This window comes from Paractinoplanes pyxinae, from assembly GCF_026626335.1.
In the GTDB taxonomy this organism is placed as follows: domain Bacteria; phylum Actinomycetota; class Actinomycetes; order Mycobacteriales; family Micromonosporaceae; genus Actinoplanes; species Actinoplanes pyxinae.
This window is the reverse complement of the sequence record NZ_JAPNTZ010000006.1, coordinates 111248-340244: the sequence shown is the minus strand read 5'-3', so window position 1 is coordinate 340244 and position 228997 is coordinate 111248. Positions and strand designations below refer to the sequence as shown.

At 70.3% G+C, this 228997-nt stretch carries 205 protein-coding genes and 2 riboswitches (1 of these 207 only partly in view); of the genes, 108 read left to right on the top strand and 97 right to left on the bottom strand.

Annotated features, from left to right (window positions below):
- A protein-coding gene (locus OWR29_RS18740; RefSeq protein ID WP_267564193.1) for a GOLPH3/VPS74 family protein crosses the window boundary here: on the bottom strand, positions 1-238 show its 5' portion. It extends 404 nt beyond the left edge of the window; 238 of the gene's 642 nt are visible here — the first part of the coding sequence; its start codon is at positions 236-238; its stop codon lies off the left edge, out of view.
- A 228-nt stretch (positions 239-466) separates the two neighbouring features.
- Between OWR29_RS18740 and OWR29_RS18735 the strand changes: the two genes are divergently transcribed.
- Positions 467-1315 carry a helix-turn-helix domain-containing protein gene (locus OWR29_RS18735; RefSeq protein WP_267564192.1) on the top strand — a complete coding sequence of 283 codons (849 nt, stop codon included), beginning with the start codon at positions 467-469 and terminating at the stop codon, positions 1313-1315.
- Between the two features lie 35 nt (positions 1316-1350).
- Positions 1351-1590, top strand: a complete 240-nt coding sequence (locus OWR29_RS18730; RefSeq protein WP_251798186.1) for a DUF397 domain-containing protein — start codon at positions 1351-1353, stop codon at positions 1588-1590.
- Between the two features lie 281 nt (positions 1591-1871).
- On the opposite strand, the gene OWR29_RS18725 is transcribed toward OWR29_RS18730, so the two are convergent.
- Positions 1872-2393, bottom strand: coding sequence for a CAP domain-containing protein (locus tag OWR29_RS18725; protein WP_267564191.1), 522 nt, complete (start codon positions 2391-2393; stop codon positions 1872-1874).
- Between the two features lie 192 nt (positions 2394-2585).
- Positions 2586-4529 carry a M4 family metallopeptidase gene (locus OWR29_RS18720; RefSeq protein ID WP_438872615.1) on the bottom strand — a complete coding sequence of 648 codons (1944 nt, stop codon included), beginning with the start codon at positions 4527-4529 and terminating at the stop codon, positions 2586-2588.
- 265 nt (positions 4530-4794) lie between these two features.
- Here OWR29_RS18720 and OWR29_RS18715 point away from each other — a divergent pair, with 265 nt between their 5' ends.
- Positions 4795-5757, top strand: coding sequence for a helix-turn-helix domain-containing protein (locus tag OWR29_RS18715; protein ID WP_267564190.1), 963 nt, complete (start codon positions 4795-4797; stop codon positions 5755-5757).
- Here OWR29_RS18715 and OWR29_RS18710 read toward each other — a convergent pair.
- The 5 genes from OWR29_RS18710 to OWR29_RS18690 form a co-directional block, all read right to left on the bottom strand.
- Entirely contained in the window at positions 5754-6539 is a 786-nt protein-coding gene (locus OWR29_RS18710) for a class I SAM-dependent methyltransferase (protein WP_267564189.1), read from the bottom strand. The two genes, OWR29_RS18715 and OWR29_RS18710, sit on opposite strands and share 4 nt — an antisense overlap.
- Before the next feature lie 61 nt (positions 6540-6600).
- Positions 6601-7791 carry a CynX/NimT family MFS transporter gene (locus OWR29_RS18705; protein WP_267564188.1) on the bottom strand — a complete coding sequence of 397 codons (1191 nt, stop codon included), beginning with the start codon at positions 7789-7791 and terminating at the stop codon, positions 6601-6603.
- 31 nt (positions 7792-7822) lie between these two features.
- Positions 7823-8653, bottom strand: a complete 831-nt coding sequence (locus OWR29_RS18700; protein WP_267564187.1) for a siderophore-interacting protein — start codon at positions 8651-8653, stop codon at positions 7823-7825.
- A 117-nt stretch (positions 8654-8770) separates the two neighbouring features.
- Positions 8771-10249, bottom strand: a complete 1479-nt coding sequence (locus OWR29_RS18695; protein ID WP_267564186.1) for a hypothetical protein — start codon at positions 10247-10249, stop codon at positions 8771-8773.
- 375 nt (positions 10250-10624) lie between these two features.
- On the bottom strand, positions 10625-11377 hold the full coding sequence (locus OWR29_RS18690) for a glycerophosphodiester phosphodiesterase family protein (protein ID WP_267564185.1): 753 nt from the start codon (positions 11375-11377) through the stop codon (positions 10625-10627).
- A 225-nt stretch (positions 11378-11602) separates the two neighbouring features.
- Between OWR29_RS18690 and OWR29_RS18685 the strand changes: the two genes are divergently transcribed.
- The 15 genes from OWR29_RS18685 to OWR29_RS18615 all read left to right on the top strand — a co-directional run bounded on the left by OWR29_RS18685 (position 11603) and on the right by OWR29_RS18615 (position 31115).
- Entirely contained in the window at positions 11603-13117 is a 1515-nt protein-coding gene (locus OWR29_RS18685; protein WP_267564184.1) for a GMC family oxidoreductase, read from the top strand.
- A complete protein-coding gene (locus tag OWR29_RS18680) occupies positions 13114-14148 on the top strand; it encodes a quaternary amine ABC transporter ATP-binding protein (RefSeq protein WP_267564183.1) in 1035 nt (344 codons plus the stop codon). Before OWR29_RS18685 ends, OWR29_RS18680 begins: the two co-directional genes overlap by 4 nt.
- Positions 14149-14254: 106 nt before the next feature.
- Positions 14255-16216 carry an ABC transporter permease gene (locus OWR29_RS18675; RefSeq protein WP_267564182.1) on the top strand — a complete coding sequence of 654 codons (1962 nt, stop codon included), beginning with the start codon at positions 14255-14257 and terminating at the stop codon, positions 16214-16216.
- On the top strand, positions 16213-17169 hold the full coding sequence (locus tag OWR29_RS18670) for an ABC transporter substrate-binding protein (RefSeq protein ID WP_267564181.1): 957 nt from the start codon (positions 16213-16215) through the stop codon (positions 17167-17169). Before OWR29_RS18675 ends, OWR29_RS18670 begins: the two co-directional genes overlap by 4 nt.
- A gap of 3 nt (positions 17170-17172) precedes the next feature.
- Positions 17173-19524 (top strand): GcvT family protein, encoded by a 2352-nt coding sequence (locus tag OWR29_RS18665; protein WP_267564180.1) that lies wholly within the window; start codon positions 17173-17175, stop codon positions 19522-19524.
- Between the two features lie 17 nt (positions 19525-19541).
- Positions 19542-20678, top strand: coding sequence for an N-methyl-L-tryptophan oxidase (gene solA, locus OWR29_RS18660; protein ID WP_267564179.1), 1137 nt, complete (start codon positions 19542-19544; stop codon positions 20676-20678).
- The gene (locus tag OWR29_RS18655) at positions 20675-21793 is read left to right on the top strand and encodes an aromatic ring-hydroxylating oxygenase subunit alpha (RefSeq protein ID WP_267564177.1); all 1119 of its coding nucleotides are present in this window, start codon (positions 20675-20677) and stop codon (positions 21791-21793) included. The genes solA and OWR29_RS18655 overlap by 4 nt, the downstream gene beginning before the upstream one ends.
- Before the next feature lie 111 nt (positions 21794-21904).
- Entirely contained in the window at positions 21905-22657 is a 753-nt protein-coding gene (locus tag OWR29_RS18650) for an L-type lectin-domain containing protein (RefSeq protein ID WP_267564176.1), read from the top strand.
- A 77-nt stretch (positions 22658-22734) separates the two neighbouring features.
- Positions 22735-23550, top strand: coding sequence for a glycosyltransferase family 2 protein (locus OWR29_RS18645; RefSeq protein ID WP_267564175.1), 816 nt, complete (start codon positions 22735-22737; stop codon positions 23548-23550).
- Complete coding sequence (locus tag OWR29_RS18640; RefSeq protein WP_267564174.1) at positions 23547-24671, top strand: glycosyltransferase family 4 protein; 1125 nt, start codon at positions 23547-23549, stop codon at positions 24669-24671. Before OWR29_RS18645 ends, OWR29_RS18640 begins: the two co-directional genes overlap by 4 nt.
- Positions 24668-26581: a putative glycosyltransferase family protein gene (locus OWR29_RS18635; protein ID WP_267564173.1), complete on the top strand. Its 1914-nt coding sequence runs from the start codon at positions 24668-24670 to the stop codon at positions 26579-26581. Before OWR29_RS18640 ends, OWR29_RS18635 begins: the two co-directional genes overlap by 4 nt.
- The gene (locus OWR29_RS18630) at positions 26578-27336 is read left to right on the top strand and encodes a hypothetical protein (protein WP_267564172.1); all 759 of its coding nucleotides are present in this window, start codon (positions 26578-26580) and stop codon (positions 27334-27336) included. The genes OWR29_RS18635 and OWR29_RS18630 overlap by 4 nt, the downstream gene beginning before the upstream one ends.
- Positions 27330-28574, top strand: a complete 1245-nt coding sequence (locus OWR29_RS18625) for a lipopolysaccharide biosynthesis protein (RefSeq protein ID WP_267564171.1) — start codon at positions 27330-27332, stop codon at positions 28572-28574. Before OWR29_RS18630 ends, OWR29_RS18625 begins: the two co-directional genes overlap by 7 nt.
- On the top strand, positions 28571-29800 hold the full coding sequence (locus tag OWR29_RS18620; protein ID WP_267564170.1) for a glycosyltransferase family 4 protein: 1230 nt from the start codon (positions 28571-28573) through the stop codon (positions 29798-29800). Before OWR29_RS18625 ends, OWR29_RS18620 begins: the two co-directional genes overlap by 4 nt.
- On the top strand, positions 29769-31115 hold the full coding sequence (locus OWR29_RS18615) for a glycosyltransferase (protein ID WP_267564169.1): 1347 nt from the start codon (positions 29769-29771) through the stop codon (positions 31113-31115). The genes OWR29_RS18620 and OWR29_RS18615 overlap by 32 nt, the downstream gene beginning before the upstream one ends.
- Here the strand turns inward: OWR29_RS18615 and OWR29_RS18610 are convergent.
- The 4 genes from OWR29_RS18610 to OWR29_RS18595 form a co-directional block, all read right to left on the bottom strand.
- Complete coding sequence (locus tag OWR29_RS18610; protein WP_267564168.1) at positions 31049-32611, bottom strand: glycoside hydrolase 5 family protein; 1563 nt, start codon at positions 32609-32611, stop codon at positions 31049-31051. The two genes, OWR29_RS18615 and OWR29_RS18610, sit on opposite strands and share 67 nt — an antisense overlap.
- Before the next feature lie 175 nt (positions 32612-32786).
- A complete protein-coding gene (locus OWR29_RS18605) occupies positions 32787-34388 on the bottom strand; it encodes a precorrin-2 C(20)-methyltransferase (protein ID WP_267564167.1) in 1602 nt (533 codons plus the stop codon).
- Between the two features lies 1 nt (position 34389).
- On the bottom strand, positions 34390-35007 hold the full coding sequence (locus tag OWR29_RS18600) for a precorrin-8X methylmutase (RefSeq protein ID WP_267564166.1): 618 nt from the start codon (positions 35005-35007) through the stop codon (positions 34390-34392).
- Positions 35007-36227: a ferredoxin-like domain-containing protein gene (locus tag OWR29_RS18595; protein WP_267564165.1), complete on the bottom strand. Its 1221-nt coding sequence runs from the start codon at positions 36225-36227 to the stop codon at positions 35007-35009. Before OWR29_RS18595 ends, OWR29_RS18600 begins: the two co-directional genes overlap by 1 nt.
- Before the next feature lie 198 nt (positions 36228-36425).
- Positions 36426-36500: riboswitch (cobalamin riboswitch) on the top strand.
- A gap of 52 nt (positions 36501-36552) precedes the next feature.
- On the opposite strand from OWR29_RS18595, the gene cobN reads away from it, so the two are divergent.
- Positions 36553-40092 (top strand): cobaltochelatase subunit CobN, encoded by a 3540-nt coding sequence (cobN, locus tag OWR29_RS18590; RefSeq protein WP_267564164.1) that lies wholly within the window; start codon positions 36553-36555, stop codon positions 40090-40092.
- 4 nt (positions 40093-40096) lie between these two features.
- Here cobN and OWR29_RS18585 read toward each other — a convergent pair whose 3' ends face one another.
- Complete coding sequence (locus OWR29_RS18585; protein ID WP_267564163.1) at positions 40097-40264, bottom strand: hypothetical protein; 168 nt, start codon at positions 40262-40264, stop codon at positions 40097-40099.
- A gap of 218 nt (positions 40265-40482) precedes the next feature.
- Between OWR29_RS18585 and OWR29_RS18580 the strand changes: the two genes are divergently transcribed.
- The 15 genes from OWR29_RS18580 (at position 40483) to OWR29_RS18510 (ending at position 57059) form a co-directional block, all read left to right on the top strand.
- Positions 40483-42252: a galactose-binding domain-containing protein gene (locus OWR29_RS18580; RefSeq protein ID WP_267564162.1), complete on the top strand. Its 1770-nt coding sequence runs from the start codon at positions 40483-40485 to the stop codon at positions 42250-42252.
- Positions 42249-43517 (top strand): DUF1996 domain-containing protein, encoded by a 1269-nt coding sequence (locus OWR29_RS18575; protein ID WP_267564161.1) that lies wholly within the window; start codon positions 42249-42251, stop codon positions 43515-43517. Before OWR29_RS18580 ends, OWR29_RS18575 begins: the two co-directional genes overlap by 4 nt.
- 115 nt (positions 43518-43632) lie before the next feature.
- Entirely contained in the window at positions 43633-44631 is a 999-nt protein-coding gene (locus tag OWR29_RS18570) for a LacI family DNA-binding transcriptional regulator (protein ID WP_267564160.1), read from the top strand.
- A gap of 10 nt (positions 44632-44641) precedes the next feature.
- The gene (locus OWR29_RS18565) at positions 44642-45292 is read left to right on the top strand and encodes an SDR family oxidoreductase (protein WP_267564159.1); all 651 of its coding nucleotides are present in this window, start codon (positions 44642-44644) and stop codon (positions 45290-45292) included.
- A gap of 21 nt (positions 45293-45313) precedes the next feature.
- Positions 45314-46018 carry a tetratricopeptide repeat protein gene (locus OWR29_RS18560; RefSeq protein WP_267564158.1) on the top strand — a complete coding sequence of 235 codons (705 nt, stop codon included), beginning with the start codon at positions 45314-45316 and terminating at the stop codon, positions 46016-46018.
- Positions 46019-46082: 64 nt separating this feature from the next.
- Positions 46083-46478, top strand: coding sequence for a hypothetical protein (locus tag OWR29_RS18555; protein ID WP_267564157.1), 396 nt, complete (start codon positions 46083-46085; stop codon positions 46476-46478).
- Between the two features lie 81 nt (positions 46479-46559).
- On the top strand, positions 46560-47234 hold the full coding sequence (locus OWR29_RS18550) for a DUF6766 family protein (protein WP_267564156.1): 675 nt from the start codon (positions 46560-46562) through the stop codon (positions 47232-47234).
- A 107-nt stretch (positions 47235-47341) separates the two neighbouring features.
- Positions 47342-48763, top strand: coding sequence for an Hsp70 family protein (locus tag OWR29_RS18545; RefSeq protein ID WP_267564155.1), 1422 nt, complete (start codon positions 47342-47344; stop codon positions 48761-48763).
- A 9-nt stretch (positions 48764-48772) separates the two neighbouring features.
- Complete coding sequence (locus tag OWR29_RS18540) at positions 48773-49678, top strand: TIGR03619 family F420-dependent LLM class oxidoreductase (protein ID WP_267564154.1); 906 nt, start codon at positions 48773-48775, stop codon at positions 49676-49678.
- A gap of 610 nt (positions 49679-50288) precedes the next feature.
- Positions 50289-51314: an ABC transporter permease gene (locus OWR29_RS18535; RefSeq protein WP_267564153.1), complete on the top strand. Its 1026-nt coding sequence runs from the start codon at positions 50289-50291 to the stop codon at positions 51312-51314.
- A gap of 31 nt (positions 51315-51345) precedes the next feature.
- Positions 51346-53088 (top strand): ABC transporter substrate-binding protein, encoded by a 1743-nt coding sequence (locus OWR29_RS18530; protein WP_267564152.1) that lies wholly within the window; start codon positions 51346-51348, stop codon positions 53086-53088.
- 159 nt (positions 53089-53247) lie between these two features.
- On the top strand, positions 53248-54225 hold the full coding sequence (locus OWR29_RS18525) for an ABC transporter permease (RefSeq protein ID WP_267564151.1): 978 nt from the start codon (positions 53248-53250) through the stop codon (positions 54223-54225).
- 49 nt (positions 54226-54274) lie between these two features.
- Positions 54275-55363, top strand: coding sequence for an ABC transporter ATP-binding protein (locus OWR29_RS18520; protein ID WP_267564150.1), 1089 nt, complete (start codon positions 54275-54277; stop codon positions 55361-55363).
- Positions 55364-55374: 11 nt separating this feature from the next.
- On the top strand, positions 55375-56433 hold the full coding sequence (locus OWR29_RS18515) for an ABC transporter ATP-binding protein (RefSeq protein WP_267564149.1): 1059 nt from the start codon (positions 55375-55377) through the stop codon (positions 56431-56433).
- Between the two features lie 2 nt (positions 56434-56435).
- On the top strand, positions 56436-57059 hold the full coding sequence (locus tag OWR29_RS18510; protein ID WP_267564148.1) for a carbohydrate-binding protein: 624 nt from the start codon (positions 56436-56438) through the stop codon (positions 57057-57059).
- Between the two features lie 46 nt (positions 57060-57105).
- Here the strand turns inward: OWR29_RS18510 and OWR29_RS18505 are convergent, their stop codons facing one another.
- Both OWR29_RS18505 and OWR29_RS18500 read right to left on the bottom strand, forming a co-directional pair.
- Positions 57106-57492, bottom strand: coding sequence for an Hsp20/alpha crystallin family protein (locus OWR29_RS18505; protein WP_267564147.1), 387 nt, complete (start codon positions 57490-57492; stop codon positions 57106-57108).
- 126 nt (positions 57493-57618) lie between these two features.
- The gene (locus OWR29_RS18500; RefSeq protein ID WP_438872614.1) at positions 57619-58062 is read right to left on the bottom strand and encodes a cupin domain-containing protein; all 444 of its coding nucleotides are present in this window, start codon (positions 58060-58062) and stop codon (positions 57619-57621) included.
- A gap of 16 nt (positions 58063-58078) precedes the next feature.
- On the opposite strand from OWR29_RS18500, the gene dinB reads away from it, so the two are divergent.
- Together dinB and cobF are read left to right on the top strand one after the other, a co-directional pair.
- Positions 58079-59272, top strand: a complete 1194-nt coding sequence (gene dinB / locus OWR29_RS18495; protein ID WP_267564440.1) for a DNA polymerase IV — start codon at positions 58079-58081, stop codon at positions 59270-59272.
- 15 nt (positions 59273-59287) lie between these two features.
- Positions 59288-60040 (top strand): precorrin-6A synthase (deacetylating), encoded by a 753-nt coding sequence (gene cobF / locus OWR29_RS18490; RefSeq protein ID WP_267564145.1) that lies wholly within the window; start codon positions 59288-59290, stop codon positions 60038-60040.
- On the opposite strand, the gene OWR29_RS18485 is transcribed toward cobF, so the two are convergent.
- From OWR29_RS18485 to OWR29_RS18470, 4 genes are all read right to left on the bottom strand, one after another.
- Positions 60003-61214 (bottom strand): MFS transporter, encoded by a 1212-nt coding sequence (locus tag OWR29_RS18485; RefSeq protein ID WP_267564144.1) that lies wholly within the window; start codon positions 61212-61214, stop codon positions 60003-60005. The two genes, cobF and OWR29_RS18485, sit on opposite strands and share 38 nt — an antisense overlap.
- Before the next feature lie 175 nt (positions 61215-61389).
- Positions 61390-62721 carry a hypothetical protein gene (locus tag OWR29_RS18480; protein ID WP_267564143.1) on the bottom strand — a complete coding sequence of 444 codons (1332 nt, stop codon included), beginning with the start codon at positions 62719-62721 and terminating at the stop codon, positions 61390-61392.
- A complete protein-coding gene (locus OWR29_RS18475) occupies positions 62714-63865 on the bottom strand; it encodes a type III PLP-dependent enzyme (RefSeq protein ID WP_267564142.1) in 1152 nt (383 codons plus the stop codon). Before OWR29_RS18475 ends, OWR29_RS18480 begins: the two co-directional genes overlap by 8 nt.
- Complete coding sequence (locus OWR29_RS18470) at positions 63862-66600, bottom strand: putative bifunctional diguanylate cyclase/phosphodiesterase (protein ID WP_267564141.1); 2739 nt, start codon at positions 66598-66600, stop codon at positions 63862-63864. Before OWR29_RS18470 ends, OWR29_RS18475 begins: the two co-directional genes overlap by 4 nt.
- 165 nt (positions 66601-66765) lie before the next feature.
- Between OWR29_RS18470 and OWR29_RS18465 the strand changes: the two genes are divergently transcribed.
- Positions 66766-70527: a GH92 family glycosyl hydrolase gene (locus tag OWR29_RS18465; protein ID WP_267564140.1), complete on the top strand. Its 3762-nt coding sequence runs from the start codon at positions 66766-66768 to the stop codon at positions 70525-70527.
- A 113-nt stretch (positions 70528-70640) separates the two neighbouring features.
- Here OWR29_RS18465 and OWR29_RS18460 read toward each other — a convergent pair whose 3' ends face one another.
- From OWR29_RS18460 to OWR29_RS18430, 7 genes are all read right to left on the bottom strand, one after another.
- A complete protein-coding gene (locus tag OWR29_RS18460; protein WP_267564139.1) occupies positions 70641-71318 on the bottom strand; it encodes a 4a-hydroxytetrahydrobiopterin dehydratase family protein in 678 nt (225 codons plus the stop codon).
- A 21-nt stretch (positions 71319-71339) separates the two neighbouring features.
- Positions 71340-72017 carry a hypothetical protein gene (locus OWR29_RS18455; RefSeq protein ID WP_267564138.1) on the bottom strand — a complete coding sequence of 226 codons (678 nt, stop codon included), beginning with the start codon at positions 72015-72017 and terminating at the stop codon, positions 71340-71342.
- Between the two features lie 61 nt (positions 72018-72078).
- Positions 72079-72531 carry a response regulator transcription factor gene (locus OWR29_RS18450; protein ID WP_267564137.1) on the bottom strand — a complete coding sequence of 151 codons (453 nt, stop codon included), beginning with the start codon at positions 72529-72531 and terminating at the stop codon, positions 72079-72081.
- Complete coding sequence (locus OWR29_RS18445; RefSeq protein ID WP_267564136.1) at positions 72524-74554, bottom strand: NAD(+) synthase; 2031 nt, start codon at positions 74552-74554, stop codon at positions 72524-72526. Before OWR29_RS18445 ends, OWR29_RS18450 begins: the two co-directional genes overlap by 8 nt.
- 66 nt (positions 74555-74620) lie before the next feature.
- The gene (locus OWR29_RS18440; RefSeq protein ID WP_324291254.1) at positions 74621-74971 is read right to left on the bottom strand and encodes an ankyrin repeat domain-containing protein; all 351 of its coding nucleotides are present in this window, start codon (positions 74969-74971) and stop codon (positions 74621-74623) included.
- A 64-nt stretch (positions 74972-75035) separates the two neighbouring features.
- On the bottom strand, positions 75036-76094 hold the full coding sequence (locus OWR29_RS18435; protein ID WP_267564134.1) for a DNA glycosylase AlkZ-like family protein: 1059 nt from the start codon (positions 76092-76094) through the stop codon (positions 75036-75038).
- A gap of 61 nt (positions 76095-76155) precedes the next feature.
- Positions 76156-80361, bottom strand: coding sequence for a GH92 family glycosyl hydrolase (locus tag OWR29_RS18430; RefSeq protein WP_267564133.1), 4206 nt, complete (start codon positions 80359-80361; stop codon positions 76156-76158).
- 444 nt (positions 80362-80805) lie between these two features.
- On the opposite strand from OWR29_RS18430, the gene OWR29_RS18425 reads away from it, so the two are divergent.
- The 5 genes from OWR29_RS18425 to OWR29_RS18405 all read left to right on the top strand — a co-directional run bounded on the left by OWR29_RS18425 (position 80806) and on the right by OWR29_RS18405 (position 84752).
- The gene (locus OWR29_RS18425) at positions 80806-81408 is read left to right on the top strand and encodes a hypothetical protein (protein ID WP_267564132.1); all 603 of its coding nucleotides are present in this window, start codon (positions 80806-80808) and stop codon (positions 81406-81408) included.
- Between the two features lie 31 nt (positions 81409-81439).
- Positions 81440-81775 (top strand): PadR family transcriptional regulator, encoded by a 336-nt coding sequence (locus OWR29_RS18420; RefSeq protein ID WP_267564131.1) that lies wholly within the window; start codon positions 81440-81442, stop codon positions 81773-81775.
- Complete coding sequence (locus OWR29_RS18415; RefSeq protein WP_267564130.1) at positions 81772-82800, top strand: hypothetical protein; 1029 nt, start codon at positions 81772-81774, stop codon at positions 82798-82800. The genes OWR29_RS18420 and OWR29_RS18415 overlap by 4 nt, the downstream gene beginning before the upstream one ends.
- Positions 82801-83509: 709 nt before the next feature.
- Positions 83510-83923 (top strand): pyridoxamine 5'-phosphate oxidase family protein, encoded by a 414-nt coding sequence (locus OWR29_RS18410; protein ID WP_267564129.1) that lies wholly within the window; start codon positions 83510-83512, stop codon positions 83921-83923.
- A 1-nt stretch (position 83924) separates the two neighbouring features.
- The gene (locus OWR29_RS18405) at positions 83925-84752 is read left to right on the top strand and encodes a GNAT family N-acetyltransferase (protein WP_267564128.1); all 828 of its coding nucleotides are present in this window, start codon (positions 83925-83927) and stop codon (positions 84750-84752) included.
- Here OWR29_RS18405 and OWR29_RS18400 read toward each other — a convergent pair.
- From OWR29_RS18400 to OWR29_RS18390, 3 genes are read right to left on the bottom strand one after another with little or no spacing between them, the layout of a single operon-like run.
- Entirely contained in the window at positions 84739-85263 is a 525-nt protein-coding gene (locus OWR29_RS18400) for a P-loop NTPase family protein (protein ID WP_267564127.1), read from the bottom strand. The two genes, OWR29_RS18405 and OWR29_RS18400, sit on opposite strands and share 14 nt — an antisense overlap.
- A 4-nt stretch (positions 85264-85267) precedes the next feature.
- Positions 85268-85921, bottom strand: coding sequence for a response regulator (locus tag OWR29_RS18395; protein ID WP_267564126.1), 654 nt, complete (start codon positions 85919-85921; stop codon positions 85268-85270).
- Between the two features lie 3 nt (positions 85922-85924).
- On the bottom strand, positions 85925-87130 hold the full coding sequence (locus OWR29_RS18390; protein WP_267564125.1) for a sensor histidine kinase: 1206 nt from the start codon (positions 87128-87130) through the stop codon (positions 85925-85927).
- Between the two features lie 119 nt (positions 87131-87249).
- Here OWR29_RS18390 and OWR29_RS18385 point away from each other — a divergent pair, with 119 nt between their 5' ends.
- Together OWR29_RS18385 and OWR29_RS18380 are read left to right on the top strand one after the other, a co-directional pair.
- Positions 87250-88056 carry an alpha/beta fold hydrolase gene (locus OWR29_RS18385; protein ID WP_267564124.1) on the top strand — a complete coding sequence of 269 codons (807 nt, stop codon included), beginning with the start codon at positions 87250-87252 and terminating at the stop codon, positions 88054-88056.
- A 120-nt stretch (positions 88057-88176) separates the two neighbouring features.
- On the top strand, positions 88177-88605 hold the full coding sequence (locus tag OWR29_RS18380) for a hypothetical protein (protein ID WP_267564123.1): 429 nt from the start codon (positions 88177-88179) through the stop codon (positions 88603-88605).
- Here OWR29_RS18380 and OWR29_RS18375 read toward each other — a convergent pair.
- The 8 genes from OWR29_RS18375 to OWR29_RS18340 form a co-directional block, all read right to left on the bottom strand.
- Positions 88595-89344 carry a nucleotidyltransferase domain-containing protein gene (locus OWR29_RS18375; RefSeq protein WP_267564122.1) on the bottom strand — a complete coding sequence of 250 codons (750 nt, stop codon included), beginning with the start codon at positions 89342-89344 and terminating at the stop codon, positions 88595-88597. The two genes, OWR29_RS18380 and OWR29_RS18375, sit on opposite strands and share 11 nt — an antisense overlap.
- A gap of 1 nt (position 89345) precedes the next feature.
- Complete coding sequence (locus OWR29_RS18370; protein ID WP_267564121.1) at positions 89346-89804, bottom strand: nuclear transport factor 2 family protein; 459 nt, start codon at positions 89802-89804, stop codon at positions 89346-89348.
- Between the two features lie 9 nt (positions 89805-89813).
- The gene (locus tag OWR29_RS18365) at positions 89814-90770 is read right to left on the bottom strand and encodes a DNA polymerase domain-containing protein (protein ID WP_267564120.1); all 957 of its coding nucleotides are present in this window, start codon (positions 90768-90770) and stop codon (positions 89814-89816) included.
- Positions 90771-90788: 18 nt separating this feature from the next.
- On the bottom strand, positions 90789-91142 hold the full coding sequence (locus OWR29_RS18360) for a hypothetical protein (protein ID WP_267564119.1): 354 nt from the start codon (positions 91140-91142) through the stop codon (positions 90789-90791).
- Positions 91143-91264: 122 nt separating this feature from the next.
- The gene (locus tag OWR29_RS18355; RefSeq protein ID WP_267564118.1) at positions 91265-92152 is read right to left on the bottom strand and encodes a carbohydrate ABC transporter permease; all 888 of its coding nucleotides are present in this window, start codon (positions 92150-92152) and stop codon (positions 91265-91267) included.
- Entirely contained in the window at positions 92149-92976 is an 828-nt protein-coding gene (locus OWR29_RS18350) for a carbohydrate ABC transporter permease (RefSeq protein ID WP_267564439.1), read from the bottom strand. Before OWR29_RS18350 ends, OWR29_RS18355 begins: the two co-directional genes overlap by 4 nt.
- Positions 92977-93111: 135 nt before the next feature.
- Complete coding sequence (locus tag OWR29_RS18345; protein WP_267564117.1) at positions 93112-94380, bottom strand: ABC transporter substrate-binding protein; 1269 nt, start codon at positions 94378-94380, stop codon at positions 93112-93114.
- Between the two features lie 251 nt (positions 94381-94631).
- The gene (locus OWR29_RS18340) at positions 94632-95648 is read right to left on the bottom strand and encodes a LacI family DNA-binding transcriptional regulator (protein WP_267564116.1); all 1017 of its coding nucleotides are present in this window, start codon (positions 95646-95648) and stop codon (positions 94632-94634) included.
- Between the two features lie 637 nt (positions 95649-96285).
- On the opposite strand from OWR29_RS18340, the gene OWR29_RS18335 reads away from it, so the two are divergent.
- Complete coding sequence (locus OWR29_RS18335) at positions 96286-97143, top strand: NAD(P)-dependent oxidoreductase (protein ID WP_267564115.1); 858 nt, start codon at positions 96286-96288, stop codon at positions 97141-97143.
- 102 nt (positions 97144-97245) lie between these two features.
- On the opposite strand, the gene OWR29_RS18330 is transcribed toward OWR29_RS18335, so the two are convergent.
- Positions 97246-97593 (bottom strand): MmcQ/YjbR family DNA-binding protein, encoded by a 348-nt coding sequence (locus OWR29_RS18330; RefSeq protein ID WP_267564114.1) that lies wholly within the window; start codon positions 97591-97593, stop codon positions 97246-97248.
- A 9-nt stretch (positions 97594-97602) separates the two neighbouring features.
- Positions 97603-98493 (bottom strand): hypothetical protein, encoded by an 891-nt coding sequence (locus tag OWR29_RS18325; RefSeq protein WP_267564113.1) that lies wholly within the window; start codon positions 98491-98493, stop codon positions 97603-97605.
- A gap of 94 nt (positions 98494-98587) precedes the next feature.
- Here OWR29_RS18325 and OWR29_RS18320 point away from each other — a divergent pair, with 94 nt between their 5' ends.
- Positions 98588-98884: a hypothetical protein gene (locus OWR29_RS18320; RefSeq protein WP_267564112.1), complete on the top strand. Its 297-nt coding sequence runs from the start codon at positions 98588-98590 to the stop codon at positions 98882-98884.
- 239 nt (positions 98885-99123) lie between these two features.
- On the opposite strand, the gene rnhA is transcribed toward OWR29_RS18320, so the two are convergent.
- The gene (gene rnhA, locus OWR29_RS18315) at positions 99124-99591 is read right to left on the bottom strand and encodes a ribonuclease HI (protein WP_267564111.1); all 468 of its coding nucleotides are present in this window, start codon (positions 99589-99591) and stop codon (positions 99124-99126) included.
- 69 nt (positions 99592-99660) lie between these two features.
- On the opposite strand from rnhA, the gene OWR29_RS18310 reads away from it, so the two are divergent.
- From OWR29_RS18310 to OWR29_RS18285, 6 genes are all read left to right on the top strand, one after another.
- Positions 99661-100578 carry an ABC transporter ATP-binding protein gene (locus tag OWR29_RS18310; protein ID WP_267564110.1) on the top strand — a complete coding sequence of 306 codons (918 nt, stop codon included), beginning with the start codon at positions 99661-99663 and terminating at the stop codon, positions 100576-100578.
- Positions 100575-101333: an ABC transporter permease gene (locus tag OWR29_RS18305; protein ID WP_267564109.1), complete on the top strand. Its 759-nt coding sequence runs from the start codon at positions 100575-100577 to the stop codon at positions 101331-101333. Before OWR29_RS18310 ends, OWR29_RS18305 begins: the two co-directional genes overlap by 4 nt.
- 90 nt (positions 101334-101423) lie before the next feature.
- On the top strand, positions 101424-102260 hold the full coding sequence (locus tag OWR29_RS18300; RefSeq protein ID WP_267564108.1) for an ABC transporter ATP-binding protein: 837 nt from the start codon (positions 101424-101426) through the stop codon (positions 102258-102260).
- A complete protein-coding gene (locus OWR29_RS18295) occupies positions 102257-103048 on the top strand; it encodes an ABC transporter permease (protein ID WP_267564107.1) in 792 nt (263 codons plus the stop codon). The genes OWR29_RS18300 and OWR29_RS18295 overlap by 4 nt, the downstream gene beginning before the upstream one ends.
- Entirely contained in the window at positions 103045-104154 is a 1110-nt protein-coding gene (locus OWR29_RS18290; protein WP_267564106.1) for a sensor histidine kinase, read from the top strand. The genes OWR29_RS18295 and OWR29_RS18290 overlap by 4 nt, the downstream gene beginning before the upstream one ends.
- Positions 104151-104768: a response regulator gene (locus OWR29_RS18285; protein ID WP_267564105.1), complete on the top strand. Its 618-nt coding sequence runs from the start codon at positions 104151-104153 to the stop codon at positions 104766-104768. The genes OWR29_RS18290 and OWR29_RS18285 overlap by 4 nt, the downstream gene beginning before the upstream one ends.
- Here OWR29_RS18285 and OWR29_RS18280 read toward each other — a convergent pair.
- Positions 104765-107434 (bottom strand): helix-turn-helix transcriptional regulator, encoded by a 2670-nt coding sequence (locus OWR29_RS18280; RefSeq protein ID WP_267564104.1) that lies wholly within the window; start codon positions 107432-107434, stop codon positions 104765-104767. The genes OWR29_RS18285 and OWR29_RS18280 overlap by 4 nt on opposite strands.
- A gap of 158 nt (positions 107435-107592) precedes the next feature.
- Here OWR29_RS18280 and OWR29_RS18275 point away from each other — a divergent pair, with 158 nt between their 5' ends.
- The 5 genes from OWR29_RS18275 to OWR29_RS18255 all read left to right on the top strand — a co-directional run bounded on the left by OWR29_RS18275 (position 107593) and on the right by OWR29_RS18255 (position 111252).
- Complete coding sequence (locus OWR29_RS18275; RefSeq protein ID WP_267564103.1) at positions 107593-107862, top strand: hypothetical protein; 270 nt, start codon at positions 107593-107595, stop codon at positions 107860-107862.
- 1 nt (position 107863) lies between these two features.
- Positions 107864-108829 (top strand): FAD:protein FMN transferase, encoded by a 966-nt coding sequence (locus tag OWR29_RS18270; RefSeq protein ID WP_267564102.1) that lies wholly within the window; start codon positions 107864-107866, stop codon positions 108827-108829.
- 202 nt (positions 108830-109031) lie between these two features.
- Positions 109032-109811 (top strand): ferric reductase-like transmembrane domain-containing protein, encoded by a 780-nt coding sequence (locus tag OWR29_RS18265; RefSeq protein WP_267564101.1) that lies wholly within the window; start codon positions 109032-109034, stop codon positions 109809-109811.
- Positions 109808-111028 (top strand): NADH-ubiquinone oxidoreductase-F iron-sulfur binding region domain-containing protein, encoded by a 1221-nt coding sequence (locus OWR29_RS18260; RefSeq protein WP_267564100.1) that lies wholly within the window; start codon positions 109808-109810, stop codon positions 111026-111028. Before OWR29_RS18265 ends, OWR29_RS18260 begins: the two co-directional genes overlap by 4 nt.
- Positions 111025-111252, top strand: a complete 228-nt coding sequence (locus OWR29_RS18255; RefSeq protein ID WP_267564099.1) for a ferredoxin — start codon at positions 111025-111027, stop codon at positions 111250-111252. Before OWR29_RS18260 ends, OWR29_RS18255 begins: the two co-directional genes overlap by 4 nt.
- Here OWR29_RS18255 and phoA read toward each other — a convergent pair.
- Positions 111221-112579, bottom strand: coding sequence for an alkaline phosphatase (gene phoA / locus OWR29_RS18250; RefSeq protein WP_267564098.1), 1359 nt, complete (start codon positions 112577-112579; stop codon positions 111221-111223). The genes OWR29_RS18255 and phoA overlap by 32 nt on opposite strands.
- A 219-nt stretch (positions 112580-112798) precedes the next feature.
- Here phoA and OWR29_RS18245 point away from each other — a divergent pair, with 219 nt between their 5' ends.
- The gene (locus OWR29_RS18245; protein WP_267564097.1) at positions 112799-113992 is read left to right on the top strand and encodes a hypothetical protein; all 1194 of its coding nucleotides are present in this window, start codon (positions 112799-112801) and stop codon (positions 113990-113992) included.
- 217 nt (positions 113993-114209) lie between these two features.
- A riboswitch (cyclic di-GMP riboswitch) is annotated at positions 114210-114287 on the top strand.
- Positions 114288-114415: 128 nt separating this feature from the next.
- A complete protein-coding gene (locus tag OWR29_RS18240) occupies positions 114416-117217 on the top strand; it encodes a Calx-beta domain-containing protein (RefSeq protein WP_267564096.1) in 2802 nt (933 codons plus the stop codon).
- A gap of 59 nt (positions 117218-117276) precedes the next feature.
- On the opposite strand, the gene OWR29_RS18235 is transcribed toward OWR29_RS18240, so the two are convergent.
- From OWR29_RS18235 to OWR29_RS18225, 3 genes are read right to left on the bottom strand one after another with little or no spacing between them, the layout of a single operon-like run.
- A complete protein-coding gene (locus OWR29_RS18235; protein WP_438872624.1) occupies positions 117277-119202 on the bottom strand; it encodes an ABC transporter ATP-binding protein in 1926 nt (641 codons plus the stop codon).
- 8 nt (positions 119203-119210) lie between these two features.
- Positions 119211-120947, bottom strand: a complete 1737-nt coding sequence (locus OWR29_RS18230) for an ABC transporter ATP-binding protein (RefSeq protein ID WP_267564095.1) — start codon at positions 120945-120947, stop codon at positions 119211-119213.
- The gene (locus OWR29_RS18225; protein WP_267564094.1) at positions 120947-121537 is read right to left on the bottom strand and encodes a TetR/AcrR family transcriptional regulator; all 591 of its coding nucleotides are present in this window, start codon (positions 121535-121537) and stop codon (positions 120947-120949) included. Before OWR29_RS18225 ends, OWR29_RS18230 begins: the two co-directional genes overlap by 1 nt.
- 129 nt (positions 121538-121666) lie before the next feature.
- On the opposite strand from OWR29_RS18225, the gene OWR29_RS18220 reads away from it, so the two are divergent.
- The 3 genes from OWR29_RS18220 (at position 121667) to OWR29_RS18210 (ending at position 126532) form a co-directional block, all read left to right on the top strand.
- Positions 121667-123868, top strand: a complete 2202-nt coding sequence (locus OWR29_RS18220) for a putative bifunctional diguanylate cyclase/phosphodiesterase (RefSeq protein ID WP_267564093.1) — start codon at positions 121667-121669, stop codon at positions 123866-123868.
- A gap of 63 nt (positions 123869-123931) precedes the next feature.
- The gene (locus OWR29_RS18215; RefSeq protein ID WP_267564092.1) at positions 123932-125587 is read left to right on the top strand and encodes a sulfatase-like hydrolase/transferase; all 1656 of its coding nucleotides are present in this window, start codon (positions 123932-123934) and stop codon (positions 125585-125587) included.
- A gap of 180 nt (positions 125588-125767) precedes the next feature.
- Positions 125768-126532, top strand: coding sequence for a discoidin domain-containing protein (locus tag OWR29_RS18210; protein WP_267564091.1), 765 nt, complete (start codon positions 125768-125770; stop codon positions 126530-126532).
- Here OWR29_RS18210 and OWR29_RS18205 read toward each other — a convergent pair.
- Positions 126518-127381 carry a dienelactone hydrolase family protein gene (locus OWR29_RS18205; protein ID WP_267564090.1) on the bottom strand — a complete coding sequence of 288 codons (864 nt, stop codon included), beginning with the start codon at positions 127379-127381 and terminating at the stop codon, positions 126518-126520. The genes OWR29_RS18210 and OWR29_RS18205 overlap by 15 nt on opposite strands.
- 8 nt (positions 127382-127389) lie before the next feature.
- Positions 127390-127797: a hypothetical protein gene (locus OWR29_RS18200; protein WP_267564089.1), complete on the bottom strand. Its 408-nt coding sequence runs from the start codon at positions 127795-127797 to the stop codon at positions 127390-127392.
- Between the two features lie 65 nt (positions 127798-127862).
- Here OWR29_RS18200 and OWR29_RS18195 point away from each other — a divergent pair, with 65 nt between their 5' ends.
- On the top strand, positions 127863-128594 hold the full coding sequence (locus tag OWR29_RS18195; RefSeq protein ID WP_267564088.1) for a siderophore-interacting protein: 732 nt from the start codon (positions 127863-127865) through the stop codon (positions 128592-128594).
- Positions 128595-128662: 68 nt separating this feature from the next.
- Here OWR29_RS18195 and OWR29_RS18190 read toward each other — a convergent pair whose 3' ends face one another.
- Positions 128663-129688 carry a hypothetical protein gene (locus OWR29_RS18190; protein ID WP_267564087.1) on the bottom strand — a complete coding sequence of 342 codons (1026 nt, stop codon included), beginning with the start codon at positions 129686-129688 and terminating at the stop codon, positions 128663-128665.
- 98 nt (positions 129689-129786) lie between these two features.
- On the opposite strand from OWR29_RS18190, the gene OWR29_RS18185 reads away from it, so the two are divergent.
- Together OWR29_RS18185 and OWR29_RS18180 are read left to right on the top strand one after the other, a co-directional pair.
- Positions 129787-130335: a GNAT family N-acetyltransferase gene (locus OWR29_RS18185; protein WP_267564086.1), complete on the top strand. Its 549-nt coding sequence runs from the start codon at positions 129787-129789 to the stop codon at positions 130333-130335.
- The gene (locus OWR29_RS18180) at positions 130331-130966 is read left to right on the top strand and encodes an adenosylcobinamide amidohydrolase (RefSeq protein ID WP_267564437.1); all 636 of its coding nucleotides are present in this window, start codon (positions 130331-130333) and stop codon (positions 130964-130966) included. The genes OWR29_RS18185 and OWR29_RS18180 overlap by 5 nt, the downstream gene beginning before the upstream one ends.
- Here OWR29_RS18180 and OWR29_RS18175 read toward each other — a convergent pair.
- Together OWR29_RS18175 and OWR29_RS18170 are read right to left on the bottom strand one after the other, a co-directional pair.
- Positions 130935-131519 (bottom strand): DUF1684 domain-containing protein, encoded by a 585-nt coding sequence (locus OWR29_RS18175; protein WP_267564085.1) that lies wholly within the window; start codon positions 131517-131519, stop codon positions 130935-130937. The two genes, OWR29_RS18180 and OWR29_RS18175, sit on opposite strands and share 32 nt — an antisense overlap.
- A gap of 56 nt (positions 131520-131575) precedes the next feature.
- Positions 131576-132751, bottom strand: a complete 1176-nt coding sequence (locus OWR29_RS18170) for an alpha-amylase family protein (RefSeq protein WP_267564084.1) — start codon at positions 132749-132751, stop codon at positions 131576-131578.
- A gap of 44 nt (positions 132752-132795) precedes the next feature.
- On the opposite strand from OWR29_RS18170, the gene OWR29_RS18165 reads away from it, so the two are divergent.
- Complete coding sequence (locus OWR29_RS18165) at positions 132796-133992, top strand: amidohydrolase (RefSeq protein ID WP_267564083.1); 1197 nt, start codon at positions 132796-132798, stop codon at positions 133990-133992.
- A 22-nt stretch (positions 133993-134014) separates the two neighbouring features.
- On the opposite strand, the gene OWR29_RS18160 is transcribed toward OWR29_RS18165, so the two are convergent.
- Positions 134015-134266, bottom strand: coding sequence for a sigma factor-like helix-turn-helix DNA-binding protein (locus OWR29_RS18160; RefSeq protein WP_267564082.1), 252 nt, complete (start codon positions 134264-134266; stop codon positions 134015-134017).
- Positions 134267-134382: 116 nt separating this feature from the next.
- On the opposite strand from OWR29_RS18160, the gene OWR29_RS18155 reads away from it, so the two are divergent.
- Positions 134383-135096, top strand: a complete 714-nt coding sequence (locus tag OWR29_RS18155; RefSeq protein WP_267564081.1) for an SIMPL domain-containing protein — start codon at positions 134383-134385, stop codon at positions 135094-135096.
- On the opposite strand, the gene OWR29_RS18150 is transcribed toward OWR29_RS18155, so the two are convergent.
- Entirely contained in the window at positions 135097-135348 is a 252-nt protein-coding gene (locus OWR29_RS18150; protein WP_267564436.1) for a hypothetical protein, read from the bottom strand.
- Position 135349: 1 nt separating this feature from the next.
- Between OWR29_RS18150 and OWR29_RS18145 the strand changes: the two genes are divergently transcribed.
- Positions 135350-135850 carry a DUF4265 domain-containing protein gene (locus OWR29_RS18145; protein ID WP_267564080.1) on the top strand — a complete coding sequence of 167 codons (501 nt, stop codon included), beginning with the start codon at positions 135350-135352 and terminating at the stop codon, positions 135848-135850.
- Positions 135851-135854: 4 nt separating this feature from the next.
- Here OWR29_RS18145 and OWR29_RS18140 read toward each other — a convergent pair whose 3' ends face one another.
- Complete coding sequence (locus tag OWR29_RS18140) at positions 135855-136430, bottom strand: helix-turn-helix domain-containing protein (RefSeq protein ID WP_438872611.1); 576 nt, start codon at positions 136428-136430, stop codon at positions 135855-135857.
- A gap of 215 nt (positions 136431-136645) precedes the next feature.
- Between OWR29_RS18140 and OWR29_RS18135 the strand changes: the two genes are divergently transcribed.
- Positions 136646-137254, top strand: coding sequence for a DUF4386 domain-containing protein (locus OWR29_RS18135; protein ID WP_267564435.1), 609 nt, complete (start codon positions 136646-136648; stop codon positions 137252-137254).
- On the opposite strand, the gene OWR29_RS18130 is transcribed toward OWR29_RS18135, so the two are convergent.
- The 5 genes from OWR29_RS18130 to OWR29_RS18110 form a co-directional block, all read right to left on the bottom strand.
- On the bottom strand, positions 137135-137503 hold the full coding sequence (locus OWR29_RS18130) for a hypothetical protein (protein ID WP_267564078.1): 369 nt from the start codon (positions 137501-137503) through the stop codon (positions 137135-137137). The genes OWR29_RS18135 and OWR29_RS18130 overlap by 120 nt on opposite strands.
- Before the next feature lie 65 nt (positions 137504-137568).
- Positions 137569-137958 (bottom strand): VOC family protein, encoded by a 390-nt coding sequence (locus OWR29_RS18125; protein ID WP_267564077.1) that lies wholly within the window; start codon positions 137956-137958, stop codon positions 137569-137571.
- Complete coding sequence (locus tag OWR29_RS18120; protein ID WP_267564076.1) at positions 137958-138479, bottom strand: hypothetical protein; 522 nt, start codon at positions 138477-138479, stop codon at positions 137958-137960. Before OWR29_RS18120 ends, OWR29_RS18125 begins: the two co-directional genes overlap by 1 nt.
- A 27-nt stretch (positions 138480-138506) precedes the next feature.
- On the bottom strand, positions 138507-140942 hold the full coding sequence (locus OWR29_RS18115) for an excinuclease ABC subunit UvrA (protein WP_267564075.1): 2436 nt from the start codon (positions 140940-140942) through the stop codon (positions 138507-138509).
- Between the two features lie 48 nt (positions 140943-140990).
- A complete protein-coding gene (locus OWR29_RS18110; protein ID WP_267564074.1) occupies positions 140991-141962 on the bottom strand; it encodes a class I SAM-dependent methyltransferase in 972 nt (323 codons plus the stop codon).
- A 101-nt stretch (positions 141963-142063) separates the two neighbouring features.
- On the opposite strand from OWR29_RS18110, the gene OWR29_RS18105 reads away from it, so the two are divergent.
- From OWR29_RS18105 to OWR29_RS18080, 6 genes are read left to right on the top strand one after another with little or no spacing between them, the layout of a single operon-like run.
- Positions 142064-142462 carry a TOBE domain-containing protein gene (locus tag OWR29_RS18105; protein WP_267564073.1) on the top strand — a complete coding sequence of 133 codons (399 nt, stop codon included), beginning with the start codon at positions 142064-142066 and terminating at the stop codon, positions 142460-142462.
- A complete protein-coding gene (modA, locus tag OWR29_RS18100) occupies positions 142459-143244 on the top strand; it encodes a molybdate ABC transporter substrate-binding protein (RefSeq protein ID WP_267564072.1) in 786 nt (261 codons plus the stop codon). Before OWR29_RS18105 ends, modA begins: the two co-directional genes overlap by 4 nt.
- Positions 143241-144023 (top strand): ABC transporter permease, encoded by a 783-nt coding sequence (locus OWR29_RS18095; RefSeq protein ID WP_267564433.1) that lies wholly within the window; start codon positions 143241-143243, stop codon positions 144021-144023. The genes modA and OWR29_RS18095 overlap by 4 nt, the downstream gene beginning before the upstream one ends.
- Complete coding sequence (locus tag OWR29_RS18090; RefSeq protein ID WP_267564071.1) at positions 144020-145060, top strand: ABC transporter ATP-binding protein; 1041 nt, start codon at positions 144020-144022, stop codon at positions 145058-145060. Before OWR29_RS18095 ends, OWR29_RS18090 begins: the two co-directional genes overlap by 4 nt.
- Positions 145057-145611, top strand: coding sequence for a GNAT family N-acetyltransferase (locus tag OWR29_RS18085; protein ID WP_267564070.1), 555 nt, complete (start codon positions 145057-145059; stop codon positions 145609-145611). The genes OWR29_RS18090 and OWR29_RS18085 overlap by 4 nt, the downstream gene beginning before the upstream one ends.
- Positions 145608-146843 (top strand): hypothetical protein, encoded by a 1236-nt coding sequence (locus tag OWR29_RS18080; RefSeq protein WP_267564069.1) that lies wholly within the window; start codon positions 145608-145610, stop codon positions 146841-146843. The genes OWR29_RS18085 and OWR29_RS18080 overlap by 4 nt, the downstream gene beginning before the upstream one ends.
- A gap of 31 nt (positions 146844-146874) precedes the next feature.
- On the opposite strand, the gene OWR29_RS18075 is transcribed toward OWR29_RS18080, so the two are convergent.
- From OWR29_RS18075 to OWR29_RS18055, 5 genes are all read right to left on the bottom strand, one after another.
- On the bottom strand, positions 146875-147480 hold the full coding sequence (locus OWR29_RS18075; protein ID WP_267564431.1) for a lysophospholipid acyltransferase family protein: 606 nt from the start codon (positions 147478-147480) through the stop codon (positions 146875-146877).
- 20 nt (positions 147481-147500) lie between these two features.
- Positions 147501-148136 (bottom strand): DJ-1/PfpI family protein, encoded by a 636-nt coding sequence (locus OWR29_RS18070; RefSeq protein ID WP_267564068.1) that lies wholly within the window; start codon positions 148134-148136, stop codon positions 147501-147503.
- 12 nt (positions 148137-148148) lie between these two features.
- Entirely contained in the window at positions 148149-149072 is a 924-nt protein-coding gene (locus tag OWR29_RS18065; protein WP_267564067.1) for a GlxA family transcriptional regulator, read from the bottom strand.
- A gap of 87 nt (positions 149073-149159) precedes the next feature.
- On the bottom strand, positions 149160-149312 hold the full coding sequence (locus OWR29_RS18060; RefSeq protein ID WP_267564066.1) for a hypothetical protein: 153 nt from the start codon (positions 149310-149312) through the stop codon (positions 149160-149162).
- A 96-nt stretch (positions 149313-149408) separates the two neighbouring features.
- Entirely contained in the window at positions 149409-150107 is a 699-nt protein-coding gene (locus OWR29_RS18055) for an SDR family NAD(P)-dependent oxidoreductase (RefSeq protein WP_267564065.1), read from the bottom strand.
- Between the two features lie 86 nt (positions 150108-150193).
- Between OWR29_RS18055 and OWR29_RS18050 the strand changes: the two genes are divergently transcribed.
- Positions 150194-151042, top strand: a complete 849-nt coding sequence (locus OWR29_RS18050) for a helix-turn-helix transcriptional regulator (RefSeq protein ID WP_267564064.1) — start codon at positions 150194-150196, stop codon at positions 151040-151042.
- On the opposite strand, the gene OWR29_RS18045 is transcribed toward OWR29_RS18050, so the two are convergent.
- From OWR29_RS18045 to OWR29_RS18030, 4 genes are read right to left on the bottom strand one after another with little or no spacing between them, the layout of a single operon-like run.
- Entirely contained in the window at positions 151026-151445 is a 420-nt protein-coding gene (locus tag OWR29_RS18045; RefSeq protein WP_267564063.1) for a GNAT family N-acetyltransferase, read from the bottom strand. The two genes, OWR29_RS18050 and OWR29_RS18045, sit on opposite strands and share 17 nt — an antisense overlap.
- On the bottom strand, positions 151445-152347 hold the full coding sequence (locus tag OWR29_RS18040) for a phosphotransferase family protein (RefSeq protein WP_267564062.1): 903 nt from the start codon (positions 152345-152347) through the stop codon (positions 151445-151447). The genes OWR29_RS18045 and OWR29_RS18040 overlap by 1 nt, the downstream gene beginning before the upstream one ends.
- Positions 152348-152369: 22 nt before the next feature.
- Positions 152370-153179, bottom strand: a complete 810-nt coding sequence (locus tag OWR29_RS18035) for a PrsW family intramembrane metalloprotease (protein WP_267564061.1) — start codon at positions 153177-153179, stop codon at positions 152370-152372.
- Between the two features lie 55 nt (positions 153180-153234).
- Positions 153235-154467 (bottom strand): multidrug effflux MFS transporter, encoded by a 1233-nt coding sequence (locus tag OWR29_RS18030; RefSeq protein ID WP_267564060.1) that lies wholly within the window; start codon positions 154465-154467, stop codon positions 153235-153237.
- Between the two features lie 221 nt (positions 154468-154688).
- Here OWR29_RS18030 and OWR29_RS18025 point away from each other — a divergent pair, with 221 nt between their 5' ends.
- The 3 genes from OWR29_RS18025 to OWR29_RS18015 are packed head-to-tail and all read left to right on the top strand — an operon-like array spanning position 154689 to position 157332.
- Complete coding sequence (locus OWR29_RS18025) at positions 154689-156038, top strand: MFS transporter (RefSeq protein WP_267564059.1); 1350 nt, start codon at positions 154689-154691, stop codon at positions 156036-156038.
- 16 nt (positions 156039-156054) lie between these two features.
- Positions 156055-156831, top strand: coding sequence for a hypothetical protein (locus OWR29_RS18020; protein WP_267564058.1), 777 nt, complete (start codon positions 156055-156057; stop codon positions 156829-156831).
- A 3-nt stretch (positions 156832-156834) separates the two neighbouring features.
- On the top strand, positions 156835-157332 hold the full coding sequence (locus OWR29_RS18015; protein ID WP_267564057.1) for a mycothiol transferase: 498 nt from the start codon (positions 156835-156837) through the stop codon (positions 157330-157332).
- Positions 157333-157377: 45 nt separating this feature from the next.
- Here OWR29_RS18015 and OWR29_RS18010 read toward each other — a convergent pair whose 3' ends face one another.
- From OWR29_RS18010 to OWR29_RS18000, 3 genes are read right to left on the bottom strand one after another with little or no spacing between them, the layout of a single operon-like run.
- The gene (locus OWR29_RS18010) at positions 157378-158844 is read right to left on the bottom strand and encodes an ATP-binding protein (RefSeq protein ID WP_267564056.1); all 1467 of its coding nucleotides are present in this window, start codon (positions 158842-158844) and stop codon (positions 157378-157380) included.
- Positions 158845-158847: 3 nt separating this feature from the next.
- Complete coding sequence (locus tag OWR29_RS18005; protein ID WP_267564055.1) at positions 158848-160506, bottom strand: NAD(P)/FAD-dependent oxidoreductase; 1659 nt, start codon at positions 160504-160506, stop codon at positions 158848-158850.
- 10 nt (positions 160507-160516) lie between these two features.
- The gene (locus tag OWR29_RS18000; protein WP_267564054.1) at positions 160517-161686 is read right to left on the bottom strand and encodes an NAD(+)/NADH kinase; all 1170 of its coding nucleotides are present in this window, start codon (positions 161684-161686) and stop codon (positions 160517-160519) included.
- A gap of 191 nt (positions 161687-161877) precedes the next feature.
- Between OWR29_RS18000 and OWR29_RS17995 the strand changes: the two genes are divergently transcribed.
- Together OWR29_RS17995 and OWR29_RS17990 are read left to right on the top strand one after the other, a co-directional pair.
- Positions 161878-163383 carry a ricin-type beta-trefoil lectin domain protein gene (locus OWR29_RS17995; protein WP_267564053.1) on the top strand — a complete coding sequence of 502 codons (1506 nt, stop codon included), beginning with the start codon at positions 161878-161880 and terminating at the stop codon, positions 163381-163383.
- Positions 163384-164178: 795 nt separating this feature from the next.
- Positions 164179-164400, top strand: coding sequence for a hypothetical protein (locus tag OWR29_RS17990; RefSeq protein WP_267564052.1), 222 nt, complete (start codon positions 164179-164181; stop codon positions 164398-164400).
- An 816-nt stretch (positions 164401-165216) separates the two neighbouring features.
- On the opposite strand, the gene OWR29_RS17985 is transcribed toward OWR29_RS17990, so the two are convergent.
- A complete protein-coding gene (locus tag OWR29_RS17985; protein WP_267564051.1) occupies positions 165217-165705 on the bottom strand; it encodes a TetR/AcrR family transcriptional regulator in 489 nt (162 codons plus the stop codon).
- Here OWR29_RS17985 and OWR29_RS17980 point away from each other — a divergent pair.
- Positions 165619-166125, top strand: a complete 507-nt coding sequence (locus OWR29_RS17980; protein ID WP_267564050.1) for an SDR family NAD(P)-dependent oxidoreductase — start codon at positions 165619-165621, stop codon at positions 166123-166125. The two genes, OWR29_RS17985 and OWR29_RS17980, sit on opposite strands and share 87 nt — an antisense overlap.
- Before the next feature lie 64 nt (positions 166126-166189).
- Here OWR29_RS17980 and OWR29_RS17975 read toward each other — a convergent pair whose 3' ends face one another.
- Entirely contained in the window at positions 166190-167332 is a 1143-nt protein-coding gene (locus OWR29_RS17975) for a right-handed parallel beta-helix repeat-containing protein (RefSeq protein WP_267564049.1), read from the bottom strand.
- 105 nt (positions 167333-167437) lie between these two features.
- Positions 167438-168220, bottom strand: a complete 783-nt coding sequence (locus OWR29_RS17970) for an isocitrate lyase/PEP mutase family protein (RefSeq protein WP_267564048.1) — start codon at positions 168218-168220, stop codon at positions 167438-167440.
- 35 nt (positions 168221-168255) lie between these two features.
- Between OWR29_RS17970 and OWR29_RS17965 the strand changes: the two genes are divergently transcribed.
- The 4 genes from OWR29_RS17965 (at position 168256) to OWR29_RS17950 (ending at position 171184) form a co-directional block, all read left to right on the top strand.
- Complete coding sequence (locus OWR29_RS17965; RefSeq protein WP_267564047.1) at positions 168256-168639, top strand: ArsR/SmtB family transcription factor; 384 nt, start codon at positions 168256-168258, stop codon at positions 168637-168639.
- Positions 168636-169121, top strand: a complete 486-nt coding sequence (locus OWR29_RS17960) for an SRPBCC family protein (protein ID WP_267564046.1) — start codon at positions 168636-168638, stop codon at positions 169119-169121. Before OWR29_RS17965 ends, OWR29_RS17960 begins: the two co-directional genes overlap by 4 nt.
- Positions 169122-169144: 23 nt before the next feature.
- A complete protein-coding gene (locus OWR29_RS17955; protein ID WP_267564045.1) occupies positions 169145-169396 on the top strand; it encodes a hypothetical protein in 252 nt (83 codons plus the stop codon).
- Between the two features lie 126 nt (positions 169397-169522).
- Positions 169523-171184, top strand: coding sequence for a beta-1,3-glucanase family protein (locus tag OWR29_RS17950; protein WP_267564044.1), 1662 nt, complete (start codon positions 169523-169525; stop codon positions 171182-171184).
- Between the two features lie 67 nt (positions 171185-171251).
- On the opposite strand, the gene OWR29_RS17945 is transcribed toward OWR29_RS17950, so the two are convergent.
- From OWR29_RS17945 to OWR29_RS17935, 3 genes are read right to left on the bottom strand one after another with little or no spacing between them, the layout of a single operon-like run.
- Complete coding sequence (locus OWR29_RS17945; RefSeq protein WP_267564043.1) at positions 171252-173021, bottom strand: alpha/beta hydrolase family protein; 1770 nt, start codon at positions 173019-173021, stop codon at positions 171252-171254.
- Between the two features lie 19 nt (positions 173022-173040).
- Positions 173041-174813, bottom strand: coding sequence for an N-acetylglutaminylglutamine amidotransferase (locus OWR29_RS17940; protein ID WP_267564042.1), 1773 nt, complete (start codon positions 174811-174813; stop codon positions 173041-173043).
- A 59-nt stretch (positions 174814-174872) separates the two neighbouring features.
- Complete coding sequence (locus OWR29_RS17935; protein WP_267564041.1) at positions 174873-177449, bottom strand: carboxylate--amine ligase/circularly permuted type 2 ATP-grasp protein; 2577 nt, start codon at positions 177447-177449, stop codon at positions 174873-174875.
- 175 nt (positions 177450-177624) lie between these two features.
- Between OWR29_RS17935 and OWR29_RS17930 the strand changes: the two genes are divergently transcribed.
- Positions 177625-178698 carry an NAD-dependent epimerase/dehydratase family protein gene (locus tag OWR29_RS17930; protein ID WP_267564040.1) on the top strand — a complete coding sequence of 358 codons (1074 nt, stop codon included), beginning with the start codon at positions 177625-177627 and terminating at the stop codon, positions 178696-178698.
- A 5-nt stretch (positions 178699-178703) separates the two neighbouring features.
- On the opposite strand, the gene OWR29_RS17925 is transcribed toward OWR29_RS17930, so the two are convergent.
- The 3 genes from OWR29_RS17925 to OWR29_RS17915 are packed head-to-tail and all read right to left on the bottom strand — an operon-like array spanning position 178704 to position 180617.
- Positions 178704-179333, bottom strand: a complete 630-nt coding sequence (locus OWR29_RS17925) for a maleylpyruvate isomerase family mycothiol-dependent enzyme (protein ID WP_267564039.1) — start codon at positions 179331-179333, stop codon at positions 178704-178706.
- Positions 179330-179779 carry a MarR family winged helix-turn-helix transcriptional regulator gene (locus tag OWR29_RS17920; protein ID WP_267564038.1) on the bottom strand — a complete coding sequence of 150 codons (450 nt, stop codon included), beginning with the start codon at positions 179777-179779 and terminating at the stop codon, positions 179330-179332. The genes OWR29_RS17925 and OWR29_RS17920 overlap by 4 nt, the downstream gene beginning before the upstream one ends.
- A gap of 13 nt (positions 179780-179792) precedes the next feature.
- Positions 179793-180617 carry an SDR family oxidoreductase gene (locus OWR29_RS17915; RefSeq protein WP_267564037.1) on the bottom strand — a complete coding sequence of 275 codons (825 nt, stop codon included), beginning with the start codon at positions 180615-180617 and terminating at the stop codon, positions 179793-179795.
- 305 nt (positions 180618-180922) lie between these two features.
- Between OWR29_RS17915 and OWR29_RS17910 the strand changes: the two genes are divergently transcribed.
- Complete coding sequence (locus tag OWR29_RS17910; RefSeq protein ID WP_267564036.1) at positions 180923-181531, top strand: Rv1352/Rv1906c domain-containing protein; 609 nt, start codon at positions 180923-180925, stop codon at positions 181529-181531.
- Positions 181532-181606: 75 nt separating this feature from the next.
- Here OWR29_RS17910 and OWR29_RS17905 read toward each other — a convergent pair whose 3' ends face one another.
- From OWR29_RS17905 to bdeA, 4 genes are all read right to left on the bottom strand, one after another.
- Positions 181607-182251: a response regulator gene (locus tag OWR29_RS17905; RefSeq protein ID WP_267564430.1), complete on the bottom strand. Its 645-nt coding sequence runs from the start codon at positions 182249-182251 to the stop codon at positions 181607-181609.
- Between the two features lie 526 nt (positions 182252-182777).
- Positions 182778-183950 (bottom strand): sensor histidine kinase, encoded by a 1173-nt coding sequence (locus OWR29_RS17900; protein ID WP_267564035.1) that lies wholly within the window; start codon positions 183948-183950, stop codon positions 182778-182780.
- A 5-nt stretch (positions 183951-183955) separates the two neighbouring features.
- Positions 183956-184588, bottom strand: coding sequence for a DedA family protein (locus tag OWR29_RS17895; protein ID WP_267564034.1), 633 nt, complete (start codon positions 184586-184588; stop codon positions 183956-183958).
- A 148-nt stretch (positions 184589-184736) separates the two neighbouring features.
- Positions 184737-185654: a bis(hydroxyethyl) terephthalate hydrolase gene (gene bdeA / locus OWR29_RS17890; protein ID WP_438872610.1), complete on the bottom strand. Its 918-nt coding sequence runs from the start codon at positions 185652-185654 to the stop codon at positions 184737-184739.
- 241 nt (positions 185655-185895) lie between these two features.
- On the opposite strand from bdeA, the gene OWR29_RS17885 reads away from it, so the two are divergent.
- Complete coding sequence (locus OWR29_RS17885) at positions 185896-186483, top strand: QsdR family transcriptional regulator (protein ID WP_267564033.1); 588 nt, start codon at positions 185896-185898, stop codon at positions 186481-186483.
- Positions 186484-186827: 344 nt separating this feature from the next.
- Here OWR29_RS17885 and kynA read toward each other — a convergent pair whose 3' ends face one another.
- Positions 186828-187682 carry a tryptophan 2,3-dioxygenase gene (gene kynA, locus OWR29_RS17880; RefSeq protein WP_267564032.1) on the bottom strand — a complete coding sequence of 285 codons (855 nt, stop codon included), beginning with the start codon at positions 187680-187682 and terminating at the stop codon, positions 186828-186830.
- 47 nt (positions 187683-187729) lie between these two features.
- Positions 187730-188137: a YchJ family protein gene (locus tag OWR29_RS17875; RefSeq protein WP_267564031.1), complete on the bottom strand. Its 408-nt coding sequence runs from the start codon at positions 188135-188137 to the stop codon at positions 187730-187732.
- Positions 188138-188704: 567 nt separating this feature from the next.
- Between OWR29_RS17875 and OWR29_RS17870 the strand changes: the two genes are divergently transcribed.
- The 8 genes from OWR29_RS17870 to OWR29_RS17835 all read left to right on the top strand — a co-directional run bounded on the left by OWR29_RS17870 (position 188705) and on the right by OWR29_RS17835 (position 201698).
- Positions 188705-189691 carry a LacI family DNA-binding transcriptional regulator gene (locus OWR29_RS17870; protein WP_267564030.1) on the top strand — a complete coding sequence of 329 codons (987 nt, stop codon included), beginning with the start codon at positions 188705-188707 and terminating at the stop codon, positions 189689-189691.
- A gap of 218 nt (positions 189692-189909) precedes the next feature.
- The gene (locus OWR29_RS17865) at positions 189910-191292 is read left to right on the top strand and encodes an ABC transporter substrate-binding protein (protein WP_267564029.1); all 1383 of its coding nucleotides are present in this window, start codon (positions 189910-189912) and stop codon (positions 191290-191292) included.
- A 54-nt stretch (positions 191293-191346) separates the two neighbouring features.
- On the top strand, positions 191347-192285 hold the full coding sequence (locus OWR29_RS17860; RefSeq protein WP_438872609.1) for a carbohydrate ABC transporter permease: 939 nt from the start codon (positions 191347-191349) through the stop codon (positions 192283-192285).
- Between the two features lie 4 nt (positions 192286-192289).
- Positions 192290-193162 (top strand): carbohydrate ABC transporter permease, encoded by an 873-nt coding sequence (locus OWR29_RS17855; protein ID WP_267564027.1) that lies wholly within the window; start codon positions 192290-192292, stop codon positions 193160-193162.
- A gap of 72 nt (positions 193163-193234) precedes the next feature.
- On the top strand, positions 193235-194809 hold the full coding sequence (locus OWR29_RS17850; protein WP_267564026.1) for a glycoside hydrolase family 13 protein: 1575 nt from the start codon (positions 193235-193237) through the stop codon (positions 194807-194809).
- A gap of 36 nt (positions 194810-194845) precedes the next feature.
- Positions 194846-197149, top strand: coding sequence for a discoidin domain-containing protein (locus tag OWR29_RS17845; protein WP_267564025.1), 2304 nt, complete (start codon positions 194846-194848; stop codon positions 197147-197149).
- A 58-nt stretch (positions 197150-197207) separates the two neighbouring features.
- Positions 197208-200756: a galactose-binding domain-containing protein gene (locus OWR29_RS17840; protein ID WP_267564024.1), complete on the top strand. Its 3549-nt coding sequence runs from the start codon at positions 197208-197210 to the stop codon at positions 200754-200756.
- Between the two features lie 69 nt (positions 200757-200825).
- Positions 200826-201698, top strand: coding sequence for an alpha/beta fold hydrolase (locus OWR29_RS17835; protein ID WP_267564023.1), 873 nt, complete (start codon positions 200826-200828; stop codon positions 201696-201698).
- A gap of 321 nt (positions 201699-202019) precedes the next feature.
- Here the strand turns inward: OWR29_RS17835 and OWR29_RS17830 are convergent, their stop codons facing one another.
- A complete protein-coding gene (locus tag OWR29_RS17830) occupies positions 202020-202295 on the bottom strand; it encodes a hypothetical protein (RefSeq protein ID WP_267564022.1) in 276 nt (91 codons plus the stop codon).
- A 907-nt stretch (positions 202296-203202) separates the two neighbouring features.
- The gene (locus OWR29_RS17825) at positions 203203-204642 is read right to left on the bottom strand and encodes an MFS transporter (protein WP_267564021.1); all 1440 of its coding nucleotides are present in this window, start codon (positions 204640-204642) and stop codon (positions 203203-203205) included.
- Between the two features lie 64 nt (positions 204643-204706).
- Here OWR29_RS17825 and OWR29_RS17820 point away from each other — a divergent pair, with 64 nt between their 5' ends.
- Positions 204707-205252, top strand: coding sequence for a TetR/AcrR family transcriptional regulator (locus OWR29_RS17820; protein WP_267564020.1), 546 nt, complete (start codon positions 204707-204709; stop codon positions 205250-205252).
- Here OWR29_RS17820 and OWR29_RS17815 read toward each other — a convergent pair.
- Positions 205242-206264, bottom strand: coding sequence for a Gfo/Idh/MocA family protein (locus tag OWR29_RS17815; RefSeq protein WP_267564019.1), 1023 nt, complete (start codon positions 206262-206264; stop codon positions 205242-205244). The two genes, OWR29_RS17820 and OWR29_RS17815, sit on opposite strands and share 11 nt — an antisense overlap.
- Positions 206265-206355: 91 nt before the next feature.
- Here OWR29_RS17815 and OWR29_RS17810 point away from each other — a divergent pair, with 91 nt between their 5' ends.
- Positions 206356-207198: a methyltransferase domain-containing protein gene (locus tag OWR29_RS17810; protein ID WP_267564018.1), complete on the top strand. Its 843-nt coding sequence runs from the start codon at positions 206356-206358 to the stop codon at positions 207196-207198.
- Here the strand turns inward: OWR29_RS17810 and OWR29_RS17805 are convergent.
- Positions 207174-207824, bottom strand: a complete 651-nt coding sequence (locus OWR29_RS17805) for a YqeB family protein (RefSeq protein WP_267564017.1) — start codon at positions 207822-207824, stop codon at positions 207174-207176. The genes OWR29_RS17810 and OWR29_RS17805 overlap by 25 nt on opposite strands.
- A gap of 108 nt (positions 207825-207932) precedes the next feature.
- Between OWR29_RS17805 and OWR29_RS17800 the strand changes: the two genes are divergently transcribed.
- Both OWR29_RS17800 and OWR29_RS17795 read left to right on the top strand, forming a co-directional pair.
- Positions 207933-209036 carry a sensor histidine kinase gene (locus OWR29_RS17800; protein ID WP_267564016.1) on the top strand — a complete coding sequence of 368 codons (1104 nt, stop codon included), beginning with the start codon at positions 207933-207935 and terminating at the stop codon, positions 209034-209036.
- Complete coding sequence (locus OWR29_RS17795; protein ID WP_438872608.1) at positions 209033-209737, top strand: response regulator transcription factor; 705 nt, start codon at positions 209033-209035, stop codon at positions 209735-209737. The genes OWR29_RS17800 and OWR29_RS17795 overlap by 4 nt, the downstream gene beginning before the upstream one ends.
- Here OWR29_RS17795 and OWR29_RS17790 read toward each other — a convergent pair.
- The 4 genes from OWR29_RS17790 to OWR29_RS17775 all read right to left on the bottom strand — a co-directional run bounded on the left by OWR29_RS17790 (position 209676) and on the right by OWR29_RS17775 (position 214618).
- Positions 209676-211217 carry a glycoside hydrolase family 130 protein gene (locus OWR29_RS17790; protein WP_267564015.1) on the bottom strand — a complete coding sequence of 514 codons (1542 nt, stop codon included), beginning with the start codon at positions 211215-211217 and terminating at the stop codon, positions 209676-209678. The two genes, OWR29_RS17795 and OWR29_RS17790, sit on opposite strands and share 62 nt — an antisense overlap.
- An 8-nt stretch (positions 211218-211225) precedes the next feature.
- Entirely contained in the window at positions 211226-212317 is a 1092-nt protein-coding gene (locus tag OWR29_RS17785; RefSeq protein WP_438872623.1) for a glycosyltransferase, read from the bottom strand.
- Positions 212317-213459, bottom strand: a complete 1143-nt coding sequence (locus OWR29_RS17780; protein WP_267564013.1) for a glycosyltransferase — start codon at positions 213457-213459, stop codon at positions 212317-212319. The genes OWR29_RS17785 and OWR29_RS17780 overlap by 1 nt, the downstream gene beginning before the upstream one ends.
- 157 nt (positions 213460-213616) lie before the next feature.
- Positions 213617-214618 carry a glycosyltransferase family 4 protein gene (locus OWR29_RS17775; RefSeq protein WP_267564012.1) on the bottom strand — a complete coding sequence of 334 codons (1002 nt, stop codon included), beginning with the start codon at positions 214616-214618 and terminating at the stop codon, positions 213617-213619.
- 82 nt (positions 214619-214700) lie between these two features.
- Between OWR29_RS17775 and OWR29_RS17770 the strand changes: the two genes are divergently transcribed.
- The 3 genes from OWR29_RS17770 to OWR29_RS17760 all read left to right on the top strand — a co-directional run bounded on the left by OWR29_RS17770 (position 214701) and on the right by OWR29_RS17760 (position 219057).
- Positions 214701-216395 (top strand): glycoside hydrolase family 13 protein, encoded by a 1695-nt coding sequence (locus OWR29_RS17770; RefSeq protein WP_267564011.1) that lies wholly within the window; start codon positions 214701-214703, stop codon positions 216393-216395.
- Positions 216396-216689: 294 nt separating this feature from the next.
- A complete protein-coding gene (locus tag OWR29_RS17765) occupies positions 216690-218651 on the top strand; it encodes an N-acetylmuramoyl-L-alanine amidase (protein ID WP_267564010.1) in 1962 nt (653 codons plus the stop codon).
- Positions 218652-218691: 40 nt separating this feature from the next.
- A complete protein-coding gene (locus OWR29_RS17760; protein WP_267564009.1) occupies positions 218692-219057 on the top strand; it encodes a VOC family protein in 366 nt (121 codons plus the stop codon).
- Here the strand turns inward: OWR29_RS17760 and OWR29_RS17755 are convergent.
- The gene (locus tag OWR29_RS17755; protein ID WP_267564008.1) at positions 219047-219685 is read right to left on the bottom strand and encodes a TetR/AcrR family transcriptional regulator; all 639 of its coding nucleotides are present in this window, start codon (positions 219683-219685) and stop codon (positions 219047-219049) included. The genes OWR29_RS17760 and OWR29_RS17755 overlap by 11 nt on opposite strands.
- A gap of 56 nt (positions 219686-219741) precedes the next feature.
- Here OWR29_RS17755 and OWR29_RS17750 point away from each other — a divergent pair, with 56 nt between their 5' ends.
- Entirely contained in the window at positions 219742-221292 is a 1551-nt protein-coding gene (locus OWR29_RS17750; protein ID WP_267564007.1) for a CocE/NonD family hydrolase, read from the top strand.
- A 57-nt stretch (positions 221293-221349) separates the two neighbouring features.
- Positions 221350-221496 (top strand): hypothetical protein, encoded by a 147-nt coding sequence (locus tag OWR29_RS17745; RefSeq protein WP_267564006.1) that lies wholly within the window; start codon positions 221350-221352, stop codon positions 221494-221496.
- A gap of 865 nt (positions 221497-222361) precedes the next feature.
- Here OWR29_RS17745 and OWR29_RS17740 read toward each other — a convergent pair.
- Positions 222362-223558, bottom strand: coding sequence for an FAD-dependent monooxygenase (locus tag OWR29_RS17740; protein ID WP_267564005.1), 1197 nt, complete (start codon positions 223556-223558; stop codon positions 222362-222364).
- Between the two features lie 84 nt (positions 223559-223642).
- On the opposite strand from OWR29_RS17740, the gene OWR29_RS17735 reads away from it, so the two are divergent.
- Positions 223643-224608, top strand: a complete 966-nt coding sequence (locus tag OWR29_RS17735) for a TetR/AcrR family transcriptional regulator C-terminal domain-containing protein (RefSeq protein WP_267564004.1) — start codon at positions 223643-223645, stop codon at positions 224606-224608.
- A gap of 39 nt (positions 224609-224647) precedes the next feature.
- Here OWR29_RS17735 and OWR29_RS17730 read toward each other — a convergent pair whose 3' ends face one another.
- Positions 224648-225565, bottom strand: a complete 918-nt coding sequence (locus OWR29_RS17730; RefSeq protein WP_267564003.1) for an NADP-dependent oxidoreductase — start codon at positions 225563-225565, stop codon at positions 224648-224650.
- Between the two features lie 83 nt (positions 225566-225648).
- On the opposite strand from OWR29_RS17730, the gene OWR29_RS17725 reads away from it, so the two are divergent.
- Positions 225649-226674 (top strand): class I SAM-dependent methyltransferase, encoded by a 1026-nt coding sequence (locus OWR29_RS17725; protein ID WP_267564002.1) that lies wholly within the window; start codon positions 225649-225651, stop codon positions 226672-226674.
- A 121-nt stretch (positions 226675-226795) separates the two neighbouring features.
- On the opposite strand, the gene OWR29_RS17720 is transcribed toward OWR29_RS17725, so the two are convergent.
- Entirely contained in the window at positions 226796-228853 is a 2058-nt protein-coding gene (locus OWR29_RS17720) for a VWA domain-containing protein (protein ID WP_267564001.1), read from the bottom strand.
- Positions 228854-228997 lie beyond the last annotated feature (144 nt).

The following is a 228997-nucleotide window of genomic DNA, read 5'->3' as shown; positions in this document are numbered from 1 at the left end:
GGACGTCCCGGTGCTGCGGCTGCGCGATGAGAAGGTCGAGAATGTCGTGCGCGAGCGCGTCGGTCGGAGGATGCCGGTCGAGAATCAGCAGGTCTCCGTCGGAGATGCCGATCCGTCCTTCGAGGATCAGCTCGCCGATCAGTGCTGCGGCCAGGCCCAGGCCGGTCGCACGTGGATGGAGTCGGGACCGGCCGGTGCGGTCCTCGTGTGCGATCAGGAAGTACTGGTCAGCCAACACGCCGCCACGCCCCTTAGACAACGTCTGGTTCTTCGGTCGGATCTGCAGTGGCCACCATGGCCGCGATGATCACTGTGGGTAGAAAACGTTGTGACTCGATGTCCGCGCATCATGTACCCGGGCGAAGGGCCAATACAAGAAGGCTAGTACTTTTTGTTTGGTACGCCGTGTTTGGATCATGGAGGCCAGACCCGTACTATCGGTCTCATCAGGACCGAGGGAGTCCAGGTGTCCGTTGATGAAGGGCCAACCCTGCGCCGTCGCCGTCTGGGCGCGGAACTCAAGCGGTGTCGTGAGGCCGCGGGGCTGACGCAAGAGAACGTCTCAAGGCATTTCGAGTGGCACGCCGCGAAGGTCACGCGCATCGAGACCGCGCGTGTGGCGGTGACGCCGCGCGACGTCAAAGATCTGCTGACGCTGTACGGCGTGGGCGATCAGGATTATCGGGAGGCGCTGGTCGAGCTGGCCAGGCTGTCCCGCGAGCGAACGTGGTGGACGGACTACCGGGACATCATGCGTCCCGGCAACTTCGTCGGCCTGGAAGCGGCGGCGGCCGCCATGCGTGCCTGGGAACCGATCATCGTGCCGGGGCTCCTGCAGACCGAGGCGTACATGCGGGCGCTGATCCGCACCGGCCGGTCGAACGAGTCGGCCCAGCAGACCGACCGCCGCGTCAACCTTCGTCTCACCCGCCAGAGCCGGCTGCGAGGCGAACGGCCCCTCGAACTCACCGCCATCATCGACGAATCGGTGGTGCGGCGGGTGGTGGGCGGTGACGAGGTGATGAACGAACAGCTTCGGCACCTGATCGAGGTCGGCCAATTACCCAATGTGCTGGTGCAGATTTTGCCGTTCAGCGCTGGTGAACACACGTTCCTGGGCGGTTCAGCTGCGCTTTTGGAGTTTCGTGAGACCACCCATTTGGATGTTGTCTATCTTGAAGGTCTTGCGGGAGACTACTACGAGGAGCAACCCTCCGAGGTTGCCCGTTACCGGCAAGAGTTCGAGCGTTTGAGCGCCCGGGCGCTGGACGCAAGAATGACCATCAAGATGATCGAGAGCCTGCTCGTCGCGTAGTGCTCTGCGAGAAAGACAACCGCATACGAAGGGGGGTGCTTGAGTTGCTCACGCACCAGCCAAATGCTGCAGTTCTCACCGCTGCGGTCTGGAAGAAGGCCAGCCGCAGCAACGGCAACGGCGGTAACAACTGTGTCGAGGTGGCCTTCCTCGACCAGGGCGTCGCCGTCCGGGACAGCAAGGACCGCTCCGGTCCGGCGCTGATGTTCACTCCGGCGGAGTGGACCGCCTTCGTGGACTCGGCCAAGGATGGCGAATTCGACCTCCATTCCTGACAGCCGAGACTACCGATAGGCACGCACCGATTCCAAGTGCCTACGCATGGCAACTTTTTCGGTGCCGAGTTCGGCCGGGTGTCGCGACGCTCCTCACCAAGCGTTGCGGCACCCGTACTCTGAATAACAATTTCCGCGCCGTTTACCGGTGCGGAATTTTTCGTGCCCGTCACCCCATTCGGTGAATGTTCGGGCCGGCGACAAATTCCGTTTGCCGTCCGGGCCCGGCGGGAATGCGAAAATGCCGCACAGCCTGGGCTGTGCGGCATTTCGTCGTGCCGTCAGGAACGGCCGAAGTCCTGGGTCCAGTACGGGGAGCCGTTGCCGGCGTAGGCCAGGCCCACGCCGATGGCGAGGCTCGAGCAGTTCAGGATGTTCTTGCGGTGGCCGGTGCTGTTCATCCAGGCCGTGACGACCTGCTCCGGGGTCTTGAAGCCGTAGGCCACGTTCTCGGCCGAGGCGTCCTTCTTCGGGTAGCCGGCCCGCACCTCGCGGGTGACGAAGTTGCTGCCGTCGGAGCCGGTGTGGGTCATGGTGCGGGTCTTGGCCTGGTCGGCGCTGTGCGCGCGGGCGGCCTCGGTCAGGCGCGAGTCGACGCGCAGGGCCTTGCAGCCGTTGGCGGTGCGCTCGGCGTTGGTCAGCTTGACGACCTCGGTCTCGTACGCGGCGGGGTCGACGACAACCGCGGCGGGCTTCTTCTTCGGGGTCGCGGCGGTGGCGGCCGCGAACGCGGGGGCGCCGACCATCGTCGGGACGGCGATCAGAGCGGCGGTGACGACGGCGCGGCGGACGAAACGCTTCAAGGTGTGCCCTCTCGTTCGGTGTCTGTCACCGGTACCGATCGGGCCGGGCGGGGGTGGATGAAGCGGGGCACCCGGTAAGCAACACGGCGCAACACAGCCGCTACCGTGGGCTAACGTTCGTACCGGGAAAAGGTTTTTGTCCGGAATGACAACAGGGCCGACGCGGATGCGCCGGCCCTGCCATCGAGGGAACTAGACCGTCAGGGTCCAGGTGTTGATGTAGCCGGTGTCGCGGGCGTAGGTGTCCTGAACCCGCAGCTGCCAGGTGCCGTTGGCCGTCTCGCTGGACAGGTTCTTGGTGTACGTGGTGTTGACGTTGTCGGCGCTGTCGGAGGTCGACGTCGCCTTGAGGTTGTAGACCGTGCCGTCCGGGGCCACCAGGTCGACCCGGAGGTCACCGCGGTAGGTGTGGACGATGTTGACCGCGATCGTCGAGGTGGCCGACGCGGCGCGGGCACAGCCGCTGATCGTGATGCCGCTGTTCACCGCGGCGCCCGCGTCCGGGATCGTGACGTCGGTGGCGTTGGTGCCCGAGCAGCCGGTGGGCGGCGGAGGCGTGGTGGTGGGCGGCGGCGTGGTGCCCCCGCCGGTGCAGGTCGGGTCGGCCGACTGGGCCGGCACGTTGACCGCGTCCCAGGCCGCCTTGACCGTGTTGAACTCGGTGCAGCCGTTCGGGAAGAGGTTCTTGGCCGCGGTCAGCGTCCAGGTGCGGTACTTCAGGTACGACGAGCTGGACGTCTTGATCAGCATCGCGTTGTACATGATCTTCATGGCGTTCTGGATGCCGAGACCGGTGATCGCGCCCGAGCCGCTGCACCGGGTGCTGGCGGGCTGCCCGTTGGTCGGGTTGGTGCCCTCGGCCATCAGGTAGAACCAGTGGTTGCCGGGGCCGGCCGCCGCGTGCACCTCGGAGCCGGGGGTGCTGCTCGAGTAGCAGTTGCTGTCGCCCGCCAGCGACGGGTTGTACATGTACCGGATCGGGCCGCTGCCGACCAGGTTGACCTCCTCGCCGACCTGGTAGTCGGGGGCGTCGTTGGGGTTGTTGATGAACCACTCGGTGGCCGCGCCGATCGTGTCGGCCACGAACTCCTGCGTGCCCGAACGCGAGATGCCGCCCGGGGTGGTGTCGTCGATGCCGTGGCCCAGCTCGTGGCCCACCACGTCGGCCGAGGCGATCCACTGGCCGGCGGTGTTCTTGCCGATCTGCACCTGGGTGCCGTCGTAGTACGCGTTCTGGTCGTTCAGGCCGACCCGGATCGGCCAGGCGCCGCCGCTGCCGTTCTGGCCGTTGCGGCCGAGCCACGACGAGAGCATCGCGTACTGCTTCTGGGCGACGTAGAAGGCGTCGACGCAGCCGGTCTCGCGGTCGGTGCCGCTGCCGTTGCCCCACACGTTGTCGGGGCCGCTGAACGTCGTGTTGCCGGAGGCGTTCTGGCAGCGGATCGTGGTGTGGCTCGGATCCTGCAGCAGGTAGGACGAGCCCGACTGGGTAGTGTCGATCGAAACCGTGCCGTTGATCCATCCGGTGCCCGTGCCGGCCGCCTCGGTGACGTGCTCGGTCGTACGCAGCACCCGGCCCGTGGCGGCGTCGACGGCCACGGTCAGGCGGCTCGCGCCCTCGGCGCCCGTGCCGTTCACCGTCGTCTCCCAGGCCAGTGCGGCCTGCTCGCCTTCCTCGGCCAGCACCACCAGGTTCGTACCCTCGACGCTGTCGACCGTCTTGAGCTGAGCCTGAGCCGTCGCCGCGGCGGCGGTGCTGGTGACCTTGGCCGCCGTGGACAGCTCACCGATCGGGCTGCTCTGGGCGACCGAGGTGTACTTGGTCCGGCCGGCCGAGTCGGTCACGACGACGAAGTCGCCGCCGCGGACGGGCAGGCCGTTGTAGGTGCGCTCGTAGGGCACGTAGTTGAGGCCGGACGACTGGATGACCTTCTTTCGCAGGAAGGTCTCGTTCGAGCCGGCGTGCAGGATCGAGGGGCGGCCGGCCACCAGGGCGTCCGCCTTGCTCGCGGCCAGGGCGGCGGCGGCCGCGGGGTCCTGGGGCGCCGCGGTGGCGGGCCCGGTGACCGCGACCATGGCGCCGGCGGCCGCGGTTCCGGCGGCCAGCGCGATGACCAAGGGGGTTCGACGTTTCACGCGGGTGCTCCTTCCCCGTCCCGGGGGTGGGGACGGGCTCAAGTCACATCGGAAGACTTGAGGTGAACCTAGGCATCGACGAGCGTCACCGAATCAGGGAAAACCCTTGCACGTACGTGCTGGCCGGACATGATTGACAACGATGACCTTCTATATAGTCTCGCACTGTGTAATCTGATGAGTTCGTAAAGTGACATGCTCTGCTCTGGCAGGGCGGTATCCGGTCAGGCATCATGGCCGGACAGCGTCCCTTCAGGAGTGTGTGATGACCTCACAACTCGAGCTCGCGGCCCGCACCGCGTTCGCCCAGGTGCTCACGGTCTGGCGTACGCGTCGTGGCCTGTCCAAGAAGCAGCTCGCCGCGTCGATGGGCTACCACCCGTCGTACATCAGCCACGTGGAGAGCCTGCGCCACCACCCGACCTTCGAATTCGCCTGCCGCGCCGAGGCGGTCCTGGCGAGCGGGGGCGAGATCATTTCCCGGTACGAGCAGTGCCGGCAAGCCTCGGGCGAGCCCGCACCGGTGCCGGTCGTCCGCAGCGACTACGAGCCCAGCCCGATGCTGCCCGCCACCCTCGTCATCGAGGAAGAGAACGCCACCCTCACGTACGCCGACGGATGGTACTTCTCGCGGGTCGAGCGGGTGGTGCGCAACGTGGGGGACAGGCCCGTCACCTGCTATCCCGTGCGGGTCGACGTCGACCGCTTCCCCGACCAGCCCGGCGTGTCCCGGCGGCTCTATCAAGAGAGCCCGCTGCAGCTCTCCGACCTGGACTTCGAGGCTTCCGTGGCGTCAGTGGGCGACGACCGCTCCGAACCCATGGAGGTCCGCGTGACCCGGTCCTCCGACGCGTACCTGAAGATGGTCCTGGTCTTCGGCAACGCCCGGGCGCGGTTCCCGCTCTACCCGGGCGAGCGCACGCGCGTGACGTACTCGTACCGCGTGCCGGCCAGCCTGTGGGGCCAATGGTTCCAGCGCGACATCCGGTTCCCGACCCGGGCGCTGACCATGGCGTTGCGACTGCCGGCGTCGCTGGCGGCCGAGGTGAGCGCCGAGAGCCTGTCGTACGCGGGGATCAAGGGCTTCTCGCCGACCGAGTCGCCGGGCGAGAACGGCACCGTGGTCTACACGCTGCGGCTGCGCGAGCTGCTGCTGACCAGCCAGATCAGGCTGCGGTGGCGCTTTGTCGAGGCCACGCCCAGCGGGTGGTCCTCACTGGCCGCCTAGCCGGCGCTGCCGGCTGGTTTGCGGCCCTTCACCGCCCACGCCGACGCGGTCAACGCGATCGTGCCGTCGGGGGCGGTGGGCAGGCTCGAGCGCAGGCGTTCGCGGATGTCGGCCTGCTCGGCGGCGGTCAGAGTGGCCAGGTAGGCGGGCGCGGCGCCCTGACCGCCCAGGAACGGCTGCCAGAAGTCGTCGAAGTCGCGGAAGACTGTCGGAATCTCGACAGCGCGCGTGGCGACTCCGGTGAGCCCGGGCGCACTCCAGGCGGCGCGAAGGGCGGGCTCGCGGCAGATCGGAAAGCGCGGCCCCTCGTCATGCCCGGCGGCGCCCGGGACGACCGCGATGGCGGCGTCCCAGAAGAAGCGCATCATGCGCATTCCGGCGTCGTAGTCCCAGACGTACGAGGCCACCAGCCCACCCGGCGCAACCACGCGCACGAACTCGGCTATCGCTTCCTCCGGCCGCGGTACGAAGTTGAGCGCCAGCCCGCTGACCACGACATCCACACTTCCGTCGCGCAGGGGCAGAGCGGCGGCGTCCCCGTTGACCTTGACTGCCGGCCCCTCCCGCAGGAAGCCCAGCGACGGGTCGACCCCCACCACCGCAGCCGGACCAGCGGTTCCGAAGATCGCACTGCTCAGCGCGCCGGTCCCGCACCCGGCGTCCAACCATCGAGCTTTCGCCGGCGCCGACAGCCACCGCACGAATGCGACGGCCACCTGGCGGCTCCACCGGCCGACGTACGCCTCATAGGCGTCCCCGAGCTCCCACACGTCCGCGCCCATGGGCTGACTCTGCCGCACCCGCTCTTCGGAATCGAGCCTTGGATCTTGCTGAGGCGCGGGGTCAGACTTGGCGGTCGCGGCCGGCCAGGTAGCCGGCGATGATCTGAGGGATCATCAGGCCGACCATCAGGGCTAGGGGAGCGCGCCAGCCGTCGGTGGCGTCGTGCAGGGCGCCGACCAGGAACGGGCCGGGGATGGCGAAGACGTAGCCGACGCTCTGGGCGAACGCCGACAGCTTGACCACGGTGGCGGGGGTGCGGCCGCGCAGGGCGATCAGCGTCAGGACCAGGGGGAACGCGGTGTTGACGATGCCCAGCAGGATCGCCCACAGCCAGGGGGCGGCCGCGGGGTCGTACCAGAGGCCGCCGTAGCCGGCCAGGCCGAACAGGCCCAGTCCGACGGCTATCCAGCTTTGGCTGCGCACCCGTCCGGCGTACGCGGAAAGCACGAAACCCAAAGGTACACCCAGGAACGACGTGACGGCGAAGAGCACGCCGGCCTGCTCGGCGGAGATGCCGGCGTCGCGGTAGATCTGCGGGAGCCAGCCGATGATCACGTACGCCGAGGTGGACTGCATGCCGAAATACACCGCCAGGGCCCAGGCGACGGCGGTGCGGCTCACGCGTACCGGAACCTCGGTCTTGACCTCGGTCTTTCGCGCGATCGGCTCGCGGGCCAGAGGCAGCCAGGAGGGGACGGCGAGCACCGCCACCACGGCCCAGCAGGCCAGGCCGAACCGCCAGTCGCCGCCGAACGCGTGCTCGCTGAGCGGGACGGTGGCCGCGGCGGCGGTGGTGGCGCCGACGTTCAGGGCGACCGTGTAGAGACCGGTGGTGGCGCCCACCCTGTCCGGGAAGCGGTCCTTGACGACCGACGGCAGCAGCACGTTGACCACCGCGATGCCGGCCAGCGCGACCAGGCTGAGCAGCAGGAACAGGGCCGTGCCGGGCGCGAACGGACGCACCGCCAGACCCGCCGCCAGCACCACCAGACCGACCAGGATCACCCGCGACGCGCCGAACCGCCGGGCCAGGCGGGGCGCGGTCAGGCCGACGGCGGCGAAACACACCACCGGTACGGAGGTCAGCAGGCCCGCCATCGTCGAGCTCATGCCGAGCCCGTCGCGGATCTCGTCGAGCACCGGGCCGACGCTGGTCACCGCCAGCCGCAGGTTCACGGCGGCCAGCAGCAGGGCCACCAGCGCGACCCCGCGGCTGCTCTTGCTGGTCAGGTCTTCCTCGGCAGTCACCACTTACACATCATCAACCGCCGGGGGATGTGACCTACGCCCGGTCTTGCTCTTGTTCCACCTGCTGGTTCCACTCGCGCTTGGAGGACTGCCAGCCGTCCTCGTTCATGCCGCGCCGCCAGTAGCCCGAGATCGACAACTGGTCCATGGGGATGCCGAGCTCGTTCTTCAGGTAGCGGCGGAGGTCTTTGACGAAGTTGGCCTCGCCGTGCACGAACGCCTGCACCCGCCCGGCCGGGAACTCGAAACCTCGTACGGCCGCGATCAGCGCCTCACCCACCGGGCGACCGTCGCGGTAGAGCCAGGTGATCTCGGCGTCGGCCGGGGACTCGAGCTTCTGCTCCTCGCTCGCGCTTTCGACCTCGATGAACGCCCGTACGGTGGCGTCGGCCGGCATGCCCTCGAGCGCAGCCGCGATGGCGGGCAGGGCGCTCTCGTCGCCGGCCAGCAGGTGCCAGTGGGCGTCGGCGCTGGGCGCGTAGCCGCCGCCGGGGCCCATGAAGCGGAACGGGTCGCCGGGCTTGGCCCCCACGGCCCACGGGCCGGCGATGCCCTCGTCGCCGTGGACCACGAAGTCGACCCACATCTCGGGGATCGCCGGGAGCCACTTGCGAACGGTGTACGTGCGGACGGCGGGCCAGTCCGCCCGGGGCAGCGTCTCGCGGATCTGACCCATGTCGAACGGCTCGGGATACACCACGCCGGGCAGGGGGAAGAGAGCCTTCACGTAGTGGTCGGTGCACGTGTCGGCCTGGATGTTCCTCAGGGCCTCGCCGGTGAGCACCACCCGGACCATGTGCGGGGTGAGCTGTTCCACCCGGCTGACGACCGCCTCGGTCGCCGCCCGTGCCGGCCTGTCAGCCATGCTGAACCTCTTCCTCTTCTGCGTCGCGGGTAAGGCTACCCTCACTTCTCCAGTCCGTGGGTGCGCACGAAAAGGGCGGCCCGCGAACCGCGGACCGCCCCTGGCTTTCGTGCTGCCTTACTCCCAGGTGCTGCCCGGGAGGCGACGGCGCCGGGTCAGCGCCATGATGATCATGCCGATCATCAGCAGGACCGCCGCGCCGCCGACCACGGCGACCGTGTTGTTGCCGGTCAGGGCGAGCAGGCCGCCGTCTTCCTTCTTGGCGCTGTCGGCCTGGACCTGGGCCACCTGGTCGGCGACGGGCGCCTTGTTGCCCGAGTTGAACTGCCCGTCGTCGTACGTGTAATCGGTGCCGCCGGCGGCCGGGGCCTCGGTGGTCTTGGTCGCGCGGGGCTTCGGCGCCTTCGTGGTGGCCGGGGCCTCCGCCTGGTCGTCGTTGCCGGCGTTCTCGTTGCCGCCGCCGTTGTTCCCGCTGCCGCCGTTGTCGCCGGTGGCGGGCTCCTCGGTGTTGGCGGGCTTGGTGGTGGCCGGCTTGTTCGGCTTGGCCGGGGTGGTGGTGGCCGGCTTGGTCGGGTCGGGGGTGAAGTCGTCCTTCACGGTGGGCGCGGTGGTGGGGTTGTTCACCGGGGGCTTGGGCGCCTTGGTCGTGGTGGGGTTGCCCGGCGTGCCGCCGTTGTCGCCGCCGCCGCCGCCGTTGTTGCCGCCGCCGTTGTTGCCGCCGCCGGTGTTGCCGCCGTTGTCGCCGCCGCCAGTGTTGCCACCGTTGTCGCCGCCGGTGTTCCCGCCGTTGTTGCCGCCGCCGGTGTTGCCGCCGCCGTTGTTGCCGCCGCCGGTGTTCCCACCGTTGTTGTCGCCGCCGCCGTTGTCGCCGCCGCCTGCGTTGCGGACGGTGATGCGGACCGAGTCGATCGCGGGGGTCTGGTTGGCGCGGACCATCATCGGGACGCGGTGCGAACCGTCACCGGCCCACGAGGAGCACTGCGCGGTGCCCTCGGTGGGGACGCCCGGCACCGCGATCGTCACCTCGTCGGGGGTGGCGCCGCCCTTGCTGTCCTCAGTGGCCACGAAGAACGCGGGCACCGGGTCGGGCGCGGGCGCCTCGTTGGTGTTGTCGAGCATGCGGCACGCCGTGTGGAAGTGGCCGCGGACGAGACCGTCCCGCAGCACCGAGCTCTCCACGTAGTAGCCGCCCTTGCCGGCCGCCAGGAAGCGGTCGCGGATCAGGTTGCGGGTGCTGATCTTCAGCGTGAACGGGGTGTTGGGGGCGACCGCGCGGGGCGCCTCGGTGATCAGCAGGCTCGGGTTGTCCTTGGCCTCGCCGAGCTCACCGAACTCGGTGGAGACGCACTTGCTGCCGAGCTGGAAGCCGTCGTGCGGCGCGAGGTTGCTGTCGATGCAGGTGTCGGTCAGGATCACCTGGCCGTTGACGACCTTGCCGGCGCCACTGCCCTCGGGCCGGTCGTTCTCGGCCGCCCCGGAGAGCGAGGCGAAGCCGACGGCCGCGCCCAAGGCGGCGATCACGGCGCCGACCGCGAACACTCGTCGGTTGCGTCCCGACGGCGTGGCGGCCGCGCGGCGGTAAGCAGGCCTACGCATGCGTCATACCTCATCTTCGCTGAATCCACCCGGCCCACATTCCGACCGGCTCCCAGACGGTAAGAGGAGCACAGCGGGAATGCAATTCCGCCAGCGAACTTGATGAATTCTTAGCCCGAACTTAAAGAAAAAATATGGGCGCCGCCCCGAACCCCCGGCATCGGCCGAACGGATGATGTCCGGGGTTCAACCAAGATCGCAAAAACTTCGCTGAGCTGGAACTTTCCGCCGACGGCCCTCGGTGACGCTCCGAGGTTGCCCGGCGACAGCTCCGCCCCGAGAAATGTAATACATGGTCGGCCAGGTGTACCTCGGAGCTGCCTGTGAAAACTGTTCCAGCAGCTTGTCCCCGCGATTCTTTTCGCCGAATTCCGGTCAGGGCCAGAGGCCGCGGGACTGGTAGACGTCGCGCAGGACGGTCAGGCGGTCGGTCATGATGCCGTCCACTCCCAGGTCCAGCAGGCGGTTCATCTCGGTGGGGTCGTCGATCGTCCAGACGTGGACCTGCAGGCCCAAGCGGTGGGAGAGGGCCAGGAAGCGGCGGTCCACCACGGTGATCCGGCCCAGGCGCGGGGGGACTTGGACTGCGGCGGCCGTGGCGGGCAGGCGGACGGGCGCGCCGACCAGGGAGGCCACGCGTAGGCGGGCTACCGAGCGGGAGCCGAGCGAGGTGGCCATCGACGGGCCGGCCAAGGCGCGCACCTGAGCCAGGCGGCGGTCGCTGAACGAGGCGAGCAGGACGCGGTCGGCGGCGTCCGAGCGGAGGATCGTGTCGACCGTGGGACGGACGCCGGGGTCGGCCTTGATGTCGATGTTGAAACGGATCTCGGGCCACGCGGCCAGCACCTCGTCGAGGCGGGGGAGCAGGGCGGCGCCGGCTACCCGGACGGACTGGAGGTCGGTCCAAGTCAGGGAGGAGATGCGGCCGGCCTGGCCGGTCACGCGGTCGAGGGTGGGGTCGTGGAAGACGACGGCGACCCCGTCGGCGGTGGCGTGCACGTCGGTCTCGACGTAGCGGTAGCCGAGCTTCACGGCTCGCTCGAAGGCCTCGGCCGTGTTCTCGTCGCCGTCGGCGGCGCCGCCGCGGTGGGCGAACGCCAGCGGCTTCGGGCCGTCCAGGAAGGGCACAAGCCGATCGTAGGGCCACGCCGATCGCCGAAGGCCGGCCGCAGGGTCGCGGGGCGGGCGCGTGGCGAAAGGGCGGATGAACCAGAAGACGATGATCAATGTGAGCGGGATTGTTGCACTGAGGTAAAAGTCCGCTGTTGACATTGACCGGCGCCACCGGGACTGATGATTCTTTGACGACGGCTCGGCGGAAGGTGGCGCACGCTGGAAACCATCGAGTACGACGTGGTGATCATCGGTGGGGGCACGGCCGGATCGGTGGTCGCGTCGCGGCTGTCGGCTGATCCGCGGGTACGGGTGTGCCTGGTCGAGGGCGGGCCCTCCGACGTCGGTGACCAGGCGATTCTTCGGCTGCGCAATTGGATCAACCTGCTCGAGGGCGAGTACGACTACGACTATCCGATCGTGCCGCAGACGCGCGGAAACTCGTATCTTCGGCATGCGCGGGCCCGGGTGCTGGGCGGCTGTTCCTCGCACAACACCATGATCAGTTTCCTGCCGCCGCCCGACGACTTTGCCGACTGGGTGAAAGCGGGCGCGGCCGGATGGTCGTACGAGGAAATGCTGCCTTTGTGGAAGCGGCTGGAGGTCGCCATAACGCCGGTGGCCGAGCGTGACCGCAACCCGCTCGCCGAAGACTTCGTCACCGCTTGTCACACCGCCCTGGGCGTTCCGGTCCACGACGACTTCAACGCCGAGCCGTTCGCCGACGGGGCCGGCTTCTTCCCGGTCGGGTACCACCCCGAGACCGGCATCCGCTCGTCGGCGTCGGTGGCCTACCTGCACCCGCACCTCGACCGGCCCAACCTGACGGTCCTCACCGAGCACTGGGCGTTCCACCTGGATCCGCGGAACGGCGTGTCAGTGCGGAGCGGCGACACCACCAAGCTGATCAAAGCGACCGGCGAGTACGTGCTGTGCGCGGGCGCCATCGACACTCCGCGACTGCTTCTGCTCTCCGGCATCGGCCCGGCCGCCGATCTGCGTACGCTCGGGATCCCCGTCCGGCACGACCTGCCGGGAGTCGGCGAGAACCTGCTCGACCACCCGGAGTCGCTGATCTTGTGGGAGGCGAGCCGCCCGATCCCGCCGATGTCGGCCATGGACTCGGACGCGGGGCTCTTCGTCCGCCGCGAGCCGGGCGCCGCGCGGCCCGACCTGATGTTCCACCTCTATCAGATCCCGTTCACGTTCAACACCGAACGGCTCGGCTACGACGTGCCCGAGCACGGCTTCGGCATGACCCCCAACGTGCCGCGCCCGCGCAGCGTCGGCCGCCTGAGCCTGGCCGACGCCGACCCGGCGACCAAGCCACTGCTCGATTTCCGCTACTTCACCGACCCCGAGGGCTACGACGAGCGGACGATCGTCGACGGCCTGCGCCTGGCTCGCGAGGTCGCGGCGACCGAGCCGTTCGCGTCGTGGATCGCCCGCGAGATCGCGCCCGGGCCGGCGCTTCGCACAGATCAAGAGCTTTCCGCGTACGGCCGGGCCGCGCACCATACGGTCTATCACCCAGCCGGCACGTGCCGGCTGGGCGCCGCCTCGGACGAGATGGCGGTCGTCGACCCCGAGCTGCGGCTGCGGGGCGTGCCCAACGTGCGCATCGCCGACGCCTCGGTCTTCCCGCTCATGCCCTCGGTGAACCCGATGGTGACCGTGCTGATGATCGGCGAGCGGGCGGCCGACCTGATCCACGCCGAGCTGACCGGACACCAGGGGACAGGGGACCGGGAATGACGCCGATGATCGCCGTCGCGGATCTGTGGAAGGTTTTCGGCGCCCGGGCTGACCGTATCGTCGGCACGCCGCTGGCCGAGCTGTCCCCGGCCGAGTTGCGCGGCCGCACAGGCTGCGTCGCCGCCGTCCGCGATGTCAGTTTCGACGTACGGCCGGGCGAGGTCTTCGTCGTGATGGGCTTGTCCGGCAGCGGGAAGTCGACGCTGGTGCGCTGCCTGACCCGGCTCATCGAACCGACCAGCGGCGAGATCAGCATCGGCGGCGAATCGGTGCGCGCGATGGGCCCGAAGCGGCTGCGCGAGCTGCGCCGCCGGCAGGTCGCCATGGTGTTCCAGCACTTCGGGCTGCTGCCGCACCGGCAAGTGCTCGACAACGTCGCGTACGGGTTGGAGATCCAGGGTGTGCCTCGGGCCGAGCGCCATCGGCGGGCGAGCGAGACGCTGGCGCTGGTCGGGCTCGAGGGGCAGGAGCGCCAGTTCCCCGATCAGCTGTCCGGCGGCATGCAGCAGCGGGTCGGCCTGGCCCGGGCGCTCGCCACCGACCCCGAGGTGCTGCTGTTCGACGAGCCGTTCAGCGCGCTCGACCCGCTGATCCGCCGGGACATGCAGGACGAGGTGCGCCGCCTGCACGCCGAGGTGGGCAAGACGCTGGTCTTCATCACGCACGACCTGGCCGAGGCGCTGACCCTGGGCGACCGCATAGCCGTGCTCCGCGACGGCGAGCTGGTGCAGGTGGGCACGCCGGAAGAGCTGGTGGGCGCCCCGGCCGATTCCTATGTGGCCGACTTCGTCCGGGACGTGCCGCGCTCGGACGTGCTGACCCTGCGCTGGATCATGCGCGATCCCGCCCCCGGCGAGCTGTGCGAGACCGAGCCGCTGAGCCACCGGACGGTCATCCGCGACGCCGTCCACCGGGTGCTGCGGGCCGACCGCCCGATCCCGGTGGTCGACGGCCACGAGCAACTGGGCGTGATAGACGCCGACCAGCTGCTGCCGGCCCTGATCAGCCACCACCGCCAGGTGCCGGCGTGAAAGCCGGCGCCGAGAAGGCAGGCGTGAAAGCGGGCGTCGAGAAGGCCGCCGTGCAAGCCGACGGCAGGAACGCCGGCGCCGTCGAAGGTGGCGGGAGGCGGCGGGCATGACCGCGACCGTTCCGCCGCCGCCGGTGTTGCAGCCGGGTGGGCGCGTTCTGGCCGCGGCGAGCGACACGGTTGTGCCGGCCCGGCGTGGCCGCTTCCGGACCCGCACGGTGGCGGCGGCGATGGTGGTCGCGACCGTGGTGGCCTACCTGCTGTTCCGGACGGACGGGGCGGCCGACAGCAGTGATGCGGCGGCGTTCCGGTTCTTCGACAGCGTGCGCGACTGGGTCGACGCCAACCGGGACACCAGCCCGTTCTTCCTCTACGGCCTCAACTACGTGCGGCTGGGCGTCCGCCTGCTGGTCGACGCGGTGCAGGCCGCCCTCACCGGGCTCGGCTTCGCGGGCCTGGTGGCGGCGGTGGCGGCGATCGGAACCGTGCTGGCCGGGTGGCGCACGGGCCTGCTGGCGCTGGGCGGCTTCCTGGCCTTCGGCGTGCTCGGGCTGTGGGAGCAGAGCGTCGACACGCTGGTGCTGACCGTCTCGGCCGTGCTGCTCTCGGTGCTGATCGGTGTGCCGCTGGGGATCTTTGCGGCCCGCGTACGGTGGGTCGGCGCGACCCTGCGGCCGGTGCTCGACGTCATGCAGATCATGCCGACCTTCGCCTACCTGGCCCCCATGACGCTGCTGTTCCTGATCGGCGAGCCGGCCGCGGTGATCGCCACGATGATCTACGCCGTGCCCGCCACCATCCGGATCACGGCGCTCGGCATCAGCGAGGTGTCGCCCACCGCGGTGGAGGCGGCGACCGCCCTCGGCTCGACCCGGTGGCAGCTGCTGAGCAAGGTGCGGCTGCCCCTGGCCCGGACGACCATCGCCCTCGCCGTCAACCAGACGATCATGCTGGCGCTGTCGATGGTGGTGATCACCGCCCTGATCGACGCGCCCGGCCTGGGCCAGAACATCGTGAACGCGTTGCAGCGGGTCAACGTCGGCGCCGCCTTCGACGCCGGGCTGGCCATCGTGATCCTGGCCGTGGTGCTCGACCGGATCACGACCAACGCGGCCCGTCGCACCGGCGTTCATCGCAGCCGCCGCCAGCGGCAGGCACGGTGGATCTTCGTCGGTGCCGGCGTGGTCGTCGTGGCCGCCGCCGCGCTGGTAAGCATCGACCCGGAGAACGTGCCCGGGTACTCGTTCGCGGCACCGGTCAACGACCTCGTCGGCTGGATCGAGCTGCACTGGTACGACGTCACCGAGGGCCTGAAGAACGGCATCAGCGCCGGCGTGCTCGACCCGCTCGAGACCGTGCTCGTCACCACGCCGTGGTGGCTCTTCGTCGTGGCCGTGGCCGCCTTCGGCACGCTGATCAGCGGCTGGCGGGCCGCCCTGATCGCCGCGCTGGCCGCCGCCGGGCTCGCCGGTCTCGGCCTGTGGCAGCACTCGATGCAGACCCTGGCCACGGTGCTGGTGGCGATCGTGCTGACGATGGCGATCGGCGTGGCCCTCGGCGTCTTCTGCGCCCGGCACGACCGGCTGGCCACCGGCGTACGCCCGCTGCTCGACGCCGCCCAGACCATGCCGTCGTTCGTGTACCTGCTGCCCGCGGTGGCGCTGTTCGGCGCGAGCCGCTTCACCGCCATCGTCGCCGCCGTCATCTTCGCCGTGCCGCCGGTCGTCCGGCTGGTCGAGCGCGGTTTGCGCGACGTGCCGCCGACCGTCGTCGAGGCCGCGCTCTCGGCCGGCTCGACGCCGCGGCAGCTGCTGTGGAAGGTGCAGCTGCCGATGGCCCGCGGCGGCCTGCTGCTCGCGGCCAACCAGGGCATCGTCATGGTCCTGGCGATGGTCGTGGTGGGCGGCCTGGTCGGCGCGGGCGCCCTCGGATACGACGTCGTGGCCGGCTTCTCGCAGCGCGAGCTCTTCGGTAAGGGGCTGGCCGCCGGGCTGGCCATCGTGCTGCTCGGCATCCTGCTCGACCGCTTGACCCAGGGTTTCCACACCTCGAAGGGACCTCGCAGATGAGAACACTGAGGACGGCCGCCGCGGCGGCGTTGATAGTGAGCCTGACCGCGTGCGGCGGCGCCACCTCGGGCGCGGGGGAGGACGAGCCCAGCGCCGGGGCCAAGGGCACGGTCAACCTGGCCATCAACCCGTGGGTCGGCTACGAGGCCAACGCGGCCGTCATCGCCTATCTGCTCGAGAAGAAGATGGGCTACACCGTCGAGAAGAAAGAGCTCAAGGAAGAGATCGCCTGGCAGGGCTTCGAGACGGGCGAGGTCGACACGATCGTCGAGAACTGGGGCCACCCCGACCTCAAGAAGACCTACATCGAGGACAAGAAGGTCGCCGTCGAGGTGGGCCCGACCGGCAACCAAGGCGTGATCGGCTGGTACGTGCCGCAGTGGATGGTGGACAAGTACCCGGACATCACCGACTGGAAGAACCTCAACAAGTACGCCGATCTGTTCAAGACCTCGGAGTCGAAGGGCAAGGGGCAGTTCCTGGCGGGCGACCCTTCTTTCGTGACCAACGACGAAGCACTGGTGACCAACCTGAAGCTCCACTACACAGTGGTCTATTCGGGCAGCGAGGCGGCGATCATCAAGGCCGCCCAGCAGGCGGCGGCGCAGACCAAGCCGCTGCTCTTCTACTTCTACGAGCCGCAGTGGCTGTTCGCCAAAGAGAAGTACGTGCGGGTGAAGCTGCCCGAGTACAAGGACGGCTGCGACGCCGACCCCAAGAAGGTGGCCTGCGACTACCCCGACTACGTGCTCGACAAGATCGCCAGCAAGAAGTTCGCCGACGGCAACAGCACGGCGTACCAGCTGGTCAAGAACTTCAAGTGGACCAACGACGACCAGAACCTGGTCTCGGACTACATCACCAACCAGGGCATGTCGGACGAGCAGGCGGCCGAGAAGTGGGTCAACGAGCACGAGGCCACCTGGAAGCCGTGGATCCCGGCCGGCAGCTGAGCCATGAGACCCAAGGTTGTCATCATCGGCGCGGGCATCGTGGGTTGTGCCCTCGCCGATGAGCTGACCGCGCGGGGCTGGACCGACGTCACCGTGCTCGAGCAGGGGCCGCTCTTCGTGACGGGCGGTTCCAGCTCGCACGCGCCGGGGCTCGTCTTCCAGACCAACCCGTCGCGGACCATGGCCCGGCTGGCCAGGTACACCGTCGAGAAGCTGACCGGGCTGGACTGCTTCCGCCCGGTCGGCAGCCTCGAGGTGGCCACGACGCCGGAGCGGATGCGGGAACTCCACCGCCGCTTCGGCTTCGGGCAGTCGTGGGGGATCGGCTCGCAGGTGATCGACCCGGTGGCCTGCGCCGAGCTCTTTCCCCTGCTCGACAAGGACAAGCTGCACGGCGGCCTGCACGTGCCGACCGACGGCCTGGCCCTCGCGATCAAGGCGTGCGAGGCGCAAGCAGCGCGCGCACATGAAAGGGGCGCCCGATTTGTCGGCAACGAACGCGTCACCACCATAGAAACCAAACGCGGCCGAGTCGCAGGTGTCCACACTGACGCCGGCAACTACCAAGCCGACATAGTCGTCAGCTGCGCCGGCTTCTGGGGCCCGAGAATCGGCGAGCTGGCCGGCGTCCCGATCCCCCTGCTGCCGATGGCCCACCAATATGTACGGACGACGGACGCCGGCGCCCACGACGGCCTGCCGATCCTGCGCCACCAGGACAAAGACCTCTACTTCCGGGCGCACGGCGAGGCCCTGGGCATCGGTTCGTATCTGCACGAGCCGATGCCGGTGAGCCTGGACGAGCTGGCGAGCGGTGAGCACCCGTCGATGCTCCCGTTCACCCCTGACACTTTTGAGGAGTCGTGGGCGGCCGCCGCCGACCTTCTGCCGGTTGTCAAAGATGCCGAACGAACGGACGGCTTCAACGGCGTCTTCTCGTTCACCGCCGACGGCTTCCCGCTGCTGGGCGAGGCGGCCGGCCTGCCCGGCTTCTGGACGGCCGAGGCGATCTGGGTGACCCACTCGGCCGGAGCCGCCCGCGAGGTGGCCGAATGGCTGGTCACCGGTCGCCCCGGCATCGATCTGCACGAGTGCGACCTGAACCGCTTCGACCGTACGCAATTGGCCCCCGCCTACGTCCGGGAGCGCGCCATCCGCAGCTTCGTCGAGGTCTACGACATCGTCCACCCGCTCGACCCGCCCAGCGTCCGCAATGTCCGCACGACCCCGTTCCACGCCCGGCACCTCGAACTCGGCGCAGTGTTCGGCGAGGCCGCGGGCTGGGAAAGGCCGCTTTGGTACGCGTCGAACGACGAGCCGGAACCAAAGCAACGGGACAGCTGGTCGAGCCGCCACTGGTCCCCGATCGCCGAGACCGAAGCCCACATCACGCGTCGGAATGTGGCCCTGTACGACATGACCTCGCTCATGCGCCTCGAAATCGACGGCCCGGTGAGCTTCCTGCAGGGCATGACCAGCAACAACGTCGACAAGCGGCCCGGCTCGGTGACCTACACGATGCTGCTCGACGAGGCCGGCAAGGTGTGCAGCGACGTCACCGTGGCCCGGCTCGGCGAGCACCGCTTCCAGGTCGGCGTGAACGGTCCGCTCGACCTGCACTGGCTGCGCCGGCACGCCCCGGCCGGCGTGCGGATCCGGGACGTCACCGGCAGCACCGGCGGCCTCGGGGTCTGGGGCCCGAGGGCGCGCGAGCTGGTCGCCCCGCTCACCGACATCGACCTGTCGCCCGAGAGGTTCCGCTACTTCCAGGCGCGGGAGGGCTTCATCGGCACGGTTCCGGTCACCATGCTGCGGCTGTCGTACGTGGGGGAGCTGGGCTGGGAGATCTACACCCGGGCCGACTGCGGCCTCAAGCTGTGGGACACCCTGTGGGCCGCCGGTCAGGAGCTCGGGATCATCGCCGCGGGCCGGGCCGCCTTCACGAGCCTGCGCCTCGAGAAGGGCTACCGGCTGTGGGGCACCGACATGACCGCGGAGGACACCCCGTACGAAAGCGGTGTGGGTTTTGCCGTTCGCCGCGACGCCGGTGACTTCATCGGCCGCGACGCGCTCGACGACCGGCCCGGGCGGCTGCTCACCTGCCTGCTGCTGGACGACACCGGCGACGTGCCGATGGGGCGCGAGCCGGTGTACCAAGGAGGGAGGGTGGCCGGCTTCGTGACCAGCGCGGCCTTCGGCCACACGATCGGGGCGCCCATCGCGTACGCCTGGCTTCCGGCCGCCCTGGCCGCCCCCGGCACCGAGGTGTCGATCGGCTACTTCGACCGCAAGCTCCGCGCCACCGTTGCCGCCGAGCCGCTCTTCGACCCCAAGCACGAACGGCTGCGGGGATAGCACCACAGGAGGCCCGAATGTCGGCGTACGACGTCATTGTTGTCGGTCTGGGCGGCATGGGGAGTGCCACCGCCTTCCAGCTAGCGGCTCGCGGCCAGAAGGTGCTCGGTCTGGAGAAGTACGGCCCGGCCCACGACCGCGGAGCCAGCCACGGCGGCTCCCGGGTGACCCGCCAGTCGTACTTCGAGGGCCCGGAGTACGTGCCCCTGCTGCTGCGCGCTTACGACCTGTTCGACCAGCTGGCCACCGACTCCGGCCGGGACGTGATCACGCTGACCGGCGGCGTCATGGTCGGCCGGCCGGAGAGCCGCACGGTGGCCGGCAGCAAGGCCAGCGCCGAGCAGTGGGGCCTCGAGCACGAGATGCTGGACGCCAAGGAGCTGCGCCGCCGCTTCCCGACGCTGGCCCCGCAACCCGGCGAGGTCGCGCTCTACGAGGCCAAGGCGGGTTTCGTCCGGCCCGAGGCGACCGTCGCGGCCAATCTGCAGCTGGCCACGAAACACGGCGCCGATCTGCGCTTCCACGAGCCGATGACCAGCTGGGAGCCGGCCGGCGACGGGGTGCGGGTGACCACCGGCCAGGGCTCGTACACGGCCGGCCAGCTCGTGCTCGCGCCCGGGCCGTGGGCGCCCGAGCTGCTGGCCGACCTGGGCGTCGAGTTCCGCATCGAGCGCCAGGTGCAGCACTGGTACCAGCCCCGCGGCGGCGTCGAGCCGTTCCTCCCCGACCGGCATCCGATCTACATCTGGGAGGACGCCGAGGGCGGCCAGATCTACGGCTTCCCGGCCATCGACGGCCCGGACGGCGGGGCCAAGATCGCGTTCTTCCGCCGCGGCACGCCCACCACCCCGGACACCCTCGACACCGAGGTGCACGAGGACGAGATCGCCGAAATGGTCGACTACTGCGGCCGGCGGCTGCCCGACCTGCCCGGCCGTTTCCTGCGCGGCGAGCCCTGCATGTACAGCACCACGCCGGACGAGCACTTCGTCATCGCCCGCCACCCCGGGCACGAGGCGGTGACCGTGGCCTGCGGGTTCTCGGGCCACGGGTTCAAGTTCGTGACAGTGGTGGGCGAGATCGTGGCCGACCTGGCCACCTGCGGCGCCACCGTCCACCCGATCAGCCTGTTCGATCCCCGGAGGTTCCGATGACCTCGTCGCTGATCCCGACCCTGGCCGGGAGTTACTACACCGACCCGTCCATCTTCGCGGCCGAGCAGGAGGCGATCTTCGAGCGGATGTGGTTCTGCGCGGTCCGGAGCTCCGACATCGGCGGGCCGGGCGCCTTCCGTACGGTGGACGTCGGCCGGGAGAACCTGATCGTCACGAGGAGTGCTGACGGGCGGGCCCGGGCCTTCCTCAACGTCTGCCGGCACCGGGGCGCCCGGGTGTGTGTCGAAGAAGCCGGAAACGTGAAGCGGACGTTCAAATGCTCGTATCACGCCTGGGCCTACGGGCTGGACGGCCGGCTCGTGGCGGCGCCGAACCTGGTCAAGATGCCCGACATCGACCGCGCCGAGTACGGACTGCGTGCCGTGGAGACGAAAGAATGGCTGGGCTACGTATGGGTGTGCCTGGCCGACGACCCGCCCTCGTTCGAGCAGGACGTCATGGGCGCGTGTGCCGAGCGCCTGGGTGATCTCGAGGCCCTCGACCACTACGCGATGGACGGGCTCGAGGTGGGCCGGCGCATCCGGTACGACGTCGCCGCCAACTGGAAGCTGATCATCGAGAACTTCATGGAGTGCTACCACTGCGCGACCATCCACCCGGAACTGGTGCACGTGCTGCCCGAGTTCGCCGGGGGCTACGCCGCGCAGTACTACGTGGGTCACGGGGCGGAGTTCGGCCGGGACGTGGCCGGGTTCACCGTCGACGGCAGCCCCGGCGTGGCCGCGATCGGCACCCTGGCCGCCGAGCAGGACCGCCGCTACTACGCCATCACGATCAAGCCCCAGGTCTTCGTCAACCTGGTGCCCGACCACGTGATCTTCCACCGGATGTACCCGCTGGCCGCGGACCGCACGATCGTCGAGTGCGACTGGCTGTTCCTGCCCGAGGTGGTGGCGTCGGGGGTGGATCTGACCCGCTCGGTGGAACTGTTCGACCGGGTCAACCGGCAGGACTTCGAGGCGTGTGAGCGCTGCCAGCCGTCGATGTCTTCCCGGGCGTACGCGCAAGGGGGTGTGCTCGTCCCGAGCGAGCACCACATCGGGGCGTTTCATTCGTGGGTAACGGACCGACTGCATCCATTTCGGGATAAATAGTCTCGTCTCGGTCACGCGGTTCTGCGCGCTGCCCTACCTTAGGCCACGTCCTAGTGGGGCAAAATATCCGAATTGGAGCGCAGAACTGTGTCTTCCTCACGTTTTTCGAGGGTGGCCCGGGGCGGCCTGGTCGCTGCCCTCGCCCTCTCGATAGCCGCAGCGGGCGCACCGGCCCTGGCGGCCGACGACGACCCGCTGATCGACTACCCGACCTTCAAGGGCGCTTCCAAGAGCCTGGACCGTAACGGGGCGGCCGACCTGATCCTGTCGTCCGGCGACAAGGTCCGGCAGAAGATCCTGCGACTCACCCCGGGCGGCTACCGCCAGTCCGGCTCGGCCTGGGCGACCTCGAAGCTCGACGTCACCCGGTCGTTCGAGTCGGAGTTCAAGCTCTACCTGCACCACTTCCGCCCGGGGGCCGACGGCGTCGCGTTCGTCGTCCAGACCGCCGGTCCGCGGGCGCTGGGCGGGTGGGGCGGCGGCCTCGGCTACCGCGGCATCAAGCCGAGCCTGGCCGTCGAGTTCGACACCTACCAGAACTCGTACGACCCGAGCCGCAACCACCTCGCGGTCGTGCTGGGCGGCAACCCGGACTACCAGGAGCAGTCGGCCGAGGCGCCGATCCCGCTGTTCGGCAAGCCGTTCAACGCCCGGGTCGTCTACGACGCCGAGGCGCAGCTGCTGCGGGTCTACGTCAAGTCGCTGAGTGCCGGCTCGACCGAGCAGCTGGTGCTCGAGCACCAGATCAACCTGGCCGAGCACGTCGGCGACTCCGAGGCGTGGATCGGCTTCACCGCCTCGACCGGCACCGGCCTGTCGAAGCAGGACGTCTACTCCTGGACCGTCCAGGGGTCCGGCGCCTGATCCGGTGGCCCGCCGGCGCCTTCGCGGGCGCCGGCGGGCGCCTCCCGCACGTCCCCACCGAGTCTTGGAGTGAAGTCATGTCCACGGTCCCCTACGCTCGCCCGGAGGCCGGAGCGGGAACCGAGTTGCCGCCGCCGGTCGTGGTCGGTGCCGGTGAGCCCCTGGTCAGCGTCATCATCCCCGCGCTCAACGAGGCGCTCAACCTGCCCCACGTGATGGCCGCCCTGCCCGCGGTCGACGAGGTCATCCTGGTCGACGGCGGATCCACCGACGACACGGTCGACGTCGCCCGCCGCCTGATGCCGGGCATCCGCGTCGTCCAGCAGAACCGCCGGGGCAAGGGCAATGCCCTGGCCTGCGGCTTCGCGGCGGCCACGGGCGACATCCTGGTCATGATCGACGCCGACGGGTCGACCGACCCGCGCGAGATCCCCAGCTTCATCGCCGAACTGCGCTCCGGCGCCGACTTCGCCAAGGGCTCCCGGTTCGCCGGGGCCGGCGGCAGCGCCGACATCACCCAGCTGCGGCGGGCCGGCAACTGGTGTCTGAGCGCCATGGTCAACGTGCTCTTCGGCACCCGCTACAGCGACCTCTGCTACGGCTACAACGCGTTCTGGGCCCACCACCTGAACGCCTTCGCGCTCGACAGCACCACCGAGGCCGACGGCCGGCTGTGGGGCGACGGCTTCGAGATCGAGACCCTGCTGACCCTGCGGGCGGCCCGGGCCCGGCTGCGCATCGTCGAGGTGCCCAGCTACGAGCAGCAGCGCATCCACGGCGAGAGCAACCTCAACGCGTTCACCGACGGGCTGCGCGTGCTGCGCACCATCGCCCGCGAATGGCCGCGGCGCAAACGGGCCGCCGCCTGCGGGACGCCGGAGCGCGCCCGGTGAGGATCGGCGTCGTCACGAACGCCTACCACCCCGACATCGGCGGCGTGGAGACCCACGTCCGGCGGCTGTGCGCCGCGCTGGTGGCGACCGGTGACGAGGTCGAGGTGCTGACCCAGCACACGCACGGCTCGGTCGACTCGATCGACGGGGTGCTGGTGCGCCGGTTCCCGCTGACCGTCAAGGCGTCCAACTACCGCGTCTCGCTGGGGCTGTGGCGGTGGCTGCGCCGCAACGCCGGCCGCTACGACGTGCTGCACGCGCACAGCTATCACGCGCTGGCCGCGCTGCCGGCCGCGCTGACCAACCGCACGCCGCTCGTGTTCACGCCGCACTACCACGGCACCGGGCACAGCCGGCTGCGCGCGGCCCTGCACCCGCTCTACCGGCCGCTGGGCCGCCGGATCGTGGCCCGCTCGGGCCGGATCATCTGCGTCTCGCGGGCCGAGCGGGAGCTGCTGAGCAGCCACTTCCCCGAGGCGCGGGGCCGCCTGGTGGTGGTGCCCAACGGCACCGACCCGGCGCCCGACCTGGTGGCCGGGCCGGAGCCGGGGCGCAGCATCCTCTGCGTGGGGCGGCTCGAGCGCTACAAGCGGGTCGACCGGGTGATCCAGGCGATGATCCACCTGCCCGCCGACCACCGGCTCGACGTGGTCGGCTCCGGGCCGGCCCGCGAGGAGTGGGAGTACCTGGCGTCGCGGCTGGGCCTGGGACCGGACCGGGTCGTCTTCCACGGCCGGCTGCCCGACGGCGCCTTCCAGGCCCGGATGGCGTCGGCCGCGGCGGTGGTCTCGGCCTCGGGCCACGAGGCGTTCGGCATGGCCGTGGCCGACGCGCTGACCGCCGGCATCCCGACCGTGGCCAGCTTCATCCCGGCCCACCGGGAACTGGCCGCGATGGTCGCCCCCGGGGCGCCGCTGTGGCTGGTCAACCCGGACGACGAGGCCGCGCTGGCCGAGGCGCTGCGGGTCGCGGCGGGCACCGCCCGGGCCGAGCACGGCCGCAACGCCCTGCCCACGTGGAGCGACGTCGTGCTGGCGACCCGGGAGATCTACGCCGGAGTGGCCCCGCCCGTGCACATCATTCAGCAGGCCAAGGCCGGTGCCGGAGCCGGCGACCGATGATCCTGACCCAGCAGGCCGGCCCGGCCGTCGCGAGCCCGCCCGAGGTGGCGGAGGCGCCCGCGACGGCGTCCCGCCGCCCGGCCGTGATCTGCGCGGCCACCCTGGTCGTCACCGGCGCGGCCGGCGCCGCCCTGCTGGTCGCGGCCAACCGGGCCGCCGAGTGGGACACCGGTCAGCAGTTCGCCTTCTTCTGGGCCGGGATGCTGGTCTTCACCTTGCCCGCCGTGTACTGGCTGGTGCGCCGGGGGTCGGGGGCGCGGCTGCGGGTGGCCGTCCTCACCGCGTACGCGGGCTTCACCTATCTGCCCAAATTGCTGCGTACGCCGGACGGGCCGCTCTATCACGACGAGTTCGCCCATTGGCGGCAGGCCCGCGACATCCTGCTCGACGGCCGCCTCTTCGAGCAGAACCCGATCGTCAAGGTGGTCGGCGACTTCCCCGGCCTGCACTCGATGGTCGCCTCGGTCTCGGGGCTGACCGGCGTCTCGATCTGGCACGCGGCGCTGCTCGTGCTGATCGTGGCCCACCTGCTGGTCGTGCTGGGCGTGTTCGTGCTGGCCGAGGAGATCTGGCACGACGCCCGGGTGGCCGCGGTGGCCACGATCATCTACAGCCTGAACAGCTCGTTCCTGTTCTTCGACACCCAGTTCGGGTACGAGTCGCTGGCCATCCCGCTGCTGGTGTGGACCCTGGTCGCGCTGCACCGGGCGATGCGCGGGCCGGCCGGGCGGGCCCGGCTCGGCTGGTCGGCGCTGACCGTGATGCTGTCGGCGGCCACCATCGCCACCCATCACCTGACCGCGCTCGGCCTGCTCGGCGTCATGCTGATCCTGTGCGCGGTGGCTACCGCCCGCGCCCTGCGCCGGATCAACCCGCGCGCCGTGACCTGGACCGCGTGGGCGCTCACGGTGGCGGCGGCCGTGCTGGTCGTGGCCTATTTGTGGGTGGTCGCCCCGCGTACGGCGGGATACCTCGACCCCTATCTGGCCCGCGCGCTCGACCAGATCGCCGGGATGGCCGGCGAGGGCGGTGGCGGCGGCCGCACCCTGTTCCGCGAGTCGATCGCGCCCTGGTGGGAGCGGGCGGCGGCTTTCGGCGCGCAGGGCGTGGCCGGGATCGGCATGCTGGCCGCGGCGCTGTGGCTGCGCAAGCGGCGGGAGGGTGACGCGGTCTCGCGCAACGGCGCGCTGGGCATGTTCGTGCTGGGCTCGCTCTACTTCCCGGCCGCGCTGCTGATCCTCACCCCGTCCGGGGCCGAGGGCGCCCGCCGCTCGTGGGCCTTCAGCTACCTCGGGATCGCGCTCGTCGTGGCTCCGGTGGTGGTGTGGCTGCTCGACCGCAAGCCGTTCTACAGCGGCACCGCCCTGCTCGCGGTGTGCGCGGTGGTCATGGTCGGCAACACGGCGGCCGGCATGAACCCGTCCTACCGCTTCCCGGGCCCGCCGGTCTTCGGCTCGGACACCCGCTCGGCGATTCCCGAGGTGTCGGCCGCGTCGGCCTGGCTGCGCTCGACCCAGGGCCGCGACCTGCGGATCGTCGCCGACCGGTACTCCGGGCTGATCTTCGGCTCGTTCGGCGGCCAACGCCCGGTCACCGGGTCGGTCACCTTTCCCACGTACGACCTCTATCTCGCCCAGCCCGACCGGCAGATCTCGCCGCGCCTGATCGAGCAGCTCAGCTCGTGGCGGTTCACCTATCTGATCGTCGACCGGCGGATGGCCCGGGAGGTGCCGGAGATCCAGATCTACTTCGAGACCAACGAGCCGGTTCCGCACAGCGACAAGCCCGCGTTCACGCTGGGTCAGCTGACCAAGTTCGACCGCACACCGTGGACGATCAAGGTCTACGACAGCGGCAACATCGCCATCTACCGCTTCGACTTCGCCTCGCTCGGGAAGGCCGCGCGGTGACGACGCCCCGGTTGCTCGCCGCCGCCTATGCCGCCCTGGCCGTGCTCGCGTTCGCTCCCCGGCTGCCCTGGCTGTTCGCCGCCGTCTGCGTGGCGGCCCTGGTCGCACTGGGTGAGCTGTGGCTGCGCGCGCTGGCCGGCGAGGCCATGCCGGCGGTGACGCGGATCGGCCTGGCCACCGCGTCCGGCCTGGTCAGCCTGCCCTTCCTGGCCATCACGCTGCACGTCACGGACATCCTGATCCGCCCGCGCACGGTCGCGATCGGACTCGCGGTTCTGGTCACCGTGCTCGGCGTGGTCGTGCTGCTGCGCGAGCGCGCCAGCGGGGCCGCGATCGATCCGCGCCTGCCGCGCACGCTCGCCGCCGTGGCCGTTCCCGGGCTGGTCACCCTGGTCGCCGGGTTCCTCGCCCTTCAGGCGTACGACCGGTTGCCGCACCCGCCCGAGCCGGGCTTCACCAGCCTGGCCCTCAACGGGTGGGCGGCCGGCATCGAGGGTCCGGTCGCCATCCCGGCCCGTGGGGTCCACGTGCCGGTGCGGGTCAGCAGCGCCGGCGTGCCCGCCCGGACCCAACCCTTGCGCGTACGCGTAGGAGCCCGGCTGATCTCCGGCCGCCCGCTGGCGGTCGCGCCGGACACCACCCGCTCGGTCGACGTCTTCGTGCCCGCCCCGCCCGGCGGCTGCCCCCAGCGCATCGAGATCAGCCTCGGCGTCACCAGCACCGTCTTCTACGGCCGGGGGCCCGGCCGGTGCTGAAGACCGTCGCCCGGGACTCCCTGGCCCGCAACAGCGTCCTGATCATGGCGAGCACGGCCGGCACGGCCGGGCTCGGCTACCTGTACTGGCTGCTGGCCGCGCGCGAGCTGGCCCAGGCGTCGATCGGCACGGCCACCGCCCTGATCTCGGTCTCGGCCGTCGTCAGCATGGTGTCCAATCTGGGCCTGGGCCACATGTTCATCCAGCGGCTGCCCGGGGCGGGCGTCGGCGAGTGGTCGCGGATCGTCAGCGCCGGCCTGCTGCTGGGCTGCGGGCTCACCGCGGTCGTCTCGTTCGCGGCCGGCCTCGCGCTGCCCTCGGTGGCCGGCCACTTCGCCTTCCTGCGCGACCCGTCCGCCCTGGCCGCGCTGGTTCTCGCCTCGGTCGCGCTGACCGCCTCGACCCTGCTCGACAACGTCTTCGTCGCCCACCGGGCCAGCCACGGCATGCTCACCCGCAACCTGGCCCTGGCCGGTGGCAAGGTGGGCACGCTGGCCGTGCTGACCTGGGCCGGCTACGGCGGCGCGGGCGTCGTGCTGCTGGCCTGGACGCTGCCCTCGGTCGCCGTCACCGCGTACACCCTGGGCACGAGCCTGCCCCGGCTGCAGCCCGGCGCCCGCCTGGGCGCGGCCGGGATCGGCGACGAGCTGATGCACATCCACGGCTCGCTGCGCGGCCACCACCTGATCAACCTGGCCCAGGCCGGCCCCACCGCGCTGCTGCCGGTGCTGGTCACGGCCCGGCTCGGCGCCGAGGCCAACGGCCACTTCTACGTGGCCTGGATGACCGCGTCGATGCTGTTCATGGTCTCGCCCGCGGTGGCCTCGGCGTTCTACGCCGAGCGGACCAACGCGGCGCCGGCCGGCCTGCCCCGGGCGGCCGCGGTCGTGCTCGCGGTGACCGGGCCGCCCGCGCTGCTGCTGTTCCTGGCCGGCGACTGGATCCTCGGCCTGTTCAGCGCGGGCTTCGCGGCCGAGGGCGGGCTGCTGCTGAAGATCCTGGTGCTGGCGGCCGTGCCCGACGCGATCACCAACCTCGCCGTCGCGCACTGGCGCTCGCTCGGCCGGTTCCGCCGCTGCCTGCGCCTCAACCTGCTGATGGCCACCATCTGCCTGACGCTGACCTGGCTCTGGCTGCCCGGGACGGGGATCGAGGCGGCCGGCATCGCCTGGCTGGCCGGGCAATCGGTGGGCGCCGTCGTCGTCGCCGTCCGATCTTTGTGGAGAAGAGGGGCATGAGAATCCTGCACCTGTCCAACCTGTACGCGCCGGTGATCGGCGGGCTCGAGCGCAGCATCGCCACCAGCAGCGAGGAGCTGGTGCGCCGCGGGCACGAGGTCACCGTCCTCACGCTGGCGACACCGCTCGCCGAGCACGACGAGACCATCCGCGGCGTACGGGTGAAACGGGTCCGCAGCGTGGCCAACACCCTGCTCCCCGGGATGAACGCGGACGCCACCAAGCCGTTCCACCCGACCACGGCCGACCCGCTGACCACGGCGGCGATCCGGCGGACGCTGCGCACCGGCGACTACGACATCGTGCACAGCCACGACTGGATGATGTACAGCTACCTGCCGCTGCGCTACGGGCGCGACGGGCGGCCGCACGTGCACACGGCGCACGACTTCGGCTTCACCTGCGTCAAGAAGACGTACGCGCGAAATGGCCAAGCCTGCGGCGGGCCGCGACTCGGGCGGTGTGTGCCCTGTGCCAGCGAGCAGTACGGGCGGCCGCGGTCAGCCCTGCTGACCACCGCGCTGCGGGCCCAGCGGCACCACGGCATCGACGCGCTCACCGCCATCTCGTCGTCGGTGGCCGACGGGGTCATCAACGGGCGGATGCCGGGTCACGTGCCGGTCCAGGTGATCAGCAGCCTGGTGCCGGACGGCCTCGACGAGCTGGCCCGCACCACGCCCCGGCCGGACTGGCTGCCGGAGGGGCGGTACGTGCTGTTCGTGGGCCAGCTCGGGCCGCACAAGGGCATCGATGTGCTCTTCCAGGCGTACGCGAAACTGCCCGAGCCGCGGCCGGCCCTGGTCTGTCTCGGGACGCCGCGAGCGGACACGCCGCCCGTCCCGCGCGGGGTGATCGTGCGGCACAACGTCCCCCACCCCGAGGTGATGGCGGCCTGGCACCACGCCGCGGCCGGGGTCGTGCCGTCCGTGCTCGAGCCGATGGGCCAGGTGGCCGTCGAGGCGCTGCTGGCCGGCACGCCGCTGATCGCGACCGACGCCGGCGGGCTGGCCGACATGATCCGCGACGGCGAGAGCGGGCTGCAGATCCCGGTCGGCGACCCGGACGCGCTCGCGGCCGCCCTGACGCGGCTGCTCACCGATTCCGCTCTGACCGCGCGGCTGCGCGCGGCCGGGCACCAGCGCGGGCTCGACTACACCGCCGCGCGCGTCGTCCCCCAGATCGAGGAGGTCTACCGTGACTGCATCGCCGCCTCCGCCGTCCGCTGACGAGCGCCCCCGGGTGGTGGTCGTCGGCTCGGGCTGGCGGTTCCTCTCCGGCATCAGCTATTACACCTGCCGGCTCAGCAACGCGCTGGCCGCCGAGTACGAGGTCGGCACGATCCTCATGCGGCAGTTGCTGCCGACCCGGCTCTACCCCGGGCGGGGGCGGGTCGGGCTTGATCTCAACGAGCTTTCGTACGACCCGTCGGTACGCGTTCTCGACGGTGTCGACTGGTGGGCGGTGCCCAGCCTGTTCCGCGCGGTGCGCTTCCTGCTGTCGTTCCGGCCGTCCGTCATCGTGTTCCAGTGGTGGACGGGGACCGTGCTGCACTCGTACCTGGTGCTCTGCCTGGTCGCCCGGCTGGCCGGGATCAAGGTGGTGGTCGAGTTCCACGAGGTGCAGGACACGGGGGAGGCGCAGCACCGCCTGGCCGCCCTCTACTGCCGCAAGCTGATCAAGCCGCTGCTGCGCCGCACCGACGGGGTGGTGGTCCACTCGCGCTTCGACCGGGTCGCGCTGCGCGGCACGTACGAGCTGAGTGACGTGCCCGACGAGGTCGTGCTGCACGGCCCGTTCGACCACCACGACGGCGCCGCTGCTTCCGCTGCGGCTGTTTCTCCCACCGCGGCCGGCCACTCCGCGCCGGCGCCGCGCCCGCGCGCGAACGGCGAGGGCTGCCGGCTCCTCTTCTTCGGCACCATCCGGCCCTACAAAGGGCTCGAGGACCTGGTCCAGGCGTTCGGGCAGCTGCCGTCCCACTTCACCCTGACCGTCGTGGGAGAGACGTGGGAAGGCTGGACCCTGCCCGCCGAGATGATCGCTGAGTCCTCGGCTGCGGATCGCATCACCTTCGTCAACCGCTACGTCGCGGACTCCGAGGTGGACGGCTTCTTCGCCGAGGCCGACATGGTCGTGTTGCCCTATCGGCGCAGCTCGGCCAGCGGGCCGCTGCACATCGCGATGAGTCACGGGCTGCCGGTCGTGGTCACGGCGGTCGGTGGGCTGGTGGAAGCGGCCGAAAGGTATTCGGGAACGACCTTTGTCTCGGCCGGTTCCCCGACTGCTCTGGCGTCCGCCATCGAGTCGGCCTCCGGAAACGCCGGAAGGCGGCACACCGACCCTTCCTCGTGGGAAGAGTCGGTGGCCGCCTTCACGCGGTTGTTCGTCCGGATGGGCTTGCCCGTCCCGGCTTTGCCGGCGCCGGCGCCGGCGCAGCCGTCGCAGTCGTCGCCGTCGCACTCGGAGCGGTTGGCTCAGGAAGCGGAGATCACCGCGTCGTCGAACCAGACCGTGCCCTTGTTGTCGCCCGACTTGAGGTGAACCTGCATGCTGGTCGAACCGGCCGGGGCGACCCCGTCCACGACCAGCTTGGTCCAGCCGGTGGTGCCGGCCGGCAGCGAGGCCGACGAGACGCCGCCCAGCCACTTGTCGTTGATGTCGAACCAGCTCAGCGCGATCTGGGTGGCGCCGGTGGCCGCGGAGCCCTTGGCCCACACCTCGCCGTGCCACTTCTGGCCCGACTTGACCGGGTCGACCGGCGAGACCCGGTACGACGGGGAGCCGGCCGAGGTCTTGCCGGTGTTGGTGAGGCTGATCGACCACTTGCCGGTGCGCGCCGCCGACTGCGTCTTCACCGCGAGGCCGAGCTCGGGCATGTACGCGCGCCACGGGCTCTGGCCGGCGCTGAGCTCGAAGCTCGGGTCCATCAGCGAGGCCGGCATCGCGGTCTTGGCCCAGCCGGCCTTGACCACCGCGGCGGCCGGCTTGGCCGAGCCGTCCAGGCGGTACAGGCCGTAGTTGTACTGGGCCGGGATGCGGGACACGGCCGAGGACGGGATGGCGCCCTGGCTGAAGTCGTTCAGCGTCCACGGCGCCACCGACTTCACGCCGGCCTCGTCCGCCGCCTCGAAGACCCGGCCCAGGAACGCGGCCTGCTCGCCCTCGGTGTTCTGCAGGGTGTTCAGGCCGACCTCGCCGATCACCATCGGGTACGGCGCGACAGTGGCCTGCGCGTTCTTGATGACGGCGAGGGCGCGCTCCGAGTTGCCGTAGAAGTGGAAGTCGAAGTAGTCGATCGGGGTCGACGCCAGTGCCGACTTGATCTTCGCCATGCCCGGGGCGCCGGACGTGCCGTCCACCGAGAAGGTCAGCGGCATGGCCGGGAACGACGACCGCATCGCCGGCACCATCTTCTTGGCCCACGCGACGGCGGCCGGGTCACCGGCGTTGAACTCGTTCTGCAGCTCGAACGCGATGACGCGCTTGTCGTCGCGGTAGCGGCTGAGCACGGTGTTGGCCCAGTTCACGCTGTTGGCGACCTCCTCGTAGCCGTCCCACCAGTCGAACAGGGTGAACTTGACGGTCATGCCGCGGGCGGCGGCCATGTCGACGAACGAGGCCAGGCGGTCCTGGTAGCCGTTCCACGGCTTCGGCCAGCCGAAGGTGGTCGGGAAGATGATGATGCGGATGTTGTCGGCGCCGAGCGCGTCGGCCTTGGCCAGGTCGGCGTCGATCTTGGCGGCGTCCCACTCCATCCACATCTTCGACCAGCCGGCCGCGGACGGGTAGTAGTTCAGCGTCTTGGCCGTCTTCACCGCGGCCAGGCGCGAGGCCAGGGTCGGGGCGGTCTCGGTCTTGACGGTGGCCTTGGCCGGGGCGGCGGCGGGGGCGCTGGTCGTCATGACGGACTTGACGGTGGTGGTCGTCGCCTTGGCCGTCGGCTTCGAGGCGGCGGCGTTGGCCGGGGCGTGCGGCAGGGCGAGGCCCAGGAGCAGCGACGAGGCCAGGACGGCGGCGCAGCGGCGAGGCGAGATCACGGTGGCTGGTGTCCTTCGTTTCGGATGCGGAATGTTCGGTGGGAGCGACCCCCTCAATCGGTCGGACGGTTCGGCGCTGTCGGATTCCTGGATTGCGATGCCGTTGCCACGGGGAGCGGGCAGGGTGCATCGACCGGGCACCTCAAGCGGCGCCGGTTGTGGTGTGCTGGGCGGGCTACTCGGCGGGGTAGTGGCGGGGGGTGTAGACGAAGGTGCTGCCGTCGCCGCGCAACACGGCCCGGGTCTGTGACGAACCGATGATCAACAGGCAGCGCATGTCTACGGTGGCCGGGTCGAACTCACCCAGCGTGGTGACCCGGACGGACTCCTGAGGCCCGCCGACGTCCCGCCCGACGATCACCGGAGTGTCCGCGTCACGGTGCTCCAGCAACAGCTCCCGGGCGTTGACCAGCTGCTCACGGCGGGTCCGGGAGGCCGGGTTGTAGATCGCGATGACCAGGTCGGCCGCGGCCGCCGCACCCAGCCGCCCGGCGATGACCGGCCACGGCTTGAGCCGGTCGGACAGCGAGATCACACAGAAGTCATGCCCGAGCGGCGCGCCGGCCCGGCTGGCCACGGCCTGGGCGGCGGTCAGCCCCGGCACGACCCGGACGGCCACGTCCTTCCACTGCGGGTCCTCGCTGACCTCGAGCACGGCCGCGGCCATCGCGAACACACCGGGATCACCGGACGACACCACGGCCACGCGGCGTCCCCGCTTGGCCAGATCGAGCGCGAAGGCGGCCCGCTCGGCCTCGACCCGGTTGTCGGACGGGTGCTTCCGCTGGTGCGGGCCGGTTGCGACCCTTTCCAGGTACGGCAGATAGCCCACCAGGTCGTCGGCCTTCGCCAGTGCGGCCCTCGCCTCGGGCGTCAGCCACAACGGATCGCCCGGCCCCAGCCCGACAACCGTCACACTCCCGCCGGCCGCGCCTTCATTGTGCGCCGCGCCTTCATTGCGCGCCGCGCTGGCGCCGGCCGCTTCTTCCGTCGGGGCGCGGTTCTCCTCTTCCCCCTCCACGAAAGCGGTGGCGGCGGGGCTGGGCAGGAGGGCGAGCGAGAAGTAGGGGACCGACTCCGGGTCGACGTCGGTGAGCCGGGCGTGGCGTTCGCGGTCGGTGGTGGCCCGCTCGACGTACCAGGCGTCGTCGAGGCGGCCGGCCTTGGCCAGAGCCTCGCGGACGCCGTCGAAGGTGCGGCCGAGTTTCATGATGGCGGCCGAATCGGTGCCGGCCAGGCGGGCCGCCAGTTCGGCCGGCGGCAGGGTGCCGGGCAGCACGGTCAGCACCTCGTCGCGTTCCATGAGCGGGCGGCCCAGCACGGCCGAGGCGGCGCTGACCGACGTGACGCCGGGGACGACCTCGGTCGGGTAGCGGTGGGCCAGCCGCTTGTGCATGTGCATGTATGAGCCGTAGAAGAACGGGTCGCCCTCCGCCAGCACCACGACATCCCGCCCGGCGTCGAGGTGCGCGGCCAGCCGCCCGGCGGCCTCGGCGTAGAACTCGTCGATCGCCCCTTGATAGCCGCCCGGGTGGTCGGTCGTCTCGGTGGTCACCGGATAGATCAGCGGTTCCTCGATCTGCCCGTCCCGCAGCAGCCCGGCCGCGATGGCCCGGGCGTTGCTCCGCCCGTGCCGAGCCGCGTGATAGGCCACGACGTCCGCGCTCTCGATGAGCCGTGCCGCCTTGAGCGTGATCAACTCCGGGTCGCCGGGTCCGACGCCGACACCGTAGAGGCGGCCGCTGGTGCTCGGAGCGGGGGTGGGGGTGGAAGTCACTTCACTCCGCCTCTGAGGCTAGGGCGTTGACGGCGGCGGCGGTGATGGCGCTGCCGCCCCGGCGGCCGCGGACGATCAGGTGTTCCAGGTCGGTGGCGGCCAGGGCTTCCTTGGACTCGGCGGCGCCGATGAAGCCGACCGGGATGCCCAGGACGGCGGCCGGGCGCGGGGCGCCGGCGGCGATCATCTCGAGCAGGCGGAACAGGGCCGTGGGGGCGTTGCCGATCGCCACGACCGAGCCCTCCAGGTGGTCGAGCCACAGGTCGAGGGCGGCCGCGCTGCGGGTGGTGCCCAGCTTCTCGGCCCGGGCGGGCACCGACGGGTCGCGCAGCGTGCAGACGACCTCGTTGCCGGCCGGGAGCCGCTTACGCGTGATGCCGGAGGCGACCATCTCGGCGTCGCACAGCACGGGCGCACCTGAAAGCAGCGCCTTGCGGGCGGCCGTGGCCACCTGCGGGCTGTAGGCCAGATCCCGCACCAGGTCGACCATGCCGCAGGCGTGAATCATCCGGACGGCGACCCGGGCCACGTCGGCCGGCAACCCGGACAGGTCGGCCTCGGCCCGGATCGTGGCGAAGGAACGCCGGTAGATCTCGGCGCCGTCCTTCTCGTACTCCATCAGTTCCTCCTAGCGGCGGCGACCGCGTGGGCCGGGTCGCCGGTGTACGTCTTTCCCTCCGGCTGCCGGGTCACGGCGTAGCCGATGGGCGTGGCCTCGACCCGCACGTGCGGACCGGACGGGCTGCCGCACCCGCGGGCGCAGCCGACCCAGTGCACGGGCAGGCCTTCCGCGTACGTGCTGGTGCTATCGGCATCGGCGCGCACGTCAGCCAGAGATTTCGCGCAGCCAGGCCGCCCCGCGCAGGCGGTGACCCCCACCCAGCGCGACGTCCCCTCGACCGCGAGTCCCGCCTCGGCCAGGGCCTGCACCCACCGCCGAGCGGCCTCCACCGTCAGATCAGGCACAACCACACCCCGCGCGGTCGTGACCACCACCCGCCGAGCATTGCTCAGCAGCCGCAACGCCTCCCCACCCAGCCGCCCCATCGGCACGAGCGCCCCCACCGCCACAAGCCCGTCCTCCTGCCGCACCACCCCGACCAGCGGGCGGTCGCGATCGGCGGAGCGGGTTGCCTTGGCGGGACTGTGGTCGGTGGGAAGGTCGGGCGCGGCTTGACCGGTGGGCAGGTCGAGGGCTTCGGCGGTGCGGCGGGCCACCCGGGCGGGGCCGTCGGCTAGTTCGTGCAGGCGCCAGGCGGGGGCGCCGACCGGGGTGGCGGCGCGCTCGGCGAGGAAGGCGTTGGCGGCGGCGATCAGGGCGGGAACCACCTGGGCGGTGGGCACGCGTAGGCCGTGGTCTTGGGCGGCGAACAGGATCGTGAACTGGCCGCCGGTGGGGATGGCGGCCAGGTCGGCGGCCAAGGGAACCTCGCCCACGGCGAAGAGGAAACGACCGGGCAGGGCGGCCAGCGCCGGGTCGGCGCAGAGGGCGCGGTCGAGCTCGCCGACCAGACTGCGGAGGGTGATGCCCGACAGCGGCGGAGCGACGATGTTTCGTACGGTTTCGTGGGTTTCGGAAGGCAGCAAGCCGGCGGCCGCAAGCCGAGCCGCCAGCACCACCGGGTCGGCCGAGCGTAAGCCTCTGAGCTGGACATTCGCGCGTGACGTGAGCTCGAGGTGCCCGTCGCCGTAGGATTCCGCCAGCTCGGCCAGGACGGCCAGCCGCTCACCCGTCAGTAACCCACCGGGCAGCCGGACGCGGGCCAGCGGGCCGTCGGCCGCGTGGTGCAGACGCAGCGCGCCGGGGCAGGCATCGACGTCGGACTCACGGGCAGGCACGGCCCGGATACTACGTTCGCCCCCCGACAAGACCGCATCCTCGGGTCGGAATGATCACACCGCCCACCGAGATCGCGGAACGCAACGTCTCGTCGGAGTGGGTCCGGCGTGGGTGATGTGGCTGACGCCGGCGGGGCCCTCCTTGACGGCGGATGGGCGGGGCAGGAAGGGTGGTAAGCCACCAGCGGCGACGCTGCGGAGGAAGCCGGTGCGAGTCCGGCGCGGTCCCGCCACTGTCACCAGAGCCGGCAACGGCCTGGGAGCCAGGAACTCCGGTCGCCGTGATCTCTACTACCCGGGGCGCGGACCCCGAGGGGAGCTTGGCGTGTTCCTGCTTTTGTCGACGTCCGACACCGACCTGCTCAGTGCCCGGGCCAGCGGCTCGCCGTGGCGCCTGGCCAATCCGGCTCGCACCGGCGTCGACGATCTGCCCGCGCTGCTGGACGGGGTCGACCTGGTTGTCGTGCGCATCCTGGGCGGGCGCCGGGCCTGGGAAGAGGGGCTTGACGCGCTGCTGGCGGGAAGCGTTCCCGTCGTCGTGCTGGGTGGCGAGCAGGCGCCGGACGCCGATCTGATGAAGCTGTCGACCGTGGCCGCCGGTGTCGCCGCCGAGACGCACACCTACCTGGCTCAGGGCGGTTCGGAAAACCTGGCTTCGGCGTACGCGTTCCTCTCCGACACCGTGCTGCTGACCGGGCACGGGTTCGCCCCGCCGGTCGCCGCGCCGGACTGGGGGCCGCTGCCGCGCGAGACCACGGTCGCCGAAGGCCCGACCGTCGCCGTGCTCTACTACCGGGCCCACCACATGGCCGGCAATACGGCCTTCGTCGAGGCGTTGTGCCGGGCGGTGGAGGCCAAGGGCGGACGCCCGCTTCCGCTGTTCACCTCGTCCCTGCGTACGGCGCCGGAAGAACTTCTGGCCGAGCTGCGCAAGGCGGACGCCCTGGTCGTGACGGTGCTCGCCGCGGGCGGCACCAAGCCGGCCACCGTCGGCGCCGGTGGGGACGACGAGGCCTGGGACGTCGGCGTGCTGGCCGGGCTGGACGTGCCGATCCTGCAGGGGCTGTGCCTGACCAGCAGCCGCGCGCAGTGGGAGGCCAGCGACGACGGCCTGTCCCCGCTGGACGCGGCGACGCAGGTGGCCATCCCCGAGTTCGACGGCCGGATCATCACGGTGCCGTTCTCGTTCAAAGAGATCGACCCGGACGGGCTGTCGGTCTACGTGGCCGACGAGGAGCGCGCGGCCCGGGTCGCGGGTATCGCGGTGGCCCACGCCCGGCTGCGGCACATCCCGCCGGCCGAGCGGCGGATCGTGGTGATGCTCTCGGCGTACCCGACGAAGCATTCGCGCATCGGCAACGCGGTCGGCCTGGACACTCCGGCCTCGACGGTCGCGCTGCTCGCGGCCATGCGCGAGCGCGGCTACCGGATCGGCTCGTTCGACGAGTACGACGGCGACGGGCTGATCCACGCCCTGATCGCGGCGGGCGGCCAGGACCCCGACTGGCTCACCGAGGACCAGCTGGCCGGGAACAAGGTGCGGATCAGCGGCGAGCGGTACAGCGACTGGTTCGCCACCCTGCCCGGCGACCTGCGCGAATCGATGGCGACGCACTGGGGTGAGGCGCCCGGTGAGCTCTACGTCGACAACGGCGACATCGTGCTGGCCGCGCTGCAGGACGAGAACGTGGTCGTCATGGTGCAGCCGCCGCGCGGCTTCGGCGCGAACCCGGTGGCCATCTATCACGACCCGGATCTGCCGCCGTCGCACCACTACCTGGCCGCTTACCGGTGGCTGGCCGACGAGTTCGGGGCCCACGCTGTCGTCCACGTCGGCAAGCACGGCAACCTGGAGTGGCTGCCCGGCAAGAACGTCGGCATGTCGGCGAGCGACGGCACCGACGCGGCTCTCGGCGACCTGCCGCTGATCTACCCGTTCCTGGTCAACGACCCGGGGGAGGGCACCCAGGCCAAGCGCCGGGCACACGCCACCCTGGTCGACCACCTGATCCCGCCGATGGCCCGGGCCGAGTCGTACGGGGACATCGCCCGCCTCGAGCAGCTGCTCGACGAGCACGCCAACATCGCCGCGCTCGACCCGGCCAAGCTGCCGGCCATCCGGGCCCAGATCTGGACGCTGATCCAGGCCGCCCGGATGGACCACGACCTGGGCCAGTCCAACCGCCCCGACGACGAGGAGTTCGACGAGTTCATCCTGCACGTCGACGGGTGGCTGTGCGAGGTCAAGGACGTGCAGATCCGCGACGGGCTGCACATCCTGGGCCAGGCGCCGCAGGGGGAGGCGCGGGTCAATCTCGTGCTGTCCATGCTGCGGGCGCGGCAGATGTGGGCCGGCCAGGTGGCGGCGCTGCCCGGTCTGCGCGAGGCGCTCGGCCTGCCCGAGGAGGCTTCGACGGCGGAGACGGACCGCGTCGAGACGCTGGCCCGCGGCTTGGTGACGGCGATGGAAGAGGCGGGCTGGCCCACTGACGCCGCTCGCATTTCCGAGATTTCGGAAATGTCCGAGGAGGTGCGGAGCGTTCTCGCGTTCGCGGCGACCGAGATCGTGCCGCGACTCGGCCGCACGACCGACGAGCTGACCAACCTGCTGCACGCCTTGGACGGCGGCTACGTGCCGGCCGGCCCCAGCGGCTCACCCCTGCGCGGCCTGATCAACGTGCTCCCGACCGGCCGCAACTTCTACTCGGTGGACCCCAAGGCGATCCCCAGCGCGCTGGCCTGGGAGACCGGCCAAGCCATGGCCGAGTCGCTGCTCAAGCGCTACCGCGAGGACTACGGCGACTGGCCGCGCTCGGTCGGCCTCTCGGCCTGGGGGACCAGCGCCATGCGCACGGCCGGCGACGACATCGCCGAGATCCTGGCGCTGATCGGCGTACGCCCGGTCTGGGACCCGGCCTCGCGCCGGGTGACCGGCCTCGAGCCGATCACCCGCGAGGAGCTGGCCCGGCCCCGGATTGACGTCACCGTCCGCATCTCGGGCTTCTTCCGCGACGCCTTCCCGCACGTGGTGGCCATGATGGACGACGCCTTCACGATGATCGCCGACCTCGACGAGCCGGAGAACTTCGTTCGCGAGCACGCCCTGGCCGACCGTGACCAGCACGGCGACTGGCGCCGGGCCACCACCCGCATCTTCGGCTCGCGGCCGGGCGCGTACGGCGCGGGCATCCTCCCGCTGATCGACAGCCGCAACTGGCGCGACGACAAAGACCTGGCCGAGGTGTACGCGGTGTGGGGCGGTTTCGCGTACGGCCGGGACCTCGACGGTGTGCCGGCCCGCCCGGACATGGAGAACGCGTACCGCCGGATCGACATCGCGGCCAAGAACATCGACACCCGCGAGCACGACATCGCCGACTCCGACGACTATTTCCAGTACCACGGCGGCATGATCGCCACGGTGCGCGCGCTGACCGGCAAGGCCCCCGCGGCGTACGTCGGCGATTCCACCAACCCGGACGCCACCCGCACCCGCAGCCTGACCGAGGAGACGGCGCGCATCTTCCGGGCCCGCGTGGTGAACCCGCGCTGGATCGCCGCGATGCGCCGGCACGGCTACAAGGGCGCCTTCGAGCTGGCCGCGACCGTCGACTACCTGTTCGGCTTCGACGCCACCGCCGGCGTGGTCACCGATTACATGTACGAGCAGCTGGCCACCACGTACGCCCTGGACCCGGAGAACCAGAAGTTCTTCCAGCAGTCGAACCCGTGGGCCCTGCACAGCATCTCGGAGCGCCTGCTCGAGGCGGCCGAGCGCAAGTTGTGGGAGTCGCCCTCGCCCGAGACGTTGAGCGCCTTGCAGCAGCTCTACCTCGACACCGAGGGCGACCTCGAAGACAACTGACGGGTCACTCCGTCTCGGTTTTGTCCTCCGGGGCGGCGTGCCGGCCGGCGGCGGCCTGGCGTTCCAGGGCCTCGTCCTTCTCCAGATATTTCTTGATGTTGACGGTGGAGCGGGCGCCCAAGTCGTCCTGCTTGGCCGCGTGACGGCCGGTCGGCTGGTCGGTGTCGGTCATGGCCCGAAACTGTACCTCCTTCGGGTTTCCCGGCGAATAGGACAGACGGCAGTTCCGGAACCGTGACACCCGTCCGTGCCCCCACCTGCGGGAACGCTGAGAAAGCGCTTCCCGGCCCTGTTACCAGGCATTGACACCCACCGACACGCCGGTTAACAGTGACGACACAAAGAGCGCTTCCCCGCGTTCTCACATCCCCGATCCCCTGGAGTCCCTCCATGACATCCCCGGTCCTGGACGGGCTCGGGACGCCTCGCAGCAGGCTGTCTCCGGCCCGGATTCTCACTCTCGGCGTGGCCCTCGTGGGCCTGCTCGCCGCCTTCTTTGTCGCCACCACCCAGAACGCCGAGGCGGCCGAGGTGGTCGTCTCGCAGGGCAAGCCCGCCACCGCCAGCTCGACCGAGGTGGCCGGCGCCTACCAGCCCGGCGAGGCGGTCGACGGCAACAACGGCACCCGCTGGGCCAGCTCGTTCTCGCCCAGCCAGTGGTGGCAGGTCGACCTGGGCGCGCCGACCGCGGTCAGCCGCATCGCCATCAACTGGGAGGGCGCGTACGCGAAGGCCTTCACGATCCAGTTCTCGACCAACGGCAGTTCCTACACCCAGGCGTACGCGACCACGACCGGCACCGGTGGGCAGCAGAGCATCGCGGTGAGCGGCACCGCCCGCTACGTGCGGATCAACCTGACCGAGCGCGCGCTGGCCATCTACGGCTACTCGTTCTGGGAGTTCCAGGTGTTCTCGGGCGGGGGCACGACGCCGCCGACCACCCCGCCCACCACGCCCCCGACGACGCCGCCGACCGGCTCGACGCGGCTGCTGTCGTACAACAAGCCCGCGGCCGCGTCAACGTGGCAGAACGACGTCAACTGCAACCCGTGCAGCCCGGACAAGGCGTTCGACAACGACCCGGCCAGCCGCTGGGCCACCAGCTCGACCAACGGCTGGGTCGACCCCGGCTGGATCTCGGTCGACCTGGGCGCCACGGCCCAGATCAGCCAGGTCGTGCTGCAGTGGGACCCGGCGTACGCCCGCAGCTACCAGATCCAGGTGTCGAACGACAACGCGAACTGGTCGCCCATCTACACCACGACGACCGGTGACGGCCTCAAGGACGTCATCAACGCCACCGGCACCGGCCGCTACGTCCGGATGTACGGCACCCAGCGCAGCAGCGCCTACGGCTACTCGCTGTGGGAGTTCAGCATCTACGGCACCGGCGGCGCCCCGGTGAACCCGCCGGCCAAGCCGGCCGACCCGACGTTCCCGGCCTCCCGCCTGGTCTTCGAGGACAACTTCAACGAGGCCGCCGGCACCAAGCCGAGCACGGCCAAGTGGACGTACGACCCGGGTGTCCCGCAGAACGGCGAGATCCAGTACTACACGCCCAACAGCGAGAACGCGCAGACCGACGGTCAGGGCAACCTGGTCATGGAGGCCCGCCGGCAGGACTACCAGGGCCGCCAGTACACCTCGGCCCGGATGAACACGGGTGGCAAGTTCAGCACCCAGTACGGCCGGTTCGAGGCCCGGATCAAGGTGCCGAAGGGCAACGGCCTGTGGCCCGCGTTCTGGATGATGGGCGACGACTTCCTCAGTGGACGCCCGTGGCCGTACAACGGCGAGATCGACATCATGGAGGTCCTGGGCCGCAACACCAACGAGATGTACACGACGCTGCACGCCCCGGCCTACAACGGCGGTGGCGGCTACGGCCAGAAGAACGCGGCCGGCGTCGACCTGTCGCAGGACTTCCACGTGTACGCGGCCGAGTGGGACAGCAAGGGCATCCGGTTCTTCCTGGACGGCCGGCAGGTCTTCAACGCGGCCAAGGACACCGTGGAGAACACCCGCGGCCCGTGGATCTTCGACCACAAGTTCTACCTGATCCTCAACCTGGCCGTCGGTGGCGACTTCCCCGGCCCGATCGACGCCACCACGCCGTTCCCGTCGCGGATGCTCGTCGACTACGTGCGGGTGTACCAGTGAGGGCCCGGCCGCGCTTCAAGGCAGTGTTCGCCGCGGCGCTGCTGGCCGCGTCGGTGCTCACGATCGCCACCCGGGCCGACGCCGCCGACACCCTGATCTCGCAGGGCAAGACGGCCACCGCGAGCTCGAGCGAGTCGGCCGCCTTCCCGGCTTCCAACGCCGTGGACGGCAATTTGGGCACCCGCTGGTCGAGCGCGTTCAGCGACCCGCAGTGGCTGCAGGTCGACCTGGGCGCGAGCGCCACCGTCTCGTCGGTGGTGCTCAACTGGGAGGCCGCGTACGCCCGGGCGTTCAGCGTCAAGGTGTCGGCCAACGGGTCGTCGTGGAGCACGCTCTACAGCACCACGAACGCCACCGGCGGCCGCCAGAGCATCACGGCCGCGGGCACCGGGCGCTACGTGCGGCTCGAGACCACCGTACGGGCAACGCAGTGGGGTGTTTCCTTAACCGAGTTCCAGGTGTACGGGAGTGGTGGCGGCACGACCACGCCGACGATCCCGCCCGGCGCCGTCCGCGTCGCCGAGTTCCTGGCCGACTGCCCGTACAGCCACCGCCTGCCCGACGACCCGATCATCTTCCCGGGTCTGCCCGGCGCCTCGCACATGCACAGCTTCTTCGGCAGCGAGGTGACCAACGCCTTCTCGACCACGCAGGATCTGCTCAACGCGAACAGCAACTGCAACCCGTCGATCGACAAGTCGTCGTACTGGATCCCGACCTTCTACAACGGCAACACCCCGGTCGAGCCGACGACGGGCATCTTCTACTACCTGGGCGAGGGTGTGCGCGACGACCTGATCGCGCAGACCCAGCCGTTCCCGCTGGGCCTGCGGATCGTGGCCGGCAACGCCAAGGCGACGGGGCCGAACGACAACACCATCTCGCGCTGGTCGTGCCTGCACGCCGGTGAGGTGGGATCGTCGCACGACTTCGTCACCTGCCCGCCGGGCACGATGCTGGAGTCGTACCTCGACTTCCCGCACTGCTGGGACGGGGTGAACCTGGACTCGCCCGACCACAAGAGCCACATGGCGTACCCGGTGAACAACGCCTGCCCGGCCAGCCACCCGGTCGTGGTGCCGAAGCTGCGGCAGGTCATGCGGTACCCGGTCAACGGCAACCCGGCCAACTTCCGGCTGGCCTCCGGCGCGGGCTACACGATGCACGGCGACTTCTTCAACGCCTGGCCGGTGGAGGAGCTGGCGCGGCGGGTGAACGACTGCATCCGCCCGATCGTCAAGTGCGGCACGAACGGACGTCCCTGATATGACCACGGGTGTCGCCGGCGGTGGACCTGACGGCGGCGGCACCCGTCCCCACCTCGCTGCTATAACGGACCGCATGACAACCCGGCCCGCGCGCGGTGGGCAGCATCCGACGATGGACCAGGTCGCCGAGGCGGCCGGGGTGTCGCGCGCGACCGTGTCCCGAGTGATCAACGGCGCCCCCAGTGTCGACTCCAAGATCCGCGAGATGGTGCAGCGGGCCATCGCCGAGACCGGCTACGTGCCCAACGTGGCCGCCCGCAGCCTGGTCACCCGCCGCTCGAACTCGGTCGCGCTGGTGATCAGCGAGCCCGACCGGCCGGACAACCACTCGTTCCTCAACCGCATCTTCACCGACCCGTACTTCGGGCGGATCACGGCCGGCGCCACGGGGGCGCTGCGCCCGCACGACATCCACCTGGTGGTCATCCCGACCGACTCCACCGACCACCACCAGGTGATCCGCTACCTGCGCCAGGGCCACGTGGACGGGGTGCTGCTGATCAGCAGCCACGAGCAGGACACGCTGCCCCGCCAGGTGCACGAGCTGGGCATCCCGGCCGTCGTCTCGGCCCGGCCGACCTCGCCCATCGCGGTCAGCTTCGTCGACGTCGACCAGCGGCTGGGGGCCCGCCTGGCCGCCGACCGGCTGCTGTCGCTGGGCCGCACCCGGCTCGCCACGATCAGCGGGCCGCTGGACATCCCGAGCGGCCTCGACCGGCTCGAGGGCTTCCGGGCCCATCTGGCCGACCGGCCGGTGCCGTCGGTGGAGGGCGACTTCACCCGGGCCGGCGGCGAGACCGCGGCCCGGCGGCTGCTGGCCGAGCACCCCGACGTCGACGGTCTGTTCGTGGCCAACGACCTGATGGCCGAGGGCGCGCTGCGGGCGTTGCAAGAGCTCGGCCGCCGGGTGCCCGACGACATCGCCGTGGTCGGCTTCGACGACAGCAGCGCCGCGCTCGACTGCCGGCCGCTGCTGACCACCGTGCGCCAGCCGGTGGAAGAGATGGCGGCCGAGATGGCCGAGGTGCTGATGGCCCACATCGCCACGCCCGGGCGGCTGCCGCGCTCGGTCACTTTCCAGCCCACGCTGGTGGTGCGCGAGTCGGCATAGGTTGGGAGGCATGGACATTCTTGTTGCCGGCGGCCACGGTCAGATCGCCCTGCGCCTCCTCAAGCTTCTCGCCGAGTCCGGTCACACCGCCCGCGGGCTGATCCGCAAGCCGGAGCAGGCGGCCGACCTGCAGGCCGTGGGCGCGGTCCCGGTGATCGGCGACCTCGAGAACGACTCCTCGCTCGCGCCGTACGTCAAGGGCGCCGACGCTGTCGTCTTCGCGGCCGGCGCCGGGCCGGGCAGCGGGCCCGCGCGCAAGCGGACGGTCGACCTCGGCGGGGCGGTCAAGCTCGCCGACGCCGCCGTCGAAGAGGGCGTGCGCCGGTACGTGATGATCTCGTCGATTGGTGCGCACGACCCGGCCGCGGGCGGCGAGGCGATGGGCGCCTACCTGGCCGCGAAGGGCGAGGCCGACGCGTACGTCATCGGGCGCCCCGAGCTGGACTGGACGATCGTGCGCCCGGGGCACCTGACCGACGACCCGGGCACCGGCCTGGTCACCGTCAGCCGCGAGATGGGCGGTCGCGGCCCGGTGCCGCGCGACGACGTGGCCGCCGTGGTGGCCGCCTGCTTGACGACGCCGGGCACCGTGGGGGCGACCTTCGAGCTGTTCGGTGGCTCGACTCCCATCGATGAGGCTCTGCGCGGCGTCGGAGCGTGATGAAAGGCTAACGTAGCGTCCATGGAAAGTGCGGGGGCACTGCTGGCGGCCGGCAGCGAGGCGATGCTCGAGGCGGCGTTCCGCACGGGCGACTTCCTGCCGGCCTGGCAGATGCTCGAGGGCGCCCGCCGCCGGGCCTGCGACGACGGCCAGCCGGTGGAGGAGGCGGCCGCCCTGACCCGGCTGGGCATGCTGGCCCACTTCGCGGCGATCGGCGGCGACCTGTCGCGGGCCGACTGGACGACCGAGGAGCAGCTGTTCACGGCGGCGCTGCGCATCCAGCGCGAGATCGGCGACGCGGCCGGCGCCGCCGAGTCGCTGTTCGGCCTGGGCCTGGTCCACCAGGTGTTGCGGGGCGACTGGGCCACCGCCATGCCGTACTACACCGAGGCGCTGGCCCTGGCCGAGAGCTACGCCGACGAGATGGTGCGCTCCGAGGTGCACCGGCACATCGGGTTCTTCCACGTCTTCGTCGCCGGCGACGCCGAGCGCGGCCTGCGCCACCTGCGCATGTCCCAGGTGCTGCGGGAGCGCTACGGCGACCCGCGCCGGGTGGCCACCGGCACGCTGGCCCTGGGCGAGGCCGAGCTGGCCGCGGGCAACGTGGCCGAGGCGCTGCGCCTGCTGCGCGAGGCCGTCCACCAGGCCCGTCAGGCCGGCCTGACCGGTCAGCGCATCGGCTGGGCCGAGCACGCGCTGGCCGACGCGGAACGGGCCGCCGCCTGACCCGTCCGGGGTGCCGACCGCTCGATCATGCGTAACCGCGTGTCATTTCGGGCATGCTGCGGCAGTGATCCGCTTGTCTGTGCTGGCGGCCGGAGTCCTCGTTCTCTCGGCGGCCGGTTGTTCCTCGGTGGGCTCCCAGGAGGAGGCCGCGTCCGGTGTCGCCGTCCGGTGGCAGAAGGCGGTCGACGCCGGGGACGGCGAAGCCGCCTGCGCGGTGCTCGCTCCCGGCACCCTCAAGACCGTGGCCGAGGACCAACCCTGCCCGCAGGCGATCCTCGACAAGGATCTGCCGCGCCCGGGCACGGTCGTCGAGACCTCGGTGTACGGGCAGTGGGCGCAGGTGAAGCTGGACGACGACACCGTCTTCCTGGGCGCCTTCCCGGGCGGCTGGCGGGTCGTGGCGGCCGGGTGCACCCCGCAGGGCAGCCGCCCGTACGACTGCACGGTGGAAGGAGACTGAGATGCGGGCCCTGTTCGTGCTGCTGCTGATCGTCGTCGTCACCGGCCTGGCCTACGTCATCACGCTGGGGGTGCTGCACCGGTGAGGCGGTTCCTGCGCAACAACGCCATCGGGCTCGTGTTCGGCGGGCTCTTCCTGGTGGTGCTGGTCGGCCAGGCGTTCGCCGGCCTGGCCGTGTTCAACGAGGCGCAGCGGGCCTCCGGGCTGCCCGACGTCTCGTTCTGGCGCTACGTGACCTCGGCCAGCTTCGGCGTCGACGTGGCCGAGAACTGGCAGTCCGAGTACCTGCAGTTCTTCCTGTTCATCCTGCTGACCGTGTGGTTGCTGCAGAAGGGCTCGCCGGAGTCGAAGTCGCTGGACAAGCCGGGCCGCGAGACCGACGAGGAGCAGAAGATCGGCCGGTTCTCCGACGAGCGCTCCCCGAAGTGGGCCCGCACGGGCGGCTGGCGCACCCGGATCTTCTCGAACTCGCTGGGACTGGTGATGGGCCTGATATTTCTCGGCTCCTGGCTCGCCCAGTCGGTGGCCGGGGTCGCCGCCTTCAACGAGGAGCAGCTCAGCGAGCGGCAGGACCCGCTCTCGTGGGGGCAGTACGTGCTCGCCCCCGACTTCTGGAACCGCACCCTGCAGAACTGGCAGTCCGAACTGCTCGCGGTGGCGTCGATGGCGATCCTGGCCATCTATCTGCGCCAGCGCGGATCCTCGCAGTCCAAGCCGGTCGGCTCCCCGCACGAGGCCACCGGCGTCGAGGGATAGGTGTCCAGCGTTCGTCGGATGTCCGACGGATCGATCGTGATCTGTGCCGCCGAGTCGCTAATTTGACGGTCAGCAGCACCGAGCACTGCTGGTCACAGGGGGCGGCCTTGACCGAGCATCCCGACGCGTACCCCTCTTTCCATCGTGTGGTCGGGATCGACCTCGGCACCAGCTCGTGCGCGATCTCGGTCTGGGACGGCGCCAAGCCGTTGGTCGTGCGCGGTCCCACCGGCGCGGCCACCATGCCCGCCTCGGTCGGGCAGGACAGATCGGGCCACGTCGTGGCCGGGGCGCCGCCGGCCGGTGACCCCGAGAACGTGATCGCCGGCATCAAGCGCCGGCTCGGCAGCGGTCAGCAGGTGCGGTTCCGCGGCCGGGCCTGTCTGCCCCGGGACATCTGCGCCTACCTGCTGATCGAGCTCAAGCGGCAGGCCGAGACGTTCATCGGCGAGCCCATCCACGACGCCGTGATCACCGTGTCGGCCGCGGCCGGCGAGGCGCAGCGGCGGGCCCTGCGCGAGGCGGCCGGGCTGGCCCAGCTCAACGTGCGCCGGCTGGTCGAGGACCCGGTGGCCGCGGCCATGGTGCTCGGCGTGGACGCCCCGCCCGGCACGTACGCGATCTACGACCTGGGCGGCGGCACCTTCGACGCCTCGGTCGTGCGGGTCGCCGACGGCACGGTCGACGTGCTCGGCACGGCCGGCGACCAGCTGCTGGGCGGCGACGACTTCGACGAGCTGATCGTCGGCTACGTGCTGCGCCGGATCCGCGAGCGGCACCACGTCGACCTCGGCCAAGACCTGGCCATCCGCCGCCGGATCCGCTGGGAGGCCGAGATCCGCAAGCGTGAACTGTCCGAGGCCGAGACCACCACGCTCGAGCTGCCCCGGCTCACGGCCACCGTCAGCGCGAGCGTGCCGCTGAGCCGGCGCGCCTTCGAGGCGATGATCGAACCGGACGTGCAGCGCTCGCTCGACCTGCTGAGCGAGGCCATCGCGGCCGCCCGCACGGTGCACGGCGTGGGCTGGGCCGACATCGACCAGGTGGTGCTGGCCGGCGGCTCGACCCGGATCCCGGCCCTCCGCGACCGGCTGGCCGCCTACCTCGGCTGGGGCGCGGCCCGCATCCGCACCGACCTGGACCCGGACGAGCTGGTGGCGCGCGGCGCCGGGCTGGTGGCCCGCGACTACGAGCCGGCGTCGCTGTTCGAGGGCTCGCCGGTCGGGCTGCTCAGCGCCAGCCTGCGGCTGCGGGCCGAGATGGCGGTGCCCGAGGTCGGCCCCGACGCCGAGGAGCCGGCCGAGACCCCGGATCCGCCCGGACCGGCCGGGCCGCCCGCCGAGACCCCGGCCGACTTCCGGCGGACCGCCGAGGCGACGTACATGCTGCTGCTGCAGAACAGCCACCTGGGCGGGCTGGCCTCGGCGTACTCCGCCTTCATCACGGCCGTGCAGGCGGCCGCGCCCGATGTCCGCCTGGCCGAGCTGGGGCAGGCACTGGCCGCCGAATACCGGCGGCACTCCGGATAATCTGTGCCGATGCTGATCAGTTGCGGCGCCCCGGTGTCCGGCGCGTGGGCCGGGCCGCAGTCGCTGGGCCGGTTCGCGCAGCGGGCCGAAGAGCTCGGCTACCACGGGCTCTGGACGTTCCAGCGCCTGCTGGTGGGGGCCGATCAGTCGCTGGACCCGGTCTACCGCAGCGTGCTCGACCCGCTGATCGCGCTGGCCTTCGCCGCCGCCCGCACCAGCCGGGTCCGGCTCGGGGTGGCGGTGATCAACATCCCGTACGTCTCCCCGGCCCACCTGGCCAAGCAGGCCGCCACGCTCGACCTGCTCTCGGGCGGCCGCCTCGACCTGGGGCTGGGCACGGGCTGGTCCGAGCCCGAGTTCGCGGCCACCGGCTCCGATCCGCACCCGCGCGGCCGGCGGATGCGCGAATACCTCGAAGTGCTGCGGACGCTGTGGAACGACCCGGTGGCGTCGTTCGAGGGCGAGCTCTACCGCGTGCCGCCCAGCACGATGGCCCCGCCGCCGATGCAGCCGGGCGGCCCGCCGGTGCTGCTCGGGGGCACGGCCGACGCCGCGTTGCGCCGGGCCGGGCGGCTGGGCGCGGGCTGGGTGAGCAGCAGCCGGCTGACGTACGACCAGATCGCCCGGGGCGCGCAGGTCGTGCGCCGGGCGGCCGAGGAGGCGGGCCGCGACCCCGACGACGTACGCATCGTGGTGCGCGGCGTCGTGCGGCCGGGCCGGCGCGACGATGCCGTCCCGCTCTCCGGCGACTGGGCCCAGATCCGGGCCGGGGCGCAGCGGTACGCCGAGGCGGGCGTCACCGAGCTGTTCTACGACCTCAACTGGGACCCGCTCATCGGCGGGCCCGGCGCCGGCCGCGAACCGGCCCGGGCGCGGGCCGACGAGATCCTGACCGCCCTCGCGCCGACCGGCTAAGACCGACTTCGAAGTCTGGAAAGGGCGGCGAATGGCTCCCCGATTCGTTATCGGAATGGCCGTCGTCTCCGTATGACGACCTTTCCCGGCCCTACTGCGCGTAGCCCCGGCGATACGCCGGAGCACCGAAGATCACCGGACAACCGCGTTCCGATGGGCGGGATGGCCGTCGATACGACCCCGTAATGGCGTGCCGACCGAAGATCTTGCGCCGACGCACGGTCATCGCCGTAGAAACCAACGGCGGTCGGTCGCCAAGATCGACACTGTCAGGAAACGCGGGCGAAACAGCGGGCGGCGGCCCGGCGAGGATGACTTCGATAACTTTGCGCAACAGTACGATTGCCCTCTGATATTCCAAACCGGACATTGGTGATCAAGTTGAACGACGTTACGACCGATTTATCCGTGCGAGTAGCACTTCGCACCGTACGAGACGGGGGATGGTTGTGACGTCCGCCGTCGCCTGCTTTCAGCGGGCTGTTATTCATTCGATGCGTCAACTCATTTCCTACGACCGAGATCCGGGCTACCTTTCCCAGCGCAGCATCCGAATACCTCTCACGCACGGCGCATGTGAGGTGTGTCGTCCGATGGAGGTGACCGACGCTTGGAACCGCTGATCGAAGAGGCCGGGCTCGCCCGCAAGGGTGAGTCGACCGACCCGATTACGGCGCCGACCGGCGAGTCCGAGAAGAAGGTGGACACCCGGCGGAAGTCGCCGACCCAGATCGCCCTGGCGCGCCTGCGCAAGGACAAAATCGCGGTGATCTGCGGGTCCATCTTCTTGTTCTTCGTGCTGATCGCGATCTTCGCCCCCCTGCTGGCCAAGCTCGAGGGGCAGGACCCGGCCACGCTGAACCAGAACCTGATCGACCAGTACGGCTACCCGACCATCGCGCCCAACGGCGAGCACTGGTTCGGCATCGAGCCGCGCCTGGGCCGCGACCTGTTCGCGCGCTGGGTCTACGGCGCCCGCCCGTCACTGATCGTGGCCGGTTCGGTCACCGTGATCACCACGATCATCGGCGTGGTCGTCGGCCTGCTCGCCGGCTTCCTGGGCGGCTGGGTCGACCGGATCCTGTCCTGGGTCATCGACTTCGTGCTGAGCCTGCCGTACCTGCTGTTCGCCATCGCCGTCCCGGCCGCCCTGCTGGCCGTGTTCGTGGGCAACACCGAGAACGTGGCCAACGACGAGGTCGCCAACGTGCGGTTCTACTCGCTGATCCTCGTGCTGTCGTTCTTCGGCTGGGCCAGCCTGGCCCGGCTGATCCGCGGTGAGGTGCTCGGCCTGCGCGAACGCGAGTTCATCGCCGCGGCCAAGGTGCTCGGCGTGCCCACCCGCAAGGTGCTGTTCAAAGAGCTGCTGCCCAACCTGGTCGCACCCATCGTCATCTCGGTCTCGATGGCGCTGCCGGCCTACATCGTCACCGAGGCCGGCCTCACCTACCTCGGCGTCGGTCTCACCGAGCCGACACCGTCCTGGGGCCTGACCATCTACGCCGCCCAGAACTGGTACCGGGCCGATCCGCTCTACCTGTGGATCCCGGTGGCCGCCATCACGATCCTCGTGCTCGCGCTGAGCCTGCTCGGCGACTCGATTCGTGACGCATTCGATCCCCGCACCCGACGGTGACGTGGTGACGCCCAGTATGAGAAGAGGAGAAATGGCAAGGCGATTTAACGTTGCCATTGCGGCCACCGCCGCCGTGGCGCTCGGTGTGGCCGGCTGCAGCAGCCCGTCGTCGAACAACGACACCCAGGGCAGCGGCGACGACAACAAGATCACGACTCAGGTCAACGCGACCGACCCCAACGCCAAGGGTCCGGCCAAGGAGATCGAGGGTGCCCGCCCCGGCGGCGTCCTCAATGTCGTGGCCCAGACGACGCCGAACACCCTCGACCCGACGGACATCTACTACGTCGACTCGAACGAGATCGGCAAGACGCTCTTCCGTACGCCGACGCAGTTCGACATCCGCGACGGCAAGGCTGTTCTCGTCCCGGACCTCACCGACCTCGGCACCCCGTCGGCTGACAACCTGACGTGGACCTTCAAGATGCAGCCGAACATCAAGTACGAGGACGGCACGCCGGTCAAGGTCGAGGACCTCGCGTACTCGATCAAGCGGTCGTTCGCCCACGACATCTACGTCAACGGCCCGACGTACCAGCTGCAGTACTTCAAGGACGGCGACAAGTACAAGGGCCCGTACAAGGACGGCGACACCTACGCCGGCGTGGAGACCCAGGGCACCGACACCCTGATCATCCACCTGGCCAAGCAGTTCTCCGACCTGCCGTTCTACATGACCTTCCCGATGTTCACTCCGATCCCCAAGGAGAAGGACACCCGGCAGGACTACAAGAACAAGCCGCTGGCGACCGGCCCCTACAAGTTCAAGAGCTACCAGGCCGGCACCTCGCTGGTGCTCGAGAAGAACACCAACTGGGACCCGAACACCGACCCGGTGCGCCACCAGTACCTGGACGGCTTCAACTTCCAGTGGGGCGGCGACGCCATCAAGTCGCAGCAGGCCGTGCTGAACAGCAACGGCCAGGACGCCAACTCGATCAACTACGACGAGCTGGACGCCTCGCTGATCCCGCAGCTGACCGGCGACAAGCGTGAGCAGCTGGTTCAGGGTCAGAGCTCCTGCACGATCGTGTGGCAGCTGGACACCCGGAAGATCCCGCTGGAGGTCCGCAAGGCGGTCGCCAAGGCGTACCCGTACGACGCGCTCTACAAGGCGGCCGGCCTCAACGACTACGTGGCCGAGACGGCCAGCACGGTCATGCCGCCCTCGGTGCAGGGCTACGAGAAGTACACCCCGATCGCCGACCTGGCCGGTTCGGGCGCCGGTGACCCGGCGGCGGCCAAGGCCATGCTCGAGGCGGCCGGCAAGTCCGGCTTCGAGCTGTCGTACTACTTCGACAACACCAAGCCGCTCACCCAGCAGGTCAGCCAGATCCGGGCCGACGCGCTGACCAAGGCGGGCTTCAAGGTCAAGCCGATCGGTGTCTCCACCGCCGACCTGCGGACCAAGAAGGGCGACTACGACGCCCCGGTCAACATGGGCCAGAGCCCGGCCGGCTGGTGCTCCGACTGGCCCACCGGTGGCTCCTGGTTCCCGGTGCTGTTCCAGACGCACAGCATCGCCGACGGTCAGAGCTGGGGCATGCTGAGCGACAAGGCGCTCGACAAGGAGATCGACGACATCGCCAACCTGCCGGCGGAGGAGTCGACCTCGAAGTGGGCCGCGCTCGACAAGAAGGTCATGGAGCAGTACGTCGCTCTGCCGACCTACTACGACAAGCTGGCCGTCGTGAAGGGCACCAACGTGGGCACCACGGCAGGTGACCCGACCATGGGTATGCCGCTCTTCGTGAACATGTTCCTGAAGAGCTGACGCAGTAACTGCTGAATCCCGGGGTGGTCCGGCCTGCCGCTGAGCGGGCCGGGCCACCCCGGGCGCAAGATAGAGACCTCCGGCGCCGCGGCCACCCCACGCGCGTCCGATCCACTTCCCGGGCCCACCCCCGGCGCCGTGATGAAAGAGGAGCAAGCGGTGCTGCTGTACATCCTGAAACGCGTCCTGAGCGCGATCTCCGTCGTGATCGTGACGCTGGTGGCCAGCTTCGCGCTGTTCTTCTTCGCCCCGACCGACCCGGCCGGCGTCATCTGCGGCCCGCGCTGCACGCCCGAGCGGGTGGCCGACATCGAGTCGAGCCTCGGCCTCGACCAGCCGAAGGCCGAGCAGGTTCTGCTGTACATGAAGGGCATCGTCGTCGGGCGTGAGTACTCCACCGGCGGCGTCGTCCGGCACTGCGACGCGCCCTGCCTGGGCTACTCCTACACGCTCGGCCAGCCGGTCACCAAGCTGATCGGCGCGGCCCTGCCCGTGACCGTCTCCATCGTCATCGGCGGCGCCGTCGTCTACCTCATCGTCGGCATCCTGAGCGGCACGATCGCGGCTCAAGTACGAGGAACGTCGCTCGACCGGTTCGTGGTCGGCACGACCCTGGTCGTCCAGTCCATCCCGTACTTCGTCTTCGCCCTGATGATCGCCCTCTACGCCACCTTCCTGCCCGACTCGCGATATCACCCGTTCCTCGACAACCCCTTACTGTGGGCCGGCGGTCTGCTCGCGGCCTGGTTGACGATCGGCGTGACCAACGCGGCGTCCTACACCCGCTACTCGCGAGCGTCGATGATCGAGGCGCTGGGGCAGGACTTCGTCCGCACCGCGACGTCCAAGGGCATCAGCCGCCGGCGGGTCGTCTACCGCCACGGCCTGCGGGCCGGCCTGACCCCGGTCGTGACGATCTTCGGCATCGACCTGGCGTTCCAGCTCACCGGCGCGATCTTCACCGAGACCATCTTCAACCTGCCCGGCCTCGGCCTGCTCACCCTGCGGGCGTTCGGGCAGTACGACCTCCCCGTGCTCATGGGCGGCGTGCTCATCGGCTCGGTGGTGCTTGTCCTGATGAACCTGGTCGTGGACATCGTCTACACGTTCCTCGACCCGCGGGTCCGGCTCGGATGATCCCGGTCCGTATCCCGCAATCCACTCCCCGCAGCACGAAGGCGGCAGCATGAGCGACCAGACCACCGGCGTCCCGCAGACGGTGACCCGCGCCCCCCGCGAGGCGGCGGCCGGCGAGGAGGCCTACCTCGAGGTCACCGACCTGCAGGTGCAGTTCCCCACGGCCGACGGCCTGGTGCGGGCCGTGCAGGGCCTGAGCTATTCGGTCCCGCTGCGCCGCACGCTGGCCATCGTCGGCGAGTCCGGCTCGGGCAAGAGCGTGTCCAGCATGGCCGTCCTAGGCCTGCACGACCGCCGGGTCGCCCGGATCACCGGCTCGATCAAGGTCGGCGGCCGCGAGGTCGTCAACATGAGCGACAAAGACCTCGAGGGCTTCCGCGGCGGCGACGCCGCGATGATCTTCCAGGACCCGCAGTCGTCACTGCACCCGTACTTCACGGTCGGCAGCCAGATCATGGAGTCGTACCGGGCGCACAACAATGTGAGCAAGCGGGCGGCCAAGGAACGCGCGATCGACATGCTGGGCCGGGTCGGCATCCCCAACCCGCGCCGCCGCGTCGACCAGTACCCGCACGAGTTCTCGGGCGGCATGCGGCAGCGCGCGATGATCGCCATGGCGCTGGTCAACGACCCCAAGCTGCTGATCGCCGACGAGCCCACGACCGCGCTCGACGTGACCGTGCAGGCGCAGATCCTCGACCTGATCGCCGACCTGCAGCGCGACTTCGGCTCGGCCGTCGTCTTCATCACCCACGACCTGGGCGTGGTGGCCGAGATCGCCGACGACATCCTGGTCATGTACGCGGGCACGGCCGTCGAGCACGGCCCTGTGAACAAGATTCTCGGTGAGCCCCTTCACCCGTACGCGTGGGGTCTGCTCGAAAGCATCCCGGCGCTCACCGGCGAACCGCAGCCGCTGCACCCGATCCCCGGCACGCCGCCCAGCCTGCTCGCGGTGCCGTCCGGATGCCCGTTCCACCCGCGCTGCGAGTTCAAAGACCGGGTGCCCGACGACTGGTGCACCACCCTGCGGCCCGACCTGATCCCGCGGACGGCCGATCTGGGCCGCACCTCGCGGTGCCACCTGAAGGAACCCGACAAGGTCTTCGAGACCGAAGTTCTGCCCCGGCTGCCGTAAGAGGGACGACCATGACCGCTGCCACCACCCCCGCCAAGTCCGGCGTCCGCTCGGTGCCCGGGGCGCCGCTGCTCGAGCTCGACGGCGTCAAGATGCACTTCAAGGCCAAGGGCGACGGCCTGCTGGCCCGCAAGACCCAGTGGGTGCAGGCCGTCGACGGCGTCGACCTGACCGTGTCGCCGGGCGAGACGATCGGCCTGGTCGGCGAGTCCGGCTGTGGCAAGTCGACGACCGCGCGCCTGATCACGCGGCTGCTCGAGCCCACCGCCGGCGAGATCCGCTACCAGGGTGTCGACATCGCGCACATGTCCGAGCGCAAGCTGCGCCCGTACCGCCGCGAGATCCAGCTGATCTTCCAGGACCCGTACTCGTCGCTGAACCCGCGGCACACGGTCGGCACGATCGTGGGCACGGCCCTGCGTACGCACGGCATGGTGGCCAAGAGCGGCGAGCTGGCCCGCGTCCAGGAGCTGCTCGAGGTCGTCGGCCTGAACCCCGAGCACTACAACCGCTACCCGCACGAGTTCTCCGGCGGTCAGCGGCAGCGCATCGGCATCGCCCGGGCGCTGGCGGCCCGGCCGAAGATCATCGTGGCCGACGAGCCGGTGTCCGCGCTCGACGTGTCGATCCAGGCCCAGGTCATGAACCTGCTCGAGAGCCTGCGGCAAGAGCTCGGCATCGCGTTCGTCTTCATCGCGCACGACCTGGGCGTGGTGCGGCACTTCTGCGACCGGGTGGCGGTCATGTACCTCGGCCGCGTGGTCGAGGAGGGGCCGCGCGACGCCCTCTACGAGAAGCCGCAGCACCCGTACACGCAGGCGCTGCTCTCGGCCGTGCCGGACATCGGCGTGGTCCGCGGCGTGCCCCCGAAGAACCGGATCCGCCTGGTCGGCGACGTGCCGAGCCCGGTCGACCCGCCGTCGGGCTGCCGCTTCCGCACCCGGTGCTGGAAGGCGCAGGACATCTGCGCCACCGAGGACCCGGCCCTGATCGAGCGGGCCCCGGCCCAGCGCGTGGCGTGCCACTTCGCCGAGCCGCCGGCCGAGTCGATCCTCGCGGAGACGGCCTGACCTTGGTCCCGCCGCCCAGCCCGTCCGTCTATCGCACCAAGGCCCACCGGGTCCGGCAGCGCTCGTTGATCGCGCTGGCCGGGCTCGGGCTGGTTCTCGCCGGCTACGGCCTCGGCCGCTGGCAGGATTCGCCGGCGCCCTTGACGGCCCCGCCGGCGGCTGCCGCTGTCGCGCCGCCGGCTTCTTCGGAGCCGTCGCCGCCGTCGCCGTCGCCTTCGCTGGTGCCGACGATCTACGCGAAGCTGGAGGCCGAGGCGGCCGACGGCAACGTGGGCATCCAGGCGCAGCCGACCGAGGACGAGGGCGGCGGCGAGAACGTGGGCTGGATCGCCAACGGCGACCAGCTGCGCTTCGACGACGTCGACTTCGGGCCGGTGGCGGCGACCAAACTCGACGTGCGGGTGGCGTCGGACGCCGAGCGCGGGCGGATGGAGATCCGGCTCGACAGCGCCGAGGGGCCGGCCGCCGGCACGCTCAACGTCACGCGTACGGGCGGGTGGCAGAAGTGGCGCACCGACCAGGTCGACATCGAGCCGACGACCGGTAAGCACACGGTCTTCCTGGTCTTCGTGCGGGACGACGGCAACGAGTTCGTCAATCTGAACTGGCTGCAGTTCGTCCACTAGGTCTTCATACGGAGAAAGCCGTGCGAATCGCACGGCTTTCCTCGCGTCAGGCGGCGGCCGCCGCCAGTTCGCTCGTCCGGGGCTCGTGGACGACCGGAATGTTCAAGGTGACCACTCCGTTGTCACACCGCGCCTCGAGGCGGTCGGTGTCCAGCGACTCGGCCTCGCTCAGGTCGACCTCGCGAGTGACCGGGCCGGTGGCCGGGGCGCCGGCCTCGGCCGCATCCGCGCGACGCTCCGCGCGGAGGGTCAGGACGCCGTCCTCCACCGAGATGTCGATACCGGCCTTGTCGATTCCCGGCAGGTCGATGTCGACGTAGAAGGTCCCGTCGATCCGGTACGCGGCGAGGCGCGCCCCGGAACTGCGGGTGCTGTCGAACACGCGGCAGGTGAGCTGGTCGAGCTCCCGAACCGTCGCGCCGTGAGGCGACATGGTGGCTTCCTCCATTGCGTCGGCCCGGGCGGGGTAGGGCCCGGGGCCGTTTCTGACCAACGGAGATTGTGGTCCTCGAATTCCCCTGAGGACATGACCGGCGTCACCATCCGGGCAAATTGTTCGTTACGATCCGTTGTCGTCCAGCCTGAAGTCGGCGAAGTCGAAGCCCGGCGCCACGACACAGCTGACCAGCACATATTCCGTGCTGGCGGGCCCGGCCGCCTGCCACACGCCGGCCGGGATCAGCACCTGCGGGTGGTGGCCGTCACCGACACCCAGCGTGACGGTTCTCTCCTCGACCGGGTGCTCACCGTCACCGCCGAACCGTAGGGTCAGCGGTCCTCCGCCGTGCCAGAACCACAACTCGTCGGAGCGCACGACATGCCAGGCCGACCGCTCGCCCGGGTGCAGCAGGAAGTAGATGCCGGTCGCGGCGGCGCGCTCACCGGCGTACCCCTCGGGGTGAAAGGTCTGCGCGGAACGGTACGTCTCACGGAACCAGCCGCCCTCGGGGTGCGGCTGCAGGTCGAAGCGTTCGGCCAGGGGTGGTCGCGTCATGCCGATCATTCTGGTTTTCGAACAAATGTTCTATAGTGACGCGGTGGCGATCCTGCATGCCGACCTCGACGCCTTCTACGCGTCGGTCGAGCAGCGTGACGATCCCGCCCTGCGCGGGCGTCCGGTGCTGGTCGGGGGCGGGGTCGTGCTCGCCGCCAGCTACGAGGCCAAGGCCCGCGGCGTCCGCACCCCCATGGGCATCAGCCAGGCCCGGGCCCTGTGCCCGTCGGCCATCCTGGTCGCGCCCCGCATGAAGGCCTACTCGACGGCCAGCAAGGCGGTCTTCGAGATCTTCCGCGACACCACACCCCTGGTCGAGGGCATCTCCATCGACGAGGCGTTCCTCGACGTCGGCGGCCTGCTGCGGGTCAGCGGCACCCCGCGTGAGATCGCGGCCCGCCTGCGGGCCGAGGTGCGGGCCCAGGTCGGCCTGCCCATCACGGTCGGCATCGCGGGCACGAAGTTCCTGGCCAAGGTGGCCAGCGCCGTCGGCAAGCCGGACGGTCTGCTCGAGGTGGCCGCCGGCACCGAGCTGGCTTTCCTGCACCCGCTGCCGATCGAGCGCCTGTGGGGCGTCGGCCCGGTCACCTCGGCCAAGCTGCGCGAGCACCGCATCAACACGGTCGGCGACGTGGCCCGCATCGGCGAGGCCGCGCTGGTCTCCATGCTCGGCCCCGGCGCCGGCCGCCACCTGCATGCGCTTTCGCAAAATCGAGACCCCCGGCGCGTACGGGTGGGACACCGCCGCGGCTCGATCGGTGCTCAGTGTGCCCTGGGCCGCCGGCAACGCCCGTTCACCGAGATCGAAGCCACCCTCGACGCGCTGGTCGACCGGGTGAGCCGTCGCATGCGCAGCGCCCACCGGGCCGGCCGCACGGTCACGGTGCGCCTGCGCTTCGACGACTTCGGCCGCGCCACCCGCTCCCGCTCGCTGCTCAAGGCCACCATGCAGACCCGGGCCATCCAGACCACCGCCCGGGCCCTGCTGCGTGAGGCCCACCCGCTGATCGCCGAACGCGGCCTCACCCTGGTCGGCGTGGCGGTCAGCAACCTCGACGGCGACGGCTACGTCCAGCCGTCCCTGTTCGACGACACCGAGGACGACCGCCTCGACGTCGCCGTGGATGCCGTCCGCGATCGCTTCGGCTCGACCTCGCTGACCCGCGCCGCCACCATCGGCCGCGAACTGGGCCCCTCGGTTCCGATCCTGCCCGACTGAGGCAGACTGGTGCGGGTGCGGAAGATCAGTCTGATCGGGATCGGCGCGGGCGACCCGGACCACCTCACCCTGCAAGCGGCCAAGGCCATCGGGCGTACCGACGTGTTCTTCCTGCTCGACAAGGGTGAGCTCAAGCAAAGCATGATCGACCTGCGGGAGCGGATCATCCGCGGCTACTCCAAGCCGACCCGCCGCATGGTCACCGGGCGCGACCCCGACCGCGACCGCACCCCCGCCGACTACGAGGGCACGGTCGAGGACTGGCGGCACCGCCGGGCCCTCGTCATCGAAGAGATGCTGCTCGAGCACCTGCGTGAGGACGAGACCGGCTCCTTCCTGGTGTGGGGCGACCCTTCTCTGTACGACTCGTCGATGGCGATCCTCGACGAGGTGCTCGCCCGGGGGACGATCGCCTTCGAGTACGAGGTGATCCCCGGCATCAGCAGCGTCTCTGCGCTCGCGGCCCGGCACCGGGCGCCGCTGAACCGGGTCGGCCGGCCGTTCCAGGTGACGACCGGCCGCCGGCTCGCCGAGGGCTGGCCCGAGGGCGTCGACGACGTGGTGGTCATGCTCGACGCCCAGCAGGCCTTCACCGCGTACCCCGACGTGGACATCTTCTGGGGCGCCTACGTGGGGACGCCCGACGAGATCCTGCGGTCGGGCCGCGTGTCCGACGTCGCCGACGAGATCGTGGAGACACGGACGGCGGCCCGCGAGCAGCACGGCTGGATCATGGATACGTACTTGCTGCGGCGACCGGCTCCCTAGACCGCTTGGCAGCCAGCGTGTAGAGGGCCACGGCGGGCAGGACGAACAGGCCCGCCACCGAGATGCCGGCCCCGATCGAGCGGCGCCGGGCCACCAGGCCGGCGGGCGGGCCGCCGGCGATCTGCCCGAGCGCGTCGGCCTGCGACACGATCGAGAAGACCGTCGCCCGGGAGCGCGGCTCGGTGGCCGAGACCAGCCAGACGTTGAGCACCGGCTCGGCCGAATCACGCAACAGACGTACGCCCAAATAAAGCCCGACCGCCGCCCACCAGTGACCGGCCCCGCCGAGGCCGATCATGCCGAGAGCGATGAGCGCCTGCACGACGGCCAGCACCCGGCCGACCCGCTGCGGCCGGACGACGTCGATCCACTTGCCGGCCAGGCCGGTCACCACGATCGACCCGAGCGCGGCGGCCATCGCGAGACCGCCGAACACCAGCTCGACCGGGTAGCCGCCCAGGAAGGGCAGCAGGAACGGCTGGCTCAGACGGTCGAAACCCTCGCTGCTCATGCCCGCGAACAGCGTCGCGCCCAGGACGGCGGCGAGGACAGCGCTGTGCCGCACGGTCCGCACCCCGTCGACGACCTGGCGGTGCATCGACCGCCACGAGCCGACCGGCGCCGGGCTCCAGTTGTTCTCGGTCATGACGAACGCCAGCAGTACGCCGAGGGCCAGCGTGACGACGCCGCCGGCCACGATGGGCAGGGCCGGGGCGATCGCGGTGAGCCCGACGGCGGCCACGATGCCCACGAAAGAGCCGGCCTGGTAAACCTGCCCACCGCGGACGAAAGCCCGGGTGACCAGGTCGGGCGCGATCTCGTCGGACGCCCAGGCCTCCTCGGCGCCGTCCACACAGACCACACCGATGGACCAGACGACGGTTCCGGCGAGGATCGCGGCGTACGAGGGAACCAGGCCCCAGACGACCAGGCCGGCCCCCATCAGCAGGTAGCCGACGATGACACTGAGGCGCCGGCTGTACCGATCGGCGATCACCCCGGTCGGCACCTGAGCCACGAAACAGACGGTCTCCATCAGCGTGCCCACCAGCACAAGCTGAAGCGGCGACAGCCCGACGACGGTCGCCTGATAAATGAGGTTCAGGGTGAAAGCGGTGGTCGACGCGAACGAGCCGACCCCGCAGATGAGCAGATAAAGACGATATGACGACATGCGAAAGCACTCCGGTATCGAAAAGCCGACCCGGCGCCGGGGTGGATCGCTGCTAGTAGGGGGTCATCAGCCCGCAGCAGCCACAGGGCACCGGCCAAACCAAGCGATGCCACACGCAGTTGTCATGCGCCCATGCTGGAACTCGCTCTTCAGCCCGTCAATCGAATTTCGCTTGTCAGGGGTGGGCGGGGCGGCGGAAGAGGTGGGGGGCCGTGGACAGGCCGGCCCAGAGGATCAGGGTGACGACGCCCAGGATGAGGGCTGAGGCGCTGGCGGCTACGCCGATGGCGGAGGCGGCGGCGACCATGGGGAGGAGGCGCACGGACAGGGCGCCGCCCATGGCTCGGACCGAGGCGCTGTAGGCCAGGTCTCGGGTCAGGGATTCGGGTCTGGCTTCGGCCGCCACCCGGGCGTCCATGTCGCCCTCGAAGGCGGTTTGGGAGAGGCCGGCCGCGAACTGGGCCAGCAGGACCATGGGGGCGTAGACGGGGGCCAGGATCCAGCCGGCGAGCATGCCCAGGCCCCACAGGCACCAGCGGAGTACGGCGGGGAGGCGCAGGCGGGACAGGGCGGCCACGGCTCGGGTGGCGAGCAGGGTGCCCAGGCAGAAGGCGATCGCGGAGACGGCCACCCAGTTGTGGCCGTGGAGTTCGGCGATCACCGGGACGGCCAGCAGCGTCGGGCCCGAGGCCAGGACCATGACGCCGGCGCCGGCCAGCAGCAGTTGCGGCTGCGGGAGGCGCCAGCCGGCCGTTGCGGGCGGGGTGGCCGCGTGCCGCCACCTCGCCGGGAGCGCTCCGTCCTTCGTGGGGCCGGGGTGCGGAACGGCGCGGGCGCCGGGGGAAACGGCGCCGGTGTGGGCCGGGCGGGACAGGGGCGCGCTGGCCGATATGCGGGCTCGGCGTGCCACCAGCACGGTCGGGAGCAGGGAACCCACGTACACGATGAAGACCGCGACCAGCAGCCAGCCCGTCGGGTAGCCGAGGGTGCCCGTGGGGAGCAGGGCGGCGATGGCAGTGCCGGCGGCTTCGACCCCGGCGATGGCCACCGCGTAGCGGGTCATCGAGCGGGCCGACGCGTCCACGGCGGACACCTCGGCGCGCATGCCGGCGAAACCGGCCCAGGCGGCGATGTGCTGCAGAACCACGAGTACGGCGATGAGCCAGGACGGCCAGCCGGCGATCAGGCCGTACAGCGTGCCGAAGCGCAGCAGCACCTCGATGCCGGCCGCGCCGCGCAGCAGCGTGCGGCCGTTCAGGTGACGGGCCAGCCAACCCGTCACGGGGGCCGAGAGCACGACGCCGACCAGCATGGCCGCGTTGTAGAGCGCAGCCTCGGCCAGGCCGCCGCGGGCGGTGGCCATGAGCACGATGAACGTCCAGCCCAGGGCCATGCCGAACGAGTCGACCACGCCCGAGACGACGAGCTCACGCAGCCGGCCGGCCCGCCGCATGCCGCCGGGACCGGCCCGGCGGCGTCCACGGCGGGCGGCCAGCAGGTCAGACACGGGCGTACGACCCGACGAAGAGCGGCATCGGCTGGTCGAAGCCGTTGAAGTCCGACGCGTAGGCCAGGGTGTACGCCCCGGTGGTTCCGATGTAGAGCACGTCGCCGGTCTTGAGGCCGGCCGGCAGCATGATGCCGTACCCGATGGTGTCGCTGCTGTCGCACGTCGGCCCGGTGACCGTGTAGGGCACCAGGTCATCCGTACGGGAAAGGGAGGTCCGGATCGGGAAGTCCCAGCCGCCCGGCGTCTGCAGCACCTCCATGAGCCCGTTGAACGCACCCACCTCGAGGTACAGCCAGTTCTCCTCGTCGCGCCGCTCGTGCCCGATCACCGTGGCCGCCAGCACGCCGGACTCGGCCACCAGGTGCCGGCCGGGCTCGGCCACGATCAGGCCGGGCCGGTACGGCAGGGCGTCCAGCGCCTCGGTCGTGGCCGCGCCGATCTCGTCGATCGAGGGCACGCCGGTGGTGTAGCGGGCCGGGAAGCCGCCGCCCATGTCCAGCATCTCGAGCTCGATGCCCTCGTGGCGCAGCCGGTCCATCAGCTTGCCCGCGGTGTCGACCGCCGACGCCCAGGCCGACGGGCGCAGGCACTGCGAGCCGACGTGGAAGGTCACCCCGTACGGCCGCAGGTCGAGCCGCTGGGCGAGCAGCAGCAGGTCGTAGGCGTCCTCGACGTCCGTGCCGAACTTGCGGGAGAGCGGGAAGACGCTGGCCTCGTCGTCGACCCGCAGCCGGACGTAGACGGCCGCGCCCGGAGCGTGCTCGGCGATCTTGGCCAGCTCGTTGGGGGAGTCGAAGCTGAAGCGCCACAGGCCGGCCGCGTGGGCGGCCGCGATGTGCGACGCCGGCTTGATCGGGTTGCTGTAGAGCACGTCGGCCGGGTCGACCCCGATGGCCTGCAGCTTGCGCAGCTCGCCGATCGAGGCGACCTCGAAGCTCGCGCCGCCGGCGTGCAGGGTGCGCAGGATCTCCTCGGCCGGGTTGCACTTCATCGCGTAGTGCACGGCCACGCCGGGCAGGGCGGCCTGGAACGACGCGAGGCGGTCGGCCACCGTGTCCAGGTCGGTCATCAGGTACGGCGTCGGCACGTCGACGATCCCGCCGAGCGTCGCGGGGGCGAGCGGGGTGGGCCACGAGGTCATGCGGGGATCTCCAGTCGGGGGTCGGCGCCTTCGAGGAACAGCCGCCCGGCCTCAATGGCCGGAACGGGGCGGGAGAAGTAGTAGCCCTGAGCGAAGTGGCAGCCCATGTCGCGGAGCGCGGCGAGCTGCCCGAACTCCTCGATGCCTTCGGCGACCGTGGCCATGCCGAGGCTCTTGCCGAGCTGGACGATGGTGTCGGCCAGCGCGGTGTCGTCGGTCAGGGCGCCCAGCCGCTCGACGAACGAGCGGTCGATCTTGAGGGTGTCGACCGGGAACCGCCGCAGGTAGGCCAGCGACGAGTAGCCGGTGCCGAAGTCGTCGATGGCCAGCGTCACGCCGAGCGCCTTGAGCCGCAGCAGCTGCTCGAGGTTGTCGTCGGTGTCGGTCATCAGCACGCTCTCGGTCATCTCGAGGCAGAGCTGGTCGGCCGGCATGCCGGTCTCGGCCAGGATCTCGGCCACCACGTCGACCAGGTCGGCGCGGTCGAACTGGCGGACCGACACGTTGACCGCCATCTTGACCGGGCGGCCGTCGCCGGCCTGGCTCCACTCGACGGCCTGGCGGCACGCCTCGCGCAGCACCCAGCGGCCCAGCGGCACGATGAGCCCGGTGGCCTCGGCGATCGGGATGAACTCGGCCGGCGGGATCAGGCCGCGGGTCGGGTGCATCCAGCGGGCCAGCGCCTCGAACCCGATGACCTCGCTGCTGCCCAGGTCGACGGTCGGCTGGTAGTGCAGCTTGAGCTGGTTGCGCTCCAGGGCCAGGCGCAGGTCGGCCTCGAGCTCGAGCCGGGCCACCAGGCCCGACAGCATCTCGGGGTCGTAGCTGGCGTAGCCGCTGCCGCCGGCCGACTTGGCCTTGTACATGGCCAGGTCGGCGTTGCGCATCAGCTGCTCGGCGCCGTCGTCCTCGCCGTCGGCCAGCAGACCGGCCTTGGCCAGGCCGATGCTGGCCTGCACGTGGATGTCGCGGCTCTCGCTGGCGAACGGCTCCTCGAGGACGTCGATGATGCGCTGCGCGACCTGCTCGGCGTCGTCGCCGCCGCGGTCCGATTCGATGAGGACGGCGAACTCGTCGCCACCGAAGCGGGCCACGACGTCGACCTCGCGGACCGAGGCGCGCAGCCGGTCGGCCACCTGCACGAGCAACTGGTCGCCGGCCAGGTGGCCGAGGCTGTCGTTGACCTCCTTGAACCCGTCGAGGTCGAGGAAGAGCACGGTGACCTCGCCGTCGGCCGGGCGCTGGCGCAGGGCCTCGCCGACCCGCTCGCGGAACAGCGCGCGGTTGGCCAGCTGGGTCAGCGCGTCGTGGTAGGCCTCGTGGACGAGCTGGTCCTGCAGCTCCTTGCGCTCGCTGATGTCGCGGGTGTTGAGCACCAGGCCGGCCACGCTGGGGTCGCTGAGCAGGTTGGTGATGGTCATCTCGGCCTGCCGGCGCCGCCCGTCGCGGTGCTGCACGGTCAGTTCGAGCACGGTCGTGGCGTACGGGCGGCCGGCCACCTGCCGCAGCGCCTGGGCCAGGCGCAGGCCGGACTCGGGGTCGAGCAGCTTGGTCAGGCGACGGCCGTGCAGGGCCCGCGCCGGGTAGCCGAAGACCCGGTGCACCGACTCGCTCTGGTAGAGCACGTCGGCCTCGGGGCTGACCACGGTGACCACGTCGGAGCTGTGCTGCACCAGAGCCTTGAAGCGCTGCTCGCTGGCGAACAGCTCGGCCGTGCGGGCCTCGACGCGGGCCTCGAGCGTACGGGTGAGGTTGCGGTTCTCGCGCAGCGTCAGCAGCTGGCGGCCGACGATCAGCAGGATGAGGACCGAGCGGGTGTAGGCGACGAACCCGTTGCTGTGCCCGGTCGTGGCGTACCAGACGACCGAGGTGAACAGGGCGGCCAGCACGGCCACGTACGGCAGCAGGATGCCGACCGGCTGGCCGCTGTCCGACTCGACGACCTCGCCGGTACGCCGTACGGGCATCAGGGCGGCCACCAGGATCAGCGAGAAGCCGGTGAACCAGCCGATGTCGGTGACGCCGCCGGAGCTGTAGCTGCCGAGCAGATTGAGGTAGACGTAGCCGATGTCCGAGACCGCGAACGCCCCGATGCCGACGCCGACCAGCGCCAGCTGGTTGAAGGTGCGGCCGCTGCGGCGCTGCTGGGCCAGCATGTAGAGCACCATCGTCACGATCACCACGTCGCCCAGCGGGTAGGCCAGGCTGACGTAGAGGGCGAGCGGGCTGTTCTGGCCGGCGTCGAGCAGCGGCTGCACCACGAAGATCCACGCCATCAGCACGAGCGAGGCGGCCACCATGAGGCCGTCGAGGACGCTGCGGACCCGGCCGGCCAGCGCCTGGGCCCGGCTGGGCAGCACGAGCAGGCCGATCGGCAGGAGCACGACCATGCCGAGGTAGCCGATGTCGGCCTGCGACGGCAGGTGCACCTCGCGGCCCAGGACGGTCTGGATCCAGCAGGCCGCGGCCTGGCCGAGTCCCCAGCTGAGCACGCCCAGGCCGACCAGGGCCCAGCCCCAGCGCATGCGCCCGGAGAATCGGCGGGCCCGCCACAGGCAGGCCAGCGCGGCCGCGATCGCGGCGAAGCACAGCCCGAAGTTGGAGACGACCAGGGTGAAGTCGGCGCCGCCGGTCCCGGTGCTCAGGACGAACGCGAAGGCCACGACGAACGAGCCGACCAGGGCGCAGAGTGCGTACCACCCGGCCGGTCGGCGCGTTTCGGTGCTGGCTGCCATCAGACGTGTCTCCGGTCCGCCGAGAAACCGCCCCGAGGTGGGCGGTCGTAGGGCCTAGATCGGGACCGCGGGACCGACCTTGAGCAGTTCTCGGAGGCAAAACGGGAGCAGAGGCATTGACGTACGTCTCTGGGTGGTGACAACGTTGTCACGGGAGGTCACTTCATGCACTCGCTCCTCAGCGCCATCCTGATCACCGGCTTGGCCGCCGCGCCCGCCGCGCTTGCCCCCGCTTCGGCCGCTTCTTCCGCGCCCGCGCTCGCCGCGCGTGCCCCCGCCGCGGCCGCGGACCCGGTGGATCTCGTTCGGCCTTTCGTGGGCACCGAGAACTTCGGCAACACTTTCCCCGGCGCCAGCGCGCCGTTCGGGATGGTGCAGGTCAGCCCGGACACGGGCGGCCAGGGCGGCTACGACTACAAACAGTCGACGATCTACGGCTTCAGCCAGACCCATCTCTCCGGAGTGGGCTGCGGCGTCGCCGGCGAGCTGCCGATCATGCCGACCACCGGCGCCATCACCAGCGTCGATCCGAACGTCTACCGGTCGGCCTACAGTCACGCCGACGAGGAGGCGTCGCCCGGCTACTACCGGGTCGGGCTTTCCACGTACGACGTACGGGCCGAACTAACCGCGACCGAGCGCACCGGCTGGCAGCGCTACACGTTCCCGTCCACCCAGGCGGCCAATGTCCTGTTCAACACGGGCAAGGCCAACCAGAACGTGTTCGACTCCGAGATCCACGTGGTGGGCGACCGGACGATCGAGGGCCGGATCGAGGCGGGCAACTTCTGCGCCGGGAAGGACGACCACACCGTCTACTTCACGGCCTCGTTCGACCGGCCGTTCGCCGCCTTCGGCACGTGGCGCGGCTCGACCCGCAGCGACGGCAGCCGGGATGCGGCCGGGTCGGGTTCGAACGGCGCGTACGTCACGTTCGACGCCTCGGCCGACCGGGACGTCGTGGTGAAGGTGGGACTGTCGTACACAGGTGTGGCCGGTGCGCGCGCAAATCTGGCCGCTGAGACTAACGGTTACGACTTCGAAACGACTCGCGCCGCGCTGCGGACCAAATGGTCGGCCGCGCTCGACAAGGCAAAGATCGGCGGCGGTACGGAAGAGCGGCGCGCGGCCTTCTACACGGCGCTCTACCACTCGTTGCTGCACCCGAACCTGGCCGGCGATGTGGACGGCTCGTACGTCGGCTTCGACCGCGCCGTGCACAAGGCGGACGGCTATACGCCGTACCAGAATTTCTCGCTCTGGGACACGTACCGCCCGCAGAACCAATTGCTGGAGCTGCTCGAACCGGACGTCGCCCGCGATGTGGCGCTCAGCGTGCTTGCGATCGGCCGCGACGGCGGCTGGCTGCCCCGGTGGGCCCTGGTCAACAGCGAAACCAACATCATGACCGGCGATCCGGTGACCCCGTTCCTGGTCGAGGCCTGGTCCAAGGGGCTGCTGAAGGGTCACGAGCTTGCGGCGTACGAGTTGTTGCGCGCGAACGCCCTCGGTGAACCGCCGGCAGCGTCGCCCTACAACGGTCGTACGGGCATCAAGTACTACAGCGACCGCGGGTACATACCATCCGGTCTGCAACTCGGGACGGACTGTGTGCACAAGGGTGGCGACAACGATTGCGTGCACCCCGCCTCGGCCACGCTCGAATACGCGGCGGCCGACGCCGCGCTGGCGTTGATGGCTTCGGCGCTCGGCAAGACGGCGGACGCAAAGCTCCTGGCCGGACGCGGGCAGTGGTACCGCAACCTCTGGGACTCCTCGATCAAGCACTTCCGGCCGCGCACGGTCGAAGGCACGTGGCTGACCCCGTACGACCCGGTGGCGGCGGCCCAGCAGTTCCACGAGGGCGGGGCCTACCAGTACCAATGGCTGGTGCCGCAGGATCCGGCCGGGCTCGTGCGGCTGATGGGCGGACGGCCGGCGACCGAGCGGCGGCTGGACAACTTCTTCGCGTACGCGAAACTGCTGCAGGACCCGGCCGGGACCGCCCGCAACGAGTGGATCGCCAGCCCGTACGACTACTACGCCAAGCCGACGTACAACCCGAACAACGAGCCCGACCTGCTCGCGCCGTACATGTACCACTGGGCCGGCGCCCCCGCCAAGACGGCCACGGTCGTGCGGGCGGCGATGACGCTGTTCACCACCGGCCCCGACGGCATGACCGGCAACGACGATCTGGGCACGATGAGCGCCTGGTACGTCTTCTCGTCGCTCGGCCTCTACCCGACGATGAGCGGCGCCAACTTCCTGGCCGTGTCCAGCCCCCAGTTCCCCTCAGCCACGCTGGCGCTGAAGGCCGGCACTCTGACGATCACCGCACCCGGCGCCAGCGACCAAAACCGTTACATCCAGCGCGTACGGATCAACGGCGCCCAACTGACCCGCAACTGGCTGCCATGGTCAGCGGTCGGCTCCGGCGGCACGATCGCTCACACGCTGGGCACGACCCCGTCCACCTGGGGCACCGCGGCCGCCGCCGAACCTCCGTCGGTGAACCAGGCCGCCCCCGACAACCGAACCCACCTCGACGCCACGCTGCGCCCAACCACCGCCGCCCTGCCCGCAACCACATCCGCCGCCGACTCAACGCCTGCTTCTCCGCCGGCGGCTGACACGCCGCCTTCTTCGGCTGCCGGCTCAATAGTTGCCACGCCGGCTACATCGGCTGGCGGTTCGGCTGCTGCCACGTCGGTCCCTTCCGCTGCTAGCTCGGCGGCTACCACGTCGGTCTCTCCCGCTGCCGGCTCAACGGCTGCCACGCCAGGTTCTTCCGCTGTCGGCTCGGTGGGTGCCGCGCCGGTCTCTTTGGCTGCTGGCTCGGCGGGTGCCGCGCCGGCTTCTTCGGCTGCTGGCTCGGCGACGGCCGCGTCGGTTCCTTCCGCTGTCGGCTCGACGGCTGCCACGTCGGTCTCTTCCGCTGCGGGCTCGGCGGCTGCCACGCCAGTCTCTTCCTCTGCCGGCTTGGCGGGTGCTGCGCCGGTGCGTTCTGGTTCTGCGGGGGAGCCGGTGGCATCCGGTCGCGGGCCTTTGCCGGGTCGGCCTGGGTCTGCGGTTGCTGCGCTGGCCGCTGGGGACGCTGCTGTTCTCACCGTTGACCTGGTTGGGCAGGCGCCGGGTTCGCTGACGCCGCGGGTGTCGGCCAGCGCCCCTGCGGGCTGGACGGCCACGGTTCGGCAGGCCGGCACGCTGGTGTCTCGGCACTTGCCCGTCTCGGGCACAGCGACCGTCACCGTGACTGCGCCCGCGGGCACGGCGGTCGGCAGCTATCCGTTGTCGGTCACGGTGACCGGCGGCGGGGCGACGCTGCAGAAGTCGGCGAGCCTCGTCGTGACGACGCCCGCCACCTGCGCGTCATCGTCGGCGGCGGGCCAGTGCGCGATCGACCTCGCCTCGGCGCACACCAAGGACGGCACGGCCACGGTCGCCGAAACCACTCAAGGCAACTTCGACGGCGGCGGCTGGAGCTACGACGCCGCGCTCATGCCTGCGGCCGGGCCGGTCACCTGGGCCGGTGTCACGTACGACGCGCCCGATCCCACCGGCACGGCCCCCAACTTCGTACCGGCCACGGGTCAGACCCTGCTTCTGCCCGCCACCGCCCGCACCTCGGCCAATCTGGTGCTGACCAGCCACAATGGTCCCGTCGGCACATCGGTCACCATCGGCTACACGGATGGCACCTACGCTTCCACCCCGGTGACCGTCGCCGACTGGTGCGGTACAGCCGCCGCGGGCACGACCGCCGTCCTCTCCATGCCGCACCGGATCAAGTCGGGCCAGGGCGTCGACGGCCCACCGGTGGCCCTGTTCGAAGCCCGCATCCCGCTCAGCGCCGACAAGCAGATCCGCTCCATCACCCTGCCGTCCGACCCCCGGGTCTACGTCTACGCCGTAACACTCACCTGACGTCACGCAGCCTTGCCGGGGCAGGGGAAATGCCGCCGACAGCGTGCCGGATCGGGTGTGCCTGAACACCGGCGCACTCAACCAATCCTTCAGCGCAGAGGACGGTGGCGTGTCTACTTGTCGCGGCCCTGCCACGTTGTCACGCAGGCCTCGTTGCCCTCGGGGTCGGCCAGCACCCAGAACGATGGGGCTCGGGCGTCGGAGAGGATGCGGCCCCCGGCGGCCACGGCGGCTTCGATGCGGTGCGGGGCCTCGTCGTGCGGGACTGAGATGTCGAAGTGCAGGCGGTTGCGCTGGGGGCGGGGCTGATCCATCTGCTGGAACCAGATCGCCGGGCCTTGGCCGAGCGGGTCGACCAGCGGACCGTCGGCCGCGGCGCCGGGCTCGTCGGCGTAAGCCAGGACCGCCTGCCAGAACGGGCGCACGGCGGGGATGTCGAGCGCGTCGACGGCGATTTCGAGCAGCTGGACCGTCCGTGGGGCGGCCGGGTCGAGACCGGGCTCGGTCTTCAGCCCGGCCGCCGTGATCGTGCGGGCCAGCTCGGCGTCGAGGTCGGTCACCGCCCCCAAGGCACGTGACTGCACCGTCAGCACCACCTGGCCGGGCCGCACGTCGATGCGCAGATGGCCGTCGGCATGGTCGCCGCAGGCCGCCACCGCTCGGGACGCGACCTCGACGCCCTCGGCCAGCGAGCCCACCGGCACCGAGCTGCACAACGCGCCCAGCACGAGCCGCCACCCGTCATCGCCGACTGCCTCGGACGCCGCCTGCCGGCTCAGCCTTTGTTCCATGCCGGGCATCCTCTCAGAGCCCTACGACATTTCTGATTGGCGTGCGGCGGGGAGGGCCGCGGTTGTCGGCCGGGTGAAGGCGGCCAGCAGGAAGGCGAAGAAGATCAGCAGGTTGACGATCCAGCGGGGGTCGTCGAGGTGGAGGCCGGCCTCGAACTGGGCTCGCTCGGCCGCGGTCAGGGGAGTGGTGGAGCGTTCGGCCGTGTCGAAGTCGAGGCGGTCGGGGGCGAAGGTGAGATAGGTCCAGATGCGGAGGACGAAGTAGAGGGCGGCGGCCAGCACGATGAAGAAGCGGCGGCGACCGGGGCGCCAGCCGAGGATCAGCAGGACGGGGATGATGATCAGCTCGGTGGGGACGTTGGCGGCGATCGCGATGGGGATGCTGGGCAGGAACAGCCGGACCATCGTCTCGCCGGTGATCGAGGGGCTGTCGAGGGCCAGGTTCCAGAGCAGGATGCCGATGGCGCCGCCGAAGCCGAACAGCGCCATCGTGGTGGCTCCCGCCCCGATGAGCGTGTTCTCGACCCGTGCGCTCACGACCGGCCGGCGGCTGACCGTGCGCGCGGCGAAGGCGATGAGAGCCGCCCAGGCTGCGCCGGCCAGCAGCGCGACCGGCACGGGCAGGAACTCGGCGAGCGAAAGCCCCTGAACCACGACGACGAACAGGGCCGCCAACACGTACGGAAAATGGGTTCTCATGGCGGCCGACGCTAGGGAGCAGGCCCCACACTGGGCATCTGCCGAACGGCCTAGGCCGGGTTCAAAGGTCGAGCAGGCCGGCCTCGCGGGCGTGCGCCACCGCCTGCAGGCGGCTGGTCGCGTCGAGTTTGCGGAAGATGTGGCTCAGGTGGGCCTTCACCGTGCCGGGGGCTACGAAGAGGGCGCCGGCGATCTCGCGGTTGGAGCGGCCGGCGGCCAGATGACGCAGAACCTCCATCTCCCGCGCGCTGAGCGGCTCGATCGCCGCCGCGGGAACGCCCGGCGAAGCAACGCCGGCGGCGGGTGGAGAGGCGACGGCGGCCCGGGAGGGAAGACTTCGTACGGCCAGCACGGCGATCAGCAGCACCAGCGTGCCGAAGATCGGCATCACCCACCAGTGCGGATCGCCGCCCTCGGCCATGGCGAACGACCACCCGACGACCACCATCGCCCAGGTGAAGCACCCGGTCAGGACGGCGCCGACCAGCAGGGCCCGGCGTGCCCGGTCAGACATCCCAGCGTTCCAGGTCGCGCAGCCAGGCGTTCGCGTTGCCGTCCGAGGGGGCCCGCCAATCGCCGCGCGGCGAGAGGGAACCGCCCGCGGCCACCTTGGGTCCGTTGGGCATCGCCGACCGTTTGAACTGGGCGAAGGCGAAGAACCGGCGGCAGAACTGCTCGAGCCAGTGCCGGATCTCGGGCAGGTCGTAGGTGATCCGCTTGGGCTCGGGGAAGTTGGGCGGCCAGGCGCCGGCCTGCGCGTCCCGCCAGGCGTGCCAGGCCAGGAAGCCGATCTTCGTCGGGCGCATGCCGTAGCGGAGCACGTGGAACAGCGCGAAGTCGTGCAACGCGTACGGGCCGATCGTGCTTTCCGTCGACTGCAGTTCTTCGCCCGGCACCAGCTCGGGGCTGATCTCGGTGTCGAGCACCGCGGTCAGCACCGACCCCACCTCGTCGTCGAAGATCTTCTCGCTGACCACCCAGCGGATCAGGTGCTGCATCAGCGTCTTGGGCACGCCGCCGTTGACGTTGTAGTGGCTCATCTGGTCGCCGACGCCGTACGTGCACCAGCCCAGCGCCAGCTCGGACAGGTCGCCCGTGCCGAGCACGATGCCGCCGCGCTGGTTGGCCAGCCGGAACAGGTAGTCGGTGCGCAGGCCGGCCTGCACGTTCTCGAACGTCACGTCGTAGACCAGCTCGCCCGAGGCGAACGGGTGGCCCATCTCGGTGAGCATCAGCTTGGCCGTCGAGGTGATGTCCAGTTCGGCCGCCGTCACCCCGAGCGCCCGCATCAGGCGGTGCGCATTGTCCTTCGTACGGGACGAAGTGGCGAAGCCCGGCATGGTGAACCCGAGGATGTCGCTGCGCGGGCGGCCTGCCCTGTCCATGGCCCGGGCGGCCACGATCAGCGCGTGGGTGGAGTCGAGCCCGCCCGAGACGCCGATGACCACCTTCGGGTTGCCGATCGCCCCGAGCCGTTGCTGCAGGCCGGAGACCTGAATGTTGTACGCCTCGTAGCAGTCGAGGTCGAGCCGCGCGATGTCGGCCGGCACGAACGGGAAGCGTTCGACCCGGCGTCGCAGCCCGAGATCGGTCGCCGGTGGGTCGAGCCGGAAACCGACGGACCGGAAATTACTCGTACGCGCGGAGTGGGTGCGCCGGTTGTCGTCGAAGCTGCCCATTCGCAGTCTCTCCTGCCGCAGCAGATCGAGATCCACGTCGGCCACCGAGGCCAGGTCGTCCAGGGGGAAGCGCTCCGACTCGGCCAGCAGCGCCCCGTTCTCGTAGATCATGGTCTGCCCGTCCCAGGACAGGTCGGTGCTGGACTCGCCCAGCCCGGCCGCGGCATAGACGTACGCGGCCAGGCAGCGCGCCGACGCCGACTTGCACAGGATCTTGCGGTCCTCGGCCCGGCCCACGGTGATCGGGCTGCCCGAGAGGTTGAGCAGCACGGTGGCTCCGGCCAGGGCGGCCTCGGCGCTGGGCGGGATCGGGACCCACATGTCCTCGCAGATCTCGACGTGCACGACCAGGCCGGGCACGTCTTCCGCGTCGAACAGCAGGTCCGTACCGAAGGGAATCTGCTGCCCGTCGAAGGTGAAGCTGCCGCCGCGCTCGTCGTCGCCCGCCGCGATCTGCCGCTTCTCGTAGAACTCGCGGTAGTTGGGCAGGTACGACTTCGGCGCGATGCCCAGGATCCGGCCCCGGTGCACGACGACCGCGCAGTTGTAGATGCGGTTGCGGTGCCGCAGCGGCGCCCCGACCACCAGCACCGGCAGCAGCTCGGCCGAGCCGGCCACGATCGTGCGCAGCCCGGCCAGCACGTCGTCGAGAACCACGTCCTGCATGAGCAGGTCTTCGATCGAGTAGCCGGTGAGCCCGAGCTCGGGGAACAGCGCGACGGCAACCCCCTGCTCCGAGCATTCGCGAGCGGTGCTCAGGATCCTTTCGGCGTTGGCGGCCGGGTCGGCGATGGCGGCGTGGTTGGTGCACGCGGCGACCCGCGCGAACCCGTGCTGATAGATCGACCGGAAGTTCACGATCCCATTCTCCGGCAGCCGGCCTCACCTCCGCAGCAGGGCGGCCATGTCGGCAGCCGGCAGGCCTCAGGCGTCAGGTCGCAGCAGGGCGGCCATCTCGGGGAGCTTGAAGAACTCGGCGGTGGCGACCGCCGAAGGGGTGCCGGCGTCCGGGTCGGCGCCGGCGGCGAGCAGGGTCGTCACCGTCTCGGCGTTCTGGCGGAAGACGGCGGCCGACAGCGCGGTCTGCCCCCGGTCGTTGACCCGGTTGGGGTCGGCGCCCCGCTCGAGCAGCGCGGCCACCGTCTGCGGGTGTTCGTGGTAGGCGGCCAGGATCAGCAGCGTGTCGCCCTTGTCGTTGGTGAGGTTGGCCGGCAGGCCCGCCGTCACGTTGGCCGCCAGTTCGTCGGTCTCGCCGGCGCGGGCCAGGTCGAACATGCGGTGGGCGTAGGCGATCGTCTCTTCATCCAGTTCAGCCACAGCCGAACCCTATCGGCCCTGCTCAGGCGGGCAGATCGAGGCCGACGTGCAGCCAGCGGGCCAGGTCCCGGATCTCGTGCCGCACCGCGTCTTCCACGTCCCCGGCCACCGGCTCGTCGTAGTGGACGGCGTCGACGCGCAGGACGCCCTGCTTGCGGTCGGTGGTGGCGTCGAGCTTGCCGATCAGCCGGTCGCCGCTGAGGATCGGCAGCGCGTAGTAGCCCCACCGGCGCTGGGCGGCCGGCTTGTACATCTCGAGGTTGTAGTCGAACTCGAAGAGGTCGGTCATCCGCTTGCGGTCGAAGATCAGCCGGTCGAGCGGGGACAGCAAGGCCGTACGCCCCTGGAACTCGCCCTCGAGGAAGAAGGGGTCGACCCGCCAGTGCCCGCGCACGCCTTCGATCACCGCAGGCTCACCGGCGTCGCTCTTGCGGGCCAGGCCCAGCGACCGCAGCAGCCGCTCGGACCGGATCCGCGTCGCCTCCTCGCCCGGCACCACGTCGTCGGGGTAGACGCGGCGGGCCAGGTCGAACAGGCGCTCGCGGCCGTCCCGGTCGGCCACGGCGACCTCGCCCCGCACGATCAGGCATTCGAGCATCATGCTGACGTTGCGGTTGTTGTTCCAGCCCGACGAGCCCCACGGCACCTGCGCCGTGTCGGGGATCGCCGACTGCAGCACCGGGCCGTCCACGTCCAGGATTTCCAGGACGTCCCGCCGGAACTTGTCGTTCGCGTCGACCCAGTGCTGGGCGCTGGGGTGGCCGAACTGGGAGTCGGGCGCCGAGTGGGCCGCCATCTCGGCGCGGAACAGCGGGATGTCGTCCATCGGCCGGATCATGCCGCGCAGTTCCACGTACGTGCGGTCGGTCAGCCCTTCGGCCAGCTCCGACGTGCGATAGCTCGACCCGAGCCGGCTCCACGCCACCAGGTCGGCGCTGGGCGCGACGGCCGCCGTCTGGTCGTACTGCAGGAACGTCAGCCGGCTGACCACGTCGAACAGGTCGGCCGGCCGCCGCGCGTCGAGCAATTGCGCGCGTACGGCGATCCGGCGCGCCTCTTGCCGGCTGAGCTCAACCGTCATGCGGTGACCCTAGTGAGAGGGGGCGGCGTTGTGTGAACGCCGCCCCCTTCACTTCAGTGACTCACAGCTTCGAGCACTGCCCCAGGCGCAGACCCGTGCCCGCATTCTTCAGCCCGTTGTTCACCGGCGCGGGCTTGTTGCCCGTGCAGGTGAGCGGCCCGTTGATCGTGTTACCGGCCACCACTGTCGCGTCCTGGCCGGCCACCAGCGTCACCGGCCCGCGCACGGCCGAGTTCTCGATGGTCACCGGACCCGAACCGGCGGTCGTGATCGCCCCGGTCACCGTCGACCCCAGCAGCGAGACCGTCCCGGACCCCGTCGCGGTCAGCGCCGCCTTGAGCGTCGCCCCCGTGGCGTACAGCGAAGCCCCGTTCCGCACGGTGACCAGCCCCGTCACGCTCGACCCGGGCGCCAGGCAGGTGACCCCGGACGACACCGTGAGCGCACCCTTCACCTGATCCGCAACCGTGGTTGTGCAACTCGGTTGTGGTTTGCCGAGCAGTTCCACCTCGGCCAGGTTCACCGGCGCGCCGAACGACACGGAGTAGAACTTGTACCGCCCCGGCGACGCGATCTTGAACGGCCGGGTCTGCAGCCGCCAGTCGAACTTCTCGCCGGAGCGGCTGTCGATCGTCGTCCACTTCGTCCCGTCGTACGAGCCGCGCACGGTCCACGACGACGGATCCGCCCCGGCCGTGTCGGCCGACGTCAGCGTGTACTGCGTGACCTGCTCGCCGGCCGACGCGAACTGATAGGTGAACGCGTCCTCGACCGGCCCGCGGGTGGCCGTCGTGTCGTCGACCAGCGCCGGCGCCGATGCCGTGCCCTGATCCGGCCCGGTGAGGTCGCGCAGCGGGTTGGCTACCGCGCTTCCGGTGGTCAGCGAGGGCGGCGGCGCATCGGCGCCCCACGTCGACGGGTTCGGCCCCATGGCGAAGTCGAGCGTCGCGCCGTCGGCCAGCACCGAGTGCGGCAGTGAGGTGGATCCGTACGCCTTGCCGTTGACCTTCAGGCCCTGCACGTAGACGTTGGCCGCGGAGTTCTTCGGCGCCTTGATGACGATCTTCTTGCCGTTCTCGAGGTTGACCGTGGCCTTCGTGAACAGCGGCGACCCGATCGCGTAGGCGGGCGAACCCATCTGCAGCGGGTAGAAGCCGAGCGCCGAGAACACCTGCCAGGCCGACATCTCGCCGTTGTCCTCGTCGCCCGGGTAGCCCTGGCCGATCTCGCTGCCCAGGTACAGCCGCGACAACGCCTCCCGCGCGAGCTTCTGCGCCTTCGCGGGCTGACCGGCGTAGTCGTACATGTAGATGATGTGGTGCGACGGCTGGTTGCTGTGGCCGTACTGGCCCATCCGGACGTCGCGGGCCTCGAGCATCTCGTGGATCGTTCCGCCGTACGAGCCGGGGAAGGTGGCCGTCTCGGGCGTCGCGAAGAACTCGTCGAGCTTCTTGCCCAGCCCGGCCTTCCCGCCGTACAGGTTGGCCAGGCCCTGACCGTCCTGCGGCACGTGGAACGCCATGTTCCAGCCGTTGGTCTCGGTGTAGTCGTAGCCCCAGACTCGCGGGTCGTACGACGACGGCGGCTGCCGCCACACGCCGGCCGAGTTCTTGCCCTGGAAGAAGCCGACCGACTTGTCGAACATGTTGACGTAGTTGAGCGCCCGGTTGCGGAAGTACTCCGCCTCCTCGGCGTACCGCATCTCGCCGGTCTTCTCGGCCAGCGCCGACGCCATGCCGGCGATGCCGAAGTCGTTGATGTAGCCGTCCATGGCCCAGCTCATGGCCTCGCCGGTGGCGTCGCTCGGCGTGTAGCCCTTGAAGATCGAGCTGGCCAGGCCCTTGCGGCCGACGTTCTGGTTGGGCGGGGTGACGGTCGCGTTCTTCACCGCCGCCGCGTAGGCCTGTTCGACGTCAAAACCCTTCACACCCTTGCGGTACGCGTCGGCGAACGCGACGTCGGAACTTGTCCCCACCATCAAGTTGGCGTAGCCGGGCGACGACCAGCGCGAGATCCACCCGCCGTCGCGGTACTGCTGCACGAACCCGTCGACCATCTCGCCCGCCTGCTTCGGCGTGAGGAGCGAGTACGCCGGCCAGGTCGTGCGGTACGTGTCCCAGAAGCCGTTGTTGACGTACACCTTGCCGTCCTTGACCGGCGCCCCGGTCTCGGTGGGCGTGCTGGCCGGGCTGGTCACCGCCGACTGCACGGTGTGCTTGAACACCGGCGCCTCGTTGGTGCCCGTGTTCTCGTACGCGGAATTGGGGTAGAGGAAGAGGCGGTACAGGTTCGAGTAGAGCGTGACGAGCTGGTCCTCGGACGCGCCCTCCACCTCGACCGTGTGCATCTTGGCGTCCCAGAGTCGCAAAGCCTTGTCCCGTACGGATTCCAGAGTCGCGCCGTCGCCGATCTCCAGGTCGAGGTTGTGCTTGGCCTGAACCACGCTGATCAGTGAGGTGGCGATGCGCATGTGCACGGTCTTGTCGCCGAAGCTCACATAGCCGGTCGACGGCCGGTTGCCCGCGGCCAGCGACCCGCTCGCGGTGACGTCCGAGTCGAACGTGGCGTAGACGAACAGGCGCGTCCACCCGGCCGACAGCCCGCCACTGTTCACATCGGACCAACCGCTGATCGACCGGTTGGCGGCGTCGATCGTCAGGCCGGCGTTGTTGTTCACGTTGTCGAAGATGAGGTTGCCCGAGTCGCCGGGGAACGTGAACCGGTAGAGAGCCGCGTGATCGGTCGGGGCCAGTTCCGTCTTGAGCCCGTTGTCGAACGTGACGCCGTAGTAGTACGGCTTGGCGATTTCGTTGTCGTGGCTGAACGGCAGCGCCCGGGCCGTGCGGGCCGGGTTGATCCCGGTCGACGGCATCACCTGGAACGTCTGGCGGTCACCCATCCACGGGCTGGGCTCGTGGCTCGTCGAGAAGGCCTGGATCGTTGGCTTGTTGTCGGCGTTGTTCTGCCGCGACCACTGGTACAGCCAGCTGGTCGAGCCGGCGTCGGTCACCGGCGTCCAGAAGTTGAAACCGTGCGGCACGGCGGTGGCCGGAAAGTTGTTCCCGCGCGAGAAGTCGCCTGATGACTGCGTTCCCCGGCGCGTGTCCACGTACGCGGAAAGGTTCTCGCGCGGTTTCGCCGGGGCGACCTCGCCGATCGTGATGTCGTCGAACCAGGCGCGGAAGCTGGTGGGGCCGCTCGGCTTGTCGTAGCCGACGAGCACGCGGTCGATCGTCTTGCCCTTGGCCACCTGACCGATGCGCGCCTTCTTGAGGTTCCACTGCGCGGTGTAGAGCGTCTTCGAGGCGCCCTGCGCGGCAGGGCTCAGGACGATGCCGTGCTGGTCCTTGGCCTTCAGATCGGAGAGGTAGGTGCCGTCGGTGAAGGCCAGATCCACTGCCGTGTACGTGGCCGGGTTGCTCAGGTCGGTGCGGTTGAACTCGGGGAACACCAGATACGAGAGCTCGGTGTCCGGCTTCACCGCGACATCGACGTCAAAGACTTTGTTGTACGCGTATCCGCGCCCGTCGGCCGTGTGGCGCCCCGCGATCTGGAACGCCTTGACGCCCGTGTAGCCCGCGTTCGCCTTGGCCGTCGGCGAACTGGCCGGGCCGTTGCCCACCCGGCTCTGCATCGGCCCGCTCGGCGGCGGCGTGGTGTTGGCGTCGGCCAGCTCGAGGTCGGCCAGCTGGGTGAGGTTGCCGCTGGGATGCCCGGTGATGTTCAGGCGGTAGATCTTGTAGCTGCCCGGGGTCGTCACCTCGTACGTCTTGGTCTGGAACCGCTCGGCGAAGGTCTCACCGGCGCGGGTGTCGACAGTGGTCCAGCTCTGACCGTCGGCCGAACCCTCCAGCGTCCAGTCCCGCGGGTCCCGCTCGGGGGCGTCGTTGGCACTGGTCAGGGCGTACTTGATGACCTCTTTTTCACTGTCGAGGGTGTACTGCGTCCAGCTCGTGGGGGTGTCGACCAGCCACTTGGTGGCGGCGTCGCCGTCGTTGAGGTTGGCGCCGCCCTCGTTGCTGTTGGGCTCGGCGTTCACCGCGATCGCAGTGACCCGGCCGCGCAGGCTGCCCGGCATGCCCGCGGTGACGGCGCCGTCGACGCCGGCGGCCCGCTCGGTGGTGTCGGTCCAGTCGGGCTGCGGCTGGCCGCCCTCGAACGAGGACCCGAAATCGGGCGCCGGCGCCGCATGGGCGGGCGTCCCGATCAACGTGGCTCCTATGACTGCCAGAGGCACTGCCGCGACTAGCCAGCGTGGTCGGCGCATCCGCCCTCCTTCATCGTCCGCGTAACGTGCGCGACACATCGTTACCGGTAAATCAATGGATGGGCAAGACTCAAGCGCACACATTCGCGCAGCCGCTGACATCGATGTCAATCGAGGGCTTGTGCCCCATCTTGGTCGGCTATAGGGTCGATCTGGATGACTCTCGCATGTTTGATCGTGTGCGATTTCCGCTCGCCCGTTTCCCTGCGTTCCTCGGCCCGGGCCGGTTCGCGGCGGTTCGGCCGAACCTCAAAGCGACTCGTCGGCCTACCCGCGGGCCCGCACCACTGACCTCGCGCCGGCTCTCGCTCTGTGCGCGTCAGGGCGCTCCCCGCCTGTGGGGGAGCGACCTCCCTCTCGCGTGGGATCCCCTTCGTCTTCCTCCGGCCGAATGTGGATGGCGACAGCGCCGCGGGCTCGTGGCGCCTCGAGGGAGGGAACAGCATGCGGAAGATGTGGGGATGCGGGATCGCTGCGGCGGCGGTTCTGGTGACGGGGGCCGCTGCGCCGGCGGTGGCGGCGGTGGCGGCGGATCGGGGGCCGGCGCGAGTTACCGGCTGGGCCGAGTTCGTGCTGCCGTACGGGCAGGACAACGACGTACGGTCGTTCGCCTTCGACGCTCGGGCGGTGCCCTACAGCCGGCCGATTCCGGTTGAGGGTGGCGAGCAGGGGTCGCCGGCGGATGCGGCGGGGACCGTGCGGGTCGCGCACTATGTGGCCGAGCAGAACATCACCGTACGGTTCGAGGCGGCCGTGGATTGCCTGATCACCAGCCCGGGTCACGCTACACTGACGGCCATCGTGACCCGGGCCGACAAAGAGGCTCGGGACTTCGTCGGCAAGCGGGTCGGGTTCAGCGTGCAGGACGGCGGCCGCCACGGCGACCGGGTCGGCTTCTCGTGGTCGGCCAGCGCCGACCAGGACGAGAACGGGCAGTGGGGTGAGTCGCGCATCGGCACCTGCCTGGCGCCGGCCGCCTTCGCCACCGTGTCGCGCGGGGGCTACACGGTTCGGCACGCGGAATTGACGCCGCCACCGCACGCTTGACGATATATATCGGCAGCCGTACTGTAGCGGCATGCAGGAGCCGACTTTCCTGATCCTGGCCTCGCTGGCCGAGCAGCCCCGCCACGGCTATGGGGTCATCCAAGCCGTGGCCGGGCTGTCCGGCGGCGACGTGAAACTGCGCGCGGGCACGCTGTACGGCGCGCTCGACCGGCTGTCCGAGCAGGGCCTCATCGAGGTCGACCGCGAAGAGGCGGTCGACGGCCGCCTCCGCCGCTACTACCGGCTCACCGACAGCGGCGCGGGGGCGCTGGCGGCCGAGATCGCCCGGTTGCGCCGCAACGCCACCGCGGCCGAGCAGCAGTTGCGCCTCCGCCCGCAGGTTTCGTTCGGCGGGGGTTTCGCGTGACGCTCGAGCGCCGCTACCGCCGCCTGCTGCTGGCCTATCCCGGTCCCTACCGCCGGGGCCACGGGGCCGAGATCGTGACGACCCTGCTCGAGATGGCGCCCCCGGGCCAGACCAGGCCCAGCGCGTCCGAATCGTGGCACCTGTTCGTGAGCGGGCTGCGGCAGCGTTTCCGGTTGCCGTCGGGGCGGCCGCTGGTCTGGGTCGCCGCGCTGCTGATCGCCGTGGTCACGGGGGCCTTCGGCGCGGCGGCGGGCTCCTGGGTGGCCGAGCAGACGTTCACCGACGTGCCGGGTGACGCCCGCGTCGAGTCCCTGACCCGTCAGGCGGCCGGCGGCGGTGGCTCCGACTTCAGCGTGGTTCGTGCGGCCTCGCCCTGGTGGGGAACGATGGCCCACGGCGCCGTCGACGAGCCGGGCTACACGCCCGAGGCCGCCCAGGCCCGGCTGACCGCCGACGGCTGGTCGGTGACCCCGATCGAGTCGGTGCCTTCGGCCTCGTTCACCAGCGATCCGGTCACCGGCGCCCTGGTCGAACTGCCGAGCCGCGGCACCCGGTTCGAGGCCACCCGGGACGGGCTCACCATGCAGGTCGGCGGCTACGTGACGGCCGAGCAGGGCAACGTCTTCACCGAGTTCTGGCCGGCCGACACCAGCGCTCTGCGCCCGTTGACACTGGTCGGGGCCGCGCTGGGCCTGATCGCCGGCTGGCTGCTGACGGCGGCCGGGGCATACCGGATGCGCCCACTGCCACCGATCCGCCGTCGCTCGGCCACCGCGCTGGTCGCGCTGGCGCTCGCCGCCCTGGCCGCCCCCACGGTGGCGCTGTGGGTGAACGTGGGCCGGATGCTCGAGCCCGCCGACGGGCCCGTCAACACCGTGCACAGCGCGTTCAACCCCGGCCCGTACTGGTCGTACGGCCCGGCCTGGATGGTGCTCGGCCTGTCGGTGATCGGCCTGATCCTGGCCATCGACGCCTGGCTGCTGCTGGCATTGCGCCGCCCGGCGGCGTCCCCGGTCACCGCATAGGGCCTCAGCCAGGGCCGCTGCTCCGGCGGCACCCCGGCGAGGACCGGCGGCACCGCGGCGGCGCCCGGCGGTGGCCTGCGGGGACTGCCGGCGGCCCGGCGGTGGCCTGCGGGGACCGGCGGCGGCCCGGCGGCGTACGGCGGCGCCCTGCGGTGGCCTGGGAGGACTGCCAGCGGTCCGGCGGCACCCCGGTGAGGCCCGGCGGCGTCTGGCGGTGGCCTGCGAGGACTGCCGGCGGCCTGCGGGGACCGGCGGCACTCCGGCGAGGGCCCGGCGGCGCCCGGCGGTGGCCTGCGAGGACTGCCGGCGGCTCGGTGGTGGCCTGCGGGGATCGGCGGCGCCCCAGCGAGAACTGGCGGTGGCCCGGCGGCGCTCGGCGGTGGCCTGGGAGGACTGCCGGCGGCTCGGCGGCGCCTGCGAGGACTGCCGGCGGCTTGGCGGTGGCCTGCGGGGACCGGCGGCACCCCGGCGAGGACCGGCGGCACTCCGGCGAGGGCCCGGCGGCGCCCGGCGTTGGCCTGCGACGGCTGCGGCGGCCCGGCGGTGGCCTGCGGGGACCGGCGGTACCCCGGCGAGGACCGGCGGCGGCTCGGCGGCGCCCGGCGGTGGCTTGCGAGGACTGCCGGCGGCCTGGCGGTGGCCTGTGAGGACCGGCGGCACCCCCGGCGAGGACCGGCGGCGGCGGGAGTCACGGCATAGGGTTGCGGCCATGTTCCGCGACGAGGACCTTGCCCTGCTTCACCGCCCGCTCTACGCCTTTCTCACCGTCGCGCCGCGTGGTGAACGGTGGCCGTCGCCGCGGCCGGTCTGGTTTGAGGTGACCGGCGAGGGGGACCTGCAGATGTTCTCGGTGCCCGGGGCGCCCAAGCTCGACCGGCTGCGCGAGCAGCCCCGTGCGTCGGTGGTTGTCGCCGCCCCGGTCGGCGAACCCGAGCACTGGGTGGCCGTCGAGGGCGCGGTCACCCTGCACGACGACGGCGGACCCGACCTGGCGGCCCGGCTAGCCGAGCGTTACTGGGGCACGCTCGATGACTCGCAGCGGGCGCTCATCGACGAGTGGCGCGAGACGGGCCTGGTTCGAATTGTGTTGCGGCCGTCGGCGGTGAACCGCTACACCGTCTGACATGACGATCACGGCCCTGACGAACCCCCGGCGGCCGGCCTGGCTCGCCACCGGTCCCGACGGGCGTCCGCTCGGTGTCGCGTCGCTGTGGAACGACACCGGCGACCTCGACATCAACGTCCACCCGGCCGAACGCCGCGCGGGAGTGGGAACCCGGCTGCTGCGAGCGGTCACCGAGGTTGCGGTCGAGCAGGGTCTGCCGCACGTGCGGACCGACGCCGTGGCGCAAGGCTCGGCGGCCGAGGCGTTCTGCCTGGCCCGCGGATTCCGTGCGGTTCTGCGGCTCACGTACACACGTCTCGCGCTGGACGGTGCGCGCGCGACGGCCGCGGCGGCACCCGGTTATCGCCTGATCCATTGGGACGGCACGGTTCCGGGCGAGCTGGCCGAGACGTTCGCCCGGTCGCGGAAGGCGATGGACGACATGCCGATGGGCGAGGCCGCCGCGACGCCCGAACCGTGGACCGTCGAGCGTCTGCACTACGTCGCGGGGGTGGTCGCCGAGCGGGGCGACATTCTGTGCACCACCGCCGCTGTGGCCGCCGACGGCGAGATTGCCGGCTTCACCGAGCTGGTCGTGCCCGGCGACGGCGCCGGCGACGCCCAGCACTACGGCACCGGCGTGCTGCCCGAGCACCGCGATCACGGGCTGGCCCGCTGGATGAAGGCCGAGCAGATCAACCGGACCCGCGACCGCTTTCCCCGGCTGGGCGGCCTGCTCGCCGACACCGCCGACGACAACGCGGTGATGCGGCGGGTCAACGAATCGCTGGGCTACCGGCCTACCCACCGCAGCGCGCTCTTTCAGCTGGACCTCAACCGACCTTGAGCCCGTCCAGCCACCGCTCCGCCTCGGCCGGGGAGTGCAGCAGCACCGTTTCCGGGAACTCCGGGCTCGCCTGCCACAGGCGCATCCGGGCCTGCTTGCGGCGGAACGATCCGATGTGGAAGTACAGCATCGAATCCCGGCTGAGCAGGGCCAGGCGCCACGTTTCGTAGTTGCCGTTGCAGATGGCCCGCTTGTGCACGATGTTGCCGACCGTGCGGCGCACCAGCCGCGTGTACGAGACCCAGCGCGGCATGTCCAGGCCGACGATCAGGTCGGCCCGCTCCAGCACCAGATCCATCCAGATGGCGTAGCCGGCGTCGATCACCCACTCGTCGCCGGCCAGCAGCGCGCGGATCAGGTCGCGCTGCTCCTGGTCGCTCTTCGGCACCCAGCCGGGCCGCCAGGTCAAATCATCAATGGAGTGGTACGGAATTCCGAGGCGCTCACCGACTCGGGCCGCCAGCGTGGACTTGCCGGAACCGGTCACCCCGTAGACCACGATCCGTCGCATCCCGTCACGATAACGGCCCGGCCAGCCCCTCTTCGAACGCAATAATCACCAGTTGGACCCTGTCCCGTACGCCCAATTTCGCGATAGCCCGGGTGATGTGGGTCTTGGCCGTCAGCGGGCTGAAAACCAGCTCGTGGGCGATCTCGTCGTTGGACAGGCCGGTGGCGACGAGCCGCACCACCTCACGTTCCCGCTCGGTCAGCGCGGCCAGCCGGTCCCCGGTGGGCGCGGCCGCGGGGCGATGCGCGAACTGCCCGACGACCCGCCTCGTCACGCTGGGTGAGAGCAGCGCGTCGCCGGCCGCCACCACCCGCACCGCCTGGCGCAGGCCGTCCGGCGCGATCTCTTTGGTGAGGAAGCCGCTGGCCCCGGCCGCGAGCGCCGCGAAGACGTACTCGTCGGTCTCGAACGTGGTCAGGATGATCACCCGGGTCTGCGGTGCGAAGGCCAGGATCTGACGGGTGGCCGCGATGCCGTCCAGGCCGGGCATCCGGATGTCCATGAGGATCACGTCGGGGCGCAGGCCGCGGGCGGTGCGCACGGCTTCGTCGCCGGTGGACGCCTCGCCGACGACCTGGATCCCTTTGTCGCGGCGCAGCAGGCTGCGAAACCCGGCCCGGACGAGATGCTGGTCGTCGGCGAGCATCACGTTGATCATCCGCTACTCCGATTCCGTGCGGTCCGACGTCTCGGCGCGGCTCGACTGCTCCGGGCGTGTCGACGTTTCCGGGTGTGCCCACGTTCCCGTGTGGTCCGACGATCCGTACGGGATCGTTGCCCGTACGGAGAAACCGGTCTTGCCCGCACCCGCCGTCAGCGCGCCGCCCAGCGCGGCCACCCGCTCGCGCATGCCCGCGATGCCGTTGCCGTCGATCACCGGGTCGGGCGCATGGCCGTCGTCCTGCACGTCGACCACCACACTCGTCGGGGAGTAGCGCAACGTCACCGCGACCCGGCTCGCGCCCGCGTGCCGGACCGTGTTCGTCAGCGACTCCTGCACCACCCGGAAGATCGCCGTCGCCACCGCCGCCGGCACGTCCGACCGCTCGCCGAACTCGTTGAGCGACACGGTCAGTCCGGCCGCCCGCACCTGCTCGGCCAGCCGCTCCAGCCCGTCCAGCCCGTCGGCCGGCTCGGCGATGGCCGGCGCGCCACCTTCACGCAACACGTCGACCAGCGACTTCAGGTCGGTCATGGCCTGCCCGCGGACGTCCTGGGCTAGGCGCAGCGACGAGCGAGCCTCCTCGGGGTCGGTGTCGAAGGCGTCGAGCGCGACGTTCAAGTGCACACCGACCACGGCCAGCGTGTGCGACACGACGTCGTGCAGGTCGCGGGCGATGCCGACCCGTTCCTCGGCCCGCCGGCGCCGCGTCTCGAGGTCGCGTTCGTGCTGGTCCTGTTCGAGGCGCAGGGCCATCTCGCGCTGCCAACGGGTGGTGTTGAGATAGGCGGTGGTGGCGGCGAGCACGGCGGCCAGCCACAACGTGTCCCCGCCGACGTGCGCGAGCGTCCAGTCGACCCCGTGCTCGGCCAGCCTGACGAACCCGTCCCAGGCCAGGCCGTAGAGCAGCACCACCCCACCGGCCACGGTCGCGAAACGCAGGCGCCCGGCCAGCACGACGGCCACGAAAGCGGCGGTGGCTGGCCACACCCAACCGGACCCCACCAGGAAACTGCCACGCATTGCGGTCACCAGCAAAAGCGAAAGAATTAACACCGTACGAGGAAACCGCTGGGCGAAGAAGGCGGCGACGGACAGCCAGAAGGCCAGCGCGAGCGTCATGACGGTCTGCACGTTGCCGCCGGTGACGGCGAGACCCGCGGGCACGCCGACCAAGGTGATCGTTGGAGCCAGGAATTTGTTCATGGCCGGGACGCTATGGCCGGCCCCGGGCACGGCACGTCGTCCCGCCGCGGACACTTCCATCGACGCCTCCCGACTACCGGCTACACCATCCGGAGTATCCCGCCCGCTACCGTGACGCGGTGTCCTTGCCTGCCTCGTACGACGTCAAAACCGCCGACGGCCGCACCCTGATGGCCAGTTTCTACGGCCCCGAGGACGGTGTGCCGGTGATCGCGCACAGCGGCACGCCGAGCAGCCGCTGGAAGCGACCGTCCATGCTGGAGACGATGGAGCGGAGCGGCGTCCGGATCCTCTACTACGACCGCCCCGGCTACGGCGGCTCGACCCGGCAGCCCGGCCGCACGGTCGCCGACGCCGTCGCCGACACCCGGGAACTGGCCGACGCGTACGGCTGGGACCGTTTCGCCGTCCTCGGCGGTTCGGGCGGCGGCCCCCACGCCCTGGCCTGCGCCGCCCTGCTGCCCGGCCGGGTCACGCGCTGCGCGGTGCTGTCCGGCATCAAGCCCACCCTGAAGCCGCACGTGAACGAGCCGACGCTGCGCCCCCAACTGGCCGAGAACGCCACCGAAATCATGCGGAAGGTAGCCGCCGGCGGACCCGAGTTCCCCACCGAACCCGGCCGCCCGGCCCGCGACGACCCCGACGCCATGGCCCGCCTGCGCGCCACGTTCACCGAAAGCCAGGACGGCTGGCTCGACGACACGCTGGCTTTCGCCCGCCCATGGGGCTTCGACGTCGAAACCATCACCGTCCCCACCGCCGTCTGGTACGGCACCAACGACCAGGCCGTCTCCGCCGACCAGGCCCAGTGGTTGCTCAGCCACATCCCCGACGCCCGAGGCCACCTCTACGTCGGCGGCCACCTGCCCGGCCAGGACATCTACGCCGAGATCTACGACTGGCTGGCCGCAGACCGTCAAGCCTGATCCTCCCACCGCGTCACCGATTCACCTCGAAGGTCGAAATAAGCCGCCGCTGTCCCGACATCGGACTGGGGTCCGCTCAGGACGGCGTAGCTTACGAATCGAACTGCGGGGAGGCGGCTCATGAACGGTGGTGGGGAAGCAGTCAATGGTGATCTGCTCGCCACATGCGCGCAGGTTTCGATCGCGGCGGTCATTGTCGTGGGAATCGATGCCGCGGCGATGCATCTGGCCGCGCGGGCCATCGTCGGCGGGCAGACTGCTGCTTCCATTCACGATCGTGTCGGAGCCTTGCGCCAAGTAGTCCTCAAGTGGATGACACCCGTGGTCTCGATGACACTGCTGTTCCTGCGGATCAAAATGCGGGCCGAGGAACTGGCCGGTGGTCACTCGTTCGCAACGTCCACCGGGTCCGGTGTTGATGGCGACTCGACATTGCAAGAACACAACGAGGTCCACAGCGCGGAGGCTGATGTGGCGCCGCCTCTGGGCCGGCGATTTCGGCACGCCCAACACATCTACGCCAAGCTTCACGACTGGCTCAGCCGTTGATCGCGGCGTCCAGTTCGTGGAACAGCGCCTCCGGCACGGGGAAGTCGTGACGGTGGGCCAGTTGCTGCCAGTAGCGCCGGCCCAGCGCCCACGTTGTGGCGGGGTCTTTGCCTAATGCCTGTATGACGTTGGGCGGTAGGTCGGCCTCGGCCTGGCGGGACGGGGTGAGCCAATGGTCCGTGCGGTTCTCGGCCAGGCGGACCATCCACAGCAGGTGGCGGTCGGCGTGAGTCAGGGCGTCGGCGGCGCGTAGCAGTTCGCCTCGGGCGGTTACGTGGTGGGCCAGCAGCAGCCAGTTCGCGAAGCGGCCGCAAACCTCGGCCACCTCGGCGGGGGTGGTGGGGTGAGGTGGCTCGGCTGGGAGGGATTCGAGGGCTTGACGCAGCTCGCCTGTCCGGTCGACGACGATCATGCGGTCTGGCGGGCCGCTGAGTGCGGGCCATGAGCGTACGGAGGAAATGTCGTTGGCCTGGGCGAAGTGGAACTCGCCGCGGATCAGGCCGGGGAAGAAGACCACGTGGGCGCCGAACTCGTTGACCACGACGTGCAGGGTGTCGCCGACCGCGGCCAGCCAGGCGTGCGGGTCCGGGGCGGCGTCGAAGAACAGCCAGAACTCGATGTCGCTGTGCTCGTCGGCCTTGCCCTGGGCGAATGAGCCGTACATCAAAGCCGCGACCAGCCGTGGGTCGTCGTGGCAGAGCTGCCGCACCCGGCGGATGAGGTTCTCCTGCGGCAGCACGTCAGCGCAGAGGGAAGTCGTGGCCGCGTTCCGATTCGGGGCGGGGGCCGAAGATGCGGCGGTCGGCCTCGGTGATGGCCAGGTCGTTGATGCTGGCCTCGCGGTGGCGCATCAGGCCGTTCCCGGCGAACTCCCACAGCTCGTTGCCGTAGCTGCGCCACCACTGGCCGTCGGCGTCGCGCGACTCGTACTGGAAGCGGACGGCGATGCGGTCTTCGGTGAATGCCCACAGGTTCTTGCGCAGGGCGTAGTCGAGTTCGCGCTCCCACTTGCCGGCCAGGAACGCGACGATCTCGGCACGGCCGGTGACGAACGTGTCGCGGTTACGCCACACCGAATCCTCGGTGTAGGCCAGCGACACCTTCTCGGGGTCGCGGGTGTTCCAGGCGTCCTCGGCCGCCTGGACTTTCTGGCGGGCGGTCTCGGCGGTGAACGGCGGGAAAGGCGGTCGTCCTGACATGACCTCACGCTAGCTTGATTCGCGGCGCGCCTTGGCTCGGCGCTTGCCCTCGTGCATGGCCTGCACGCGGGCGACCGGGATGGTGCGGCCCTCGTCGATCAGGCCCTGGTCGAGCTTCTGCGGCTTCGGCATCTCGGACGCCCAGGGGTCGCCGCCGCCGAGCAGGCCGGGCGCGGTGTGGATGGTGAAGTCGGCCGGCGTGACGTTGTCCAAGTCGTCCCAGGGCACCGGAAAAGAGACGGGCACCCCCGGGCGTACGCGGGGACTGAACGCGGCCGCGACGGTCGCCCCGCCCGAGCGGGTCGCGTCGAGGAAGACCTTGCCGTGCCTGTCCTCGCGGATGAAGGCGGTGGTGGCCAGCTTCGGATCGATGCGCTCGGCCCGCGCGGCCACGGCCCGGGTCGCGGCGGCGACCTCTTCGGCGTCGGACTTGCCGTCGAGCGGGACGAACACGTGTACGCCCTTGGACCCACTCGTCTTGACCGCCCCTGACATGCCGGCGCCGGCCAGCGCCTCGCGGACGAGCTTCGCGGCCTGCACGGCCAGGGCGAAGTGTGACGTGCCCTCCGGCGGGTCCAGGTCCATGATCAAGTGGGTCGGCGTGTGCTCGCCGGCCAGCATCAGGGCCGGGTGGTACTCGATCGCCCGCTGATTGCCGAACCACAACAACGTACGGCGGTCGTTGCACAAGCCGTAGGTGACCTCACGATGCGACGCCTCCGCCCAGACCTTCGTCCGCGGCACCCAGTCCGGCGTGTACTTGGGCAGATTCTTCTGCATGAACCTGTCCTGCCCGCGCAGCAGACGGATCACCGACAGCGGCCGGTCGCGCAGCACCGGCAGCATGCACTCGCGCACTGCGTCGAGATAGTCGACCAGGTCCCGCTTGGTCGCGCCCGCGTCCTCGAACAGCTCCTGATCGAGGTTGGTCAGCGCGACCCCGTCGCGTTCTTCACCGCCCGCCATGGACCCATCGTGCCGGAACTACCGGAGCTGGGCGACCCAGATGGCGGGCAGGACCATCAGGAGCGTGAGGATGACGTACACGCTGCCCAGCCCGAACCGGCGGCCCTGCGTGGCGATCACCGCGGACAGGAAGGGGAGCAGCACGGTCATCAGGGCGGCGATGGAAATGATCTCCGGCTCGCGGTCGCGCCCCGTCACGCCGTACACAATGAGAATCGGCACGATGACCGCCCAGCCGACGATCAGGGCGGTGGTGACCCGCCGCACCCGCACACGGCGGGCGATCTCGGCGGGGTCCTTTTGGCAGGCGTACGCCATGCGCTCGGCGAAGCCTTGAGCGGTGCGCGCCAGACGCACGTCCTCGGTGGTCACAGGCCAGAGAGTACGGGTGATCTTGCCCCGCCGTCTCCTGCGCCACGGGTGATTTGACCGAATCGTCATCCGAGCTTTGCTTGGCCCCCGGCACACCGTTCGGGCGCGCCGGGGGCCGCGGGTCAGCTCTTGACCGACCCCGCCATGAGGCCGCCGATGAACCAGCGGCCGAGCAGCACATAGACCAGCAGAGTGGGCAGCGACGTGATGAGCGCGCCCGCCATCGACGCCGCGTAGTCGGGGGACTGGGCCCCGGCCAGAGCGTTCAGGGCGATGGTGATCGGGCCGTTCCGCGTGTTCGACAGGAAGATGGCGAACAGGTAGTCGTTCCACGCCGACGTGAACTGCCAGATGACCGTCACCACGAACCCGGGGATCGAGATCGGCAGGATGATCCGGCCGAACGTGCGCAGCAGGCCGGCCCCGTCGACCCGGGCCGCCTCGATCAGCTCCTCGGGAACCGTGGTCGCGTAGTAGTTCCGGAAGATCAGCGTGCAGATCGGGATGCCGTACACGCAGTGCACGAAGACCAGCGTCGTGATGCCGGGCGGGATGCCGAGCGTGGTGACGATCTCGCGCAGCGGGATCATGACCGCCTGGTACGGGATGAACATGCCGAACAGAATCAGGGTGAACACGATGTCGGCCCCGGGGAAGCGCCACCGGCTGAGCACGAAGCCGTTGGCCGCGCCGATCAGCGACGAGATGACGGCGACCGGGATGGCCAGCTCGAACGTGCGGATGAAGGACGGGCGCAGGACGTTCCACGCCTTCTCCCACGACGCCAGCGTCCACGTCTCGGGCAGGTTCCACTGGCTGGTCACGCCGATGTCGGCGCCCGACTTGAAGCTGGTCACGATCAGCACGTACATCGGCATCAGCACGATGATCAGGAAGATGAGGGCCAGCAGGTACTTGAAGATCGACGCCGGTCCCGACTTCTGGCGCGGCTTCCTCGCCGGCGCCAGGGTCTCGACGGGCGGCGGCGCCTCGATCGACGTCGTCGTCATGCGTTCTTCTCCTGCCGGTTCGTGTAGATCAAGTACGGCACGATGACGACGGCGACGAGCAGCAGCAGGATGATCGAGATGGCCGCGGCCTTGGCGTAGTCGCTGGTCAGCAGCGTCTGCCAGACGTAGATGGCGGGCACCTCGGTCAGCCACTGCGGACCCGACACGCTCATGATCAGGTCGAACATCTTCATCGACATGTGGCCGAGGATGATCAGCGCCGACAGCGCCACCGGCGTCAGCTGCGGGAAGATCACGTTGCGGTACAGCCGGTACGTCGAGGCGCCGTCCATGGCCGCCGCCTCACGCAGCTCGGCCGGAATGCCCCGGAAGCCGGCCAGGAACAGCGCCATCACATAACCCGACAACTGCCAGATCGCCGGAATGGCCATCGACGCCATGCCCCAGGTCGGGTTGGTCCACCAGGTGCTCTGCGCGAAATCAAGACCCAGGCCCCCGAGTACGGCGTTCAGGCCCCCGGCGTTGTCGCCCTTGTTGGGATTCATGAGCCAGCGCCACACGACACCCGAGGCGACGAAAGACACCGCCATGGGGAAGAGATAGACCGTACGGAAAAAGCCTTCCGCCTTGACGCCGCGCTCCAGGATGAATGCCCACAGCAGGCCGAAGAACATCGCCCCGACCAGGAAGACCACGGTGAACAGCAGCAGGTTCTTCAGCGAGTGGGTGAACCGGTCGTTGATGTCGTCGGTGAACAGCCTCGTGTAGTTCTCCAGGCCGACGAAGCCCTTCGACCCGAGCGCGTTGTGCTCGTCCGAGACGGAAACTTTGGTCGTCCAGGCGATCAGGCCGTAGACGAAAATGGCGAGCAGGATCAGCGAGGGGGAGAGCAGCAGAAGGCCCGGTCCCCAGTGCCGGAGTTTGCGCATCCGCGCTCCTTGGTCGAGATGCGGAAATTGGGGGACGGCCGCGAGCCGTCCCCCAATTCCTTCAGGTGCTTACTTCTTGACGAACTGCGACGCGGCCGTGGCCAGCGCCTTCTGCAGCGCGGCGGCGTCCTGGTTGGTGCTGAACGCGCCGAGGGCCGAGTTGGCCGCCCCCTGCCAGCCCTGCGAGCAGGCCGAACCGTGGGCGCAGGACGGCACCTGCTTGGCCGACTTCCAGTCGGCCATGGCGGCCTGCTGGTACTTCGGGTAGTCGGCGGGCGCGGCGTCCGTACGGGCCGGGATCGAGCCCTTCTTGGTGTTGAACGCCTTCTGGCCGGCGGCCGAGCCGACGGTCTTCAGCCAGCACTTCGTGCCCTCGGGGTTGTTGGCCCCCTTGGGCAGCACGAACGAGTCGGCCAGCCACTGGAACGTCTCGCCGTTGCCGGGGAACGTGAACCAGGCGTAGTCCTTGAAGCCCTTGGCGTCCAGGTCGGCCGCCTCCCAGTCACCCATGAGCTGGTAGGCCGCCTTGCCGTCCATGACCAGCTTCTCGGCGTCGGTCCAGTCGAGGGCGTCGCGGTCGGTGTTGGTGTAGGTCAGCAGCTGCTTGAAGTCGGTGATGGCCTTGGTGACCGCCGGGTCGTTCCAGTCGGTCGAGCCGTTCCACAGACCGGTGAACTTGTCGGCGCCGAGGTCGGTGATCAGCACCGACTCGAACAGCATGAGCTGCGTCCAGTCCTTGCCGATGGCGAGCGGGGCCTTGATGCCCTTGGCCTTGACCTTGTCCAGGTCGGCGATGAACGCGGCCATGTCGGCCGGGTCCTTCGTGATGCCGGCGTCGGCCAGGACCTTCTTGTTCGTCCAGACCACGTTGGCCCGGTGGATGTTGGCCGGGACCGAGTAGATCTTGCCCTCGACGGTCAGGTTGTCGATCAGGCCCTGCGGGAACGCCTGCTTGAGGCCCCACGAGTCGTAGTCGGCGCTGATGTCCTCGACCTGGCCGGCGTTGATGTAGTCCTGCAGCTCGGCGCCGGCGTGGGCCTGGAACGTGTCGGGCGGGGTGCCCTGCTGCAGGCGGGACGCGAGCACGGACTTCGCGTTGGCGCCGGCGCCACCGGCGACCGCGCCGTTCTCGAAGGTCTGCCCGGCGCAGTCGGTGCCGAACTGGCTGACCAGGCCGTCGAGGCCGGCCTTCTCGCCGCCGTCGGCCCACCAGGTGAAGACTTCTACCTTTGTCGAGCCGGACCCGCCGCCATTGTCGTCACTGGACCCGCAGGCCCCGGCGGTCAGGAGCGCGGCGACACCGACAGCCGCCACAGCAGCCCGTCGAGTCAGACGCATGGTTATCTCCCATCGAAGTATTGACATCGTTGTCACGCGATGGGGAGTACCGTGCCGTCTGAACCGCACAAGTGTCAACGGCTGTTTCCGTGTCGTTACGTGCGTCCTTTGTAGTTATCTGCGCGAAGGCCCGGTGAGCTGCTGCTTTGGCGGTTGTCGAAGTCCTGGCGTGGGCCGTGCTTGCGGGCATTTCGGGCACTTTCCGTCCCGCTTTCCTCGCTGCGCGTGTTCGATCTCTTTCGGTTTCGTGATCAGCGCGGAGGGCGCTCGCCGGAACCGCGGGCAATGATAGATGTAGAAATCACGATGGTCCGGGCGGGGCCGGAATGCCCGCTGATCCGCTCGTAGGCCAGCCGCGCCGCCTCCCGCCCGAGAGCGGTCATGTCGTGAGCGACGACGGTCGTGCCGAGCACGTCGGCCAGGTCGAAGTCGTCAAAACCGACCAGGGCCGGCGGTTCGGCCAGGCCGCGCATCGCCCGCAGCGCCCCCGTGGTGAGCCGGTTGTTGGTCGTGAAGATCGCCGTCGGCGCCGGGTCGAGGGCGAGCAATTCGCGGACCGTACGTTCGGCATGCCGTACGTCGTGCACGTCAGTCCGGATGTAGGGCTCCCACCCGTCGTTCCCGGCCGCCCGCATCGCCCCCACGAACCCGTCGATCCGGCCGCGCTGAGGCGCCATGCGTACGAGATCGGCCACCAGAGCAACACGTCGGTGCCCAGCCGCCAGCAGGTGCTCGCCCGCCGACCGGGCCCCGCCCACGTTGTCGATCAGAACGGCGTCGGCGGCCAGCCCGTCCGGCGGCCGATCCAGGAAGACGAACGGCACGCCGTGATTGCCCTCGACAGCCAGATACTCGTGATCGTCGGCGCTGGGAATGACCAGCAACGCGCGTACGCGCCGCTCGAGAAAGGCGTCGACGAGGCTGCGCTCCAGCATGGCGTCCTCGTCGTTGTTGGCGGTGATCAGCAGAAGCCCGTGCTGCCGCAGTTCCCGCTCGATGCCACTGGCCACAGCGGAGTAGAAGGGATTGGTCAGATCCCCGCTGACCAGCCCGACCAATGCCGAGGTGGCCCCCCGCCGCAGTTCCCGGGCGATCCCGTTGAGCCGGTAGCCGAGAAGGTCGGCCGCATCCCGAACCCGCCGCCCGGTCGAGGGCGCCACGTTGGGTTCCTGGTTGAGCGCCCGCGACGCCGTCTTCAGGCTGACCCCGGCCAGAGCGGCCACCTGAGTCAACGTGGGCCGGCGAACGGTCACATCGTCGGCGGGCATAACGCTCCGAGCACTCTCAGCGGCAAGACAGCCAAGTATGACATCGGTCCCCGTCTACGACTCCCAGCCCACACCCTAGTTATGCCTCAACATCAATCCATCCACCCAAATGTCTCCCCGCGAGCCACGCGACGGCCGGGCTGCGCGGAGCCCGGGCAGTCGAGCGCGGGGCTAAATACGAGCGGTTGTGTCTCAGCGGGGGGCGGATATGTGGGCGTAACGGCAAGGCAGGCTTCGATCGGCGTGCGTTCCGCCGGGATGGGGCGGCGCAAAGTCGGGCCGTCGAGCGCGGGGCGTGGTGGGAGCGGTTGCGTGTCGGCTGAGGTGCGTCGGTGCAATGGCAGATGGAGGCGTCGAGGCTCGACGACCGTTCGTGCTCGGGGAGATGGGGATCTCGACCGCGGGGTGTCGGCGCGCAGATCGGGCGGTCGAGTGCCGGTGAGCGGTCTCGTGGTGGGCGAGGTGTGGCGGGCGCAGCGGTGGCTGAGGGCGCGATTCGGTGGATGTTCGGTGCGCAGGGATGAGCGGGCGCGGGGTGAGGGAGATGCGATGGGGACTGCTTCCGTGCGGTGGCGGGCGTCGCGGCGGTGGGAGGCGGAGGATGTGGCTCGGTTGAGGGTGTCGGTGGGGTGGGCGGATGGGGAGCGTTGCTGTGCTGACTGTGGGGCTGGTTAGTGCCGGGTTCATGGGGTCGGGGCTGGGGGTTGCCCTGCTCGAGGGTGGGGCTCGGGTGGTCACGACCCTGGAGGGGCGTTCGGAGCGGACCGGGCGGCTGGCGGCCGAGGCGGGGCTGGAAGTGTTGCCGGCGCTCGGTGATGTGGTGGCGGTGGCGGACGTTGTGCTGTCGGTGACGCCGCCCGGCGCGGCTGTGGAGACAGCGCAGGCTATCGCCGCGGTCCTGGGCGGGCGCAGTGATCTGGTCGTGGCGGATCTCAACGCCGTGTCGCCGGGGACTATGGCTCGGGTGGCCGAGACGCTGGCCGGGGCGAGGGTCGTCGACGGGTCGATCTCGGGGCCGCCGCCCACGGTTCGGCCCGGGGCGCGGCTTTATCTGTCCGGCGTGGACGCGGCGGCGGTGGCCGGGCTGCCGTGGGGCGGCAAGGTTGAGCCCGTCGTGCTGGGCGATCAGGTCGGTGCGGCCAGCGCGCTGAAGATGTGCACGGGCAGCGTCTACAAGGGGTTGACCGCGCTGGTCACCCAGGCCATGCGGACGGCGGGCGCGCACGGAGTGCTCGACGCGGTGCTCGCCGACCTCGACCGCAACGGCCTCGCCGACAGCGCCGGGGTGGCGCGCTCAGCCACCAAGGCGAGCCGCTTCGTCGACGAGATGCGCGAGGTCGCCGCAACGCAGCAGTCGGCCGGCCTGACACCGGACCTGTTCAACGCCGTCGCCGACGTCTACGCCGGCGTCGCCCGCACCCAGCTGGCCGACGCCAATCCCGAGGCCGACCGCGACTTGACGCCGGCCGAGATCGTCGCCCGCCTACGCGACTAGCCGGCCTGTCGGACTCCCGAAGCCCCGTCTGCCGGGTGGGGTGGCTCGCTGTCGGTGTTGGTGGGGTTGCGTCGCCGGGAGGTGGGAGGTGGGAGGTGGGGGTCAGGTTGGTAGGTGTAGGTGGGCGGACCAGACCTTCTTGGGGACGACCATGCGCCAGGCGTCGAGGACCAGGTCGGTCATTTGGTCTTCGTCCAGCTGGGACATGTGGGCCTGGACCCAGTTGAAGCGCAGGTCGGACTGGCGGGGGAGATGGAACGTGGCGGGATCGGAGGCGATCAGGGCGTCTCGTTCTTCTTTGGGGTAGCCGAAGCCCATGATCGTCTCGTCGCGGGAGAAGGCAACGTAGACGATGGCGCCCACGCGGAACTTCACGCGGTCGGCTATCAGGTGCTCTGAGCTGCGCGGGAGGTCGCGGACCACCCGCCGGACGTCATCGACGGTGACCATGCGACGACCCTACGGCGGGGGTACGACATTATCGTCCGTGCGGCGGCGGGGCTTGGGGAGCGACAAGTGGGTGGTCGTCTGCTCGGGCAGCGGCGTGCTGTTGGGGACCTTCGCGCGGAAGACTCGGTCGGGTGGCAGGCGGTAGGTGGCGGCCCGCACCAGCTCGTCGGGCACCGTGTGCTTGCCGCTCGAGGAGGCGGAAGAGTCCGGGTGATCGGCCTTGACGGCGTCGTCCTGGTGATCGGCTTGGGAGGTGTCAGCGCGGTGACCGGGACGAGAGACATCAGCCCGGTGGCCGGCTCGAGAGGCGTCGGCCCGGTGACCGATCCCTGAGGCTTCGCCCGGATGTTCAATCCTGGAGTCGCGGGACTGGTGACTGGCGGTGGAGGCGTCGCCCTTGGGGCCGGATACGGAAGCCCCGGTGTCGCGGTGACCGGTCTTGTCGATGTCGGCCCCGCGACGGGCTCCCGGGGTGTCTCGGCGACCGGCTGGGGCGGCGTCGCGGCCGTCCTTGGCGGCGTCCCGGTGGGCGACCTCGAAGCCGCTGCTCGCGCGGCCGGCCGCGGTGGCGTCGGCGTGACTGGGCGCGTCGTCGTGGTGGCCGGCCGCTTGGGCGGGGGCGCTGTGGCGGCGACCGAGCATGGGGGCTGAGCCGTCGGCCGGGCGGGGGTCGCGGAAAGGCTGGAAGTGCACGCCGCCGACGGCGGCCGGCTCTGCCACGGTGTGAGGCGGGGGCGGCGGCGGGGCCGGGAAGCCGAACGAGCCGGCCTGCTCGGCCTCGTTCTCGGCGGCGTTCGGGCTCGGTTGGCGGCGGCGGGGGATGAAGGGCTCCGGCGCGGCGACGCCCTGGTGCCGGATCGCGCGGCCCGGGTCGCCGAAGTAAGTGCGTTGCTCGTTCACGGTGGGTGACGGGTCGCCGACGGCGAATGGCGGACCGTCCGCTTTGGCAGGAGATGCGAGCCCGGCGACCGGCCCTGCAGCGGAGGACTTGTCGGTGTCGGGACCGGAAGCCGCGGGCGCCGCGAGCGACGTCGCAAGGCCAGGCGATGGCGATGGCGAGGCCGGCACGCTGGGCGACGACGCGGACGCCGACAAACCGGACGAGACCGCAGCCCCACCGGACGGAGCCGCAGCGCCGCCGGTCGAAGCCGTGGACCCACGGGAAGAGGATGCGGCGGCCGGCGAACCCGATCGCACGGCGGCGGCGCCCCGGACCGTGCGCCGCGGTGAAGCGATCCGCGCAGCTAGGCTGAACACCCTGCTCGAGGCCGTCTCGTACCCGTCGCGGTAGGCCGCCTCGCGGTCCTGCTTCAGCTGCCGGCGCTGGTGGATGCGGCCTGCCGCGTACCCGCAAGAGGCGACAAAAAGGGCCACCAGAAGGATGATCAGCACGAGGTCGCCGGGCGCGGTCATGCTGCAATTCTTCCGAAGTGAATAGACCGAGAGCTATGGCCCGTTTGACGTACCCCGATCGTATGACCGCCGGCCGCAATGGCCGGCGAAAAGATAAAGGACCGGGAAGAGCCGGCCTCACGCCCCGCCGACGACCTCGCCCGCCTCGACCGCCGCCTGCAGCCCGCGCGCCGCCAGCCGGTCGGCCCGCTCGTTCTCGGGGTGTCCGGCGTGCCCCTTCACCCAGTGCCACTGCACGTCGTGCCGGCGAACGGCCGCGTCGAGGCGCTGCCACAGATCCACGTTCTTGACCGGCTGCTTGGCCGACGTCTGCCACCCGTTGGCCGACCAGCGCGGCAGCCATTTGGTGATGCCGTCGCGTACGTAAATGCTGTCGGTGTAGAGCTTGACCGTGAGCGGCGCCCGGTTGAGCGTCTCGAGGGCCCGGATCGGCGCCATCAGCTCCATCCGGTTGTTGGTCGTCGATGCCGCGGTGCCCCCGAACAGGTCCTTCTCTTTGGCGCCGTAGCGCAGCACGGCCCCCCAGCCGCCGGGGCCGGGGTTGGGTACGCAGGCCCCGTCGGTGTAGATCTCCACCACGGTCATGTGAGCACCCTAACCGGGCCGCCCCGCCCACGACCGGGCACCGACCGGCGGCACGTAAAGTAGTTGACCGTGACAGACGCGGTCGAGGTACGGGACGTGGTCGTGCGCTACGGCGACACGACGGCCGTCGACGGTGTGTCACTGACCGTCCCCCGGGGCCGGGTGCTTTCCCTGCTCGGGCACAACGGCGCCGGCAAGACGAGCCTGTTGCAGGTGTGTGAGGGCTTCCGGCGGGCCGACGGCGGCACGGCCCGGGTGCTGGGCCTCGACCCGATGGACGATCACGACGCGTTGATGCCGCGCCTGGGCATCATGCTGCAGTCGGGCGGCGTCTACCCATGGGCGACGGCGGGCGAGATCCTGCGCCTGTTCGCCAGCTTCGCGGCCACCCCGCTCGACGTCGACATGCTGCTCGACCGCCTGGGGCTGCGCAAATTCGAACGTACGCGATGGCGCCGGCTGTCCGGCGGCGAGCAGCAACGCCTGTCCCTGGCTGTGGCCCTGGTCGGCCGCCCTGAGCTGGTGTTCCTGGACGAGCCGACGGCGGGCATGGACACCGAGGCCCGCCACACCACCTGGCGGTTGATCGAGGAGCTGCGCGCGGACGGCGTATCGGTCCTGCTGACGACGCATCTGCTCGACGAGGCCGAGCGCCTGGCCGACGAGGTGGTCATCATGCGTTCGGGCGTGGTCGCCGCCACCGGCTCCCCGGCCGAGCTGACCGCCGCCGCCGGCATCGACCTGCTCGAGGTGCGCGCCGACCCGGGCCTGGTGCCCGACGGCCGGCTGGCCGACCTCAAGGTCACCGAGCCGACCCCGGGCGAGTACGCGATCGCCGGCGCCCTCGACGCGGCGGTCATCTCGGACGTGCTGGGCTGGTTCGCCGCCAAGGATGCACAGGTCACCGCCGTGAACACCCGCCGGCGCACGCTCGAGGACGTTTATCTGGCACTGACCACCGGAGAGAAGAGCAAGGTGTCGAGATGAGCGGCGTCTTCGCTCCCGCCCCCGGCCGCGCCCCGATGCGCAGCGTGGTGGCCAGCCAGATCCGGATGGAACTCACGCTGACCGCGCGCCGCGGCGAGGCCGTCGTGCTGGCCATGGGCGTACCCCTGTTGGTCCTGCTCGGCGCGGGTCTGACCGAGGTCACCAACGTCCCCGGCGACGACCGCCTGGCCTTCGTCGTGCCCGGCGTGCTGGCACTGACGGTGATGTCGACGGCGTTCACCGGCCAGGCCATCACCACCGGTTACGAGCGCAGCTACGGCGTCCTCAAGCGACTGGGCGCCTCCCCGCTCACCCGGCCCGGCCTGCTCTTCGCGAAGACGGCGGCCGTGCTGGGCCTGATTGTGCTGCAGCTGATCGTGCTGGCCGGCGTCGGTCTGGCCGTCGGGTGGCGGCCGCATTTCGAGGCGATCCTGCCCGCGCTCGGCGTCACCGTGCTCGCCACCGCCGCGTACTCAGGACTGGCTCTTCTTATGGCCAGCCTGCTGCGGCCCGAGGCGACCACGGGCGCGGCCACGCTGATCTACGTGTTGATGCTGGCCGCCGGCGGCATCATGTTCGCCGCCCCTGACCTGGGCACTTTCGGCTGGTTCGTGCTTCCCCTGGCCGCCCATGCCGAGGCTTTGCGACAGACCTTGTCGTACGGCGGGAGTGTCCCCACCGCGATCTGGCTCAGCCTCGCCACCTGGGCGGTCGTCTTTGTGACCGCAGCCGCCCGCAAGTTCCGCTGGGAATAGAAAAGGGTGACTGTCCACCGATCGGTGGACAACCGCTGACGACCGCCCGGTCGTCCCGCCGGACCCCCGCCGCCCAGCACGATCTAGGGCATGACAGCCATTGAGGTGCGCGGCCTGCGCAAGGCCTACAAGGGCCACGAGGTGGTCCGCGGCATTGATCTCGAGGTGGCCCGGGGCGAGGTGTTCGCGCTGCTGGGCCCGAACGGCGCCGGCAAGACCACGACCACCGAGATCCTGGAGGGCCACCGTCGGCGCGACGGCGGCGAGGTGTCGGTGCTGGGGGCCGACCCGGGCACGGCCGGCTCGGAGTGGCGGGCCCGGCTCGGCATCGTGCTGCAGGACGCCGACGACGCGGCCGACCTGACCGTGATCGAGATGGTCCGGCACCTGGCCGGGTTCTACCCCGACCCGCGGCCGCCGGCCGAGGTGATCGAGCTGGTCGGCCTCACCCCCAAGGCGAAAAGCCGCATCCGCACCCTTTCCGGCGGCCAGCGCCGGCGGCTGGACGTGGCGCTCGGCATCGTCGGCCGCCCCGAACTGCTCTTCCTGGACGAGCCGACCACCGGCTTCGACCCCGAGGCGCGCCGGCTTTTCTGGGACCTGATCCGCGAGCTGGCCGCCGAGGGCACCACGATCCTGCTCACCACCCACTACCTGGAGGAGGCGGAGGCGCTGGCCGACCGGCTGGCCGTGCTGGCGGCCGGGCAGATCGTCGCCCAGGGCACGCCGGCCGCGCTGGGCGGGCGCGCGTCGGCCGGGGCCAAGGTGAGCTGGCGCGAGGACGGGGTGCTGCGCACCGAGCAGGTGCCCGACCCGACGCCGCTGATCCGCAAGCTGGTCGCGGCCGACACCGATCTGAGCACGCTGACCGTCACCCGGCCGACCCTCGAGGACACCTACCTCTCCCTGATCGGAGCGCACCGATGAGCACCCTCACCCTCGGAGTCAGCCGCGGTCACGTGGAGCTGCTGCAGTTCTTCCGGGACCGCACGGCCATGGTCTTCACGTTCGCTTTCCCGGGCATGCTTCTGCTGCTGTTCGGCACGATCTTCCAGGACTCGTACGACGAACCGGGCGTCAGCGCCAGCCATGTCTTCTCGGCCAGCATGATCGCGTACGGGATTCTGACCACCGCCTTCGTGACGATGGGCGCCGGGCTGGCCATGGACCGCGAGGACGGCACCCTGAAAAGGCTGCACGGCACCCCGGTCAGCGCCACCTCGTACGTACTGGGAAAGCTCTTTCTGGTTCTGGCCCTCAGCGTCGCCGAGGCGGTTGTTCTCATCGCGATCGGCGCCTTTGTCTTCGGCATGTCGCTGCCGGACGCCTCGCACTGGCTGACCTTCCTCTGGGTCTTTCTGCTCTCCGTTATCGCCTGTTCGCTGCTGGGCATGGCGGTCAGCGCGATCGTCAAGCATGCCCGCACGGCCGGCGCCATTCTGAATGTGCCGGTGGTGGCGTTGCAGTTCATCTCGGGCGTCTTCATCTACCCGGTGACCCAGCTGCCGTCGTGGCTCATCAACGTCGCGGCGATCTTCCCGGTCAAATGGATGGCTCAGGGTTTCCGCCACGTCTTCCTGCCCGACGGCATGCGTGTCAACGAGGCGGCCGGGCAATGGGAGCTGGGCCGCGTCGCCTTGGTGCTGGGCGCCTGGTGTGTGATCGGATTGGTGCTGTGCCTCATGACCTTCCGGTGGAGCCGGCCCGACCGGTGAGATCGGACCTTTCCCGTACGTTCTGGTGGGACGTCTATCTGGTGGTGATCACGGCCGCGGTGGCGGTCGTGATCCTCGCCTCGGACGGTCCCAGCCGGACGGCGCGGCTGGTGGCGACGGGGGCGATCGCCGGCATCCTCGTGCTGCACTTCGTGGCCGGGCGGCGGGCGATCGAGCGCGAGGAGCCGCGCCCGGTCCTGCTGGCGGCCGAACTGGCGCTGTTCGGCCTGGCGGTGACGCTGGTGCCCAACGCGAACTGGCTGCTGTTCGGGGTCAACCCGCTGATCTTCCAGATGGTGCCGCTGCGGACGGCCGTGATCGCGGTGCTGGCCACGAACGCGGTGCTGCCGATCTCGGACGCGTTCCTGCGGCCCGACGCGGTCGCGGGAGACCTCGTGGTCGCCCTGATCTCGAGCGCGGCCGGCATCTGGCTCGGCACGTGGATCGTCCGGGTGGTGCGGCAGAGCCAGGAAAGGCACCGCCTGATCGAAGAGCTGGAGAGCAGCCGGGCCGAGGTAGCGCGGCTCTCGCGGGAGGCCGGCGTGACGGCCGAGCGGGCCCGTCTGGCGGGCGAGATCCACGACACGCTGGCCCAGGGCTTCACCAGCATCATCACGCTGCTGCAGGCGCCGGAACCGGATGTGGCGCTCGCCGTCCGGACCGCCCGCGAGAACCTGGCCGAGGCCCGGAGCCTGGTCGCGGCCCTGTCGCCGGCCGAGCTGACCGCGGGGTCATTGACTTCGGCCGTACGGCGTCAGGTCTCGCGCTTCACCGAGGAGAGCGGGGTGGCGGCGGCCCTGCGCATCACCGGCGACGAGAGGCCGCTGCCGACGGCGGTCGAGGTGGTGCTGCTGCGGGCGGCCCAGGAGGCGCTGACCAACGTGCGGCGTCATGCGCACGCGCGGGAGGCGGCGGTTCTGCTGGCGTACACCGGAGAATCGGTGCGGCTGGTGGTGCGCGACGACGGCTGCGGATTCGTCCCCGGCGAGGCCGACGGCTACGGTCTGGCCGGCATGCGGGAACGGGCGAAGCAGGTGCGGGGGAGCGTGACGGTGCGCAGCGATCCCGACACCGGCACGACGGTCGAGGTGGAGGTGCCGGCGTGATCACGATTCTGCTGGTCGACGACCATCCGGTGGTGCGGCACGGGCTGCGCGGCATGCTCGACGCCGAGCCGGATCTCAGCGTGGTGGGGGAGGCGTCCTCGGGGGCCGAGGGGGTGGAGCTCGCGGTCGCGTTGAAGCCGCGGGTCGTGCTGATGGATCTGCGGATGCCGGGCGGCGATGGGGTGTCGGCGACCGAGCGCATTGTGGCGGCGGCTCCCGGCGTACGAGTTCTGGTGCTGACCACGTACGAGTCGGACCGCGACATTCTGCGGGCGATCGAGGCCGGGGCCGGTGGTTACCTTTTGAAGGATGCCTCGCCGCAAGAGCTGGCGGAGGCCGTACGGGCGGCGGCGCGGGGCGAGACGGTGCTCGCGCCGAGTGTGGCCTCCACCCTCGTACGCCAGGTGCGCAAGCCCGCGCCGCCGGCGCTCTCCGCCCGCGAGGCCGAGGTGTTGCGCCTGGTCGCCCGGGGGCTCACCAACGCCGACATCGGCAAGGCGCTGTTCATCTCGGAAGCCACCGTGAAGACACATCTGCTGCGCGCCTTCAACAAACTCGACGTGGCCGACCGTACCGCCGCGGTGACGACGGCCATGGAACACGGCCTGCTCTAGGCGGCCGGGTCGCTGATCAAAGTGCGAACTAATTCCGTACGCGATGAGACTCCCAGCTTGGGGAAGATGCGGTACAGGTGCGTGCTGATCGTCCGCGGCGAGAGGAACAGCCGTTCGCCGATGTCCCGGTTGGTCAGGCCGTCGGCCGCCAGCATGGCGATCTGCAGCTCTTGCGGGGTCAGGCGGTCACGGGCGTCCTCGCGGCGCGGGCTGCTCTCACCGGCGGCCCGCAGCTCGGCCCGGGTCCGTTCGGCCCACGGCGTGACACCCAGCGCGTTCAGGGTCGTCGAGGCCGCCCGCAGGTGTACGCGCGACTCGTTGACCCGGCGCTGGCGGCGCAGCCATGAGCCGTACGAGTGTTGCAATCGGGCCCGCTCGAACGGGTAGTCGGCGTCGATGATGCCCTCGATCTCGCCCGGTTCGAGCAGTGCGCTCACATAGGCGCGGCCCACCCGCAGCACCGGCAGGTCGACGTCGGGCAGCCCGTCCACGATCGCCCGCAGGTCGTCCTCGCGGCCGCACCCCACCGCGGCGTCGGCCAGGTGACTCACCGCCCACAGCCGGATCGCCGGGTGATAGGGCACGTCGTCCGGGTCGAAGATCGGGCTCAGCCGTTCGAAGGCAGCCGCGTGCCGGCCCTGGGCCAGCGCGTCGACGCCCCGGATGAGCTGCACCAACGCCAGCATCGGGTACGCGCCGACCGGCAGCAGGGCGCTCTCGGCCTGGTCGGCCAGGTGCTCGGCGGTGGCACTGTCGCCCCGCAGGGCCGCCGCGTAACCGAGCGCGATCGACGCCGTCAGTGCCCAGCGGGGCTGACCGGTCTCTTCGGCCAGCGCGATCGCCTCGGTCGCGGCCTGCTCGGCCAGGCGCACGTCGCCCAGCTGCCCGGCCACCGTGGCCTCGGTGACCAGCGTCTGGGTGAGCAGGCCGAGACGCCCCTCGGCGCGTGACGCGTCGGCCGCGGCCCGGCACAGCACCACCGATCGGCGCCACGACCCCACGGCGGACGCCGAGACCGAGAGCAGGTCGAGATCGTCCGGGGTGCCGTGCAGCCGGCGGGACATCCGCTCGATGGGCGCGATCACCTCGGGGCCGCGCTCGAGCGGGGCCGCCATCGCCAGCACGGCGATGCGCTGGGCGTTGTCGGACGGCAGGTCGAACCGCTCGACCGCGTCGACCATGGCCGTACGGGTCGGCTCGTCCGCATTGGACCAGTAGCAGCGCAGCGCGTTGCCGGCCAGTTCGGTCAGCGCCAGCTCGGGATCGCCCTCCCGGCGCAGCTGGTCGACAGCCTCGATGAACGAGACCAGCCGGTCGGCGCCCGACCAGCCGCTGCCCAGCATCACCTCGCGGAACCAGCTCAGCCGGGCCTGCACCGTGCTCGGCAACGTGCGGGCCGACAGCGAGTTCATCAGGCGTTGCAGTGTCTCGTGGTCGCCCAGGTCGTGGGCCGTCATGATCGCCCACATGAGGCGGTGGGCCTGCACATCGGGGTCGGGGGTGAGCTGGGCCGCCCGTTCCAGGCCGGTGATCGCCGAACCGAGCATGCCGCGGCGGCGGGCCCGCTGGGCGGCCTCGGTCAGCTCGGCGGCGATGTGCTCGTCGGGGCGGATCGTGGCGGCGGCGAGGTGCCAGATGCGCCGCTCGTCGCCCGGCAGCCGCGGGATGGCGGCGGCCAGGGCGGCGTGGATGTCCCGGCGGCGGGCGGCCGGGACGGCCTGGCGCAGGGCGGACCGGACCAGCGGATGCCGGAACCGCAAGGTGCCGAAGCCGTCGACGTGCACGAGGCCGGCCGTGACGGCGGGGGTGAGGTCGTCGAGGGTGATGCCCGACAGCTCGGCCGCCGCGGCCACCGTCTCGTACACGTCGGAACCGTCGTTGAACGCGGCCACCTGCAGCAAGGTCTGAGTGGCCGCGGGCAGCGCGGCGACCGACAGGGCGAACGAGCGCTCGAGGCGGGCCGGCAGGGGCAGATCCTCGGGCAGGCGCCCCTGGTGATCGCCGAGCGCGGCCAGTTCGACCAGGCCGAGCGGGTTGCCGGCGGCCTCGGCCAGAATGCGGTCGCGCAGGTCGGGACGCAGCGTGGGCGCCCGCCGGTCGAGCAGGGCGGCGGCGTCCGGCGCGGCCAGCGGTTCCACGGTCAGCTCGGGCAGGGCGGCGCCGGTCAGCCGGGCGGTGGTCTCGGCGCCGTTACGCATGGTCATGAGGATCAGCACCGGGTCGCCTGCGAGCCGCCGCGCCACGAACGTCAGAGCGTCCCAGCTCGCTGCGTCCAGCCACTGAGCGTCATCGGCGAGCAGCAGCGTCCCACTCGACTCGGTCAGCAGGGTCAAAAGCGCCAGAGCTACGCGTACGGGGCTCAGGTCCCCGTCGAGGGCGGCCCGCACGACGTCGCGGGCTTCGGCGGTCGACTCTTGCGGCGGGAGCCCGGCGACGAGACGGTCCAGACCGGCGTACGGAAGGTCGAACTCGGCCTGCACCCCGGTGACCGTGACGGTGCGCAACCCGCGCCGCCCGGCCTCGCCGGCGGCCCAGCCGAGAAGCGTCGACTTGCCCACGCCCGCGTCACCCCGCAGCACGAGCGCGCCACCCTCCGCGGGCAGGCGATCAAGCCGGGCGCGCAGCCGCCCGATCTCGTCCGCACGCCCGATGACCTGCTCATCCATTGATCGCCCCCCAGCCGAACCTAGTTCCGGAACCAGCCGGCCGACCAGCGAAATGTTCACAGGAACCGCCAAGGGTGCCCATAGGTCCCGGCGAGGCGGAACGCGCACGGTTGCTTCAGGTGTCACCCAGGAGGACACACCGACGAACGGAGCCAGCCATGAAACGCGAATCCGGCCGGCGCCGGGCCGCCCTGCTGACCGGCGTCCTGGTAGCAACCACCGCCGCCGGCACCGCCGCCGTGGCGGCTGCCGCCCATGCATCCGAGTCCCCAGGTACGACCACTACCACCTCCACCACCGACGAGTCCGCGACTTCCGACTCGTCGTCTTCCTCTTCCTCCTCGTCCTCGTCCTCTTCCTCGACCGACGACTGGCCGACGCTTTCCGACGACAGCGGAAGCGGCCAAGCGACTTCGGGAGGTTCTTGACATGCCCCTGGTCGAAACCCTGCCCGTCGGCCCCGACACCGCTCAGTGGGAAGTGTGGGGAACGGTGGCCCGAGTAGTCGTCGATGCTTCCTCTACTTCCGCCGGTAGCGCGTATCACGGGCGGCTGGGTTCCTCGCCTTTGGTGGGCGAAGCGGCGGCGATCGTCCGGGCCGAGCTGGCCGTCGTCGACGAGGCCTGCAGCCGGTTCCGGGAGGACTCGGAGCTGCGCGCGGCCTGCCGCGCCGGACGCCCGGTGACGGTGAGCCCGCTGCTGGCCGCGCTGGTCGGCGCAGCACTGACCGCAGCCCAAGAAACCGACGGCGACGTCGACCCAACAGTCGGCGCGGCGATGTGCGCACTCGGCTACGACCGCGACTTCGCCGCTCTGACCAACCGCTCACCTGTTCCGGTTGGGCGGGCGGTGCACGTCTTCGGTAGTCCCGACTGGCGTTCGGTCCGGCTGCGCGGCCGCGAGCTGACCGTTCCCGACGGCGTACAACTCGACCTGGGCGCCACGGCCAAGGCGTTCGCTGCCGACCGAGCCGCCGCCCGCGTCTTCCGCGAGCTCGGCGTCGGCGTGCTCGTGGCCCTGGGCGGCGACATCGCAACGGCGGGCCCGGCCCCCAACGGCGGTTGGCGTGTCTTGGTGCGAGACCGCCCGGACGACCCTTCCTGCACCGTGGGACTCCCGGCCGGCGCCGCCCTAGCCACCTCAAGCACCGCGTCTCGCACGTGGGGCCGCCCCGGCGAACTGCTGCACCACATCCTCGACCCCCGGACCGGTCGCCCCGCCCCACGCATCTGGCGCACGGTCTCGGTGGCCGCCTTTTCCTGCCTGCGCGCCAACACCTTGAGCACCGCCGCCATCATCCGCGGCCACAACGCTCCCGCCTTGCTGGGCAATGCTCCGAGCCGCCTGGTGACCCCGTCACTCGACGTGCTGCACCTGGGCGGGTGGCCGGCATGACCGACGCGTGGCCGACTCGGCCGGATGACGTCGCTCGACGCGTCCTGTCCAGGCGACCGCCCCTCGCGAGCGAACCGCTGCCGGCTCAGCGCGTTCGGCTGGGCGTGAACGTTGAGCGGCCACATGTTGACTTGATTTACATGTTGATCCAGTCAACACGTCAATCAAGTCAAGTACACATGTCAACACGAGGAGAGCCGGCATGACCGACGCGCTCTGGTACTTCGCCCGGGGCAGCGGCGTCATGTCGCTGGTTCTGCTCACGATAGTGGTCGCGCTGGGCATCGGTGCCCGCAGTGGACGGACGGCGTTCGGCCTGCCCGCCTTCGCGGTGAACCTGGTGCACCGCAACGCCGCGCTGCTCGCCGTGGTGCTGCTGGCCGGGCACATGCTCAGCCTGCTCTTCGATCCGTACGCCCAGCTGCGCGTCTTCGACCTGGTGCTGCCGTTCGCCGGCAACTACCGCCCACTCTGGCAGGGGCTCGGCACGCTGGCGTTCGACCTGATCGCCGCCATTGTCGTCACGAGTCTGCTGCGGCATCGGCTGGGCGTCCGCACCTGGCGGATCGTGCACTGGCTGGCCTATCTCAGCTGGCCCATAGCCCTGATGCACGGCCTGGGCACCGGCTCCGACAACGGCACGGTCTGGCTCTGGACCATCGCGGCCCTGTGCACAGCAACAGTCCTGGCCGCCGTCGCCTGGCGCCTCACCCCCACCTTCGGCCGCTTCCCCCAGCGAGCCATGCGCCGGATCAACCCGCGTCTGCTCCCTGATCAGCCCACGCCGGCGACCACGAGCACGTCAACGCACGGGGAGCCGAGACGCGATCCAGCGTCAACTCCCGTGACAGCGCCGGCCCGAGCCGCGGCAGCGTGGCCGGGCGGTGCAAAGGCCGTACGACCTCGCGCCTCGGACCGGCCGAGTCCGTTGGAGCGGCCGGTGGCTCCGGCACGACCCGGCACTCATGAGGAGGCACGATGACCAGCGCTGTTGAGGCTCCACCGGGGAGCCGGGTGCAGCTCAGGCTGCTCGGCGGCCGCAATGACGGGCGGCTGGACAGTCATCTGGCCCAGCACGGACGCCTGCCGGTGTTCGATGCCAACCAGATAGTTGGTTTGGCGCGGGACGCGGGGTTGACCGGCCGAGGCGGAGCCGGGTTCCCGGTCTGGCGCAAGCTCAGCGCCGTCGCCGCAACAGGTCGGCCGCCGGTTGTGATCGCCAACGGCGCCGAGGGCGAGCCGGCCAGCGGCAAAGACCGGGCGCTGCTGGCGTACGCGCCGAACCTGGTCCTGGATGGGCTGCAACTCGCTGCGATGGGCGCGCAGAGTGCCGTGCTTTACGCACCAGCGGCGGCCCACCGAGCGCTGGGCGAGCTGATCGCCGCGCGGCGCGGGGCTGGGCTCGACCGGGTGCCGGTCCGGCTGGTCGCCGCACCGGACGCGTTCGTGGCGGGGGAGGAGACGGCGGCTGCGGCGGCCGCGGCCGGTAAGGCGGCGGTGCCGGGCGACAAGCTTGTGCGCATCACCGAGGCCGGGCCGGGTGGCGCGCCGACGCTGGTGCAGAACGTCGAGACGCTCGCGCACCTCGCGCTGATCGCTCGCTACGGGCCGGGATGGTTCCGCACGGCGGGCACGCCGGACGAGCCGGGAACCTTCCTGGCCACAGTCAGTGGCGCTGTCGCCGCGCCTGGAGTGCTCGAGGCGGGATACGGCGTGACGCTCGGGGAGCTCATCGCGGCTGCGGGCGGCGCCACCGCTCCGTTGAGCGCGGTGCTCGTGGGCGGGTATCACGGCGGGTGGGTGCCGGCCGAGGCTGCTCTCCCGGTCAGCCGGGCGGCTCTCACGCCGTACGGGGGAAGCCCGGGCGCCGGTGTGATCGTCGCCCTGCCGCGTAGCGCGTGCGGGCTGTTGGAGACGGCCCGGATCGCGGGCTATCTCGCCGGCCAGGTCGCGGGTCAGTGCGGTCCTTGCATCAACGGCCTGCCGCGGCTCGCGAGCACCCTCACCGACCTGGCCCACCGTCGAGCCCGGCCCGGTCTGCCCGCGGAGGTCGACCGGCTCGCCCGGCTGGTCACCGGTCGCGGCGCCTGTCGTCATCCGGACGGCACGGCCCGACTTATCCACAGCGCGATGCGCGCTTTCGAAGCGGACGTTGCCGCGCATCTGGTCGGCAACTGCCGGGCGGAGGAGAAGCGATGAACCGGCTGCACGTCGACTGGACTGCTTGTGACGGGCGCGGGCTGTGTGCCGAACTGCTGCCCGAACTGCTCACCGAGGACGACTGGGGATATCCGGTTCCGCGGGCGGGCATGAACGTGCCGCCGGCGTTGGAGCCGGCGGCACGTCAAGCCGTGGACCGGTGCCCGGCCCTGGCGTTGAAGCTGACCAGGGTCAGCGCAGGCCGAGCGCCCGCTTCATCGTGAAGAAGAGGTCGGTCTGGTTGGTCACGCCGAGCACGTTGGCCGCCTGCGGGCCGCCGGCGGCGATCCGCACCTCGGTGCCGGTGTGCTGCTGCGAGCCGGTGATCTCCGAGGTCGCGTACGAGATCGTCATGTTGGCGTCGTCGTGCGTGATCAGCGTGGCCGTGTAGCCGAGGGTGGCCTCCTCGACGATCTGGCTGGTGTGACCGTGGTCGGCGGTCACGACGACCAGGGTGTCGGGGTGCGACTTCTGGTACTCGAGCACCTTCTTGATGGCAGCGTCGAAGGCGACCGTCTCACCGATCTGGCCGCACGGGTTGGCCGCGTGGTCCTGCTTGTCGATCGAGGCGCCCTCGATCTGCAGGAAGAAGCCCTTCTTGCTGCGCTTGGTCTGCTTGTCCAGCACGTTCAGCGCCTTCGAAGCCATGTCGACCAGGTGCGGCTGCGAGGCCGTACGAGCCGTGTTCACCGCACACTTGGCCGGCGCGGTGCCCGTACGCGTCGGGGTCGGGCCGACCCACTCGAGGTCCATGTTGTTCTTGGCGAACTGGCCGAGGATCGGCTTGTCGCCCTTGGCCGCGGCGAGACCGGCAGCGTCGGTGACGACGTGGTAGCCGTTGGCCTGGGCCTGCTGGGTGACCGTCTTGCCCTTGTACTTGCCGGCCTTGACGGTCTGGTCGAAGTACTGCTTGCCGCCGCCCAGCAGCACGTCGGGGCGGGTCTGGACGAGCTGCTCGGCGATCGAGCCGGCGCCGCCGTTCACCTTGTCGTTGACCGCGCAGGTGGCCATCGCGTCCGGGCCCTTGCAGTCGCGGCTGACGACGTGCGAGCCGAGAACGGCCGGGGTGGCGTCCTGCAGCTCCGCGGTGGTGACGTCACCGGTGCGGTAGCCGGCCTTCTTGGCCAGCTCGAGGATGGTGGGAACGGGCTTCTCGTTCGGCAGCACCGAGATCGCGCCGTTGTACGTCTTGTGGCCGGTCGCCCAGCCCGAGCCCGAGGCGGCCGAGTCGGTCACGTAGTCGGGCTTCGACGGGGCGTCCTTCTGCACGGCGTACGTGGTGTAGGCGCCGGTCAGCGGCAGCTTGTCCATGGCCAGGCGGCCGTTGGCGCCGACCTGGTAGTTGCGGGCGATGGTGATCTCGCTGTCGCCCATGCCGTCACCGATGAGCAGGATGACGTTGCGAGCCGTGCCGCCCTTGATCGCCTGCTTGGCGGCCCAGGTGCGGTCCTGGTGCGCGTCGCCGGCCAGAGCGACCGACGGCACCGCGACGACCGTGGTCGCCACCAGCGCCAGGGCGAGGCGGCCACGACGGGAACGCAGAGCATTCATGAATGCGCACTCCAATATGCGTTGAAGCATTGGTCGGGAACCACGCCATCAGCTCCGTTTGAAGCGGCGGTGGCCACCAGATGACCAGACGGCCAACTCGGGCCGGAGGTGATGGTCAACGTGAACGGGCAACAACCAAACGCTGTCAGCTTCCTGAGTTCGGCGCGACTCGTAAGTGGACATGACTCCCCGTTTGGCGGATCTCTCTAAGCTCGGCCGGTGCGCAGATTTCTCGGACTGCTCGTCGCCGTGGCCATCAGCGCAGCCGCCGCTTTGTCAGTGGTGCGGCTGGTTGCCCCGGCTGACGGCGATTCCGGCGTACGGCGGCAATTGGCCTTTTTGCGGTCGGAGCTCGAATCAGGTGGGGCCGACGACGCCCAGCAGCTCTTTCCCGAGGGCTACTTCTTCTCGTACGTGCTGTACGGCCTGACCGCAGTCGACCTCGGCCGCCTCGACGACGCGCGCTGGGCGCTGAGCCGGCTCGAATCGGATGCGGGCCGCGCCCCCTTCGCCGGCGACATGCCCGTACAGTACGGAATCTTCTACCGCGGCTGGGTGAACTGGCTCCGCGGCGGCATCCTCGCGCGCCAGCCCGCCGCCTCGCGCGACCCTGCCCAGGTGCAGGCCTTCGAGCGGGACTCGGCCGACATCGCCGCCGGTTTCGACGCCTCCCCGACCCCGTTCCTGCCCTCGTACCCCGGCCAGGCCTGGCCCGTCGACTCCACGGTCGCCGTCGCCTCCCTGCGCCTGCACGACAAACTGCTTTCCCCCGCGTACGACGTCACGGTGATCCGCTGGCTGGCCAACGTGCAGGCCCGGCTCGATCCCGCGACCCAGCTGATCCCGCACACCGCGAACGTCGACACCGGCGAGCCCACCTCCGGCGCGCAGGGCACGTCGCAGAGCATCATCAACCGCTTCCTGCCCGAGATCGACCCGGAGTTCGCCCGCCAGCAGTACACAAGATTCCGCACGTGGTTCCTCTCCGCGCCGCTGGGCGTGGGCCCCACAGTGCGCGAATACCCAGCCGGTACGGACGGCCCCTCGAACGTCGACTCGGGCCCCCTGGTCCTGGGCGTAAGCCTCTCAGCCACAGTCGTGACAATCGGAGCAGCCAAACTCCACGGCGACGACACCTTGGCCGCCGGCCTGGCCCGCTTCGGCGAGGTGGCCGGCCTGCCCTTTTACACCCCCGGCACCAAGCGCTACGTGTTCGGCGCCTACCCCATCGGCGACGCCTTCCTGGCCTGGTCGAAGGCGGCCCAGCCGTGGGTCGCCACCCCCGCCATCGAGCCCCCGTCCCGAGCCCTTTCCCGCTGGTGGCAACTCCCGCTGCTGACCCTGTTCCTGGCCGTAGGCCTGGCTCCGTGGTTGCTGGCCGCCGCCCTACGCCGCCGCCGTCGCCCCGCCTAGCGTTCCCGAGTCACTCCTTTGACGCCGATGCAGGCTGCGGCTGTCGCTCGCACGGGTGGCCTTGAGCGGTAAGGCCGATTTGAGCCGAAAAAAGCGTTCCGCCGCTAACGCGGTGATGTGCCGGTTAGATTACGGAAGGCGATAAGCCGGATCTTTCTCGGTTTTCGCTGCTCGGGCCGGCCCAAGCCGGCTCTTCGAGCCCCGCCCATCGGTGCGGTACCCGAACAGGCAAACCCGCTGCAAGGCGGGGACGCAAAGCCAGGGGCCTCCCGACGGAGGCAGCCCAGCCGCCGAAGGAGAAAGAAAGACATGCGCTATCCCACAGCCCATGCAGACTCGAGCGGCTCGGTTCCGTTCGCGCTGCGTGGCCACAAGCTCCGGCGAAAGGCCCTCGCGGCTGCCGTCGCGAGCGCCATCGGCCTCGTGCCTGCCCTGGTAGGGTCGCCGGCCTACGCGGCGAACACCCTCACGGCCACCGTCACGGCAGCTGAAGGCTCCAACGCGGTCCTGACGCTCCACTCGGACGCGGCCGCCACCTTCACCCTCACCGTTGCGCCCACGCCCAACTCCGGTGCCACGCCTCCGGTTGGTGGCGCAGTCGAGGGTAGCGACTACACCACGCTGACCTCGGCCCAGAAGTCGCAGGTCTTCACGGCCGCCGGCGACAAGACGATCACGATCCCGATCACCGCCGACGGGCTTTACGAGGGTCCTGAAGCCTTCACCGTGACGGCGACGCCGTCCGGTGGCGGAACGGCGCTGAACAGTGTTGTGACGATCACGGACGGCGACTCGGTGCCGTCCTACACGCTGTCCGCCGCGCCCAACCCGGTCACGGAGAGTGCCAACGCCAAGACCACGATCACGGCGAAGCTGAGTGGGCCGTCCAGCGTCGACACCACGATCAACCTGAGCACGGCGAACGGCACCGCCGTCGCGGGCACGGCCCCGGCCGGTGACTACACTGCGCTCAGCGCTGTGGCCCTGACCATCCCGGCCGGCACACTGACCGGGACCAAGGACGTCCAGATCACCAACGATGGTGTCAAGGACCAGCAGGAGATCGAGACTTTCACGGTCAACGGCAGCGCCACGTCCGGCGTCGCGCCCACGGCCCAGAGCACCTCGGTCAAGATCGTCGACGCCCAGAGCACGCCGAAGCTGACCCTCTCGGGCGGCGGCAACGGCACCGAGGGCGGCTCGGGCACGACCTTCCGCGTCACCACCGACATCGCGTCAGAGCTGCCGATCACCGTGCAGTGGAACGCCGTCGCCACAACGCCCGCCGCGGGTCACGCGGTCGCGACGCCGGGGGACGACTTCGACTACCCGTCGACCCGGACCGTGACGATCCCGGCCGGTGATCTGTACAAGGAGTTCACGATCCCGCTCCTCGCGGACACCCTCAACGAGGACCCTGAGGACTACACGATCCAGCTGGTCAACCCGACCAACGCGGTGCTCGGCGCGACCACGAAGGTGGCCGGCTCGATCACCGACGCGACGCCCGCGCCGACCGTCGCCGTCACCCCGGTCACGGTGACCGAGGGCAACAGCGGCAAGATGTCGCAGGTCTTCACGGCCACCCTGTCTGCCAAGTCGGCCAAGACCGTCAAGGTGAATTGGGCGACGGCCGACCTGGCCCTCGGCTATGGCAACGCTCGCGCCGCCAAGGACTACGTCCCCGCGGCCGGCCAGCTGACCTTCACGCCGGGCACCCAGTCCGCGACCTTCAGCGTGGACATCCTGGGTGACACGATCGACGAGGGCCCGTCGACCCGCACCGCCGGCGGCACGACCTCGGGCGAGGGCGAGAAGTTCACGATCGACCTCTCCGCCGTGCCCGGTTCCGATACGTTCACGGTCGGTTCGCCGGCGGAGATCACCATCCTGGACGACGACGCGGCGCCGACCCTGGCGTTCGACGACCTGTCGGTCAAGGAAGGCAACAGCCCGTGGGTGGCGATCCTGCCGGTCAAGCTCACGGGTTCGAGCGACCGGCCGATCACGGTCGCCCCGGCCACGCTGACGCCGTCGGGCACCAACGCCGCCCAGCTCTACTCGACGACCTTCGGCACCGACGATTACGCCCCGCTGTCGCAGTCGTCGATCACGATCCCGGCCGAGGCGTCGACCGCCTGGGTCCCCGTTCTGGTCAACGGTGACTCGATCTACGAGCCCGACGAGACCGTCGCCCTGACCGTCACGCCTGGTTCCACCACGACGGGCTCGGCCTGGCTGTTGGGCACTCCGACGGCTGCGGACCCGGCCACCCTCACCCTGCAGAACGACGACACGGCGCCCGACCTTGAGGTCAAGAGCGTCAAGGGCATGGAGGGTGAGACGGTCCGGGTCTGGGGCACGGTCACAGGCACGTCGCAGACCGCGATCAACGCGACGGTGTCCTTCATCGGCGCCTCGGTGCACGGCAGCAAGGCGGCCGGCACCACCGACTTCACCAACCCGGGCGCTTCGCCGGTCACCATCGATCCGGGAACCGCCTCCGGGTCGACCCTGTGGATCGCCGATGTCCCGCTGCTGAAGGACGACCAGGTCGAGTCCGAGGAGACCATCCTCGCGACCGGTTCGACCACCGGTAACAAGGGCACCGTCACCGATGGCGTCATCTACATCGCGGGTGACTCCAGCACGCCGGAGGAGCCGGGCGGTGAGGAGCCCGGCGAGGCGCCGAAGCCGACGATCAACGCTCCGATGTCGGTCAACGGCACGGGCCCCGTCTCGATCACCGGTAAGGTCGCGGCCAACGCCACGGTCGAGCTGTGGGGTGCCCCGTACTCGGGTGGCGAGCTGAAGTGGATCGCCAACACCAAGGCCAACGCGATGGGCATGTACTCCTTCTCGCGGTCGATCACCATGGGCATGCGGTTCAAGACGCAGTCCCAGGAGGTCAACTCGGACGAGAAGACGGTCTGGGTGAACCAGTGGGCTTCGCTCACCGCCACCTCGCCGTCGAAGGGCCGCGTCTCGGTGGTCGTCAAGACCAGCCCGAACGCTGCCGACCGCAAGGTTGTGGTTCAGCGCTGGACCGGCCCCAACACCTGGACCAACATCCTGGTGAGCAAGGCCAACGTGAACGGCGCCTACGCCGCCACGACCGTGGTGCCGTCGGGCACTATCGCGCTCCGCGCCTGGGTCGAGGGTGACGCCGACATGGGCATCAACGGCCCCGGCTGGACGGACATCGTCCGCCCGGTCATCAAGTAAGCCAGCAGCATCAAGAACGGGGGCGGCCGGCTGGCCGCCCCCGTTTCGCTTGCCCGGAATCAGTCCACTTCGGCCACGGCCTGCGCGAACTGGGCGGAGTAGAGCGCCGCGTACGCGCCGTCCGCTTCGATCAGCGAGTCGTGTGTGCCCTGTTCGACGATCTGCCCGTTCTCCATCACCAGGATCACGTCGGCGTCGCGGATCGTCGACAGGCGGTGGGCGATCACGAACGACGTGCGACCCTCGCGCAGCGTGGCCATCGCCCTCTGGATCAACACCTCCGTACGCGTGTCGACCGAGCTCGTCGCCTCGTCGAGGATCAGGATGCTCGGCTCGGCCAGGAACGCCCGCGCGATGGTGATCAGCTGTTTCTGGCCGGCGCTGACGTTCGAGCCTTCCTCGTCGATCACCGTCTCGTAGCCGTCGGGCAGCATCCGTACGAAGGCGTCCACGTGGGCCGCCTCGGCCGCGGCCTGCACCGAAGCCATGTCGAACGAGTCGGCCCCGTACGCGATGTTCTCCGCGATCGTGCCGCCGAACAGCCAGGTGTCCTGCAGCACCATCCCGATCTCCTCACGCAGCTGCTCGCGGGGCATGGTGGCGATGTCCACCCCGTCCAGCCGGATGCGCCCCGAGTCCACGTCGTAGAACCGCATCAGAAGGTTGACCAGTGTGGTCTTTCCGGCACCGGTCGGTCCCACGATCGCCACCGTCTGACCGGGCGCGACGTCGAGCGACAGGTGCTCGATCAGCGGTTTGTCCGGCACGTACCGGAACGAGACGTCCTCGAAGCTGATCTGCCCGCGCACCCGGCCAAGATCAACAGCAGCCGGCGAGGGGGTTTGTTCGGGGGCGTCGAGCAGCGCGAACACCCGCTCGGCGGATGCGACACCCGACTGGATCAGGTTGGCCATCGACGCCACCTGGGTCAGCGGCTGACTGAACTGCCGGGAGTACTGGATGAAGGCCTGCACCTCGCCCAGCGACAGCGACCCCGAGGCCACCCGCAGACCGCCGACCACGGCCACCAGCACGTAGTTCAGGTTGCTGATGAACATCATGGCCGGCTGGATCAGCCCGCTGATGAACTGCGCCCGGAACGACGACGCGTACAGCTTGTTGTTGTGCTCGGCGAAGACCGACGACGCCTCGTCCTGCCGCCCGAACACCTTGACCAGCGAGTGCCCGGTGAACATCTCTTCGATGTGGCCGTTGAGCTTGCCCGTGGTGGCCCACTGGGCGACGAAGTTGGGCTGCGAGCGCTTGCCCACGGCCATCGTCACCAGGAACGAGACCGGCACCGTGACCAGCGCGATCAGCGCCAGCAGGGGCGAGATCCAGAACATCGCGCCGAGCACGCCGACGATCATCAGCAGAGACGTGACCAGCTGGGCGAACGTCTGCTGCAGGGTCTGGGCGATGTTGTCGGTGTCGTTGGTGGCCCGGCTCAGCACCTCGCCGCGCGGCTGCTGGTCGAAATAGGAGAGTGGCAGCCGGGACAGCTTGGCCTCGACCTGTTCGCGCAGGCGGTAGACCGCGGTCTGCACGACCGTGGCGGTGATCCGGCCCTGCAGCACGCCGAACACCCAGGCGAAGACGTAGACCAGCGCGACCCACATGAGCACGTGGGCCAGCCGGTCGAAGTCGATGCCCTGCCCGGGCGTGAAGTCGACCGCGCCGAGCAGGTCGGCCTGCGTGTTCTCGCCGCGGGCGCGCAGGGCGGCGATGGCCTCGGCCTTGGTCACGTTGCCGTCGACCATGCGGCCGACGACGCCGGCGAAGATGACGTCGGTGGCGTGGCCCAGCAGGTACGGGCCGATCACCGACAGGGCTACGCTGACCGCGCCGGCCAGCAGCACGAAGCCGACGAGCACACGCTGCGGCTTGAGCAGGCCGAGCAGGCGCTTGGTGGAGCCCTTGAAATCCTGAAGTTTCTCGGTCGGGGCCGGTCCGGCCATCGCGCGGACGGCCGGCGGACCTCCCATGGGCCTGGTCACGCGGCAGCCTCCTGGGCAGTGAGCTGCGAGAGGACGATCTCGCGGTAGGTCTCGTTGGTTTCCATGAGCTCGGCGTGGGTGCCGGTGCCGGCCACCCGCCCGTCGTCGAGCACCACGATCCGGTCGGCGTCGCGGATGGTGCTCACCCGCTGGGCCACGATGACCACGGTGGCGTCGGCGATGTGCTCGGTGAGGGCCGACCGGAGTGCGGCGTCAGTGGCGTAGTCGAGCGCCGAGAACGAGTCGTCGAACAGATAGATCTCGGGGCGGTGCACCAACGTACGGGCGATAGCGAGCCGCTGCCGCTGGCCGCCCGACACATTCGTGCCGCCCTGGGCGATCGGCGCGTCGAGCCCGCCCTCCATGCGCTCCACGAAATCGCGGGCCTGGGCGATCTCGAGGGCGGTCCACAGCTCCTCGTCGGTGGCGTCCGGATTCCCGTACCGCAGATTGGAACCGACCGTGCCCGAGAACAGGTAGGGCCGCTGGGGCACGAGACCGATCAGCCGCGACAGCAGCGCCGGGTCGAGCTCGCGGACGTCGATGCCGTCCACCAGAACCTGGCCCGACGTGGCGTCGAACAGCCGTGGCACCAGGTTGAGCAGCGTGGTCTTGCCGCTGCCGGTGCTCCCGATGATCGCGGTGATCTCGCCCGGCCGGGCGGTCAGGTCGATGTCGCTGAGCACGGCCGCCTCGGCGCCGGGGTAGTGGAAGCCGACGCCGCGCAGGTCGAGCCGGCCGTGTTCGGTGACCGCGGTGACCGGCTGCTTCGCCGTGACGACGCTCGACTCGGTGCCCAGCACCTCCTCGATCCGCTCGGCGCAGACCTCGGCCCGCGGGATCATCACGAACATGAAGGTGGCCATCATGATCGACATGAGGATCTGCATCAGGTAGCTGAGGAACGCGGTGAGCGCGCCGATCTGCATCGCGCCCGAGTCGATCCGGTGGCCGCCGAACCAGAGCACGGCGACGCTGGACAGGTTCACGATCAGCATGACGGTCGGGAACATCAGGGCCATCAGCTTGCCGACCTTGAGCGACACGTCGGTCAGCTCGTCGTTGGCGCCCCGGTAGCGCACCTGCTCGCGCTCGTCGCGGACGAAGGCACGAATGACCCGGATGCCGCTGATCTGCTCGCGCATCACCTGGTTGACCCGGTCGATGCGCACCTGCATCGTGCGGAACAGCGGGCGCATCCGCACGATGATCGCGCTGACCGTGGCCACCAGCACCGGCACGATCACCAGCAACAGCGACGACAGCGGAACGTCCTGCCGCAGGGCCAGCACGATGCCGCCGACGCACATGATCGGCGCCGAGACCATCAGCGTGAAGGTCATCAGCACCAGCATCTGCACCTGCTGGACGTCGTTGGTGGTCCGGGTGATCAGCGACGGGGCGCCGAACTGACCCACCTCGCGGGCCGAGAAGGTCTGCACCTGACCGAAGATCGAGGCCCGGACGTCCCGGCCCACCGCCATCGCCGTACGGGCCCCGAAGTAGACCGCGACAATCTGGGCCGCGATGCTGGCCAGCGTGATGGCGAGCATCCAGCCGCCGATCTTCATGACGTAGCCGGTGTCGCCCTTGACCACGCCGTTGTCGATGATGTCGGCGAACAGCGTGGGCAGGTAGAGCGTGGCCAGCGTCTGCAGGAACTGGAACAGGACGACGAGTGTGATTTCCCGCCGGTACGGGCGTAAGTAGTTACGAAGCAGTTTGATGAGCACTACTGGGTCCCCCGTCGGAGCAGTCCGTCGAGCAGCAGAGAGACTGTCTCTTCGCCGCTGAAGTTGTCCGGGTCGCCGAACGGCCCGTACGTGTTGGCGCCGCAGAACAGAAGCAGCAGCGACGCCACCGCCGCCGGTGGGCGGCGTAGCTGATCAGCGCCTTCCGTGATCACCTCGGTCAGCGCGGCGTGCAGGATCTCGCGGTTGGCGATCAGCTGTTTGGGCAGCTCGCCGGTGATGACCAGCTTGCGGGCCGCCGCCATGAGCTGGGCGTTCTCGAGGAACCGGGCGTGTATCAGCTCGGCCGCCTCGGCCAGGCGCTCGCGCAGCGGACGGGACCGGTCGATCGCGGCCAGGGCGGCCACGGTCCCCTCCGGGTCGAGCGCCTTGATCACCGAGCACACGACCAGCGACGTCTTCGTCTCGAAGACGCCGAAGATGGTGCCCTCGGCCACGCCGGCCGCCTGGGCGATCTGCCGGGTGCTGACGTCCACCCCGTGCTGGTGCAGCAGCGGGATGGTCGCGTCGATCAGGGCCGCGCGACGCTCCTCGGGCGCGAGCGCGGGCACACGTCGTCGCTTGTTCTCCACGGCGACCACTGTAATGAGCGAGCACTCACTCATCCACTGACATTTGTCATGGGTCACTCGGCCGATGTCGGCGGAAGGCTCAGGTTGCCGTACGGGTCGCCGATCGGTGCGCCCGTGCAGTCAGTCGAGATGGACGATCACACCGCCGAGTACTGGGCGCGTCAGCTTCGCATCGGCGCGGCCATCGCGGCGGTCGTCACCGCGATCGGTGGCCTCCGGATAGCCCTGGGCTGGGACGGCGTACAACGCTGGTGGTTGCTTCCGGTGATGCTGGCCGTCGCCTCCCAGGTGGCCATCTTCCCGCTGCCCTGGGCCCGCCTGGTGCGCGGCGAGCGCGCCCGGCGCTGGCTGAAGGCGTGGTGGCTGGCCGAGATGCCGGTGATGCTGCTGTTCGGCTGGGTCGACCCGGACGGCTGGATGCTCTACGTGCCCGCCGTCGTGCTGCTGCTGATCACGGCGGCCGCCCTGTGGTCACCCCGGTTCGTCATCGCCCTCGGCGTCATGTCGATCAGCGGGTACGCCCTGCTGCTGCCGGCCCGGGCCGGGGCCGACCTCGGCACCACGCTCGTGCTGGTCGCCATGATGTGCTGCATCGTGGGCCTGACCGCGCTCTACGCCAAGAGCCGCCGCTCGCTGGACAGCCGTCGCCGGCACGCCGAGCAGCGGGCCGAGACCTTGCTGGCCGCCTCGGCCGACGCGGTGATCGCCGTCAGCTCGGACAACCGGATCGTCTACGCCACCGAGTCGATCTCGCAGATGCTCGGCCTCTCGCGGCAGAGCCTGGTCGGCCGGCGCGTCGACGACCTGCTGACCGACGAGCAGGTGCAGCCGGCGCACGAGTTCTTCGACGCCCTGAACGCCCTGCCCCTCGGCCAGAGCCTGCGCATCGAGTCCCAGCTGCGCGGGGCCGACGGCCGGTGGGTGTACGTCGACGTCCTGGCCACCAACTGGGTCGACGATCCGGACGTCGAGGCCAGCGTGGTCAGCCTGCGCGACATCGGCGCCCGCCGCGAGCTCGAGGAGAAGCTGCACCAGCAGGCCTTCACCGACTCGCTGACCGGCATGCCCAACCGGGCCCTGTTCCGGCAGCGGCTGGACGAGGCGGTGACCGGCCACGAGGACCACCCGGTGACCGTGCTGCTGCTCGACCTGGACGACTTCAAGCTGGTCAACGACAACCTCGGGCACAGCGCGGGCGACGAGCTGCTGACCACGATCGCCGGTCGGCTGCGGCGGCACGTACGCCCGTCCGACGTGCTCGCCCGTCTCGGCGGCGACGAGTTCGCGATCATCATGCGCGACCTCGAACCCGGTGACGCGGCCGCGCTGGCGGAGCGGCTGGTCCGGACGATCCGCGAGCCGATCCGCCTCGGCAGCCGCGACATCACCTGCTCGCTGAGCATCGGGATCGCCACCTCCGTCCCCGGCGACGCCAACGGCGACCAGCTGCTGGGCAACGCCGACCTGGCCATGTACGCGGCCAAGCGGGCCGGCCGCAACGGCTACGCGATCTTCGACCCGACCATGACCATGTCGGTGCTCGAGGAGGCCCAGCTGCGCATCGACCTCGAGCACGCGCTGGAGCACGACGAGTTCGCCGTGCTCTACCAGCCCGTGGTCGACATGCAGACGCAGAGCGTCACCTCGGTCGAGGCGCTGGTGCGCTGGAACCACCCGCGCGACGGCCTGCTCGGGCCCTACCACTTCATCGCCGCCGCCGAGGCCAACGGCCTGATCGTGCCCCTGGGCCGGTGGGTGCTGCGCGAGGCGTGCGCGCAACTGGCTCACTGGCGGGCCGAGTCGCCCGCCGCGGCGAGTCTGAAGGTCAACGTCAACCTCTCGGCCCGGCAGTTCCAGTACGCCGGTCTGGTCGACGACGTCGCCGGTGCTCTCGACGATGCCGGCCTCGACCCCGCCTCGCTGACCCTCGAGATCACCGAGTCGATGCTGATGGAGGACATCGACACGGCCAAGCGGACCCTGCACGCTCTGCGCGAGTTGGGCGTACGGCTGGCAATTGATGATTTCGGCACCGGGTACTCGTCGCTCAGCTACCTCAAGCAGCTCCCGGTCGACGTGATCAAGATCGACAAGACGTTCGTTGACGACGTCGACACCGACGCCGACGACGTGGCCCTGGTCGACGCCGTGGCCGGCCTCGGGCAGGCGCTGAAGATGCAGACCGTGGCCGAGGGCATCGAGACCGACGCCCAGTGGGTGACCCTGCGCCGCCTCGGCATCGACCACGGCCAGGGCTACCTGTTCGGCCGCCCGGCCGACGCGCGGCAGATCCGCGCGCTGCTGGACGGGGTGAGGACCATCTCGGCTTGAACCGCATACCCTCACCCAGCGTGTACCTGGTGGTAGGTGCAACTCTGCGGTGAGGAAACAGCTGTGTCGGTCAACAAGCACGTACGCCGGATCGCCGGCGGGGTGGTCACCACCCTCGCCGCTCTGCTCGTCTTCCTGGCGCTGGTGCTGCCCGACCAGATCACCCGGCTCCCACCAGGCAACTTCTGGCTCACCGCCCTGATCCGGGTGCCGATCGAGGCGCTGCTGGCCGTGGCCCTGCTGCTCGCCCTGCCCGGGCGGGCCCGCCGGATCGCGGCCACCGTGCTCGGGGCGGTGCTCGGGGTGCTGACCGTACTCAAGGTCATCGACATCGGCTTCTACGCCGTGCTGGCCCGCCAGTTCGACCCGGTGCTCGACTGGGTGCTGTTCAAGGACGGCTTCAACTTCCTGATCGACTCCGTCGGTAAGGGCGGCGCGCTGCTCGCCGCGGCCGGTGCGGTGCTGCTCGCGGCGGTCACCCTCGTGGCGATGACGTTCTCGGTCCGCCGTCTCAGCCGGGTGATCGCGGCCCACCCCTGGCCCGTACGGGGAACGGTGTTGACCCTCTCGGCGGCCTGGGTGACGTTGGCCGTCATGAGTTTCCAGCTCGTCGGCGGCATCCCGGTGGCCAGCCAGAGCGCGGCCGAGCTGGCCCGCGACACCGTGCTCGCCGTGCCGCAGGACATCCAGGACCGCAAGGACTTCGCCCGCGAGGTGCAGGACGACGATTTCAAGAACCTGCCCGACGACCAGCTGCTGAGCGCCCTGCGCGGCAAAGACGTGATCATCGGCTTCGTCGAGAGCTACGGCCGCGACGCGGTCGAGAACCCGGAGTTCAATCAGCCGGTGCTCGCCCAGCTGCAGGCCGGGCAGAGCAAGCTGGCGGCCAAGGGTTTCGCGGCGCGCAGCGGCTACCTGACCTCGCCCACCTTCGGCGGCGGCAGCTGGCTGGCCCACTCGACGTTCCTGTCCGGCCTGTGGATCGACAACCAGAACCGCTACCGCAGCCTCGTCGCCACCGACCGCCTCACGCTGACCTCGGCCTTCAAGCGAGCCGGCTTCCGCACGGTCGGGTTCGAGCCCGGCGTCACGTTCGCCTGGCCCGAGGGGCAGTTCTACGGCTACCAGCAGATCTACGACTCGCACACGCTGGGCTACAACGGCCCCATGCTCAGCTGGTCGACCATGCCCGACCAGTTCGTGATGAAGCAGGTCCACGAGTACGAGTTCGGGAAGGCCAAGCGCCCGCCGCTGCTGGCCGAGGTGACGCTGACCAGCAGTCACACCCCGTGGACGCCGGTGCCGTCGATGCTGCCGTGGGACAAGATCGGCGACGGCCAGGTCTACGGACCGATGATCAACGGCGCTCCCAACGCGCAGCAGCTCTTCTCGGACGGCAAAAAGGTCAAGCAGGCGTACGCGGGATCGATCGCTTATTCGGTCGACAGCCTGATTTCGTACGTCGAGGAGTACGGCGACGACAACCTGGTGCTCGTGCTGCTGGGCGATCACCAGCCGGCCTCCGTGGTGGTCGGCTCGAACGCGACCAAGGACGTGCCCATCTCGGTGGTCGCCAAGGACCCCAAGGTGCTCGACCGGATCAACAGCTGGGGCTGGACCGACGGCCTCAAGCCGGCGCCGGACGCCCCGCTGTGGCCGATGAACGAGTTCCGCGACAAGTTCCTCACCGCGTACAGCCCGCAGGGCGAACCGCACTGACGCCGCGACCGGTGTCGCATGATCGACAACCGTCGACCCGTGCGTCAACTCCATTCTGTAACCAACTTCCGTCAAGATACGTCGTTGGTGGCGCGAGGGGGCGTCCACCAAGGACAAACGGGAGTTCTCGTGGAAGAGCGTCAGCGCGCGTCCCGCGCCGACAGTCTCAGGCTGACCCACATGCCACCGGTGCGCCCGCGCACCCGCCCGGCCGAGGCATCGCCACCACCTGGATCGCCACCGCCGCCGTCACCTCCGCCGGCCCGCCGCAAGTCGCGTAAGGCCTGGTGGGTGGCGGCGGGTGCGGTCGTCACCCTGGCCGCGGCGGGCGGCCTGATGGTCGCCTACCGGGCCACCACGGACGCGACGATCCCCGACCGGGGCGTCCCTCCGGTGGCGATTCCGACCGAGACAGTGGCCGGCGCCGACCCGGCGCCGGCGGTTTCGTCCGGCGCGTCGCGGCCGGTGGCCGTAGCCCCCGTTGCGTCGGCCAGTCGTGTGCCGTCGCGGTCACCTTCGGTGAGGACGTCGCCGCCGATCACCTCCCGCGCGAACCCGTCCCGGGCCAACCTGGCGTTGACCAGCACGCTGACCGCCAGCAGCAGCGAGGGCCCGCCCTGGCCGCCCGGCGACGCCGCCGACGGCGATCCCGAGTCCCGCTGGTCGAGCGGCTTCGCCGAACCCCAGTGGCTGCGAGCGGACCTCGGTTCCCGCCGGGTGGTCAGCGAGGTCACGCTGGTCTGGGAACACGCGTACGCCATCGCCTACCGCGTCGACGTCTCCCTGGACGGCCGGAAGTGGCGGACGGTCTTCTCCACCACGGCGGGCGCGGGCGGCACAGTCCGCGTCGACACCGGCGGCACGACCGCGCGCTACGTCCGCATGTACGGCACGAAGCGCTCCAACCAGTACGGCTTCTCCCTGTACGAACTAGAAATCCGCTAGGCGCTCGCCGAGGAACTGGTAGGCCCGCTCCCGCATTGCCGCGGTGAAGACATGGCCGGCGTCGTACATGGCCAATTCGACGCCCCGGCTGGCCGCGACCAGTTCCTCGGCCCCGCGGCTCCACTTGTCGGTGGCGCCGGCCGAGATGAGCAACGCTGTCCCGTCATAAGAGGCGATGACGTCCTCCAGATCGTGCTCGACGGCGAAGCCCGGCAGGACGAACTCGGCCTGCAGACCGGTGTCGTGCGAGTAGGAGCGCCGGAACGGGATGCAGCCGCAGTTCGAGACCGAGGCGATGATCCGCGGGTCGTAGGCCGGCGCCCACAACGCCATCCGGCCCCCGTACGAGTGCCCGAGGAAGCCGATCCGGCGCGGGTCGGCCTCGGGCCGCGAGGTCACGTAGTCCAAAGCGGTCGACACGTCGTGCAGGCAGGACGCGAGCAGGGTCCGGCCGTGCACAAGACGGGTGGAGAGCTCGAACCACGAGACGTTGGACTTGCCGTCCGGACTCCAGTTGCGCTCCTCGAAGCCGATCGCGTCGGGGGCGATGGTGACGAACCCGCGCTCGGCCAGTTCGGCCGCGTACGCCTGATCGGGGTCACCGGCCAGCCCGACGACCTCGCTCTTGCCGAGGTCGAAACGCGAGGCGTGCTGGTGATGACAGAACACGACCGGCGCCGGCCCGGCGAGATCGTGGGGAATGCAGACGTACGCCGAAACGCGCTCGTTCTCGCCGACGGAGTATCTGACTTTCTCGCGGGTGTAGCGGCCGCAGTCGACCCGCTCGAGCCGTTCCGCCGCGAGGGCGACCTTCGCCGGGGCGGGTCCCAGAAAGCCGGTGATCGGCATGCGTCTCCTCAGGGGTTGCCGCGGAGGTAGCGGGTGACCATGTCTACCAGTTCGCTTTCCAGGGTCCCGGCGGGAATCGTGCGGGGGTCGGCCATGTGCTTGTGGGTGTTCATCTCGATCGTGAAGGTGATCAGCTCGGCGGCGGTGGTGAGGTCTCGGACGGTGACGTCGGGGTGGCGGGCCAGCAGGTCGCGGACCTGGGCGACGCGGGTTCGTTCGTGGCGGTCGATCGTGTCGAGCAGTTCCCGCGACATCGGGGCCTGTTCGATCATGATGCGGAGCAGCTGCGGGTCGTCGTCGTGGTTGTCGATGGCGTCGCGGACCAGGGCTCGCACCAGCTGGCGCAGGCTGCCGGGGGAGAGGTCGAGCTGGTCGGCCTGCGCCAACGTGCCGCGGTCGATGTGCTGTACGAGCAACGCGGCGAGGATGGCGTCCTTGTTCGGGAGTGATCCCGCGCGTCAAGCTTCCGGCCACGCGCAGGATGATCACATTGGAGGTGCGCCGGCGCGAGGTGCTGTCGCCGGGCTTCGTGAGCGTGACGTTCGGCGGTCCGGGCGTCCGGGATCTCGTGGTGGCCGGGGCCGACCAGGCCGTGCGGCTGTTCTTCCCGCGGGCCGGGCAGACGGCGTTGCGGATGCCGACGGCCTCGTCCGAGGCGTGGATGGCCCAGGTGCTGCTGATGCCCAGGGCGACCCGCCCGTGGGTGCGCAACCTGACGATCCGGCGGGTGCGGCCGGCCGACGACGAGGTGGACATCGAATTCGCGGTGCACGGCGACTCGCCCATGTCGTCGTGGGTACGCGGTGTCGAGCCGGGCGATCAGGCCGGCCTCTTCGACATGGGCACCACCTACCGGCGGCCCGAGCATGCGGAAGCGCAACTGCTGGTCGGCGACGAAACCGCACTGCCCGCCATCCTGTCCATCTTGGACGGCACGCAATTGCCCACTGACGTCTATGTCGAGGTGGCGACGAGGGCGGACATCCGAGCCCTCGACCCGCGCTTGCATTGGCTGAGCCGCGACGACGGCGACCGGGCTCCGGAGGCCGTACGCCAAGCGACGCTGCCGTCGGTGCCCTTCTACACCTGGGTCGCCGGCGAGTCACGGCTGGCCACGTCCGTACGAAGGCATCTGGTCAACGACCGTGGCGTGGCCAAGCGCGACATCACGTTCATCGGCTACTGGCGTCAGGGCCGATCAGCCCCAGGCTAAAAAGCGGAACGAGGCGCTCCCCGCGGCCGGCAGAGCCGCGGGGAGCGCCATGACGAACGACTCGGGACCTAGTCGATCGTCGGGGGAAGGTTCCGGGCGGCCTTCAAGGCGGCGGCCGCGCCCGAATAGGGGTTGTAGGTGTAGGCGCGGGCCAGGGTGCCCGGCACCTTGAAGTACGACGCCGCCAGCTTGGCCGGGTCGGTGGCGATCTCACCGCGGGCGGGCACGTCGTTGCCGTCGTCCCAGCCCCACGGGGCGTTGGCCGAGTTGGTGCCGCACGAGTACGTGCCGACGCCGCAGCCGCCGGTGGTGTCGCCGGCGAACGTGCCCAGGTTGGCGAACAGGTTGGTGTTGTTGCGCTGCGCCCACAGGCCGCCGCCCGCGAAGATGTCGATCAGCTGGTAGCGCACGTCGCGGTCGTCGGGGCCGCTGGGCGACTCGGACACGCTCGCCGACGGGTAGTAGACGATGCCGTCACCGTCGATGTCGTACTGCGGCCACGCCTTGAGCCCGTGCCCGCCGCGCTCCTGCGCGGTCACCGGGTGCTGGAACGAGTCGTGCGGCGACGACTTGAGCTGCAGGGTGCCGTCGATCGTCTCGCTCCCGTTGGTCCAGTCGCTGCCGGTCGGGGCGTACGAGTAGAAGTCGCTGTGCGCGACGGTGACCGCCGCCTTCAGCTTGCCGTAGTCGGATCCGTCCTTCTCGACGATCTCGAGCACGCCCTCGCCGTCGTTCTCGTGCTCGGTCTCGAAGAACGGGTGGTCGATCCAGTCGCGCGGGTGGAAGAAGAAGTAGGTCAGGTAGTAGTGGCTGCTGGTCTCGAGCACCGAGTAGTACACCGCGGCGGCAGTGTTCTTCCCGGTGTTGTCCCAGTTGTCGCGCCCGTTCAGATTGCCGTCGAAGTCGTAGCGGGTAATGAAGTCGCTCTTGCCGCCCAGCGCGTGGCTGCCGGTGGCGTCCACGTCCTGGTAATGGATCGGCGCCCAGCGCAGCGCCAGCTCGGCCCGGCCCGGTGCGGCGTGTGCCGGCGCCGCCAACCCGGCTGCCACCAGCATCCCGGCCCCGACGGACGCGATCACGCGACCAATGCCCATGCCTACCTCCCAGAGATTGATGATCGTAAATCTAAGGGGGGTGGATGGACGAGAGGCGAAGACAAAATTTCCGGTACGCGGCGGATAGGCTGGTGCCTGTGTTCAAGGTTGATCTAGGCGGGGGCGCCGAACTCCGTCCGTTGGAGCCGTGGCAGGCCGAGGAATTCCTGGCGCACATGGACCGGGCGCGGTCGTTCGTCGACCCGTGGATCGCCTGGGCCAGCCGCAGCACGACGCTCGAGACGGCGACGAAAACCCTTCAGCAGTACGCGGACATGCAGGCGCGCGGCGAAGGCCGGATTCTCGGCATCTGGCTCGACGACGTTCTGGTCGGCGGCGTGATGGCGTTCCGATGGGACACGTACGCCGACGCTTGTGAAGTTGGCTGCTGGCTCGAAGAGGCGGGCACCGGCCGGGGGCTGATCACCAAGGCGGCCGGCCGGCTGATCGACTGGCTGTTCACCGAGCGCGGCATCCAGCGGGTCGAGTGGCACTGCCGTCCCGACAACGTGGCCAGTTCGAACGTGGCCCGCCGGCTCGGCATGAAGCACGAGGGCACGCTGCGCAGCAACTTCCCGTGGCAGGGTGTGCGCCACGACAGTGAGGTCTGGGCCGTCCTCGCGCCCGAATGGGCGTACCCGAATTAACGGGCCCGCTCTCACTCACCGCACCGAGAACGGCCGCGACGAGCCGGTGCTGGTGTGGCGGCTGCCCGAGCCGGTGCTGGCCATCTCGTCGGCCGTGCTCGGCGGCGGCATCGGCCCGTGCGGCTGGGTGATCAACGGCACCGTTCCCATGTCGTACGACCGTGACGATCCCGCCGATCACCTGGCCGGCATCGCGGCCGGGCTCGGACTGAGCGGACCCGGCGTCGGCCTGCTCACCGGCGTCGACGTGTCCGAGGTCGTCGCCACGCAGGACACCGGTGTGCGGCTGTGGGCGACGGTCGGTCTGGGCGTGCCGATCCGGGCAGCCGCCCCGGCCGAGACCATCACACCGTACGTGGGAACGGTCAATGTCGTCGCCTGGGTGCCGGTTCGGCTCAGCGCGGGCGCCCTGGTCAACGCCGTGGCCACGATCACCGAGGCCAAGGCGCAGGCGATCCGCGACCTCGGCTGGGATGCGACCGGCACACCGACCGACGCCGTCTGCGTGCTCTGTCCATTTCTAGAGAATGAAGAGGAATACGCCGGACCGCGCTCGACCTGGGGCGCCCGGCTGGCGCGCGCGGCCCACCAGGCGGTGCTCAGTGGTAGGTCAGCTCCCCAGCCTCGATAGCGGCCGTGATCGTGTTCTCCGGCGGGGCCAAAGGGCACAGGTAGGCGTCGTTGTAGGCGCAGGACGGGTTGTAGAGGTAGTTGAAGTCGAGCCGGACCCGGGTGTCGGACAGGATCTGCAGCCCGCGCCCGAAGGTGCCCTTGACCGTGTCGGTGAGGTAGCGCCCACCGCCGTAGGCGCCCTTGCCGCAGGTCGCGTCGCGCACCGGCACGAACAGCCCGCCGCCGTAGGCCTCGATCCACCACAGCGACAGCTCACCGAACGGCGACTCGATGACGCCGGCCCGGTTGTAGTGCACGACCCCGTCGGGACCGCCGGTGTCGATGTCGATCGAGCCGGACGCCGTACGCACATCGGCCTCGACGATGAACTCGTCGTTGCGCGGCAGGTAGTTCAGGCCGGTGAAGGCCGCCCGCTCGTCTTCCGGAATCGCCGACTGCGGGTGGGTGCCGAACAGTTTGTCGCGTTCGGCGCGGAACTCCTCGAGGCTCGTGTCGGCCAGGTACATCCGCGCGACCGTGGCGCGGTAGTCGGTCAGCTCGAGTGCCTGCATGCCTGTCAATCTAGGCGGCGATCATGCGTTGCGCGGCGTGATGAATGCCTCACGCATCATTCTCCCGCGATCCGCCATTCGTGCCCCGGCACCTCGATCTCCGACCCGTCGACCACGAAGCGCTGCGGCTCGTCGCCCACGTTCAGCAGCGTGACGAGGCGGCAGTCGCCGTCCGCCGACACGAGAGCGACCGCCGTGTTGGTCAGCTGCTCGGCCGTCGTGCGGGCCCGGACGAGCCACGGGTGCCGCCGCCGGACGCTGATGAGCCGCTGGTGCAGGTGGAAAGTCGGCCAGCCGTACGGGGCCAGGCTGTCGCGAGACTCGGGGAAGGCGGGCCGCACGGCGTCGTCGCCACCTTCCCGGTCCTCCTTGACGCCCTGGAAGCTCTGCTCGTCGCCGTAGTAGATGCTCGGCACGCCGCCGACGGTGAACAGCACGGCCAGCGCGTGCCCGAGGTGCCGCTCGTCGGTGAGCTTGCTGGCGATCCGGGTGACGTCGTGGTTGCCGACGAAGGTGAGCGGCAGCCCGGCCTCGAGCACCTCGTTGTTGCGCTTGAGGGCCCACGCCAGCTCGTAGAAGTTGCCGTCGTTGAGGCTGCTCCAGATGGCCTTCCACAACTCGTACTGGGTGATCGAGTCGAGCCCGCTCTCGCGCAGGAACGTCACGTAGTCGCCCTGGATGATCTCGCCGGTGAACCAGGCCTCGGGCCGGTTCTGGCGCACCCGATCCACGGCGGCCTTCCAGAAGGCGGGCGGCACCCCGTAGGCGACGTCGAGCCGCCACGCCGTGGCGCCCCGGCCGAGCCAATGGTCCATTACGCGTACGACGTAATCGAGCACTTCGGGTTCGTCGTGGTTCAGCTCGACCAGAGAGCCGTGCCCCTCGAAGACCGCCCGCTCGCCCGACGGCGTCAGCTTGAACCAGTGCTCGGGCGCCTGGAAACTGCGCCCGACATGGTTGAAGACGCCGTCCAGCATGACCTGCAGCCCGCGCTCCTGGCAGGCGGCGATGAGCGCGTCGAAGTCGGCGTCGTCGCCCAGCCGCGGATCGATCCGGAAGTGGTCGGTGGTGTCGTAGCCGTGCGTCTCCGAGGCGAAGATCGGCCCCAGCTGCAGCCCGTTGACCCCCAGTTCGACCGCGTAGTCGAGCCAGCCGGTGAGCCGCCGCACCCCGCCCCCGAACCCCAGCGGATAGACGTGCCACCAGATCACATGGTCGACCCACTCGCGCATCCGCTCACTATGCCCCCGGCCCGGGTCCGCGTAACGTCCGGACCATGGACTCGGCGAGGCTGCGGAACGTCTACGAGGATCTGCACCGGCACCCCGAACTTTCGTTCCAGGAACATCGGACGGCTGGGGTCGCGGCGGGGTGGCTGCGCGATTGCGCGTACGAAGTAATCGAGGGCATCGGCGGAACCGGCGTGGCCGGGGTGTTGCGTCGCGGCGACGGCCCGGTCGTTTGGCTGCGCGCCGACATGGACGCGCTGCCCGTCACCGAAGAGACCGGCCTGCCCTACGCCAGTACGGTCGACGGGGTGTCGCACGCCTGCGGCCACGACATGCACGTCACCTGGCTGATGGGCGCGGCCGCCGAACTGGCCTCGGCCACCGACTGGCACGGCACGGTGGTCACGGTCTTCCAACCGGCCGAGGAGCTGGCCAAGGGCGCGCAGGCCATGGTCGACGACGGCCTGGCCGACCGCGTGCCCCGGCCCGGCATCGTGCTCGGCCAGCACGTGGCGCCGCTGCCGGCGGGCAGCATCGGCCTGACGCCGGGCCCGATGTGGGCCGCGTCCGACTCGTTGCGCATCACCATCCACGGCAGCGGGGGCCACGGCTCGAGGCCGGAAACCACGGTCGACCCCGTGGTGATAGCCGCCGCCACGGTGCTGCGGCTGCAGACGATCGTCTCCCGCGAGGTCTCGTCGAACGAAACAGCGGTGGTCACCGTCGGAGCGGTCCAGGCCGGTACGAAACACAACATCATTCCGGACACCGCCACCCTGCTGCTCAACATCCGCACGTACGACCCCAAGGTGCGCGACCGCGTGCTGGCCGCCATCAATCGGATAGTCGTCGCCGAGGCCGCCGCCGCCGGCGCACCCCGCGACCCGGCAATCGTGATCGAGGAATCCGCGCCCACGCTGACCAACGACGTGGCCGCCGCCGAACGCACCCGTCCCGCGCTGGAGTCGGTGGTCGGAGCGGCCCGAGTGCTGAACCCGGGCCAGCTGCCGAGCAGCGAGGACGTCCAGGTGCTGGCCACCGCCACCGGTGCCCCCATCACGTACTGGCTGCTGGGCGGGGCCGATCCCGCCCTCTACGCGGGCGCCGCCACCATCGAGGACTTCCTGGAGGTGGCCGCGAGGATCCCGTCCAACCATTCCCCGCACTACCACCCCGTCCCCGACCCCACCATCACCACCGGCGTGGCCACGCTGACCGCCGCCGCCCGCGAATGGCTCACCTGACCGGGAGCGCAAGTGGGGTGCCTCAGCGGCGTCGGTGCAGTGGCGCCTGCGCAGATGGGCTTTGCCATGGCCGGGTGGCGCTGAGCAGGCCCGTCAGTTCGCGCATCGCTTGGTAGAGCTGGGTTCTGACGGTGTCGTGGGGGATTCCGAGCTGCTGGGCGGCCTCGCGGGTGGTGCGGCGGCGGAAGTACGTGGCGACCAGGATGTCGCGGTGGTGGGGGGAAAGGGCGCGGAGCAGCTGATCGGCCGGAGGGGCGGCTTGTTTGATCGGCATGACTGCCACTCTGGGTCACCAAGGCGGGCCAACTCCAGTGAGCATCTGCGGCGTAGTCGGCCCGTTACCGGCGGGCCACGGCGTCGATCCTAAATGTCACATATAGCCTGAATCTCATGAAGATGCGTTCCACAGTGCTGGCGGCACTTGTCCTCCTCTCGTCAGTGGCCGCCGGGAGCCGCCCGGCGTTCGCCTCCGACGACGTGTCGCGGGAGAGCGTGCAGGTCAGCGGCCAAGGCGTGGTGTTCGGCCGGCCCGACCGGCTCGACGCCAGCTTCGGCGTCGAGACCAGCGCGCCCACGGTCGGCGCGGCCCTGAAGGTCGCCAACGCGGCCGGCGCCCGCATGCGCGACTCGCTCGTCAAGGGCGGGGTGGCCAAGGCCGACCTGCAGACGTCCAACGTCACCATCAGTTCGACCCGCAAGGACGACGGCGCCATCACCGGCTACACCGTCACCCAGGGCCTCACCGCGAAGATCCGGAAGCTGGCGCAGGGCGGCGCGCTCATCTCGGCCGCCGTCACCGCCGGCGGCGACGCGGCCCGGCTCAACGGCGTGTCGTTCGCCATCGAGAACGACACCGCGCTGCTCGCCGAGGCCCGCAAGAAGGCGTTCGCCGACGCCCGCGCCAAGGCCGAGCTCTACGCCCGCGAGGCCGGCCGCCCGCTCGGCCGCGTCGTCAAGGTGAACGAGTCCAACCCGACGTACTGGGGCGGCGCGGCCGCCGGCCAGGACCGCTTCGCCGCCGCCGACGCCCCGGTCCCGCTGGAGCCGGGCCGCCAGCAGCTCACGGTCACCGTCACGGTGGAGTGGGCCCTCGACCCCAAGTAGCTAAAGCAGACTCGTCAGGTCGGCGTCCGGCCCGACGGTTTCGAGGCCGTGCTCGAACTCCTCGCGCACGGCCTCGACCGTGTCGTCCTCCCCAAGCACCTCGGGCACGTCGTTGCTCAGCTCGAACTGCTCGAGCATGTCGTACGCCTCGCCCAACGTCTCCGCCCCCATGTTCCGCGCCCACCGCAACGTGTTCAGGGCACCGGCCGACGGCGAGAATTCCTCATCCCAGAAGTCGCTCACGTAAGCCATCATGTCCGACGTGACCCCTGCGCCCGACGTTCATGTGCAACCGGATGGCGCCGCCATCAAGATTTGGTTCAAGTTCGTGCCGCGGCCGGGCTACCTGCCCTATGACACTGAGGGTTTGTGGGCAACGGGCACCAGCCCGGACACGGCCCGCATCGACAACGTGCCGTTCCTGCAGGACGGCATCGCGCAAGGGGACGTCGTCCGCTTCCGGACCGACGCCGAGGGCCGGCATTGGGCCCTGGAAAGGGTGCGACCCTCCGGCCACTGCGTGATTCGGGTGCTGCCGATCCCGTCCGGTCCTCTGGGCCGAAGCGCCGCGGAGGTGCACGCACGCATCGGCCTGGGCGGCGAAACCTTCGGACCGGAATTCCCGCTCGTGGCGTTCGACGTACCCGCCGACGCCGACTTCGCCGGGATCAAGCGGCTTCTCGCCGAGGGGCAGGCCGGCGGCTGGTGGCATTCCGAAGTGGGCTGTGGAAGCGACCGCTGGTGGGATGCGTAAGCCGCTAGCCGGTTCGGATGGTCATGTGTTCGCCGGGGCGGGCGAAGATGCTGAGGATCTCGGTGGGCTCGTCGCCGGTGCTGCCGAACCAGTGGGGGTGGCTGGTGTCGAAGTCGGCCACCTCGCCGGGGTTGAGGGTCCAGTCCTTGCCGTCGAGGATCAGGCGCATGTGGCCGGACAGAACGTAGATCCACTCGTGGCCGTCGTGGGCGCGGAGGTGCGGGTCGGTCAGGTCGGCCGGGATGACGATTTTCCACGCCTGCATGCCGTCCGGGGCGCGGGTCAGCGGGATGACCGTTCTTCCTTTGACCCGGCCCGGTTTGAGGCGGATCCGCGGATCGCCGACCTCGGGGGCGCCGACGAGATCGTCGAGGGGGACGCCGTACGCGAGGGAAAGCGCAAGCAGCAATTCCAGAGTGGGCCGACGCCGGCCGTTCTCGAGGCGTGACAGGGTGCTTTTCGAGATGCCGGTGGTCTTTTCGAGGGCGGCCAGCGTGATCCCGCGCCGCGCGCGCAGGTGTCGCAGTCGCGGCCCGACCTGGTCGAGCGCGGCGGCGATGGCGTCCCTCACGAGGCTCATCCCACTCCGGTTTCCCGGGAAACGGCAACGTTCGTTGGCCCGGGCCTTTCCCGCGCTCAGCCTGAAGCCATGACAACCATCGACCTGAGGAAGACCGCTCGCCTGGCCGGCGTCTTCTACCTGCTGTCCTTTGTCTCGATTCCCACCCTTTCCCTGTACGGGCCGGTCCACGACACCGGTTACGTCGGGGCACCCATCCGGACGGCTCTGTCGTCATCGGCGGTATCCTGGAAGTCGTCGTGGCGCTTGCCTGCGTCGGCACGGCGGTCGTGCTCTACCCGGTTCTCAAAAGGCGCAGCCCGGCTCGCGCGCTGGGGTTCGTCGCCGCCCGGACTGTGGAGGCGGGCGGCATTCTGATCGGCGTCGCCGGGCTGCTGACTTTGCTGACCCTGCGGCGGAACGGCACCGGGACCGATGGTGCCGGGCAGGCCCTGATCGCCTTCTACGATTCCGTTTTCATCGTCAGCCAGGGCCTCATTCCGGCCGTCAGCGCGGTGCTGCTCGGTTCGCTGCTCTACCAGACCCGGCTCGTTCCGCGGGTTCTTCCCGTGCTGGGGCTGATCGCGGCGCCGCTGGTGGCCGCGTCCGTGGGCGGGGTCCTGTTCGGCGCCTGGGATCGGATGTCGCCGGTGGTGGCCATCGCGGCTCTGCCGATTGCCGTGTGGGAGTTCTCGCTGGGCGTCCGCCTGGTCGTGAAGGGCTTCTCAGCGCAGGGTCAGGCCCTCGCCGGCCACGGAGTCGACGGCGCCGGTCCACCAGCAGGCGATGCCGTTGACGTAGAGGCACGGGGCCTGGGCCGTGATGTCGTCGCGGAGCGCGGCTAGGTCGGCCCCGGGCATCAGCAGGCGGACCACCCGGCCGTCGGACAGGGGCAGGTCCCAGCCGAAGCGGCCGTCGCGGTCGGCCTGCGGGTCGCGCACCGGATCGCCGGCCAGGTGGGCGACCCGGCGGCGTACCGGAACCTCGTCCATCTCGGCGGCGCGCCGGCTCACCTCGGTCAGGAAGACCTCGAGGTTGGCCTCGGCCAGGTCGAGCCGGGCGCCTTCGATCGGTGCGGTGCCCGGATTGATCATGCGATGACGGTAGGAAGCTAACGCCGCGGCCGGAGGCGGGTCGGGCCGCGGTCACCCGCTCGGTATCAAGCCGCGGCGCGTTCGGCGTCGCTGCGCAGGATGCAGAATTCGTTGCCCTCAGGGTCGGCCAGCACCACCCAGCCGGCGCCGCCGGGCTCGCGGCGGTCGGCCACGACGGTGGCGCCGTGGTCGATCAGGCGAGCCAGTTCCTCGTCGCGGGTGCCCTCGGCCGGACGCAGGTCGAGGTGGATGCGGTTCTTGACCTGTTTGGTGTCGGGCACCTCGATGAACAGCAGGCGGTGGCCGCCGTCGGGGGAGTAGATCATGCATTCCTCGTGGCCGGGCTCGTTCGGGTCGGCCGGGTCTTCGTGATAGTCGAGGACTGCCTGCCACCAGCGGGACAGGGCGTAGGCGTCGGCGCAGTCGATCGTGGTGTGCGAGACGTACGAGGTCATCAACCGATGTTCTCAGAGCGGTAGGCCACGCCGGCGGTGAGAACGCCGTTGTCGGCGGCGGCGTAGAACATCTTGCGGCCTCCGCTCACCGGCGTGCCGTAGCTGGCGAAGAGGCCGTTGCCGGCGGCCCGGCACGAGTCGCGCACCTCATCGCGTGCCGGGTGCTGCACCACACGCACCGCCCAGTCGGCCAGCGTGTCGCACGCCGCCGGTTGGTCCACCGTGGTCGTCCAGGTCGCGGTGAAGCCGGCGTCGCCGGGCAGGATGCCGACCAGGACGCCCTGGCGGCTCTCGGTTTTCCCGGTCTGGCCGTCTTGGGGCAGCAGAGAGACGGGCTCGGTGCTCGCCCAACCGGCTGGGCCGCCGATGGCCAGGACACTGCGCAGAGCTCTCTCGGTCCGCGGATTGCCCGGGCGTGGCCACAACCACACGGCCAGCCCGGCGGCGATGACCAGCACCACCGCGAGGGCGATGATCAAACGGCCGGCCGCCGGTTGTTTCGTCGTCGCATCGATCGACATGCCTGCATGGTGCGCCCGCCACGCAACCTACCGGCCGAGCCAAGGGCCGGTCACGCTCTCCGGGTTCGCGGCCACCTCGGCCGGGGTGCCCTGGGCGACGATGCGGCCGCCGGCCGGGCCGCCGGTCGGGCCCATGTCGATGAGGTGGTCGGCCGCGGCCAGCACGTCCAGGTCGTGATCGATGACGACGATCGTGGCGCCCGCATCGAGCAGGCGGTCGAACACCCCGACCAGTGTGCGGATGTCGACCGGGTGCAGGCCGGTCGACGGCTCGTCCAGCACGTAGAGCACGTCGCGCTGGCTGCTGCGCAGGCGGGCCGCGATGCGCAGGCGCTGCGACTCGCCGCCGGACAGGGACGGGGTCGGCTCGCCCAGGCGCAGATAGTCGAGACCGACGTCCAGGATCGGCCGCAGCGGGCGGACGATCGCCGGCACATCCGCGAAATGGTCCAGCGCCTCGCGCACAGTCAGGGTGAGCACGTCGGCGATGGTGCGGTCGTCCACGCGTACGGAAAGGGTTTCGTCGTTGAATCGGGCCCCGTGACACGTGGGGCATTCGACGTTGATGTCGGGCAGATACTGCACGTCCAGATCGATCGAGCCCAGCCCTTTGCAGGTCGGGCACTGACCGTCCTTGGTGTTGAAAGAGAAGTGCCCGGCCGGCCGGCCCGACGCCGCGGCGAAGTGGGCGCGAATGGCGTCGAAGGCTCCCGAGTACGTGCTGGGAGTGGACCGCGCGTTCAGGCCGATCGGCGTCGCGTCGATCTCGACCACCTGACGCAGCGACCCGAGATCGAGCGACTTCACATGGGCCGGAAGCGCCTTTCCGGCCAGCGAAGCGCGAGCGGCCGGCACCAGGCTGTCGAGCACCAGAGAGGTTTTGCCCGCTCCCGACGGCCCGGCCACTCCGGTCAGCCGATTGACCGGGAACGACGCCTTCACGTTGTGCAGATTCCACAGCCGGCCGACGTTGATCTCGATTTTCGACGGCGACAACGGCCGGGGTGGCCGCGTAACCGCCGGCTTTCCGGCCAGGTACGGCCCGATGATCGAACGCCGATCTCGAGCGACAGAATCAGGCGGCCCCTGAGCCAGAATCGTCCCGCCCAGCCGCCCCGCACCCGGCCCCATTTCGATGATCCAGTCGGCCGTGCGAATCACGTCCAGGTCGTGTTCGACGATGACCACCGAATTGCCGTTGCCGGCCAGCGCGGCAATGGTCTTCCGCAGCCCTTCGACATTGCTCGGGTGCAATCCCACCGACGGCTCGTCGAGCACATAAAGCATGCCCGTCGTGTTCGAGCGCACCGTCGACGTCAGCTCGATCCGCTGCCTTTCCCCGGTCGAGAGCGTCGCCCCCGCCCGGTCGAGCCCCAGATACCCGAGCCCGAGATCCAGCAGCGGCGCGATCGCCCCGGTCAGCTCGCCGATCAGCCCGGTCGTCAGCCGGTCCAACTCGGCCGGCATCAGCGGGGTCAGCCCGCCCGCGAACTCCACGAGGTGGTCGAGGTCGAGCGCGCTGATCTCGGCCAGATTGCGCCCGTTCAGCCGCGAGGTCAGCGCCTCGGGCCGCAGCCGCGAGCCGTGGCAGACCGGGCACGTGTGCGAGTTCAGATACTTGCTGTTGTCCGACCGCTGGGCGGCGGTCACCGCATTGTCGTACGAGACGTTGAGCTGCACGGGCCGGCCGTTGCGCCCGGAGACGGTCACCATCTGCTTCACCGGCTCGCCATTCATGACGAGCTCCTTCTCGCGGCGCGAGAGTTTCCCGTACGGAACATCGAGCCGCACGCCGAGCTCGCCCGCCGCGTACATGCTGAGCCGGCGTCCACCGACGTTCCACGGCAGCACGGCGCCCTCGGCGATCGTCTTCGCCGGGTCGGGCACCAGCGTCGCCGGATCGACCTCGAACACCGTGCCCAGACCCTGGCAGCGCGGGCAGGCCCCGTACGAGTTGAAGGCGAACGACTCGGCCCCGGGCGCCTCGAACCGGATGCCGCAGGTCGGGCACTGGATCTCCATGGCCTGGGTGGCGATCGTCGGCGGCACGTCGTGCCCGTTGGGGCAGCGGTGGGTGCCGAGCCGCGACATGGTCAGCCGCAGCACGTTGAGCACTTCGCTCATGGTGCCGACCGTGCTGCGCGGCCCTGGGACCGGCGGACGCTGGCGCAGGGCGAGGGCCGGCGGCAGATTGTCGATGCGGTCGGCGTCCGGCCGCTGGGCCTGGGTGAGCCGCCTGCGACTGTACGTGCTGAGCCCCTCGAGAAACCGGTGCAGGCCCTCGGCGTACAGCGTGCCCATGGCCAGCGACGTCTTGCCCGACCCGGAGACGCCGGCGATCACGACCGTGCGCCACAGCGGCACGTCCACGTCGAGGTCGCGCAGCGTGTTGTGCCGGACGCCGCGCACCTGGATGGCCCGGGGCAGCGAGTCAGGCGGCGGCGGAATCTTGGAGGGCGCCATAGCTACCGTTCATACCGCGATCGGCCCTCCGCGCGGCCGTTTCTTGCGTCACAGCCGGGCCGCCACCGCCAGAAATCGGTCGTCGGCATCGTCGTACGAGGTCAGGCTCCAGCCTGCCCCGGTGAGCAGCGGGCCCAGGTTCTTCTCGTCCAGCGGCTCGTCCGCGGTCAGCTCGCGGCCGTGCCGGGCGGCCAGGGTCGCGCGGCCGGTGGGATGGAACAGCACCAGGCGGCCGCCGGGCCGGGTGACCCGGGCCAGCTCGGCCAGGCCGGCCGCCGGGTCGGGCAGGTGGTGCACCAGGCCGGCCGCGAAGACCACACCGGCCGTGGCGTCGGGCAGGGGCAGGTGCCGGGCGTCGGCCTGGATCAGCGCGGCCGCCTGGTTGCGGCCCTTGGCCCGGGCCTCGGCCAGCATGTCGAGCGTGCAGTCGAGGCCGATCACCCGGCCGGACGGGCCGACCGCCGCGGCCAGGGCCGGTAACGCCCGGCCGGTGCCGCAACCCACGTCGAGAGCCACGTCGCCGGGCTCCGGCCCGGCCGCCTCGACCGCCATCGCGTACGCGGGAAGGTCGTCGCCGAATTTGGCGTCCCAGCCCGCCGCCCGGGGCGCGAAGAACGCCTGGCTCTCGGACAGGTGCCAGCGGTCGGGGTCGGCCAGTCGCGGGTGCAGCTGCCGGATCACCGGCCACTGCGGATCGTTGTTGTCGATCACGACCTGGGCCCGCTGCTCGCCCGCCCCGGCCGGACCGCGGCCGCCCGAGCGCAGATAGACGATCACCCGGTCGGCCGCCGGCTCGAGCACGTTGAGCGCCGAGTCGAACATCCCGCCCGACGGGCCGGTCAGCCCCAGCACCGCGTCGACGTTCCAGGCCCGGGCCGAGGGCGGGAACGCCGCCGCCAGCCGCGCCGCGAACCGGGTGGCAGCGCCGTGGTCGCCGCCGTCGACGATGACGGTGAGCGGCGCGCGGGGCGTGAGGATCTCGGCCAGGAACGCCGTGACCTCGGTGACTCGCTGGGACACGCCCTCCAGCATGCCGTCGCCGATGTGAGCTCGGCAACGGTTCGGCATCTGCGAGCCCGATCGAGTTCTCACCCTCGCAGATGCGGCCCTAGGGTGATCTCGTGACGACATACCGCATCGGCGAGGCGGCCGAACTGCTCGGCGTCAGCGTGGACACGGTCCGGCGCTGGGTCGACGCGGGCAAGCTGCCGGCCGGCCGCGACGACCACGGCCACCGCCACGTGGCCGGGGCCGACCTGGCCGCGTTCGCCCGCTCGATAGCCGACGAGCCGGACCCCGGCATGGGCCGCTCGTCGGCCCGCAACCGGCTGCGCGGCATCGTCACGGCGATCGCCCGCGACTCGGTGATGGCTCAGGTCGACATCCAGGCCGGCCCGTTCCGGGTGGTGTCGCTGATGAGCCGCGAAGCGGTCGACGAACTGCAGCTCGAGGTGGGTTCGACGGCGGTCGCCGTCATCAAGTCGACCACTGTGGTCGTGGAGCGAGGAGACGACAAGTGAAACGCGCACTCATCGGTTTGGCGCTGGTCGCAACGCTCGCAGCCTGCGGCGGTCAGGCGGACGACGCGGGCAGTCCGTCGAGCGGCGGCAGCGCCTCGGCCGGGGCCACCGGTTCGCTGACGGTTCTGGCCGCGGCGTCCCTGACCGAGTCGTTCGACAAGATCAAGGAAGACTTCCAGGCCCGCAACCCCGGCGTGCAGGTCACCATCTCGTACGGCGGAAGCTCCGGCCTGGCCCAGCAGATCACGTCGGGCGCCCCGGCCGACGTGTTCGCCGCGGCCAGCCCGGCCACCATGAAGACGGTCGTCGACGCGGGCGACGCCAACGGCGAACCCACCGTGTTCGTCAAGAACCAGCTGGTCATCGCCACCGCCAAGGGCAACCCGAAGGGCATCAGGACCCTGGCCGACCTGAAGAACCCCGACCTCAAGGTTGCGCTCTGCGCCGAGCAGGTGCCGTGCGGCTCGGCCGCCAAGAAGGCGATCGAGGCGGCCGGCGTCGACGTCAAGCCGGTGACGCTCGAGCAGGACGTGAAGGCCGCGCTGTCGAAGGTGAAGCTGGGCGAGGTCGACGCGGCGCTGGTCTACCGCACTGACGCCAAGGCGGCCGCGGCCGACGTGGACGGTGTCGAGTTCCCCGAGTCGGCCGGCGCGATCAACGACTACCCGATCGTCACCCTGAAGAACGCGCCCAACCCGGCCGCGGCCGCCGCGTTCGTCGAGTTCGTGCAGACCGAGCCCGAGATGAAGATCCTCACCGACGCAGGGTTCCAGAAGCCCTGAACAAGTTCCGCATCCCACTCGCCCTGGCCGTTCCGGCGGTGCTCGGCCTGGCGTTCCTGATCCTGCCCCTGGCCGGGCTGCTGATCCGGGCGCCGTGGTCGACGCTGCCGGAACGCCTCACCGAGCCGGGCATCCTGGCCGCGCTGCGCCTGTCGCTGCTGACCGCGAGCCTGGCCACCGTGGTGTGCCTGATTCTGGGTGTGCCGCTGGCCTGGGTGCTGGCCCGCGCCGAGTTTCCCGGCCGGCGGCTGGTGCGCGCGCTGGTCACCGTGCCGCTCGTGCTGCCGCCGGTCGTCGGTGGCGTGGCGTTGCTGCTGGTCTTCGGGCGGCGCGGGCTGGTGGGCGAGTGGCTCGACCAGACGTTCGGCGTGAGCCTGCCCTTCACCACGGCCGGCGTGGTGGTGGCCGAGGCCTTCGTGGCCATGCCGTTCCTGGTGATCGCCGTGGAAGGGGCGTTGCGCGGGGCCGATTCCCGCTACGAAGAGGCAGCGGCCACGCTCGGCGCCACCCGGTGGACGGCCTTCCGGCGGGTGACGCTGCCGCTGATCGCGCCCGGGGTGGCGGCGGGGGCGGTGCTGTGCTGGGCGCGGGCGCTCGGCGAATTCGGTGCGACGATCACCTTCGCGGGCAACTTCCCCGGCCGTACGCAGACCATGCCACTCGCCGTCTATCTGGCCCTGGAACAGGACGTGGACGCGGCGATCGTGCTCAGCCTGGTGCTGCTGGCCGTCTCGGTGGGGATCCTGGCCGCCCTGCGCGACAAGTGGGTGGCGGCATGAGCCTCCTCGCTCACCTGGTTGTCCGGCGGGACGGATTCTTGCTCGATGTCGAACTGACAGCCGAGCCGGGCGAGGTGGTGGCGCTGCTGGGCCCGAACGGCGCCGGCAAGACGACGTCGCTGCGCGCGCTGGCCGGTCTGCTGCGGCTCGACGACGGGCAGATCGAGCTCGACGGCGTACGGCTCGACCCGCTCGCCCCCGAGCAGCGTCGCATCGGCGTCGTCTTCCAGGACTATCTGCTGTTCCCGCACCTGAGCGCGCTCGACAACGTCGCCTTCGGGCCGCGCTGCCGTGGCGTGCCGCGCACCGAGGCCCGGCAGCAGGCCCAGGGGTGGCTGGCCCGGGTGGGCCTGGCCGATCACGTACGCAAGAAGCCGCGCCAGCTCTCCGGGGGTCAGGCCCAGCGGGTGGCCCTGGCCCGGGCGCTGGCCGGTGAGCCGAGAATGCTGCTGCTCGACGAGCCTCTGGCCGCCCTCGACGCCCGTACCCGCCTCGACACCCGGGCCCAGCTGCGCGGTCACCTGGCCGCCTTCCCCGGCGCGACCGTGCTGGTCACCCACGACCCGCTGGACGCCCTGATGCTAGCCGACCGCCTGGTCATCATCGAGGACGGCCGCGTGGTGCAGACCGGCGACGCCGCCACCATCACCGCCCAGCCCCGCACGGACTACGTGGCCCGCCTGGTCGGCCTGAACCTCTACCGGGGGCAGGCTTCCGGTTCCCGCGTACGCCTGCCCGACGGCTTCGAGCTGGTCACGGCCGGGGCCTCGCCGGAAGCGGGCGAGGTCTTCGTGGCCTTCCCGCCGTCGGCTGTCGCGCTCTATCCGGCCCGCCCCGACGGCAGCCCTCGCAACACCTGGCCCGCCACCGTGAGCATGGTTTCCCGCCAGGGCGACGCCCTGCGCATCGAGCTGACCGGCCCGGTGCCGGTGGCCGCCGACATCACCCCCGCCGCCGCCGTCCACTTAGGTCTGGAACCGGGCCGCGAACTATGGGCCACCGTGAAGGCCACTGAGGTGCGAGCCTACCGGGCATGACCTTCCCGGCAGAACTGGTTCACCAGGCGTTCGTGGCCACCCCGCTGACGCAGCAGACGGCTGTCCTGGACTACGCCGCCTACATGGCCAGCCCCGACGTGATCCGGGTGCACAGCGACGGCCGCTGGCCGGTCGACGGCTTCACCCTGGAGGACGACCGCCAGCAGGTCGCCCAGCACGAGGCCGACCACCGGGCCGGCCGCTCCTTCGCATTCGCCCTGCTCAACCCGGTCCGCGACGAATCGCTCGGCTGCCTCTACCTGAACCCCCTGCAGTCCTACCTGCAACGAGCCGGCGCCGACGACGAAACCCGAGCCCGCTACCCGGCCGACGCGGCGATGGTCACCTTCTGGCTCCGCCAGGACCGGCAGCACACCGACCTGGCCACCACCGTGGTCGAAGCGGTCACCACCTGGCTGCCGGGCACCCATCTGTGGCGATGCCTGCCCGCCGAGCATGCCTCGCGCCAAGCCCTCGAAAGCCTGAACCTCCACCCGGTGACCCTGAACCTCGTCACCGAGAAACGCCCCTATCTTTGGTTCCAAGCATGACGAAGTTGAGCTGGGTCAACGTCTACCCGCCGACCGGCCATCCGGATCAGCTGTGGCTGGACCATCCCGACGAGGACGCGTTCGCCCGGAGCAGCCGGTCGGTCTGCGAGCTGTACACCGAAGCCGTCCGGGCCGCCCGGATAGAGGCGCGGCACTCCGAACTGCGGTTGTTCTGCCTGCGCGAGGAAGGCCGGGACGACGTACTGGTGGAAGTCGACACCGACCGCGGCGAGGGGTTCGAGGGCGGAACGGTGACCCTGCCGCCGGGTGTGGCCGAGCTGCCCGCCCCGGTGCGGGCGGCGCTGGCGCTCGAGGTCGTGCACGCGGCCGCTGTCCGGCTCGGCCAGGACCGCGGCTGGGATCTCGCCGCGCTCGCCCAGGCGCGGCAACATGTGCTGGACAACCGGCTGCGCTTCCGGTGGGAAGGCCCGCCAAAGGTCAGCCCGGACCGCAAGCTCACCGCCGCCCCGGTCTTCGTCCTGCACGACGACGGCTACGGGCGGGTCACCGTGCAGATCCGCGCCCGCGACGACGGCCGCCTCGTCGCCGTGTCCGAGCCGGCGCTGGCCTTCAGCACCTCGGCTGGGTTCGCGCGCAGCGCGCGGACGCTGCGCTGGCGCGGTTCGCAGGCGGTCGAGATGACACCGTACGAGGGTCTGTCGGCCGGCTTCGGCGGGCACACCATCTGGCGTGACAGCCGCGGCCGGCTCACCCTCGATGTCGACGCCGGGATCCCCACGCTCGCTTCCGATGACGACCCTGACGTGGCCGCGGCTCTGAGCGCGTCGCCGGCCGTGGTCGTCAGCACCTACGCCGAGCGGGAGCCACTGTGGATGCACATCAGGCTCTCCGACACCGAGAATCTGCACCGCCTGACGGAAGCCGACTACGAGTACGAGATCATCCAGGTCGACCTGGGCGAACTAGCCAACGAGTCAGCCGAGTGGCGCGCCTGGTGGCAGCTCAGCGGCCTGGCCGAGCTGGAAGTCGACATGCATTCACCTACGGCCGCCCCGAATACGAGAGGCCCACCAAGTTCCGCAAGCATCGCGGCCGCCTCCGCATCACCGGGTCACGCTCGCATCCCGGCTTCGCCAGCGACGAGGGGACACCGCCGCGCGGCCAGGCCCGGGACGACATGCAGGCCCTCATCGACCTCGCCGGCGAGCGGCTGGGCCTGCCGCCCGCCCCGCGCCTACCGCAGCTGCCCAAGCCGTCACCCGACCAGATAGCCCGCCAGCACCGCGACTGGCCCTGAACGGGTCACGGCCGCGCGTACCGGGAGGCGCGGTCCTGCCCGGAGATGGCGGCGATGGCGTCCATGACGGCGTCGGTGGCGATCCGCCGTGTCCGGGCGTCGGCGGGGTCGCCGTCGAGTGCCACCGCCCGGCCGAAGGTCACGCGGACCCGGGCCGGTCGGGGAAGGAGCCGCCCGGGTGGCAGGACCCGGTCGGTGCCGGACATGGCGACCGGGACGACCGGCGCGCCGGAGGTCAGGGCCAGCCACGCCACTCCGGTCCGGCCGCGGTACAAGCGACCGTCAGGGGACCGGGTGCCCTCCGGGTAGATGCAGAGGATCCGGCCGTCCTTCAGCACCTGCAGGCATGCGTCCAGAGACGCAACCGCGGCCCGCTGGTTGTCCCGGTCCACGGCGACCTGGCCGCTGGCTCTCATGAAACGCGAAGTGAGCCGGCCGGTGAAGTACTCGGCCTTGGCCATGAACGTGACCGGGCGGGAGAGGGCCAGCGGCAGAAAGGTGGAGTCGGTGATGGACAGGTGATTCGAGGCGAGCAGCACAGGCCCGCTCCCGGGGACGTTCTCCGCGCCGTCGGTCCGCAGCCGGACAGCGGCGCGCAGCGGGGGGCCCAATGCCGCCCTGAGGAAGGCGGTCAATTGACGATCGCCGCCCGGCGCGCACGGATCGCCTCGACGACGGCTGGGGGTGCGGTGGCCGGGCTGCCGGCTCGGTAGGGCGGCTGGGGATCGTACTCGTGGGCCAGTTGGATGCTCTGCGCGACGAAATCGCCGGCTATGCGGCCGGCGAGGGCGAAGGCCAGGTCGAGCCCGGCCGAGACGCCGGCCGCGGTGACGTACTTGCCGTCGAAGACGACGCGCTCGGGGGTGGGAATCGCGCCGAGCGGCACCAGGTCGTCGTGGCGCAGCCAATGGGTGGTGGCGCGGCGACCGTTCAGCAGGCCGGCCGCGGCCAGCAGGAGCGAGCCGGTGCAGACCGAGGCGGTCCAGGTGCTGTGCTGGTCGGCGGCGCGCAGCCAGCGCCGGACGGGCCCATCCGCCATGTGCGCGTTCTGGCCCGGGCCGCCGGGAACGACTATGACGTCCGGGCGCGGAACGTCGGCCAGGGCCGCATCGGCGTACAGGCGCAGGGAACCGACCTCGTTGGCGACCGGGCCGGGTCGTTCGGCCACGAAGGTGGTCTCGGCGCCGGGCAGGTGACTGAGGACGTCGTACGGGCCGGTCACGTCGAGTGCGGTGAACCGGTCGAAGAGCAGGAACGCGATCCGCATCAAATCTCCCCTTCAGAAACGGCGCCGGTATTCGCCGGGCGGAACCCCGAGCACGCGGACGAAGGCCCGCCGCAGCGCCTCGCTCGTGCCGTAGCCGCAGCGCCCGGCGATCCGGTCGACGGTGTCGTCGCCTTCCTCCAGCAGGCGGCGGGCCGCCTCCAGCCGTACGCGATCGACGTAGCGGCCCGGGGACTCGCCGACCTCAGCCGTGAACGCCCGGGCGAACTGCCGAGGGGACAGGCTCGCCCGCCGAGCGAGCTCCGCGACACTGAGGTCGGCCTGCGGGTTGTCGGCGATCCACCGCTGCACCTCGCGCAGGCCGGGACGGTCGGCCAGCTGGGCCGAGAGCTGGGCGCTGAACTGCGTCTGGTTGGCCGGGCGGCGCAGGAACATCACCAGGTGCCGGGCGATGGCCAGCGCGACGTCGCGGCCACGATCCTCCTCGACCAGGGCCAGTGCCAGATCGATGCCGGCGGTCACCCCGGCCGAGGTGGCGATCGGGCCGTCCCGGACGAAAATCGGCTCCGGGTCGACGCGGATGTCGGGATACCGCCGGGCCAGCGTGCCGCAGTACCGCCAGTGGGTGGTGGCCCGGCGCCCGGCCAGCAGTCCGGCCTCGGCCAGCAGGAACGCTCCGGTGCAGACCGACACGGTCCGCCGCGCCCGCGAACCGTGTACCCGCAGCCAGTCGACAACCGCCGGGTCGAGGTCGCGGGTGCCCTCGCCGCCCGGCACCACCACCGTGTCCGGCGCCCCCACGCCCGACAGATCCACGTCGGGGATGAGGGTGAGGCCGCTCGAGGCGCGAACGGCCGTGCCGCCGGGAGCCGCCGTCGTCACTTGGTATGACGCGCCGGCGAACACTTCCAGCGGCCCCGTCACGTCAAGACTCTGCACACCCGGGTACAGCAGGAGCACAACGTCGCGGCCGGCCATGCCGATCAGCCTGCGCCCCGGCGGCGACGGCAGCAACGTCGTAGAACCCACCTTTTACGCCACGGCACTGCGCGGCGACCCGCTGCGTCAGTAGCGGCGCTTGTTCTGCAGGCGGGTGAAGAGGCTGCGCAGGCGGCGCTGGTTCTCGGGCTTGGCCAACTGGCGGCGGCCCTGGTCGACCAGCCGCTGACCCTGCGGGCTGCGTAGGAAAGCCTGAACTCGCTGGGCAAGCTTCGCCATGGTGGTGGTTCCTCCTCGGGTTGCGGGGTCTCCAGGAATACCCGGCCGGCGCCGCCTCGAAGCCGGTTCGGGGCCGAACCACAGCGAGTTCACAGGTCAGGACCAGGCGATCTCGCCCTCGCGGTCGACGAAACGGCCGGAGGCGTGGCCGGGGCCCTCGGTGGCCAGGGACACCACGGCGTCCGTGCCTTCGGTGACGGTCTGCGGGCCGGTGTGGGCGTTGAGGTCGGTCGCGGTGTAGCCGGGGTCGGCCGCGTTGACGCGGATGCCGGGCAGCGCCTTGGCGTACTGGGTGGTCAGCATGGTCAGGGCGGCCTTCGACGCCGTGTACGCGGGGGCGATCACGCCGGATTCGGGGCGGGCCGGGTCGTGCGTCGCCGCCAGTGAACCCATCGCGCTGCTGACGTTGATGATCACCGGGTCGGCCGAGCGGCGCAGCAGCGGCAGGAAAGCCGTCGTGGTCCGCACGACCCCGGCCACGTTGACGTCGAGCACGCCCAGCACGTCGTCGCCGGTCAGGTCGCTCGGGTCGCCGGCCGGGCCGTGGATGCCGGCGTTGTTGATCAGTACGTCGATGCTGCCCTCGCGGCTTTCGACGTCGGCGGCGGCCGCGGCCACCGAGGCGTCGTCGGTGACGTCGATCGGGACGAAGCGCACGCCCAGCTTCTCGGCGGCGGCCTCGCCCTGGACGGTGTCGCGGGCTCCCAGCAGTACGGTGTGGCCGCGCTCGGCGAGGCGGCGAGCAGTCTCGTAACCCAGGCCCTTGTTGGCGCCGGTGATGAAGGTGATCGTCATGCGCCCATCCTGGGATGGCGCCGGGGCGCTCATCCAGGGAAGAGCGCTACCACCCTCAGCGGCCGGAACCGCGCCACAATCGGGGCATGACCACCGAACTCGGCGCGGCGCTTCGAGCCTGGCGTGACCGTCTCACCCCGGCCGCGGCCGGGCTGCCCCACGGTCACGGGCGGCGGGCGGCCGGGTTGCGCCGGGAAGAAGTGGCCGACCTGGCCGGGCTGTCGGTCGATTACGTCGTACGGCTGGAACAGGGCCGCTTCGCCACGCCGTCCGCCCAGGTGGTGGCCGCGCTGGCGCGGGCACTGCAGCTCACCGGGGCCGAACGCGACCACTTGTATCGGCTGGCCGGGCACGCCCCGCCGGCCGACCTCTCCGACCACGTTCCGCCGGGTCTGCAGCGGGTGATGAGCCGGCTCGGCGACACCGCCGCCGTCGCCGTGTTCGCCGCCGACTGGCAGCTGATCTCGTGGAACCGGGGCTGGTCGGCCCTGCTGGGCGACCCGTCGACCGTGCCGCCGCCGCTGCGCAACTTCGCGCGGGACAGCTTTCCGGTGGACGGCCACGAGCCGCGCCTGTCGCACTGGGCGGTGACGTCCCTGGCCCGCGAGCAGACCGAGGCGGCCATCGTTTCCGACCTGCGCCGGGCCACCGGCCGTTTCCCGGGCCACCGCCGGCTGACGACGCTGATCCGCGATCTCGTCGGGGGCAACCCGCGCTTCGCCGAGCTTTGGGCCTCGGCCGCGGTCGGCACCCACCGTGAGGATCACAAGATCGTGGAACATCCGGCCGTGGGCCCGATCGCTGTCGACTGCGATGTTCTCACCGACGGCGACGCCGAGCTGAAGATGGTGATCCTGACGGCCGCCGCCGGCACCGAGGACGAGACGAAGCTGCGTCTCGCCCTGGTGACGGGACCGCTCACAGTGCCAGGCTGAGCATTTCCAGGCCGTCGACCGGGCGGAAGCCGGCCGAGGCGTAGAGGGCGAGCGCCGAAGCGTTGCCGGTCTCGGTCTGCAGCGAGACGCGGCGGGCGCCGGCCGCACGGGCGGCCTCGACGACGTGCGTCAGCAACGCGCGCGCCACGCCGCGGCGGCGGAAGCGCGGAGGGACGAACAGGTCGCGGACGAACCAGAACTCGCCCAGCGTCAGCGAGGCCGGCAGCACCGCGACGGTGATGAACCCGTGCTCCCCGGCGGTGGCCACCGCCAGGCGGCCGGACGTGATCTGGTCGGCCAGCCAAGCCGGAGTGGCAGCTGAGGCTTCCTGGCCGTAGTGCACCCGGTACTCGTCGAAGAGCGGGGCCACCTCGGCGGCGTCCGCGGCCCAGGCGATCCGCATCAGAGGTCCGCCAGTTCGGCCTCGAGCAGCCGGGTCACCAGCTTCTGCCGGTCGGCGTCGAGCGCGATGCCCCGGCTCGGCCCCTCGGCCAGCATCAGGACGTAGAGGTGCACCCGATACAGGGCGAGGCGGGTGAGCTCGTCCGGCGTGAACGGCCCGGCGCCGTAGCCCCGCACGAACGGGTGCGACTCGTCGATGCGCCGGAACAGGGCGGGCGACACGAAGTCGAGCAGCGGATCGCCGTACAGATAACGCTCGCCGTCGACCAGGCCGCTGAGCGACCCGTCCGGGGCGACCAGCACGTTGCCGTCCCACAGATCGAAGTGCAGCAGCGCCGGGCGGGTGACCGTGGCCAGCAGCGCCCGGTGCCGGCCGACCACGCCGTCCAGCGGGGGCAGCGGCACCTTCCACTCGGCGGCGTCGGCCCGCAGCGACTCGATCATGGCGTCGAAGGCGGTCGGCCAGTCGTCGCCGGACGGCCGGTCGCCGGTGTAGCCGAACAACGGCCCGGTGATCGTGTGCACGCGGGCGACGGCTGCTCCCAGTTCGCGCCGGGCCTGTTCCGACTCGACCGCCGTCAGCGGTTCCCCGGGCAGCAGCGACGAGATGATCCAGTTGTCGCTGTGGGTGAGCACCGACGGCACCGGGGCTTTTCCGCGTACGAGGGTGTAGTACTCCGCCTCGGCCGGGATCAGGCTTCTCTCGTACGCGAGAAGGCGAGCCGACGCCGGCGGCCCCACCTTGACCACCACCTCGCGCCCGTCGGTGAGCGAAGCTCGCCAGACCGCGGCGAACCCGCCCCCGCTCAGCTCCGACGCCCCGGTCACGCCGACGCCGAGACCGTCCTGGACGATCCCGGCGATGTCATCGACGCCGATCAACGGCTGGGTGGGACTGCGCATCCCGCGAGGCTAGCGAAAAGATCTAAATCGTGAGGGGCCGCATGGACAGCGCCACGGGGGAGTGCTCGGCGAAGGAGCGGTAGTGGCGCAGGGCCAGGAACAGCCAGCCCAGGCTGATGGCGGCCAGGATCAGGTACGGGATCGGCGCGCCGAACGTGTCCCAGCAGGTGTGCAGGACGACCGCGCCGGCGAAGGTGCCGATGAAGGCCAGCACCCGGCGGGCACTGGGCGCGGCGATCAGGGCCCACAGCGCGCCGGCGGTCAGCCCGGTCCACGCGGTGTGCCCGGCCGGTGAGGTCAGGCCGCGCACGAACAGGGTCTGCTCGACGCTGCCGATGTTGCCGTCCGAGGCGAGCAGCGCCGTGAAGGCGTACCCCATGGTCTCGAGGGCCGCGAAGCCCAGACCCGACGCGACCCCGATGATCAGGCCGTCCGACGGCAGCCGGCGTTCGTGCCGCCGCATGATCGTGAGCAGCAGGATCAGCGGCACGATGAGCTTGGCCGACTCCTCGATGACCGCGACGAACACCATGGGCAGCACGCCGAGGCCGCGCAACGTGTCGTACTCGAGGGTGCCCGCCACCACGATGCCGATCACCCCGCCGAAGAACGCGGAGATCACCAGGGCCGAGGTCGGCACCTGCCAGCGGCCGGTGCGGGCCTGGGCGAAGGTGAGGAACGAGAGGGGGACGACCGTCGCGCCGAGCAGGATCAGCGCCGGTACGAAGTTGGGGTTCTGCGTGTGGACCAGGGTCCACAGCACCACGGCGTACAGAACGAGTCCGGTGACCAGGACGCCGAGCCAGGCCCACCGGCGGGTGTGATCGCGCATGGCGCTCTGCTACCCGGCCGGTGGGATCGACTCACGGTAATGCGACGCGCGTCGCTCAGTGTGCGACGGCCATCACGGGCTCGCCGGTCTCGGCCGGCAGCCGGCTGGGCCGGACGACGCCCCACAGCACCACGACCGCGCCGGCCATGCCGCCCGCGACCACGATCGCCATGGCGGTCGAGCTGTTGCCGAGCACACCGACCAGCGGGGCGGCCAGCGCGCCGACGCCGAACTGCACGGCCCCGAGCAGGGCGGCCGCGGTTCCGGCGGCCTCGCCGTGCCGGGACAGGGCCAGCGCGGGCGCGTTCGGCATGGCCAGGCCGACGGTGGCCAGCACCAGCCACAGCGGGACGAGGATGCCGGCCAGCCCGCCGAAGCCGGTGGTGGCGGTGACGAGCAGCAGGACGCCGGAGACGGCGCCGGCGATCAGCGCGAAGCCCAGGATCTGGGCCGGCGCCCAGCGGCGGAGCAGGCGCACGTTGAGCTGGGTGGCGCCGATCAGGCCGATCGCGCCGCCGGCGAACACGTACGCGAACTGCTGCTCGGTCATCCCGTACTCCTCCTGGAACACGAAGGAGGAGCCGCTGACATAGGCGAACAGGGCAGAGAAGGCCAGCGCGGCGACCACGATCAGCCCGACGTACGTACGGTCGGTGAAGAGCGTGCCGTAATCACGCAGCGTCCCCATCACGCCGCCGTTGCGCCGCCGCTCGGCGGGCAGCGTCTCGGGCAGGAACAGCGCGGTGGCGGCCAGGATCGCGACGGCGACCACGGTGAGCACCACGAAGACGCCGCGCCAGGACGTCCAGTGCAGCACGGTGCCGCCGATGGTCGGCGCGAGGATCGGGGCCACGCCGATGACGAGCATCAGCCGGGACAGCAGCTTGGCCGCGGCGAACCCGGTGTAGAGGTCGCGCACGATCGCCATCGCGACCACCGCGGCGGCCGCGGCGCCCAGACCCTGCAGCACGCGCAGGGTGCCGAGGACGGCGAGGTTGGGAGCGATGACGCACAGGACCGAGGCCAGGACGTGGACCCCGACGCCGGCCAGGAGCGGGGCGCGGCGGCCGATCGCGTCGGAGAGCGGGCCGATCAGCAGCTGACCGAGCGCCAGACCGAGGAGCGTGCCGGTGAGCGTGAGCTGCACCGCGGCCTCGGTGGTCTGCAGGTCAGTGGTGATCGTCGGCAGGGACGGAAGGTACATGTCGATGGTCAGCGGCCCGAGAGCGGACAGAAAACCGAGGACGAGGACGACACCTAAACGGCGGCCGGCAGGATCTTGGCGCATATTCGGGTTCAAGTCTCCGTCGGCCCGGTTTCTTCCGTCCCGTAATTGTGGTCACAACATCGCCGAATCGCGGTAATGGGCTTGACCTGTCGGGGCTCTGCGCAGCCAAAACGATCAGTGACGGGACGCACGTGTGGTTTCGGCCGGATTCGGTTGTGACCGGGCGGCGGGCGGGCAAGGCTGGGATCCGTACGTGCAAGAAAGCGAGTGGAAGGCGACTCATGCCCCTGCGTCCCCCAGCAAGGGCTTGGGCGGTCTGGGCCGTCGGCCTCGCCGCGTACATCATCGCAGTGCTGCACCGCACCTCGCTCGGCGTGGCCGGGCTGGACGCGCAGCACCGCTTCGGCATCGGCGCCGGAGCGCTCGCCTCGTTCGCCGTGCTGCAACTTCTCGTGTACGCCGGCCTGCAGGTGCCGGTCGGGCTGCTGCTCGACCGCTTCGGGTCACTGCGACTGGTGGTCAGCGGCGGTGTGCTGATGGCGGCCGGTCAGGCGATCATGGCTACCTCCGACCACGTGGGCGGCGCCGTGCTGGCCCGCGTCCTGGTCGGCGCGGGCGACGCGATGACCTTCATCAGCGTGTTGCGCCTGGTGCCGCAGTGGTTCCCGGCGAAGCGGGTGCCGGTGCTGACCCAGCTGACCGGCATCGTCGGCCAGGCCGGGCAGGTGCTCTCGGCCGTGCCGCTGGCGATGCTGCTGGCCGGGCCGGGCTGGAGCGCAGCGTTCTTCACCACGGCGGGCGCGGGGGTGTTCGTGGCCATCGCCGCGTTCGCCGCTCTGCACGACTCGCCCGAGAAGCGGATGAACAGCGGCGCGTCGATGACCATGCGTCAGCTCGGCGAGAGCCTGAGCAGCGCGTGGCGGCACCCGGGCACCCGGCTCGGGCTGTGGACGCACTTCACCACCCAGTTCATGGGCACCGTGTTCGCGCTGATGTGGGGCTTCCCGTTCCTCATCGCCGGGCAGGGCCTGGCCCGCGAGACGGCGAGCGCCCTGCTCACCCTGTTCGTGCTGGTCGGCATGGCGGCCGGGCCGCTGATCGGGGTGCTCGTGCAGCGGCACCCGCTGCGCCGGTCGTGGCTGGTGCTGGGCGTGGTCGCGGTGAACGCGGCCGGCTGGGGCCTGGTGCTGGCCTGGCCGGGACACGCGCCGCTGCCGGTGCTGGTGCTGCTGATCGTGGCGCTGGCCCTGGGCGGCCCGGGTTCGATGATCGGGTTCGACTACGCCCGCACGTTCAACCCGCCGAGCCGCCTCGGCACGGCCACCGGCGTCGTCAACGTGGGCGGGTTCGTCGCCTCGCTGCTGTCGATCGAATTGATCGGCCTGATTCTCGACGCGCGCACCGGCGGCGGCACGAACTATGACATCGACGACTTCAAAGTGGCCATGTCGGTGCAATACATCTTCATCGTGATCGGCGTCGCCGGAATCCTGCGAACCCGCAGGCTGGCCCGGCGGCGCATGGCCGAGGAGGGCATCGTCGTGCGTCCCCTGCGCGAGGTGTGGGCCGACCGGCGGGGTTTAGCAATCGGCCGTACGGAGAAGGCCAAGAGCCTGACGAGACAGGACTAAGAGGGCAAGGGAGGACATGGCCGAGCACGCACCGGACCGGATCTGGTCCGGCATCGACATTCCGAAGACCATCGCAGGAACGCTCGCCGCGGTATCCGCCGCGGTCGTGGGTTCCTTCCTCGGCGTCGCGGGAACGCTGATCGGAGCGGCCGTGGCCAGCGTCATCGGCTCGGTCGGCACAGAGCTCTACACCCGGTTCATCAACCGCGGCAGCAAGAAGATCGTGTCGACCTTCGTGACCGCGCCGGCCGCCGTCGGCACCCCGACGGTGGTGGCGGCCGAGGACGAGGTTCCGTCCGACGAGCCGGCGCCGCCGCCGGCCGGACCGAAGAAGATGCGCTGGGGCCGGATAGCCGCCGTCGCCGGCGCTGTCTTCGTGCTGGCCATGGGCACGCTGACGACCTTCGAGCTGCTCACCCAGCGCTCGATGGCCGACGCGGTCGGCGTCAAGACCAGCTCGAGCACCACGCTGGGGTCCGCGTTCAGCGGCGACAACGGCAAGCGCGAGAGCACGCCGACACCCGCGCCGTCCTCGTCGGCTGAGCCGTCCGAGGATCCCGGCGCCACCACCGAGCCGACCGATGGCCCGGCCGGTGCGCCGAGTGCGGAGCCGACCGACACCGCCGGCACCCCGTCGGCGACGCCCACGCAGACCGCCGAGCCGGTCGATCCCCAGACCGGTGAGACCGATCCCGGCACCGAGCCCACGGATCAGCCCACCGACGGGCAGGATCAGCAGGACGGCAGCACGACCCAGGACGGCTCCACCCAGCAGCAGCAGAGCGGGGAGTAGCGGATGGACGCGAAAGACGTACTGATCGAGGCCTTCGGGCGGCTCCCCGAGCTGGTCGAGACGGCCGTCCAGGGCCTCACGCCCGAGCAGCTGCGCTACCAGCCGGCGAAAGGCGCCAACTCGATCGGCTGGCTGGTCTGGCACCTCACCCGGGTCCAGGACGACCACGTGGCCGAGGTGATGGGCGTGGAGCAGGTCTACGCGGGCGGCGACTGGCCGGCCAAGTTCAGCCTGAAGGACGCGGGCGAGACCGGCTACGGCCACGACGCCGCGCAGGTGGCGGCGGTGGCTCCGGAGAGCGCGCAGGTGCTGCTCGACTACTACCGGGCGGTCCACGACCGTACGGTGGCCTATCTGGCCGGGATCAGCGAGAAGGACCTCGACCGGGTGATCGACGACAACTGGGACCCGCCGGTCACCCTGGGGGTGCGGCTGGTCAGCGTGTACGACGACGACGCGCAGCACGCGGGTCAGGCGGCGTACGTGCGAGGGTTGCTCTAGGTATTTCGGAGCGGGCGGGAATCACTCCCCGCCCGCTCTGCCATGTCAGGCCGACGACGGCTCGGTCAGCGGCAGCCGTACCAGGAACCTGGTGTCGCCCGGCTTGGAGTCGAGCTTGATGTCGCCGCCGTGGCCGTTCACCACGATCCGGTACGAGATGTCGAGGCCCAGCCCCGTGCCCTCGCCCACCGGCTTGGTGGTGAAGAACGGCTCGAACACGCGCTTCTTCAGATCCTCGGGCACGCCCGGGCCGGTGTCGCCGATCGAGACCACCACGTGGTCGTCCTCGCGGTACGTCTTGATCGTCAGCGTGCCGGCGCCGCTCATGGCCTGCACCGCGTTGTCGATCAGGTTGGTCCACACCTGGTTGAGCTCGGCCGGGTGGGCCGGCACCTGCGGCAGCGTCCGGTCGTAGTCCTTCACGACCTTGACCCCGTCGCCGATCTTGTGGGTCAGCATCACCAGCGTGCTGTCGAGCCCGCTGTGGATGTCGATCCACTGGTGGGCCGCCCGGTCCATCTGCGAGTACTGCTTGGCCGCCGACACCAGCGACGAGACCCGGCCGGTGGCGTCCTCGATGTCGGTCATCAGCTGCTCGGTCTCGAGCGCGTAGCCGATCCAGTGGATGGCCTGGTCGAGCAGCGCCTGGGTGCCGACCCGCTCCTCGATCAGCGTGAGGCACTCGATGTCGAGGCCGCCCTGGGCGAAGACCGGGGCGAGGTCCCAGCCGCCGGTGACGTTGCGCTCGTCCATCCAGTCGCCGAGCTCGTCCTCGCGGTCGGCCGTCTCCATCGCGGTCAGCGGCTTGGCCTTGGCCGCCCGCTCGATCACGTCCTCCTGCAGCTCGACCAGCGCCACCAGGCGCTCCGGGTCGACCTTGCCGGCGGCCAGCATGGCCAGCTTGTGCCGCATGCCGGCGACCCGCTGGCGCAGCGCCGCGGTGGCCCGCGAGGCGGCCGCGGCCGGGTTGTTGAGCTCGTGCATCAGGCCGGCCGAGAGCGCGCCGAGCGCGGTCAGGCGCTGCCGCTCGCTGACCGCCGCCTGCGTGTTGCGCATGCCGATGGTCAGGCCCTCGAGCAGGTGGATGGCCATCGGGAACCACTCGCGCATCATCCAGCCGAAGTCGTCGGCCGAGAGCACGAAGAAGTCGCTGTCGTCGAGGGCCCGCGTGCTCATCATGTAATTACGCGGTACGCCGTCGTCGCGCAGGTAGGCGTTCGTGGCCCCCATGTAGACGCCGCGCTGCTCGGTGCGGTTGGTGCGCACCTCGTCCTGGCCGACCCGGCGGGTGAGCTCGATCGTGCCGCTGAGCAGCACCAGGAACTGGTCGGCGGGATCGCCCTCGCGGATCACCACGCCGCCGGCCGGCATGTGCATCGTGCAGCCGTGCTCCGAGATCCAGGTGAGCTGGTCGTCGGTCAGCTTCTCGAACAGGAACAGCGTGCGCAGCTCGTCGTTGGTGAGCTGCCCGGGCTCGCAGGGAACGAGCCGGACCTCCGTGCTGTCACTCATGGCTTACTGCGCCTCCAGGTAACGATGGACCAGCGTGACGGCCATCGCGCCCTCGCCGACCGCCGAGGCCACCCGCTTGACGGAGTTGGCCCGGACGTCGCCGGCGGCGAAGATGCCGGGAACACTGCACTCCAGGTAGAACGGATCCCGCTCCCGATCCCATCCCTTCGGGCGGGTGCCATTTGAGAGAAGATCCGGCCCGGTGTAGACGAAGCCCTTCTCGTCGCGGGCCACCGCCTGACCCAGCCAGTCGGTGCGCGGCTCGGCCCCGATGAAGACGAAGAGGTAGCCGCACTCGACCGTGGTGCTCACGCCCTCTTTGCTGTCGCAGATGGTGATGGCCTGCAGGTGGCCGTCGCCCTGGGCGCTGAGCACCTCGCAGCGGGTGCGGACGCGGATGTTGTCGATCTTGTTGAGCTGCTGGATCAGGTAGTACGACATCGACGACTCGAGCGAATCGCCCCGGACGAGCAGCGTGACCGTTTTCGCGTACCGGGAAAAGAACAGCGCCGCCTGGCCGGCCGAGTTCGCCCCGCCGACGATGTAGACGTCGGTGCCGGCGCACGAGGGGCCCTCGGTCGAGGCCGAGCCGTAGTAGACGCCGGAACCGGTCAGCTCGGCCACGCCCTCGGCGATCAGCGGCCGGTACGAGACGCCGGTGGCCAGCACGATCGAGTGGGCCGAGATCTCGCCGCCGTCGGCGAACGTGAGCGTGCGGGCCGAACCGTCCGGGCGCAGGCCGGTGACATCCCGCGTGGTCAGCACCTCGGCCGAGAACTTGCCGGCCTGGCGGCGGGCCCGGTCGGTCAGCTGCGCGCCCGAGATGCCGTCGGGGAAGCCCAGGTAGTTCTCGATGCGCGAGCTCTGACCGGCCTGACCGCCGACCGCGCGCCGCTCGACCAGCAGCGTCTTGAGCCCCTCGGAGGCGCCGTAGACGGCCGCGCCCAGCCCGGCCGGCCCGCCGCCCACGATGATCAGGTCGTAGAAGTCGCGGCCGGGGGCGGTGGACAGGCCGACCGCCTCGGCCACTTCGGTGGTGCTGGGCTGGGCCATCGCGCGCCCGTCGGCCGTCACCACCAGCGGGATCGACTCGGGGCCGACGCTGGCCGCCTCGAGCAGGCGGCGGCCCTCGGGCTCGTCGGCGCCCAGCCACTTGTAGGGCACCAGGTTGCGGGCCAGGAAGTCGCGGATCTCGTACGACGGCTCGCTCCACCGGTGGCCGACGACGCGGATGTCCTCGGTCTCGCGGTCGCCGGTGGCCAGCCACGCGTCGAGCAGGGCGTCGAGCACCGGATACAACTTCTCTTCCGGCGGGTCCCACGGCTTGAGCAGGTAATGGTCGACGTCCACGACGTTGATCGCCTGGATGGCGGCGTCGGTGTCGGCGTACGCGGTCAGCAGGGCCCGCCGCGCGTTGGGGAACAGGTCCATCGCCTGCTCGAGGAACTCGATGCCGTTGACCTGCGGCATGCGGTAGTCGGCGAGCATCACGGCCACCCGGCCGCCACGCAGCTTGAGCTCGCGCAGGGCCTCGAGCGCCTCGGCGGCGGAGGAGGCACGGACGATGCGGTACCGGTCGCCGTAGCGGCGGCGCAGGTCGCGGGCGATGGCGCGGGAGACCGCGGGGTCGTCGTCGACGGTCAGGATCGCGGGATGGCCCATGGCAGATACCTCAGCTATCGGCAGGTGGAGTGGCCAGCAGGTCGGCGTACTCGGGGTGGCGGTCCAGATATCCGATGACGAAGGGGCAGGAGGGGATGACGGGGGTGGCCCGGCCGCGGGCGTCCTCGAGAGCGGCCGACGCGAGCCGGCCGGCCAGGCCGCGGCCGGAGAAGGACTGTTCGATCTCGGTGTGCATCAGCTCGATCTCGCCGCCGTGGCGCCGGTAGTGCAGCACGCCGGCCACCTCGCCGCCGATGAGAATCTCGTAGCGCTGCCGCTCGAAGCTGTCGACCACGACGGCGTCGCCCGAGTCGGGCACGCCGACCTGGGCGCTGCCCTCGACCCGCAGCTTGCGCCGGGCCCGCTCGTAGAAGCTGGTGCTGCCGAGCCGGATCACCTGGGCCGCCGACGGGACGGGCTCGATGCACAGCCGGTCGTCGGGGCCGGCGTAGCCCTCGATGATGCCGTCGACCTCGATGGCCAGGCGGCCGCTGGTCGGCAGCACGTCCAGGTCGAGCTGTTCCTGCAGGGCCAGCATGAGCGGCCGGTTGAACGAGGAGTGCGCGGCGGCGGCGGTGACGATCAGGCCCTCGACGTTGGGCGAGACGATCGGGCCGCCGGCCGAGAAGCTGTAGGCGGTGGAGCCGGTCGGGGTGGCCACGATGACCGCGTCCGCCGCGTAGTTGACGAAGTTCTTCTTCTCGACCGAGATGCCGATCGCGGCCAGCCCGTCGCCCGGCACGCGCACCATCGCGATGTCGTTGAACGCGGACACCTCTTTGCCGTCGGGCAGCCGGGTGCGGACCGCGGTGCGCGGCTCGATGGTGAACTTGTGCTCGTCGATCGCCGTGAGGGCGGCCGGCAGATCGGGCAGGTCGACCTCGGCCAGGAAGCCCAGCCGGCCCACGTTGACGCCCAGCACCGGGGTCTTGCGGCCCTCGACCAGCCGCATGGTGCGCAGCATGGTGCCGTCGCCGCCCAGGCTGACCAGCAGGCCGGCCCGATCGACCATCTCTTGCTGGGTGACCGCCACCGCCTCGCAGTCGATGCGGTCGATCTCGGCGTGCAGCCCCAGCACGGTGACGTCGCGGCGCTCGGCCCACTTCACGATGGCCTCTATCGCCGCCCCGCAGTCGCGCCTGGGGTGCAGCACCAGGCCGACGACCTTGACCATGCCCATCCGGTAACCCCGCTCCAGTCCGATCTCAGGACACAGCCTTGCACGCCGGACGCCCGATCGGCGAGGGCAGGCGACGGAGCACACGTGGTTCGTTCGGGCAGGGTTCCTTCCTATTCCTTGACAGCGTTGTCACGCATCGACAGCCTCCGATTAATCCCCCGATTTTCCGGCGCACTGAAAGGACCCCCGACATGCGCCTACGTTGGCTCGCGGTCGCCTCAGCGGCGATCACGATCGGAACCCTCAGTCCCGTGCCCGCGCACGCCGCCGACCCGTCGATCGACCTCGACCCCGGCATGCTCAGCGCCATGCGGCGCGACCTGAAGATCGACAACGGTGAGATCGCGGCCCGGTTGCGCACCGAGGCGGCGGCCCCCGTGGTCGAGAAGCGCCTCAAGGCCAAGCTCGGCTCGTCCTTCGCCGGGGCCTGGATCCCGTCCGGCGCGTCGCGGCTGACGGTTGCGGTCACCGATGCTTCCGCTGCTTCCTCCGTACGGGCGGAGGGGGCGTCAGCCGTCGTCGTGGAGCACAGCAGCGCCGATCTCGCCTCGACGCGCGCTTTCCTGGACAAACGGGCCAAATCGGCTCGTTCCTCGGTGGTGCGCGGCTGGTATGTCGACGTTCCAAACAACCGGGTGGTTGTGATGGCTGCCCCTGGCGCTTTATCGGCGGCCCGCGACTTTGCGTCGGGCGCCGGGGCAGTCACCGTGGTCACGTCGGCGGAGCAGCCCCGCCCGATGTACGACACCCGCGGCGGCGACCAGTACGTGATCAACGGCAACACGTTGTGCTCGGTCGGCTTCTCGGTCGCCGGCGGTTTCGTCACGGCCGGCCACTGCGGCGGGACGGGCAGCCCGACGCTGGGCTACAACAACGTGGCCCAGGGCAACTTCGCCGGGTCGTCGTTCCCCGGTAACGACTACGCCTGGGTGCGTACGAACGGGAACTGGACCTCCCAGCCCTGGGTGAACAACTACGCGGGCGGCAACGTCACCGTGGCCGGTTCGCAGGACGCGGCGATCGGCAGCTCGATCTGCCGCTCGGGCCGCACGACCGGCTGGCGCTGCGGCACCCTGCTGGGCCGCAACGAGACGATCGTCTACTCGCAGGGCGCCGTGTCGGGCCTGTCCCGCAGCAACGCGTGCGCCGAGCCCGGCGACTCCGGCGGCAGCTGGATCTCCGGCAACCAGGCCCAGGGCGTCACGTCGGGCGGCACGGGCAACTGCTCCAGCGGCGGCACCATGTGGTTCCAGCCCGTCAACGAGATCCTGCAGACCTACGGCCTGTCCCTGACCACCACCGGCGGCGGCTCGGGTGGTTCGGCCGTGATCAGCAGCCTCAACAACAAGTGCCTGGACGTCCCCAACGGCAACTTCTCCGACGGCGTACGGGTCCAGATGTGGAACTGCAACGGCACCGCAGCCCAACGCTGGAACTTCGTCAACGGCACCCTGCAAACCTCCAACAACAAGTGCCTGGACGTAGCGTGGGGCTCCACCGCCAACGGCGCCGCAATCCAAATCGTCAACTGCAGCGGCAACCCGGCCCAGCAGTTCGTCCTCTCCGCAGCCGGCGATCTGGTCAACCCGCAGGCCAACAAGTGCGTGGACATCGACGCCTGGAACGCCAACGAGGGCGCTGTTCTCGTCCTCTGGGAGTGCACCGGCGGGGCTAACCAGAAGTGGCGCCGCGGTTGAGGTTTCCCCATTGACCGGCGTGGTGCCGTCGCGGCAGCGGCACCACGCCTCTCTTCCTTTGCCGTCGGCGGTGCCCTGGGTTCGGTGGGGGTGCCGCCGTTTTTGCGGTGGCACGGCGTCGTGGCTGGTGTTGGGTGGGCCTGTTGCGGTGTCGGGGCGGCTGGCCAGGCGGGCGGCGTCGTGGCTGGTGTTGGGTGGGGCCCGGTTGCGGTGTGGGGGCGGGTGGCCGGGCGAGCGGCGTCGTGGTCGCTGTTGGGTGGGGCCGGTTGCGGTGTGGGGGTGGTTGGGCGGCTGGCCAGGCGAGCGGCGTCGTGGTCGCTGTTGGGTGGGGCCGGTTGCGGTGTGGGGGTGGTTGGGCGGCTGGCCAGGCGAGCGGCGTCGTGGTCGCTGTTGGGCGGGGCCGGTTGCGGTGCGCGGGTGGCTGGGCGGCTGGCCAGGCGAGCCGCGTCGTGGCTGGTGTTGGGTGCGGCCTGTAGCGGTGAGGGGATGGCTGGGCGGCTGGCCAGGCGGGCGGCGTCGTGGCTGGTGTTGGGCGGGGCCGGTTGCGGCGCGAGGGTGGCTGGGCGGTCGGCCGTGCGGCGGGCGGATTAGCTCGGACGGGTGCAGCTGTGCGGGTTGGCGTGAGCCGCTTGTCGTCGGCGCGGTCGAGACTGGACCAGGGGCTGCCATTTCTGCCGGCTGCGGCGGGGTGGTGACGGCGTCAGCGTCGGAGGCGTCGCTGGCTTCGGTGGAAGCGGCGGCTTGGCTGGGAGCGGTGGCTGGCTCGGACGGTTGCGGCGTCGACGGTGGGGCGGGTTGATCGTCTGGGGAAGGGGTGGCGAGGGGCTGCGGCGGCTCTGGCTTGGTGTGGCGCTCGGACTGGAGGCGGTCGATCAGTGCCAAGCGGGCGGCGGAGGGGGTGTCGGGGTTCTCGGCAGCAGCGCGGCGCAGGCGGCTCAGCTTGGCGGCGTGTCTTTGTTGCAGGCCCCAGGCGCGATGGCGTTCGTGTTCGCGACGGAATTCTTCGTTCGCGGCTGAATAGTTTCGGCGGCGGGTTCGGTCACGCATTTTCGCCAACTCTGTCGAGCTGAAGAACTGTAGCTGCCGCATACCTATATTGTCCCGCTTATGCGGGCGAACGGCTCGTCGGAATTCAACTTGATCATGCCAACTTGCGTTGATCAAATCAAATCTAAAGAAGTGTTGATGCCGCGGGCGTTCCAAGATGGCAATTTGGCGCCATTGGCTATATTGCTCTGGAGCCTCAGCGTTTTTAATCCGTGAATCGCCCGGCGTTCGAGAAAGGCACATTACTCACCTTCGCAACCGGCAGCACTTAGCTCAGCCACGACGCGGCTGGCGTGGCGAGCAGCCCAACCACTCCCGTTTCGCAACGGGCGGCACTTAGCTCAGCCACGACGCGGCTGGCGTGGCGAGCAGCCCAACCACTCCCGTGCCGCAACGGGCGGCACTTAGCTCAGCCACGACGCGGCTGGCGTGGGGAGCAGCCCAACCGCTCCCGTGGCGTGACGGGCGGCACGGACCTCAGCCACGACGCGGCTGGCGTGGCGGGCAGCCCGACCGCTCCCGTGCTGTAACGGGCGGCACGGACCTCAGCCACGACGTGGCTGGCGTGGCGAGCAGCCCGACCATTCCGATGCTGTAACGGGCGGCACGGGGCTCAGCCACGACGTGGCTGGCGTGGCGAGCAGCCCGACCACTCCCGCGCCGTAACGGGCGGCACGGACATCAGCCACGACGCGGCTGGCGTGGCGCGCAGCCCGACCATTCTCGTGCCGTAACGCGCGATGCGGCTGGAATGGCGCAGCAACACGCGCCGCAGAACAGCGCGGGCTAGGGGATGGCGTTGTCGATGAGGACGGCGGCGATGGCCGCCGCGGTGGGGAAGGCGTCGCTGTTGAGGACTCGGGTTCGGGCGGAAGCGCCGTCCAGGAGCAGCGCCAATTGTTCGCCGAGTTGGTCGGGGTTGGTGGCGCCGGCTTCGCGGGCGGTTTCCGTCAGGCGGGCGGCGATGGCGGTTTTGTAGTCGCGGGCGTATTCCGATGCGGGGTGGTGGGGGTCGTGCAGTTCGACGGCCGCCGCGATGTAGGGGCAGAGGGGGGTGGATGCGGGCATGTCGAAGGCGGCCAGGAGTCGTTCGCGGGGGGTGAGATCGGTGCGGTCGAACACGCCGGGCATGACGTCGAGGTCGAATCGGCGCAGGTATTCGGCGACCAGTTCGTCCTTGCTGGTGAAGTGTTGGTAGGCCGTGCGCTTGGAGACCTGGGCCTCGGCGCAGAGCTGGTCCACGTTCTCGGCGAGATCACCGAGGAGCAGTTCCACCGCGCCTTCTCGCTCAATGCCCGCGGGACCCTGTTCACCGTGCAGAAGGCGCTGCCGCTGATCAACGACAACGGCTCGATCCTCATGACCGGATCCAACGCCTCGCTCGGCGCTTTCCCCGGCTGGAGCCTGTACGCGGGGAGCAAAGCCGTCCACCAGGCCTGGGCTCGCGTCTGGCTCAACGAACTGCGCGACCGCAAGATCCGGGTCAACGTTCTGACCCCCGGCCAGGTCGCCACGGCCAAGCAGGAAGAACTGTTCGACGAGGCAACCCGGTCGGCCTTCGAATCCCTCATTCCGCGGGGAGCGATGGGCCGTCCCGAAGAGATCGCCACCGTCGCCCTGTTCCTGGCCTCCGACGACTCGAGTTATGTCAACGGGCTGGAACTGGTGGCCGACGGCGGCACCACCGCCATCTGAGCCGGAACAGGACCCACCCGAAGGCCGGCTGCGCGAGCGGCCGGCCTTCGAGTCGTGCGGACGGTCAGCGGCGCGCTTCCTGGCAGCCGGTGATCAGGCTGGAGAGCTTGAGCCACGGACGGTAGGTGACTGCGGTGCTGACCTTGTCGCCGCGGCCGGGGCCGACCGGGCCGGGGCCGGTCAGGCTGCCCCACCAGTTGCAGGTCGCGTTGACGGGGCCGCCTGAGGTGGGGTCGTTGAAGACGCCGTACGCGGTGTTACCGGCGATGCTGTTGCGGTTCACAGCCAGGGTGCCGGAAACCGCGCCGGGGCCGACGTTCACGCCGTACTGGTTCTTCCGGAGCGTGTTGCGGGTGATGGTCACGCCGGAGTTGGGGCGGTTGACGACGCGGATGGCTGAGCCGGCGCCGCTGATGGTGTTGCCGCTGACGGTGATGTTGCTGTTGGCGCCGCCGATGTAGACGGCCGACGAGTCGGGCTTGCCGGCCACCGTGTTGCCGGTGACCCGGCCGCCGGTCGTCTTGAAGAAGGCCACCAGTGTGCCGGTGCCTGTGCTGCGGTTGCCGGACACGGTCAGGTTGCGGTCGCCCTCGATGAAGGTCACGTCGGCGTTATAGGTGGACGGGGTCGGGCCGGTGAACGTGTTGTCGGAGATCGTGACGTCGCGGACCGGCATGCTGTTGGTCTGGAAGCCGTCGTTCGCGGTCGGTGTGTTCTTGACCAGGTTGCGAGTGAACGTCGAGCGGCTGGTGGTGATCGACGCGGCCCGGCCCGGGTTGTTGATGACGTTGTTCTGAATCGTCTCGCCGCTCTTGCCGGTCTGCATCACCAGCGCCGCGGTGCCGGGGCTGGGCGGACCGTTCAGCGTGAAGCCGTCGACAGTGACGTTGTCGGCGTCGATGGTGATCGTGGCCAGCGCGCCGCCGTTGATCACCGATTCGCCACCGCCGCGGCGGGTGCGGGCGTCCTGGCCCGATCGCGCACCGTGCAGCTTGAGGCTCCGGCCGATCGTGACGTTTTCCGCGTACGTTCCTGGGGCGACCTTGATCGCCGTGCAGGCAGTGGTGTTCACCGCGGACTGGATCGTGGCGTACCGGGCCGGCACCGCGCACGCGGTGTCGTGGCGTGGTGCGGCGTAGCTGACACCGCCACCGGCCGCCAGTGCCGCCAGCGTGGCGATTCCCGTGATCGCGACGGACCTCGTCATGTCGTGCCCTCCTAGGTTTGCGGGGGACCCTAGCGAGGCGATCCGGCCGAATGCTGATTTGTCCGTCGGATGTCCCCGATGCATCGACAATTCGCCCGATCAGGGTCAGTCGAGCGCTCGCGCGATCTCGTCGGACGTCAGCGCGCGGCCCCGGAACGTCGTGGTGCCGGCGTCGAGAAGTTCGCGGGCAGCGTCCCGCAGGGCTCCGTAGGCGGCCCAGGCCAGGGCGCCGCCGGTGGAGACCCGGCGCACGCCGAGGGTGGCCAGTTCGGCCACGGGTGGGGTGTCGGCCGTGGCCAGGACGTTGACCGGGCAGGCAACCTCGGTGACGACGCGGCCGATGTCGTCCGGGGTGTGCAGGCCGGGGGCGTAGACGACGTCGGCGCCGGCGGCCCGGTAGGCGCGCAGACGCTCGATGGTGTCGTCCAGATCGTCGTACCCGTAAAGGTGGTTTTCGGCTCGGGCGGTCAGCACGATGTTGTGGCGGGCGCAGGCCTCGGCGGCCGCGGCCACGCGTTCGATTCCTGATTCCAGGGATTCGATGCGGGCGGTGGCGGGGTCGTAGTCCTCGATGGAGAGGCCGGCCGCGCCCGCCTCGGCCAGCAGGTCGATCGTCTCGGCGATGCCGTCGGGGGCGTCGGCGAAGCAGCGTTCGGCGTCGACGTTGAGCGGGACGGTGACGGCGGCGGTCACGGCGGCCACGTGGGCGACCAGCTCGGCCCGGGTGACCTGCTGGTCGCGTTTGCCCAGGCTCGCGGCCAGGCCGGACGACGTAGTGGCCAGGGCCTGGAACCCCAGTGATTCGAGCACGCGGGCCGAGCCGACGTCCCACGGGTTAGGCAGCAGGAAGGTTCCGCTCTCGTGCAGCGCGTGGAAGCGATCTCTCATGGCCAGAAGCGTAACCGATGGGTTACGCTTTTGGGGTGGACGACGTCGTGGCGGCCCTCGCCGATCCGGTTCGGCGGCAGATTCTCGAGGTGTTGCGCGGCGGGCCGCTGCCGGCGCGGGTGATCGCCGGGCGTTTCCCGATCAGCCGGCCCGCGGTCAGCCGGCACCTGCGGGTGCTGCGCGAGTGCGGGCTGGTCAGCGACAAGGCCGAGGGGCGTGAGCGGGTCTATCGGCTCGATCCAGCTCCGCTGGCCGAGGTCAAACGCTGGCTGGCCGGTTTTCCTGACTCTGCCGCCGAGGTGTGGGGCCGGCGGCTCGACGCGCTCGAAACCGAGGTCTACCGGACACGCCGCGAAAAGAGAGCAGCACCCGAGCCCGACGAAAGAGCAGCACCCCAGCGAGAGGAGAGGACGGCATGACGAACCCACCCACCGGCCGGCTCGAGGGCAACGACCTGATCCTGACCCGCACGTTCCGGGCCGGCATCGACGACGTCTGGGCCAGCGTCACCGAGTCGAGCCGCACCGCGCGGTGGTTCGGGCAGTGGACCGGCGAGGCGGGGCCCGGCCGCACCATCAAGGTCCAGATGGCGTACGAGGAAACGAACCCCTGGATGGAGGCGCGGATCGACGTCTGTGAGCCCCCGCACCGGCTGGCTCTTTCTACCGTCGACGAGGCCGGCGCCTGGCACATGGAACTGCTGCTCACCGAGGCCGGCGGCGTCACCGAGCTGCGCTTCGTGCACCACCTGACCAGCACCGAGGGTGTGGGCGAGGTCGGGCCCGGCTGGGAGTACTACCTCGACAACCTGGTCGCCGCCCGCGCGGGTGAGCCGCTGCCCGACTTCAACGACTACTACCCGTCGATGAAGGCGTACTTCGAGTCCCTGCGCGAGTCCTGACGCCGCGCCCTAGGATGGCCGTCATGACCAGTGACAAGACGGCTGACCAGCTGCGCCAGGAACTCAAGGACGTCGAGGAGGAGCTGGCCGAGATGCGCCGGGTGGCCGGCGACGTCACTGCCCGTCGCGGGCAGGACAGCGACACCTCGATCGGACTGCAGGAGCCGGAAGAGATCGCCACCGAGCTGACCGGCCTGGCCGAGACCGAAGCGGTGATCGACACCCTCGAGCAGCGCCGCGAGCGCATCGAGGCGCAGATCAAAGAACTGAGCTGACGGGCGTAATCAAAGAGGGAACGCCGGGCAGGGCGGCCGGGGCATAGGGGCAATACGACCTTAAAGTGACCTTAAAGATCAACATGGATGGGGTGGATCGGCGGGCGGCTTCCCAAGATGGGGCCCATGCGTCGCCAACGAAAGTTCATCCTGTCCGCCGTGGTCGCGGCGGTGGTCGGGGTCACCACCTGGGTTGCCCTGCCGGCTTCGGCCGCCGCGCCGACCGCCTCGCTGCGCACCGTCTCCGACTGGGGCTCGGGCTGGCAGAGCGAGGTGACGATCAAGAACACCGGCGCCGCCGCGATGTCGTCCTGGAAGGTCGAGTTCGATCTGCCGGCGGGCGGCGCGATCGGCAGCTACTGGGACGCCGACCTGGTCACCTCGGGCAACCACCGCACCTTCACCAACCGGGGCTGGAACGGCAGTGTCCCGGTCGGCGGCAGCGTGACCTTCGGCTTCGTGGGCTCGGGCGGCAAGCCGGCCGGCTGCAAGCTCAACGGCGTGGCCTGCGAGGGCGGCGCGACGACGGCCCCGACGACGACGGCGCCCACTGTCGCGCCGACCACGGCTCCGACCACAGAGGCGCCGACGACCGCGCCGACCACAAAGGCGCCGACGACCGCGCCGACGACGAAGGCGCCGACGACCGCGCCGACGACGAAGGCGCCAGACGCCCCCCAACCTGTGCCGCCGGCGGGCAGCACGCTCCCGGTCGCGGTCAAGAACGAGACCGGGCGGACCGACAACGTCTTCCTGTACGTGCTCGGCACCAACCTGACGACCGGCAAGCTCGGCTACGTCAACGCGGCCGGCGCCTTCACCCCGTGGACCGGCGGCGCGCCCGTCCCGGCGCCGGCCCCGGACGTCTCCATCGCCGGCCCGGGCAACGGCGCGACCACCACGCTGAAGCTGCCCAAGAACCTCTCGGGCCGCCTCTACATGTCGTTCGGCCAGAAGCTGGACTTCCGGCTCACCACCGACGGCCTGGTGCAGCCGGCCCCGTGGGCGGGCGGCGACCCCAACCGCGACATCCTGTTCGACTGGAGCGAGTTCACGCTCAACGACTCCGGCCTGTGGCTGAACAGCTCGCAGGTGGACATGTTCGCGGTGCCGCACGTGGTCAGCGTGACCGGTGGTGACGGGCGCACCTCGAAGACCGGTGAGGTCAAGGCGGGCGGCCGGCAGCGGGTCATCAACACGGTCAAGGCGTCGCCCGACTTCGCCAAGAGCGTGATCACCCGGGGCGACGGCACCGTGCTGCGCGTGCTGGCGCCGGGCAAGGCGGCCGACGCGGGGCTCATGAGCCCGACCTACCTGGACTCGTACATCACGGGTGCCTGGAACGCGTACACGGGAAAGAATTTGACTGTTGTTCCGTTCACCGACCGGCCGGACACCAAGTTCGTGGGTCGCACGTCGGGCAACGTCATGAACTTCACCGACAGCACGGGTAAGACGGTCGCCTCCTTCACCAAGCCGTCCACGGCGAACGTGTGGGGCTGCGACGGTGCCCTCGGCGCGCCGAACGACCTGGTGGTCGGGCCGATCGCCCGGACGCTGTGCGCGGCGCTGACCCGGACGACCCTGGGCCGGCTCGACACCCAGCCCAGCGGCACGGCGGCCGACTTCTATCAGGGCAACCCGAGCAACCTGTACGCCAAGGTCATCCACGACAACATGCTGGACGGGAAGGCGTACGCGTTCGCCTTCGACGACGTGCAGAACCAGGAGTCGCTGGTGCACAGCGGCGACCCGCGCCAGGCGGGGATCACGCTCTCGGCCTTCTGAGGTCGTCAAAGACGGAAGCGCCGGCGCCGCAGCGGGAGGGGACCGCAGCGGTGGCCGGCGCTTCTTTTTACGACAGGTACGTCGTGAGCCAGTCGACCGTCTCGCGCAGGTAGTCCGCCCGCGAGGTGCGGTGCAGCAGTTCGTGGCCCTCGCCCGGGAAAAGCAGGTAGCGGTGCGGAACCCCGCGCGCCGAGAGGGCGGCCACCACCTGCTCGGCCTCGATCACCGGTACGTTGCTGTCGTTCTCGCCGTGGACGATCATCAGCGGCGTCCGCAGCCGGTCGATGCGGGTGATCGGCGACAGGTCGGCCAGCAGCTCGCGGTCGGCCACCGGGTCGCCGTACTTCGAGACGGCGGCGGCCGCGATCCACGGCTCGGTGTGCTCGTAGAACGTGGCGAAGTTGCTCATGCCGCACACGTCGATGCCCACCGCGAACAGGTCGGGGAAGGTCGTCAGTGCGGCCAGGGTCAGATAACCGCCGTACGAGCGGCCCATGATCCCCATCGTGGAGGCGACGCCCGACTCACTGAGATAGCGCGCGCAGGAACGCACGTCCTCGATCGCGGCGTAGCGCAGCCCGAGGTTGTCGGCGTTGACGAAGCTGCGCCCGAAGCCCGACGACCCCCGCACGTTGGGCGCGAAGACGGCGATGCCCCGGTCGGTCAGTGACTGGAAGAGCGGGCCGTGCCCCGGCCGCTCTTGCGCCTCGGGCCCGCCGTGGAACCACAGCACCGTCGGGTGTGGCCCCTCGCCGGCCGGGCGGAACAGCCAGCCGGTCACCGTCAGCCCGTCGTGCGCGGCGAACGTCTCGAGCGTGGGCCGTACGGCGTTCGGGGCCGCCGGCTCGGCCGAGACCGCCTCGATCCCGCCGGCCGTCGACACCCACACGCCGTGCGGCTGGCCCGGCCCCTCGGCCGTGAAGGCCAGCGTGGACCCGTCGAAGCACCAGGCCGGCCCGCTGATCACCGAGCCCGGCAGCGGGCTGAGCGAACGCCGTCCGCCCGAGTCGAGGTCGAGCAGGGAGAGCTCGGACAGCCCGCCCCGCACGTTCCACAACACCGCGGCCGTACGCCCGTCGGCGGTGATCGTGAACGTCTCGACCTCATCGGTCTCGGACGCCGCCAGCACCTCCACGCCGCCCTTGGCCACCCGGATGAGCACCGGCAGCTCGCCCGACTCGCTGCGGGCGTACACCGTCTCGCCGTCCGGCCCGAAGACCGCCTGCTCGCCCGCCGTGACGAACTCGTCGACGCCGGTCAGCAGGTCGCGCACCACGATGTGCCGGTCGCCGCGTGGCCCGATCCGCAGCAGTGCCCGGTCGCGGCCCGGTGCGACGTCGAGCAGCGAGATCAGCTCGCCCCGGGCCACCACCGAGCGCTCGCCCGAGACCGGGTCGACCAGCAGGGCCGTGTTCAGGTTCTCGGTGAAGGCCAGCAGCGACCGGCCCGGCAGCCAGCGCATGTTGTCGGCCGTGCCGTCGCCGAAGCCGGCGATCTGGTGCAGCTCGGAACCGTCCGGCCGCACCAGCCAGATCTCGTGCCGGGGGGCGCCGCCCGGGGCCACCAGGCAGGCCAGCCAGCCGCCGCCGGTCGACCACTGCACGCCCGCGACCGGGGCCTCGCCCGTGTCGACCAGGAACGTCAGCTCGCTGCCGACCGGCTGCACCCAGATCTGCGGGCGGCCGCTGCGGTCGGAGACGTACGCGGCGTGCCGGCCGTCCGGCGACAGGGCCGGCGACCAGCTTCCGGAGACCTCGGAGGGGAAGGAGCCCGTCTCGCGATTCGTCCAGCCCATCGGCAGCACGGTGACGTCGACACGGTTGAACTGACCGGTCATACGGGTCCTCCCTCGATGACTAGATTCCCTTGTCCTGCAACCACATCTCCAGCAGGGCGAGCTGCCACAGCTGGTTCGCGCCGAGCGTCGTGCGCGGCGTGTTCGGATCGGCCAGCAGCCGATCCACGTACTCGGGCCGGAACAGCTGCCGCTCGCGCGCGGCCGGCGCGGAGAGCGCGTCCCGCACCTTCTCGAGCATCGCGCCTTCGAGGTGCCGGATGCCAGGAACCGGGAAGTAACCCTTGGTCCGGTCGATCACCTCGTCGGGCACGACGCCGCGGGCCGCCTGCTTGAGCACCCCCTTGCCGCCCTGCGCGAGTTTCAGAGCGGGCGGGCAGGCCGCGGCCAGTTCCACCAACTCGTGATCGAGGAACGGTACGCGAGCCTCCAGGCCCCACGCCATAGTCATGTTGTCGACCCGTTTGACCGGATCGTCGACCAGCATCACCTGCGAGTCGAGACGCAACGCCGCGTCGACCGCGGTCTCGGCGCCGGGCCGGCCGAAGCTGGCCGCCACGAACTCCCGGCTGACGTCTTTGTCGACCAGCCACTCGGGGCTGAGCTGCCGGGCCAGGTCGCCGTGCGGGCGGTCGAAGAATTCCTTCGCGTACGCGTCGACGGCCTGGTCGTACGGGACGTGCTCGAGGGGCGGATACCAGCTGTAGCCGGCCAGGATCTCGTCCGCGCCCTGTCCCGACTGTACGACCTTGACCGACTTCGAGACGTCCTCACTGAGCAGATTGAAGGCGATGCAGTCGTGCGACACCATCGGCTCGCTCATCGCCGCCACGGTGCGGTCGACTGCGGGCAGGAAGCGGTCTTTCCCGATCCGGATCTGATGATGCACCGTGTCGAACTGTTTCGCGACGATGTCCGAGTACGCGAACTCGTCCCCGGTCTCGCCGCCGGCCGCCTCGAAGCCGATGCTGAACGTGGTCAGCCCGCGCTGGCCCTGCTCGGCCAGCAGCGCCACGATGTAGCTCGAGTCGATGCCGCCCGAGAGCAGCACGCCGACCGGCACGTCGGCCACCATCCGCCGCTCGACCGCGATCTTCAGCTTCTCGTGGATCAGCTCGGGCCACTCGGCGTCGGCGATCCCGGTCCGGCGCGTATGGTCGGCCTCCCAGTAGACGTGGTCGGTCGAGGTGCCGTCGGTGCGGATGATCCGTACGGTGGCCGGCGGCAGCTTGCGGACGCCGTTGACGATCGTGCGCGGCGCCGGCACCACCGAGTGGAACGTCATGTAGTGCTGCAGGGCCACCTTGTCGATCGAATTGTCGACGTCGCCCGCCGCGAGCAGGGCCGGCAGTGTCGACGCGAAGCGCACCCGGCCGCGGGACTCGGCCAGATAGAGCGGCTTGATGCCGAGCCGGTCGCGGGCCAGCATCACCGTGCCGCTGTCGTGCTCGACGATGGCGAAGGCGAACATGCCGAGGAAGTGCTTGACGCAGTCGGCGCCCCAGCGGTGGTACGCCTTGATGATGACCTCGGTGTCCGACGTGGAGAAGAACTTGTAGCCGTGCCCCTGAAGCTCTTCGCGCAGCTGCTTGTAGTTGTAGATGCAGCCGTTGAAGACCAGGGAGAGGCCCAGGTCGTCGTCGGTCATGGGCTGGCCGCCGGCCTCGGAGAGGTCGATGATCTTCAGGCGGCGGTGGCCGAACGCGACCGGGCCGCGGGCCCACAGGCCCTCGCCGTCCGGACCGCGCGATTCCAGGCACGGCAGCATCCGGCGGACCGCCTCGGTGTCCGCGAGGTGACCGTCGTACCGCAGTTCGCCAGCGATTCCGCACATGATTTACCGAACCTCCCTGTCGTCGGTTTCGATGAGATCACCGGGCCGTAACGGCCCGGTCACCCCAGCAACCAGGTGTCCTTGGAGCCGCCTCCCCGCGAGGAGTTCACGATCATCGAGCCGGCCGGGGCGACCCGGGTCAGCGCGGCCGGGGCGACCACCGATTCCGTGCCGGTGAAGACGAAGGCGCGCAGGTCGACGTGCCGGGGCGCGAGCTGGTGGCCGTCGAAGACCGGGTGGGTCGAGAGGTTCACGACCTCCTGGGCGACCCACCGGTGCGGGGCGGTGCGGATCTGCCGCCGTACGGCCGCCAGGTCTTCCGGCGTCGCGTGGGGGCCGATAACGATGCGGTCGCCGCCGTAGCCGTCGACCGGCTTGCAGACCAGCTCGTCCAGCCGGTCCAGCACCTCGGCCCGCTGCTCCGGAATGCCGCACAGGTACGTCTTCACGTCGGCCAGCAGCGGCTTCTCGCCCAGGTAGTACTCGATCAACTGCGGCACGTACGCGTACACCGCCTTGTCGTCGCCGATGCCGTTGCCGAGCGCGTTGGCCAGCACCACGGTGTCCGCGTGCAGGGCGGTGACCAGGCTCGGGCCGAGCGGCATGCCGTCGGCGCCGGGGGAGTGGACCAGGCTGTCCTCGCCCATCCGCAGATAGATCACGTCGACCGGGTAGCGCTTGCCGTCGCGGATCCGGAACACCCGGGTGTCGTCGACGAACAGCTCGGTGCTGCGGACGACGGGCACGCCCATCTCCTCGGCCAGCATCCGGTGCTCGAACCAGGCCGAGTCGTCCGGGCCCTGGCTGAGCACCACGATCTTCGGGTCGTCGCCGGCCGCCGGGCGGGCCGCCTCGGTCAGGGCCCGGCGCAGCAGCTCGGGGGTGCGCTCGACGGAGATCAGGCCGTCCGGTTCGGGCAGCTCGGGCAGGACGCTCCGGGTGAGGCGGCGGTTCTGCATGGCGTACGCGATGCCGGAGGGCACCCGCAGGTTGTCCTCGAGCACACACCATTTGCCGTCGGCGTCGCGCACCAGGTCGACCCCGGCCACCTGGGCCCGGACGCCCTCGTGGGTGATCAGGGCGCCGCTGGGCCGCAGCTCGGGCGAGCCGTCGAGCACCCACTCGGGCACGATGCCGTCCCGGACGACGTTGCGGTCGCCGTACACGTCCTGGATGAACACGTCGAGGGCCTTCACCCGCTGCACCAGCCCGACCCGCAGCGCCGCCCAGTCGGCCGCGGGCACGATGCGCGGCACCAGGTCGAACGGGAAGAGCCGGGTGGCGGCCTCGCCGGCCACGCTGAAGGTGATGCCCCGCGCCCGCTGCTCGTCGTCCTTGGCGTCCTCCCGCCGGCGCAGACCGGCCGAGCCCAGGGCCGTCAGGACATTGGTGATTCCCGCGTACGCCGGGTCGACCTCACCACCGGGGAAGGCCTCATCACCGGCGGCGGCGTACGGGATCAGCCCGGCCGGCACGCTCTGCCCCTCGGGCCCGATGCCGGTCGCGCCGCCGCGGGTGTCCGCCACGAGCAGGTCGACCACGTCCGAGATGCGGCCGCGGCGGGCCAATGCCCGGCGCTGACGGGCGGCCGAGCTGCCCCGGCTGAGCGCCCGCACCGACAGGTCGAACACCTGCTCCCAGTCGCCCAGCTCCTCCAGTTGGGGGCGCAGGTCACCGACCAGCTGCTCGACGGCGACGGCGGCCGGCACCGGCTGCGACGAGCGCGGCAGGTCGAGCAGTTCGCCTTCCAGGCCGGAGCGGGCGGCGCGCCACATGGCCGCCCGGTGCAGCGGCGGCCGGGTCGGGGTGAAGGGCCGCTCGGCGCGGTAGTCCTGTTGGGCGCGCAGCACCAAGCCGCGGAACAGGCCGGCGATCAGCACGACGGTGTCGACGTCGGGGCTGGAGTCGGTGACACGGAGCTCCACCGTCGGCACATGGGCCGATGGGCGTACGTCGAAATAGACCATCTTCGGGTCGGTGATCGTGCCCGAGGCGATCAGGTCGGCCACGAGCTCGTCGAATTCGGCCGCGCTGTTCAGCGGGCCCGGGTCGCCCGCGGTCGGCCAGCGCAGCCAGACCAGCGAGCGCACGCTGGCATAGCCCGAATCCTCACCCATCCAGTACGGCGAACTGGTGCTCAGCGAAAGCAGGGTCGGCAGCGCGGAGGCGACCCGCTGGGTCACGGCCACCGCCTCGTCCCGGTCGGGCACGCCGACGTGCACCTGAGCGCCGCAGATCAACTGCTCGCGGGCCAGCATCTGGTAGTCGTCGAGCATCCGCCGGTAGCGCGAGGTGGGCGTCACGGGGAGTGATTCCAGGTCGACCAGCGGGACCGTGCCCGCGGCGACCAGGCCCAGCCCGAGCGACTCGGCGACGGTGATCGCGGTGCGCCGGCGCTCCACGATGGCGTCGCGCAGACCGTCCAGCGTCAGGGCCACCGGAGTGTTCGTCTCGACCACCGACCGGTGCAGCTCGGCCGAGAAGTGGGCCGGGTCGAGCTGGTCCAGGATCTCTTGCGCGCGCGGCACGAGTTCGCGGGTGACCAGGTCGACGACGTGCAGTTCCTCCTCGACGCCGAGGTCGAGCCCGTTGGCCGCCGCGTGCTGTTCTGGCGTGACGCTCAGGGACTCCGTCATTCCGACCGCCTCTCATCTGGCCCTCGTCGGAGCCTTCCCATCACATGTGCCGAATCTGTTCCGTGCCCGTTTCACATCCGTGCCATGCATGACTGTGACGACACAGCGGCCGGTTGCCGTGGCTGGTGCGCACACGCTGTAACCTCGGGCCGGACTCTCTCCAGGAGGTTGTTTGATGAGCAATGTCGTCGTGGTGACCGGATCCGCCGGTTTGATCGGCTCCGAGTCGGTGAGGCACTTCGCCGGCCTCGGCATGGACGTCGTCGGCATCGACAACGACATGCGCAGCTACTTCTTCGGCAAGGACGGCTCCACCCGGTGGAACCTGGACCGGCTGACCAAAGAGGTCGGCGACCGGTACACCCACCACGAGATCGACATCCGCGACCGGGACGGGCTGGCCAAGCTGTTCGCCCAGCTCGGCAAGAACATCGGCCTGGTCATCCACGCCGCGGCCCAGCCCTCGCACGACTGGGCGGCCAAGGAGCCCTTCACCGACTTCGACGTCAACGCGGTCGGCACGCTCAACATGCTGGAGGCGGCGCGCGCTCATGCGCCGAGCGCGCCGTTCATCTTCACCTCGACCAACAAGGTGTACGGCGACACCCCCAACCGCCTGCCGCTGATCGAGCAGGAGACGCGCTACGAGCTGCCGCCGGACCACCAGTGGTATCAGGGCATCGACGAGGAGATGTCGATCGACCAGACGCTGCACTCGGTGTTCGGCGCGTCCAAGGTGGCGGCGGACGTGCTGGTCCAGGAGTACGGCCGGTACTTCGACATGCCGACGGCGGTGTTTCGCGGCGGCACGCTCACCGGCCCGGGTCACTCCGCAGCCGAACTGCACGGCTTCCTGGCGTACGTGATGAGGTGCGTCATGGAGCAGCGGATGTACCACATCTACGGCTACAAGGGAAAAATGGTGCGGGACGCCATCCACTCCCACGACCTAGTGTCGGCGTTCGAGGCGTTCCACCGCGCGCCCCGCGTGGCCGAGGTCTACAACATGGGCGGCGGCCGCTTCTCCAACTGCAGCCACATCGAGGCGTTCAAGATCGCTGAGGAGATCACCGGTCTCGAGGCCCGCACCGACTACGTCGACCAGGCCCGCACCGGCGACCACCAGTGGTGGATCAGCAGCACGGCCCGCTTCGAGCAGCACTACCCGGACTGGAAGCTGACCTACGACGTCCCGGCCATCCTGCGCGAGATGTACGAGGCCAACCAGGACGTCTGGAAGGTCTCCTAAGGCGCTCAGCCCTTCAATCGCGCGGCCAGCTGCTCGACGCCCGGGCCGGTCAGGTCGGGCAGCGCGGCGCTCCGGCCGGTGGCGGCCATGCCCAGGGCCTCCATCCGGCCGGTGACCAGCGCCCCCGAGCCGCCGGACCAGTCGGTGTCGGTGGCGGTCAGGCGCAGGCCGGTGAGGCGGCCGGGCGGAACCAGGGCGGGCGCCGCGCCGGGGGAGCAGAGGTAGTCGAGCAGCAGACGCCAGTGCTCGACCGGCACGTCGGCGGCCAGGCCCAGCGGGCGGGCGATGTCACGCAGGTGCACGCACGTCTCGGCGAACGGGCCCATCGGCCCGACCCGGGGCGGATCCACCTGGTCACCGGCGTGCGCGCGGAGCAGGGCGATCAGCTCGGCGCGCGGTCGCCGGGCCAGCTTGCGGGTGAAATGGTCGACCGTGCGGTCGGTGTCGCCCCGGAACCGGATCGAGGCCAGGAAGAACTGCCCGAACCCGACCAGCATGGGCTGCACGAAGTGGGCGGCGAGGTGGCGTACGGTCCACCCGCGGCACAGCGTCGCCGCTTCCCACCGCGCGTCGTCCAGGCCGTCGAGCACGTCGGCGATCATCAGGCGGTTCCGGCGGGTCAGCTCGTAGATCACTGGTCGCCCCCGGCCCGCCGCCGCACGTCCCGGTTGAGGCTCCGCAGCACCTTGACGGCCGTGGCGATCTCGTCGTCGGTGCACTCGGCGGCCATCGCTTCGAGGCGTCCCAGCTCGTCGGCGCGGATCCGCTTGAACTTCGCCGTTCCGGCCGCGGTCAGCCCGACCAGCACCGAGCGGCGGTGCGCCGGATTCTCCCGGATCTCGACCAGCCCGAGCGCACCGAGGTCATTGACGTGCCGCTGAATCCCCTGCCGGGCCAGATCGAGCCGCTCGCCGATGGCCGGCACGGTGGCCGGCCCGTGCTCGGCCAGAATCTCCAGTACGGCTCGCATGCCCACGGTCAGCCCGTCGGCCGCCAGGTCCGCCTCGACGACCCGGGCCGAGTTGAGCACGAGCGGCCGCACGTTCCGCAGCACTTCGTAGAGCTGGGTTCCTCGCGACATGACAACAATGATGTCATGTTGTGAGGAGTTCCGCGAGGGTCGTGGCCGGGTGACCGGTGAGCTCGGGGATGGCAGTGCTCACGGCTTCCAGTTCACCGTTGGCGATCGCGGTGTAGGTGCTCACCCACGCCTCGACCTGCCAGTCCGGTGCGCCGTAGGACGAACGCGACGCGTACGCCTCGGGCAAGGTCTCGTTGTGGTAGCCGACCGGCCGCCCGGTGGCCGCGCTGATCGTGGCGGCCACCTCGGCCAGGGTCAGCGCCGCCGGTCCGGTCAGGTCATACGTACGCCCGGAATGCGCAACCGGATCACGCAGCACCGCCACCGCCGCGTCAGCGATACCGTCCTGCGCGACGACGGCCGCCCGGCCATCGCCCGCCGGACCGCGGATGATCCCGTCCTCGCCCACCATGAGCGGCAGGAAATCGGCATACAGGTTGTCCCGCAGAAACGTGAAGGCCAGCCCACTCCGGCGAATGTGCTCCTCGGTGGCCCAGTGATCCCGCGCGAGAGTGAAGGACGCGTCCGGTGCCGCCCCCACGAACGACGTGTACACCAGCTGCCGAACGCCGGCCCGCACAGCCGCGTCCACAAAGCTGCGGTGCTCCGCCACCCGTTCCGGCGTCTCGGCCGCCGACACCATGAAGACGGTCTCGGCCCCCTCCAGCCCCCGACGCACCGCCTCACCGTCCCGATACTCAGCAACGGCCACCTCGGCGCCATCGGTGTGAGGCGCCCGCGCCGCATCCCGCACCAGCAGCCGCTTGGCCCCGTCCAGCTTCCGAGCCACCCGCCCACCGAGGCGCCCGCTGGCTCCCGTGATCACGATCAAACCCATTTCCCCTTTGTACGCCGCCCGGCCACCCGCCACGGCCGGGCTCGGTTGTTCGGGTTGCCTTTGTGCGTTGCCCGGCCACCTGCCACTGCGGCTCGGTTGTTCGTGCGACCGGCCGCAGCCAGTGCTGCCGTGTCGGCGGCCGAATTGGTCGGTCGTTCGGGCGGATCTTGCGCTCGGTCGGCCGATAAAGCCCTGTTCCCGCCTCGCCACCCTCTGACATCCGATTTGTTGGACTTGACCGTTATGGGACGGTTATTGACATACTCGCCGCTGAAAGCGGTAATGGGTTCGAACGAGGGAACGAGATGAGCGCTTTGCTCCGGCGTGGAACGGGAACGCGGCTGGCCGCCGTCGCGATGGTGGTTCTGGTGGGTGGGCTCACCGGCCTGTCGGCGGCCCTGACCCCGGCGGTGGCCGCGCCCAAGTCGACGATCCCCGGCAACGGCACGTACATGGTGAACAAGGACTTCCAGGCCGGCGTCTACCGGTCCGTCGGCAACAGCTCTTGCTACTGGCAGCGGGGGTCCGACGCCACCGGCTCGACGGCCAGCATCATCGCCAACGACATCGGCGACGGCCAGCGGCTCGTCTACGTCAAGCCGACCGACAAGGTCTTCAAGACCAGCAGCTGCAAGACCTTCGCCAAGGTGACCCCGGCCGCCCTAGCCGTGAAGAGCACCAAGACCACGATCCCCGGCAACGGCGTCTACTTCGTCGGCTCCGACTTCGCTCCCGGCACCTACCGCTCGACCGGCAACAAGGGATTCTGCTACTGGGAACGTTCCCGCTCAGCCGACGGCGCCTCCAGCAGCATCATCGCCAACGAGATCGCCCAGGGCCAGCTGGTAGTCACGATCACCCCCGGCGGCGTCTTCAAGACGAGCAGCTGCACCACCTGGACAAAGATCGCCTAGGACCGGCCCGACGATCACGCTGACCCGCGGCCACTGACGGCTCTCGCTCCCATGCGATCGGCAGGGCGGCCCCTGTCAGGAGCCCAGGTAGCGAAGGATGGCCAGCACCCGGCGGCTGTAGCCAGTGGTGTCGGCCAGGCCGAGCTTGTCGAAGATGGCGTTGACGTGCTTCTCCACGGCACTTTGCGAGACGTGCAACCGGTCAGCGATCACCGCGTTGGTATAGCCCTCGGCCATGTGCCGCAGGACGTCACTCTCGCGGCCGGTGAGGCGACTAAGTGGATCCGTGTGGCTGGTGGCCGACATCAGCTGCCGCACAACCTCAGGGTCGAGCGCGGTCGACCCAGCGGCCACCCGATCAAGGGCATCGAGGAAGTCCTCAACCTGAGCCACCCGGTCCTTCAGTACGTATCCCACCCCCTCGGACCGGTCGGCCAGCAACTGAGCGGCGTACCGCTTCTCGACGTACTGCGACAACACCAGCACCGCCATGCCCGGCCACCGCCGCCGAATCTCAAGCGCAGCCCGCAGCCCGTCATCAGTGTTGGTAGGTGGCATGCGCACGTCGGTAACCACCACGTCAGGCTGGTGCTCCCCGACCGCCTCAACCAGCTGCCCAGCATCAACCACGGCCGCCACCACGTCATGCCCCTCGTCCCCGAGCAGCCGCACCAGCCCTTCACGAAGTAGCGTCGAATCCTCAGCCAGCACTATCCGCACGACAACCACACCCCACACCTCGACCGCGCCCACCCATGCCGCACTGGCGCGTGCCGGTCTGATTCGTGCTGTGCATGCTCCTGCCCCACCGGCCGATGCCGGGCTCGCTCGTACCAGGCCGATTCGTTCCGCGCCAACCCGCGGCGGGCTGACCCGTACCGTCCCCTCTCGTGCCACGCCGATGTAAGACGGACCGACCCGCTCAGCGCCGACTCGTGGCGCGCCGGCTCGTGGCGCGCTGACTCGTGGCGCGCCGACTCGCTCAGGGCCGGCTCGTGCCGCGCCGATTCGTGCCGCGCCGACTCGCGTTGCGCTGACTCGCGTTGCTCCGGCTCATGGCGCGCTGACTCGCGTTGCGCTGACTCGTGGCGCGCCGAACCGCTCAGCGCCGGCTCGTGGCGCGCCGACTCGTGCCGCGCCGACTCGTACAGCGGCGGCTCGTGCCGGGCTGACCCGTGTGGGGTCGACTTGTGCCGCGCCGGCTTGGGCCTGGGCGACCCGTGCGGGGCGGCGGGGAGAGGGCTGGTCAGGCGCATGGCAGCGTTACGTGGATGGTGGTGCCGGCATCGGCGGGGCTTGTGAGGGTGAAGCGGCCGTCTAAGGCGGCTACACGGCGGGCCAGGCCCTGCAGGCCGCTGCCGGTTGGGTCGGCGCCGCCCTGGCCGTCGTCGCGCAGGTTCATCGCCAGTTCCTTGCCGTCGCCGGTGATTTCGATGTGGATGACGGTAGCGCCGGAGTGCTTGGCGGCGTTGGTGATGGCTTCGCAGGCCACGAAGTAGAGCGCCGTCTCGGCCTGTGGCGGCGGACGGTCGGCCAGGCGGTAATCGATGCGCACCGGGACGGCGGAGCGGTGCGCCACCATGCTCAGCGCGTCTTCCAGGGTGCCGTGGTCGAGCGCGGACGGATAAACCCGCCAGGCCACCTCGCGCAGCTCGTCCAGCGCCCGCTGCGCGTCGTCGTGGGCCTGGCCGAGCAGGCGGGTCGCCTGGTCGGGGTCGCGGCTGCGGCGGGCCCGGCCCAGCAGCATGCCCAGCGCGACGAGACTCTGCTGAAGACCGTCGTGCAGGTCGCGCTCGATGCGGCGGCGTTCCGCGTCGACGGCGGCCATCACGCCCGCGCGTGTGGTGGTGAGCTCGGTGATCCGCTGCTCGAGGTCGTCCCGGTCGCTCGGCTCGAGCAGATTGCCGGCAAGCCACCGGTCGAGCCGCAGCACGCTGGCGATCGCCTGGATGTTGACCGCCAGCAGGGCCAACCCGATGACCACTTGCATCGCCACCTCGGGCACGTCCATCTGCCCGACGAGGAAGGCGTGGATCACGATGCCGGCCAGCACCAGCCCGACCCCGAGCAGACCCGCGGTGACCGCGCCCAGCAGCGCCGGAAGAAGCCGTGCGACGAGATAGCTCAGCATCCGCGGGCCGTCGGTGCCCACCGGCGGGAGCGAGAGCCGTCGCATCTCCCACGCGACGATCGCCTGAGCCCGTTCGAGCACGCCGGCCTGGCTCCGCGTCGCCCAGGCCAGACCCGCAATGATCAAGAACACGACCTCGGCCACCCCGCTGAGCGCGCCCAACGACACGACGGCCAGCGGCTGCCCGGCCCGCACCAGCACGCGAAGGACTCGGCCCATCGGGTGCCCCCTCGGGCGGGCGGCCACATCACGGGCCACCGGCCCGGACGGGCGAACGCGAAGAGGCATCTCGGTCACCGTACGCGATGCCGGCGGCTCAGGCGGACGGCGACGAAGGCGGCCACGGCCAGCACGCAGACGGCGATCACCACCTTTTGAAAGGTGGACGCGTAGGCCTCGACCTCGTGCCAGTTGGCGCCGAGGTAATAGCCGGCCAGGACGAACACCGAGTTCCAGATCAAGCTGCCGATGGTGGTGCAGAGCAGGAAGACCGGCAGCGACATGCGTTCGACGCCGGCCGGAATGGAGATGAGGCTGCGGAAGATGGGGATCATGCGGCCGAACAGCACCGTCTTGGGGCCGTGGCGATGAAACCAGGCCTCGGTGCGGTCGACGTCGCTCAGTTTGATCAGCGGGAGGCGGGCCGCGATCGCCCGGAGCCGGTCTCGGCCGAGCAGGACGCCCGCGTAATAGAGGGCGACCGCGCCCACGACCGAGCCCAGCGTGGTCCAGGCGATCGCGCCGGCCAGGCTCATCTTGCCCTGGCCGGCGGTGAAGCCGGCCAGGGGAAGGATCACTTCGCTCGGGATGGGCGGGAACAGATTTTCCAGGGCCACGGCGAGGCCCGCACCGGGCCCACCGAGGCGTTCCACCAGGCTGGTCACGAAGCCGGTGAGGCCGCCGTCGGCCGCATACGTCGAGGTCATGGCGAAAACGCTAGGGATCGGCGGCCGGCCCGGTAATGAGGCCGGCCGCCGAACTCACCTGCGGAAAACCACACCCCTATTCGGGCGCCGGCCCCAGTCCGGCCGGGCTGCCAGAGGAGCAGAGTGGGCGCCGGGAAGGGCGGGTGACTCAGGAATGCGGACAGGTGTTGCGGTAGTCGGAGATCGTGGTGCTGACCCGAGGCGCGGGGCAGAGGAACTGCTCGTAGCGCAGGTCGTCGTCCACGAAGCGCTTCAGCCACGAGATGCTGTATTGCGCGATCGTGGTGTTGCTGGTGTTGGGCGCGAAGTGCGAGGCGTTGTTCAGCTCGAGGTAGGCCTTGTCCAGCGTGGACGGCAGACTGTTGTAGAACGGGATCGCGTGCGACGAGACCGAGGCCACCGAGTCGTTCTCGGCGCCGACCACCAGCGTGGGGGTGCGCACCTCAGGCCAGCTCTTGTCCAGGTTCCACGGGGTCAGCGGCACGGCGGCCTGCAGGCTGGGACGAGACTTGGCCGCCTCGAGGGTGCCGCCGCCACCCATCGAGTGGCCCACCACGGCCAGGCGGTCGGCGTCGATGCGGGTGCGGACGGTGCTGCGCTGGGTCAGATAGTCCAGCGCGGCCAGCAGCTGGCGGCCGCGGCTGGCAGGCTGGTCCGAGCGGGTCAGGGTGTCGATGTTGAAGACCACGAAGCCCTGCGAGGCGAGGCGGGGCGCCAGCCAGGCCATGCTCGAGCGCGAGGCCGTGTAGCCGGGGGCGATGGCCACCGCGCCGAACGTGCCGGCGCTGGTGCTGGTCGGGTAGTAGATGTCGCCGCCGCCAAAGCCGCTGGCGGCCAGCGAAGACACGCTCGTCTGGGAGACCGCGAACGAGCCGCGGGTGGCCTGGATGCTCGACAGGGTGGGGGCGGGGCCGCGCTCGAACGGGTTCGTCGCGGCCTGGGCCGACGGCACCAGGGTGACGCCGCCGACGGCCATCGTCACCGCGGCGGCCGCGCCGACCAGGTTGCGCAGGCGGAGCACACGCCGGGGGCGCCGGTGGCGCTGGGCGGTCTGGGTGGGCTGCATGGGGGTTCTCCTCGTCAGTCCCGCGGACGGGCGGGATCCGGATCGTGGCGCAATCGATCCTGAAGCCGCTCCAATCCGTATTTCAAGACGAGCGGAAATCGTGAGACGGCGGTCGCAGCGGAAGTCTTCGATGCCTGGCGGCATTACGGACAAAGGAGCTTATGCGGATGAGATCCGGCGAAAGAAAAGTGCACATGGCCTGGGAAAATTGCTACAGTGAGCGCCGGGTCGGATGCGGGCGATGGTGACGGTAGTGGGCGAGGAAAAGGCGAGCCGCCGGGTCGTCACTCACGATCAGGTGGTCCAGGCCGGGGTCGAGCAATTCCTGCGCCGATCCACAATAGACATGGAAGATTTGGCCGCCGGAATGGCCATCAGCCGGGCCACGCTCTATCGAGTCGCGGGCAGCCGGGATGCCCTGCTCGACGACGTGCTGCGGGCGCTGACCGAGGTCATGTTCGCCGAGTCGCGGGCGGCCCGCACGGCGGCCGGATTCGACGGTGTGGTCGAGGTTTCGCGGCATTTCGGCGAGCAGTTGCGTTCGCCCGTGCTCGAGACTTTTCTGCGCCAGGAGCCCGAGGCGGCATCGCGAGTTTTATTCACACCGGCCGGCGGGGTGAACGAGAGCGCCGTCGCCAATCAGCTCGCCGTATTCCGCGAGACCGGTCTCGTCGACGAGTTGCCGCCGGGGGCGGACGTGCCGCATCTCGCTTTTCTCTACGTTCGCATGGTCGGCGCGTTTCTCTATGCAGAGTTCTTCACCGGCAAAAAGGCGGATTTCGACGAACTCGTCCCCGCCCTGCGCTCGCTGCTGACACCGGCCAACTGAGCGGCGCGACGCGGTAGGCCGCGTGGGGTGATGGCGGCGTCGCGCGGTGGGCGGCGCGACGCGGTGAGCGGCGTCGCGCGGTGGGCGGCGTGAGGTGATGGCGGCGTCGCGCGGTGGGCGGCGTGAGGTGATGGCGGCGTCGCGCGGTGGGCGGCGCGACGCGGTGAGCGGCGTCTCGCAGTGGGCGGCGTGAGGTGTTGGTGGCGTTTCGCGGTAGGCAGCGCGACGCGGTGGGCGGCGTTGCGTGGTGGGCGGCCTGAGGTGGTGGCGGCGTATTGCGGTGGGCGGCTTGAGATGAAGGGGCGGCGCGGCTGCTGAGCCGGTTGGCGGTGAGTCGGTTGGGGTCAGGTGGGGATGCCGATCTCGGTGCGGACGGCGTAGAGCTCGGGGAAGAACGTCAGGTCGAGGGCTGCCCGGAGGAAGTCGACGCCGCTGGAGCCGCCGGTGCCGCGCTTGAAGCCGATCGTGCGCTCGACCGTTTTCAGGTGGCGGAAGCGCCAGAGTTGGAAGTTCTCCTCGATGTCGACCAGTTCTTCGCAGGCCTCGTAGGCCTCCCAGAACTTCTCGGGGTCGCTGTAGATGCGCACGAACACCGGCACCAGGTCTTCGTTGTAGCGGTACGGCAAGGTGACGTCGCGTTGCAGCAGCTCGACCGGGACGTCGTGGCCGTGGCGGTGCAGGTAGCGCAGGAACTCGTCGTAGACGCTGGGGGCCTCCAGCGCCTCGGTCAGCATCGCCTGGGCGCTCGGGTCGTCGTTGAACAGCGAGAGCATCCGGCGGTCCTTATTGCCGAGCAGGAACTCGACCGCGCGGTACTGGTACGACTGGAAGCCCGACGACGTGCCCAGGAAGCTGCGGAACTCGGCGTACTCGCTGGGTGTCAGCGTGGCCAGCACCGACCACTGCTCGGTAAGCGTCCGCTGGATGTGTTTGACCCGGGCCAGACCCTTGAGGGCGGGGCGCAGGTCGTCGGCGGCGATTCGGCGGATCACCTCGCGCAGCTCGTGCATCACCAGCTTGAGCCACAGCTCGGACGTCTGGTGCTGCAGGATGAACAGCAGCTCGTCGTGGTGCTCGGGCACGCTGACCGGGTGCTGGGCGTTCAGGAGCTCGTCGAGGTGCAGGTATCGGCCGTACGAGAGGTTGACCTTGAAATCGCGGACGACGGAGTCCTCGATCGGCCGTTGATCGCCTTCCACCGGAGAATCCCCTCCTCAGATCATCTCTTGAAGGGAATCACACCAGCTCAGATGTTGCTCAGCGAGCCGTCGGCGAGGATCGGGCCCCAGTACACCCACTTGCCGTCGGACCGGACGAAACGACTGCGCTCCACCATGTCGCCGGCCTTGCCGTGGTCTTTGTAGTGGGCCCGGAACTCGACGACCCCCTCGGTGTCGAACAGGCCGCCGCCGGTCGACTCCAGGATTTCGAGGCCGGTCCAGCGCAGTCGCGAGTCGGGCTCGATGCGGGCCGGGCGGGTCTTCGGGTGCCACGACTTCAGCACGTACGAATCGTCGTCGAGCGCGAAGGCCGAGTAGCGCGAGCGCATCAGCGCCTCGGCCGTGGCCGGGGGATTGCCCAGGTGGGCCGGCTCGCAGCACTCGGCGTAGGGCAGCCCGCGGCCGCAGGGACAAAGCTTGGTCTTCGACGCCATGCGCCCATTTTCTCAGGCCAGGACCGTCTTCCGGACGGCGATACCGAAGCAGCCGGCCGGGAAACCCACGCAGGCCGGTCAAGGACAGCGAAGCGGGCCGGGGCGCCAACGCGGAAATCGGGCCGGGCGTCAACGAGGGAGCACGGCGGACGGCAACGCGGGAGCACGGCCGGCGGCAACGCGGAAGCAGGCCGGACGCCAACGCGAGAGCCAGCGTGGGAGCACGGCCCGCCGGGCAACGCGGAAGCACGGCGGGCGGCAACACGGAAGCAGGGTGGACGGCAACGCGGAGGCAGGGTGGACGGCAACGCGGAGGCAGGGTGGGCGGTAACGCGGAAGTGCGGCGGGCGGCAACGCGGAAGCAGGGCGGCGGCAACACCGGAGCAAGCCGGAAGGTAGGACGGAATCGGGCGCAGCAAGCCGACGCAGCGGAAAGTGACGACTTAAACGCATCAGCTGACACGCACCGCGACCATGCGGAACGGCTTGCAAGAGTGGACGCGCGGTCGCCGGTCAGGTTGAAAGAGCGCGTTCGAATTTTGCAGTTATTTGACGTACGCTGCCTCCGTGACCAAACGTCTGGCCGAGGTGGCCAAGAAGGCGGGCGTCAGCGAGGCGACCGTCAGCCGGGTGCTCAACGGTCGCAACGGTGTGAGCGAGGCGACCCGCGAGACGGTGCTGACCGCGCTCGACGTCCTGGGGTACGAGCGCCCGACCAAGTTGCGCGGCGAGCGCGGCCGGCTGGTCGGTCTCGTGCTGCCCGAGCTGCAGAACCCGATCTTCCCGGCGCTGGCCGAGGTGGTCACCGCCTCGCTGGCCCAGCGCGGGTTCACCCCGCTGCTCGCCGCGCGCACCATAGGCGGTGTCCCCGAGCGCGACTACATCGAGATGCTGCTCGATCATCAGGTCTCCGGCGTGGTCTTCGCCGGTGGCTCGTACGCGCTGGCCGACGCCGAGCACGGGCACTACCGGGCGCTGACCGACCGCCGCATGCCGGTTGTCATGGTCAACGCTGGGGTTTCCGACCTGGGCTTTCCGCACATCTCGACCGATGACGCGGTGGCCGTCGAGCAGGCCTACGGGCATCTGCGGTCGCTCGGCCACGAGCGCGTCGGCATGGTCATGGGTCCGGAGGACCACGTTCCCTCGCGGCGCAAGCTGGCCGCTCTGGAGGGAAAGGACATCCAGGTCGAGCGCACGAACTTCTCGATGGAGAGCGCGCGCCTGGCCGCGGCCAAGCTGATCGACCGCGGCGTCACCGGCATGATCTGCGCCTCCGACGTGCTGGCGCTGGGCTCGATCCGGGCCGCGCGCCGGCTCGGGCTCGACGTGCCGGGTGACGTGTCGGTGGTCGGCTTCGATGACTCGGCGCTGATGACCTGCACCGATCCGCCGCTGACGACCGTGCGGCAGCCCATCGAGCTGATGGGCCAGTCGGCCGTCGACCTGCTCGTCAACCAGATCGAGGGCAGCGGCGTCGAGCCCGACGAGCTTCTTTTCGAGCCGGAGCTGGTGGTGCGCGGGTCCACGGCGCCGGCCCGTAAGCGGGGCTGACCAGCAAGTTTCTTTTCTGAAGGGCGGGCCATTCGGCCCGCCCTTTGTCGTGCTCGCGGAAATCAAGGGCCGTCGCGTTTTTTCTTTCTCCAGTCGGCTTCTTGCGGTGACGGCGTTGGACTTTGTATCGTCACGTCCACGAAACATGCGAGACCCAAGTCACACGATCACGCATCCAAGCGATGGCCATGGATACCCGTTCCCGAAGGGATGGACAGATGTCCGTACCGCAGTACCGGAAGGCAGCGGCGCTCGCGCTCGTGGCCGGCCTGGGGCTCAGCCTCACGGCGTGCTCCACGAAGAGCGACGACGACGGCGGAACCGACGCCGGCGGCAAGGTCACCATCACTGTCGACTGCCAGCCGGTCGGCGCGCAGAAGGAACTGCTGGCGAACTGGAACGCGGACGTCGCCGAGTTCCAGAAGCAGAACCCCGACATCACGATCAAGAGCGTCAGCGTCGGCGAACAGTGCAACAACCCGCCGGACTTCACGGCCCGCCTGGCCGGCGGCACCATGACTGACGTCTTCTACGGCTACATGACCGACCTGCAGCAGGTGCTCGACAGCGGCCAGGCCATGGACATCACCCAGTACGCGACCAAGGACACCATCCCGACCTGGGAGAGCGTCGACCCCGCCCTCAAAGAGGTCTTCACCGAGGAGGGCAAGCTCTACGCCGTGCCCGTGAAGAACTACTCGATGGGTCTGGTCTACAACAAGGCGCTGTTCAAGAAGGCCGGGCTCGACACCGAGAACCCGCCCAAGACCTGGGCCGAGGTGCGCGCCGCGGCCAAGAAGATCTCCGCGCTGGGCGGCGGCATCGCCGGGTACTCGGAGTACAGCGCGGGCAACACCGGCGGCTGGCACTTCACTGCGATGACCTACTCGCAGGGCGGCAAGATTCTGAGCGAGGACGGCAAGAAGGCCGACTTCAACACCGCTCAGGGCAAGCAGGTGCTGCAGAACCTCAAGGACATGCGGTACGGCGACAACAGCATGGGCTCGCGCCAGCTGCTGCAGTGGGGTGACCTACTGACCAACGCCGGCGCCGGCAAGGTGGGCATGTTCATCGGCGCCCCCGACGCCACGCAGGCCATCGTCAGCCAGTTCCAGGGCAAGTACGAGGACTGGGCGATGGGCCCGATGCCCGGCCAGGACGGCCCGGCCAAGGGCACGCTGGGCGGCGGCGAGGGCTACTTCTTCAAGAAGGACCTCACCCCGGAGCAGGTCAAGGCCGGTCTGAAGTGGATCGCCTACCAGAAGCTGACGCCGGGCAAGGGCCAGCTCGACTACGTACGGGCGAAGCCGCAGAACTACCCGGTCGGCCTGCCTCAGCCGCTGCTGTTCACGAACGGCAGTGAGGCGCAGAAGCAGGAGCTCGAGCTCCGCAAGGCGAACGCCAACGTCGACACCGCCAACTTCAAGGTGTTCGAGGACAACCCGGTGCCGATCGTCGGTGAGCCCCGCAACGCCCAGGCCATCTACGCGGTGCTCGACTCGGCGATGTCCGGGGTCCTGACCAACCCCAACGCCAACATCGACTCCCTGCTCAAGACGGCCGAGACCAAGGTCAACCAGCTCCAGGCCGCCGGCAGCTGATCAACGTGAGGCGCGGGAGCCGGCCACGGCTCCCGCGCTCCTAAGGAGTCCACCTTGGCGATCATGACCGCCCCCAGCGCCGTCACGACGACAAAAGCCCCACCGGCAACGGTCTCGAAGAGAGGCCGCAAGCTGAGGGACAACCTCACCGGCCACGCCTTCCTGATCGGGGCGGTCGTCTGCTTCGCCCTCTTCATGTGGTACCCGATGATCCGCGGCATCGTGATGAGCTTCCAGCGGACCCGGCGCGGCGAGACCACCTGGGTGGGCTGGGACAACTACACCCGGATCATCGCCGACCCCAGCTTCTGGATCGCCTGGAAGAACACCTTCATCTTCACGATCATGGCTCTGGTCGTCGGCTATGTGCTGCCGTTCTTCGTGGCGATCCTGCTCAACGAGTTCCGGCACGCCAAGGGCTATCTCCGCATCCTGGTCTACCTGCCGGTGATGCTGCCCCCGGCCTCGGCGCTCTTCCTCTTCAAGTACTACGCGTACGACCCCAGCGACGCCGGCCTGTTCAACGCGATCCTCAAGTTCCTGCACCTGCCGACGTCGGAGTGGATGCAGTCGCCGACCATGACGATCCCGGCCATGGTGATCGCGTCGACGTGGATGAACATGGGCAGCGCGGTGCTCATCTATCTGGCTTCGCTGCAGAACATCCCGGGCGAGCTGTACGAGGCGGCCGAGCTCGACGGCGCGGGCATCTGGCGCCGCATCTGGAGCGTCACCATCCCGCAGACCCGGCTCATCCTGGCGCTGCTGGCCATGCTGCAGATCGTCGCCACCATGCAGCTGTTCATCGAGCCGCTGATCCTGGCCAACGGGGCCGGCACCCAGGACTCGGCGACTTCGGTGGCCTACCTGATCTATCAGCACGGCTTCTTCCAGAACGACCTCAACGGCGCCGCCGCGCTCGGCGTGATCATGCTGATCGTGCTGGCCGCCTTCTCCGCCGTGTACGTGCGACTGACCACGAAACAGGACTGAGAAGATGTCTCGAACCCTCATCTCGCAAGCCCAGTTGCGGCGCGGACGCGGCAAGTACCTCTACTGGACACTGCTCGCCGTCGTGGTCGTCGGCTTTACCCTCGTGTTCCTCGGCCCGCTCTACTGGATGGTCACCGGCGCGCTCAAGTCAGGCCAGGAGATCGCGCAGACCCCGCCGACGCTGTGGCCGCGGGACCCGCAGACGCAGAACTACGTCGATGCCTGGAACAACCTCGACCTGGCCAAGCTGATGTTCAACACCTTCTACTACGCGGCCGGCGCGGTGTTCTTCCAGCTCGTCTTCGACACCGCCGCGGCGTACGCGCTCTCGAAGCTCCGCCCCGCCTTCGGCAACGTGATCCTCGGGCTGATGCTGGCCACGCTGATGATCCCGGCCATGGTGCTGATCGTGCCGCAGTACGTGACGGCCATCGACCTGCCGATCATCCACGTCAACCTGCTCGACTCGCCGTGGGCCATCTGGCTCCCGCTGGTGGCCAACGCGTTCAACATCTTCCTGCTCAAGCGGTTCTTCGACTCGATCCCGGAGGACCTGATCGCAGCGGCCCAGGTGGACGGGGCGTCGCCGCTGCGCACGCTGTGGTCGATCATCCTGCCGATGTCGCGGCCGATCCTGGGCGTGGTCTCGATCTTCGCGGTGACCGCGGTCTGGAAGGACTTCCTCTGGCCGAAGCTGGTGATGCCGTCGCCGGAGACGCGCACGCTCAGCGTCGGCATCTACGCCTTCAGCGGCGGCACACCGCAGAACGTCGTCATCGCGGCGAGTGTCATCGCCGCGATCCCCACGGTGATCATCTTCCTGCTCTTCCAGCGCAACATCATGTCCGGCCTGACGACCGGCAGCCTCAAGGGCTGATCAGACCCCACGAAAACAGGGCGGCCTGAACAGGGGCCGTCGGACCCACTGTGCACAGAAAGCGGGTTTCCAGTGTCCGAACAAGACTCCCAGTGGTGGCGCGACGCGGTGATCTACCAGGTCTATCCGCGCAGCTACGCCGACGCGAACGGCGACGGCGTGGGCGACATCGCCGGCATCCGGGCTCGGCTGGGACACCTGCGTGACCTCGGCGTCGACGCGATCTGGATGAGCCCGTGGTACCCGTCGCCGATGGCCGACGCCGGCTACGACGTGGCCGACTTCCGCGACATCGACCCCGCCTTCGGCACGCTGGCCGAGGCCGAGGCGCTGATCGAGGAGGCGCACGAGGCCGGTATCCGCATGATCGTCGACATCGTGCCCAACCACATCTCGAGCGAGCACCCGTGGTTCAAGGCGGCCTTGGCCAGCCCGGACGCGAAGGAGCGCGACTACTTCTGGTTCCGGCCCGGGCGGGGCGAGAACGGCGACGAGATGCCGACGGATTGGCGAGGGGAATTCGGCGGCACCACGTGGACCCGTACACCGGACGGGTCCTGGTATCTGCACCTGTTCACACCTGAGCAGCCGGACCTCAACTGGGACCACCCCGACGTACGGGCCGAATTCGAAAGCATTTTGCGGTTCTGGTTCGACCGCGGCGTCGACGGCATCCGGATCGATTCGGCGGCGCTGCTGCTCAAGGACCCGGCCCTGCCCGAGGTGCTCGAGGACAACCCGCACCCGTTCCACGACCTGGACGGCGTGCACGAGGTGTACCGGGCGTGGCGGCGGGTCTCCGACTCGTACGGCGGCGATCGGGCCCTCATCGGCGAGGTGTGGATGCCCGAGGTCGAACGGTTCGCGAACTACCTGCGACCGGACGAGCTGCACGCGGCGTTCAACTTCGACTTCCTCGGCTGTGCCTGGGATCCCCGCCTGATGCGCGAGTGCGTCGACCGTACGCTGCACGCCCACGCCGCCGTCGGCGCGCCCGCCACCTGGGTGCTCTCGAACCACGACGTCACCCGCCACGTCACGCGGTACGGCCGGGAGGACACCACCTTCAGCTTCGACAACAACCTCGACGGCACCCCGGTCGACCTGGAACTGGGCACCCGCCGGGCCCGCGCGGCCGCCCTGCTGTCGCTCTCGCTGCCCGGCGCCACTTACATCTACCAAGGCGAGGAACTGGGGCTCTGGGAGAACGAGAACATCCCGCCCGAGGAGTTCCAGGACCCGATGTGGGGCCGGCGCGGGCACAGCCGCGACGGCTGCCGGGTTCCGCTGCCCTGGACCGGAGACGAGGCGCCGTTCGGCTTCACCACGGCCACGCCGTGGCTGCCGCAGCCGGCCGAGTGGAAGGACCGCACGGCCCAGGCCCAGACCGGCGACCCCAACTCGATGCTCGAGCTCTACCGATCGGCGATCGCCCTGCGCCGTACCGAGTCCTTCGCGGAATTCACCTGGCTCGACCTTCAAGAAGGCGTGCTCGCCTTCTGCCGCGGCGCGCAGTTCGCCTGCGTCGTCAACATGTCGGGCGCCCCCATCGCCCTGCCCGCCCACCAGTCCGTCCTGCTCGCCAGTGGCCCTCTCGACGGTGACCGCCTCCCCCCGGACACCGCCGTTTGGATGCGCCTTTCCTAAAACCTCGGGGGCTGGCCACCTGAGAAAGGGTTCCCCATGGCCAACCGCACGCTCCGGCGCGCGCTCGCTGCCCTCACAGCGGGCGCCGCCATCGCCACTGTTGTTGCGATCGCCCATCCGGCGCAGGCCGCCGGACTCTCCCCGTTCGACATCGCCGGTCGCGGCGCGACGGTTCCGTTCGTCGAGATCGAGGCCGAGAAGGCCGCGCACAACGGCACGTCCACCGGGACCGACCGCACGTACGGAAAGTTGTCGTCGGAGGCCTCGGGCCGCGAGGCGATCACCCTCGACGCGACCGGCGAGTACGTCGAGTTCACCCTGACCAAGCCGGCCAACGCGGTCACCTTCCGCTACAGCATCCCGGACAACGCGAACGGCACCGGCCGGGACGCCTCGATCGACCTGCGCACGGGCTCGACGTTGATCAAGTCGGTCCCGGTCACCTCGAAGTACAGCTGGTACTACGGCTACTACCCGTTCAGCAACAACCCGGGCGACCCGCTGCCGCATCACTTCTACGACGAAGCCCGTACGTTGTTCGGCACGACGTATCAGGCCGGCACCAAGATTCGGCTGCAGGTCTCGTCGACCGCGCAGTCGCCGTCGTTCACCATCGACCTGGCCGACTTCGAGAACGTGCCCGCCCCGGTGGCGAAGCCGTCAGGGGCGATCGACGTGGTGGCCGACTACGGCGCCGACCCGACCGGGGCCACCGACTCGACGGCGAAGTTCCAGGCCGCCGTCAACGCGGGGGCTTCCTCGGGCCGGGTCGTCTACGTGCCGCAAGGAAACTTCACGCTCTACAGCCACGTCATCGTCGACCGGGTCACGCTGGCCGGGGCCGGTCCCTGGTACAGCGTGCTCGGCGGGCGGCACCCGACCCAGCGCAATCTGGCCGCGGGCATCTACGGCAAGTACAACGGCCAGGGCGGCCCGAGCCAGAACGTCGTGGTGCGCGACCTCGCGGTGATCGGCGACATCCGCGAGCGGGTGGACAACGACCAGGTCAACGCGTTCGGCGGGGCCATGTCCAACTCGACCATCGACAACGTGTGGATGCAGCACACCAAGGTCGGCGCGTGGATGGACGGGCCGATGGACCGGTTCACGATCAAGAACAGCCGGATTCTCGACCAGACCGCTGACGGCGTGAACTTCCACATCGGGGTCACCAATTCGACGGTCACCAATACTTTTGTACGTAACACCGGTGACGACGCGTTGGCGATGTGGGCCGAGAACGTGCCCAACGTCGGCAACTCGTTCACCCGCAACACGATCGTCGCCCCGATCCTGGCCAACCATCTGGTCAGCTACGGCGGCCGGGACATCGTGATGACCGACAACGTGGTCAGCGAATCGGTGTCCAACGGCGGCGGTATCCACGTCGGCAACCGGTATCCGGGCGTCACCGGGCCGACCGCGGTCGCCGGCACGTGGACGCTGGCCCGTAACACGCTGATCCGGGCCGGGAACTCCGACTACAACTGGAACTTCGGCATCGGGGCGCTGTGGTTCTGGGGCGACCAGGGCCCGATCACCGGCGCCACCATCAACGTCACCGACACCGACATCCTCGACAGCTCGTACGCGGCCATCCAGTGGATCGGCAACCAGACGAGCGGGCTCAACCTGACCAACGTCAACATCGCCGGGGCGGGGACGTTCGCGCTGCAGGCGCAGGCACCGGCCTCGGCTCGATTCACGAACGTACGGGCGTCGGGGATCGCGCAGAGCCAGACCGTCTACAACTGCGCCGGCGCCGGGCTGCAGATCGCCGACGGCGGTGGCAACTCGGGCTGGTCGACCGCCAACTCGTACTGCGGCCCGTGGCCGGCCCCGCGCTACGGCAACGGCCCGACGACCCCGCCCACCACGCCGCCGACGACCCCGCCCACGACACCCCCGACCACGCCGCCCGCCGGCAACCTCGCCGCCGGTCGGCCCGCGACCGCCACGAGTCAAACCGACGTCTACGGCCCGGGCAACGTCACCGACGGCAACGCCAACACCTACTGGGAGAGCCGCAACAACGCCTTCCCCCAGTCGATCACGGTTGATCTTGGCCAGGCTCGATCGATCGGCCGCGTCGTCCTCAAGCTCCCGCCGCCCGCGGCGTGGGGAACTCGCACCCAGACGCTGTCAGTGCTCGGCAGCACGGACGGCAACTCGTTCGGCACCTTGAAGTCCAGCGCCGGGTACGTCTTCAACCCGGCGAGCGCCAACACCGCCACCGTCACCTTCCCCGCGGCCACCGCGCGCTACGTGCGGCTGACCTTCACCGGCAACACCGGCTGGCCCGCCGGCCAGCTCTCCGAGTTCGAGGTCCATCCCTCCTGAGCCCGTCCCGCTCTGCCTCTCTCGAAGCTGTGCCTATCCAAGAAAGGTGCGCTCCCGCATGTCCAGATTGAGACTCATAGCCGCGGCGGTCGCCGCGACAGTGGTCGCCGCATTGGTGCACGCACCAGCGGCGATGGCCGCCGGACCCAACCTGGCCGCCGGCAAGACCTTCAGCGCCAGCAGCTTCACCGACGTCTACGGGGCCGGCAACGCCGGTGACGGCAACGCCAACACGTACTGGGAAAGCAACAACAACGCCTTCCCGCAGTGGATCCAGGCTGACCTGGGCACCGCCACCCAGGTCAACCAGGTCGTCCTCAAGCTGCCGCCGGCGGCCGCGTGGGCCACCCGCACGCAGACCCTGTCCATCCAGGGCAGCACCAACGGCTCCTCGTTCTCGACGCTGAAGGCCAGTGCCGGCTACGTTTTCAACCCGGCCAGCGCCAACACCGTGACCATCGACTTCACCGCCGCGAGCGCCCGGTTCGTACGGGTCAATGTCACCGGCAACACCGGCTGGCCCGCCGGTCAGCTCTCCGAGGTCGAGGTCTACGGCCCCGTCTCGGGCGGCGACACCCAGGCGCCGAGCGCGCCCGGCAACCTGGCCTTCACTCAGCCCGGCAGCGACCAGATCCGGCTCACCTGGTCGGCGTCGACCGACAACGTCGGCGTCACCGGCTACGACGTGTACGCCAACGGCGTCCTGCGGACGAGCGTGGCCGGCAACGTGCTGACCTACACCGACTCGCAGCCGGCCAGCGCGACCGTGGCCTACCAGGTGCGGGCCAAGGACGCCGCCGGCAACACCTCGGCCTTCAGCAACACCGTGACCCGCAACGGCACCTCGGGGCCGGGCGCCAACCTGGCCCAGGGCAAGCCGATCGAGGCGTCCTCGGTCGTCCACACGTTCGTGGCCACCAACGCGAACGACGGCAACACCGCGACGTACTGGGAAGGCGGCGGTCAGCCGGCCACGCTGACGGTCAAGCTGGGCGCCAACGCGGCCCTGTCGTCGGTCGTGGTCAAGCTCAACCCGGACAGCTCGTGGGGCGCCCGCCAGCAGACGTTCTCGATCCTCGGGCGGGAGCAGAGCTCGAGCACCTTCACGACGATCGTGGGCTCGGCCTCGTACTCGTTCAACCCGGCCTCGGGCAACACCGTGACCATCCCGGTCAGCGCGACCGCGGCCGACCTCCGACTCTCGTTCACCGCGAACTCGGGCGCGCCCAGCGGTCAGGTCGCGGAGCTGCAGGCCATCGGCACGGCGGCCCCCAACCCGGACCTGACCATCACCGGCACCTCGGCCTCGCCGGCCTCCCCGGTCGAGACCGACGCCGTCACGCTGTCGGCCACCGTGCGCAACGCGGGCGGCGTCGCCAGCGCGGCTTCCAACGTCAACTTCTACCTGGGTACGACCAAGGTGGGCACGGCCAACATCGGTGCTCTGGCCGCGGGCGCTCAGGCCACCGTGTCGGCCTCCATCGGCGCTCGGGACGCGGGCTCGTACCAGGTCGTGGCCAAGGTCGACGAGGCCAACACGGTCATCGAGTCGAACGAGGCCAACAACTCGTACACCAGCCCGTCGAACCTGGTGGTGACCCCGGTCAGCAGCTCCGACCTGGTCGCCTCGGCCGTCAGCTGGTCGCCGGGCACGCCGGCCGCGGGCAACACGGTCACCTTCTCGGTCACGCTGAAGAACCAGGGATCGGCGGCCTCGGCCGGTGGCGCCCACGGCGTCACGCTGACCGTGCTCAACGGCTCGTCGGTCGTCCGCACGCTGACCGGGTCGTGGACCGGCACCCTGGCCGCGGGCGCGTCGTCGCCGGCCATCAACCTGGGCACCTGGACGGCGGCTAACGGGCGTTACACCGTACGCACAGTAATTGCCAACGACGCCAATGAGCTGCCCGTCAAGCAGGCCAACAACACCAGTGAAAAGGCCTTCTTCGTCGGACGCGGCGCCAACATGCCCTACGACATGTACGAGGCCGAGGACGGGCAGACCGGCGGGGGAGCAGCCGTCGTCGGCCCGAACCGGACCGTCGGCGACCTGGCCGGCGAGGCCTCCGGGCGCAGGGCGGTGACGCTGAACCAGACCGGCGCGTACGTCCAATGGACCACCCGGGCGGCGACGAACACCGTGGTCGCGCGCTTCTCGATCCCGGACGGCACGACCAGCTCGATCAACGTCTACGTCAACGGGACGCTGAACAAGACGCTGCCGCTCACCTCGAAGTACGCCTGGCTCTACGGCAACGAGACCGCGCCGCAGAACTCGGGCACCGGGCCGCGGCACATCTACGACGAGGCGAACATCCTGCTGAACGGGTCGTTCCCGGCCGGCAGCGTCGTCAAGCTGCAGAAGGACGGCGCCAACTCGGGCAGCATCGCGATCGACTTCATCAACCTGGAGCAGGTCTCGCCCAAGGCCAACCCGGATGCGGCCCGTTACGTCGTCCCGACTGGGTTCGACCAGCAGTCGGTGCAGAACGCGCTGGACACCGCCCGCCAGGACACGACCAAGCTCGGCGTCTACCTGCCGGCCGGTGACTACCAGACGTCGAACAAGTTCCAGGTGTACGGCAAGTCGATCCGCGTGGTCGGGGCCGGGCCTTGGTACACCCGCTTCTACACGCCGTCCACGCAGTCCGAGACCGACGCCGGGTTCCGGGCCGACAGCACCGCCAACGGGTCGACGTTCGCCGACTTCGCGTTCTTCGGCAACTACACGATCCGCATCGACGGCCCCGGCAAGGTGTTCGACTTCGCCAACACGGCCAACATCACCATCGACAACATCTGGACCGAGCACGTGGTGTGCCTCTACTGGGGCGCCAACACCGACAACATGGTGATCAAGAACAGCCGGATCCGGAACACGTTCGCCGACGGCGTGAACATGACCAACGGCAGCACCGGCAACCTGGTCGACAACAACGAGGCCCGGGCCACCGGCGACGACAGCTTCGCGCTGTTCTCGGCGATCGACGCGGGCGGGGCCGACGAGATCAACAACGTCTACTCCAACCTCACGTCGATCCTGACCTGGCGAGCCGCGGGCATCGCGGTCTACGGCGGGTACGCGAACACGTTCAAGAACATCTACATCGCTGACACCCTGGTCTACTCGGGCATCACCATCAGCTCGCTCGACTTCGGCTACCCGATGAACGGGTTCGGGGCCAACCCGCCGACCGTGTTCGACAACATCTCGATCGTCCGGGCCGGTGGCCACTTCTGGGGCAACCAGGTCTTCCCGGCCATCTGGGTGTTCAGCGCGTCGAAGGTCTTCCAGGGCATCCGGGTCTCGAACGTCGACATCGTCGACCCGACGTACTCCGGGATCATGTTCCAGACCAACTACGTGGGTGGGCAGCCGCAGAACATCGTGAAGGACACCGTCTTCACGAACGTCACGATCACCGGTGCCCAGCGCAGCGGTGACGCGTACGACGCCAAGAGCGGCTACGCCATCTGGGCCAACCCCATGCCCGAAGCCGGGCAGGGCCCCGCGGTCGGCTCGGCCACCTTCACCAACCTGCAGCTGAGCAACAACTACCGCGACATCGAAAACCCGACCTCAACCTTCACCATCATCCGCAACTAGTTGTCACGGAAGGGGCCCGCGTTGCCTACGCGGGCCCCTCTGCCGTGCACTTCGCGTAGATTCAGCCCTGTGGAACGCATCGTCCTGCCTGACGGCCGCACGCTGGAATACCTGGTGGAGGGCCCGCCCGGCGCCCTGCCGCTGGTGCTGCACCACGGCACCCCCTCCGGCGCTGTCCGCTTCGCTCCCATCGTCGACTCGGCGCTGCGGCACGGCCTGCGCATCGTCGAGGCCAGCCGCCCCGGCTACGGCGGCTCGACACCCCACCCCGGCCGCCGCGTGGCCGACGTCGCCGCCGACACCGCGGCCCTGCTCGACGGGCTCGAGGCGGCCCACTTCGTGACGGTCGGCTGGTCCGGCGGCGGCCCCCACGCCCTGGCCTGCGCGGCCCTGCTGCCCGGCCGCTGCGCCGGCGCGGCCACCATCGCCGGGGTAGCCCCCTACGACGCGTCCGGCCTCGACTGGCTCGACGGCATGGGCGAAGAGAACATCGCCGAGTTCCAGGCCGCGGCCGACGGCGTGCAACCGCTGGACAAGTTCCTGTCCGGCATGGCCGACGACCTGTCCCGGGTCACCGCCGACGACGTGGTGGCCGCCTTCGGCGACCTGCTGTCCGAGGTGGACAAGCGCGCTCTGACCGGCGGCTTCGCCGACTACCTGGCCGAGTCGACCCGGTACGCGGTCTCGGCCGGCATCGCCGGCTGGCGCGAGGACGACCTGGCCTTCCTGGCCGACTGGGGCTTCCCCCTGACCGACATCCGAGTGCCGGTAGCCATCTGGCAGGGCGACCAGGACAGAATGGTCCCGCCCGCCCACGGCCACTGGCTGGCCCACCACGTGCCCGGCGCCGAGGTGCACCTGAACCCGGACGAGGGGCATCTGTCGCTAATCGCCAACTTCGACGCGATCGTCGAAAACCTGCTGGCCCACATCACCGTCTGAGCGTTCGCGTGGACGAACCGTAGTGCTAGCCTTCTCGGCGTACGCCCCGGGACTCGCCTCTGCTTGCATGCGACCCGGGGCATAGCTATGCCTGGCGTCGGGGCCTTTCCGCGGTATGGCACGGGCCGCCGATCTGGAACGGATTCCGGAGTCGGCGCACACGCTCCAGACGCCGGTGGATCTAGCCGCGTGACCCACTGCAGGCGGGGCGAAATGCGCGGTAGAGCGCGGGCCGCCACATGGTCATCTGATTGCTCCGGCTGAGCGGCGAGACCCAGAACCCGCAGAGCATTGCGGGCACCACATCGTCGGACTGGAAGTTCAGACAATTGCCGTCGGACCGCTGTCCTCGTCGCCCGGAATGGCCATCTCGGTTGTGCCGGCACCCGCGGCTCTCATTCTGAGAATGGCATGATCGTTTTTGCGGGCGATCTTCTCGGCGCGGAATAATGGTTTATGGGGCAGCTCGGGTTGTTTTCCAGGTCGGAGATCGACGCTATGCGAGACCGGACCAGGTCGCGTCGTTATTCGCCGGAGCAGAATGAATTCCGGCGCGACCATGCCCGTCGACGGCGATGGGGTCTGGTGCGGCGCCACGCGGCGAAGTTGTGCCGGTCGCACGGGTGTTCGCGGGAGTGCGCGGTCGCGGGTCTGCACGATCAGGTTGATCGGGTGCCGCCATTGATTTGGGATCCCGAGGTGGCTTGGCAGCGGCGGCCACCCAGGCCGGTGCTGGGCGATGAGACAACAATCGGCCCGGTTCGGTCCGGCACCTCCGCCGAGAACCCAGCGGATCAGGCCCCGCCCGCAGATCTACCCCGCACTGCCGCCTCCGCGCAGCCCGCCGATTCACCTCGCTCCACCGCCTCGACGCAGCCCGTAGTTGCACCCCGGCCTGCGGATCCGCCTCAGCTGACCGGCTCCGCCCAACCCGGCGACCCGGACAAGCCCGCGGATTCGGCCCAGCCTGCTGGTTCGGCCCAGGCTGTGGATCTGACCCAGCTTGGCGGCTCGGCCCAGCCCGGCGACTCGGCTCGGCCCGCGGATTCGACCAAGCCGGCCGGCTCGGATCGGCCGATGATTCCGATCCCGTCATCCGGTCCGTGTCGGCGCGCCGATCGAGTTTGGTCCGCCAACGGCACGAAGCCAGCGGGTGCCGGGTCCTTGTGTCCACGGCCGGCGCGGTACCGACCATGGCTTACGGCGGGTGCCGGGAGTCTCTTGGATGGATCGCAGGTGCTTATCGGATCGCCGGAAGGCACCCGCGGTAATCGTAACGAACTAGTCGCGAGAAAGATGCTCCAATTCGATTGGCGGCGAGAAAAAATGGTTGGCGGATAGGTTGTCGACGCTCGACTCCCATATCTCATTGTCGGCGTGTGAATATCCCATCTTGCTGGTCAGGCTGGGCCGGGATCGCCAGCTTCCGAATTCCGATGAGAGCGAACGACACAGCAGCGCGCGCCCTTCTCGGAAGGCGGGCGCGCGCTGCTGCGTCGTGCAGTCAGACCTCGACCGGGCTCAGTTCGGGCAGGGTCTCGGCCCGCGGAGTGGGCTCGGGAGCCGTTTTGCGGGCCGTCGGCACGAGCAGGGCGACCAGGAAAGCTGCGGCGGCGACGAAAGTCAGCACCAGGAAGGCCTCGGTGAAGCCGGACTCGGCGGGGAGGCCTTGGGCGCCCGGGTGGCTGGTGATGATGGAGCTGACGACCGCGGTGCCGATGGAGGCTCCGATGGTTCGGATGTTGGTGTTCATGCCGCTGGCCACGCCGGTCTGGTGGCGGGGGACACTCTGGACGATCAGGTTGACCAGCGACGAGTAGACGAGTCCGAGGCCGATGCCGAAGACGCCGCCGGCCACCGCTACCTCCCACGGGGCGCCGTGCCGCAGAGCCAGCGACAGCGTGGCCACCGTGCTCAGCGCCGCACCCCACAGCAGTTGGGACTTGCTGCCCGCCCAGCGGGTGAGCGGGCCGCTCAGCGAACCGAAGACGGCCATCGTGACCAGCATCGGCAGCATCAGCAGGCCGGCCCCCGTCACCGTGGCGCCGAAGCCGTAGCCGGACGAGGCCGGGATCTGCATGAGCTGGGGGAGGAAGGCGAACACCCCGAACATGGCTGCCCCGAACAGCAGGGCGACCAGGTTGGCCGTCCAGACCGCGGGCAGGCGCATCATGCGCATGTCGATCAGGGGTTCGGCCGAGCGCAGTTCGGCCAGCAGCCACGCGGCCAGCAGCACCACCGCGGCGGCCAGCAGGCCCAGGGTGCGGGCCGACGTCCAGCCCCAGGCGGTGGCCTTGCTCAACGGCAGCAGCAGCGCGACCAGCCAGGCCGACAGCAGGGCGGCCGACAGCCAATTCACGCGGCCGGGGGTGCGTACGGGGGAAGCCGGAACCAGCCGCCAAGCGGCCAGACCGACCAGCACGACCACGGCCAGCGGCAGCCAGAACAGCCAGCGCCAGTTGAGCGCGCCGACGATCGGGCCGGCCAGGACGATGCCGAGGCCGCCGCCGGTGGCGATGACCGCGGCCAGCACGCCGATGGCCGAGGTGACCCGGGCCGGCGGGAACTCGTCGCGCAGGATGCCGAACGAGACAGGGAAGATCGCGCCGCCCAGGCCCTGCACGACGCGGGCGATGATCAGCACGGTGACGTTGGGGGCGACCGCGGCCAGCAGGCAGCCGAGGGCGATCGCGGCCAGGGCGACCAGCAGCGCCCGGTCCTTGCCGGTCATGTCGGCGATGCGGCCCATCAGCGGGGTGGCCACCGACGCGCTGAGCAGCCAGGCGGTGAGCACCCAGGTGACCGTGCCGGCCGAGGTGTGCAGGTCCTGCTGGATCGTCGGGAGGACCGGCGTGACCAGCGACTGCATGAGCGAGAAGGCCGCCGCGGCGGCGGCCAGGACCGCGAAGGTCGTTCGCGGCGAACGCTGGTAAAGTCGAGGCATGCCTCCACATTAGTGGAGGGGTGCCTCCGGTTCGCAACCGGATTACGTGTGAGGAGCGTCTCCGATGGCGGTTGCCGTACGCCGTCCGCAGCGTGCTGACGCGCGGCGTAACTTCGACGCGTTGCTGGTTGCCGCGCGGGAGGCTTTCGCCGAGAACGGCACCGAGGCGTCGCTCGAAGACATCGCCCGCCGCGCGGGTGTCGGCATCGGGACTCTCTACCGCAACTTCCCGACCCGGCAGGATCTGTTCGAGGCGGTCTATGTCGAAGAGATCAGCCAGCTGGCCCGCGTCGCCGAAGAGGTGGCCGAGTTGCCGCCGTGGCAGGCGCTCACCACCTGGCTCGAACAGTTTGTCTCGTACGCGAAGACCAAGCGAGCCGTTATCGAGGCGCTGAATCGCGAGTCCGAGATGTTCCGCTCGTGCCGCGAGGCGATGTACGAGGCCGGCGAGCCGTTGTTCCAGCGCGCTCAGACGGCCGGCGAGGTGCGTGGCGACGCCAGCTTCGACGACCTCTTGCGCCTGGTCTCGGGCTTGACTTCCGGTACGTATGTCGATGACGCCCAGCGCGACCGGGTGCTCATGATCGCGCTGAGTGGACTCAGAGCCTGATCGTCTGCCCGCTGCGGGCGCTCTCGCGGGCCGCGTCCAGGACTGTCATGTTGCGGACCACGTCGGCCGGCTCGACCGGCAGCGGCCCCTCGCCGCGCACCGCCGCCGCGAAGGCCGGGTAGTACAGGTCCCACCGGCCGCGCTCGCTGCGCACGCGGGTGCCCTCGTCGCCGCGGTAGATGCGACCCCACGCAGCCTCGGGCTCGACGCCCCACTCGTCGCCCAGATCGGCCGGGGACTGCCCGGCCTTGAGCGCCGCCTCTTGGCCGTCGACGCCGAGCACCACGAACGTGCCGGTGGTGCCCGCGACCCGGTAGCGGGGGCCGGGCGCGCCCTGGCGCCAGCTGCCCCACAGGTGCGACTCGACGCCGTTCACGTGGTGCAGGGCCAGGAAGAAGTCGTCGTCCAGCTCGCCGCTGCCGCGCACCTCGGCGTACGCCCGGACGGCCGGCCCGTTGAGCAGCAGCGCCTGGTCGACCAGGTGGGAGCCGAAGTCGAGCAGGGTGCCGCCGCCGGCCGCGCCGGGCTTGCGCTCGGGCGCCCACCGCTCGAAGCGCGACTCGAACCGCCGGACCGTGCCGAACTGCCCGTCGTCGATGAGCCGCCGCAGCGTGCGGAAGTCGGAGTCGTAGCGCCGGTTCTGATAGACGCTGAGCAGCACACCCTTGGCCTTGGCGGCGGCCACCACCTCGCGGGCGCGCTCGGCGTCCAGCGTGAAGGGCTTGTCGACCACGACGTGCAGCCCGTGGGCGATGGCCTCGAGCGCGAGCTCGGCGTGCGTGGTGACCGGCGTCGAGATCGCCACCGCCTCGGCCCCGGCCTCGGCCAGCGCGCCGATCGAGTCGTACGCGGTCGCGGTGGGGTGCTGTTCGGCCAGCTGTTTGCGCCGCTCGTCGTTGGTGGTGACGACGCCGAGGAATTCGATGTTGGCCGCCGACGCGATCAGGGGGGCATGGAAGGTTCGCCCACCCGAGCCGTAGCCGACCAGCCCGAACCGCACCGCGTCACTCATGCTTCGAAACCTTGCCACATCTTCGCCGCCGCCTGTCGGATGGGTGACGGGTACTTCAGCGCAGAGCTTCCGATGGGCCAACATTCGTCCCATGAAGCCCGCACAGATCGAACGCACGCCGTTCGCCGACCTCGACGGGCAGCCCCGCGAGATGACCGCGATGCTGCTGGCCGCCCTGGACGAGATGGGCCGGCACCCCGAGATCCGGCGGGTCCGGCGGACGGCCCTGGACGCGCTGCGCCCCGAGCCGGGCTGGCAGGTGCTCGACGCGGGCTCCGGGGCCGGTGAGGTCGCCCGTTGGCTGGCCCACGAGGTCGGGCCGACGGGCGGCGTGACCGCCCTGGACTACTCGGCCGCCACCATCGCCGCCGCGGTCGAGCGGCACGACGGCAGCAACGTGCGCTACACCACGGGTGACGTGTCGGCCATCGACCTGCCGGCGGGCAGCGTCGACGGGGTCTGGTGCGAGCGGGTGCTGCAGCACGTCGACGACGCCGACCTGGCCATCGCCGAGATGGTGCGGGTGACCCGGCCCGGCGGGCGGATCTGCCTGATCGACACCGACTGGAGCTCGCTGGCCTTCGACGGGGTGCCGCCGGCCCTGGCCCGCACGGTCGTGGCGGCCATGCACGGGCGGCTCACGCCGAAGCAGGTCGACATGGGCCGCACGCTGCGCCGCCGCCTCGTCGGCAAGGGCCTCACCGACGTGCGCGCGACCCCGGTCACCTGCGTCTTCGGCGACCCGGCGTCGGCCGCGGTGGTGCTGCCCATGGTCAACCCCATGGTCCCCGAAGCGGCTTGGACGACCCCTGCCGGCGTACGGGAAAAGTGGTTCTCGCACGTCGACGAGGCCGGCGCGCGCGGTGACTTCCTGGCCATCCTGACCATCTGGACCGTCGCCGGCACGGTTCAGGAGGCGCGCCGCCAGTACTGACGCTTCTTCTCGTCGCGCACCACGAAGCCCAGGCGGCCCAGCTCCTCGCGCAGCTCACGCGCATCGTCGTCGTCGCCCGCCGCGATCGCCTTCTGCCGGGCGGTGAACACTGCGTCGGGCAGGTCGGGCAGACCGGGCACCCAGCGCCGGTACGCCTCGAGGTACGGATCCTTCTCGGCCCAGGCCACCCCGCGCGCGCCGAACGCCGCGCTCAGCTTCTGCTTCGACAGGTGGTTCGGCTCGCGGGCCAGCTCGCGCCCGGTGCGCCCGAGCAGCACCAGCTGGTCACGGTCGGGGAAGGCCAGCGCGATCTCGCCCTTGGGCACCTCGCGCCGATGCCCGGGCCGGGTCAGCACGACCTCGGTCGGCGTGATCCGCACGGTCAGCGACTCGGCGTCGACCAGCGCCGCGAAGATCAGCCCGAGGACGAAGCCGATGCCGAGCGCCACCACCAGATCCCACGGCTCGGGCAGCTCGCGGACGAAATTGAACGGACCGCCGAAGGGCAGCCGGTCGATCAGCCAGAGGATCCCCCACAGCAGGGCGGCCCCGGCGACCGGCAGCAGCAGCCACACGAGCACCCTCGACCACCAGGGCGTCGGCACGGTCGTTTCCTGTTCCAGCACGCCACCGAGTCTTCCGGCGGCGGCGGGCCGGCCGATACCGACTCGGGTCGAGGCGGCGTAGACCAAAGTCGACTGCTTTTTGTCGTACGCCGTCGGTAGCGTCGGGGCATGAAGAGATGGCTGACCGAGATCGCGCTGGCCGCCGTGGCCGTCGCGCTGGGCCTCTTCTTCCTGGCCACCTCGATCGGCGAGGGTGACGGCGCTCCCGTGGCGGCCGAGGTCGCCACCGGCGCGCTGGCCGTGGCCGGTCTGGTCCTGTTCCGGCGCAGTCGTCCGGTCACGCTGGCTCTGGTCCTCATCCCGCTCGGCATCCTGTTCGCCATGCCGATGGGCGCCACCCCGATCGCGCTGTTCGCCGTCGGGCTGCGCCGCCGCCCGTGGGTGACGGCCGGGCTGGTCGCGCTGCACGCCGTGCTGGTGAGCTCGATCTACTTCCTCGCGCTGGGCAGCACCCGGCTCTTCTACGAGACCGTCACCTTCCTCGTCCTGCTGCACGTCAGCCTGGTGGCGATCGCCATGCTCATCCGCTCGCACCGCCAGCTGGTCGCCTCGTGGGCCGAGCGGGCCCGCCAGGCCGAGGAGGGTCAGCGCCTGCGCATCGAGCAGGCCCGGCTGGCCGAGCGCGAGCGCCTGGCCCGCGAGATGCACGACGTGCTCGCTCATCGACTTTCGCTGCTGGCCGTCCATGCCGGCGCTTTGGAGGTACGCCGGGAGGCGTCCGGCGACGAGCAGCGCGCAGCCGGGCTGATCCGCGAGACCGCGCACGACGCGCTCGAGGATCTTCGGTCCGTGATCCATATGCTGCGCGCCCCGGCTGAGGACCGGCCGCAGCCCACCCTGGGCGACGTTCCGGCCCTGGTGGAACAGTCCCGGTCGGCCGGGGCCGAGGTGGGCCTGGAACTCGACGGCGGCGAGGGGGTGCCCGTGTCGGTGGGCCGGCACGCCTACCGCATCGTGCAAGAGGCGCTGACCAACGCCCGTAAGCATGCGCCCGGCGCCCCGGTCCGGGTGGCGATCAGCGGCGGCGCCGGACACGGGCTCGATGTCGCGGTCCGCAACGTCCTCACCGCGCCGGGGCCGGCCATGCCGGGGGCCGGCGTCGGCCTGGCCGGGCTGCGCGAGCGGGTGCAGCTGGCGGGTGGGCGCCTGGAGCACGGCCCGACCACGGGCGGCGAGTTCCATCTGAGAGCCTGGCTGCCGTGGTCGACGTGAGCGACGAAAAGCCGGTGTCCGCGGGCGCTCCCGGTGCCGGGGCGCCGGCCGCGGCCGGCCGAACGACCCGGGTTCTGCTGGTCGACGACGATGCTCTCGTGCGGGCCGGGCTGACGATGATGCTGGGCGCGTTCGACGACATCGAGGTGGTGGGCGCGGTCACCGACGGCACCGAGGTGGCGTCGGCCGTCAACACCCACGGGCCCGACGTCGTGCTGATGGACATCCGCATGCCGGGCCTGGACGGGCTGAGCGCCACCGAGTCGTTGCGCCGCCGCCCGGACGCGCCTCAGGTCATCGTGCTGACCACGTTCGACACCGACGAGCACGTGCTGCGGGCGTTGCGCGCCGGGGCGGGCGGCTTCCTGCTCAAGCACACCCCGCCGCGCGAGATCGCCGACGCCGTGCGCCGGGTGGCCGCGGGCGAGCCGATGATGTCGCCCGAGGTGCTGCGCAAGATGATCGGCATGGTGTCCGGGGCCGACCCGGGCCGCGATCGGGCGCGAACGGCCCTGGCCCGGCTCAGCCCCGGCGAGAACGACGTGGCCCGGCTGATCGCCGAGGGCCGCACCAATCACGAGATCGCCACGGAACTCCTGATGAGCACGGCCACCGTCAAGGCGTACGTGTCGCGGATCTTCACGAAGCTGTCGCTGACGAACCGGGTGCAGATCGCCCTGCTGGTGCACGACGCCCGCTGACCTTGCGGCCGACCGGCACCATGCGGGCCAGCAGCGCGTCCAGCGGCATGCTGGCGAACCCGATGCGCACGTCGCTGGCCCCGTACGGCATCCAGAACCGCCCGTCGTGCACGAGCCCGCCGCACGAGTAGAGCACGTTCGGCACGTAGCCCTCGCGCTCGATGTCGTCCGGGTCGATCAGGCCCTCGGGCAGGTCGGCGATCACCTTCGACGGGTCGTCCAGGTCCAGCAGCATGGCCCCGATCGCGTACCGCCGCATCGGGCCGACGCCGTGGGTCAGCACCAGCCACCCGGCCTCGGTCTCGATCGGCGAGCCGCAGTTGCCGACCTGGATCAGGTCCCACCCGCGGTGCGGCATGAGCAGCGGCTGCGACGGCTGCCACCGGTGCTGGTCGTCCCGCACGGCCAGGCCCAGCGTCTCGCCGTCGGAGCGGCAGAGCGCCATCTTCTTGCCGTTGATGTAGCGGGGGAACAGTGCCACGCCCTTGTTGGCCGCGGCCGGCCCGCTGAGCCGGGTCACCTCGAAGTGCCGCAGGTCGCGCGAGAAGATCACCCGGCCCGAGATCTGCCTTCCGTCGTACGCGGTGTAGGTGGCCTGGTAGACGTGCCGGCCGTCCGGGTCGGTCACCCGCACGAACCGTGCATCTTCCATGCCGTTGCTCTCGGCCGGGGTCGCGGGCCACATCACCCGCTGGTGCAGCGGCACCGCGCACGGGAACTGCAGCGCGTAGTCCTCGCTGACGATGTGCCGGATCCGGTCGATCGTCTCCTGCGAGTGCGGCCGGGCCAGCAGCTCGCCCGGGATGTGAGCGATCGTGTCCTCGAACTCGACGTCGGTGAACCGCTCGGGCAGCACCGAGACCACGTACGAGGACGCCTCGTTGTCGATCTCGGCATCGATCAGCGCCGCCGCCAGCTGGTTCTTCCAGTGCGTGGCGCCGACCCGCTGGCCGACCAGGAGCGGGCCGCCCCGGTCCTCCATGCGCAGGGTGTCGCCCGGGCCGAGCACGGCCGAGCAGAACCCGATGGACGAGATGTGCCCCTCGCCGATCTGCCGCAGGCTGATCGCCACCCGCAGCTCGCCCGGCTCGAGGCCGGCCTGGTCGGGGTGCTCGACCATCGACGGGTTGCACAGCGCGGCCGCCTCGACGGCGAACTCGTGGCTGAAGTACGCGCCGATCAGCGAGCGCGCGGTCGGCGACAGCTCGATCTCGGGCGGCACCCGGTGCTGCACCAGCTCGTAGTGGTGCTGGAACGTGCCGAGCAGATCGTGGTGCCGGCCGCCGAAGCGGGTCAGCACGTCGTCGAGCAGCCGGCCGATCTCTTCCTCGTCGAGCTGCAGGATGCGCTCGATCAGGCGGCCGGCCCGGTTCTTGACGGTCTGCGAGTCCTCACCGGGGACGAACAGCTTGATCACGACGCGCCGGCCGTCCGGCTGCATGACGACGTCGTGGCGGGTGATCGTGTCTTGAGTATTCATGGTTGCGGTCACGCTAGGCCGCCTGACGGTCGGGTCGCGCTCCGGGTCGCCAGCGTGCGGGCATGCTGCAGCGTGGAGACGAGCGCGAGGGTGGATTCGGCTCCTTGATTCACATTAGGACCAGTTGCCGTCAGTCCGTCATAACATCCACCGGTTAGCGGGTCGTACATCGTCGTCTGACCGTCGTTGTCGCCCAGGAACCAGGCGATCGCCCGGAAAAGCTGCTCGTCCCAGCGCTCGTCGCCGGTGACCGCGGCCGCGGTGGCGCAGGCGTCGGCGGTGGCCGCGGCCTCGATCGGCTGCTGGTCGAAGCGGTGCTTGGGCACGCCGGGCCGCCAGCCGCCGACCGGCACCACCGACAGGTGCCCGCCGTTGTCCTGCTCCCGGCACAGCCAGGCCAGCATCTTGAGCCCCGAGCGCAGCAGGGTCTCGTCGCCCAGCAGGTCACCGGCGGCGATCAGCACCTCGGGCAGGGCCGGGTTGGCGTACGTCAGCTCGGGCTCGGGCCAGACCCAGTCCGGCTCTTTCTTCGACGGCAGCCCGATCACCGTGGCCGCGTCGGCCAGCACCTCGGCCGCCTCGCGGGCGCGCGGATCGGCCCGCAGCACCTCGGCCGCGCCCAGGCCGGCGAACGCCATGGCCCGCGACCACGGCGACCGGGCCCGGCAGCCGATGAGGAAAGCGTTCATCGCCTCGCGCCGGATCCACGGCACGGTCGAGCGGGCGGCCGCCGTGCCCAGCCCCCACAGCGCGCGTCCCCACCAGTCGCCCAGCGAGGGCTCGTCCTCCCAGCGCCGCTCGAACGAGAACCGGTTGCGGAAGCCGCCCTCCGGCCCCTGGGCGTGGGTCAGGAAGGCCAGGTAGCGCTCGGCCAGGCCGACCAGCTGGACCGTCGGCCGCGGCTCGCGGCTGATCAGCAGCAGCCCCCGGGACACGTCGTCCACGCAGTAGCCGTGCTCGCGCCGGACGATCGCGTTGCGGGCGTGCTCGAGCAATCCGGTGTCGTCGGACAGGCGGGCGACGTGACTCCAGTCGGGTGGCGGGGCGTCGGCCAGCTGGATCGGGGGCGGGACCAGGCGCAGCCCGCCGGCGGCCGTGATCACGCCGGAACCGACGCGGCCAGCGGGGACCGGGTGGCCAGCAGGCCGTTGGCCAGGGCCTGGTAGCGCGCGGCGACCGCGGGCCAGCGCAGGGTGGGGCCGCCGGCCAGGCCGGTGAGCCGCCCGGGCAGGCCCGGCTCGGCCAGCACGTGCCGGATCGCCGAGGCCATCGCCTCCGGGTCCTGGTGCGGCACGAGCAGGCCGGGGCCGTCGGCCAGCAGCTCCACGGCGTGCGGGAACTCGGTCGCGACGACCGGGATGCCGGCCCCGACCGCCTCGATCAGGACGCCCGAGGTGACCTGCTCGGTCGAGTCGTACGGCAGCACCACCACGTCGGCCGAGCGGATCAGCCGGGTCAGGTCGTCCTCTTCCAGGTACGCGTCGTTCCAGCACACCGAGTCGGTGATCCCGAGGTCGGCGGCGAGCGCCTTCAGCGAGTCGCGGTAGGCGTCGCCGAACTGCTCGAGAACCTTCGGGTGCGTACGACCGGCGACCGTGTAGACCGGGTTTTCCTTCTCGATCAAGGCCAGTGCCCGCAGCGCCCATTCGATGCCCTTGCCCGGGCCGAGCAGGCCCCACGTGAGCAGGTGCGGACGGTCGTGCTCCTCGCGTGGGCCGGTGCCGCGGCTGGCCGCGCCGTGCGGGATCACCGAGATCTTGCGCGGGTCGACGTCGTACCCGGCGGTCAGCCGCTGCCGGGCGGTGTCGGTCATGGTGACCACGGCGTCGGCGGTGGCCGCGATCTGCTCGAGCACCTGCCGCTGCAGCGGGTCGGGCGAGCTGAGCACGGTGTGCAGCACGACGATCGAGGGCACCTGCAGCGCGCGCAGCAGCGGCAGCACCTCGTTGCCGGCGTCACCGGGGTAGATGCCGTACTCGTGCTGCAGGATCGCCACGTCGAAGCGGTTGAGTGCGGCGGCCGCGGTGCGCCAGCCGCCGGGGGTGTCGGTGTGCCAGGTGTGCACGGTTCTGGGAGCGCCCCGGTCCAGTTCGATGCCGCCGCTGACACTGTCGCTCGCGAGCAGCCGGACGACGCCGGAGCCGCCGTTCGTGTTCAGATGCGTGGCCAGTGCGGCATTGAAGGTGGCCAAACCACATTGGGTCGGCGGATAGGTACTCAGAAAACCGTACGTCGCGGGCATGACTAGGCCTTTCTCGCTCTGCGGCTGCCTGTCCGCAGCACGGCTCAGCGCACCCGGACAGGGCTGTGCCGGGCGCGCGCAAACGCCATTGCGGAGATCCGGGAAATGGCCCGGATTAACACGCAATTCACATTACGACGTTAACAAGAAAGCCCATTCAGCCGACGATTTTCCGGTAAATCGCCAGGTAGTCCTCGACCATGCGATCGCGGGAGAAGCGGCGCCGGGCGCGGCCCGCGCAGGCCGCCCGGTCGAGGTCTCGCACCCGGTCGACGGCGGTGACCGCTTCGTCGACATTCGAGACCAGATACCCGGTTACGCCCTCGTCAACCACTTCCGGCATGGACCCCTTGCGGAACGCGATGACGGGCGTCCCGCAGGCCATCGACTCCACCACCGACAGTCCGAACGGCTCGGCGAACCGGATCGGGTGCAGCAGCGCCAGTCCGGAACCGAGGATCGCGCCCCGCTCGTCCGGGCCGACCGAGCCCAGATAGACCACCCGGTCGCCGTCGATCCGCGGCTCGATCAGCTCCTCGAAGAACGCCCGGTCCTGCACGATCCCGCACATCACCAGCCGCCGGCCCGCCTTCGCGGCGATATCGAGGGCCAGGTCGGTGCCCTTGTCGGGATGGATGCGCCCGAACAGGATCAGGTCCTCTCCGCCGTTCTGCGACAGCGGCAGCCCGTCGAGGTCGATGCCGTGGTGCACCGTGCCGAGGTAGTCCAGGTCGGGGGAGCGGTCGCTGTCCGAGATCGAGACGAAGGCCGAGCGGGCCCGCCGGTACGCGGGCAGGATGTTCGGCCCCGAGAAGCCGTGGATCGTCGTCACCATGGGCGCCTCGCACTGTTGCGAGAAGGCGAGAGGCAGCCAGTCCAGGTGGTTGTGCACGAGGTCGAACTCGCCCGAGCGGGCCAGCGCGTGTCCGATGTGCAGCGCCTCCCACACCCGTCCGTCCAGGTCGGCGTTCTCCTCGTACCCGCTGGGCGCGACTCCGTCCAGGGTGGCCTTGGTGATCGAGTCGAGGGTGGCGAACAGGGTCACGTCGATGCCCCGCTCGACCAGCCCCTCGGTGATCAGGCTGGTCACGAGCTCCCACGGCCCGTAGTGCAGGGGCGGCGTACGCCAGGCGATCGGGCCCAGCATGGCGACCTTCATGACAAATGCCGCGTACAGGTAGTTAACACGTGCTTAGTATGCCCAGCGGTTGGAGCCGGCGTTCTCGTGTTAGAGAAGACCCATGACGGATCTCTGGTGGAAGAGCGCGGTTGTTTACCAGATCTACCCGCGGAGCTTCGCCGACGCCGACGGCGACGGCATGGGCGACCTGCGCGGCATCATCGACCACCTCGATCACCTGTCCGGCCTCGGCGTCGACGTGATCTGGCTGTCACCGATCTATCCGTCCCCGCAGGACGACAACGGCTACGACATCAGCGACTATCAGAACATCGAGCCGGTCTTCGGCACCCTCGAGATCTTCGACGAGCTGCTGGCCGGGGTGCACGCCCGCGGCATGAAGCTGATCATGGACCTGGTCGTCAACCACTCCTCCGACGAGCACCCGTGGTTCCTCGAGAGCCGCTCCAGCAAGGACAACCCCAAGCGCGACTGGTACTGGTGGCAGCCCGCCCGCGAAGGCCTCGAACCGGGTACGCCCGGCGCCGAGCCGACCAACTGGGGCTCGGTGTTCGGCGGCTCGGCCTGGGAACTCGACGAGAAGACCGGCGAGTACTACCTGCACCTGTTCTCGAAGAAGCAGCCCGACCTCAACTGGGAGAACCCGGAGGTCCGGTCCGCGGTCTACGAAATGATGAACTGGTGGCTCGACCGGGGCATCGACGGCTTCCGGATGGACGTCATCAACATGATCTCGAAGGTGGTGCCGCTGCCGGACGGCCGGCTCACCGCCGGCTCGCTCTACGGCGACGGCTCGGCCGGCTTCATCAACGGCCCGCGCCTGCACGAATACCTGCAAGAGATGCACCGCGAGGTCTTCGCCGGCCGCGACGCGATGCTGACGGTCGGCGAGATGCCCGGCGTCACCGTGGACGAGGCCAAGCTGTTCACCGACCCTGAGCGGCACGAGGTCGACATGGTGTTCCAGTTCGACCACGTCTGGGCCGACCGCGGTGAGGACCCCTGGCTGCTGATGCCGCTGCAGCTGACCAACCTGAAGGCGATCTTCAACCGGTGGCAGGCCGGGCTGGCCGAGGTGGGCTGGAACAGCCTCTACTGGAACAACCACGACCAGCCGCGGGCGGTGTCCCGCTACGGCGACGACAGTGCCGAGTACCGGGTGGCGTCGGCCAAGATGCTGGGCACCGTGCTGCATCTGCACCGCGGCACGCCGTACATCTATCAGGGCGAAGAGCTCGGGATGACCAACTACCCGTTCCGGGCGATCGACGAGTTCCGCGACATCGAGGCGCTGGGCCAGTACGCCCAAGCCGTCGAGCAAGAGGGCCGTACGCCGGAGGAAGTGCTGACGGTGCTCCGGGCGCGGGGGCGGGACAACGCCCGTACGCCGATGCAGTGGAACGCCTCGGCGCACGCGGGCTTCACGACGGGCACGCCGTGGCTCGCCGTCAACCCGAACTACCCGGAGGTCAACGCCGAGGCGGCGCAGGCCGACCCCGACTCGGTGTACCACTACTACCGCAAGCTGGCCGACCTGCGGCACACCGAGCCGGCCGTGGTCGACGGCGACTTCACGATGCTGCTGCCCAACCATGAGCAGCTGTACGCGTACACCCGCCGCCTCGTAAACACGGAACTGCTGGTCATCGGCAACTTCTCGGGCTCCGAGGTGCACGCGGACCTCGAGGACGACTGGTCGGGGGCCGAGCTCGTGCTGTCGAACGTGGCCACGCCGCCCGACGGCTGGACCCTGGCCCCGTGGCAGGCGGTCGTTTACCGGCGCTCACTCGGATAGCGGGGTCTGCGAATCTTCCTCGCGATGGAGCGCGCCCCGATCCTCGTTGTCCACGGACCGGCCTGAGCGGTCAGGCCGGTGGCGGCGTAGGGAAGAGCGACGCGCCGGACGTTCGGACCGTAATACTGGCCATTCGTCGTAAATGTCGGGCTTCATTTCGGATTCCCGGGACGGGCGGTAGCGCAGGCGGCGAAGGTGGCACGTGGTCGATCAAGTGAGACCACGGGGGGACACGTGCATCGGAATCGGGCCATATCTCGCGCTGCGGCGGCGCTGCTGACCATGGTGGCGGGGGTGGGTGGCAGTCCGGCCGCGGCCGATCAGCGAGGGGGCGCCGCCAACCCGGCGTTGCAGACGGTCGCGCTCACCGGGGTCGCCAGTCCAGAGGTGATCAAGCCGTTCAGCCTGATCGGGGTGACGTGGGCCGATCCGGCGGCTCGGGTCGACGGGTTCGTGCAGGTGCGCACCCGCGACCTGAGCACCCGCCGGTGGTCGCCGTGGCAGACGCTCGAGACCGATGGTCGCGCTCCGGCTGACGTACGCGGCTCGTCCGACCCGCTGTGGGTTGGTCCGTCGGACGGCGTTCAGGCTCGCGTGACCGGTGCCCGGCGCCCGCTGCCGGCCGGGCTGCGCATGGACCTGATCAACCCCGACGCCGAGGACGCGGTCACACCGCGCCGCGCCTCGATGGGTAACGTCGCCGCGGCGGGGCGCGCCGGAATGGAGGGGCGGCTGGAGAAGGCGGCTGTGCCGCTGCCGGGCCGGCCCCACCCGCGCATCGTCACCCGGGCCGGGTGGCGAGCCAACGAGGCCATCGTCAAGGGGCCGGCCGAATACACCGGTCCCACGCAGGTCTTCTTCGTGCACCACACGGCCACCGGGAACGGGTACAGCTGCGCCCAGTCGGCCGGCATCGTGCGCGGCATCCAGGCGTACCAGGTGCGCAGCCGGGGCTGGGACGACATCGGCTACAACTACCTCATCGACAAGTGCGGCACCGTGTTCGAGGGGCGCGGCGGCGGGATCGCGCGCACCGTGCTCGGCGCACACACGCTCGGCTTCAACGCGAACGCCAGCGCCATCGCCGTGATCGGCTCGTACGGCGGCCGGGCGGTCTCGACCCGGGTCCGGACGGTGATCGCTGCCATGGCCGCTTACAAGCTCGGCGCGTACGGGAATCCGCCCGCCGGACGGGTGGTGGTCACATCCGGCGGCAGCGAGCGCTTCCCGGCCGGCCGCAAGGTTCCGCTGTACCGGATCTCGGGGCACCGGGACGCGGGGCAGACGGCCTGCCCGGGCAACGCACTCTACGCGCAGCTGCCCTCGATCCGGGCCATCGCCGGCGCCGCCCCGACCGGGCTGCGCATGACCGGCATGCGCGGTTCGGCCCGGGCCGGGGCCTGGTACTTCACCAAGGGCGTCATCCAGCCCGCCTGGAACGTGACCACGCCGCTCGCGCTGATCAACCGGTTCGAGGTGTGGGTGGACGGCGTGTTGCGGGTCGCCACGCCGGCCGGGAAGCACTCGGCCCCCATCCGGCTGGCGCCGGGCGGGCACACCGTGAGCGTGCGGGCGCTGCACCTGTCGGGGCGGTCGACCGTCGTGAACAGCAAGGTCTTCGCGGACACGAGCGCGCCCGTCTTCGGCCGGGAGCCGGACGTGGCGCTGCGGCCGGGCACCGTGAACCTGGGCGCCGTGCCGATGCACCTCGACTGGACCGTCCGCGACAACGCCAGCCTGGGCTCGGTTCGGCTGACCCGGCCGGCGACGGTGAACCTCGGCGTCCGGGCCCGCACCCGCAATGTCGGCGCTCCGGCCAACCGGCCGACCACGTTCACCGTGCGCGCCACCGACCGGGCCTTCAATGCCGTGAGTGCGTCGGTGACCCGTACGCCGGTAGTTGTCTCGGAATCGTCGGCGCAACGCAGCGGGACCTGGCGTTCCCTGCGCAACGGCTCCTACCTGGGCGGCACGGCGGTGGGCGGCAGCGTCCGCGGCACCAGCGCGACCTGGCGGTTCAGCGGCAGCTCGGCGGCCCTCGTGTTCAGCCGGGGTCCGCGGGCCGGACGGGTCGCGGTGATCCTCGACGGCCGGCCGCAGGGCACGATCGACCTGCGCTCGACGCGCGCCCAGGCCCGCCAGGTGGTGTGGTCGCGCTGGTGGCCGCAGAGTGGCGAGCACACCGTGCGGATCGTGGTCGAGGGAACTCCGGGCCGGCCCGGCGTCGCGCTCGACGGCCTGGTTTACCTGAAGTAACTGACAGCAGATGTCAGCCTCGGCGGGAAGGATCGCGTCCATGAGTGGATTCGCAAGCTTGGCGATGATCAATCTGGACGCGTCCGACCCGGCGGCGCAGGCCCGTTTCTACGCCGCCGTGCTCGGGTGGGAGGTCCTGCACGCCCAGGACGAGTACGCGATGATCGGCGACGGCAAGACCAGCATCGGCTTCGGCCAGGTGCCCGGGTACTCGGCCCCCGGCTGGCCCGACGAGCGTACGCCCAAGCGTTATCACCTCGACTTCTATGTCGACGACCTGGACAAGGGCGAGGAGCAGGCGCTGGCGCTGGGCGCGACCAAGCCGGACGAGCAGCCCACCCCCGACCGGTGGCGGGTGCTGCTCGACCCGGAGGGTCACCCGTTCGACATCTGCCTCAAGAGTTAGCCGCGAGGGCCTGCGTCACCAGGCCCGTGATGGTCCAGGCGGCGAGCCGGTCGAAGTCCGGCTCGCCGCCTTGTCCGCCTTCGGCCAGCACACTTCCCAACTGCGGGAAGTCCCCGGTCGCGACCGCTTCGGTGATCAGCGCGACCTGTTCCGGCACGGGCGCCGATCCGGCCAGCTCGGCCGTGACGAAGGTGGCCACGAGCCCGGTGACCAGCGCGACGATCTCGAGCTTGACCGGCCCGCCCAGCCCGGTCGGCTCCAGCGCGGCCAGGCCCTGTTCCAGGTACGCGAGCATGTTGCGCCCGGTGAGCCGCCGATTGGGCAGGGCCGCCGGCAGCCACGGGTGCGCCAGCATCAGTGAGCGCTGAGAAGCGGCCAGCGCCAGCAGATCCGTACGCCAATCGCCGGTCATCGCGACGGGATGCAGCGTGCCACCGACCCGGTCGACCATGAGATCCACCAGCCGGTCCTTGTCGGGCACGTACGTGTAGAGCGACATCGCGCCCGCCCCGATCTCCTGGGCGATGCGGCGCATGGTGACCGCGCCCAGCCCTTCGACGTCGGCTATCCCGATCGCAGCGTCCACGACCTGGTCACGGGTGTGCGCGGGCGGGCGTCCGCGGGCCATCGATGCCTCCTGCTAGTATTTCTCGTACGACGTACTGAAAATGCGGGGGTGGACCTATGCGAAGACTGCCACTGTCCCTCCGACTCCTGAGCCGCCGGGCCCCGGGCCCGTACGCCGTCCAACGGGAAACGGCCGTGCCGGTGCCCGCCGCCGACGGGGTGCCGCTGCTCACCGACCACTACGCCCCGGTCGGCGCCGAGCCCTGCCCGACCGTGCTCGTCCGAGCCCCGTACATCAGAAGCGGTTTTCCCTGGAATCTGCTGTACGGGGTCCGCTTCGCCGAGCAGGGCTTCCATGTGCTGCTGCAGAGCACGCGCGGAACCGAGGGCTCGGGCGGCACGTTCCACGCCTGGCGCGACCAGACGGCCGACGGCGTGGCCACGGTGGAATGGATCCGCAAGCAGAGCTGGTTCACCGGCGACCTCTACACGGTGGGCGCCAGCTACATGGCGTACACGCAGGCCGCCCTGGCCGTCGACCCGCCGCCCGAGTGGCGTGCCGCGGTGATGCAGCTCGGCCACACCGATCCGCACGACTTCTACTGGGCCGGCGGCGCCTTCGGGCTGGAACGGGCGCTGGTCGGCGGCGTGATGCTGAAACAGGACGGGGCCACCGCGGGCCAGGCACTGCGCGCGGCGATGAGGCTGAGACTCCGGCTGCGCCGCGCCACCCTCGGGCTGCCACTCCTCGACGCGTATCCGTCGGCTTTCGGGGGCCGGCGGCCGGCGCTCGAGGAGTGGCTGGCCCACCCGTCACCCGATCACTGGACTGAGGGAAACATGGCCGAGGCGGCCGGGGCCATGGAGGTGCCGGTCAGTCTGACGCTCGGCTGGTGGGATCTCAGCTTCGCCCAGGTGTACGACCAGTACGCCCGCCTGCGAGCGGCCGACCGCGACGTCGACCTGCTGATCGGCCCGTGGACCCACACGTCCGCCCTCGAAAAGGGCTGGCCCGAGGTCTTCGCCCAGGCGATGCGCCGGCTGCGGGGTGAGCCTCCGGCTTATCGCGTACGAGCTCACGTGGGCGGCCTGGACGAGTGGCGTGACCTGCCCGACTGGCCCCCGCCCGAGGCGCGCGCCGAACGCCTGCGGCTCGACTCGTTCCGGGCCGAGCGCGGCTGGAGTTTCCGGTACGACCCGGCCGATCCCACCCCGTCGATCGGCGGTCCGCTGCAGTCCCCGACCCAGGGCCAGGTTGACAACGCCCCGCTCGAGAAGCGAACCGACGTCCTGCTCTTCACCAGCGACCCGGTCGAACGCCCGCTGACGCTGATGGGCCCGGTGCAAGCTTCGTTGGATGCCACAACCACCGCCGCCAGCGGCGATCTGTTCGTACGCCTCTGCGACGTCGCCCCGGACGGCCGGTCGCTCAACATCTGCGACGGCCTGACCCGCTTCGACAGCAGCGGTCGGGTAACAGTCGACATGGGACACACGGCACACGTCTTCCGCCCCGGCCACCGCCTGCGGCTACAGGTGAGTGGGGGCGCCCACCCCCGCTTCCTGCGCAACTACGGCACCGGCGAGCCACCCGGCCCGGCCACCCGCCTGAACCCCACCGAAACCACCATCAGCCCCGACTCCGAGTTCGTGTTGACCTTGGTTTAGCCCGCCTCGACGCGGGGGTACAGGCAGCGCCGCCACCCCCACTATCGAGGAGCCTCCATGTCCATCCAGGGCATCTTCTACCTGATCGCGGTCATCCTGCTCGCGCTGGCCGCCCTGCCCATCTCGTCCCGCGGCGTCAGCCTGGCTTTGCTGGGCGCGGCGTTCGCCCTGCTCGGCTACTCCTGGGACACGATCACCGGCTGAGCGGGGCGCGCTGCCTGCGGCCCTCCACATCGGGCAATTGCCCGATCTGGAGGGCCGCGGCTCGTCGCCAGCTGGGATCCTGGACGAGGACGTCCCGCGGGTGTTTGTCAGCCATACTCTGACCCGGGAGCCCACGACTACTCGCATCTCACGGTTCTCAAGTCCTCCACCGGCTCCAGCCCGCCTTTTCAAAGCCGGGCAACCGAGACCGGCCTGCTGCCCTGGATGCGGCCGATCCCTGGAGCCGGACGGTGACCGTGGCCGGGCCGCGGCGGAACTGGAAAGACCGCGATCGTGTGCCGACTTCCGGCCGACCGTGCGCAGCCGCTGCATCACATGGCTCAGGACCCGAGAGCCTGCTGTAGGGCATCCAGTCGGAAATTCGTCCGGAAAGGACGGGCCCGGTCGTGATGCTGGACCACCCGGAAGCGATCCCCGGGACAACAATGGCGCGCTTGACGCTTGCGCCCTCGCGGTCTTCGGGCTTGTCGCGACCGGGCGCTCCGATGCCGTGTCCCACGCGGTGAACGCTTTGCGCCGGGGCGCGACGGGACACCGCCGCGCCGGCATCGTCGGCCGTTTCCTCGTGCTGCTCGATGGGATTGACGACACCGCCGCGAGCGTCAAGCTGGGCGAGTCCCCCCGGCGCATGCCCAGATCAAGGCCTTGACGCCGCGCGAGCCGCCGCGGCCGGGCCCGACTCCTGACCGGATGCGAGCGAACGGCCGGCCAGCTCGCTCCGCCGGCGCTGCAAGCCGGTCACGGCAACGTCTCGAGGCATCGGGTTGCTGGTCGACGTGCTGCGGCTCGCTTCCCCCGCCACCACTGGTTGATCAACTTCAGCCGGGAACAACTCCGCGCGTGCTCAGGTGGTTGGAGTGAGGGCGGGGTAGGGCTTCAGCGTGATGGCCTCCGCTTTGCTGAAGTGGCGGGCCAGTAGTTGCTTGCTGGGCCAGCGGTTCATCTGGCTCATGCTGAGCGCTTTCAAGCGGATCGCGAGGCGGGTGTTCGGGGCGAAAGCCGCCATGCCGCCCGGCGGTAGCTGGGTGCCGTCGGCCACGTACGCGGCCATGGCCTGTTGGTAACGGGTGAAGGCTGCGGTGGGTGACTTGGCCTCGGCCAGTTCGCCGGCCAGGACGTAGGCGCCGACCAAGGACATGCTCGTGCCCAGGCCGGCCAACGGGGAGCCGCAATAGCCGGCGTCGCCGAGCAGCACCACGCGGCCTCGGTGCCAGCGATCCACGTGCACCTGGTCGATCGAGTCGAAGTAGAAGTCGTCGGCGGCGGGCAGGGCGGCCAGCAAGGCGGGAACGCGCCAGCCGAGGCCCGCGAAACGTTCCGCTACGGCCGTCCGGTCGAGGCGGCCCAGGCGTTCCTTCGTGCGGAAGCTCAGACTCGCCTTGGCTGTGCCGGCGCGTTCGGGGCGTAGGGCGGCCACCCGGCCACCGGGCGCGTTGTGCATGAGGAACCAGCCGTCCAGGTCGCCTGGATCGGGAACCGAGAACAGGGCGCCGTAGCCGCCCAGCGGGCGGACGAATTGCTCTGAGGGGCCGAAGGCCAGGGCTCGCACTCCGGAGTGGACGCCGTCGGCTCCCACCACGAGGTCGTAGCGTTCGGTGCCGCCGCTGGCGAAGGTTGCGTCGACGCCGTCGGAGTCCTGGGTCAGGGCGGTGATGCGGTCGCCGTAGCGGTAGTCCGCCTTGTCGTGGGTGGCGTCGATCAGGATTCTGGTCAGGTCGCCTCGGGAGATTTCGATCTCGGCGGCTATGCCTTCGCCGCCGAACATGTCGGACGGCATCGCGGCCAGGCGGTGGCCGCGGGCGTCGACCAGGGCGAAGCCGCGTTCGTCGACCCGGTTGGCCAGGACCGTGGGCATCAGGCCCATGCGGTCGACGACGGCGCGGGCGGCGCCGCGGATGTCGACCGCGTGGCCGCCGGGGCGGGGGCCGGGCGCCCGTTCGACGATCGTGACGTCGGCGCCCGCACGGTGCAGCCACCAGGCCAGCGCCGGGCCCGCGATGCCGGCACCGGAAATCAGAACTTGCGTACGGTGTACTCGCATGTCCTGCGACGGTAGGCACGAGCGTCATGGCAAGCAAAGCACACTAGTACACACGCGGCAGCGGAAACCCGGTGTACTAGTACGGTGGAACCCGCCTACCGGCGCATCGTGGCCGATATCCGCCGGCGCATCGAGGCCGGCGAGCTGCGCCCGGGCGATCGGGTGCCCTCGGCCCGCGCGATCACCCGCGAGTGGGGTGTCGCGATCGCCACCGCCACCAAGGCCCACGCCGCCCTGCGCGAGGAAGGCCTGACCATCGCGCGACCGGGCGTCGGCACCGTCGTGGCGGGGCGGATGCCGCGGCGCGAGCACGAGCTGAGCCGCGACCGGATCGTCCGGGCCGCCATCGCGATCGCCGACGAGCACGGCATGGCCGAGCTGACCATGCGCCGGCTGGCGGCCGAGCTGGGCGTGGCCACGATGTCGCTCTACCGCCACGTGCCCAGCCGCGACGAGCTGCTCGTCGGCATGATGGACGCGGCGCTGGGCGCCATCCGCCTGCCGCCGCGCCGCCCGTCGAGCTGGCGGGCCGGCCTCGAGATCGTCGCCCGCGAGGAGTGGGCCGCGTTCAACCGCCACCCGTGGCTGGGCCCGTCGATGTCGCTGACCCGCCCGCAGATGGCTCCCAACGGCGTGCGGCTCAGCGAGTGGGTGCTGACCGTCTTCGACAACACGACGCTGACGACCGCCGAGCGCATGTACGTCCAGATCATGCTGTTCACGTTCGTCCGAGGGCTGGCCGCCGCCGTCGAGGTGGAGAACGAAGCCGTACGGGAAACGGGCCTGACCAGCGACCAGTGGCTCGAGACGCAGTCGGGCAACCTGGCCGGCCTCATCGATGCCGGCGCGCTGACCCACTTCCGCGAGCTCACCGAGCACGGCTTCGACTTCGACCTCGACCAGCTGTTCGAGTTCGGCCTGGCCCGCCTGCTGGACGGCCTGACGCTGTTCGTCGACGCCCGCCGAGCGGAAGCCGCCGCCTCCCGAGCGGAAGCCGACGCCTCCCGAGCGGAAGCCGCCGCCTCCCGAGCGGATGTCGACGCCGGCTGAGCGGATGTCGACGCCGGCTGAGCGGAGGTCGACGCCCGCCTAGAGGACGTCGACGCCCGCCAGCAGCAGCACGACCTTGCCGTCGCTGTGGCGGCCTTCGACGACGCGATGAGCCTCGACGACCTCGTCCAAGGGGAACGGCTGCACCGGCATGACCACCTGGCCCCGGGCGGCCAGATCGACGACATGAGCCAGGCGCTTCGGATCGCGACCGGCCCGCACGACTTGGGTGCCGTGTTCCGTGGCCGCCTTGTCGTCGACGATCGTGCCGACACGGTCGCGGGGAATGCCCAGCTCGACCGACTGCGCGATGGCGTCGCCGCCGGCAACGTCCAGCGCCACCGTCGGCTGCAGGCCCAGATCGCGTACTTCTTGAACCAGATCTTTCCCGTACGAGACCGGGACGGCACCCTGGCGGCGCAGGCGTTCATGGTTGCGCAGGCTCGCCGTGCCGATCACCGTGGCGCCGGCCAGCCGGGCCAGCTGGGTGGCCACGGTGCCGACGCTGCCCGCGGCCCCATGGACCAGCAGAACGTCACCCTCGCCCACACCGAGCTCGAGCAGTGCCCCGCTCGCCGTCTGGGACGCCGCGACCAGTGCGGCCGCGGTCGGGAAGTCCAGGGCGGCCGGCTTGCGTACGACGTTCTCGGCGGCCACGCACACCAGCTCGGCGGCGCCATTGAGCATGGCCGAGCCCAGCACCGGATCGCCGGGCAGGAAGTCGGTCACGCCCTCGCCCACGGCGTCGACCACCCCGGCGTACTCCTGCCCGATGGTCTGCGGGAACTGGATCTTGGCCCACGGCATCTGCCCCTGCCGGACGGCCACGTCGAAGGGCTGAACCCCGGCCGCCAGCACGCGCACCCGCACCTCACCCGGCCCCGGCTGCGGATCGGGCACGTGGACGACGTGCAGCACCTCGGGCGGACCGAACTCATCGAACACGGCTGCTCTCATGACGGGAGTCTGCAAGCTGAACTCAGGTTGAGGTCAAGGGCGCTGCACGCGCGCTGCACGCGGGGTGGCCGAAGGTGGCCGACATGACTACTGAAACCCAGAACTTGAGCGAGCGGCTGCTGACCGCGCTGACCGGCGCCGCCGAACTGTTCACCGTGGAACTCGGGCGCGAGCTGGGCCTCTACGCGGCGCTGCGGGACCATCCGGCGGGCGCGGCCGAGCTGGCCAAGACGGCCGGGATCGACGAGCGGTACGCCCGGGAATGGCTGGAGCAGCAGGCGGCGGCCGGCTTCCTGACGGTCGACGGTGACGAGTTCACGCTGACCGGCGAGGCGGCCGAGGTGCTGCTGGACGAGGGCGGCCCGGGAGAGTTCGCCGTCGGGCTGGGGCTGATCTTCCCGCGGGTGGTCGAGGTCTTCCGCACCGGCGAGGGCATCTCCTACGCCGAGTACGGGCGGCCCATCCGGCACGGGATCGCGGCCTTCAACCAGCCGATGTTCGACCACCTGCTCGCCCGGGAGTGGATGCCCGCGGTGCCCGAGGTGGAGTCACGGCTGCGCGCCGCTCCGGGCGCCCGGGTGCTCGATCTGGGGTGCGGCGCCGGCCGGTCGTCGGTGGCGCTGGCCCAGGCTTACCCCGCCATCACCGTACGGGGAATCGATCTGGACAAGGCGTCGATCACCGAGGCGCGGGCGGCCGCGGCCACGGCCGGTGTCGCCGACCGGGTGAGCTTCACCCTGGGCGACGCCGCCCAGATCGACGGAGAGTACGACCTGGTGACCATCTTCGAGGCCCTGCACGACATGGGCGACCCGGTCGGCGTGCTGCGCGCCGTCCGCCCCCGGCTGGCTCCCGGCGCCAGCGTGTTCATCGGCGACGAGCGGGTGGCCGACGAGTTCACCGCGCCCGCCGGCGAGGTCGAACGGCTGCAGTACGCGTTCAGCGTCCTGCACTGCCTGCCGGCCACCCGCGCCGAGAACCCGGTGCTGGCCAACGGCACCATCCTGCGCGCCCCGACGCTGCTGGCCTGGGCCCGCGAGGCCGGCTACGACCAGCCGCAGGTCCTCGACATCCCGAACGACTTCTGGCGCTTCTACCGCCTGCGCTGAGCGGTTGTCGATTTCGGGCCCTCGACGTTCGAGATCTCGACCATGGCCGCGCTTAAGTGAAGTTGAGGCCAAGGCCGCTGCCCCGCGGCCAAGAGTCGCCGCGGGGCAGCGCATGCCGGACCTAAGCGGTGATCCCGCTGAAGTAGACCGGGCTGGTGTACACGACCCGCCGCTTGCCGTCGACGCGGGGGAACTCGACCTGCACCCGGATGTAGCTCGACGGGTTGTGTGGAGTCGGCCGGGCGACCCGGGCCAGCGCCGGGAAGCCGGTCGCATCGACGTCGATGGTGACCTGCCCGGACGCCTTGTCCGACGACGACACGGCGAACCTCTTCTCATTCCGGCACCGCTCCGACCTCGGCGCCTCGTACGGGCTCCTCGTGCAGAGGAATTCCCTGGGGCTGACGGGGTCCTCGCGTTGACCGGCGACCACGGTGATCGACGTCGGGTCGCCGTACCCGTCGCTCTTGTTCCAGGCGACCTTGACCTGGTGGGCCGGACGCCACGGCAGGATCTCGGAATCGGGGGCCGCGCCGTCGACGGTCATAACGGCCAGCGGACCGTTCGAGGCGACGCTGGTCCCGTCGTGCAGGGCCACCCGCACCGGGTCGAATTGATCACGACTGTTGAAGCCGGCGCCGAGGCCGGCCCGGCCGGTGTAGACGTACGTGCGGGCCCGGCCGTCGGCACCGAGCTTCGCCGTATTGCCGCCACGCTGTTCGGCGGCGTGCAAGCTCGGCGGTCCGACCCGGGACACCGTGTGAGTGTCGCCGCCCCCGACCGCGGCGACCGGATAGCCGTTCCCCAGCTCCTGATCCCAGCGGCGCAGCAGATCCCCGCCGGGCAGGGCTTCCGAGGTGATGATTTCCATGGCACGAATGGTCTTCGGATACCGCCGGAGACAATCCCAGCATCCCCACGTGCTGCCATTGAAAGGATGATTGATGGCGCCCCAGCCGCCGTCCCGGCGGACGTCGCGAACGTAATACCCTTCGGCCGGATTGAGCGGGCCGTTACGAACGTAGTCGGGAACGTAGTACGCCGAGAAATGACCGGTCGTTCCGGTTGTTCCCATCTCTTCGCCGATCAGCATCCGGACCCGGTCGGTGGCGGCCGTGGCGCTGGCTTTGTCAGCCACGATGTTCCACTGCCTCCGGCCCTCGGCCGTGTTGTAGTCGGTGACGCCTTGCTTGCCGGGTGCGTTGATCCCGAGCCACGGCCCGTGCTCGGAGAGGACCACCCAGCTCAGCGGCGACGGCGTGATGCTGCCCTTCTTCTCCGGAGCCTTCATCCGGTCCACGACCATCCGCATGAGGTGCTGGGCGCAGGCTTCCTTCTGGGCGTCGGTCGCCTTGCCGTTCCGGGGAATCAGAGGCGGGTTGGTGTTGCGGCAGTAGAGGTTGTCCCGCAACGAGGTGTCGCCCACCGAATGCACATGCACGTCACCGGCTTCCCATGCGGCCGGGTCGAGAGCGCCGGATCCACCGGACACTGTGTCGTCGATGAGCTCGGCGAGGATGTCGCCGAGAGAAGTCGTGCCTCCTCCGGTCGTGGTCGAGCCGCCGGCCTGCTTGGTCCACCAGTCCCAGTACGGCTTGTATACCGACGATCCTGAGTAGAAGACCGTCGCAAAGATGATCCCCTTGGCCTTCAAGGCCGCCAGCGCGGCCTGCCAGTCGATGTCGTCGGCAGTTCCCGCCGTCCCGTCCGGCCCCGGATCGATCCCGGTGTTCCAGGGCGATGCCTGACTCCGAATGTCCTCCGGAACGCCCTCGTTCAGGTCGTTGTCGTGCGGCACATCGTCGTTGACGAGGATCAGGATCTGTTTGGCCCCGGACCGCCAGCCGATATCGCCGTTCACGGCCGCCTCGTGCAGGGCTCGGCCGTACGCCTCGGGAGAGTCCCCGCCGCCGTCGGCGCTCAGCGGACCGACTGCCGCCTGTAGCAGCGCCGGATCGTCGGTGATCTTCTGCTTGAGCGCCCACGGCGTGTCGCCGGGGTCGTAGTCACCGACCGTGGCCAGCCCGAACTTCGAGTCCGGATATTTCTGCCGGACCGATGCGATGGCGTCGGTCACCTGCGCCTTGGCCTCGTTGAGGGCCCCGCCCATGCTGCCGGTCGTGTCGAACACGAAGAGCACGTCGACCGCCTGCACCTCGGCCGCATCGGCGGCTGGCATCGTCGCGACCGCACCCGCGGCTATCGACAGTGCGGCGGCCGATAGAGCGGATATGAGAATCCGCCGGCGCCGTTTGGGTGATGACGATTTGATCGTTTCGTATCGGCGCACGTTTCTCCCCAGGTCTTGATCTCGAATTCATGA

What these genes read in the sequence shown, in the direction of transcription:
- OWR29_RS18580 (WP_267564162.1), top strand. Translation starts at nt 40,483, where the DNA reads ATGACATCCCCGGTCCTGGACGGGCTCGGGACGCCTCGCAGCAGGCTG.
- OWR29_RS18010 (WP_267564056.1), bottom strand. Translation starts at nt 158,844, where the DNA reads ATGAGTGACAGCACGGAGGTCCGGCTCGTTCCCTGCGAGCCCGGGCAG.
- OWR29_RS18430 (WP_267564133.1), bottom strand. Translation starts at nt 80,361, where the DNA reads ATGCGCCGACCACGCTGGCTAGTCGCGGCAGTGCCTCTGGCAGTCATA.
- OWR29_RS18355 (WP_267564118.1), bottom strand. Translation starts at nt 92,152, where the DNA reads ATGACGACGACGTCGATCGAGGCGCCGCCGCCCGTCGAGACCCTGGCG.
- OWR29_RS18265 (WP_267564101.1), top strand. Translation starts at nt 109,032, where the DNA reads ATGACCGACGCGCTCTGGTACTTCGCCCGGGGCAGCGGCGTCATGTCG.
- OWR29_RS18305 (WP_267564109.1), top strand. Translation starts at nt 100,575, where the DNA reads ATGAGCGGCGTCTTCGCTCCCGCCCCCGGCCGCGCCCCGATGCGCAGC.
- OWR29_RS17820 (WP_267564020.1), top strand. Translation starts at nt 204,707, where the DNA reads ATGGCGGTTGCCGTACGCCGTCCGCAGCGTGCTGACGCGCGGCGTAAC.
- OWR29_RS18675 (WP_267564182.1), top strand. Translation starts at nt 14,255, where the DNA reads ATGACCGCGACCGTTCCGCCGCCGCCGGTGTTGCAGCCGGGTGGGCGC.
- OWR29_RS18260 (WP_267564100.1), top strand. Translation starts at nt 109,808, where the DNA reads ATGACCAGCGCTGTTGAGGCTCCACCGGGGAGCCGGGTGCAGCTCAGG.
- OWR29_RS18470 (WP_267564141.1), bottom strand. Translation starts at nt 66,600, where the DNA reads ATGGCAGCCAGCACCGAAACGCGCCGACCGGCCGGGTGGTACGCACTC.
- OWR29_RS17935 (WP_267564041.1), bottom strand. Translation starts at nt 177,449, where the DNA reads ATGACGGAGTCCCTGAGCGTCACGCCAGAACAGCACGCGGCGGCCAAC.
- OWR29_RS17910 (WP_267564036.1), top strand. Translation starts at nt 180,923, where the DNA reads ATGAGCGCTTTGCTCCGGCGTGGAACGGGAACGCGGCTGGCCGCCGTC.
- OWR29_RS17955 (WP_267564045.1), top strand. Translation starts at nt 169,145, where the DNA reads ATGACCAGTGACAAGACGGCTGACCAGCTGCGCCAGGAACTCAAGGAC.
- OWR29_RS18710 (WP_267564189.1), bottom strand. Translation starts at nt 6,539, where the DNA reads ATGGGCGCGGACGTGTGGGAGCTCGGGGACGCCTATGAGGCGTACGTC.
- OWR29_RS18255 (WP_267564099.1), top strand. Translation starts at nt 111,025, where the DNA reads ATGAACCGGCTGCACGTCGACTGGACTGCTTGTGACGGGCGCGGGCTG.
- OWR29_RS17840 (WP_267564024.1), top strand. Translation starts at nt 197,208, where the DNA reads ATGTCCAGATTGAGACTCATAGCCGCGGCGGTCGCCGCGACAGTGGTC.
- OWR29_RS18005 (WP_267564055.1), bottom strand. Translation starts at nt 160,506, where the DNA reads ATGGGCCATCCCGCGATCCTGACCGTCGACGACGACCCCGCGGTCTCC.
- OWR29_RS18090 (WP_267564071.1), top strand. Translation starts at nt 144,020, where the DNA reads ATGAGCCTCCTCGCTCACCTGGTTGTCCGGCGGGACGGATTCTTGCTC.
- OWR29_RS18390 (WP_267564125.1), bottom strand. Translation starts at nt 87,130, where the DNA reads ATGAACAAATTCCTGGCTCCAACGATCACCTTGGTCGGCGTGCCCGCG.
- OWR29_RS17800 (WP_267564016.1), top strand. Translation starts at nt 207,933, where the DNA reads ATGAAGAGATGGCTGACCGAGATCGCGCTGGCCGCCGTGGCCGTCGCG.
- OWR29_RS18700 (WP_267564187.1), bottom strand. Translation starts at nt 8,653, where the DNA reads ATGGCTGACAGGCCGGCACGGGCGGCGACCGAGGCGGTCGTCAGCCGG.
- OWR29_RS17915 (WP_267564037.1), bottom strand. Translation starts at nt 180,617, where the DNA reads ATGGGTTTGATCGTGATCACGGGAGCCAGCGGGCGCCTCGGTGGGCGG.
- OWR29_RS18145 (WP_267564080.1), top strand. Translation starts at nt 135,350, where the DNA reads ATGTCCGACGTGACCCCTGCGCCCGACGTTCATGTGCAACCGGATGGC.
- OWR29_RS18395 (WP_267564126.1), bottom strand. Translation starts at nt 85,921, where the DNA reads ATGATCAACGTGATGCTCGCCGACGACCAGCATCTCGTCCGGGCCGGG.
- OWR29_RS18465 (WP_267564140.1), top strand. Translation starts at nt 66,766, where the DNA reads ATGCACTCGCTCCTCAGCGCCATCCTGATCACCGGCTTGGCCGCCGCG.
- OWR29_RS17815 (WP_267564019.1), bottom strand. Translation starts at nt 206,264, where the DNA reads ATGAGTGACGCGGTGCGGTTCGGGCTGGTCGGCTACGGCTCGGGTGGG.
- OWR29_RS18455 (WP_267564138.1), bottom strand. Translation starts at nt 72,017, where the DNA reads ATGAGAACCCATTTTCCGTACGTGTTGGCGGCCCTGTTCGTCGTCGTG.
- OWR29_RS18400 (WP_267564127.1), bottom strand. Translation starts at nt 85,263, where the DNA reads ATGCGACGGATCGTGGTCTACGGGGTGACCGGTTCCGGCAAGTCCACG.
- OWR29_RS18530 (WP_267564152.1), top strand. Translation starts at nt 51,346, where the DNA reads ATGGCAAGGCGATTTAACGTTGCCATTGCGGCCACCGCCGCCGTGGCG.
- OWR29_RS18080 (WP_267564069.1), top strand. Translation starts at nt 145,608, where the DNA reads ATGACGAAGTTGAGCTGGGTCAACGTCTACCCGCCGACCGGCCATCCG.
- OWR29_RS18040 (WP_267564062.1), bottom strand. Translation starts at nt 152,347, where the DNA reads ATGCGCAGTCCCACCCAGCCGTTGATCGGCGTCGATGACATCGCCGGG.
- OWR29_RS17755 (WP_267564008.1), bottom strand. Translation starts at nt 219,685, where the DNA reads ATGGCCCGCGGACGCCCGCCCGCGCACACCCGTGACCAGGTCGTGGAC.
- OWR29_RS18450 (WP_267564137.1), bottom strand. Translation starts at nt 72,531, where the DNA reads ATGTCTGACCGGGCACGCCGGGCCCTGCTGGTCGGCGCCGTCCTGACC.
- OWR29_RS17790 (WP_267564015.1), bottom strand. Translation starts at nt 211,217, where the DNA reads ATGAATACTCAAGACACGATCACCCGCCACGACGTCGTCATGCAGCCG.
- OWR29_RS18210 (WP_267564091.1), top strand. Translation starts at nt 125,768, where the DNA reads ATGCCACCGGTGCGCCCGCGCACCCGCCCGGCCGAGGCATCGCCACCA.
- OWR29_RS18475 (WP_267564142.1), bottom strand. Translation starts at nt 63,865, where the DNA reads ATGACCTCGTGGCCCACCCCGCTCGCCCCCGCGACGCTCGGCGGGATC.
- OWR29_RS18295 (WP_267564107.1), top strand. Translation starts at nt 102,257, where the DNA reads ATGAGCACCCTCACCCTCGGAGTCAGCCGCGGTCACGTGGAGCTGCTG.
- OWR29_RS18370 (WP_267564121.1), bottom strand. Translation starts at nt 89,804, where the DNA reads ATGTCAGGACGACCGCCTTTCCCGCCGTTCACCGCCGAGACCGCCCGC.
- bdeA (WP_438872610.1), bottom strand. Translation starts at nt 185,654, where the DNA reads ATGCAGCCCACCCAGACCGCCCAGCGCCACCGGCGCCCCCGGCGTGTG.
- OWR29_RS17945 (WP_267564043.1), bottom strand. Translation starts at nt 173,021, where the DNA reads ATGACCGGTCAGTTCAACCGTGTCGACGTCACCGTGCTGCCGATGGGC.
- OWR29_RS17865 (WP_267564029.1), top strand. Translation starts at nt 189,910, where the DNA reads ATGTCCGTACCGCAGTACCGGAAGGCAGCGGCGCTCGCGCTCGTGGCC.
- OWR29_RS17770 (WP_267564011.1), top strand. Translation starts at nt 214,701, where the DNA reads ATGACGGATCTCTGGTGGAAGAGCGCGGTTGTTTACCAGATCTACCCG.
- rnhA (WP_267564111.1), bottom strand. Translation starts at nt 99,591, where the DNA reads ATGACCGTGGTGGAGATCTACACCGACGGGGCCTGCGTACCCAACCCC.
- OWR29_RS18585 (WP_267564163.1), bottom strand. Translation starts at nt 40,264, where the DNA reads ATGACCGACACCGACCAGCCGACCGGCCGTCACGCGGCCAAGCAGGAC.
- OWR29_RS18505 (WP_267564147.1), bottom strand. Translation starts at nt 57,492, where the DNA reads ATGTCGCCTCACGGCGCGACGGTTCGGGAGCTCGACCAGCTCACCTGC.
- OWR29_RS18120 (WP_267564076.1), bottom strand. Translation starts at nt 138,479, where the DNA reads ATGTCGATCGATGCGACGACGAAACAACCGGCGGCCGGCCGTTTGATC.
- OWR29_RS17995 (WP_267564053.1), top strand. Translation starts at nt 161,878, where the DNA reads ATGCGCCTACGTTGGCTCGCGGTCGCCTCAGCGGCGATCACGATCGGA.
- OWR29_RS18070 (WP_267564068.1), bottom strand. Translation starts at nt 148,136, where the DNA reads ATGCGGATCGCGTTCCTGCTCTTCGACCGGTTCACCGCACTCGACGTG.
- OWR29_RS17725 (WP_267564002.1), top strand. Translation starts at nt 225,649, where the DNA reads ATGACTACTGAAACCCAGAACTTGAGCGAGCGGCTGCTGACCGCGCTG.
- OWR29_RS18205 (WP_267564090.1), bottom strand. Translation starts at nt 127,381, where the DNA reads ATGCCGATCACCGGCTTTCTGGGACCCGCCCCGGCGAAGGTCGCCCTC.
- OWR29_RS18665 (WP_267564180.1), top strand. Translation starts at nt 17,173, where the DNA reads ATGAGACCCAAGGTTGTCATCATCGGCGCGGGCATCGTGGGTTGTGCC.
- OWR29_RS18335 (WP_267564115.1), top strand. Translation starts at nt 96,286, where the DNA reads ATGGGGAGCGTTGCTGTGCTGACTGTGGGGCTGGTTAGTGCCGGGTTC.
- OWR29_RS18150 (WP_267564436.1), bottom strand. Translation starts at nt 135,348, where the DNA reads ATGGCTTACGTGAGCGACTTCTGGGATGAGGAATTCTCGCCGTCGGCC.
- OWR29_RS18330 (WP_267564114.1), bottom strand. Translation starts at nt 97,593, where the DNA reads ATGGTCACCGTCGATGACGTCCGGCGGGTGGTCCGCGACCTCCCGCGC.
- OWR29_RS17885 (WP_267564033.1), top strand. Translation starts at nt 185,896, where the DNA reads ATGGTGACGGTAGTGGGCGAGGAAAAGGCGAGCCGCCGGGTCGTCACT.
- OWR29_RS18560 (WP_267564158.1), top strand. Translation starts at nt 45,314, where the DNA reads ATGGAAAGTGCGGGGGCACTGCTGGCGGCCGGCAGCGAGGCGATGCTC.
- OWR29_RS17970 (WP_267564048.1), bottom strand. Translation starts at nt 168,220, where the DNA reads ATGAGAGATCGCTTCCACGCGCTGCACGAGAGCGGAACCTTCCTGCTG.
- OWR29_RS18195 (WP_267564088.1), top strand. Translation starts at nt 127,863, where the DNA reads ATGATCACATTGGAGGTGCGCCGGCGCGAGGTGCTGTCGCCGGGCTTC.
- OWR29_RS17740 (WP_267564005.1), bottom strand. Translation starts at nt 223,558, where the DNA reads ATGCGAGTACACCGTACGCAAGTTCTGATTTCCGGTGCCGGCATCGCG.
- OWR29_RS18085 (WP_267564070.1), top strand. Translation starts at nt 145,057, where the DNA reads ATGACCTTCCCGGCAGAACTGGTTCACCAGGCGTTCGTGGCCACCCCG.
- OWR29_RS18235 (WP_438872624.1), bottom strand. Translation starts at nt 119,202, where the DNA reads ATGGGAGGTCCGCCGGCCGTCCGCGCGATGGCCGGACCGGCCCCGACC.
- OWR29_RS18420 (WP_267564131.1), top strand. Translation starts at nt 81,440, where the DNA reads ATGCAGGAGCCGACTTTCCTGATCCTGGCCTCGCTGGCCGAGCAGCCC.
- OWR29_RS18460 (WP_267564139.1), bottom strand. Translation starts at nt 71,318, where the DNA reads ATGGAACAAAGGCTGAGCCGGCAGGCGGCGTCCGAGGCAGTCGGCGAT.
- OWR29_RS18570 (WP_267564160.1), top strand. Translation starts at nt 43,633, where the DNA reads ATGGACCAGGTCGCCGAGGCGGCCGGGGTGTCGCGCGCGACCGTGTCC.
- OWR29_RS18270 (WP_267564102.1), top strand. Translation starts at nt 107,864, where the DNA reads ATGCCCCTGGTCGAAACCCTGCCCGTCGGCCCCGACACCGCTCAGTGG.
- OWR29_RS17845 (WP_267564025.1), top strand. Translation starts at nt 194,846, where the DNA reads ATGGCCAACCGCACGCTCCGGCGCGCGCTCGCTGCCCTCACAGCGGGC.
- OWR29_RS18175 (WP_267564085.1), bottom strand. Translation starts at nt 131,519, where the DNA reads ATGCAGGCACTCGAGCTGACCGACTACCGCGCCACGGTCGCGCGGATG.
- OWR29_RS18540 (WP_267564154.1), top strand. Translation starts at nt 48,773, where the DNA reads ATGCTGATCAGTTGCGGCGCCCCGGTGTCCGGCGCGTGGGCCGGGCCG.
- OWR29_RS18515 (WP_267564149.1), top strand. Translation starts at nt 55,375, where the DNA reads ATGACCGCTGCCACCACCCCCGCCAAGTCCGGCGTCCGCTCGGTGCCC.
- OWR29_RS18015 (WP_267564057.1), top strand. Translation starts at nt 156,835, where the DNA reads ATGGACGCGAAAGACGTACTGATCGAGGCCTTCGGGCGGCTCCCCGAG.
- OWR29_RS18155 (WP_267564081.1), top strand. Translation starts at nt 134,383, where the DNA reads ATGAAGATGCGTTCCACAGTGCTGGCGGCACTTGTCCTCCTCTCGTCA.
- OWR29_RS18655 (WP_267564177.1), top strand. Translation starts at nt 20,675, where the DNA reads ATGACCTCGTCGCTGATCCCGACCCTGGCCGGGAGTTACTACACCGAC.
- OWR29_RS17950 (WP_267564044.1), top strand. Translation starts at nt 169,523, where the DNA reads ATGCGTCGCCAACGAAAGTTCATCCTGTCCGCCGTGGTCGCGGCGGTG.
- OWR29_RS18340 (WP_267564116.1), bottom strand. Translation starts at nt 95,648, where the DNA reads ATGCCCGCCGACGATGTGACCGTTCGCCGGCCCACGTTGACTCAGGTG.
- OWR29_RS17825 (WP_267564021.1), bottom strand. Translation starts at nt 204,642, where the DNA reads ATGCCTCGACTTTACCAGCGTTCGCCGCGAACGACCTTCGCGGTCCTG.
- OWR29_RS18035 (WP_267564061.1), bottom strand. Translation starts at nt 153,179, where the DNA reads ATGCGCGATCACACCCGCCGGTGGGCCTGGCTCGGCGTCCTGGTCACC.
- OWR29_RS18670 (WP_267564181.1), top strand. Translation starts at nt 16,213, where the DNA reads ATGAGAACACTGAGGACGGCCGCCGCGGCGGCGTTGATAGTGAGCCTG.
- dinB (WP_267564440.1), top strand. Translation starts at nt 58,079, where the DNA reads ATGTTCTATAGTGACGCGGTGGCGATCCTGCATGCCGACCTCGACGCC.
- OWR29_RS18500 (WP_438872614.1), bottom strand. Translation starts at nt 58,062, where the DNA reads ATGATCGGCATGACGCGACCACCCCTGGCCGAACGCTTCGACCTGCAG.
- OWR29_RS18680 (WP_267564183.1), top strand. Translation starts at nt 13,114, where the DNA reads ATGACGCCGATGATCGCCGTCGCGGATCTGTGGAAGGTTTTCGGCGCC.
- OWR29_RS18365 (WP_267564120.1), bottom strand. Translation starts at nt 90,770, where the DNA reads ATGGCGGGCGGTGAAGAACGCGACGGGGTCGCGCTGACCAACCTCGAT.
- OWR29_RS17975 (WP_267564049.1), bottom strand. Translation starts at nt 167,332, where the DNA reads ATGACGAGGTCCGTCGCGATCACGGGAATCGCCACGCTGGCGGCACTG.
- OWR29_RS18620 (WP_267564170.1), top strand. Translation starts at nt 28,571, where the DNA reads ATGAGAATCCTGCACCTGTCCAACCTGTACGCGCCGGTGATCGGCGGG.
- OWR29_RS18485 (WP_267564144.1), bottom strand. Translation starts at nt 61,214, where the DNA reads ATGTCGTCATATCGTCTTTATCTGCTCATCTGCGGGGTCGGCTCGTTC.
- OWR29_RS18030 (WP_267564060.1), bottom strand. Translation starts at nt 154,467, where the DNA reads ATGCGCCAAGATCCTGCCGGCCGCCGTTTAGGTGTCGTCCTCGTCCTC.
- OWR29_RS18410 (WP_267564129.1), top strand. Translation starts at nt 83,510, where the DNA reads ATGTTCCGCGACGAGGACCTTGCCCTGCTTCACCGCCCGCTCTACGCC.
- OWR29_RS18275 (WP_267564103.1), top strand. Translation starts at nt 107,593, where the DNA reads ATGAAACGCGAATCCGGCCGGCGCCGGGCCGCCCTGCTGACCGGCGTC.
- OWR29_RS17730 (WP_267564003.1), bottom strand. Translation starts at nt 225,565, where the DNA reads ATGAGAGCAGCCGTGTTCGATGAGTTCGGTCCGCCCGAGGTGCTGCAC.
- OWR29_RS18050 (WP_267564064.1), top strand. Translation starts at nt 150,194, where the DNA reads ATGACCACCGAACTCGGCGCGGCGCTTCGAGCCTGGCGTGACCGTCTC.
- OWR29_RS18055 (WP_267564065.1), bottom strand. Translation starts at nt 150,107, where the DNA reads ATGACGATCACCTTCATCACCGGCGCCAACAAGGGCCTGGGTTACGAG.
- OWR29_RS17900 (WP_267564035.1), bottom strand. Translation starts at nt 183,950, where the DNA reads ATGCCTCTTCGCGTTCGCCCGTCCGGGCCGGTGGCCCGTGATGTGGCC.
- OWR29_RS18520 (WP_267564150.1), top strand. Translation starts at nt 54,275, where the DNA reads ATGAGCGACCAGACCACCGGCGTCCCGCAGACGGTGACCCGCGCCCCC.
- OWR29_RS18220 (WP_267564093.1), top strand. Translation starts at nt 121,667, where the DNA reads ATGGACGATCACACCGCCGAGTACTGGGCGCGTCAGCTTCGCATCGGC.
- OWR29_RS17810 (WP_267564018.1), top strand. Translation starts at nt 206,356, where the DNA reads ATGAAGCCCGCACAGATCGAACGCACGCCGTTCGCCGACCTCGACGGG.
- OWR29_RS18190 (WP_267564087.1), bottom strand. Translation starts at nt 129,688, where the DNA reads ATGGGCATTGGTCGCGTGATCGCGTCCGTCGGGGCCGGGATGCTGGTG.
- OWR29_RS18645 (WP_267564175.1), top strand. Translation starts at nt 22,735, where the DNA reads ATGTCCACGGTCCCCTACGCTCGCCCGGAGGCCGGAGCGGGAACCGAG.
- OWR29_RS17930 (WP_267564040.1), top strand. Translation starts at nt 177,625, where the DNA reads ATGAGCAATGTCGTCGTGGTGACCGGATCCGCCGGTTTGATCGGCTCC.
- OWR29_RS18045 (WP_267564063.1), bottom strand. Translation starts at nt 151,445, where the DNA reads ATGCGGATCGCCTGGGCCGCGGACGCCGCCGAGGTGGCCCCGCTCTTC.
- OWR29_RS18695 (WP_267564186.1), bottom strand. Translation starts at nt 10,249, where the DNA reads ATGCGTAGGCCTGCTTACCGCCGCGCGGCCGCCACGCCGTCGGGACGC.
- OWR29_RS17895 (WP_267564034.1), bottom strand. Translation starts at nt 184,588, where the DNA reads ATGACCTCGACGTATGCGGCCGACGGCGGCCTCACCGGCTTCGTGACC.
- OWR29_RS17720 (WP_267564001.1), bottom strand. Translation starts at nt 228,853, where the DNA reads ATGCCAGCCGCCGATGCGGCCGAGGTGCAGGCGGTCGACGTGCTCTTC.
- OWR29_RS18165 (WP_267564083.1), top strand. Translation starts at nt 132,796, where the DNA reads ATGGACTCGGCGAGGCTGCGGAACGTCTACGAGGATCTGCACCGGCAC.
- OWR29_RS18170 (WP_267564084.1), bottom strand. Translation starts at nt 132,751, where the DNA reads ATGCGCGAGTGGGTCGACCATGTGATCTGGTGGCACGTCTATCCGCTG.
- solA (WP_267564179.1), top strand. Translation starts at nt 19,542, where the DNA reads ATGTCGGCGTACGACGTCATTGTTGTCGGTCTGGGCGGCATGGGGAGT.
- OWR29_RS18600 (WP_267564166.1), bottom strand. Translation starts at nt 35,007, where the DNA reads ATGGAGTACGAGAAGGACGGCGCCGAGATCTACCGGCGTTCCTTCGCC.
- OWR29_RS17920 (WP_267564038.1), bottom strand. Translation starts at nt 179,779, where the DNA reads ATGTCGCGAGGAACCCAGCTCTACGAAGTGCTGCGGAACGTGCGGCCG.
- OWR29_RS18440 (WP_324291254.1), bottom strand. Translation starts at nt 74,971, where the DNA reads ATGTTCGACCTGGCCCGCGCCGGCGAGACCGACGAACTGGCGGCCAAC.
- OWR29_RS18405 (WP_267564128.1), top strand. Translation starts at nt 83,925, where the DNA reads ATGACGATCACGGCCCTGACGAACCCCCGGCGGCCGGCCTGGCTCGCC.
- phoA (WP_267564098.1), bottom strand. Translation starts at nt 112,579, where the DNA reads ATGAATGCTCTGCGTTCCCGTCGTGGCCGCCTCGCCCTGGCGCTGGTG.
- OWR29_RS18565 (WP_267564159.1), top strand. Translation starts at nt 44,642, where the DNA reads ATGGACATTCTTGTTGCCGGCGGCCACGGTCAGATCGCCCTGCGCCTC.
- OWR29_RS17745 (WP_267564006.1), top strand. Translation starts at nt 221,350, where the DNA reads ATGTCCATCCAGGGCATCTTCTACCTGATCGCGGTCATCCTGCTCGCG.
- OWR29_RS17775 (WP_267564012.1), bottom strand. Translation starts at nt 214,618, where the DNA reads ATGAAGGTCGCCATGCTGGGCCCGATCGCCTGGCGTACGCCGCCCCTG.
- OWR29_RS18160 (WP_267564082.1), bottom strand. Translation starts at nt 134,266, where the DNA reads ATGCCGATCAAACAAGCCGCCCCTCCGGCCGATCAGCTGCTCCGCGCC.
- OWR29_RS18300 (WP_267564108.1), top strand. Translation starts at nt 101,424, where the DNA reads ATGACAGCCATTGAGGTGCGCGGCCTGCGCAAGGCCTACAAGGGCCAC.
- OWR29_RS18425 (WP_267564132.1), top strand. Translation starts at nt 80,806, where the DNA reads ATGCGGAAGATGTGGGGATGCGGGATCGCTGCGGCGGCGGTTCTGGTG.
- OWR29_RS18020 (WP_267564058.1), top strand. Translation starts at nt 156,055, where the DNA reads ATGGCCGAGCACGCACCGGACCGGATCTGGTCCGGCATCGACATTCCG.
- OWR29_RS18025 (WP_267564059.1), top strand. Translation starts at nt 154,689, where the DNA reads ATGCCCCTGCGTCCCCCAGCAAGGGCTTGGGCGGTCTGGGCCGTCGGC.
- OWR29_RS17760 (WP_267564009.1), top strand. Translation starts at nt 218,692, where the DNA reads ATGAGTGGATTCGCAAGCTTGGCGATGATCAATCTGGACGCGTCCGAC.
- OWR29_RS18715 (WP_267564190.1), top strand. Translation starts at nt 4,795, where the DNA reads ATGACCTCACAACTCGAGCTCGCGGCCCGCACCGCGTTCGCCCAGGTG.
- OWR29_RS18000 (WP_267564054.1), bottom strand. Translation starts at nt 161,686, where the DNA reads ATGGGCATGGTCAAGGTCGTCGGCCTGGTGCTGCACCCCAGGCGCGAC.
- OWR29_RS17940 (WP_267564042.1), bottom strand. Translation starts at nt 174,813, where the DNA reads ATGTGCGGAATCGCTGGCGAACTGCGGTACGACGGTCACCTCGCGGAC.
- OWR29_RS18435 (WP_267564134.1), bottom strand. Translation starts at nt 76,094, where the DNA reads ATGACGGTTGAGCTCAGCCGGCAAGAGGCGCGCCGGATCGCCGTACGC.
- OWR29_RS17750 (WP_267564007.1), top strand. Translation starts at nt 219,742, where the DNA reads ATGCGAAGACTGCCACTGTCCCTCCGACTCCTGAGCCGCCGGGCCCCG.
- OWR29_RS18635 (WP_267564173.1), top strand. Translation starts at nt 24,668, where the DNA reads ATGATCCTGACCCAGCAGGCCGGCCCGGCCGTCGCGAGCCCGCCCGAG.
- OWR29_RS18125 (WP_267564077.1), bottom strand. Translation starts at nt 137,958, where the DNA reads ATGACCTCGTACGTCTCGCACACCACGATCGACTGCGCCGACGCCTAC.
- OWR29_RS18140 (WP_438872611.1), bottom strand. Translation starts at nt 136,430, where the DNA reads ATGAGCCTCGTGAGGGACGCCATCGCCGCCGCGCTCGACCAGGTCGGG.
- OWR29_RS17780 (WP_267564013.1), bottom strand. Translation starts at nt 213,459, where the DNA reads ATGCCCGCGACGTACGGTTTTCTGAGTACCTATCCGCCGACCCAATGT.
- OWR29_RS18380 (WP_267564123.1), top strand. Translation starts at nt 88,177, where the DNA reads ATGAACGGTGGTGGGGAAGCAGTCAATGGTGATCTGCTCGCCACATGC.
- OWR29_RS18280 (WP_267564104.1), bottom strand. Translation starts at nt 107,434, where the DNA reads ATGGATGAGCAGGTCATCGGGCGTGCGGACGAGATCGGGCGGCTGCGC.
- OWR29_RS18345 (WP_267564117.1), bottom strand. Translation starts at nt 94,380, where the DNA reads ATGCGTCTGACTCGACGGGCTGCTGTGGCGGCTGTCGGTGTCGCCGCG.
- OWR29_RS18130 (WP_267564078.1), bottom strand. Translation starts at nt 137,503, where the DNA reads ATGATCAATCCGGGCACCGCACCGATCGAAGGCGCCCGGCTCGACCTG.
- OWR29_RS18060 (WP_267564066.1), bottom strand. Translation starts at nt 149,312, where the DNA reads ATGGCGAAGCTTGCCCAGCGAGTTCAGGCTTTCCTACGCAGCCCGCAG.
- OWR29_RS17960 (WP_267564046.1), top strand. Translation starts at nt 168,636, where the DNA reads ATGACGAACCCACCCACCGGCCGGCTCGAGGGCAACGACCTGATCCTG.
- OWR29_RS17855 (WP_267564027.1), top strand. Translation starts at nt 192,290, where the DNA reads ATGTCTCGAACCCTCATCTCGCAAGCCCAGTTGCGGCGCGGACGCGGC.
- OWR29_RS17875 (WP_267564031.1), bottom strand. Translation starts at nt 188,137, where the DNA reads ATGGCGTCGAAGACCAAGCTTTGTCCCTGCGGCCGCGGGCTGCCCTAC.
- OWR29_RS18065 (WP_267564067.1), bottom strand. Translation starts at nt 149,072, where the DNA reads ATGGCCGGCCGCGACGTTGTGCTCCTGCTGTACCCGGGTGTGCAGAGT.
- OWR29_RS18115 (WP_267564075.1), bottom strand. Translation starts at nt 140,942, where the DNA reads ATGGCGCCCTCCAAGATTCCGCCGCCGCCTGACTCGCTGCCCCGGGCC.